This window comes from Enterobacter sp. Ap-867 (assembly GCF_011752855.1).
GTDB lineage: Bacteria > Pseudomonadota > Gammaproteobacteria > Enterobacterales > Enterobacteriaceae > Cedecea.
Genome location: NZ_VWWS01000002.1, coordinates 1 through 228,167, shown reverse-complemented (window position 1 = coordinate 228,167; position 228,167 = coordinate 1). Strand labels below are relative to the sequence as shown.

The 228,167-nt window shown below is 55.9% G+C and carries 214 protein-coding genes, 4 tRNA genes, 1 other RNA gene and 1 riboswitch (1 of these 220 running past the window's edge); of the genes, 102 read left to right on the top strand and 117 right to left on the bottom strand.

Annotated elements, in window-relative coordinates; all coding sequences use genetic code 11:
• From hflK to nnr, 8 genes are all read right to left on the bottom strand, one after another.
• Positions 1-795 carry the 5' portion of an FtsH protease activity modulator HflK gene (gene hflK, locus F3J26_RS08640; RefSeq protein WP_166877258.1) on the bottom strand. The gene continues 465 nt to the left of window position 1, outside the view, so only the first 795 of its 1,260 coding nucleotides appear in the window; it begins with the start codon at positions 793-795; the stop codon falls past the left edge of the window.
• 210 nt (positions 796-1,005) lie between these two features.
• Complete coding sequence (hflX, locus tag F3J26_RS08635; RefSeq protein WP_008453606.1) at positions 1,006-2,286, bottom strand: ribosome rescue GTPase HflX; 1,281 nt, start codon at positions 2,284-2,286, stop codon at positions 1,006-1,008.
• Positions 2,287-2,361: 75 nt separating this feature from the next.
• Positions 2,362-2,673, bottom strand: coding sequence for an RNA chaperone Hfq (hfq, locus tag F3J26_RS08630; protein WP_008453608.1), 312 nt, complete (start codon positions 2,671-2,673; stop codon positions 2,362-2,364).
• A gap of 101 nt (positions 2,674-2,774) precedes the next feature.
• Positions 2,775-3,719 carry a tRNA (adenosine(37)-N6)-dimethylallyltransferase MiaA gene (gene miaA / locus F3J26_RS08625; protein ID WP_166993308.1) on the bottom strand — a complete coding sequence of 315 codons (945 nt, stop codon included), beginning with the start codon at positions 3,717-3,719 and terminating at the stop codon, positions 2,775-2,777.
• Entirely contained in the window at positions 3,712-5,589 is a 1,878-nt protein-coding gene (mutL, locus tag F3J26_RS08620) for a DNA mismatch repair endonuclease MutL (protein WP_166993305.1), read from the bottom strand. The genes miaA and mutL overlap by 8 nt, the downstream gene beginning before the upstream one ends.
• 9 nt (positions 5,590-5,598) lie before the next feature.
• Positions 5,599-6,936 carry an N-acetylmuramoyl-L-alanine amidase AmiB gene (amiB, locus tag F3J26_RS08615; RefSeq protein ID WP_166993302.1) on the bottom strand — a complete coding sequence of 446 codons (1,338 nt, stop codon included), beginning with the start codon at positions 6,934-6,936 and terminating at the stop codon, positions 5,599-5,601.
• A gap of 13 nt (positions 6,937-6,949) precedes the next feature.
• On the bottom strand, positions 6,950-7,411 hold the full coding sequence (gene tsaE / locus F3J26_RS08610; protein WP_008453617.1) for a tRNA (adenosine(37)-N6)-threonylcarbamoyltransferase complex ATPase subunit type 1 TsaE: 462 nt from the start codon (positions 7,409-7,411) through the stop codon (positions 6,950-6,952).
• Between the two features lie 4 nt (positions 7,412-7,415).
• The gene (gene nnr / locus F3J26_RS08605; RefSeq protein WP_166993299.1) at positions 7,416-8,927 is read right to left on the bottom strand and encodes a bifunctional ADP-dependent NAD(P)H-hydrate dehydratase/NAD(P)H-hydrate epimerase; all 1,512 of its coding nucleotides are present in this window, start codon (positions 8,925-8,927) and stop codon (positions 7,416-7,418) included.
• Between nnr and queG the strand changes: the two genes are divergently transcribed.
• Positions 8,926-10,065, top strand: coding sequence for a tRNA epoxyqueuosine(34) reductase QueG (gene queG, locus F3J26_RS08600; protein WP_166993296.1), 1,140 nt, complete (start codon positions 8,926-8,928; stop codon positions 10,063-10,065). The genes nnr and queG overlap by 2 nt on opposite strands.
• A 272-nt stretch (positions 10,066-10,337) precedes the next feature.
• Here the strand turns inward: queG and F3J26_RS08595 are convergent.
• From F3J26_RS08595 to orn, 4 genes are all read right to left on the bottom strand, one after another.
• A tRNA-Gly gene (locus F3J26_RS08595) sits at positions 10,338-10,413 on the bottom strand.
• A gap of 36 nt (positions 10,414-10,449) precedes the next feature.
• Positions 10,450-10,525 (bottom strand) — tRNA-Gly (locus F3J26_RS08590).
• 37 nt (positions 10,526-10,562) lie between these two features.
• Positions 10,563-10,638: transfer RNA gene (locus F3J26_RS08585), tRNA-Gly, on the bottom strand.
• A 185-nt stretch (positions 10,639-10,823) separates the two neighbouring features.
• Positions 10,824-11,369, bottom strand: a complete 546-nt coding sequence (gene orn / locus F3J26_RS08580) for an oligoribonuclease (protein WP_008453623.1) — start codon at positions 11,367-11,369, stop codon at positions 10,824-10,826.
• Between the two features lie 113 nt (positions 11,370-11,482).
• Here orn and rsgA point away from each other — a divergent pair, with 113 nt between their 5' ends.
• From rsgA to mscM, 3 genes are all read left to right on the top strand, one after another.
• On the top strand, positions 11,483-12,538 hold the full coding sequence (rsgA, locus tag F3J26_RS08575) for a small ribosomal subunit biogenesis GTPase RsgA (protein ID WP_205246434.1): 1,056 nt from the start codon (positions 11,483-11,485) through the stop codon (positions 12,536-12,538).
• A 77-nt stretch (positions 12,539-12,615) separates the two neighbouring features.
• Positions 12,616-13,575, top strand: coding sequence for an archaetidylserine decarboxylase (gene asd / locus F3J26_RS08570; protein WP_166993290.1), 960 nt, complete (start codon positions 12,616-12,618; stop codon positions 13,573-13,575).
• A 145-nt stretch (positions 13,576-13,720) separates the two neighbouring features.
• On the top strand, positions 13,721-17,059 hold the full coding sequence (mscM, locus tag F3J26_RS08565) for a miniconductance mechanosensitive channel MscM (protein WP_166993287.1): 3,339 nt from the start codon (positions 13,721-13,723) through the stop codon (positions 17,057-17,059).
• Between the two features lie 46 nt (positions 17,060-17,105).
• Here the strand turns inward: mscM and F3J26_RS08560 are convergent, their stop codons facing one another.
• Positions 17,106-17,996, bottom strand: coding sequence for a LysR family transcriptional regulator (locus F3J26_RS08560; protein ID WP_008453630.1), 891 nt, complete (start codon positions 17,994-17,996; stop codon positions 17,106-17,108).
• A 105-nt stretch (positions 17,997-18,101) separates the two neighbouring features.
• On the opposite strand from F3J26_RS08560, the gene F3J26_RS08555 reads away from it, so the two are divergent.
• From F3J26_RS08555 to F3J26_RS08530, 6 genes are all read left to right on the top strand, one after another.
• Positions 18,102-18,803: a pirin family protein gene (locus F3J26_RS08555; protein ID WP_166993284.1), complete on the top strand. Its 702-nt coding sequence runs from the start codon at positions 18,102-18,104 to the stop codon at positions 18,801-18,803.
• 1,173 nt (positions 18,804-19,976) lie between these two features.
• Complete coding sequence (locus F3J26_RS22680; protein WP_286180218.1) at positions 19,977-22,616, top strand: glycosyltransferase; 2,640 nt, start codon at positions 19,977-19,979, stop codon at positions 22,614-22,616.
• Entirely contained in the window at positions 22,616-24,064 is a 1,449-nt protein-coding gene (locus F3J26_RS08545) for a radical SAM protein (protein ID WP_008453637.1), read from the top strand. Before F3J26_RS22680 ends, F3J26_RS08545 begins: the two co-directional genes overlap by 1 nt.
• 3 nt (positions 24,065-24,067) lie before the next feature.
• Positions 24,068-24,859 (top strand): hypothetical protein, encoded by a 792-nt coding sequence (locus F3J26_RS08540; RefSeq protein WP_166993277.1) that lies wholly within the window; start codon positions 24,068-24,070, stop codon positions 24,857-24,859.
• Between the two features lie 81 nt (positions 24,860-24,940).
• Complete coding sequence (locus tag F3J26_RS08535) at positions 24,941-26,104, top strand: MFS transporter (protein WP_166993274.1); 1,164 nt, start codon at positions 24,941-24,943, stop codon at positions 26,102-26,104.
• A gap of 16 nt (positions 26,105-26,120) precedes the next feature.
• The gene (locus F3J26_RS08530) at positions 26,121-26,915 is read left to right on the top strand and encodes a hypothetical protein (RefSeq protein WP_166993271.1); all 795 of its coding nucleotides are present in this window, start codon (positions 26,121-26,123) and stop codon (positions 26,913-26,915) included.
• A gap of 41 nt (positions 26,916-26,956) precedes the next feature.
• On the opposite strand, the gene F3J26_RS08525 is transcribed toward F3J26_RS08530, so the two are convergent.
• Complete coding sequence (locus tag F3J26_RS08525; protein WP_166993267.1) at positions 26,957-28,054, bottom strand: AAA family ATPase; 1,098 nt, start codon at positions 28,052-28,054, stop codon at positions 26,957-26,959.
• Between the two features lie 280 nt (positions 28,055-28,334).
• Here F3J26_RS08525 and F3J26_RS08520 point away from each other — a divergent pair, with 280 nt between their 5' ends.
• Positions 28,335-29,261, top strand: coding sequence for a bifunctional helix-turn-helix transcriptional regulator/GNAT family N-acetyltransferase (locus F3J26_RS08520; RefSeq protein WP_166993264.1), 927 nt, complete (start codon positions 28,335-28,337; stop codon positions 29,259-29,261).
• A gap of 548 nt (positions 29,262-29,809) precedes the next feature.
• Here F3J26_RS08520 and rnpB read toward each other — a convergent pair.
• Together rnpB and F3J26_RS08510 are read right to left on the bottom strand one after the other, a co-directional pair.
• An RNA gene (gene rnpB, locus F3J26_RS08515) (RNase P RNA component class A) lies at positions 29,810-30,186 on the bottom strand.
• A gap of 59 nt (positions 30,187-30,245) precedes the next feature.
• On the bottom strand, positions 30,246-31,055 hold the full coding sequence (locus tag F3J26_RS08510; RefSeq protein WP_008453648.1) for a DeoR family transcriptional regulator: 810 nt from the start codon (positions 31,053-31,055) through the stop codon (positions 30,246-30,248).
• Positions 31,056-31,306: 251 nt separating this feature from the next.
• On the opposite strand from F3J26_RS08510, the gene kbaZ reads away from it, so the two are divergent.
• From kbaZ to F3J26_RS08470, 8 genes are all read left to right on the top strand, one after another.
• Positions 31,307-32,599, top strand: a complete 1,293-nt coding sequence (gene kbaZ, locus F3J26_RS08505; RefSeq protein ID WP_166993261.1) for a tagatose-bisphosphate aldolase subunit KbaZ — start codon at positions 31,307-31,309, stop codon at positions 32,597-32,599.
• A 24-nt stretch (positions 32,600-32,623) separates the two neighbouring features.
• Entirely contained in the window at positions 32,624-33,097 is a 474-nt protein-coding gene (agaV, locus tag F3J26_RS08500) for a PTS N-acetylgalactosamine transporter subunit IIB (protein WP_039289641.1), read from the top strand.
• Positions 33,098-33,107: 10 nt separating this feature from the next.
• Positions 33,108-33,890, top strand: coding sequence for a PTS N-acetylgalactosamine transporter subunit IIC (gene agaW, locus F3J26_RS08495; protein WP_166993258.1), 783 nt, complete (start codon positions 33,108-33,110; stop codon positions 33,888-33,890).
• Complete coding sequence (gene agaE, locus F3J26_RS08490) at positions 33,880-34,749, top strand: PTS N-acetylgalactosamine transporter subunit IID (protein ID WP_166877316.1); 870 nt, start codon at positions 33,880-33,882, stop codon at positions 34,747-34,749. Before agaW ends, agaE begins: the two co-directional genes overlap by 11 nt.
• Before the next feature lie 12 nt (positions 34,750-34,761).
• Positions 34,762-35,196: a PTS galactosamine/N-acetylgalactosamine transporter subunit IIA gene (gene agaF / locus F3J26_RS08485; protein ID WP_166993255.1), complete on the top strand. Its 435-nt coding sequence runs from the start codon at positions 34,762-34,764 to the stop codon at positions 35,194-35,196.
• A gap of 348 nt (positions 35,197-35,544) precedes the next feature.
• A complete protein-coding gene (locus F3J26_RS08480) occupies positions 35,545-36,702 on the top strand; it encodes an SIS domain-containing protein (protein ID WP_166993252.1) in 1,158 nt (385 codons plus the stop codon).
• Positions 36,703-36,712: 10 nt separating this feature from the next.
• On the top strand, positions 36,713-37,591 hold the full coding sequence (gene kbaY / locus F3J26_RS08475; protein ID WP_008453662.1) for a tagatose-bisphosphate aldolase subunit KbaY: 879 nt from the start codon (positions 36,713-36,715) through the stop codon (positions 37,589-37,591).
• Positions 37,592-37,613: 22 nt separating this feature from the next.
• A complete protein-coding gene (locus tag F3J26_RS08470; RefSeq protein WP_166993249.1) occupies positions 37,614-39,503 on the top strand; it encodes an alpha-galactosidase in 1,890 nt (629 codons plus the stop codon).
• A 51-nt stretch (positions 39,504-39,554) separates the two neighbouring features.
• Here the strand turns inward: F3J26_RS08470 and F3J26_RS08465 are convergent, their stop codons facing one another.
• Together F3J26_RS08465 and rsmI are read right to left on the bottom strand one after the other, a co-directional pair.
• Positions 39,555-40,172 (bottom strand): hypothetical protein, encoded by a 618-nt coding sequence (locus F3J26_RS08465; protein ID WP_008453667.1) that lies wholly within the window; start codon positions 40,170-40,172, stop codon positions 39,555-39,557.
• A gap of 142 nt (positions 40,173-40,314) precedes the next feature.
• Positions 40,315-41,181: a 16S rRNA (cytidine(1402)-2'-O)-methyltransferase gene (gene rsmI / locus F3J26_RS08460; protein ID WP_008453669.1), complete on the bottom strand. Its 867-nt coding sequence runs from the start codon at positions 41,179-41,181 to the stop codon at positions 40,315-40,317.
• A gap of 61 nt (positions 41,182-41,242) precedes the next feature.
• Here rsmI and F3J26_RS08455 point away from each other — a divergent pair, with 61 nt between their 5' ends.
• The 4 genes from F3J26_RS08455 to dolP are packed head-to-tail and all read left to right on the top strand — an operon-like array spanning position 41,243 to position 44,918.
• Positions 41,243-43,345 (top strand): penicillin-binding protein activator, encoded by a 2,103-nt coding sequence (locus F3J26_RS08455; RefSeq protein WP_166993247.1) that lies wholly within the window; start codon positions 41,243-41,245, stop codon positions 43,343-43,345.
• Positions 43,303-43,698 (top strand): YraN family protein, encoded by a 396-nt coding sequence (locus F3J26_RS08450; RefSeq protein ID WP_166993244.1) that lies wholly within the window; start codon positions 43,303-43,305, stop codon positions 43,696-43,698. Before F3J26_RS08455 ends, F3J26_RS08450 begins: the two co-directional genes overlap by 43 nt.
• 21 nt (positions 43,699-43,719) lie before the next feature.
• Positions 43,720-44,310, top strand: a complete 591-nt coding sequence (gene diaA / locus F3J26_RS08445) for a DnaA initiator-associating protein DiaA (RefSeq protein WP_008453676.1) — start codon at positions 43,720-43,722, stop codon at positions 44,308-44,310.
• Positions 44,311-44,342: 32 nt separating this feature from the next.
• Complete coding sequence (gene dolP / locus F3J26_RS08440) at positions 44,343-44,918, top strand: division/outer membrane stress-associated lipid-binding lipoprotein (RefSeq protein WP_008453679.1); 576 nt, start codon at positions 44,343-44,345, stop codon at positions 44,916-44,918.
• Between the two features lie 145 nt (positions 44,919-45,063).
• Here dolP and F3J26_RS08435 read toward each other — a convergent pair whose 3' ends face one another.
• From F3J26_RS08435 to F3J26_RS08390, 10 genes are all read right to left on the bottom strand, one after another.
• A complete protein-coding gene (locus tag F3J26_RS08435) occupies positions 45,064-46,974 on the bottom strand; it encodes a PRD domain-containing protein (RefSeq protein ID WP_166993241.1) in 1,911 nt (636 codons plus the stop codon).
• 46 nt (positions 46,975-47,020) lie between these two features.
• Complete coding sequence (locus tag F3J26_RS08430) at positions 47,021-48,172, bottom strand: beta-propeller fold lactonase family protein (protein ID WP_166993238.1); 1,152 nt, start codon at positions 48,170-48,172, stop codon at positions 47,021-47,023.
• A gap of 87 nt (positions 48,173-48,259) precedes the next feature.
• Positions 48,260-49,000: a 2-dehydro-3-deoxy-phosphogluconate aldolase gene (gene dagF, locus F3J26_RS08425; RefSeq protein ID WP_166993236.1), complete on the bottom strand. Its 741-nt coding sequence runs from the start codon at positions 48,998-49,000 to the stop codon at positions 48,260-48,262.
• A 2-nt stretch (positions 49,001-49,002) separates the two neighbouring features.
• Positions 49,003-50,115, bottom strand: a complete 1,113-nt coding sequence (locus tag F3J26_RS08420) for a DgaE family pyridoxal phosphate-dependent ammonia lyase (protein WP_166877349.1) — start codon at positions 50,113-50,115, stop codon at positions 49,003-49,005.
• Positions 50,099-51,232, bottom strand: coding sequence for an amidohydrolase/deacetylase family metallohydrolase (locus F3J26_RS08415; protein ID WP_166993234.1), 1,134 nt, complete (start codon positions 51,230-51,232; stop codon positions 50,099-50,101). Before F3J26_RS08415 ends, F3J26_RS08420 begins: the two co-directional genes overlap by 17 nt.
• Positions 51,233-51,287: 55 nt before the next feature.
• Positions 51,288-51,929: a DUF4310 family protein gene (locus tag F3J26_RS08410; protein ID WP_166993232.1), complete on the bottom strand. Its 642-nt coding sequence runs from the start codon at positions 51,927-51,929 to the stop codon at positions 51,288-51,290.
• Positions 51,930-51,940: 11 nt separating this feature from the next.
• Positions 51,941-52,717 carry a DUF4311 domain-containing protein gene (locus tag F3J26_RS08405; RefSeq protein WP_008453692.1) on the bottom strand — a complete coding sequence of 259 codons (777 nt, stop codon included), beginning with the start codon at positions 52,715-52,717 and terminating at the stop codon, positions 51,941-51,943.
• Between the two features lie 24 nt (positions 52,718-52,741).
• Positions 52,742-53,038 carry a DUF4312 family protein gene (locus F3J26_RS08400; protein WP_008453694.1) on the bottom strand — a complete coding sequence of 99 codons (297 nt, stop codon included), beginning with the start codon at positions 53,036-53,038 and terminating at the stop codon, positions 52,742-52,744.
• 2 nt (positions 53,039-53,040) lie between these two features.
• Positions 53,041-53,403, bottom strand: a complete 363-nt coding sequence (locus tag F3J26_RS08395) for an SFCGS family glycine-rich protein (RefSeq protein WP_008453696.1) — start codon at positions 53,401-53,403, stop codon at positions 53,041-53,043.
• 17 nt (positions 53,404-53,420) lie between these two features.
• Positions 53,421-53,723 (bottom strand): glycine dehydrogenase, encoded by a 303-nt coding sequence (locus F3J26_RS08390; RefSeq protein ID WP_166877355.1) that lies wholly within the window; start codon positions 53,721-53,723, stop codon positions 53,421-53,423.
• A 402-nt stretch (positions 53,724-54,125) separates the two neighbouring features.
• On the opposite strand from F3J26_RS08390, the gene F3J26_RS08385 reads away from it, so the two are divergent.
• Positions 54,126-55,064 carry a LysR family transcriptional regulator gene (locus F3J26_RS08385; protein ID WP_166993230.1) on the top strand — a complete coding sequence of 313 codons (939 nt, stop codon included), beginning with the start codon at positions 54,126-54,128 and terminating at the stop codon, positions 55,062-55,064.
• On the opposite strand, the gene mdcH is transcribed toward F3J26_RS08385, so the two are convergent.
• The 8 genes from mdcH to mdcA all read right to left on the bottom strand — a co-directional run bounded on the left by mdcH (position 55,048) and on the right by mdcA (position 62,121).
• A complete protein-coding gene (gene mdcH / locus F3J26_RS08380; RefSeq protein ID WP_166993228.1) occupies positions 55,048-55,956 on the bottom strand; it encodes a malonate decarboxylase subunit epsilon in 909 nt (302 codons plus the stop codon). The two genes, F3J26_RS08385 and mdcH, sit on opposite strands and share 17 nt — an antisense overlap.
• Complete coding sequence (locus F3J26_RS08375; protein ID WP_166993226.1) at positions 55,953-56,573, bottom strand: malonate decarboxylase holo-ACP synthase; 621 nt, start codon at positions 56,571-56,573, stop codon at positions 55,953-55,955. Before F3J26_RS08375 ends, mdcH begins: the two co-directional genes overlap by 4 nt.
• A 3-nt stretch (positions 56,574-56,576) precedes the next feature.
• Positions 56,577-57,536 (bottom strand): AEC family transporter, encoded by a 960-nt coding sequence (locus tag F3J26_RS08370; RefSeq protein ID WP_166993224.1) that lies wholly within the window; start codon positions 57,534-57,536, stop codon positions 56,577-56,579.
• A gap of 127 nt (positions 57,537-57,663) precedes the next feature.
• Positions 57,664-58,464, bottom strand: coding sequence for a biotin-independent malonate decarboxylase subunit gamma (gene mdcE, locus F3J26_RS08365; protein WP_008453709.1), 801 nt, complete (start codon positions 58,462-58,464; stop codon positions 57,664-57,666).
• Positions 58,461-59,294, bottom strand: coding sequence for a biotin-independent malonate decarboxylase subunit beta (locus F3J26_RS08360; protein WP_166993221.1), 834 nt, complete (start codon positions 59,292-59,294; stop codon positions 58,461-58,463). The genes mdcE and F3J26_RS08360 overlap by 4 nt, the downstream gene beginning before the upstream one ends.
• Positions 59,287-59,586: a malonate decarboxylase acyl carrier protein gene (gene mdcC / locus F3J26_RS08355; protein WP_166867272.1), complete on the bottom strand. Its 300-nt coding sequence runs from the start codon at positions 59,584-59,586 to the stop codon at positions 59,287-59,289. The genes F3J26_RS08360 and mdcC overlap by 8 nt, the downstream gene beginning before the upstream one ends.
• Before the next feature lie 10 nt (positions 59,587-59,596).
• Positions 59,597-60,466, bottom strand: coding sequence for a triphosphoribosyl-dephospho-CoA synthase (locus F3J26_RS08350; protein WP_166993218.1), 870 nt, complete (start codon positions 60,464-60,466; stop codon positions 59,597-59,599).
• The gene (gene mdcA, locus F3J26_RS08345; protein WP_166877383.1) at positions 60,466-62,121 is read right to left on the bottom strand and encodes a malonate decarboxylase subunit alpha; all 1,656 of its coding nucleotides are present in this window, start codon (positions 62,119-62,121) and stop codon (positions 60,466-60,468) included. The genes F3J26_RS08350 and mdcA overlap by 1 nt, the downstream gene beginning before the upstream one ends.
• Positions 62,122-62,506: 385 nt before the next feature.
• Between mdcA and F3J26_RS08340 the strand changes: the two genes are divergently transcribed.
• A complete protein-coding gene (locus F3J26_RS08340; protein ID WP_166993216.1) occupies positions 62,507-63,139 on the top strand; it encodes a CatB-related O-acetyltransferase in 633 nt (210 codons plus the stop codon).
• Positions 63,140-63,176: 37 nt separating this feature from the next.
• Here F3J26_RS08340 and cybC read toward each other — a convergent pair whose 3' ends face one another.
• Both cybC and pmbA read right to left on the bottom strand, forming a co-directional pair.
• Positions 63,177-63,563 (bottom strand): cytochrome b562, encoded by a 387-nt coding sequence (gene cybC, locus F3J26_RS08335; RefSeq protein ID WP_008453720.1) that lies wholly within the window; start codon positions 63,561-63,563, stop codon positions 63,177-63,179.
• 58 nt (positions 63,564-63,621) lie between these two features.
• On the bottom strand, positions 63,622-64,974 hold the full coding sequence (pmbA, locus tag F3J26_RS08330) for a metalloprotease PmbA (RefSeq protein ID WP_166993629.1): 1,353 nt from the start codon (positions 64,972-64,974) through the stop codon (positions 63,622-63,624).
• A 99-nt stretch (positions 64,975-65,073) separates the two neighbouring features.
• On the opposite strand from pmbA, the gene yjgA reads away from it, so the two are divergent.
• Positions 65,074-65,628 carry a ribosome biogenesis factor YjgA gene (gene yjgA / locus F3J26_RS08325; RefSeq protein ID WP_008453724.1) on the top strand — a complete coding sequence of 185 codons (555 nt, stop codon included), beginning with the start codon at positions 65,074-65,076 and terminating at the stop codon, positions 65,626-65,628.
• 57 nt (positions 65,629-65,685) lie between these two features.
• Here the strand turns inward: yjgA and F3J26_RS08320 are convergent, their stop codons facing one another.
• Complete coding sequence (locus F3J26_RS08320) at positions 65,686-66,315, bottom strand: LysE family translocator (protein WP_008453726.1); 630 nt, start codon at positions 66,313-66,315, stop codon at positions 65,686-65,688.
• 73 nt (positions 66,316-66,388) lie between these two features.
• The gene (locus tag F3J26_RS08315; protein WP_166993213.1) at positions 66,389-66,919 is read right to left on the bottom strand and encodes a GNAT family N-acetyltransferase; all 531 of its coding nucleotides are present in this window, start codon (positions 66,917-66,919) and stop codon (positions 66,389-66,391) included.
• Positions 66,920-67,040: 121 nt separating this feature from the next.
• Here F3J26_RS08315 and F3J26_RS08310 point away from each other — a divergent pair, with 121 nt between their 5' ends.
• Entirely contained in the window at positions 67,041-68,141 is a 1,101-nt protein-coding gene (locus F3J26_RS08310) for a threonine aldolase family protein (RefSeq protein ID WP_286180216.1), read from the top strand.
• Between the two features lie 56 nt (positions 68,142-68,197).
• Here F3J26_RS08310 and epmA read toward each other — a convergent pair whose 3' ends face one another.
• The 3 genes from epmA to F3J26_RS08295 form a co-directional block, all read right to left on the bottom strand.
• On the bottom strand, positions 68,198-69,175 hold the full coding sequence (gene epmA, locus F3J26_RS08305) for an elongation factor P--(R)-beta-lysine ligase (RefSeq protein WP_166993211.1): 978 nt from the start codon (positions 69,173-69,175) through the stop codon (positions 68,198-68,200).
• Between the two features lie 104 nt (positions 69,176-69,279).
• Complete coding sequence (locus tag F3J26_RS08300) at positions 69,280-70,326, bottom strand: bifunctional transcriptional activator/DNA repair enzyme AdaA (RefSeq protein ID WP_166993208.1); 1,047 nt, start codon at positions 70,324-70,326, stop codon at positions 69,280-69,282.
• Positions 70,313-71,086: an isocitrate lyase/PEP mutase family protein gene (locus F3J26_RS08295; protein WP_166993206.1), complete on the bottom strand. Its 774-nt coding sequence runs from the start codon at positions 71,084-71,086 to the stop codon at positions 70,313-70,315. Before F3J26_RS08295 ends, F3J26_RS08300 begins: the two co-directional genes overlap by 14 nt.
• A gap of 332 nt (positions 71,087-71,418) precedes the next feature.
• Between F3J26_RS08295 and frdA the strand changes: the two genes are divergently transcribed.
• The 4 genes from frdA to frdD are packed head-to-tail and all read left to right on the top strand — an operon-like array spanning position 71,419 to position 74,715.
• Entirely contained in the window at positions 71,419-73,212 is a 1,794-nt protein-coding gene (frdA, locus tag F3J26_RS08290) for a fumarate reductase (quinol) flavoprotein subunit (protein WP_166993203.1), read from the top strand.
• Positions 73,205-73,939 (top strand): succinate dehydrogenase/fumarate reductase iron-sulfur subunit, encoded by a 735-nt coding sequence (locus F3J26_RS08285; protein WP_008453741.1) that lies wholly within the window; start codon positions 73,205-73,207, stop codon positions 73,937-73,939. Before frdA ends, F3J26_RS08285 begins: the two co-directional genes overlap by 8 nt.
• Positions 73,940-73,949: 10 nt before the next feature.
• The gene (frdC, locus tag F3J26_RS08280; protein ID WP_008453742.1) at positions 73,950-74,345 is read left to right on the top strand and encodes a fumarate reductase subunit FrdC; all 396 of its coding nucleotides are present in this window, start codon (positions 73,950-73,952) and stop codon (positions 74,343-74,345) included.
• A gap of 10 nt (positions 74,346-74,355) precedes the next feature.
• Complete coding sequence (gene frdD / locus F3J26_RS08275; RefSeq protein ID WP_166993201.1) at positions 74,356-74,715, top strand: fumarate reductase subunit FrdD; 360 nt, start codon at positions 74,356-74,358, stop codon at positions 74,713-74,715.
• A gap of 42 nt (positions 74,716-74,757) precedes the next feature.
• Here the strand turns inward: frdD and rclR are convergent, their stop codons facing one another.
• On the bottom strand, positions 74,758-75,615 hold the full coding sequence (gene rclR / locus F3J26_RS08270; RefSeq protein WP_008453745.1) for a reactive chlorine-specific transcriptional regulator RclR: 858 nt from the start codon (positions 75,613-75,615) through the stop codon (positions 74,758-74,760).
• 125 nt (positions 75,616-75,740) lie between these two features.
• On the opposite strand from rclR, the gene rclA reads away from it, so the two are divergent.
• Positions 75,741-77,066, top strand: coding sequence for a reactive chlorine resistance oxidoreductase RclA (gene rclA / locus F3J26_RS08265; protein ID WP_166993198.1), 1,326 nt, complete (start codon positions 75,741-75,743; stop codon positions 77,064-77,066).
• Between the two features lie 26 nt (positions 77,067-77,092).
• Here rclA and ampR read toward each other — a convergent pair whose 3' ends face one another.
• A complete protein-coding gene (gene ampR / locus F3J26_RS08260) occupies positions 77,093-77,971 on the bottom strand; it encodes a LysR family transcriptional regulator AmpR (RefSeq protein WP_166993196.1) in 879 nt (292 codons plus the stop codon).
• Between the two features lie 128 nt (positions 77,972-78,099).
• Here ampR and ampC point away from each other — a divergent pair, with 128 nt between their 5' ends.
• Together ampC and blc are read left to right on the top strand one after the other, a co-directional pair.
• Positions 78,100-79,251, top strand: a complete 1,152-nt coding sequence (gene ampC, locus F3J26_RS08255) for a CMY2/MIR/ACT/EC family class C beta-lactamase (RefSeq protein ID WP_083845834.1) — start codon at positions 78,100-78,102, stop codon at positions 79,249-79,251.
• Positions 79,252-79,359: 108 nt separating this feature from the next.
• Positions 79,360-79,893, top strand: coding sequence for an outer membrane lipoprotein Blc (blc, locus tag F3J26_RS08250; RefSeq protein WP_166993193.1), 534 nt, complete (start codon positions 79,360-79,362; stop codon positions 79,891-79,893).
• On the opposite strand, the gene sugE is transcribed toward blc, so the two are convergent.
• Positions 79,890-80,207, bottom strand: a complete 318-nt coding sequence (sugE, locus tag F3J26_RS08245; RefSeq protein WP_008453755.1) for a quaternary ammonium compound efflux SMR transporter SugE — start codon at positions 80,205-80,207, stop codon at positions 79,890-79,892. The genes blc and sugE overlap by 4 nt on opposite strands.
• Positions 80,208-80,495: 288 nt before the next feature.
• Between sugE and F3J26_RS08240 the strand changes: the two genes are divergently transcribed.
• Entirely contained in the window at positions 80,496-81,104 is a 609-nt protein-coding gene (locus tag F3J26_RS08240) for a LuxR C-terminal-related transcriptional regulator (RefSeq protein WP_166993191.1), read from the top strand.
• A gap of 31 nt (positions 81,105-81,135) precedes the next feature.
• On the opposite strand, the gene ecnB is transcribed toward F3J26_RS08240, so the two are convergent.
• The 3 genes from ecnB to efp form a co-directional block, all read right to left on the bottom strand.
• A complete protein-coding gene (gene ecnB / locus F3J26_RS08235; protein ID WP_008453759.1) occupies positions 81,136-81,282 on the bottom strand; it encodes a lipoprotein toxin entericidin B in 147 nt (48 codons plus the stop codon).
• Positions 81,283-81,386: 104 nt separating this feature from the next.
• The gene (locus F3J26_RS08230; RefSeq protein ID WP_039289517.1) at positions 81,387-81,521 is read right to left on the bottom strand and encodes an entericidin A/B family lipoprotein; all 135 of its coding nucleotides are present in this window, start codon (positions 81,519-81,521) and stop codon (positions 81,387-81,389) included.
• Positions 81,522-81,585: 64 nt separating this feature from the next.
• Positions 81,586-82,152: an elongation factor P gene (gene efp, locus F3J26_RS08225; protein WP_008453764.1), complete on the bottom strand. Its 567-nt coding sequence runs from the start codon at positions 82,150-82,152 to the stop codon at positions 81,586-81,588.
• 41 nt (positions 82,153-82,193) lie between these two features.
• On the opposite strand from efp, the gene epmB reads away from it, so the two are divergent.
• Complete coding sequence (epmB, locus tag F3J26_RS08220; RefSeq protein ID WP_166877414.1) at positions 82,194-83,222, top strand: EF-P beta-lysylation protein EpmB; 1,029 nt, start codon at positions 82,194-82,196, stop codon at positions 83,220-83,222.
• A gap of 206 nt (positions 83,223-83,428) precedes the next feature.
• Here epmB and F3J26_RS08215 read toward each other — a convergent pair whose 3' ends face one another.
• From F3J26_RS08215 to F3J26_RS08200, 4 genes are all read right to left on the bottom strand, one after another.
• Positions 83,429-83,782: a DUF4156 domain-containing protein gene (locus F3J26_RS08215; protein ID WP_008453768.1), complete on the bottom strand. Its 354-nt coding sequence runs from the start codon at positions 83,780-83,782 to the stop codon at positions 83,429-83,431.
• Positions 83,783-83,911: 129 nt separating this feature from the next.
• Positions 83,912-85,558, bottom strand: a complete 1,647-nt coding sequence (groL, locus tag F3J26_RS08210) for a chaperonin GroEL (protein WP_008453770.1) — start codon at positions 85,556-85,558, stop codon at positions 83,912-83,914.
• 40 nt (positions 85,559-85,598) lie between these two features.
• Positions 85,599-85,892: a co-chaperone GroES gene (locus tag F3J26_RS08205; protein WP_008453772.1), complete on the bottom strand. Its 294-nt coding sequence runs from the start codon at positions 85,890-85,892 to the stop codon at positions 85,599-85,601.
• A 134-nt stretch (positions 85,893-86,026) separates the two neighbouring features.
• A complete protein-coding gene (locus F3J26_RS08200) occupies positions 86,027-86,503 on the bottom strand; it encodes an FxsA family protein (protein WP_166993188.1) in 477 nt (158 codons plus the stop codon).
• A 344-nt stretch (positions 86,504-86,847) separates the two neighbouring features.
• On the opposite strand from F3J26_RS08200, the gene aspA reads away from it, so the two are divergent.
• The 6 genes from aspA to F3J26_RS08170 all read left to right on the top strand — a co-directional run bounded on the left by aspA (position 86,848) and on the right by F3J26_RS08170 (position 92,661).
• On the top strand, positions 86,848-88,284 hold the full coding sequence (gene aspA, locus F3J26_RS08195) for an aspartate ammonia-lyase (protein WP_008453774.1): 1,437 nt from the start codon (positions 86,848-86,850) through the stop codon (positions 88,282-88,284).
• 115 nt (positions 88,285-88,399) lie between these two features.
• On the top strand, positions 88,400-89,701 hold the full coding sequence (locus F3J26_RS08190) for an anaerobic C4-dicarboxylate transporter (RefSeq protein ID WP_008453775.1): 1,302 nt from the start codon (positions 88,400-88,402) through the stop codon (positions 89,699-89,701).
• A gap of 87 nt (positions 89,702-89,788) precedes the next feature.
• Positions 89,789-90,112, top strand: a complete 324-nt coding sequence (cutA, locus tag F3J26_RS08185) for a divalent cation tolerance protein CutA (RefSeq protein WP_166993185.1) — start codon at positions 89,789-89,791, stop codon at positions 90,110-90,112.
• Positions 90,088-91,857 carry a protein-disulfide reductase DsbD gene (locus F3J26_RS08180; RefSeq protein ID WP_166993182.1) on the top strand — a complete coding sequence of 590 codons (1,770 nt, stop codon included), beginning with the start codon at positions 90,088-90,090 and terminating at the stop codon, positions 91,855-91,857. Before cutA ends, F3J26_RS08180 begins: the two co-directional genes overlap by 25 nt.
• 38 nt (positions 91,858-91,895) lie before the next feature.
• On the top strand, positions 91,896-92,471 hold the full coding sequence (locus tag F3J26_RS08175) for a transcriptional regulator (protein WP_008453778.1): 576 nt from the start codon (positions 91,896-91,898) through the stop codon (positions 92,469-92,471).
• Between the two features lie 114 nt (positions 92,472-92,585).
• A tRNA-Phe gene (locus F3J26_RS08170) sits at positions 92,586-92,661 on the top strand.
• Positions 92,662-93,134: 473 nt separating this feature from the next.
• Here F3J26_RS08170 and ydgU read toward each other — a convergent pair.
• The gene (ydgU, locus tag F3J26_RS22855; RefSeq protein WP_456297838.1) at positions 93,135-93,218 is read right to left on the bottom strand and encodes a small membrane protein YdgU; all 84 of its coding nucleotides are present in this window, start codon (positions 93,216-93,218) and stop codon (positions 93,135-93,137) included.
• An 81-nt stretch (positions 93,219-93,299) separates the two neighbouring features.
• Positions 93,300-93,779: an acid resistance repetitive basic protein Asr gene (asr, locus tag F3J26_RS08165; RefSeq protein ID WP_166867317.1), complete on the bottom strand. Its 480-nt coding sequence runs from the start codon at positions 93,777-93,779 to the stop codon at positions 93,300-93,302.
• A 234-nt stretch (positions 93,780-94,013) separates the two neighbouring features.
• On the opposite strand from asr, the gene F3J26_RS08160 reads away from it, so the two are divergent.
• Positions 94,014-94,307, top strand: a complete 294-nt coding sequence (locus tag F3J26_RS08160) for a DUF1330 domain-containing protein (RefSeq protein WP_008453781.1) — start codon at positions 94,014-94,016, stop codon at positions 94,305-94,307.
• 24 nt (positions 94,308-94,331) lie between these two features.
• On the opposite strand, the gene F3J26_RS08155 is transcribed toward F3J26_RS08160, so the two are convergent.
• Positions 94,332-96,011 carry an ArnT family glycosyltransferase gene (locus tag F3J26_RS08155; RefSeq protein WP_166993179.1) on the bottom strand — a complete coding sequence of 560 codons (1,680 nt, stop codon included), beginning with the start codon at positions 96,009-96,011 and terminating at the stop codon, positions 94,332-94,334.
• Positions 96,012-96,400: 389 nt separating this feature from the next.
• On the opposite strand from F3J26_RS08155, the gene F3J26_RS08150 reads away from it, so the two are divergent.
• The 11 genes from F3J26_RS08150 to F3J26_RS08100 all read left to right on the top strand — a co-directional run bounded on the left by F3J26_RS08150 (position 96,401) and on the right by F3J26_RS08100 (position 108,019).
• Complete coding sequence (locus F3J26_RS08150; protein ID WP_166993176.1) at positions 96,401-98,545, top strand: TonB-dependent receptor plug domain-containing protein; 2,145 nt, start codon at positions 96,401-96,403, stop codon at positions 98,543-98,545.
• Positions 98,545-99,387, top strand: a complete 843-nt coding sequence (locus tag F3J26_RS08145; protein ID WP_166993173.1) for a heme/hemin ABC transporter substrate-binding protein — start codon at positions 98,545-98,547, stop codon at positions 99,385-99,387. The genes F3J26_RS08150 and F3J26_RS08145 overlap by 1 nt, the downstream gene beginning before the upstream one ends.
• A gap of 29 nt (positions 99,388-99,416) precedes the next feature.
• Positions 99,417-100,763, top strand: a complete 1,347-nt coding sequence (gene hutW / locus F3J26_RS08140) for a heme anaerobic degradation radical SAM methyltransferase ChuW/HutW (RefSeq protein WP_166993170.1) — start codon at positions 99,417-99,419, stop codon at positions 100,761-100,763.
• Positions 100,760-101,257, top strand: a complete 498-nt coding sequence (hutX, locus tag F3J26_RS08135; RefSeq protein ID WP_166993167.1) for a heme utilization cystosolic carrier protein HutX — start codon at positions 100,760-100,762, stop codon at positions 101,255-101,257. The genes hutW and hutX overlap by 4 nt, the downstream gene beginning before the upstream one ends.
• Complete coding sequence (locus F3J26_RS08130; protein WP_166993164.1) at positions 101,254-101,877, top strand: NAD(P)H-binding protein; 624 nt, start codon at positions 101,254-101,256, stop codon at positions 101,875-101,877. Before hutX ends, F3J26_RS08130 begins: the two co-directional genes overlap by 4 nt.
• 114 nt (positions 101,878-101,991) lie before the next feature.
• On the top strand, positions 101,992-102,837 hold the full coding sequence (gene yghU / locus F3J26_RS08125; protein ID WP_166877451.1) for a glutathione-dependent disulfide-bond oxidoreductase: 846 nt from the start codon (positions 101,992-101,994) through the stop codon (positions 102,835-102,837).
• An 807-nt stretch (positions 102,838-103,644) separates the two neighbouring features.
• On the top strand, positions 103,645-104,559 hold the full coding sequence (locus F3J26_RS08120) for a metal ABC transporter solute-binding protein, Zn/Mn family (protein WP_166993161.1): 915 nt from the start codon (positions 103,645-103,647) through the stop codon (positions 104,557-104,559).
• The gene (locus tag F3J26_RS08115; protein WP_166993158.1) at positions 104,556-105,374 is read left to right on the top strand and encodes a manganese/iron ABC transporter ATP-binding protein; all 819 of its coding nucleotides are present in this window, start codon (positions 104,556-104,558) and stop codon (positions 105,372-105,374) included. Before F3J26_RS08120 ends, F3J26_RS08115 begins: the two co-directional genes overlap by 4 nt.
• Positions 105,374-106,231: an iron/manganese ABC transporter permease subunit SitC gene (gene sitC, locus F3J26_RS08110; protein ID WP_008453328.1), complete on the top strand. Its 858-nt coding sequence runs from the start codon at positions 105,374-105,376 to the stop codon at positions 106,229-106,231. The genes F3J26_RS08115 and sitC overlap by 1 nt, the downstream gene beginning before the upstream one ends.
• A complete protein-coding gene (locus F3J26_RS08105) occupies positions 106,228-107,076 on the top strand; it encodes a metal ABC transporter permease (protein WP_008453332.1) in 849 nt (282 codons plus the stop codon). Before sitC ends, F3J26_RS08105 begins: the two co-directional genes overlap by 4 nt.
• A 79-nt stretch (positions 107,077-107,155) precedes the next feature.
• A complete protein-coding gene (locus tag F3J26_RS08100) occupies positions 107,156-108,019 on the top strand; it encodes a MurR/RpiR family transcriptional regulator (RefSeq protein WP_008453334.1) in 864 nt (287 codons plus the stop codon).
• On the opposite strand, the gene F3J26_RS08095 is transcribed toward F3J26_RS08100, so the two are convergent.
• Together F3J26_RS08095 and F3J26_RS08090 are read right to left on the bottom strand one after the other, a co-directional pair.
• Complete coding sequence (locus F3J26_RS08095) at positions 108,016-108,408, bottom strand: RidA family protein (RefSeq protein WP_166867347.1); 393 nt, start codon at positions 108,406-108,408, stop codon at positions 108,016-108,018. The two genes, F3J26_RS08100 and F3J26_RS08095, sit on opposite strands and share 4 nt — an antisense overlap.
• Positions 108,409-108,605: 197 nt before the next feature.
• Entirely contained in the window at positions 108,606-110,042 is a 1,437-nt protein-coding gene (locus F3J26_RS08090) for an N-acyl-D-amino-acid deacylase family protein (protein ID WP_166993625.1), read from the bottom strand.
• A 202-nt stretch (positions 110,043-110,244) separates the two neighbouring features.
• On the opposite strand from F3J26_RS08090, the gene F3J26_RS08085 reads away from it, so the two are divergent.
• Complete coding sequence (locus F3J26_RS08085) at positions 110,245-111,465, top strand: amino acid deaminase (RefSeq protein ID WP_166993155.1); 1,221 nt, start codon at positions 110,245-110,247, stop codon at positions 111,463-111,465.
• A 125-nt stretch (positions 111,466-111,590) separates the two neighbouring features.
• Here F3J26_RS08085 and F3J26_RS08080 read toward each other — a convergent pair whose 3' ends face one another.
• The 4 genes from F3J26_RS08080 to F3J26_RS08065 form a co-directional block, all read right to left on the bottom strand.
• The gene (locus F3J26_RS08080; protein WP_039289450.1) at positions 111,591-112,919 is read right to left on the bottom strand and encodes a PTS sugar transporter subunit IIC; all 1,329 of its coding nucleotides are present in this window, start codon (positions 112,917-112,919) and stop codon (positions 111,591-111,593) included.
• Positions 112,903-114,309: a glycoside hydrolase family 1 protein gene (locus tag F3J26_RS08075; protein ID WP_166993153.1), complete on the bottom strand. Its 1,407-nt coding sequence runs from the start codon at positions 114,307-114,309 to the stop codon at positions 112,903-112,905. The genes F3J26_RS08080 and F3J26_RS08075 overlap by 17 nt, the downstream gene beginning before the upstream one ends.
• Before the next feature lie 8 nt (positions 114,310-114,317).
• Positions 114,318-114,632, bottom strand: a complete 315-nt coding sequence (locus F3J26_RS08070) for a PTS sugar transporter subunit IIB (protein ID WP_008455701.1) — start codon at positions 114,630-114,632, stop codon at positions 114,318-114,320.
• A 420-nt stretch (positions 114,633-115,052) separates the two neighbouring features.
• Positions 115,053-115,796 carry an SDR family oxidoreductase gene (locus tag F3J26_RS08065; protein WP_166993150.1) on the bottom strand — a complete coding sequence of 248 codons (744 nt, stop codon included), beginning with the start codon at positions 115,794-115,796 and terminating at the stop codon, positions 115,053-115,055.
• 122 nt (positions 115,797-115,918) lie between these two features.
• Between F3J26_RS08065 and F3J26_RS08060 the strand changes: the two genes are divergently transcribed.
• Positions 115,919-116,278 carry a winged helix-turn-helix transcriptional regulator gene (locus tag F3J26_RS08060; RefSeq protein WP_008455703.1) on the top strand — a complete coding sequence of 120 codons (360 nt, stop codon included), beginning with the start codon at positions 115,919-115,921 and terminating at the stop codon, positions 116,276-116,278.
• Between the two features lie 14 nt (positions 116,279-116,292).
• Here F3J26_RS08060 and F3J26_RS08055 read toward each other — a convergent pair whose 3' ends face one another.
• The 3 genes from F3J26_RS08055 to F3J26_RS08045 form a co-directional block, all read right to left on the bottom strand.
• Positions 116,293-117,168: a diguanylate cyclase regulator RdcB family protein gene (locus tag F3J26_RS08055; protein WP_286180214.1), complete on the bottom strand. Its 876-nt coding sequence runs from the start codon at positions 117,166-117,168 to the stop codon at positions 116,293-116,295.
• Positions 117,168-119,531 (bottom strand): clamp-binding protein CrfC, encoded by a 2,364-nt coding sequence (gene crfC, locus F3J26_RS08050; RefSeq protein ID WP_166993147.1) that lies wholly within the window; start codon positions 119,529-119,531, stop codon positions 117,168-117,170. Before crfC ends, F3J26_RS08055 begins: the two co-directional genes overlap by 1 nt.
• Before the next feature lie 104 nt (positions 119,532-119,635).
• Positions 119,636-120,304 carry a WYL domain-containing protein gene (locus F3J26_RS08045; RefSeq protein WP_008455708.1) on the bottom strand — a complete coding sequence of 223 codons (669 nt, stop codon included), beginning with the start codon at positions 120,302-120,304 and terminating at the stop codon, positions 119,636-119,638.
• 409 nt (positions 120,305-120,713) lie between these two features.
• Between F3J26_RS08045 and F3J26_RS08040 the strand changes: the two genes are divergently transcribed.
• From F3J26_RS08040 to phnP, 13 genes are all read left to right on the top strand, one after another.
• Complete coding sequence (locus tag F3J26_RS08040; protein WP_008455710.1) at positions 120,714-121,049, top strand: zinc ribbon domain-containing protein YjdM; 336 nt, start codon at positions 120,714-120,716, stop codon at positions 121,047-121,049.
• 97 nt (positions 121,050-121,146) lie between these two features.
• Positions 121,147-121,575 carry a VOC family metalloprotein YjdN gene (gene yjdN, locus F3J26_RS08035; RefSeq protein WP_008455712.1) on the top strand — a complete coding sequence of 143 codons (429 nt, stop codon included), beginning with the start codon at positions 121,147-121,149 and terminating at the stop codon, positions 121,573-121,575.
• 608 nt (positions 121,576-122,183) lie between these two features.
• A complete protein-coding gene (gene phnF / locus F3J26_RS08030; RefSeq protein WP_008455715.1) occupies positions 122,184-122,909 on the top strand; it encodes a phosphonate metabolism transcriptional regulator PhnF in 726 nt (241 codons plus the stop codon).
• The gene (phnG, locus tag F3J26_RS08025; protein ID WP_166993144.1) at positions 122,910-123,371 is read left to right on the top strand and encodes a phosphonate C-P lyase system protein PhnG; all 462 of its coding nucleotides are present in this window, start codon (positions 122,910-122,912) and stop codon (positions 123,369-123,371) included.
• Positions 123,368-123,952 carry a phosphonate C-P lyase system protein PhnH gene (gene phnH, locus F3J26_RS08020; protein ID WP_008455719.1) on the top strand — a complete coding sequence of 195 codons (585 nt, stop codon included), beginning with the start codon at positions 123,368-123,370 and terminating at the stop codon, positions 123,950-123,952. The genes phnG and phnH overlap by 4 nt, the downstream gene beginning before the upstream one ends.
• Positions 123,952-125,016, top strand: coding sequence for a carbon-phosphorus lyase complex subunit (locus tag F3J26_RS08015; RefSeq protein WP_008455720.1), 1,065 nt, complete (start codon positions 123,952-123,954; stop codon positions 125,014-125,016). Before phnH ends, F3J26_RS08015 begins: the two co-directional genes overlap by 1 nt.
• The gene (locus F3J26_RS08010) at positions 125,009-125,854 is read left to right on the top strand and encodes an alpha-D-ribose 1-methylphosphonate 5-phosphate C-P-lyase PhnJ (protein WP_008455722.1); all 846 of its coding nucleotides are present in this window, start codon (positions 125,009-125,011) and stop codon (positions 125,852-125,854) included. Before F3J26_RS08015 ends, F3J26_RS08010 begins: the two co-directional genes overlap by 8 nt.
• A complete protein-coding gene (gene phnK, locus F3J26_RS08005) occupies positions 125,851-126,609 on the top strand; it encodes a phosphonate C-P lyase system protein PhnK (protein WP_008455724.1) in 759 nt (252 codons plus the stop codon). The genes F3J26_RS08010 and phnK overlap by 4 nt, the downstream gene beginning before the upstream one ends.
• A gap of 9 nt (positions 126,610-126,618) precedes the next feature.
• A complete protein-coding gene (gene phnL, locus F3J26_RS08000) occupies positions 126,619-127,323 on the top strand; it encodes a phosphonate C-P lyase system protein PhnL (protein ID WP_008455726.1) in 705 nt (234 codons plus the stop codon).
• Complete coding sequence (phnM, locus tag F3J26_RS07995) at positions 127,310-128,446, top strand: alpha-D-ribose 1-methylphosphonate 5-triphosphate diphosphatase (RefSeq protein ID WP_008455728.1); 1,137 nt, start codon at positions 127,310-127,312, stop codon at positions 128,444-128,446. Before phnL ends, phnM begins: the two co-directional genes overlap by 14 nt.
• Positions 128,443-129,030, top strand: coding sequence for a ribose 1,5-bisphosphokinase (gene phnN, locus F3J26_RS07990; protein ID WP_237717570.1), 588 nt, complete (start codon positions 128,443-128,445; stop codon positions 129,028-129,030). Before phnM ends, phnN begins: the two co-directional genes overlap by 4 nt.
• Positions 129,023-129,490 (top strand): aminoalkylphosphonate N-acetyltransferase, encoded by a 468-nt coding sequence (phnO, locus tag F3J26_RS07985; protein WP_166993141.1) that lies wholly within the window; start codon positions 129,023-129,025, stop codon positions 129,488-129,490. The genes phnN and phnO overlap by 8 nt, the downstream gene beginning before the upstream one ends.
• Complete coding sequence (phnP, locus tag F3J26_RS07980) at positions 129,468-130,226, top strand: phosphonate metabolism protein PhnP (RefSeq protein WP_166993138.1); 759 nt, start codon at positions 129,468-129,470, stop codon at positions 130,224-130,226. Before phnO ends, phnP begins: the two co-directional genes overlap by 23 nt.
• On the opposite strand, the gene yjdP is transcribed toward phnP, so the two are convergent.
• Positions 130,223-130,543 (bottom strand): DDRRRQL repeat protein YjdP, encoded by a 321-nt coding sequence (gene yjdP, locus F3J26_RS07975; RefSeq protein ID WP_008455735.1) that lies wholly within the window; start codon positions 130,541-130,543, stop codon positions 130,223-130,225. The genes phnP and yjdP overlap by 4 nt on opposite strands.
• A 68-nt stretch (positions 130,544-130,611) precedes the next feature.
• Positions 130,612-131,061, bottom strand: a complete 450-nt coding sequence (gene rpiB / locus F3J26_RS07970; RefSeq protein ID WP_166877505.1) for a bifunctional allose-6-phosphate isomerase/ribose-5-phosphate isomerase RpiB — start codon at positions 131,059-131,061, stop codon at positions 130,612-130,614.
• Positions 131,062-131,415: 354 nt separating this feature from the next.
• Here rpiB and F3J26_RS07965 point away from each other — a divergent pair, with 354 nt between their 5' ends.
• From F3J26_RS07965 to alsK, 6 genes are all read left to right on the top strand, one after another.
• Positions 131,416-132,306 (top strand): MurR/RpiR family transcriptional regulator, encoded by an 891-nt coding sequence (locus tag F3J26_RS07965; RefSeq protein WP_008455739.1) that lies wholly within the window; start codon positions 131,416-131,418, stop codon positions 132,304-132,306.
• A gap of 55 nt (positions 132,307-132,361) precedes the next feature.
• Positions 132,362-133,297: a D-allose transporter substrate-binding protein gene (alsB, locus tag F3J26_RS07960; protein WP_008455741.1), complete on the top strand. Its 936-nt coding sequence runs from the start codon at positions 132,362-132,364 to the stop codon at positions 133,295-133,297.
• A 288-nt stretch (positions 133,298-133,585) separates the two neighbouring features.
• On the top strand, positions 133,586-135,118 hold the full coding sequence (gene alsA, locus F3J26_RS07955) for a D-allose ABC transporter ATP-binding protein AlsA (protein WP_166993135.1): 1,533 nt from the start codon (positions 133,586-133,588) through the stop codon (positions 135,116-135,118).
• Complete coding sequence (gene alsC / locus F3J26_RS07950) at positions 135,097-136,077, top strand: D-allose ABC transporter permease (RefSeq protein WP_038476559.1); 981 nt, start codon at positions 135,097-135,099, stop codon at positions 136,075-136,077. The genes alsA and alsC overlap by 22 nt, the downstream gene beginning before the upstream one ends.
• 61 nt (positions 136,078-136,138) lie before the next feature.
• Entirely contained in the window at positions 136,139-136,834 is a 696-nt protein-coding gene (alsE, locus tag F3J26_RS07945) for a D-allulose 6-phosphate 3-epimerase (protein ID WP_008455746.1), read from the top strand.
• A complete protein-coding gene (gene alsK, locus F3J26_RS07940; RefSeq protein ID WP_166993132.1) occupies positions 136,818-137,762 on the top strand; it encodes an allose kinase in 945 nt (314 codons plus the stop codon). Before alsE ends, alsK begins: the two co-directional genes overlap by 17 nt.
• Here alsK and F3J26_RS07935 read toward each other — a convergent pair.
• The gene (locus tag F3J26_RS07935; protein WP_166993129.1) at positions 137,695-140,277 is read right to left on the bottom strand and encodes an ATP-binding protein; all 2,583 of its coding nucleotides are present in this window, start codon (positions 140,275-140,277) and stop codon (positions 137,695-137,697) included. The genes alsK and F3J26_RS07935 overlap by 68 nt on opposite strands.
• 366 nt (positions 140,278-140,643) lie before the next feature.
• Between F3J26_RS07935 and F3J26_RS07930 the strand changes: the two genes are divergently transcribed.
• The 4 genes from F3J26_RS07930 (at position 140,644) to F3J26_RS07915 (ending at position 144,921) form a co-directional block, all read left to right on the top strand.
• Positions 140,644-142,167, top strand: a complete 1,524-nt coding sequence (locus F3J26_RS07930; RefSeq protein ID WP_166993126.1) for an ATP-binding cassette domain-containing protein — start codon at positions 140,644-140,646, stop codon at positions 142,165-142,167.
• Positions 142,160-143,152 carry an ABC transporter permease subunit gene (locus F3J26_RS07925; RefSeq protein ID WP_166993123.1) on the top strand — a complete coding sequence of 331 codons (993 nt, stop codon included), beginning with the start codon at positions 142,160-142,162 and terminating at the stop codon, positions 143,150-143,152. The genes F3J26_RS07930 and F3J26_RS07925 overlap by 8 nt, the downstream gene beginning before the upstream one ends.
• 35 nt (positions 143,153-143,187) lie before the next feature.
• On the top strand, positions 143,188-144,132 hold the full coding sequence (locus F3J26_RS07920; RefSeq protein WP_008455755.1) for an ABC transporter substrate-binding protein: 945 nt from the start codon (positions 143,188-143,190) through the stop codon (positions 144,130-144,132).
• Between the two features lie 105 nt (positions 144,133-144,237).
• Complete coding sequence (locus F3J26_RS07915) at positions 144,238-144,921, top strand: D-lyxose/D-mannose isomerase (RefSeq protein WP_166993120.1); 684 nt, start codon at positions 144,238-144,240, stop codon at positions 144,919-144,921.
• Here the strand turns inward: F3J26_RS07915 and F3J26_RS07910 are convergent.
• Positions 144,918-146,027, bottom strand: coding sequence for an FAD-dependent monooxygenase (locus tag F3J26_RS07910; protein WP_166993116.1), 1,110 nt, complete (start codon positions 146,025-146,027; stop codon positions 144,918-144,920). The genes F3J26_RS07915 and F3J26_RS07910 overlap by 4 nt on opposite strands.
• Positions 146,028-146,126: 99 nt before the next feature.
• On the opposite strand from F3J26_RS07910, the gene F3J26_RS07905 reads away from it, so the two are divergent.
• Entirely contained in the window at positions 146,127-146,939 is an 813-nt protein-coding gene (locus F3J26_RS07905) for an AraC family transcriptional regulator (protein ID WP_008455760.1), read from the top strand.
• 3 nt (positions 146,940-146,942) lie between these two features.
• On the opposite strand, the gene F3J26_RS07900 is transcribed toward F3J26_RS07905, so the two are convergent.
• Positions 146,943-147,677 carry a response regulator gene (locus tag F3J26_RS07900; protein ID WP_008455763.1) on the bottom strand — a complete coding sequence of 245 codons (735 nt, stop codon included), beginning with the start codon at positions 147,675-147,677 and terminating at the stop codon, positions 146,943-146,945.
• A 294-nt stretch (positions 147,678-147,971) separates the two neighbouring features.
• On the opposite strand from F3J26_RS07900, the gene fdhF reads away from it, so the two are divergent.
• The gene (fdhF, locus tag F3J26_RS07895; protein WP_166993621.1) at positions 147,972-150,119 is read left to right on the top strand and encodes a formate dehydrogenase subunit alpha; all 2,148 of its coding nucleotides are present in this window, start codon (positions 147,972-147,974) and stop codon (positions 150,117-150,119) included.
• Positions 150,120-150,179: 60 nt separating this feature from the next.
• Here fdhF and gltP read toward each other — a convergent pair whose 3' ends face one another.
• Positions 150,180-151,493: a glutamate/aspartate:proton symporter GltP gene (gene gltP, locus F3J26_RS07890; RefSeq protein ID WP_166993113.1), complete on the bottom strand. Its 1,314-nt coding sequence runs from the start codon at positions 151,491-151,493 to the stop codon at positions 150,180-150,182.
• Between the two features lie 426 nt (positions 151,494-151,919).
• Between gltP and acs the strand changes: the two genes are divergently transcribed.
• The 3 genes from acs to actP all read left to right on the top strand — a co-directional run bounded on the left by acs (position 151,920) and on the right by actP (position 155,910).
• On the top strand, positions 151,920-153,878 hold the full coding sequence (gene acs, locus F3J26_RS07885; RefSeq protein WP_008455771.1) for an acetate--CoA ligase: 1,959 nt from the start codon (positions 151,920-151,922) through the stop codon (positions 153,876-153,878).
• 71 nt (positions 153,879-153,949) lie between these two features.
• Complete coding sequence (locus F3J26_RS07880; protein WP_008455772.1) at positions 153,950-154,264, top strand: DUF485 domain-containing protein; 315 nt, start codon at positions 153,950-153,952, stop codon at positions 154,262-154,264.
• The gene (actP, locus tag F3J26_RS07875; protein ID WP_166993110.1) at positions 154,261-155,910 is read left to right on the top strand and encodes a cation/acetate symporter ActP; all 1,650 of its coding nucleotides are present in this window, start codon (positions 154,261-154,263) and stop codon (positions 155,908-155,910) included. The genes F3J26_RS07880 and actP overlap by 4 nt, the downstream gene beginning before the upstream one ends.
• Positions 155,911-155,949: 39 nt before the next feature.
• Here the strand turns inward: actP and F3J26_RS07870 are convergent, their stop codons facing one another.
• Both F3J26_RS07870 and F3J26_RS07865 read right to left on the bottom strand, forming a co-directional pair.
• A complete protein-coding gene (locus F3J26_RS07870) occupies positions 155,950-156,639 on the bottom strand; it encodes an LrgB family protein (RefSeq protein ID WP_008455777.1) in 690 nt (229 codons plus the stop codon).
• The gene (locus tag F3J26_RS07865; protein WP_166877540.1) at positions 156,632-157,057 is read right to left on the bottom strand and encodes a CidA/LrgA family protein; all 426 of its coding nucleotides are present in this window, start codon (positions 157,055-157,057) and stop codon (positions 156,632-156,634) included. Before F3J26_RS07865 ends, F3J26_RS07870 begins: the two co-directional genes overlap by 8 nt.
• 101 nt (positions 157,058-157,158) lie before the next feature.
• On the opposite strand from F3J26_RS07865, the gene F3J26_RS07860 reads away from it, so the two are divergent.
• Complete coding sequence (locus F3J26_RS07860) at positions 157,159-158,058, top strand: LysR family transcriptional regulator (protein ID WP_008455780.1); 900 nt, start codon at positions 157,159-157,161, stop codon at positions 158,056-158,058.
• A 5-nt stretch (positions 158,059-158,063) separates the two neighbouring features.
• Here the strand turns inward: F3J26_RS07860 and F3J26_RS07855 are convergent, their stop codons facing one another.
• The 4 genes from F3J26_RS07855 to soxR form a co-directional block, all read right to left on the bottom strand.
• On the bottom strand, positions 158,064-159,710 hold the full coding sequence (locus F3J26_RS07855) for a Na+/H+ antiporter (RefSeq protein WP_008455781.1): 1,647 nt from the start codon (positions 159,708-159,710) through the stop codon (positions 158,064-158,066).
• 149 nt (positions 159,711-159,859) lie between these two features.
• A complete protein-coding gene (ghxP, locus tag F3J26_RS07850; protein WP_166993107.1) occupies positions 159,860-161,209 on the bottom strand; it encodes a guanine/hypoxanthine transporter GhxP in 1,350 nt (449 codons plus the stop codon).
• A gap of 345 nt (positions 161,210-161,554) precedes the next feature.
• Positions 161,555-162,223 carry a glutathione S-transferase family protein gene (locus F3J26_RS07845; RefSeq protein WP_166993104.1) on the bottom strand — a complete coding sequence of 223 codons (669 nt, stop codon included), beginning with the start codon at positions 162,221-162,223 and terminating at the stop codon, positions 161,555-161,557.
• Positions 162,224-162,701: 478 nt separating this feature from the next.
• Complete coding sequence (gene soxR / locus F3J26_RS07840; RefSeq protein WP_008455786.1) at positions 162,702-163,157, bottom strand: redox-sensitive transcriptional activator SoxR; 456 nt, start codon at positions 163,155-163,157, stop codon at positions 162,702-162,704.
• Positions 163,158-163,237: 80 nt separating this feature from the next.
• Between soxR and soxS the strand changes: the two genes are divergently transcribed.
• Both soxS and F3J26_RS07830 read left to right on the top strand, forming a co-directional pair.
• A complete protein-coding gene (soxS, locus tag F3J26_RS07835) occupies positions 163,238-163,561 on the top strand; it encodes a superoxide response transcriptional regulator SoxS (protein WP_008455787.1) in 324 nt (107 codons plus the stop codon).
• A gap of 20 nt (positions 163,562-163,581) precedes the next feature.
• Positions 163,582-164,247 (top strand): alpha/beta hydrolase family protein, encoded by a 666-nt coding sequence (locus F3J26_RS07830; RefSeq protein WP_008455789.1) that lies wholly within the window; start codon positions 163,582-163,584, stop codon positions 164,245-164,247.
• On the opposite strand, the gene pdeC is transcribed toward F3J26_RS07830, so the two are convergent.
• The gene (gene pdeC / locus F3J26_RS07825) at positions 164,221-165,828 is read right to left on the bottom strand and encodes a cyclic di-3',5'-guanosine monophosphate phosphodiesterase PdeC (RefSeq protein WP_166993619.1); all 1,608 of its coding nucleotides are present in this window, start codon (positions 165,826-165,828) and stop codon (positions 164,221-164,223) included. The genes F3J26_RS07830 and pdeC overlap by 27 nt on opposite strands.
• A gap of 442 nt (positions 165,829-166,270) precedes the next feature.
• On the opposite strand from pdeC, the gene F3J26_RS07820 reads away from it, so the two are divergent.
• The gene (locus F3J26_RS07820; protein WP_008455794.1) at positions 166,271-166,552 is read left to right on the top strand and encodes a YjcB family protein; all 282 of its coding nucleotides are present in this window, start codon (positions 166,271-166,273) and stop codon (positions 166,550-166,552) included.
• Between the two features lie 49 nt (positions 166,553-166,601).
• On the opposite strand, the gene modA is transcribed toward F3J26_RS07820, so the two are convergent.
• The 4 genes from modA to F3J26_RS07800 form a co-directional block, all read right to left on the bottom strand.
• On the bottom strand, positions 166,602-167,306 hold the full coding sequence (gene modA, locus F3J26_RS07815) for a molybdate ABC transporter substrate-binding protein (RefSeq protein ID WP_166993101.1): 705 nt from the start codon (positions 167,304-167,306) through the stop codon (positions 166,602-166,604).
• Entirely contained in the window at positions 167,306-168,358 is a 1,053-nt protein-coding gene (locus F3J26_RS07810) for an ABC transporter substrate-binding protein (RefSeq protein ID WP_166993098.1), read from the bottom strand. Before F3J26_RS07810 ends, modA begins: the two co-directional genes overlap by 1 nt.
• 80 nt (positions 168,359-168,438) lie before the next feature.
• Positions 168,439-168,825 carry a tautomerase family protein gene (locus F3J26_RS07805; RefSeq protein WP_166993095.1) on the bottom strand — a complete coding sequence of 129 codons (387 nt, stop codon included), beginning with the start codon at positions 168,823-168,825 and terminating at the stop codon, positions 168,439-168,441.
• On the bottom strand, positions 168,826-169,158 hold the full coding sequence (locus tag F3J26_RS07800; protein WP_166993092.1) for a carboxymuconolactone decarboxylase family protein: 333 nt from the start codon (positions 169,156-169,158) through the stop codon (positions 168,826-168,828). It lies immediately after the preceding gene.
• Positions 169,159-169,261: 103 nt separating this feature from the next.
• On the opposite strand from F3J26_RS07800, the gene F3J26_RS07795 reads away from it, so the two are divergent.
• The 3 genes from F3J26_RS07795 (at position 169,262) to F3J26_RS07785 (ending at position 173,409) form a co-directional block, all read left to right on the top strand.
• Entirely contained in the window at positions 169,262-170,122 is an 861-nt protein-coding gene (locus F3J26_RS07795) for a LysR substrate-binding domain-containing protein (RefSeq protein ID WP_166993089.1), read from the top strand.
• A 414-nt stretch (positions 170,123-170,536) separates the two neighbouring features.
• Entirely contained in the window at positions 170,537-171,922 is a 1,386-nt protein-coding gene (locus tag F3J26_RS07790) for a diaminobutyrate--2-oxoglutarate transaminase (protein WP_008455804.1), read from the top strand.
• Between the two features lie 14 nt (positions 171,923-171,936).
• Positions 171,937-173,409: a pyridoxal-dependent decarboxylase gene (locus F3J26_RS07785; RefSeq protein ID WP_166993086.1), complete on the top strand. Its 1,473-nt coding sequence runs from the start codon at positions 171,937-171,939 to the stop codon at positions 173,407-173,409.
• Positions 173,410-173,459: 50 nt separating this feature from the next.
• Here the strand turns inward: F3J26_RS07785 and F3J26_RS07780 are convergent, their stop codons facing one another.
• The 3 genes from F3J26_RS07780 to ssb1 form a co-directional block, all read right to left on the bottom strand.
• A complete protein-coding gene (locus F3J26_RS07780) occupies positions 173,460-174,464 on the bottom strand; it encodes an alpha/beta hydrolase fold domain-containing protein (RefSeq protein WP_166993083.1) in 1,005 nt (334 codons plus the stop codon).
• Positions 174,448-175,080: a hypothetical protein gene (locus F3J26_RS07775; RefSeq protein ID WP_166993080.1), complete on the bottom strand. Its 633-nt coding sequence runs from the start codon at positions 175,078-175,080 to the stop codon at positions 174,448-174,450. Before F3J26_RS07775 ends, F3J26_RS07780 begins: the two co-directional genes overlap by 17 nt.
• Before the next feature lie 119 nt (positions 175,081-175,199).
• Positions 175,200-175,730, bottom strand: a complete 531-nt coding sequence (ssb1, locus tag F3J26_RS07770; protein ID WP_008455813.1) for a single-stranded DNA-binding protein SSB1 — start codon at positions 175,728-175,730, stop codon at positions 175,200-175,202.
• A gap of 233 nt (positions 175,731-175,963) precedes the next feature.
• Here ssb1 and uvrA point away from each other — a divergent pair, with 233 nt between their 5' ends.
• Positions 175,964-178,789 (top strand): excinuclease ABC subunit UvrA, encoded by a 2,826-nt coding sequence (gene uvrA / locus F3J26_RS07765; protein WP_008455814.1) that lies wholly within the window; start codon positions 175,964-175,966, stop codon positions 178,787-178,789.
• Here the strand turns inward: uvrA and F3J26_RS07760 are convergent, their stop codons facing one another.
• The 5 genes from F3J26_RS07760 to dnaB form a co-directional block, all read right to left on the bottom strand.
• Entirely contained in the window at positions 178,790-179,143 is a 354-nt protein-coding gene (locus F3J26_RS07760) for an MmcQ/YjbR family DNA-binding protein (protein ID WP_166993077.1), read from the bottom strand.
• 138 nt (positions 179,144-179,281) lie between these two features.
• Complete coding sequence (gene aphA / locus F3J26_RS07755) at positions 179,282-179,995, bottom strand: acid phosphatase AphA (protein ID WP_008455816.1); 714 nt, start codon at positions 179,993-179,995, stop codon at positions 179,282-179,284.
• A gap of 216 nt (positions 179,996-180,211) precedes the next feature.
• On the bottom strand, positions 180,212-181,405 hold the full coding sequence (locus F3J26_RS07750) for an aromatic amino acid transaminase (RefSeq protein WP_166993074.1): 1,194 nt from the start codon (positions 181,403-181,405) through the stop codon (positions 180,212-180,214).
• Positions 181,406-181,463: 58 nt separating this feature from the next.
• Positions 181,464-182,543: an alanine racemase gene (gene alr / locus F3J26_RS07745; RefSeq protein WP_166993070.1), complete on the bottom strand. Its 1,080-nt coding sequence runs from the start codon at positions 182,541-182,543 to the stop codon at positions 181,464-181,466.
• A 163-nt stretch (positions 182,544-182,706) separates the two neighbouring features.
• The gene (gene dnaB, locus F3J26_RS07740) at positions 182,707-184,113 is read right to left on the bottom strand and encodes a replicative DNA helicase (RefSeq protein ID WP_008455821.1); all 1,407 of its coding nucleotides are present in this window, start codon (positions 184,111-184,113) and stop codon (positions 182,707-182,709) included.
• 79 nt (positions 184,114-184,192) lie between these two features.
• Here dnaB and F3J26_RS07735 point away from each other — a divergent pair, with 79 nt between their 5' ends.
• The gene (locus F3J26_RS07735) at positions 184,193-185,176 is read left to right on the top strand and encodes an NADPH:quinone reductase (RefSeq protein WP_166993068.1); all 984 of its coding nucleotides are present in this window, start codon (positions 184,193-184,195) and stop codon (positions 185,174-185,176) included.
• Between the two features lie 208 nt (positions 185,177-185,384).
• On the opposite strand, the gene dusA is transcribed toward F3J26_RS07735, so the two are convergent.
• The 3 genes from dusA to F3J26_RS07720 all read right to left on the bottom strand — a co-directional run bounded on the left by dusA (position 185,385) and on the right by F3J26_RS07720 (position 188,457).
• The gene (gene dusA / locus F3J26_RS07730; protein ID WP_166993065.1) at positions 185,385-186,389 is read right to left on the bottom strand and encodes a tRNA dihydrouridine(20/20a) synthase DusA; all 1,005 of its coding nucleotides are present in this window, start codon (positions 186,387-186,389) and stop codon (positions 185,385-185,387) included.
• Positions 186,390-186,474: 85 nt separating this feature from the next.
• Positions 186,475-187,782, bottom strand: a complete 1,308-nt coding sequence (locus F3J26_RS07725) for a conjugal transfer protein TraF (protein ID WP_166993062.1) — start codon at positions 187,780-187,782, stop codon at positions 186,475-186,477.
• A 171-nt stretch (positions 187,783-187,953) separates the two neighbouring features.
• On the bottom strand, positions 187,954-188,457 hold the full coding sequence (locus F3J26_RS07720; protein ID WP_008455830.1) for a cupin domain-containing protein: 504 nt from the start codon (positions 188,455-188,457) through the stop codon (positions 187,954-187,956).
• A gap of 95 nt (positions 188,458-188,552) precedes the next feature.
• Here F3J26_RS07720 and zur point away from each other — a divergent pair, with 95 nt between their 5' ends.
• The gene (zur, locus tag F3J26_RS07715) at positions 188,553-189,065 is read left to right on the top strand and encodes a zinc uptake transcriptional repressor Zur (RefSeq protein ID WP_008455832.1); all 513 of its coding nucleotides are present in this window, start codon (positions 188,553-188,555) and stop codon (positions 189,063-189,065) included.
• A gap of 75 nt (positions 189,066-189,140) precedes the next feature.
• On the opposite strand, the gene F3J26_RS07710 is transcribed toward zur, so the two are convergent.
• The 4 genes from F3J26_RS07710 to F3J26_RS07695 all read right to left on the bottom strand — a co-directional run bounded on the left by F3J26_RS07710 (position 189,141) and on the right by F3J26_RS07695 (position 192,084).
• Entirely contained in the window at positions 189,141-189,350 is a 210-nt protein-coding gene (locus tag F3J26_RS07710; RefSeq protein WP_008455833.1) for a CsbD family protein, read from the bottom strand.
• A 235-nt stretch (positions 189,351-189,585) separates the two neighbouring features.
• Positions 189,586-190,920, bottom strand: coding sequence for an MATE family efflux transporter DinF (gene dinF / locus F3J26_RS07705; protein ID WP_166993059.1), 1,335 nt, complete (start codon positions 190,918-190,920; stop codon positions 189,586-189,588).
• 77 nt (positions 190,921-190,997) lie between these two features.
• Positions 190,998-191,606, bottom strand: a complete 609-nt coding sequence (lexA, locus tag F3J26_RS07700; protein ID WP_008455837.1) for a transcriptional repressor LexA — start codon at positions 191,604-191,606, stop codon at positions 190,998-191,000.
• Between the two features lie 109 nt (positions 191,607-191,715).
• The gene (locus tag F3J26_RS07695) at positions 191,716-192,084 is read right to left on the bottom strand and encodes a diacylglycerol kinase (RefSeq protein WP_008455840.1); all 369 of its coding nucleotides are present in this window, start codon (positions 192,082-192,084) and stop codon (positions 191,716-191,718) included.
• Between the two features lie 131 nt (positions 192,085-192,215).
• Between F3J26_RS07695 and plsB the strand changes: the two genes are divergently transcribed.
• A complete protein-coding gene (gene plsB / locus F3J26_RS07690; RefSeq protein WP_008455842.1) occupies positions 192,216-194,645 on the top strand; it encodes a glycerol-3-phosphate 1-O-acyltransferase PlsB in 2,430 nt (809 codons plus the stop codon).
• Positions 194,646-194,706: 61 nt separating this feature from the next.
• Here the strand turns inward: plsB and ubiA are convergent, their stop codons facing one another.
• The 5 genes from ubiA to malK form a co-directional block, all read right to left on the bottom strand.
• Entirely contained in the window at positions 194,707-195,579 is an 873-nt protein-coding gene (ubiA, locus tag F3J26_RS07685) for a 4-hydroxybenzoate octaprenyltransferase (RefSeq protein ID WP_008455843.1), read from the bottom strand.
• On the bottom strand, positions 195,579-196,088 hold the full coding sequence (ubiC, locus tag F3J26_RS07680; RefSeq protein ID WP_008455844.1) for a chorismate lyase: 510 nt from the start codon (positions 196,086-196,088) through the stop codon (positions 195,579-195,581). Before ubiC ends, ubiA begins: the two co-directional genes overlap by 1 nt.
• 189 nt (positions 196,089-196,277) lie before the next feature.
• On the bottom strand, positions 196,278-197,234 hold the full coding sequence (gene malM, locus F3J26_RS07675; protein ID WP_166993056.1) for a maltose operon protein MalM: 957 nt from the start codon (positions 197,232-197,234) through the stop codon (positions 196,278-196,280).
• Between the two features lie 99 nt (positions 197,235-197,333).
• Positions 197,334-198,656, bottom strand: a complete 1,323-nt coding sequence (locus F3J26_RS07670; RefSeq protein WP_166993053.1) for a maltoporin — start codon at positions 198,654-198,656, stop codon at positions 197,334-197,336.
• Between the two features lie 42 nt (positions 198,657-198,698).
• Positions 198,699-199,808: a maltose/maltodextrin ABC transporter ATP-binding protein MalK gene (malK, locus tag F3J26_RS07665; protein WP_008455848.1), complete on the bottom strand. Its 1,110-nt coding sequence runs from the start codon at positions 199,806-199,808 to the stop codon at positions 198,699-198,701.
• 374 nt (positions 199,809-200,182) lie between these two features.
• Here malK and malE point away from each other — a divergent pair, with 374 nt between their 5' ends.
• From malE to malG, 3 genes are all read left to right on the top strand, one after another.
• Complete coding sequence (gene malE / locus F3J26_RS07660; RefSeq protein ID WP_008455851.1) at positions 200,183-201,373, top strand: maltose/maltodextrin ABC transporter substrate-binding protein MalE; 1,191 nt, start codon at positions 200,183-200,185, stop codon at positions 201,371-201,373.
• 200 nt (positions 201,374-201,573) lie between these two features.
• Positions 201,574-203,118, top strand: coding sequence for a maltose ABC transporter permease MalF (gene malF / locus F3J26_RS07655; protein ID WP_166993050.1), 1,545 nt, complete (start codon positions 201,574-201,576; stop codon positions 203,116-203,118).
• An 11-nt stretch (positions 203,119-203,129) separates the two neighbouring features.
• On the top strand, positions 203,130-204,020 hold the full coding sequence (malG, locus tag F3J26_RS07650) for a maltose ABC transporter permease MalG (protein ID WP_008455854.1): 891 nt from the start codon (positions 203,130-203,132) through the stop codon (positions 204,018-204,020).
• Between the two features lie 102 nt (positions 204,021-204,122).
• Here the strand turns inward: malG and psiE are convergent, their stop codons facing one another.
• From psiE to pgi, 6 genes are all read right to left on the bottom strand, one after another.
• The gene (psiE, locus tag F3J26_RS07645; RefSeq protein ID WP_008455857.1) at positions 204,123-204,530 is read right to left on the bottom strand and encodes a phosphate-starvation-inducible protein PsiE; all 408 of its coding nucleotides are present in this window, start codon (positions 204,528-204,530) and stop codon (positions 204,123-204,125) included.
• Between the two features lie 85 nt (positions 204,531-204,615).
• Positions 204,616-206,712, bottom strand: a complete 2,097-nt coding sequence (locus tag F3J26_RS07640; protein ID WP_166993047.1) for a YjbH domain-containing protein — start codon at positions 206,710-206,712, stop codon at positions 204,616-204,618.
• Complete coding sequence (locus tag F3J26_RS07635) at positions 206,712-207,449, bottom strand: capsule biosynthesis GfcC D2 domain-containing protein (protein WP_166993044.1); 738 nt, start codon at positions 207,447-207,449, stop codon at positions 206,712-206,714. Before F3J26_RS07635 ends, F3J26_RS07640 begins: the two co-directional genes overlap by 1 nt.
• Positions 207,446-208,084: a YjbF family lipoprotein gene (locus F3J26_RS07630; protein ID WP_166993041.1), complete on the bottom strand. Its 639-nt coding sequence runs from the start codon at positions 208,082-208,084 to the stop codon at positions 207,446-207,448. The genes F3J26_RS07635 and F3J26_RS07630 overlap by 4 nt, the downstream gene beginning before the upstream one ends.
• Before the next feature lie 62 nt (positions 208,085-208,146).
• Positions 208,147-208,398, bottom strand: coding sequence for an exopolysaccharide production protein YjbE (yjbE, locus tag F3J26_RS07625; RefSeq protein WP_008455862.1), 252 nt, complete (start codon positions 208,396-208,398; stop codon positions 208,147-208,149).
• A gap of 367 nt (positions 208,399-208,765) precedes the next feature.
• Positions 208,766-210,415 (bottom strand): glucose-6-phosphate isomerase, encoded by a 1,650-nt coding sequence (pgi, locus tag F3J26_RS07620; RefSeq protein WP_008455864.1) that lies wholly within the window; start codon positions 210,413-210,415, stop codon positions 208,766-208,768.
• A 239-nt stretch (positions 210,416-210,654) separates the two neighbouring features.
• Positions 210,655-210,874: riboswitch (Lysine riboswitch) on the top strand.
• Positions 210,875-210,976: 102 nt separating this feature from the next.
• Between pgi and lysC the strand changes: the two genes are divergently transcribed.
• The 3 genes from lysC to F3J26_RS07605 all read left to right on the top strand — a co-directional run bounded on the left by lysC (position 210,977) and on the right by F3J26_RS07605 (position 213,716).
• Positions 210,977-212,326, top strand: coding sequence for a lysine-sensitive aspartokinase 3 (lysC, locus tag F3J26_RS07615; protein ID WP_166993037.1), 1,350 nt, complete (start codon positions 210,977-210,979; stop codon positions 212,324-212,326).
• A 93-nt stretch (positions 212,327-212,419) separates the two neighbouring features.
• The gene (gene panS, locus F3J26_RS07610) at positions 212,420-213,352 is read left to right on the top strand and encodes a ketopantoate/pantoate/pantothenate transporter PanS (RefSeq protein ID WP_166993034.1); all 933 of its coding nucleotides are present in this window, start codon (positions 212,420-212,422) and stop codon (positions 213,350-213,352) included.
• A 91-nt stretch (positions 213,353-213,443) separates the two neighbouring features.
• Positions 213,444-213,716, top strand: coding sequence for a YjbD family protein (locus tag F3J26_RS07605; protein WP_008455871.1), 273 nt, complete (start codon positions 213,444-213,446; stop codon positions 213,714-213,716).
• Position 213,717: 1 nt separating this feature from the next.
• On the opposite strand, the gene rluF is transcribed toward F3J26_RS07605, so the two are convergent.
• The 5 genes from rluF to metH all read right to left on the bottom strand — a co-directional run bounded on the left by rluF (position 213,718) and on the right by metH (position 220,735).
• Positions 213,718-214,596 (bottom strand): 23S rRNA pseudouridine(2604) synthase RluF, encoded by an 879-nt coding sequence (gene rluF, locus F3J26_RS07600; RefSeq protein ID WP_008455873.1) that lies wholly within the window; start codon positions 214,594-214,596, stop codon positions 213,718-213,720.
• A 65-nt stretch (positions 214,597-214,661) separates the two neighbouring features.
• The gene (locus F3J26_RS07595) at positions 214,662-214,976 is read right to left on the bottom strand and encodes a CcdB family protein (RefSeq protein ID WP_166993031.1); all 315 of its coding nucleotides are present in this window, start codon (positions 214,974-214,976) and stop codon (positions 214,662-214,664) included.
• Entirely contained in the window at positions 214,976-215,239 is a 264-nt protein-coding gene (locus F3J26_RS07590) for a type II toxin-antitoxin system CcdA family antitoxin (protein WP_166993028.1), read from the bottom strand. Before F3J26_RS07590 ends, F3J26_RS07595 begins: the two co-directional genes overlap by 1 nt.
• Before the next feature lie 36 nt (positions 215,240-215,275).
• A complete protein-coding gene (locus F3J26_RS07585) occupies positions 215,276-216,907 on the bottom strand; it encodes a Na/Pi cotransporter family protein (protein ID WP_008455880.1) in 1,632 nt (543 codons plus the stop codon).
• A gap of 144 nt (positions 216,908-217,051) precedes the next feature.
• Entirely contained in the window at positions 217,052-220,735 is a 3,684-nt protein-coding gene (metH, locus tag F3J26_RS07580) for a methionine synthase (RefSeq protein WP_166993025.1), read from the bottom strand.
• Between the two features lie 193 nt (positions 220,736-220,928).
• Here metH and iclR point away from each other — a divergent pair, with 193 nt between their 5' ends.
• Positions 220,929-221,762, top strand: a complete 834-nt coding sequence (iclR, locus tag F3J26_RS07575) for a glyoxylate bypass operon transcriptional repressor IclR (protein WP_166993022.1) — start codon at positions 220,929-220,931, stop codon at positions 221,760-221,762.
• Here the strand turns inward: iclR and aceK are convergent.
• The 4 genes from aceK to metA all read right to left on the bottom strand — a co-directional run bounded on the left by aceK (position 221,759) and on the right by metA (position 227,670).
• Positions 221,759-223,501, bottom strand: coding sequence for a bifunctional isocitrate dehydrogenase kinase/phosphatase (aceK, locus tag F3J26_RS07570; RefSeq protein ID WP_166993019.1), 1,743 nt, complete (start codon positions 223,499-223,501; stop codon positions 221,759-221,761). The two genes, iclR and aceK, sit on opposite strands and share 4 nt — an antisense overlap.
• A 57-nt stretch (positions 223,502-223,558) precedes the next feature.
• Positions 223,559-224,866 (bottom strand): isocitrate lyase, encoded by a 1,308-nt coding sequence (gene aceA, locus F3J26_RS07565; protein WP_008455888.1) that lies wholly within the window; start codon positions 224,864-224,866, stop codon positions 223,559-223,561.
• A 30-nt stretch (positions 224,867-224,896) separates the two neighbouring features.
• Positions 224,897-226,495, bottom strand: coding sequence for a malate synthase A (gene aceB, locus F3J26_RS07560; protein ID WP_166993015.1), 1,599 nt, complete (start codon positions 226,493-226,495; stop codon positions 224,897-224,899).
• A gap of 245 nt (positions 226,496-226,740) precedes the next feature.
• Positions 226,741-227,670 carry a homoserine O-acetyltransferase MetA gene (metA, locus tag F3J26_RS07555; RefSeq protein ID WP_008455894.1) on the bottom strand — a complete coding sequence of 310 codons (930 nt, stop codon included), beginning with the start codon at positions 227,668-227,670 and terminating at the stop codon, positions 226,741-226,743.
• Positions 227,671-228,167: the final 497 nt, after the last annotated feature.

Sequence of the window (228,167 nt, the reverse complement as noted above, 5' to 3'; positions counted from 1 at the left end):
CTCACGGATGTACTGCTGTTCGTTCTCACGAGCGGCAATCGCATCATCAAAGGCGGCCTTAACTTCTTCTGGCGGACGTGCCGTCTGGAAGTTTACGTCCAGCAGCGTGATACCCATGTTGTAAGGCTTGATGGTTTCTTCAAGCTCACGCTGGGTATCGCTACGAATTACGGTACGCCCCTCGGTGAGGATCTTATCCATGGTGTATTTACCGATAACGCCCCGCAGTGCGCTGTCGGTGGCTTGACGCAGGCTGTCATCAGCACTGGTCACGCTGAACAGATAGCGCTGTGGATCGGTCACGCGGTACTGCACGTTCATCTCAACGCGCACGACGTTTTCGTCAGAAGTCAGCATCACACCGGACGCCGCAAGTTCACGTACCGACTCAACGTTCACTGCCTGAACGCTGTCGATAAACGTCGGTTTCCAGTTCAGACCCGGCTCAACGAGATGGCTGAATTTACCAAAGCGGGTCACAACACCGCGTTCGGCTTCTTTAATGGTATAGAACCCGGTTGCGGCCCAGATAATGACCGCGGCTGCAGCCACAATACCGATCACTCGACCGCCAATAGGATTGCCCGGCCCCTGCGATGCATTACCACCGCCGCTGCCACCGCTTTTCCCGCCGCCAAGGCCGCCGAGTTTTTTACTCAGCTTGCGGAAGATATCATCCAGATCAGGTGGCCCCTGATCGCGCCCTCCTTTGTTACCCCCAGAGTCGCCGCCAGGCTTGCTGCTTCCCCACGGGTCGCGGTCCTGTCCGTTATTACCGGGCTGATTCCACGCCATGTTTATGCTCCATATTTGTTGTGCGGTGATATCCCCCGAGGGGGAAATAGTCTTCAGGACATTTATACCCGTCATACTTCAAGCCGCAGGTGCGTTGGCTGCGCCCGCTCACCCCAGTCACATAGTTAGGCTATGCTCCTGGGAACTCTCGGCCTTGTCGCCTGCCTGCAACTCGAATTATTTAGGGTATATGAACCAGTCTGATGACATCTAAACGATGTAATCCGCGAGTGCCGGTTCTTGTTTACAGAGGCGACGCCAGTCCACGATAGGCATACGAACTTCTAACCCCACGCACCCGTCTTCCTCTGTCCACTCTTTTTCTATTGCCTGAAGCTGATAAAAACGGCTCCGCAAACGCCCTGCCTGAGGGGGTAAACGCAGCGTATGCTGCGCAATTTCACCAGACAAACGCTCCGTCAGAGCCTGGAAAAGCAGTGGGACACCGGCACCGGTCTGTGCGGAAAGCCAGACGCGGATCGGCACATTCTCGTCGTTCCTGTCGATACGCGGCTCAAACTCATCCAGCGCATCGATTTTATTCATGACCAACAGCGTAGGGATTTCATTCGCCTCAATCTCTTCCAGTACGGTATCGACTGCTGCAATGTTTTCCTGCATCCGGAAGTCGGCCGCGTCAATCACGTGTAACAACAGCGTGGCCTGACGTGTCTCCTGCAAAGTGGCCTTAAACGCCGCTACCAGATCGTGAGGCAGGTGGCGAATAAAACCGACAGTATCTGCCAGCACGGTTTCGCCCACATCGGCGACGTCAATACGGCGCAGTGTAGGATCGAGTGTGGCAAATAGCTGATCCGCGGCATAAACATCGGCCGCGGTAATTCTATTAAATAGCGTGGATTTACCGGCGTTGGTGTAACCCACCAATGAAATCGTCGGCACATCGGCTTTATTACGTGAACGCCGTCCCTGCTCGCGCTGTTTTTCTACGCGCTCTAACCGCGAAAGGATCAGCATAATACGATTGCGCAGCAGACGACGGTCCGTCTCGAGCTGGGTTTCCCCTGGACCACGTAAACCGATCCCGCCTTTCTGGCGCTCAAGGTGAGTCCAGCCGCGTACCAGGCGCGTAGCCAAATGGCGAAGCTGGGCCAGCTCAACCTGCAATTTACCCTCATGGGTACGTGCACGTTGGGCAAAAATATCTAAAATTAACCCGGTGCGATCGATAACACGACACTGGCACAGGGCTTCCAGATTACGTTCCTGGGCGGGCGATAACGCATGATCAAACAGCACAACCGACGCCCCAGTGGCCTTAACGGCCTCGGCAATCTCAACGGCTTTGCCTTCACCAACAAAATACTTTGGGTGCGGGGACTTGCGGCTACCGGTTACCACCTGCAGCGCTTCGACACCGGCTGAAGAGACCAGGGATTCAAACTCCGCCAGGTCTTCCATGTCTTTGTCTTGCGAAAAATAGATGTGAACCAGTACCGCCTGCTCACCGGCATCATAACGGTCAAACAAGCGTATAACCTCTCAAAAAGACCAGCGGGGAACGCAGTTGAACTGGTCCCCCGACCGGGAAAACAGCAAGCAACCTTATTCGGTTTCTTCGCTGTCTTGTTGCGGCGCAGAACCAGCCTGCGCGCTGCCGCCGTGATGGTAGCCGCCAGAACCGCCGGTGCCGGTGTTATTGCTATGATGAGAAACCGGACGAGACGGAACAACGGTAGAAATCGCGTGCTTATAGACCATCTGGCTGACCGTGTTTTTCAACAGGATCACGAACTGATCGAAAGACTCAATTTGACCTTGCAGCTTAATACCATTCACCAAATAAATAGAAACTGGAACACGTTCACGACGCAGTGCGTTCAAGAACGGATCTTGTAAAGATTGCCCCTTAGCCATTCTATCTTTTCCTTATATGTTTGTTGTTTGTCACTCAAGAGCGATTAGCTCTGAAAAACTGCGTAAAAATTTGCGCACGCTGACGATTCAATTGTACACATTCACCCATGCTTCGCACTAACAACCTGTAGCACTTCGCTGTATGCCTGCTCAGGTTTTTCACTGTCTAACCAGTGAACACCTTCCCAACCACGCAGCCAGGTCATCTGGCGCTTAGCCAATTGACGCGTCGCGCAAATACCTCGATAAACCATTTCATCGTATGACGTTTCACCGGCCAAATAAGCCCACATCTGGCGGTAGCCCACACAACGGATGGAAGGCATCTCCGTATGCAAATCTCCGCGAGCAAAAAGCGCCCGCACTTCTGCTTCAAAACCTGAAGCTAACATCTGATGAAAACGCTGCTCAATTCGCTGATGGAGCAGTTCACGGCTCGCCGGGGCGATGGCGAACTGATGCACCTGATACGGCAGAGCTTCTCCTGACGTTTGCGTCAGTTCCGTTAAAGTTTTACCCGAAATGAAAAAAACTTCCAGTGCCCGGGAAAGCCTTTGCGGATCATTTGGATGAATCCGGGCAGCGGCAACCGGATCGATTTCCTCCAGTTGACGATGCAGCGCATTCCATCCTTGCTCTGCCGCCTGTTGCTCTATTCTTGCCCTGACTTCCGGGTCCGCCGACGGCAGTGGCGAAAGCCCTTCCAGCAGCGCTTTAAAATAGAGCATAGTCCCACCGACCAGCAGCGGAATACACCCGGCGGCGGTAATTTCAGCCATCTCGGCCAGCGCATCACGGCGAAAATCTGCCGCAGAGTACGCCTGAGCCGGGTCAAGCAGGTCCAGTAACCGGTGAGGCGCCTGGGCTTGCTCTTGTTCCGTTGGCTTAGCGGTACCGACATCCATTCCACGATAGATGAGGGCCGAATCTACGCTTATCAACTCTACCGGCAAAGTTTTACGCAAATTAATAGCAAGTGCCGTCTTACCTGAGGCCGTTGGCCCCATTAAAAAAATCGCCTGTGGCCTTTTTTTATCTTCAGTCATCTTTCAGGGCGTTCATCGCCGATTGTAAATCAACAGGTTGCAGTAAACCGCTGGGGGGTGATTTCACCAACTGCGGGCAAAGACGTTCAACGTCTGCCAGCAGGGTAATCGCCTGAGCCTGACTCCACTGTTCATGATCGCTTGCCAAATGACGAGCAATCCACAAAGCCAGCTGGCCCGCCGAAACGTCCGCCTGTTGCGCCAGGTATCCTGGCAGTTCGTGAATCAAGATTTGTAAATTTTGTTTCCGTAAAGGTAAAGGTACCGTGCGAATTGTTATCTGCCGGGCATCGGTATCAAACTCAATGCCCATTTCTTTTAAAAGCGCCTGATATTTAACCAATACGTCATGTTCTTCGCGACTGACTTTCAGCCGGAGCGGAATCAGCAGCGGCTGAGCACGCAGGCCTTCACTCCCCGGCGCCAGTTGCGCCTGTTTTAGCCACCGTTCGGCCACCACCAGCGAAAGCAGCGAAAGTTTGCCCTGTCGCTCCAGCAAAGCTTTATCCGGCGGTAAAACCGTTAACACCCGGCCAAAACTTTGCGAGTGGCCCTCTAACGCAGCTGGTTCTTCAGCACGAACGGCAGGTTTTGGCTCGACCTCAGGCGTCTCAAGCAACTGATGGTAAAGGGCACCCTGCTGCTTTTGATAGCCAGGCGCTGCGTGTGGCCAAAGGGGCGTACCTCCGACCCCGGCTGGACGGCCACCGCTGCCAGATGTAGACGAAATCTGCCTTGGCGCAGTCTCACGGGGCTCACGCGCGACGGCTGGCGTGGCAAACTGATTGCGCCCGGCGGCAACACGGTTCTCCGGTTGCCAGCGCTCAACGGGCGTTTCCGCCGTTTCTTCCAGCGCCAGAGCGTTCTCACCCTGCTGCTGAAGTACGCTTATCACGCCCTGATAAATAAAGTCATGCACCAGCCGTGACTGATGGAAACGCACCTCATGCTTCGCAGGGTGAACGTTAACGTCCACCTGATGCGGATCGATCTCCAGATACAGCACAAAGGCTGGCTGCTGATCCACGCCCAGTTTGTCTTCACAGGCCTGGCGAATCGCATGGTTAATTAAGCGGTCGCGCATCATGCGCCCGTTAACATAACAATATTGGATCTCCGCCAGGGCCGAAGTGGTTGCAGAAGGCTCAGCAACCCAGCCACGTAGCATCAAATCCCCGTGCTGCCACTCAATGGCCAGCGCCTGTTCAAGAAACGGCGTACCGCAAATGGCCCCCAGGCGACGCTCGCGTGGCGCATCTTCCTGTACGGCACGGTACTGGCGGATCATTTTGCCGTTGTGATTAAGCGTGATAGAAACGTCGAACCGCGCCAGCGCAATGCGGCGGACCACTTCATCAATATGATTAAATTCGGTTTTTTCGGTGCGCATGAACTTTCGGCGCGCAGGCGTGTTGTAAAACAGATCGAGCACTTCGAGCGTTGTTCCAACGGGGTGCGCGGCTGGTTTGACCGTCACAGCCTGGTCACGCCCTTCGGCGTAGGCCTGCCAGGCTTCATTTTGTTCTGCGGTACGCGATGTCAGGGTCAGGCGGGAAACGGAGCTGATACTTGCCAGCGCTTCGCCACGAAACCCGAGGCTGATAATGGCCTCCAGATCGTCAAGCGAAGCAATTTTACTGGTGGCGTGGCGAGCCAGCGCCAGCGCCAGCTCTTCCTGCTTGATACCGCAGCCGTTGTCCCGAATACGAATGAGCTTCGCGCCACCACGTTCAATGTCGATATCTATGCGCGTGGCCCCGGCATCAAGGCTGTTCTCAACCAGCTCCTTCACTACCGACGCAGGGCGCTCTACAACCTCGCCAGCGGCGATCTGGTTCGCAAGCTGCGGCGGCAGAACCTGAATCGGCATGTTATCTCCTTAGTTGGTCACCGCGACCTGCTGCGGCGAACCCAGTTGGCTACGGGCAGTTTGCTCATTCGATGGAGCAGACTGCAGCGGGTGCTCGCGGAAATAGTTACGCAGCCCCTCATAAATGGCCTGAGCTATTTGCTGCTGGTAAGAGTCGCTGCCAAGCAAGCGCTCTTCGGAACTGTTGCTGATGAAGCCCGTTTCAACCAACAGAGAAGGAATATCCGGTGAACGCAGCACGCCCAGGCTCGCGTGTTCCGGGCGGCGCTTATGCAAAGAGCCTACGCGCTGCAGCTGAGCCAGCACTTTGGTCGCGACATCATACCCGACGCGCTGAGAATGACCGAACTGCAAATCCAGCACAGCCTGGCTCAGGTAGGGGTCGGCCTGGCTATTTGCCAGCACATCTCCCGCGCCGCCCAGCAACTCAGATTGTTTCTCGTGCTGCTCCAGCCAGCCCGCCATTTCACTGTTTGCACGGCGGTTAGAAAGCACCCAGACGGATGCGCCAGTGGCATCGCGATTCGGCGCTGCATCCGCATGAATGGACACAAGCAGGTTTGCATTCTGCTTACGTGCTACATCTGAACGCCCCATGACCGAGATAAAATAATCCCCATCACGGGTCAGTACGCCACGGAACATCGGGTCATCATTCAGCAGGGCTTTCAGCTTCCGCGCGATAGAAATAGTGACGTTCTTTTCCTGCGTGCCGCCGGGGCCAATCGCACCGGGATCCTGACCGCCGTGACCGGCATCAATGGCGACCACAACGGTATCCGACGGGCCACTGTTTTTTGCACGAGCCGCCGGGCGAGTCACGGTATTAGAACCTATAACGCCGGTGACCTGCTGAGGCTTAAAGGGATTACGGGCAGGATCTGGAGCCTGAACGGGGGCAACGGGTTCAACGCGCTTAGCCACAACCGGCGGCGGTGGTGGAGGTGGAGGTGGAGGTGCATCAGCGTTGATTGTAAAGATAACGGTATAGTTGGCACCGTTTTGCTGTTTCACCGCGCGGGTTTTACCAGGCTGGGTTAAATCGACGACCAGGCGCAAAGATTGATCGTCTTTTGGCTGTCCGGCGCTAATGCTTTTCACCAGATTACTGCCGCTAAACTGCAAAGGCAGTCCGCGAATCACGCCGGTTTGTTTGATATCCAGCGCAACGCTTCGCTTATTATCCTGTGAAAAAGTGTATTCCGGGTCGCCCATAAAACTAAAAGTGATACGTGCCTGATTTTCACCGTTGGAAACCTGAATATCAGACAGCGCCGCCGCCCCCGCTTGTGCACAGCACAGCAGCAGGAATCCAGCCATCAACCAACCTTTCACGCGATAGATCATCCCGTCATCCTTGCTATTTGGCTAACCGCGCCAGTAACGCTTCACCAGATGAGGAAACGGCGGCAATGCGCGCTTCGCGACCTTGCGCCTCGTAGCTCAGGTGAATTTCGACATCCGGGTCCGGGAGCACACCTGTCCCCTGCTGCGGCCATTCCACCAGGCAAATTGCGTCGTTGGTGAAATAGTCACGGATCCCCATAAATTCAAGCTCTTCGGGGTCTGCCAGACGATACAAGTCAAAGTGATAAACCATCAGGTTATCAAGCTGATATGGCTCAACTAATGTATAGGTTGGGCTTTTAACGTTGCCCTTGTGCCCCAGGGCCTGTAAAAAACCACGGCTAAAGGTGGTTTTGCCCGCGCCGAGGTCACCATAAAGGTAAATCACCGTCGCGCCCTCACAGGCCTGTGCCAGGCGTTCACCCAACGCTAACGTTGCCGCTTCTTCAGGTAATGCAATAACTCGATTCATAATGGCTTCAGGTATTCAAATCCGGGTTAACAAACAGGTAAAGCGTTGAAAGCAGGTCGCTTGCCAGCATGCCGCGCATGCCTCGCTGGCGAGCTAAAACATCAGCCGCCGCGCCGTGGGCCACGCAGCCTGCACAGGCAGCATCATAAGGGGTAAGCTTCTGTGCCAGCAATGCGGCAATGATCCCCGACAGCACATCCCCCATTCCACCGCTTCCCATCCCGGCATTGCCAACGTCGATAACGCCCAGCCGATCGTGGCTGGCAACCAGCGTGCCGGCACCTTTTAAGACCACGGTTCCGCCATAACGTTTGACCAAACGCCTTACTGCAAGTAAGCGGTCACTCTCAATTTGTGACACAGCGCAATTTAGCAGCCGTGCCGCTTCGCCGGGATGAGGCGTAATCACGCGATTCTGACGTTTATCCGGGTTGATTGCCAGAAGGTTAAGCGCGTCCGCATCCCAAAGCATCGGTTTACGGCTGTTTTCGACTTTCTGCAGCGCTTTCTTGCCCCATTCCTGCTGCCCAAGCCCTGGCCCAATGGCCACCACATCCGCCCATTCCAGAGCCTCATCAAGCGATTGTGGCGTCAGCTCATGAACCATTAACTCAGGGCAAGCGGTAAGCAGTGGCGCAACGTTTTCAGCACGAGTAAGTACCCGAACAAGACCCGCGCCTGCACGAAGCGAAGCTTCGCCGGCCATACGAATGGCTCCGGCAGTGCCGCTGTCGCCACCAATCAGTACCAGCCGCCCGTTATCCCCTTTATGCGAAGTCGGCCGCCTCGGTTTAATCCACCCGGCAAGCTGCTGAACATCAAACCGGGAAATGGGCGCGATCTGCCTTTCGAGCCAGGGTTCAAGCCCCAGAGCGGCATAGTGCAATCTACCAACCACATCTCGCGCCTTCCCTGTGAGTAAACCTGGTTTGAGTGCGATAAACGTCACCGTATCCGCCGCCTTAACCACCGTGCCGGGCACAGCGCCCGTTTCTGCCAGCAGACCAGAAGGAATATCCAACGCAACAACCGGTGCAGGGTGATCGTTTATATGCTCAATCAGTTGAGCAATACCTTCACGCGGCGCGCTACTTAAGCCAATGCCCAGCAAGGCATCAACAATCAAATCAACGTCTGCGGGCCAGATTTTATCGGGATCGTGCGGAACGCCGCCCGCATTAAGCCACGCTTCACGCGCCTGAGCGGCTTCTTCGGGCAAGGGCTTATCGCTTTCTACCGCCAGCAACGTTGTCTGAAAACCAGCCGCCTGCGCCAGCCGGGCAACGACATACCCGTCTCCGCCGTTATTTCCGTGCCCACAGACAATCAGCCAGTGGCGAGCGTCAGGATAACGCGTGCGGGCAATCTGAAATGCCGCTTCACCGGCACGCTGCATCAGTTCATAAAGCGTAATGCCCAGGCTATCGGCGGCGTCTTTTTCAGCATTACGCAGCCAGTCTGCCGGCCAGACCGAATGTGGTATACTTTTGACGTACTTTTTCAGGTTATGGTCCGTCATGTCACAGCCCCTCGATTACAATCAGTTAGCGCAAAGCATTAAACAATGGGGCAAAGATCTTGGCTTCCAGCAGGTCGGTATTACCGATACCGATCTCACCGCCAGCGAGCCGCAGCTGCAGGAATGGCTCGACAAGCAATATCACGGTGAAATGGACTGGATGGCCCGGCACGGCATGATGCGCGCGCGCCCACACGAACTGGTGCCCGGTACGCTTAGGGTCATTAGCGTTCGCATGAATTACCTTCCAACCAACGCCGCCTTCGCCTCAACGCTGAAAAACCCGCAGCTAGGTTACGTCAGCCGCTACGCGCTGGGCCGTGATTACCATAAAGTCTTGCGTAACCGCTTAAAAAAGCTGGGGGAAATGATTCAGTCCCACTGCTCCACGCTGAATTTTAGACCTTTTGTTGACTCCGCGCCGCTTCTTGAGCGCCCCCTGGCCGAAAAAGCCGGGCTGGGCTGGACAGGTAAGCACTCACTAATCCTTAATCGCGAGTCGGGTTCGTTCTTCTTCCTCGGCGAATTGCTGGTCGACATTCCGCTGCCGATTGATTCCCCCGTTGAGGAGGGCTGCGGCCGCTGTGTAGCCTGCATGACCCTTTGCCCGACCAACGCCATCGTCGAGCCCTACACGGTGGACGCAAGACGGTGTATTTCCTATCTGACCATAGAACTTGAAGGCGCAATCCCGGAAGAATTCCGGCCGCTTATCGGCAACCGCATCTACGGCTGCGATGACTGCCAGCTAATCTGCCCGTGGAACCGCTACTCGCAGCTTAGCGAAGAAGATGACTTCAGCCCTCGTAAGGCACTCCATTCTCCGCCGTTGATCGAGCTGTTTGCCTGGAGTGAGCAGCACTTCCTGCGCGTGACCGAAGGTTCAGCGATCCGTCGCATTGGCCACCTTCGCTGGCTGCGTAATATCGCCGTTGCGCTGGGCAACGCGCCCTGGGATGAGGCGAATCTGGCCGCGCTTGAACAGAGACAAGGTGAGCACCCACTTCTGGATGAGCACATTGAATGGGCGATTGCGCAACAATTAGCCAGACGAAGCGAGCAGGCCGTTGAGGTTCAGTTACCGAAGAAACAGCGTCTGGTGAGGGTGATTGAGAAAGGGCTTCCGCGCGACGCGTGATATGTCCACAGCGTGTGCATAACATTCAAAAACACGTTGTCATTCAAGTGTCAAAATTTCTGCAAGCATTACATTAATATTTCGACACTAAATTAATACCTTAATTATCAATGCATTAAAATATTGGTGTAATAAATATTACATTTGTAGAAGATGCGAGGAACGACAGAAGGCTGTGGATAAGTCTGTTCATAGTTGTATTGCAAGACAGCAAAATACCATCCGCGACGCTTGCTGGACGCTGTGGATAATTTATGCTTGAAAGGAAAATTTGGAGCGGGAAACGAGACTCGAACTCGCGACCCCGACCTTGGCAAGGTCGTGCTCTACCAACTGAGCTATTCCCGCTTGGGTGGTGCGTGGCTGTAAAAGCCAATCAAATTTTGGAGCGGGAAACGAGACTCGAACTCGCGACCCCGACCTTGGCAAGGTCGTGCTCTACCAACTGAGCTATTCCCGCTTGGGTGGTGCATGGCTGTAAAAGCCAAATCAAATTTTGGAGCGGGAAACGAGACTCGAACTCGCGACCCCGACCTTGGCAAGGTCGTGCTCTACCAACTGAGCTATTCCCGCTCTGTGTAACGCTGCAAATTCTGCATCGGTACGGGAGGCGCATTATACGAGAATTCGTTTTTGTCGCAAGCCCTCAAGCGTTTTTTTTCGCGATTTTCGTCTGACTGCTGGTTAAATCGCCATGATGATTATTTTATCGTCGTCTTTGGCTATTTTCCCCTCACCTTTCGGCAAGGGGACTGTTTTTAAAGCTTAATAAAATTCTCGCGATAGTAAGCCAGTTCCGCTACGGACTCGCGAATATCGTCCATCGCCTGGTGGGTCCCCTGTTTTTTAAAGCCGGGCAGAATTTCTGGCTTCCAGCGGCGCGCCAGCTCTTTCAACGTGCTCACGTCGAGGTATCGATAATGGAAGTAGGCTTCCAGCTCAGGCATATACTTAAACAAGAAGCGACGATCCTGCCCGATGCTGTTCCCGCAAATTGGAGATGTATTCGCCGGCACCCACTGCTTCAGAAACTCCAGCGTCGCCAACTCCGCAGCACGGTCGTCAAGCGAGCTTGCTTTCACGCGCTCAACCAGCCCGCTTGCGGTATGGGTGCGAACGTTCCAGTCATCCATTAACGCCAGCTGTGCATCAGACTGATGTACCGCGATGGTTGGCCCTTCTGCCAGAATGTTCAGGTTGGCATCAGTCACCAGGGTAGCAATCTCAATAATGCGATCCCGCTCGGGATCCAGACCGGTCATTTCTAAATCAATCCAAATCAGATTGTTTTCGTTTCCACTCATGTTATTTTCCACCCTTCTTGTGCGTCCCCCACCCTTGACGATGGGTTAATTCGTATAAAATAGTGTGTATCATAGAGGTTTTGCCCCCCAGGGGCGACCAGGAGCCAGTACGCTTGAGCAAAAATAAACTCTCCAAAGGACAGCAGCGCCGCGTCAACGCGAACCACCAGCGTCGTCTGACAAAAACCGTGGAGAAAGCCGACTATGACGATGCCCAGTTTGGTGAACCGCGCGAAGGCACGGTCATCAGCCGCTTTGGCCAGCATGCGGACGTCGAGTCGCACGAAGGCACGGTACATCGCTGCAACATTCGTCGCACCATTCGTTCGCTGGTTACCGGCGACAAGGTAGTCTGGCGCCTGGCGAAAGAGGCCGCCGAAGGCGTCTCGAAAAAAGGGATTGTGGAGGCCGTGCATGAGCGTACCTCCGTTCTGACCCGCCCAGACTTTTACGACGGCGTAAAACCGATTGCGGCCAACATAGACCAAATCATCATCGTTTCGGCCATTCTGCCGGAGCTGTCGTTGAATATCATCGACCGCTATCTCGTTGCCTGCGAAACCCTCGACGTTGAGCCACTGCTGGTGCTGAACAAAACCGATCTGCTGGACGATGAAGGCCGGGCCTTCGTTAACGAGCAGATGGATATCTACCGCAAAATTGGCTATCGCGTGCTGATGGTTTCCAGCTATAAAGCAGAAGGGCTTAAAGAGCTTGAAGCCGAGCTCGTGGGCCGCATCAGCATCTTTGCGGGCCAGTCCGGTGTGGGTAAATCAAGCCTGCTGAATCACCTGTTAGGCTTCACCGATAAACAAATTCTGGTGAATGACGTTTCCGACGTCTCTGGTCTTGGCCAGCACACCACCACGGCTTCCCGCCTTTATCACTTCCCGGGCGGCGGTGATGTCATTGATTCCCCCGGCGTACGTGAGTTTGGCCTCTGGCACCTCGAGCATGAACAAATCACCCACGGGTTTGTCGAATTCCATGATTATTTAGGCCGTTGTAAATACCGCGACTGCCGCCACGACAATGACCCAGGCTGTGCCCTGCGAGAAGCCGTGGAACAAGGCCAGATCGCTGAAACACGTTTCGAAAACTACCACCGTATTCTGGAAAGCATGGCGCAGGTAAAAACGCGTAAAAGCTTTTCTGATACGGACAACTGACAATTAAGCTGGGCGTCGCTAGAATCGCCCCTTTTCTGTATCGGCCCACATAGAGGGCATTTAGCCAGGAGGCTATTTTGTTAGACAACATTAAACTTTCGCTGCAGTACATTCTGCCAAAACTGTGGCTGACTCGCCTGGCGGGCTGGGGCGCAAGCAAACGTGCTGGCTGGCTGACCAAACTGGTCATCGATCTGTTCGTCAAATACTACAAAGTCGACATGAATGAGGCGCAGAAGCCGGACACCGCCGCTTACCGCACCTTCAATGACTTTTTTGTGCGCCCGCTGCGCGACGACGTGCGCCCGGTAAATACCGATCCTAACGTGCTAGTGATGCCGGCCGACGGTGTGATCAGCCAGTTGGGCAACATCGAAGAAGATAAAATCCTGCAGGCAAAAGGCCATAACTACAGCCTGGAAGCGCTGCTGGCAGGTAACTACCTGATGGCCGACCTGTTCCGCAACGGCAGCTTCGTCACAACTTATCTTTCACCTCGCGACTACCACCGCGTGCACATGCCGTGTAACGGCATTCTGCGTGAAATGATCTATGTTCCGGGTGACCTTTTCTCTGTCAATCACCTGACGGCGCAAAACGTCCCTAACCTATTTGCCCGTAATGAACGCGTGATCTGCCTGTTCGACACCGAGTTTGGCCCAATGGCGCAAATTCTGGTTGGTGCTACCATTGTTGGCAGCATTGAAACCGTTTGGGCTGGCACCATTACGCCACCACGTGAAGGCGTGATTAAACGCTGGACATGGCCTGCAGGCGAAAGTGAAGGCGCCGTTGCACTGCTTAAGGGCCAGGAAATGGGTCGCTTCAAGCTGGGCTCGACGGTGATTAACCTCTTTGCACCGGGTAAAGTAAACCTGGCAGAGCAGCTGAAAAACCTGTCCGTCACCAAAATCGGCGAAGTGCTGGCTGTCTCAAGCGAACCCGTCATTGAGCCTGAAGTTCCGGTGAGCGAAATCCCTGCCGAGGTGCTGGACACCAAAGCAGACGAACCCGAAGCGCCAAAAACCGCAGAATAACGTCTAAAATCAGGCGACCGGTCACCCCGGAGCCTGCAAGCTCACAGCACTTAACCACGAAAATCAACCCATTGATTTTCTGCTAAAACATCCAAGAGGGAGACATGGTTTTCCCTCTTTCCCAGCAACGTTATAGGTAACTGACGTGCGCCTGATTATCACGTTCCTGATGGCCTGGTGCCTCAGCCTGGGGGCATACGCAGCGACAGCCCCCGATGCAAAACAAATCTCGCAAGAACTGGAGCAGGCTAAGGCCGCCAAAAACACGCCTAACCAGGCAGAAATTGTTGAAGCACTCCAGTCGGCACTGAATGCGCTGGACGAGCGTAAAGCCTCGCTCGAACGCGCCGAACAATACCAACAAGTCATTGATAATTTCCCTAAACTGTCGCAAACCCTGCGTAAGCAACTGACCAACCTGCGCGATGAACCCGAGGAAGTTTCCCCGGGCATGAGCAGCGACGCGCTGAACCAGGAGATCCTGCAGGTCAGCAGCCAGCTTCTGGACAAAAGCCGCCTTGCTCAGCAGGAACAGGAAAGAACCCGGGACATCAGCGATTCGTTAAGCCAGCTGCCTCAGCAGCAAACGGATGCGCGCCGCCAGCTGAACGATATCGAGCGCCGCGCCGGTTCCCAGCAAATCGGCAGTACCCCGCTCGCCCAGGCCCAGCACTTCCTGCTGCAGGCCGAATCCGCACGCCTGAAAGCGCAGGTTGATGAACTCGAACTGGCGCAGCTTTCCGCTAACAACCGCCAGGAGCTTTCGCGCATGCGCGCCGAACTGGCGCAGAAGCAAAGCACCCAGCTGGATGCCTATCTCCAGGCGTTGAGAAATCAGCTCAATAGCCAGCGCCAACGTGAGGCGGAACAGGCGCTGGAAAGCACCGAACTGCTGGCGGAAACCAGCGCTAACCTGCCGCCGGAAATCGTCGAGCAGTTCAAAAATAACCGCGAGCTTTCCCAGGCACTCAATCAGCAAGCTCAGCGTATGGACCTGGTCGCCTCTCAGCAGCGGCAGGCTAATAACCAGACGCTGGAGGTCCGCCAGGCGTTGAATACGCTCCGCGAGCAGTCCCAGTGGCTCGGCGTTTCCAACGTGCTGGGTGAAGCGCTTCGTGCCCAGGTCGCCCGGCTGCCGGACATGCCCAAACCGCAGCAACTGGATACCGAGCTGGCTCAGCTGCGCGTAGAGCGCCTGCACTATGAAGATTTGCTCAATAAGCATGCTCAACTGCGACAGGTTCGCCAGGCAGACGGCAGCCCGTTAACGCCGGAACAAAATAAGATCCTGCAGGCCCAGCTTCGCACCCAGCGAGAGCTGCTGAATTCGCTGTTGCAGGGCGGCGATACCCTGATCCTTGAACTCACCAAGCTGAAAGTGGCCAACAGCCAGCTGGAAGATGCCCTGAAAGAGGTGAACGAGGCGACCCACCGCTACCTGTTCTGGACATCGGACGTCAGCCCAATCGGCATCAGTTGGCCGCTGGAAATCGTTCAGGATCTGCGGCGTCTGGTCTCGCTGGATACCTTCAGTCAGTTGGGGAAGGCCGCGATCATGATGGTGACCAGCAAAGAGACGCTGCTGCCGCTCTTTGGTGCGCTGATTCTGGTCGGGTTTAGCATTAGCTCGCGCCGACACTTCACCGCCTTCCTGGAGCGCTCCAGCGCCAAAGTCGGCAAAGTGACCCAGGATCACTTCCGCCTGACGCTGCGCACCGTGTTCTGGTCGATTCTGGTCGCCTCTCCGCTTCCCGTACTGTGGGCGACGCTCGGCTATGGTTTGCAGGAGGCATGGCCTTACCCTATCGCCGTGGCGATTGGCGACGGTGTAACCGCCACGGTTCCCCTGCTTTGGGGGGTGATGATCTGTGCAACCTTCGCCCGCCCTACCGGGCTGTTTGTGGTGCATTTCGGCTGGCCGCGCGAGCGCGTAGGCCGGGCCATGCGCTACTACATCATGAGCATTGGCCTGATTGTGCCGCTGATCATGGCGCTGATTATGTTCGATAACCTCAACGACAGAGAGTTTTCTGCCTCTCTGGGCAGGCTTTGCTTCATCATGATTTGCGGCGCGCTGGCTATCGTCACGCTTAGCCTTAAGCGCGCCGGGCTGCCGCTCTACCTCGACAAACAGGGCGATGGCGACAACATCGTCAATACCATTCTTTGGAACCTGCTGCTTTGCGCACCGCTGATGGCCATTCTGGCGGCTGTCGTCGGCTATCTGGCGACGGCTCAGGCGCTACTGGCGCGGCTGGAAACCTCGGTGGCTATCTGGTTCCTGCTGCTGGTGATTTATCACATTATTCGCCGTTGGATGCTGATTCAGCGCCGCCGTCTGGCCTTTGATCGTGCCAAACACCGCCGGGCTGAAATCCTGGCCCAGCGAGCGCGTGGCGAAGAAGAGACGGCGCATGCCAACAGCACTGAAGGATCGGCCGAAACCGTGGACGAACCGGAAGTCGATCTGGATACCATCAGCGCCCAGTCCCTGCGCCTGGTTCGCTCGATTCTGACGCTGATCGCCCTGCTGTCGGTGATCGTTCTGTGGTCGGAAATCCACTCGGCGTTTGGCTTCCTCGGCAACATTACTCTGTGGGATGTCACCTCCACGGTTCAGGGTGTGGAAAGCATCGAGCCGATTACGCTTGGTGCGGTACTGATTGCCATTCTAGTGCTGATTATTACCACCCAACTGGTGCGTAACCTGCCCGCGCTGCTGGAGCTGGCGATTCTCCAGCACCTGAACTTAACCCCCGGCACCGGCTATGCGATCACAACCATCACGAAGTACCTGCTGCTGCTGATTGGCGGCCTGGTTGGCTTCTCGATGGTGGGGATTGAATGGTCCAAACTGCAGTGGCTGGTGGCGGCGCTCAGCGTGGGCTTAGGCTTCGGTTTACAGCAAATCTTTGCCAACTTCGTCTCCGGCCTGATTATTCTGTTCGAGAAGCCGATACGCATCGGCGACACGGTCACCATCCGCGATCTGACGGGCACCATCACGCGAATTAACACCCGCGCGACAACCATCAGCGACTGGGACCGCAAAGAAATCATCGTGCCGAATCAGGCCTTTATTACCGAACAGTTCATCAACTGGTCGCTTTCGGACTCGGTCACGCGCGTGGTACTCACTATTCCTGCTCCGTCAGAAGCAAATACGGAAGAGGTCACCCAGATCCTGCTGGAAGCCGCACACCGCTGCACGCTGGTGCTCGATACGCCAGCGCCGGAAGCCTTCCTGGTTGATCTCCAGCAAGGTATCCAGATGTTCGAACTGCGTATTCACGCGGCGGAAATGGGCCACCGAATGCCGCTGCGCCACGAAATCCACCAGCTGATTCTGCAGGGCTTCCGCGAGCACAACATCGAGATGCCGTTCCCACCGTTCCAGATGCGTCTGGAGAGCCTCGGCGGGCAACGTAGCAGTAAGACGATTAAATCCGCGGGCAGAGCCGCCAGAACGCCTGGCAGCCTGTAATTTCAAGGAAGGGCAAAACGCGTTGGCAAAAAACCAACGCGTTTTTTTATTTCAGCAGTTTAGGCAGTTCACGCAGGCACCAGGCTTTGGCCTCGCCCATGCTGTCGCGCCGCCACGCCATGATGATATCAATCTCGTTGGTATATTCCGGGCTAACCACCCGCAGGCGACCTTCGGCAATATCCTGCTCAACCAGCGGATACGGCATCGTCGCCACGCCAAGCCCGGCCAGCAGCGCCAGCCGCTTCTCTTCGATAGAGCTCACCGTCAGGCGCGGCTGTTTATCCAACAGACGTACCGTTAACACCGGCCTTTCACGGGCGGTATCGGCCACCGCCACGCCACGATACTTCACGCGGGTCACCTCAGAAAGAGGCTCCGGCTCCTGATGAATCGGGTGATCCGGCGCGGCAACATAAACGCTCATCACTTTGTAAAGCTTGCGGGAGTTAATCTCCGAGGAACTGCGGAAGTGCATATCCGGCGCGATAACAATATCCGCCCTGCCCTGCTCCAGGCGCTCCCAGGCCCCGGCCAGTACTTCGGTGAAAATAGATAATTGGGTGTCAGCTTTATCGGCCAGCTTATCCACCAGCGGGAACAGTTTTTCCGTCGGCACCAGCGCTTCGGTGACGATGGTCAGGTTTGCCTCCCAGCCCCGCGCCAACGCTTCCGCGTCAGTGGTCAACTTATCCGCCGCTTCGAGCAGCACGCGCCCTCGTTCCAGCAGCATACGCCCCACGTTGGTAAATTTGGTGCGGTGGCCGGATCGGTCAAACAGCACCACATCTAACTCTTCTTCCAGTTTTTGCATGGTGTAGCTGAGCGCGGACGGTACACGTCCCAGCTCGTCGGCCGCAGCGGCAAAGCTCCCGCGCCTGTCAATCGCATCCATGACCCTTAACGCTTCCAGCGTCAACGCCCTTTCTTTCGCCATTTCGTTCTCATTCAGGAAATTTGAACATACCGAGCAGATTAACTGGCTAACAATGCAGCGTCCAGACCCTTAACATGGGTTTAGTGTAAAGAGAGGTCAAGAATTATGATTACGACAAGAACAGCCAAACAGTGTGGTAAAGCTGACTACGGATGGCTGCAGGCTCGCTACACCTTTTCTTTTGGACACTACTTCGACCCGAAACTGCTGGGCTACGCCTCTCTGCGCGTGCTCAACCAGGAAGTTCTGGCCCCTGGAGCCTCGTTTCAACCGCGCGGCTACCCGAAAGTAGACATCCTCAACCTGATTCTGGAAGGGGAAGCGGAATACCGCGACAGCGACGGCAACCATATCCAGGCCAGCGCCGGTGAGGTCCTGCTGCTTTCCACCCAGCCGGGGATCAGCTATAGCGAGCACAACCTCAGCAAAGACAAATCGCTGACGCGTATGCAGCTGTGGCTGGATGCCTGCCCGGATCGTGAAAATCCGCTGGTACAAAAGATCCCGTTAGCGGGAACATCTCATCAGCTGATTGCCTCGCCGGATGGCAGCAATCATAGCCTGCAGCTCCGCCAGCAGGTGTGGATCCACCATATTGAGATGCAAAAGGGCGAGCAGCTAAGCTTCCAGCTTCATGGCCCACGGGCCTATCTGCAGTCAATTCACGGCACGGTGCATGCGGTGACGCCATCAGAAGAGAAAGAAGCGCTCACATGCGGCGATGGCGCGTTTATTCGTGATGAGGCGAATATCACCCTGGTCGCCGATACGCCGCTGCGCGGCCTGCTGATCGACTTACCGATCTAACCTACCGCCTGCCTCTTTCGTCCTGAAAGGGGCAGCATCCTTCTATCCCTGGGCATTTCTCCGCAAAATTCATTCTGTAGAAAACCGCCTCGTCCAGGACACAGGCCGCATACGGCCAAATATTGCCATGCCTACGAATAACATCCCCGATATATTCTCGTTGGTTTTGGTGCTTTATTACTTTGGTTAATGCTCACTTGCATGGTCGGCGCAACCGCTAACTCGTTCAAATATTTCGATAAATCATCATTCAATCTTGCAATCAGCGCGCGCGTAGACTACCAGTTCAGCTTCTGTAAAAGCCCCATATAGTAAGTAAATATTTAAGGGCTGCGTTTCCTCTAGCCCTTACTATTTATCATGACTTAAATAATAACCTAATATTTATAATGAGTTACGAATACCTGGTGTGAGTTTTACTCTTCCCATACCAAAGTTAAGGGTTCGGTATACCTGAGAGCGCTCTTTTATTAGGGTAAAGAGGAAAATCGCGTTACATATTTCTTAATATGTAAACTCTGTGACGCTCAAAATAAAAGACTCGGAATGAGTAAATTCGCGGCGCCTTGGGAACATTCCCAATCATGACTAAAGTTTCAAAACAAACATCTCAACGCTAACACAACTCCTTATTTAAAAGGTCTAAAATGAATATTAACTTTAGACTGGTTATTAAAAATTCCGGTTTAAAAACAAAATAAGAATGTGTGATAACGCTCACCAACTGGAACGTTCCCGCTTTACGGCAAAAAAAGGAGACGTTTAAGATTGACCTCTCTTTTGAACCACTCTGGAAAGCCAACAAACATCAATAAAAAAATCAAATACTGATAATTAAAAATCAGAAAATCGCCAGAGTATAAATCCGGGAAACGAATAAAACCGGCGAACGCGCTCGGCCTAAAAATAAATATAAATATTACATTGATAAACGCCACTGCGTTTAGCTATCCCGCAAGCTAATTCTTGCAGGCACTTTGATACATACAGCACTTGAAAGTCAGCACCGGCACTGCTGCTGACGATGTTTTCTGATTTTGCCGGTTCCGAATGACTTCGGGCGTTATCGAAAGCGCAGTCATTCAGGATGTATCAATTGCTTACAACAAATAAGCGTAGCAGTTTCGCTTCAAAGGGGTAGTTGCCATGGACGTTTATGGTCAAAGATATGCCATGTTTATCTCTTTTGATGCTGTTGCCGTCTCAGGTATTACGGTGGAAGCATTAAAAGTCTCTCAAAGCCTTAAGCAAAAAGGTATCAACTCTTATCTCGATCTTGGGTATGACATTAAAGTTGACAAAGGCAATTTTAATAAACCTTACGATCATGAGCCAGAAATTTATCGCGATGCTTTTACCTTAACGCGCATCAGTGGGATTACATCTGTACCTCATTACTCCCCAGAGTTTATTGAAAAAGCACACGCCGTACTTATCAGTGAAAGGCTTTCTGTTTCATTTGAAGAAAAAGAAGAAATAATCCGCGCCGTTGAATATTCCGCCCAAAGTCTGGCCGAAAGAATTTTACTTCAATGGGAACAGCTTCGAATTTGCAACGTGATTGTCGAAAACGGCACGCTGCCAGAGAATATAATTTATACCCGCGCACTTTATCTCGCTATAGAACAATACGGCCACCGTCACCAGTTAGGAAATTTTGTTATCTGGCGCGATCACGACCTCATGTGGAACAGCGAGAAAAATATCATGAAGTATGGTTTACCGCCGTACAACCATGCCATTAAACCGATCAAATCCCCTTTTATTAGCTACGTAACGCTGAATAACGATCTCAAAGAAAAGCTGGAACACTGGTGCCAACGGGAAGTCGATATTCACGTAGTAAAAAATACCTACAGCTTTACCGGCCAACAGGCGCTGAAAAACATCCGGTCATCCCTGGATATTTCCGCCGATGACATAGTCATTGCCCGAACGACGCGCATCATTCCGCAGAAGCGCCTGGACCGTGACGTGCTGCTGGTACAACGCCTTAACCACCTGTTCAGAAAGCACAATATTGATAAAACCGTCTGGCTTTTGATCGCCGGCGATACCCGTGAGCACGCCACGCATGCAGGCGAGCTGGAGCAACTGGCACAGGAGCTGGACATTAAGCCCTATGTGAAGTTTCTTGGCCCGCTGCACCATAACTTCATGCCCAAAAGCCAGGGAAAAATCACCATCGAGGATCTCTACCATTCATGTGACCTGGTGTCGTTCCTGACCTCATGGGACTACGACAGCTACGGTAATCCCATTGGGGAGGCGATCAGCAGCCAGCGCTGCTACATCACCACCCGCTACGAATATTACCCGGAAGTCTACGGCCAGCACGGCTTTGAAGCCCCAGTGATGCCTATTTCAGACGGACAAGACGGCCTGCCTGACGAAGCCTTCATCAACGAAGTCTTTTTACTGCTTACCAATAAACCTGAAATGGATCGTATAGCCGCGAAGAACTTCGCCATCGGCAAAAACATCCTTTCTAACAACGTGATGGACATTCTGAATATCACCGCCCCAGGAGTAGATATGCGCGATAACATTTTCGTCTCGGTAGTGCTGCCTGTTTACAATGAAAGCGACCGAATTGATGAAGTTTTAGCCTCATTATTTGGCCAACAAACGCAAGGCCGATTGGTAACCCATGACGCTTATGAAGTGATCATCGTGGATAACAATTCCCGCGACGATTCCGTGGCAAAGATAAACCTCTTCAAAGAAAAACATCCGGCGATGGATGTGCACATTATTCAAGAGAAGATTCAGGGTGTCTCATCGGCCCGTAAATGCGGTATGGATTACGCCGCCCTGCGCTCAAGGGCGCGTGATGCCCGGCTGGGCAAAAGCAATAAACACTATATTGTCTCCGCCGATGCCGACTGCACCGTGGATCCTTACTGGCTGCATACCCTGATAGAAAAAATGATTGCCGACGACGGCGATCTCGGGACCTGCAATTACTATTACGACCGCGAAGCATTCCAGCAGCGCCCCAACCTTTTCCGTGAAATCCAAAAAACCCTGCGCTGCCGCGACGTTTCGTTCTCGCTGTTTGGCGGCTTTCCGGATGGCAAAGGCTTCGCTGTTGAGCGAGGCCTGTACGAAAAAATTGGTGGCATCGAGATCTTCTACCAGTTGGAAAAAGGACGCTTCGTAGAACACCTTTCCGACGACTGGGATTTCGGCATCAAGATCATCGCCTGCGGCGGCAAGCCTGTTTACGCCAAAGAATCCTTTGTGGAAATCAACAGCCGCCGCGTGGACACCATTATTGACGATGTGATCAGCGGCATCGCCTACGGCAGCGACGGCATCATCATCATGAAAGATGTGCGCCCGGACGTCTCAATCCAAAAAAACACGCTGATTGACCTCACCGAAGAGCAGGCCCGGCAGGGTTGGGAATACTCCATCAAAGACTACATCCCGAAAAACATCGTTCTTCCAGCCTTGCTGAATCCGCACATCTTGCTGGAGAACGAGCGGGTACGTGCCTTTTTCTCACCGCAGGTTGCAGAGCGGCTTTACCAGCGCATTCACGCCATTAAGCATGAAATGAGCATCATCGACTTTAAGCCGATCCATAGCTACAAAACGCCAGCCTACCGGCTCTATTTCGAGTTCCGCCACGAGATATTCACCGCGCTGCGCAACGCCGTCGGGGAGGACATTGGCTTTGCACCACCGCTTCCGGCCTGCTTTGACAACGTCGCGGAAAAAGATTTCGAACGCTTTGTCTGGTACTTCTGTGAAGATCGCGAGTCCGGTGAAGCCCACAACTACTTTGCCAACGGAGGTGTTTTCTGATGAATACCGAAGCTCTCGCGTCATTAAAAGATCTCGACCCGGCCTATCCGGTTCCGGCAGTTTACGGTTTCCTCTCCCAGCCGGAGAACGAGGCTTTTCTGGACTACGTCCATAAAGATCCTTTTGGCTGCCATGTTTTTCCCGGTGACATTGAGCACTACCCGCTGGCGTCGTTCTTTGCCGATATGGAGCACGACATTCGGGCTGCGAAACAGATCCATCTGTGGGCCTATATCCCCACCTGCCGCTACCGCTGCCACTTCTGCCAGTATCCAACGGTGATTCTCAACCCGAAATCGCCTTCAGCGGAAGGCGTCTTCCGGGATCTGGTGGACTACAACATCAAAGAAGCGAAGATGTGGCTGGAAAAAGTACCGAGCCTGTCAAAAGCGGAAATTGGAGAATTCAATATCTTTGGCGGCACGCCTTCCCTGCTCCCGGAGCCGGAACTGCGTCGGTTGATGGACTTCTATTACACCCACTTTAATTTCTCGGCGGCAACGCTTCGCTTTGAAGGCGAACCTGGGACATTAAACCGCGAATACATCGGCATTCTGAAAGAGCTGGGCTTCAGCAAAATCAGCTTCGGCACCCAATCTTTTAACGACGCCATTATTGCCGCCTGTGGCCGCCAGCACACCGCCGACGAGTGTGAAGAAACCATACGCAGCGCGCGGGAACAGGGCATTGACTGGGTCAGCGTCGATCTTATCTACGGCATGCTGGGTCAAACCGTGGATGACGTGAAGTACGACATGGAGCGCACCCTGGCGCTGGATCTCTCCCACGTCGTCTGCACCAAGCTGCACATGGAAGAGTTCATGAAAACGCGCACCGGCGTATCCGGCGAACGTGAAAGCCTGTGGCAGAAAAAAGGGCTGATCAACATGAACAACATGACGTTCCCTGGGCTGGGCAAGCAATATCAAATGCGCGAGCTGGTCGAGAAATACCTCACCGAGGGCTATCGCGAACACCCCACGATGTATTTCCACCAGAACCACCTGGAAGCGGAAAAGTGGAAAGGGCTGATCACCGATCTGGACAAGCAGTATCCCGAGGTCGCCATCGGCCTGGGCGGCAGTTCGAAATGCACCCGCGCCGAAGCCATCAACATCACCGGCTATAAGCAATACAAGCAGTTCCTCGATGAAGGCCGCCTGCCTATCGAAGAAAGCCACGGTATTTCACCGGAACAGCGCGAAGTTAACGCCTTCAAAATGGCCCTCTCCACGCTCATTCCGGTTGACGATACCGTGTTCGCGACACGCTTCAACGGCAACAGCTTTTTTGAAAACCGCATCATCAAACCAACGCTGGAAAAGCTGCAGGCAAAAGAACTCGTGGTGATTGATCAAGGCGTGGTCACGCTGACGCCCATCGGCGTCACGCTGGTTGAAGCCATCATTAACACCCAATTCATCTCAGCCGACGCAGAACAGGAGTAACTGATGAGCCACTCTTCAACCACGCCGGTTTTCAGCCTGTTTTACATCGCCATCGACACCGAAGCGGGCATCACCCAGCAGGCGTTTGAAACCTTTGTGCAAAATAAAGGCGTACATATTCCCTGCTATCCGGGCTGGCGCTGGACGCTGCTTCGCGGGCTACGCGGCGAACGTGCCGGGCAATATTTGATGCTGTTTGAAATCGAAAATGCGGCAATGCGGGATCGCTATATGGCCGCAGACGGCAACCAGACCGAAGAGGCCCGCGAGTTCTGGGGGCAGCATCCTGAAGCGGAAGCGCTGCTGGCCGAATGGCGCAGCTACGGCACTTTCAGCGAACTGCCAACGCTGTTCACCGATTATCGCCTGCTGGCCGAAAATCAGAAAAGCACCGTCCAGCCGGGTCCCCGCTACCAGCAGCAGCCCCCTGTTGCTCGGGTGATTGGTATTCACAACCTCGCACTGCGCCCCAACGCCAGCGCCGAACAGTTTGAACGTTTTATCGAGGGCAACCATCACCGGATTGAAGATTACCCGGACTGGAAATTCCGGCTGTTGAAAGGGGAGCGAGGTAACCGGCTCGATCAGTATGTGGTGCTGATGGAAATCGCCAGCCTGGAGGCGCTGGATGTCTTTTACCCCGAACCGGATATCGCTACCGACGAAGCGGCCAAATTCGCCCAGGCGCACCGCGATACCAAACAAATGTACGAGGAATGGAAAAAACTCGCCTCGTTTTCCGGGTCGCCACAAATCTATACCGATTACCTCTCGGTAGCAGAAAGCCTCAATTAACGCTTACCGCCGCGCGTGCCCGAAAGACCGGGCACGACGCATTCACGCGAGTGAATTCACACATTGAGTCACAAAATTACTATGACGATTAACTCAACACCAACCCTGGCGGACGTACAGTCGCGGGAACAGCATGCCACACGCGCCATATTTTTTATGGCCGGTTTAGCCATGTCGTCCTGGGCCCCGCTAATTCCTTTCGCTAAAGCGCGGCTGGCTATTAACGACGGCGCTTTAGGGCTGCTGCTCTTTTGCATCGCCGCAGGCTCGATGCTCGTCATGCCGTTTACCGGCCGGCTGATCGCTCGCTTTGGTTGCCGTCGCCTGATGATCCTCAGCGTGCTGGGGCTTGCCGCGGATTTACCGCTGCTAATGCTGTTTGACCAGCGTGAAGCCATGGCGCTGGCTTTGCTGCTGTTCGGCACCTTCAACGGCATGCTCGACGTCGCCATGAATGCTCACGCCGTGGTCGTCGAACAGGAGAGCGAGCAGGCAAAAATGTCCGGCTTTCACGGCTTTTACAGTATCGGCAGCATTGCCGGCGCAGGCTTCGTCAGCTTCTTTCTGTGGCTGGGGGCTACACCGTTGCTTGCCGTGTGCACCATCACTGTTTTTCTGACTTTACTGCTCGCCGCCTCTGCCCGGAACATTTTGCCCAAACAAAATAAAGCCACGAGCAGCAAAGGCGAGACGTTACGCGTGCTGAGCCATCCGCCCGTGCTGGCCATCGCGATACTTTGCTTTTTCGTCTTCATGCTTGAAGGCGCCATGCTGGACTGGTCGGCGGTATTTATGACCTCGGAACGCGGCATGAGCGCTTCGCTCGCGGGCTTCGGCTACACCTTATATTCCATCACCGTCACCCTTGGGCGGCTCAGCGGCGATCGTCTGGTCAGCGCCCTGGGCGGCAAACTCGTGCTGCTCCTCGGCTGCGCTATTGCTGGCATCGGGATTATCCTGCTCGTCTTCACCCATTGGGGCACCTTGCCGGGGTTTATCCTGGTCGGAGCCGGGCTTGCCAACATTATTCCCATTCTATTCACCTCCGCCGGTAACCAGCCGGGGGTTTCAGCGGATTTCGCGATCCCTGCCGTCACGATTTTTGGCTACAGCGGCCTGCTCGCGGGACCTGCGCTGATTGGCTTTATCGCCCATCACATTGGGCTCAGTTTGACCTTCAGCGGTGCCCTGTTGCTGCTTTTGTGTGTGGCTTCAGGTTCGCCGTTTATTTCTCGCCAGCGTTAATGAAACAGGAGTTTGTATGAGTCACTCATCACCGGCAGTATTCAGCCTTCACTATGTAGGTCTTAACCTGAAAAAGGGCGTCACCGAAGAGACGTTCGAAGCCTTTGTGCAGGCCAAAGGCGTGCACATCCCGGCTTATCCGGGCTGGCGCTGGACCTTGCTGAAAGGCCTGCGCGGCGAGCGTCAGAACCAATATCTGATGCTGTACGAAGCAGAAAATGCCGACAGCTACGCGCGCTATATTGATAGTCAGGGGGAACAAACGGAACAGGCACGTGCTTTTTGGCGCGATCATCCTGCAGGCATTGAGCTTATCAACACCTGGAAAACCTTCGCGACGTTTGGCGAACTGCCAACGATTTTCTCCACCTACCAGCAGCTCGCTGAAAACGAACATAGCTCTTTGGCAGAAGGGCCAAACTACCAGCTACGCGACGGACAAGAACCGATTAAACGCGTGGTCGGGCTGCATAATCTGGCATTGCGTTCAGGTGTTTCCCCGCAGACTTTCGATACGTTTATCCGCGACAACGTTCACCGTATCGACGACTACCCGGGCTGGAAATTCCATATGTTGAAAGGCACCGGCGGCAATCGAGTTGAGCAATATCTGGTGATGCTCGAGATAGAAAGCCTGGCCTCGCTAAACTCTTTCCACCCGGAGCTGGATGTCTCCACGGAGAAATCGCTGCAGTTCGTGAAGGATCATCAGGAAAGCGAAAGGATGTACGACGAATGGCGCGAACTGGCTTCGTTCTCCGGCGCCCCACAGCTTTATACCGACTACATCACCATTGCCGGTAGCCTGTAACCTTACGTTTCCCTTCTCCTTGCGGGGAAGGGAAAACGGCGTCAGGCCAGCTGGGTCATCGTGGTTTCCCCTTTCTCAATACCTAACTCGTACAGCGTAAACGCCGTATATTTTTCGATAAGGGTAGCCAGTTCAGGCGAGTGACTGGTAAGCCAAATCTGCGTGTAGCGGCTTGCCTCAGCAATCAGGCGGGCAAGCGCAGGGAGCATTTGCGGATGCAGGCTATTTTCAGGCTCATTGAGGGCGATAAACTGCGGCGGTCTCGGGCTGAGCAGCGCCACCGTCAGGCAGAGAAAACGCAGCGTGCCATCTGAAAACTCCGCGGACTCCAGCGGGCGATTAATCCCCAGTCGGTTCATCATCATCTGGAAGCGCCCGCCGCTGTTATCGCAGAAAAACGTGCATTCCGGGAAAGCCTGCTCCAGCACGGTAAACATCAGCTCGCTGTCGCCAATTTCGACGATGGTCTGAAACGCGGCGGCCAGGTTCAGGCCATCGCCGGACAGCACCGGGGAGCGGTAGCCCACCTGCGGCAGCCTCAGGCCAGCGCCTTTAGAAATATCGAACTCGTGGTAGAAACGCCAGTTACGAAGCGTCTCCCTGGCGCTGGAGACTTCCGGGTACAAATGCGGCTCGCCAAGCTGGCCAAAGAGGGATTCATTTTCGTACAGCGTGGCGGCGTGAGTCACCTTTTCGCCGTTGACGTTATTAAGGAAAACCGTCTGATTACGCCGCTGCATGACCGACGACGAAGGGCGCCGCCGGTAGCCGCTGAGCCAGATTTGCTCCTCTTTAACAATGGGATCGAGGCCAAACATCGTCGGGTACGGCAGCGGCTCGGGAAAGCCCACCTGCAGCTCATATTCAAACGTATCCGTTTCTACCGCCAGCGTCAGCCTGCGCGGCGCGCCGGCGTAGCCGCGGGCGCGATCGCCCGCCCACATCGCTTTCTGGATCCCGCCTTCATCAGAAAGCCAATGTGACAGTTGCCCACTCCCCGCACCGTGGATCAGATGGATCGCCTTATAAATATTAGACTTACCGCACCCGTTGGGCCCAAACACCACGTTCAGCCTGCCCAAATCAATGGAAAGCTTGCGCACGGAACGGTAGTTGTCGATGTAGAGGGATTTGATCATGATTTTTCGCCACAGTGAAACTTGTGGGCCATTATGGCAAATACTCGCCAAAGCGCACTTATTTGCCGCCAGAGGCTCAAAGCGATCCCACTGCAACCACAATGTAAAAGCACAGCACGGCAACGATCGTGCCGATCACAATCCTTCTGTCCGTTGTATCCGGTTCTCTGTTTTGCATCCTGCCCTCCTGGTCACTTGCCTGCCTGTTTAATTTCGGTATGATACACAAACTAGTTAACAGTGTTAACTAAATACATTTCCCTCATTGATGTGAGTTGCTATGCAGACCAACGAAATTGAAGCATTCCGCGCCGCGCTGCGCGAGATGGTGCGCGAGCTGGGCATGCTGAACAGGAAAAGCAGCGGGACCGATCTGTCGCCGTTACAAAGCCATATTTTGATCGAACTCGATCGCGAGCCCGCCGGGGTAACGGAGCTTGCCCGCCGCCTGTGCGTGGAAAAATCCAGCATCAGCAGAACGCTTCGCGGCCTTGAAAGTGCCAATCTGCTGGCAAGAACGCAGAATGAAAGCGACGGGAGAGCCACTGTGTTCAACCTGAGCCACGAGGGCGTTGTCGCGCTTAAAGATCTCACCGAACACGCCAACGACTTCACGGCCCAGGCCCTTTCTCTGGCATCAGACAGCGAAAAGCAGCAGATCTATCAGTCGGTCAAATCGCTGACCCGGGCGCTGGTAAATGCCCGCAGCCAGCGGGATCTTCAGGTTCAGATCCGGCCTATTCGCCCAGAGGACAATCTCGCTATTGCCGACGTGATCCGCCAAAGCTTCCGCGATAATAAAATCGATCATCTCGAAGGCGTGAGCCTGCACGATCCGGCGCTGAATGACCTGACCAGCGCCTACCAAAAACCCGGGTCTGGCTACTGGGTAGTTGAACACGAAGGCAAGATTTTAGGCGGCGTTGGCATCGCCCCGCTGCAGGGCGCAGGTGAAGAATATTGTGAATTACAGAAACTCTATCTGGACAGCAGCGTGACGGGCATAGGCCTGGGAAGACGCCTGATGGCGCTGGCGATACAACAGGCCGAAGCATTCGGCTATCGTTACTGCTACCTGGAAACGCTCGACGAACTTAGCTCGGCGGTCTCACTCTACGAAGCATTCGGTTTCAAACACCTGGACGGCAGCCTGGGCAATACCGGCCACAACAGCTGCGAGATCTGCATGCTTAAAACGCTGAAATAGTATGTGTTGAATACAAAACGCCCCACGGGCTTGCACCTGCGGGGCGTTTCGATATGAATGAGTTGAAGCTGGCCGATAGGCCGCTTTCTTTTCATGAAGAGTGTCGTGGACAGTCATTCATCTTGCTGTCTCTGAATGCAAAACGCCCCACAAGCTTGCACCTGCGGGGCGTTTCGATATGAATGAGTTGAAGCTGACCGATAAGCCGCTTTCTTTTCATGAAAAGTGTCGTGGACAGTCATTCATCTTGCTGTCTCTGAATGCAAAACGCCCCACAAGCTTGCACCTGCGGGGCGTTTATTAAGAAGTTGAAGCTGAGCGATAAGCCGCTTTCTTTTCATGAAGAGTGTCGTGGACAGTCATTCATCTTGCTGTCTCTGAATGCAAAACGCCCCACAAGCTTGCACCTGCGGGGCGTTTATTAAGAAGTTGAAGCTGACCGATAAGCCGCTTTCTTTTCATGAAGAGTGTCGTGGACAGTCATTCATCTTGCTGTCTCTGAATGCAAAACGCCCCACAAGCTTGCACCTGCGGGGCGTTTATTAAGAAGTTGAAGCTGACCGATAAGCCGGGTTCTGTCGTGGACAGTCATTCATCTAGGCCAGCAATCGCTCACTGGCTCAAGCAGCCTACCCGGGTTCAGTACGGGCCGTACCATGTGAACCCCTATTTGGCCTTGCTCCGGGTGGAGTTTACCGTGCCACGGACTGTTACCAGCCGCGCGGTGCGCTCTTACCGCACCCTTTCACCCTTACCTGATCCCGCTTGCGCGGGCCATCGGCGGTTTGCTCTCTGTTGCACTGGTCGTGGGTTTCCCCCCCAGGCGTTACCTGGCACCCTGCCCTATGGAGCCCGGACTTTCCTCCCCCTCGCCCGTCTCCCCCGAAGAGGACGACGACGAAGCGGCGACTGTCTGGTCAGCTTCGGCGCGCAGTATAGAGGGTTTCATCTCCCCTGTCACGCGGGCCCGCCAGAAACGAAAAGCTAGTCGCCCACCAGCACAACCTCAATCCCGCTCTTACGCAGCGCGCTCAGGCTATCTGCCGGAATACCTTTATCGGTGATTACCCGGTGAATGCGCTGGATATCGATGATTTTATGCAGGCTGGAGCGGTTAAATTTACTGGAATCTGTCACCACGATAATGCGCTCGGCGACTTCGCACATTTTGCGGTTGAGACGCGCTTCATCCTCGTTATGGGTGCTCACACCTCGTTCCGGATCGATAGCATCTACCCCGAGGAACAGCATGTCGAAATGATAATTTTGCAGCGACTGTTCCGCGCTGTCGCCGTAAAACGATAGCGACTGACGGCGCAAATGCCCGCCGGTCATCAGCACCTCGACCCCTTCTGCTTCTAACAACGCATTAGCCACGTTGATGCCGTTGGTCATGGCGATCACTTCTTTATGCTGGCGCATTAGCCGGGCGATTTCATACGTTGTGGTGCCGGAGTCCAGAATCACCTTGTCCCCGGGCTGGATCAAGTCCGCAGCCACACGCGCGATGCTGCGCTTCAGTGAAGTATTCAGCGAGCTTTTATCCTCCACCGAAGGCTCTGCTACCACGCTGCCGGGCTCACAAATCAGCGCTCCGCCGTAGGCACGAACCGCAATGCCCTGCTTTTCAAGAAACGCGAGATCGTTGCGGATGGTGACGGTAGAAACACCGAAAAAAGAAGATAAATCATTAACCTGTACGCTTCCCTGCTGGCGAAGACGCTGAATAATCTGCTCGCGCCTTTCGCTGGTACCCGGAATACGTTTGTCCGTTGCGGTATCGCTGTTGCTCATAGGGTAACCTTTCAATATATCTTTCGTTTCATTTCTATTTGCCTATTAACACCTTTCTTTTAGCAGAAAGCAAGCCCCAGGCATCTTCGTTCAAAAGGCGCGGTAAGCGCACCAATGCCTTTCACTATGTTTCTTTTGCGAAACAGATCTCAATTCCAGTATCTTTCTTTTTATTCTCAAACGTCATTCAGGCACGATTAAATGAAATGAATCGAAAGAAAATGTTTTAACCCATCGCCGTGGAGAGGAAAGTGAAACAGTTGATCGAATTTGTCGCTAACCACAAACGGAACAACCAGCACGGGATCTTTGCCGTGTGCTCCGCGCATCCGCTGGTGCTTGAGGCCGCCATGCGCCACGCTCGCGAAGCTGGCACCAGCTTGCTTATTGAAGCGACCTCTAACCAGGTGGACCAGTACGGCGGCTATACCGGAATGACGCCTGCGGATTTCTGCGGTTTCGTTTATCAACTCGCGGAACAACACCGCTTTCCTTATGCCAATCTGATACTCGGCGGCGATCATCTTGGGCCAAACCGCTGGCAAACCCGACCAGCCGAAGAGGCGATGTCCCATGCCGAAGAGCTGATCCGCAGCTATGTCGCCGCAGGCTTCAAGAAAATACACCTCGACTGCAGTATGTCTTGTGTGGACGATCCCGTGCCGCTCACGGATCACGTCGTTGCCGGGCGAGCAGCCAGGCTGGCGCTGATTGCTGAGCAAACCTGTATCGACCACTTTGGCCATGCCGATCTGGTGTACATCATCGGCACCGAAGTACCGGTCCCTGGTGGTGCCCATGAAACTCTCGCCGAACTCGCCGTCACTACGCCGCAGGCCGCAAACACTACGCTGGAAGCTCACCGCCGGGCCTTTGCAGAACAGGCGCTAAGTGAAATCTGGCCGCGCATTATTGGCCTTGTTGTTCAACCCGGCGTCGAGTTCGACCACACCCAGGTGATTGACTACCAGCCAGAAAAAGCCCGGGCGCTAAGCAAACTCATTGCAGATTCGCCCACGATGGTTTTTGAAGCACATTCAACGGATTACCAGACCACGCAGGCGCTGCATCAGTTAGTGGAAGATCACTTTGCGATACTAAAAGTCGGCCCGGCCCTGACTTTTGCCCTGCGTGAGGCCCTTTTTTCCCTCTCAGCCATTGAGCGAGAACTGCTCCCGGCACACAAATGCTCCGGCCTGAGGGACGTCCTGGAAAGCGTGATGCTTGACCACCCGGAGCACTGGCAGCAGCACTATCACGGCAACGGCGATGCGCTACGTCTGGCACGCGGCTATAGCTACTCTGACCGGGTGCGCTACTACTGGCCGGATCGCGATATCGATGAGGCTTACGATGTGCTGGTCAGGAACCTTGCCCACGAACCTATTCCGCTGCCGTTAATCAGCCAGTACCTGCCGCTTCAGTACGCCAAAGTGCGGGAAGCACAGCTAGCAGCCAAACCTCATGAGCTGATTATCGACCATATTCAGGATGTGCTGCGCCAGTATCACGCGGCCTGTCACGGTGAGTCATCTCCTCATTAACACAATGATAATAAGGGAAATACCATGCCAAATATTGTCTTAAGCCGCATTGATGAGCGCCTGATCCACGGTCAGGTTGGCGTGCAGTGGGTCGGGTTTTCCGGCGCAAACCTGGTTCTGGTCGCCAATGATGAGGTGGCGGAAGATCCCATCCAACAGAACCTGATGGAGATGGTCCTGGCAGAAGGAATTGCGGTGCGCTTCTGGCCCCTGCAAAAAGTCATCGACAACATTCACCGCGCGGCGGATCGCCAGAAGATCCTGCTGGTCTGTAAAAACCCGCGGGATTTCCTCACCCTGGTGAACGGCAACGTGCCGGTAACGCGCATCAACGTGGGCAACATGCACTACGTCGAAGGCAAAAAGCAGGTGGCTAAAACCGTGTCGGTTGATGAACAAGACATTGCCGCCTTCTCCGGCCTGAAACAGGCCGGCGTCGAATGTTTTGTGCAAGGCGTACCGACGGAATCAGCTCAGGATCTCTATAAACTTCTCTGAGGTATTTGCTATGGAAATCAGCTTACTGCAAGCGATAGCCCTGGGCCTGCTGGCCTTTATCGCCGGTCTGGATATGTTCAACGGCCTGACCCATATGCACCGTCCCGTCGTCCTTGGCCCGCTGGTTGGCCTTATTCTTGGCGATTTACACACCGGTATTCTCACCGGCGGCACGCTGGAACTGGTTTGGATGGGCCTGGCTCCGCTCGCCGGCGCGCAGCCGCCTAACGTCATTATCGGCACCATCGTCGGCACGACTTTTGCCATTACCACCGGCGTGAAGCCCGAAGTCGCCGTCGGCGTCGCAGTGCCTTTTGCGGTTGCGGTACAGATGGGCATCACCTTCTTGTTCTCCGTGATGTCCGGCGTCATGGCACGTGCCGACCGCATGGCGGCGAACGCCGACACCAATGGCATTGAGCGCATTAACTATCTGGCGATGCTCGCACTCGGCACCTTCTATTTTCTCTGCGCCTTCTTACCCATTTATTTTGGGGCCGAACATGCCAAAACAGCCATCGATATGTTACCCGCGCGGCTGATTGACGGGCTGGGCGTCGCCGGGGGCATCATGCCAGCTATCGGTTTCGCCGTACTGCTGAAAATCATGATGAAAAACGTTTATATCCCCTACTTCATCATCGGCTTTGTTGGCGCAGCCTGGTTGAAATTACCGGTACTGGCAATTGCTGCCGCCGCGCTAGCGCTGGCCCTGATGGATTTGATGCGTAAAGACCCTACTCCACCGCAGCCCGCTCGCGTCCAGAAAGAGGAATTCGAAGATGGCATCTGATACCCAAACGCTTTCACAGGCCATTGAGTCTGAGAACATCATTGCCAATGATACGATTTATGAAGATCAGACCATTGGCGCAGAGCTAACCCGAAAAGATATCAACCGCGTAGCATGGCGTTCGATGTTGCTGCAGGCCTCATTTAACTACGAGCGTATGCAGGCCTGCGGCTGGCTGTACGGCCTGCTACCCGCCCTGAAAAAGATCCACACCAACAAACGCGATTTGGCGCGGGCAATGCAGGGGCACATGGGGTTCTTCAATACCCATCCTTTCCTGGTCACCTTTGTGATCGGCATTATTCTGGCGATGGAACGTTCGAAGCAGGATGTAAACAGTATCCAGAGCACAAAAATTGCCGTTGGTGCCCCACTCGGTGGCATCGGGGATGCGATGTTCTGGCTGACGCTGCTGCCAATCTGCGGCGGTATCGGCGCCAGCCTGGCGCTTCAGGGGTCGATACTCGGTGCCATCGTGTTTATCGTGCTATTTAACGTGGTGCATCTGGGCCTGCGTTTCGGCCTGGCGCACTACGCTTACCGCATGGGCGTGGCCGCTATTCCGTTAATTAAGGCTAATACACGTAAAGTAGGGCATGCCGCTTCCATCGTCGGGATGACCGTTATCGGCGCTCTCGTTGCCACCTATGTTCGCCTGTCCACTACGCTTGAAATTACGGCCGGGGATGCGGTGGTTAAGCTTCAGGCTGACGTCATCGACAAATTGATGCCTGCGTTTTTGCCGCTGGTCTATACCCTGGCAATGTTCGCCCTGGTCCGCCGTGGCTGGAGCCCCTTGCGCCTGATTTGCATCACCGTCGTTTTAGCCGTTGTTGGGAAGTTCCTTCACTTCCTCTAAGGAGAAAAGCAGATGTTGGGCATCATTTTGAGCGGCCACGGAGGTTTTGCCAGCGGGATGGAGCAGGCAATGAAACAGATCCTCGGCGAGCAGCCGCAGATTATTGCCATCGACTTTCCGGAAACCTGCTCCACGGCACGGCTGACGGAACAATTTCAAGCCGCTATCGGCCAGTTGGATGAATGCGAAGGTTTAGTGTTTCTGACGGATTTGCTGGGCGGTACGCCTTTCCGTGTCGCCTCCACGCTGGCGCTTGAGAAGCCGGGACGCGAAGTCGTTACTGGCGTCAATCTGCAGCTACTGCTGGAGATGGTACTCGAGCGCGAAGGGCTAAACGGCAGCGAGTTTCGCCAGATGGCGCTGGAATGCGGGCATCGCGGCCTGACCAGCCTGGTCGACGAAATGGCGCGCCACCGGGCAACGGAAGCCAGCGAAGAAGGCATCTGAAGTAAAAGACCGGATTGCTTATCTCCAGTTTCGAACCCCGTTTAATGCAGGCGGCGGCTCCTGCTGCTTTCATTATGCATCACTTTGGCCTGTGGCGAGATCCGCCATGGGCCTTTCTTTTTCTTTTCTTAATTGTTTTATTTTCAATGAAAACCAAATAAAACAAAGTGTTATGCATAAACAAAGATCCACATCATGATTTTCGTTTTATTTCACTTTTCATATTGATCTTGTCGATTCCTTTCTATAAATTTTCATAAAGCACTAAAAACCATTAAATGAAACAAAACGAAAGATTATGGGCGATAAAAAGCCGACATCTGACGCTGTAATGCTAAGGACTGAGTCATGAGTGAAACTTCCACGGCCACAGATCGCAGCCACACGACCTGGACTGAAAAAGAGATCCGTCAGCAGCCCGTGAGCTGGATCCGTACCCTGCAACAGATAGACCGCGCGCGCGATGAGATCTCCGCCTTCCTGAATCCACTACTTGCGAACGACAAGTTAAAAATTATCCTTACTGGCGCTGGAACCTCGGCGTTTATCGGCGACATCATTGCACCGTGGCTGTCTCGCCACACCGGCAAACAGTTTGTTGCCGTGCCCACCACGGATCTGGTGACCAATCCGCTGGACTATCTCTCCCCTGAACAGCCCACGCTGCTGGTTTCCTTCGCTCGCTCCGGTAACAGCCCCGAGAGCGTCGCTGCGGTGGAACTTGCCAACCAGCTCGTGAAATCCTGCTATCACATCACCATCACCTGTAACGAGGGCGGTAGCCTCTACCGTAGTGCGCTGGAGGACAACCGCTCACTGCCGCTGCTGATGCCTGCGGAAACGCACGATCGCGGTTTTGCCATGACGAGCAGTATCACGACCATGATGGCAAGCTGCCTTGCGGTTTTCGCCCCGGACGTCATCAATACGCAGTCATTTCAGGATGTCGCTCACCGCTGTGCCCAAATTATTCATTCGCTGGGCGATTTCAGCGAAATTCCGTTTGGCGATCTTCCCTACGAACGCGTGGTCTACCTGGGTAGCGGTGGCTTGCAGGGCGTGGCACGAGAAGCCTCTCTGAAGGTGCTTGAACTCACGGCTGGCAAGCTGGCGGCGTTTTATGACACACCAACCGGCTTCAGGCATGGTCCAAAATCCCTGGTCAATAGTAAGACGCTGGCGATCGTGCTGGTCTCCAGCGATCCGTACACTCGCCAGTACGATCTGGATCTGCTGGCGGAGCTGCGCCGGGACAGTCTGGCTATGCAAACGATCGCCATTTCAGCCTCCTCCAGCCCCGAGATCGTATCAGGCCCGCATATCCTCCTGCCTGCGGCAGATCGGACGTTCCTCGACGTTGAGCAGGCGTTTTGCTTCCTGATGTATGCCCAGGTTTTCGCCCTCACCTCCTCCGTTAAAGCAGGCATTACGCCGGACACGCCCTCCGCCAGCGGCACGGTTAATCGCGTAGTTAAAGGCGTCGTTATTCATCCCTGGAAAGGCTGAGAGGTTCATCATGAGCATTATCTCCACGAAGTATCTGCTTCAGGACGCGCAGGCCAGAGGCTATGCGGTACCGGCTTTTAATATCCACAATGCCGAAACCATCCAGGCGATTCTTGAAGTGTGCAAAGAGATGCATTCCCCGGTGATCCTTGCCGGCACGCCGGGCACCTTTAAACATATCGCTTTCGAAGAGATTTACGCACTGTGTCACGCCTATTCCGAAAGCTACGGCATACCGCTAGCGCTGCACCTCGATCATCACGAAAGCCTGGCGGACATCAGCCGCAAAGTTAACGCAGGCGTGCGCAGCGCCATGATTGACGGCAGCCATTTCCCCTTTGCTGACAACGTGAAGCTGGTGAGATCCGTGGTCGAGTTTTGCCACCGCAACGACTGCAGCGTCGAGGCCGAACTAGGCAGGCTCGGCGGCGTGGAAGACGACATGGATGTGGATGAAGAAAGCGCTTTTCTGACCGATCCGCAGGAAGCCCGCCGCTTTGTTGAGCTCACCGGCGTCGATAGCCTGGCGGTTGCCATTGGCACCGCACACGGCCTGTATACCAAACGCCCGAAAATAGACTTCAAACGGCTGGGTGAGATCCGCGACGTCGTCAGCGTCCCGCTGGTGCTGCACGGCGCGAGTGACGTGCCTGACGAGTTTGTACGCCGCGCCATCGAGCTTGGGGTCTGCAAAGTGAATGTCGCGACGGAATTAAAAATCGCCTTCGCCGCCGCGGTGAAAGAATGGTTTGGCGCTAACCCGGAAGGCAACGACCCACGCTTTTACATGCGCGTCGGCATGGACGCGATGAAAGAAGTGGTGCGTAGCAAAGTCGCTGTATGCGGCTCGGCGAATAAGTTGCTGCCGGAATCAGAAGCGGCGCTTTAACTCTCTGGTGTAAGGAGATCTGATGAAGACAATAATAAAAAGCTCCCTGCTTATTATGTTCATGAGCAACGCAGCGCTGGCGGCTCAGTACCAGTTGGAAAACACCAACCTTGCCGTCTCTTTCGACGATTCCGGCTCGGCGGTGGTAGTGCAAGACCGGCTATCCGACCACAAACTGGCGCCCATCGAGCTGTTTTTCCTGACGCTGCCGGACGAAAAAGTTATCCATACCGCCGACTTTAAACTCAAAAACGTCAGCAAAACCGCAGACGCCATTCAGATTGATTACGAGCGAGACGACTTCTCGGTCAATGTTACCCTGAAGCTGCTGAAGGGCAAGTATGCGGCGGTGGACTATACGCTGCAGGCAAAAGGCCAGCCTCGTGATGTCACAAAGATCACCTTCTTCCCGACCAAAGGCCAGGCTCAGGCACCTTATGTTAACGGCGCCATCAACAGTTCCCCCATCGTGGCGGACAGTTTCTATATGCTGCCGCAAAAACCGATCGTGAATACCTACGCCTACGAAACCACCACCAACCTGAACGTTGAGCTCAAAACACCGATTAAAACCGACGCCCCGGTGACCTATACGGTCTACTTCGGCACGTTTGAAGCAACAGACCAGCTTCGCCGTAGCTTTAATGAATTTATCAACGCCATGCGCCCGCGCCCTTACCAGCCTTACCTGCACTACAACAGCTGGATGGACATCGGTTTCTTTACGCCCTACACCGAGAAGGACGTGCTGACCCGCATGGATGAATACGCTAGCGAACTGATAATCAAGCGGGGCGTGAAGCTCGACGGCTTCCTGCTGGATGACGGCTGGGACGATTTGACCGGGAAATGGCTGTTTAGCCCGGCGTTTAAGCATGGCTTTGGTGTTATCAAAGAAAAAGCGGACAGTTTGCATACTTCCGTGGGGCTGTGGCTCTCACCGTGGGGTGGCTACAACAAACCACGCGACGTGCGCGTTTCACACGCCAAAGAGAACGGCTTTGAAACCGTGGATGGCAAATTTGCCCTCTCAGGCCCCAACTACTTCCACAATTTTAATCACCAAATTATCGGGCTTATCAAAAACGAACATATCACCTCGTTTAAGCTCGACGGTATGGGCAACGCCAACTCGTACATCAAAGGCAGCCCCTACGCCTCTGACTTTGATGCCTCCATTGAGTTAATCAAAAACATGCGGGCCGCCAACAAAGATCTGTTTATCAACCTGACGACCGGTACCAACGCCAGCCCGTCCTGGCTGTTCTATGCCGACTCCATCTGGCGCCAGGGCGATGACATCAACGTTTATGGCAAAGGTTCGCCGGTGCAACAGTGGATAACCTATCGCGACGCGGAAACCTATCGCTCCATCGTGCGTAAAGGCCCACTTTTCCCGATTAACTCACTGATGTACCACGGCATTGTCAGCGCGGAACATGCCTACTTTGGGCTGGAGAAAGTCCAAACGGACCAGGATTTTGCCGATCAGGCCTGGAGCTACTTCGCCACCGGCACGCAATTGCAGGAGCTGTACATCACGCCGTCAATGCTGAACAACGCCAAATGGGACACGCTTGCCGACGCGGCGAAATGGTCACGGGCGAACAGCAACGTGCTGGTCGATAGCCACTGGGTTGGCGGCGACCCGACGCTGCTTGAGGTTTACGGCTGGGCATCGTGGAGTAAAGAGAAAGCAATATTGGGCCTGCGTAACCCGTCGGATAAATCACAAAGCTACTATCTCGACCTGAGCAAAAGCTTTGAAGTGCCGAACGGCGAGGCCACGCGCTTTACGCTGAAGCAAATTTACGGCAAGAACGAGACCGTAACCAACGACTACAGTAAGCCGCTGGTTGTGACGCTGAAACCGCTGGAAACGCTGGTGATTGAGGCCACGCCGGTCAACTAAACGAGGATGGAGCGTAGAAGGCTCGTTCTTTCTACGCTTCTTAACAGCGTTTCACCTACCTGATGTTAGCGCAGCAACCCGCCTTTTATCTTCGGCAATCAGGATAATGCCAAAATGCTCTTTATCAGGGTGCGTGCTCCAGATTTTTTCTTCCGGAATGCTGACACCATCGTATGCGGCCTTCGTACCGTCAAAGGGATAGAATCGTCCATCATCTGAATCCAGAATAAAAACCGCAAGTTGAGTGGAGTTTCTGGCTATTTTCTGCCAAAGCGCCTTGCCCCCGGCATAGTGAATATTATCGCTCATTAAAATCACGCCACACTTGAGCACCAGCGCCTCATATAGCTGTGTGGCTAAGCCAGCTTCCTGGAGCGGCTTCTCGACGCAAACGCCTTCAACCTGCAGAACGCTTTGATCCTCCCAAAAACGATCTACTGAAATAACGTTGTCACCAATCGTTTTTTGATTTTTGAGCTCAAGCATGGCGACGACAGCGTGCCGGCGATCTTTTTCATTTCCTTCAGGCTCGGCCTTAATGATTGCAGCCCTCGGGGTCGACCTGTCAAAAATGATAAGGAAATGCTGACCTGCAAACGTCAGTTCTTCAATCACCTCGAACGAGCGTTTTATCGACGCCGTGCTATAGGAAAAAGGCATCACAACCATATTCGAATCTCCTGGTATCAATACCGGCATAAACTTTAACTCCCTTAAAGTCATTCAGTCATGCATAAATTAACACCAGGGAGTTCGTTTTTTAAACGCTAACCGCGTTGCGATATGAAAACCAGGAGCCGGCTCGAGAAAACTATTTCTCGCTGTTTTCTAACGCATATTTGTACAAGGCATTCTTTTTCACCCCGTGAATTTCAGCGGCAAGCGCTGCAGCCTTTTTCAGCGGTAACTCCGTCTGCAGCAACGCCAGCGTACGCAGCGCTTCGGCGGGGAGTTCATCATCGCTTTGGACTTTAAAGCCCTCAACAATCAGCACCATTTCGCCTTTGCGGCGGTTTTCATCTTCCTTCACCCATGCCAGCAGCTCGCCTACGGGCGCGCCGTGAATCGACTCCCAGGTTTTGGTCAACTCGCGCGCCAGCACTACGTAGCGGGATTCGCCCAGCACCGTGCAGATATCATCGAGACTGTCGAGCAGGCGGTGGGTGGATTCATAGAAAATCAGCGTTCTCGGTTCCTGTTCAATCGCCTTCAGCGCGTCGCGACGGCCTTTGGATTTTGCAGGCAGAAAACCTTCATAGCAAAAGCGGTCAGACGGCAAGCCAGCTGCGCTGAGTGCAGCAATAGCGGCGCAAGGGCCAGGCAACGGCACGACGCGAATCCCCGCTTCGCGGCAGGTGCGCACGAGGTGGTAGCCAGGGTCGTTAATCAGCGGCGTACCGGCATCGGACACCAGCGCAATGCTTTGGCCTTCCTGCAGCTTCGCCAGTAGCGTTTCAGATTTTTGTTGCTCATTGTGATCGTGAAGTGCGAAGAGTCGCGCATTAATCGCAAAATGCTGCAGCAACAGTCCGGTATGACGGGTATCTTCTGCGGCAATCAGATCAACGCTTTGCAACACTGAGAGGGCCCGCTGGGTGATATCCCCGAGGTTGCCGATAGGCGTCGGGACGATGTAAAGCGTACTGGCTGAAATCGCCGCCGTTTCGTGTTGTTTCATTGTTTCATCCGTATTGCCGATTTAATATTGTACATTGGGAAATAAAACCACTGGATACAGAATGCTACCCTCAACCTTGAATCGTTCAAAAGCCGGGCGCTGCCTGCCTGTGTTGCTCGCGGCGCTGATTTTTGCCGGCTGTTCAACCCAGGCGCCAGATCAGTCCGCCACGCTGCTGCAGGGCGACACCACCGCCGGGTCCGCTTATTATCTGCAGCAAATGCAGCAAAGTGAAGATGATAGCAAGACCAACTGGCAATTACTCGCCATTCGTTCCCTGCTAAAGGAAGGCAAACCTCAGCAGGCGGTGGCGTTGTATAACCAACTGCCGCAGCAGCTCAACGATGCTCAAGTGCGTGAACAACAGCTGCTGGTGCCGGAAGTGAAGATTGCGCAGAAAGATTTCAGCGCCGCCTCTGCCCTGCTGGAAAAGATTGACCCGAGCGCACTCGACAAGGGCCAACAGAGCCGTTATTACCAGGCTGTGATTGACGCTTCTCAGGGACGCCCGTCTTTAGCGCTGCTGCGCGCGTACATTGCTCAGGAACCGCTGCTGAAAGGCGATGCACATCAAAAGAACATTGATGGCACCTGGCAGGTTCTGTCGCAGTTCTCCCCAGAGCAAATGAACAGCCTGGTGATTAACGCCGACGAAAATACCCTGCAGGGTTGGCTGGACCTGCAGCACGTCTGGAGCGATAACCGTAACGATCCTAACATGCTGAAAGCCGGGATTCAGGACTGGCAAACGCGCTACCCGAATAATCCGGGTTCAAAAACGCTGCCGACTCAGTTGGCGAATGTTCAAAACTTCAAACCGGCCTCAACCGGTAAAATCGCTCTCCTGCTGCCGCTCAACGGCCAGGCTGCGGTGTTTGGCCGCGCGATTGAGCAAGGGTTTGAAGCGGCGAAAAACAACGGCGTCGCGCCGGTTGCAGCCGTTCAGCCTGCCGCCCAGCCCGGAGATCCTAATGCGCAACCACAGGCTGCGCCGCCTCAAGAAGTGCCTCAACCGCAAGCGTCCCAGGCCCCCGCAGATCCTAATGCTGCAGTGAGCCCGGCAAGTGCGTCCGTCAGCGATTTAACAGACCAGAAGGCACAGGCCGCAACGCCGCAAACCGCAGCCCCAGCAACGCCGTCTGCCCAGCCAGACGCACAAACCGCGCCATCTGTTGCCGCGAACCCTTCGGCAGACATTAAGATTTACGACACCAGCAGCCAGCCGCTCTCTCAGGTTCTGGCTCAGGCGCAGCAGGACGGCGCCACGCTTGTCGTTGGTCCGCTGCTAAAAAACAATGTTGACCAGTTGGCCAGCACCAACAGCCCGTTAAATATTCTGGCGCTTAACCAGCCTGAAAACGTGCAGAATCGCCCTAACATCTGCTATTTCGCACTTTCTCCAGAAGACGAAGCCCGTGACGCCGCGGATCACATCTGGCAGCAAAGCCACCGCAATCCGCTGATGCTGATCCCTTCTAACGCTCTGGGCGACCGTGTGGCGAAAGCCTTTGCCACCGAATGGCAGAAACTCGGCGGCGGTCTGGTTCTGCAGCAGAAATTTGGTTCAGTGAGCGACCTGAAACGCGGGATTAACAGCGGCTCCGGCATCGCCCTGACCGGCACCCCGGTAAGTACGCCGTCCAATACGCCGCCAGGCGTCACCATTGGCGGACTGACTATTCCGGCAGCACCTACGGATGCGCAAATTACCGCAGGCAGCAGCGGCAACGTAGACGCGGTCTATATCATTGCGACCTCCGAAGAAGTGGCGCTGATCAAACCGATGATTGCGATGCGCACCGGCAGCCGCGGCAGCGCTCAGCTGTATGCCAGCTCGCGCAGCTCGCAGGGCGTGAACGGCCCGGACTACCGACTGGAAATGGAAGGCCTGCAGTTTAGCGAAATCCCGATGCTTTCCGGCGGTAATCCACAGCTGATGCAGCAGGCCTTAAGCAGCGTCAATAATGACTACTCGCTGGCGCGTCTGTATGCCATGGGCGTTGATGCCTGGACGCTGGCAAGCCACTTCTCACAGATACGCCAGGTGCCGGGTTATCAGGTAAACGGCAACACCGGGCAACTGACCGCCAGCCAGGACTGCGTTATTAACAGGAAGTTAAATTGGCTGCAATTCAGTCAGGGCCAGATCGTTCCGGTATCCTGAACCGCAAGCAACGCGGCGCGCGCTATGAACAGCGGGCGCGTCGCTATCTTGAGCGCGAGGGAATGCACTTTGTGGCCGCGAACGTGCATGTTCGCGGCGGCGAAATCGACCTTATTATGCAACAGCAGCAGGTTATCGTTTTTGTGGAAGTGCGTTTTAGGCGTAACGATAAGTTCGGCGGAGCCGCTGCCAGCGTGACTCGCAGCAAGCAGCTGCGCCTGCTGCATGCCGCTCAGGTTTGGCTTAGCGGCAAAGGTCAAAGTTTTGATACTGTAGATTGCCGTTTCGATGTGTTAGCTTTCACCGGCAATGAAATAGCGTGGCTGACCAACGCGTTTGCCGCCGATATCTAAAAAACTCCAGGTAGAATCAACGTGCTCGAAAGAATCAAAGTCTGCTTCACGGAAAGTATTCAAACTCAGATTGCCGCAGCGGAAGCCCTGCCGGACGCCATCTCCCGTGCAGCGATGACGCTGGTTCAGTCTTTACTGAACGGCAACAAAATCCTCTGTTGTGGCAATGGCACCTCCGCCGCCAACGCACAGCATTTTGCTGCCAGCATGATCAACCGTTTTGAAACAGAGCGCCCTAGTTTACCGGCCATTGCACTTAATGCAGATAATGTGGTCTTAACCGCGATCGCTAACGACCGTCTGCATGAAGAAGTTTATGCCAAACAGGTTCGTGCGCTGGGCCACGCCGGGGACGTTTTGCTGGCGATTTCCACCCGAGGCAATAGCCGTGATATTGTCAAAGCGGTTGAGGCCGCTGTCACCCGCGACATGACCATCGTCGCGCTGACGGGCTATGACGGCGGCGAACTGGCAGGACTGTTGGGGCCACAGGATGTTGAAATCCGAATCCCTTCTCATCGCAGCGCCCGCATCCAGGAGATGCATATGCTGACGGTGAACTGTTTATGCGATCTGATCGACAATACGCTATTTCCCCACCAGGATGGCTAATAGCTAATTTTGAGAAAGGAGAAGGAATGAACATGAAGGCCATTACGCCAGTCGCAGTTCTTATTTCCGCGCTGTTGCTGCAGGGCTGCGTCGGTGCCGTTGTTGTGGGAAGCGCCGCCGTAGCGACAAAAACTGCGACAGACCCACGCACAGTCGGGACGCAGGTTGATGACGGCACGCTTGAATTACGCGTGAACAGCGCGCTCAACAAGGATGAGCAGATCAAGAAAGAAGCGCGTATTAACGTGACGGCTTACCAGGGCAAAGTGCTGCTGGCTGGTCAGTCTCCTAACCCAGACCTCGCCTCTCGTGCGAAGCAAATTGCGTTGGGCGTAGACGGCGCAACCGAAGTCTATAACGAGATTCGAATTATGGCTCCGGTCGGCCTGGGTGTCGCATCGAGCGATACGTGGATAACCACAAAAGTTCGATCTCAGTTGCTCACCAGCGACCAGGTAAAATCGTCTAACGTGAAAGTCACCACCGAGAATGGCGAGGTATTTCTGCTCGGCCTGGTAACCGAACGTGAAGGTAAAGCCGCGGCGGATATTGCCAGCCGGGTTAGCGGCGTGAAGCACGTCACCACCGCGTTCACGATCCTGAAATAACGGCCCCTCACCCTAACCCTCTCCCCACAAGGGAGAGGGGATAACACCAGCCAGTCGATTGAATTTCCGCCAGTTTTCATTCTGGCGAAGTAAACGTTGCCCACAGAATTCTCCCTCTCCCTTCCTGGATGAGGGTCAACTGTGATTACAGCTTACTCAGGCACTCCATCGCCACGGCTTTAAAACTGTCAAAATCCTTACTCTCGCGCAGCCGAACCATCGCTCGCTCACGCAGGAAGGTCACAAACAGGTCGTAAATCGCCATCGCCTCTTCGTATTCGCTTTTGCTAATCGCCAGCAGGAAGATCACGTACGCCGTCTCATCCCCCCAGCTAATACCGTGCGGCGCCAGCACGGTGTAAACCACCGTTTTTTTCGCCAGCAGGCCCAGCGAGTGCGGCAGCGCAATGCCTTCGCCCAGCATGGTGCTGACAATGGCCTCGCGCTCCACCACCGACGGGTGAAAGTCTGCATCAACCACGCCTTCCCGCTCCAGCTGCTCGCAGAGCGTCAGGAACAACTGCTGCTGAGTCATAGGTTGATCGATAATGCGGAAATGGCTGGCATCGAAGAATTTCTCCAGCATGTAAGGCCTTGTTCTGTCCACCAGCACCAGCTTACCAAGCTGCTCGAGCTGATAATCCGTCGGGAACGGCGCCATCACCACCACCGGCTTTTCTTTCTCATTTATGCGCGCCGTGCTGATTACAAAGTCCTCATCCACGGTTTCAAGCTGCTCATAATCGCGCAGAGAGATAATGTTGGTCACTTCCACCTGCGGATATTTACGCAGCAGCATGGCCTGCAGCATACGCACCGTCGAATTCCCTGTATCGCAAACCAGCAGCACGCGAGGATGGCGCTGGTAGCCAATGTTGTAATGACGCTCCAGACCCACACCGATGTGCAACACCAGAAAACCAATTTCGTTTTCGCTGATAGCGTAAGGGGTATATTTTCCCCAGCTTGAGACCGCCGCCAGCGTCATGTCGTAAGCCAACGGGTAATGCTGTTTGATGTTAGCCAGCAGAGGATTCGGGATGTTTATCTGGTAGCGTACCCGGGTGATCATTGTCTTGATATGGGTCAGCAGGTCGGCGTGCAGCTGCTCGTCGCTGAGAAGATTGTAGTTATAGTGGGTATTGATGTAGCGCAGAATGTAGTTAACCAGCGCCTCATCATCGTCGGCGCTGATCGCGCTCGGCGCTACTTCCTGCACCTGCCGCGAGGCGATGTGCACCTGCAGCCACTGCTCTTCAGCTTCGGAAAGCGGCTTCCCCGCCAGTTGCTGAAGAAGAGCGGCAATCTGTCTGGCTGCCTCTTTCACCTGGACATCAACGCTATCCGCCGTAAATTCCGGTAGCGGATAGCCTTCGCTGATGCGACGAACCGCCACCGAACAATAGAGGCGAATAAACTGCTCGCCTTCATCGGTCAGGCGGATGTGGCAGCGGGTAAAACAATCGTGCAGCGAACCGGCGAGCAACTCCGGGACACCCGCGTTCAGCGCTTCTTCCGTCAATAACGGATTTTCGCTGTCCTCTAAGGTTAACTGCCACAGCAGGTCAGTCAGGCAGGCGCGTATAGCCGTTTCGCTGCCGAACAGCTTCATGCCGTGGCGCGGGCGTGTCTCAATGGTCAGATGATAGCGGTTAAACCACTCCCGTACTTCGGCCATATCGCTTTGCAGCGTGGCCCGGCTGACAAACCACTCTTCGGCCAGATCTTCCAGCTTCAGTGAAAACGCCGCCGTCAAAAAACGCACCACAAGGTAATGCACGCGTTCTGGCGAAGTACGAGGAATACGAAGCTGACGCGGACGATGCTGCACCAGCTCGCCGTAACGCTCAGTATCCTCGATATTCAGTTGATATCCCGCACCGCGGGTAAGCGTAAACTGAGCCCCGAAGCCTGACATCAGCGCATTAAGCGCCGTGATATCGGCCCGAACCGTACGAGTAGAAACGGACAAACGCCGCGCCAGTTCATCCTGGGGCAGCGTTTCGTTTTGCAGCATCTCAAAAAGCTGAGCCAGCCGTTGATTGGGGAATCTCACTACCGCTTCCTTTGGTTATCGGGGCGTTTAAGCGCCCCGTCCTGCTTTACTTAAACGGGGTGAAGACCATCTGTGACGGGCTTCCCACCGCCGTATAATCCTCGATAAAAGTTAATTTACCGCTGCCCGGGGCCACGCTAAAACGAGTAATGTTGTCGCTGCGCTGGTTCAGGGCATAAAGATGTTTGCCGGTATTATCCAGCGTCAGGCCTCGTGGATAGTCGCCTCTGGTCCAGATGTCGTCCTGATGCGTAAGTTCGCCGTTAGCGCCCACGCTAAAATGCGCGATGCTGTTATGCAGGCGGTTGGCCACATACAGTTGCTTGCCGTCGTGGCTGAGTACCAGGCCCGCGGCAAAGCTTGTGCCCTTATAGCCTTTTGGCAGGGAAGAAATCGTCTTTCCTTCGGTCAGCGTGCCTTTCTCACGGTCGAGCTTGTAATGGGTAAGCGTAGAAGCTTCTTCGTTAATCAACCACAGGCTCGCGCCGTCTGCGGCAAAGACAAAATGGCGTGGCCCCGCGCCTTTTGAAGAGGCGGCGATAAACGGCGGATCGTTTGGCTCCAGCACGCCTTTGCTTTGATCGAAGCGATACTGGTAGATCCGATCCAGGCCAAGATCGGTGGAGAAGACAAACTTGCCGCTCGGATCGGCGGCAATCATATGGGCATGCGGGCCGTTATGGTCGCTGGCGGCAAAGCTACCTTCTACCGCAGCTTCTGGTTTTGCCGCGCCCGGCTCACCGCTGTCCTGATGCTTGTCGCTGGCTTCCTGCAGGCTACCGTCTGCATTAATCGGCAATACGGCGATTGAACCGCTCACATAGTTAGCCACCAGCAGGTGCTTACCCTGTGGCGTCAGGGACAGATAGACCGGGCCAGCGCCCCCGGAAGAGACCTGATTCAGTTCGGTCACACTTCCGTTATCACCCACACGCAATGCCGATACCACGCCTTTCTCGGCTTCGCTGGCTACGTATAGCGTTTTTCCATCCGGCGACGCGGTGAGCTGTGCGACATTCGGCAGCGAGCTGACCAGCGTTTTCTCGCTAAGCGCGCCGGTTTTGGCGTCAACCTGGAAGCGGTAAAGCCCTTCGCCGTTGGGGTTGTAGGTGCCAACCCAGGCATAGTGGCTTTGCGCCGCGCTGTTGCCGGCGGCGAGTAAGGCAAATGAAGCAACAAGCAGAGTGCGTGCAGACATGCGTTTGTCCTCGAAGTGTGGTTGATGAGGATTATACCCTCACCCTAACCCTCTCCCTAAAAGGGAGAGGGGGAAACAGCGAGCACTTTACCCCACCAGCTTCTTCGTCATCGCCAACAGAGTGGCAACATCCGCCGGGCGCGTATTGCCGCTGGCCTTGTCGATAATTGAGCTGTAAATATGCGGGATCACTTTGCTTACGCCGGCATCCAGCGCAATCTTCAGGATCTCCTCGTAGTTATCAAGATCGATACCGCCGGTCGGCTCCAGCCAGAAGTCATGCTTCGCACAGGCTTCCGCTACCGCCTGGTACTCTTCGCGGCAGTCCAGCCCGCCCATCGGGAAATATTTGATTGAGCTGCCGCCCATATCCTTCAGCAGCGCAATCGCTGTTTCGACGGGTACGATGCCGTCCGGCGCGCCAGAGCTTAACGGGCCGGTGGAGATTTTTACCCTCCCGACGGTGCCGGTCGGCGAAACCAGGCCGTTAACTACGCTGTCAGTTTGGCCCAGCAGCGCGCGGCTGGTGCCCACGCCGGTAAACACCTGATTGACGTGCTGGGGCTGAATCTGGCCGGAGATTTCGCTCACCATGGCAGATTGATTGGGATCGCCTGCACCAAGGCCAACGGACAGCGCGTTGTCGATCAGCGCCGCGTAATCACGCATGTCGGCGACCGCGCTTGCTACATCCGGGTAGTTTTTGGATAACACACCGACCAGCACGTGACCTTCCGCCGCCTGGTAAATCTCTTTGGCGTTTTCTTTGGAGCCAGCCAGGACGTTCAGGCACACGCGATCGCGGTAAAAATTCGGGGTCAGTTTCATGCTTATTTCTCCTTGCTTACCAGCGCTTTGATGCAGCGGTAAATAATCTCCAGCTGTGCCGCGCTTACGCTGCGCACATCCGCTTCAATAATGCCTTCGTTGGCCTTGTAGCCACGGAAGTAGATGGCGTATTCGCCCTGCTTCAGCTTACCGACCAGCTCTCCGGTGCTGATGCCAACGGTCGCTTCATCGAACTTGATTTCGCTGCGGGCGATATCGCGGCCAGCGGCGTCCCACACCACGCGCGCGGTCACGCCATTCAGCGTGTTCAGGCTGTCGATAAACGGCGTCATTTTGGCGACCATTTCGGCCCCACTCTCTTTGGCTGCGCTCAGGTAATGTTCAATCGCGCAGGTCAGACCGAGAATGCCTTCTTTGCCGACTTTCATCGCACGTCCGATACCGCCAGTTTGCAGCTTAACCCACTCGACGTACTGCTCTTTGCCGATCACCAGCCCGCTGGTTGGGCCTTCAATAGCTTTCGCCCCGCTGTAAATCACCAGGTCTGCCCCGGCGCGGTAGTAGCACTGCAAATCTTCTTCCGCCGCAGCGTCAACAATCAGCGGCAGATTGTGCTTACGCGCCACGACAACGGCCTGCTCAACGCTGAGCATGCTTTTTTGCACCGAATGGTGGGATTTGATGTACAGAATGGCCGCCGTGCGCGGAGAAATAGCTGCGGCCAGCTGGTCCGCCGAACATTCGTTGGCGTAGCCCGCTTCAACGATTTTGCCGCCGCCCAGGTTCACCATCGTGCCGACCGGCGCGCCGAAGTTAACGTTGTGGCCCTTCGGCAGCACGATCTCGTTGTTCTCCAATGGGGCCGCATGTAGGTTCTCGATCAGCCATTGATTGTCTTTAACCAGCACCGCAGCTACGGACTGGGCAATACCGGCAGAAGCGCAGGACACCACGGTCGCCGCTTCAACATCGAGCAGTCCGGCAATGTAGGCGCCGGTCTTGTTGACCAGATCCTTCATTTCGAAGTAGTGATTCATGCCGGTGGTGACCGCATCCACCACTTCCGGGCGAGGCGTAGACACACCAAGAGCGGTCATGCGGCCAGATGCGTTAATCACCTGTTTTAAATTGTATTTTTCATAGATCGAAGACATGTTCATCTTTCCCTTGTTCGGTAGTAAACCATTTCCCGGCGCGCACTGCGGCCAGCGCCACCAGCGCCTGGTCACCCGTCAGCGTTTGCTGCTCTGCGTCGGTAAATACCGTTGGCTGGCGGCGCAGTTCAAAGACGGTCAGATCGCCATCCAGACCCACGGCCAGGCGGCCTTTATTTTTCAGACGTAATCCATCCGCAGCGTGCGCGGTCACACAGTCGATCACCTGAGGCAATGACAGGCCAATGGAGAGGAATTTCGACATCACTGCGCCGAGTGAATGCACCGGGCCGCTGATGCGGTTGCGGCAGTAAATGTCCGAGCTGATGCTGTGCGGCAGAATGCCCTGCTGGATAGCGACACGCGCCACGTCAAAACTAAAGCTGGCGGTGCCGTGCCCGACATCCAGGCGCACCCCACGTTGGATAGCCTGCGCCACGGAGGCTCGCAGTTGCCCGGCCGGATTGAGAATGCGGTTCGGCTTGCCGTTGTAGCAGTGGGTGATGATATCGCCGCTGGTCAGCAGCTCAGCCACTTCATCGAGATCCGGCGGGTTATTGCCGATATGCACCATCAGCGGCAAATCACCGTTTTCTTTCTGGATAGCCTTGGCGCGCACCAGCGGCGTAATGCCGTTGTCACCTACCACGCTGCTGCTCATGCGCGCTTTTAAGCCCACGATAAAGTCCGGGTGGCGCTTCACCGCGCCGCGCACGGCGTCAGCGTCAATATTCGCCATATTGGACAGTTCGTTTTGGGCAATCAGGCCCACGCGGGAGATGTTCAGCAGCGCATAAACTTCGGTCGCTGCGCTGCGGGTGATTTGATAGAAATCGTCGACGTCATCGGCCCCGGTGCTGCCGGCATCAACGACGGTTGTCACGCCGGTATGAATCCCTACGCTGTCAGGTTCGTCATGGTAAATAGGGGACTTGGGGTAACAGTGAACGTGGGAGTCAATCCAGCCGGCGCTAACGTAGTATTCGCCGTTCAGCTGGCGCTCTTCAGTTGCCTCGCCGGTTATTTTGCCTAAGGCGGCAATTTTGCCGTCCTTCAGGGCGATATCGATTACGGTATCGTCCACCAGCCGCGCCTGGCGCAGGATCAGGTCAAACATATCTTTCTCCTTAACTGGCGGGCGAGCCACAGCCCGTCCGCCCTGGAAATACTGCTTACAACGCTACCGGGAAAATGGAACCTAAAATCATTGCGCCCAGGATCGCGCCGCCGGTAATCGGTTTGCCCCAGAGGTAAAACAGCAGAGAGCCGATCAACGAGCCGATGCCGATGGGAATCGAAGCCGTCATGGCGCTGAGGATAATCAACGGCCCAAGGAAGCGGCCGGAGGCGTTACCCGCGCCCATCATGACGTCCGCCCCGTAGGTCGAGTCGCTCTGATTGATGGTGAACTTACGTGCCAGGATGATGATGTAGCCAATGGCAAGACCAATCACCAGGCCAGTCACCAGCGATGCGGCAAAGTTTGCCACCGGGAAGACAAAGCCCGCGCCCAGCAGCAGCGCCGGAACGCCGAGGCCTACGCCGGTTTGAATCGCCCCACCGATATCCAGGATCCCGACCAGAGAGCCTTCGATGATGCGGGCAAACAGGAAGCTGGCGCCAAACGCCGCCACCGCGCCGTAAACGCCGGTATCAATCCCGGACTTCAGCATCGCCACGAAGGCGACTTCGTTAAACGCGCCGATGCCGTACAGGTAGTACATGTGTGTCCCGGCAAACACGCCGGAGGAGAGCAGGCCGACAAAGATCGGGAATGACCAGTCCGCGTACCAAAAGCATTTATTCTGTTCCATGCGTTATCCCCTTATTTGCCGCTCAGCGAGTTATGCAGCAGATCCAGCCAGTTCGGCACGGTCATGTGGAAAGACTCAATCATCTTCATGTCGAACCCGCGGAAGAAGGCGCTCAGCACAAACAGGGCCACGATAGCCGTCATCATCACTTTGGTGACGCGGTGCCAGCCGCTTTCTTCAACGCCTTTACCGATCAGGATACCCAGCACCAGTCCCGGCACGGCGTTGCCCATGATCAGCTGCGCTGCGCCGCCGAAAATGGTTGCCCAGAAGCCGGATTTTTTGCCCGCGTCGATAGCCGCCAGCCAGAAAATGACCGGCATCACGGTGTTCACCAGCAGGTTAGCCGCAGGGACCAGCACTTTGACTGCCGTGACCTGAAGTGCCGCCGGCACCGCAGAGGCCGTAGAGTTCAGGAACGCCACCACGATCATGCCGATGATGCCGCAGGCGATAGCCATTTTTTTCGGGTCGTGGAGGGTTTCCGCCACGTTACGGTTCTTCACCATCAGAGCAGCCGCGCCCCAGTTAGGGATGATGCGGTGGTCAACGTCCTGGGTGAATGCCCCCGCCGCGACGGAAGATGCCCAGGCGTTAAAGAAGAAGCCAAGCCCAAAGGAGAAGTGAGAAGCCGGGTCCCCTTCACAGGAGTTCAGCTCGCCGAGTGTACGAAATGCGCCCATGCCCTGGGAGGTCGGCGCATGGAACATACGCGCGGCCCCGGCACCAACGCCCACACCGACGAGGCCGCCGATAATGAGTGATTTGAATAATATGATTAAGAACATGAGTCTGCCCTTGTTAGTGTTATTTTATTGTGCGACGAAATCCACCTCATCGAGGTTAAGAGCCGTCACGTTGACGGAAACATCCAGCTCCACGCTGTAGCTCCGCCTTTCCCGGCGCAGGAAGAAGAACAGAAAAGCTTCTTTGCGCACCCTGACCTGCGCCTGAACAACCTGCACGTCCTGTGGCTCAATGCGCAGAAGAATGTGGTTGGTGGATTTAAGCACCGTGCCCTGAACGTGATTCAGGGCGTCGGAAAAGGCTTTGGCTTTGGTATCGCCGCGCCCGCTAACTCGCACCGTGGTAGCGAATTTTTCTTTCATACTTAACTGCCGTACTTCTTGTTCCACGCCTGTACCAGGCGCTCACCCAGCTCTTCTTTGTCCATAAAGCCAAAGCCAAGCACGTTGTTGCCTTCGTTAATCGCCGTCACGCCTTCATCAACGGAGCGCATGCCGTACTTAGCTTTGTAGCCGTGTTTGGTTTGTGCGGTGATAGCACCTGCGCCGCCGCTGCCGCAGAAGGAGATACCAAAGGTGGCATTCTCCGCTTTCATCACGTCGCCCAGCTTCATGTCGGCGGCGACGCCTGGAATAACCACGGCGCGACCGCCCGCTTTTTCGATCCCTGCTGCAACTTTCTGGCCTTTGCCCAGACGGTCACCAATGACTACGGTAATTTGTTCCATTGTTTTCTCCTGATTATTCAAAGATTGTCTTTCGCCACTTCGAAATGCACTGACAGCAACCACGCTTCTTCTACTGGCAGATTTCCGAACTGATCGACCACCGCCTGCGCCATTTCCATCGACTCCGCGGAGATCTCCTCGAACAAGCTCTCTTCCACTTCTGGTAACGGCTCTCCGGTCAGAGAGCGATGAATCATCGCCTTCACGTGAGAGGCCAGCATTTGTTCCTGTACCCCGTTAGGCGTGATGTGCTTACTTTTGAACAGCGCGTCAATAAAACCCTGAATACGCGCCGTTAACTCCTCGGCTTCATTAACCATTACCGCTCCGTTATTCACCTTGGGTACCTCGTTAACTAATCTGTTTTTTAAGCTACCTGGCGGGGGGAAAGGTTTGTAGCGAGTTGTTTTCCACTTCGAAGTGGAAATCGCGGCGGCAATAGTGATCTGTTCCACATAAAGAGCCGGAATAGCGCTTTTCCGCTGGCTTACCGTGAATTGGCTCACATAACCGAGTGATAAAAGGCCGTTTTTCCAGCGGCGCTTTTTGTTTGAAAGTGTGATGAAAGGACCGTTTTAGCGCCATCATTGGCGTTGCTTATGATGGATACGTTCGTGGCGCAACGGTAAATCCTGCTGCTTATTGCGGCTCATCAGTGCCGTCTGGTCTCGTTTGCTATACCTTAATGGCATAATTTTTCCGACTGGGGTTATCGCCGGGTAATGAAAATCGACGCTGAAATCACTTTCCGCAAGCTTGAGATATTCATGGAGTTTATGGAGAAAGGGAACATTGCGCGCACCGCCGAAGCGCTGGGTATTAGCGGGGTTAGCGTGCACCGCGCGTTGCATACCCTGGAGGACGGTGTGCGCTGCCCGCTGTTTATTCATAAAGGGCGCAACCTGGTACCGCTCGAATCGGCATTTACCCTGCTGGAGCACAGCAAAGAAGTGGTTGCGCTGATGGCGCGCGGCATCGATGAAACCCGCCAGGCGGCAGGCGTAGGCCAGGGGCGACTGCGTATCGGCACCCTCTATTCCCTGACGCTCGAAACCGTTCCGAAACTTATCATGGGCATGAAGCTCAGGCGGCCGGAGCTGGAAATGGATCTCACCATGGGCTCAAACCAGGTGCTGCTAAATATGCTGGAAGACGGCGTACTGGACGCTATTTTGATTTCCATTTCTGAAGGTGAAGTGGATCGCTCGAGGCTGGAAGTCCTGCCCATGTTTAGAGACGATATTTTCCTGGCAGCACCGGCAAGCTTCCCGCTGGACACCTCACACCCGGCAGATCTGCGTGAGTTCCACGCGGAGAAATTCGTTTCTCTGGCGGAAGGCTTTGCCACCTATGCGGGATTTCAGGAAGCTTTTAACGTCGCCGGTTTCGAGCCGGAAATCGTTACTCGGGTAAACGACATTTTCTCAATGGTCAGCCTGGTACAGGCGGGTGTAGGGCTAACCTTGATGCCCGGAAGAATGAAGAAGGTGTATGAAAATTCAGTGCAGCTGCTGAGGCTGGCCGAGCAATATCAGATGAAACAAACCATCGCTATCGTCTTTGCCCGCAACCGTGAACATGACCCGAACCTACTGGCGCTGGCCGCCGAGGGGCGAATGTACGCCCGCACGTTCATCGATACGCCTAACGCGCCGCCCTAGTTTTTTCCACAAGGTGGACAATGGCCGCCACGCTGTTTTGTTCGCGACAAACGGTGATCCCCTCACGAAACGCCTGCCGCGTCAGGCCTGAAAGCACGCTACCCGGCGGCATTTCAATCGCCAGCCGCACGTCGCGCTCGTTGGCGGCAATCATCGCCTCTCGCCACCGCACCGTGCGGGCCATATTCAGCGCCAGATCTTCCGCAATTAGCTCTGGTTGCCAAAGTACCCGGCCCGTACTGCCGCTGAGATAAGCGCAGTTGGGACGACTTAGCTCCACATCAGCAAATGCTTGTTTTAACTTCTGCGCAGGCGCATTCAGCAAGGCACAGTGAGAGGGCACGCTAACCGCCAGCTGCCGGGCTTTTTGAGCCCCCTGCTCAAGCGCCCGACCCGCAACCCTCGCCATAGCCTCCTCGCTACCGGCGATGACGATTTGCTGTTCAGCATTAATATTCGCGATGTAGGTGCCGCTGCCCGCCACCAGGAGTTCCACCTGTTCCAGACGCAGCCCGACGATAGCCGTTAAGCCGTAGCCTTTAGGATAAGCCTGCTCCATCAGATCGCCGCGAAGCGCCACCAGCCGCAGCGCATCTGAAAAGGAAATAACGCCGGCGACTACGGCTGCCGGAAACGCGCCAATAGACAGTCCGCTGACCATGTCTGGTTTTACGCCGCTACGCTCAAGCTCCTGCGCCCAGGCGACACCTGCGATTAGCAGGCAAAGCTGTACGGCACGAGTATGCCTCAGCGCAGCAGCACTATCTAACTGGCCTGCTTCGTCCCCTAAGACTGCCCTGACCTGCGTCAGGATGGCGTCGCGCTCGGGTAGATCCTGTAGCATGCCCACACGCTGGGTTCCCTGCCCGGGAAAAGTAAAAAGTATTTTCATCCGTTTTTCTCCGGCAACCAGGGGTCGATCACAAGCAGCGGCCCCTGATTCGTTTTCAGCAACACGCGTTTTTCTCTTAGCCATTCCGCCAGCGCAAAAGCGCCGTAAGGCGTTTCGATTTGCGTATCAACCCTGCACAGCAGTCGCCCGGTCAGGCTCTGCCACTCTGTCAGCGCCTCTTTTGATATCGGCTGTGGGCTGCGAATAAGCACATCCAGATCGCTCGCGGCATGCATCACCGGCATTTCTGTTGCCAGCGCGTAACCTACGCTCCCGGTAATACCCCAGCACCATGCCCACGGGCGGCTCGCCAGCTGAATAGCGCCCTGCACCGGCGGCATGGAAACAAACGGGGAATTGAGCAGCAGTTCACGGCTGGATAACGCTTCAGGGCTAACAACGCGTTTAACGCTCGCCGTACTTACCCAGCCCGCTGCTCGCTGATCGCGTCGCATCCCCCGCACGCCTACCGGCACACGTCCGTCACGTTCGACATCACGCCGTACCACTACCGGCAGCGCAGGACGCCACTGGCTGGCTATCCACTCCTCGCGAACCCCCTCCAGTGCTTCGCGGTCGGTGAGCCAAAGGAGATCGTGGGGGCGCAATGTCGGCATAGGTTAAATTCCTGAAGTCAGCGTAATAAACAGCGGTAGCGACAGGATAGAGAGTACCGAGCTCAGCAACAACACGGCTTCCGCATCCGGCGATTGCACACCAAACCGGTTGCCAAAAACTACGCCAAAGAAGCCGGCGGCCAGGGCAATCATCAGAATGGAGGTAATGGCCACCGGGCCAGTCAGGCCGAGCGCCAGCACGATGCCCCAGGCGATAAACGGCTGGATAAGCAGTTTGGTAATGGTCGCGGTGATAACCATAGTGTTGATCTGCAGCTTACGCGCAGACAGGATCACGCCGGTCAGGAACAATGCGGCTGCGGTAGCGGCCAGGCCCAGCGGTTTAATAGAAGCCAGCAGCAAGTCAGGCATCCGGACACCGACAGCCGACAGTACAACCCCCAGCAACGGTCCCCACACGATAGGTTTTTTCACCGAACGCCACATCAGTACAGGCAACATTGTCAGCGTTGAGCCAGTGTTTTCCCCTGCCGCACGTGCTTTTTCACGTTCAAGAATCAGCAGGCAGAACGGCGTCATCAGGACGGAGCCGCAGGCAATCGACACCGCGACGGAAAGCGAAGTCGAGGAGCCTTCCCCGAGCACGCTGCCTAAAATCGGCAGGCCAAGCGCGGCATAGTTAGGCAGCGCCACGGTAAGCGTCAACACGGCGGCATCCTGCGGCGACTTTTTAAATACGCTGGTCGCCAGGAAGTAAATCGCCGCATAGGTAATCCACATCGAAAGCACCAGTACCACGATTAGCGGTGACTGCTGAACAATGCCAAGCCACGGCGTTTGTACTGTCGCGCTAAACAGCGCGGCGGGTAGAGCAAAGTCCATGACAAAAATATTAAGCAGCGAGACATTTTTGTTATCGACCATTTTCGCTTTGCCGGCGAAAAATCCCAGCAGCATGATGACAAAAATAGGGGCCAGAGCATGAACGATCACGTAAGTCATAACTTCACCTTGAGTCAATAAAGAGAGTTAGCACGGTCGCGATATTTATTATTTTTTTCGGACGTCTTTTTATTCAGACACGGCGCGCCGTGTCTGGTTATAGCATCCGGCAGGTCTGTCTTTTTTCTTACCAGCTGGCGCGCATGCGTTCACGAACCAGCGCCGAACTGTGGCGATTTTTCGCCAACAGACGACATTTCAGCGAAGTATCGCTCCGAGCCTCTTTCACTGCCGTACTCAGGGCAGCCTGTACTTTTGTCACATCGTCACTCTTCGGCTCATCCGGATTATGGATATCCAGCAGCATCGAGAGCAGACCCAGGGTTTCGTAATTGCTGATGTCATAGGCCATTGGAGGAATGGTCGCGGCCAGTTTTTCCAGCGCCTCGACGGTGCGTAAGGTGATCCGCGCGGCGGACTCTTTCCCCATCGCGTGAATCATTACGCCCTGGTCGTTAAAAGCGATCAGTCGGTTAGCCTGGTAGCCGTGAGCGAGAAAGGCCCCGGACATCGCCTTGCCGACAATCAGGCCCACAACAGGGTGCCCGGCCAGACGAGCGTTGGCGTAAGCGCCTGCGGCACCTGCCAGCGCCTGGTGAATACCGAATGCCTCTTCGCGGCGACCATAGGCCTGACTAGGGACATCAATAACGGCGATGATGGCTCGCTTTTCAGCCTTGTCGGCATCTTCAGCGATGGTTTCGCTGACCACTTTTGCCAGCGTCCAGCCTTCTAACAGCCCGACTTCGCCGCCAGCAGCCCGGGGGTAATGGTTATTGGCATCGGGCACCACAGCGATAAAGCGTGCAGGTTTTCCGTCAACGTTACCGTCGGCGACCTGCACGGAGGCGCACAGCCCCGCCATACGTGGTGCATCCGGGACCAGAGTGTCCAGCCAAACAGCGGCACGATTCAGTTTCTGGCTCATGAGCGTTTCTCCCCAAAAAGCTGTTTGATTTGTTCGGCATCAGCCTGTTGACTGGTGTCGAAATGGGTCAGGCGATCCAGATACCACGCGTAGTTATCGGTGCGATGCAGTGCCGGAACGCCTTTGGCGATGGCTTTGTTGACCGCCTGCTTGACTGCGTGAACGCCGTCCCCAACCAGCGCGTCCACCAGCCCGCTCTGGTAGCGAACTTCGCCACCGGTCATGCTCCAGATAAACGGCCGATCCCGGGAATCGTATTCCTCAATGCCCGCTTCTTGCTCGATAACCTGAGGACCATTGAGGCCCAGGCGCGCTTCGCGAGTTACAATCAGATAGCTGCAAAGTGCAGCGGCAATCGACATCCCCCCAAAGCAACCCACGGTTCCAGCGACAACGCCAATCACCGGGGTATAGCGACGCAGATCGACAATCGCCGCGTGAATATCGGCAATCGCCGCCAGGCCTAGGTTAGCCTCCTGCAGGCGCACGCCGCCGGTTTCCAGGCAAAGCACCGCCTGTGTCGGAATACCGTTGCGGTTGTCTTCCGCCGCCAGCTCAAGCGCGGCGGCCATTTTCGCCCCGGAGACTTCACCCATACTGCCGCCCTGGAATGCGCCTTCGATGGCAATCACCACCGCCGGACCACCGTTGATCGTACCTTTGGCCACGACCATGCCGTCGTCGGACTGAGGCACAATGCCCTGAGGCCCCAGCCATGGCGAAATAATGCCCTCAAAAGGATCGAGCAGTTCGCGGTAGCTGCCTTCATCAAGCAGCAGACGGGCACGCTCGCGTGCTCTTAATTCAATAAAACTGCTGTCGTCACGCATGAGCCACCTCCTCAAAAACCTGTTCAATGCGGATACGCGCCACGCCCGGCGTCGCGCCAAAATCATGAATGTGCATTTGCCCGGCAGGCAGGTGACTCAGCGCGGCCAGGCGCTCAAAAAGCGCTTTCCAGCGTTTTTCGCTGTTATCGACGGAGGTGGTAATGTCGATGGTCAGAATCTGCCCCTGTGCGGCAGTAAACAGGACTTCCATATCGCCGGAGCCCACCACGCCAGCCAGAGCTTTGCCTGTGGCCGTGCGGGTTGCCGGAAATGACAACGTAATGTGTTCCATAACGCCCTCGTTAATTAAGTGAGTGAAGCGGAGTGGCATCGTTATCGATGCGGTCCAGCAGGAGCGTGGCGGCGAGCAAATCAGCCGCGCCGCCCGGAGAGGCATTCAGCGCCAGCATATTGCGGTCGAGCAAATCCAGCGCATCACGGCCTTCTTTGCGCGAAATCCCCCCGTTCATCAGCACGCTGCGGGCACCGTTCTGCATTGTTTCCAGGCCAGGTAAACCGGCACGAGAAAGCACACAGGTATCTGAAAGTGAAGTCATAATCGCCATCAAAGCGTCAATCCTGGCCTCGCCTTCCGTTGCCCCGGACTGGCGGCTACGGCGAAGCTGGGGCAGCGCAAGGCGCATCACGTGAGGGAAACCCTGCTGGGCCTCTTCCCGTGCACCCGGCACGCGATAGCGTCTTGTGGCTCTTAACCCTTTGCTGAAGCTTTTTGGCGCGGCTTCATCAGGAAGTGCGGCAAGTCGCGCTGCCGTAGCGGCGATCTCCACGCTGCTGCCATTCATACCGTGCATAGCGGCGGCGGAAATCAGCAGGCCGAGCGCCCAGATGGCTCCCCGGTGGGTATTCACTCCCCCGGTTGCCGCCATCATCTGTTGCTCACCTTCGCGACCCAGGCGCCCTATCAGCTGGCGCAACGCGATGTCTGCCGGACGTTCCCAGCTTTGTAATGCCAGAGCATGAAATGTCGGGGTCAGGCTGAGGGCCGATCGCTCCATCAGCGCCAGGCTGAGGTCGTGATGGGCGCCATTCCCCCGGCTGTCCACCAGACCGGGTTTCGGGCTCAGGCGGGCTTCTTCGATCAGGCTTTGGGTCGCAGCCCTTGCCAGCCAGCCCGCTTCGGCCTCGACGCCTTTCTGTGGATGTAATTTCATTACCAGCTCCGGAATTTCGCTGGCGGGTTGTAAAGACCGCCGGACCATTCGACGAGATCGGCCACGCTGCTTGCCGCCAGGAGAGAACGGGTCGCCTCGCTGCGGCGGATCCCCATATCTTCCGGGTAAGCCACTTTGCCGCTCTGGCGAAGTGCGGCGACACGTTTAGCGTCCACGCCCAGGCCGATGTCGGTGATACCGGCGACCGCCGCTACCATCGCACGGCGTTCTTCCAGACTCTCCGCACGGTAGAGATACGCAATGCCTTCCTCGGTGAGCACGTGGGTGACGTCGTCGCCGTAAATCATTACCGGGGCCAGCGGCATCCCGGAGGTTTTGGCCACCTCTACAGCATCCAGGGTTTCCACAAAGGTGGGCTTCACGCCCGCCTGGAAGGTTTCGACCATCTGCACCACCAGCTTTTTACCGCGCTGCATCGGATCGGGCTCGGTGATCATATTCAGCCAAGCCGGCGTGGCGTGGCGACGACCGTGCGGATCGTGCCCCATATTTGGCGCGCCGCCGAAGCCCGATAAGCGGCCACGCGTCACGGTTGAAGAGTTAGCCAGGCCATCAACCTGCAGGGTGGAACCAATAAACATATCCACAGCGTATTGCCCGGCCAGTTGACACATGGCTCGGTTGGAGCGCATAGAGCCGTCGGCACCGGTAAAGAAGATATCCGGGCGGGCGCGAATGTACTCTTCCATGCCCAGCTCGCCGCCGAAGCAGTGCACGCTCTCGACCCAGCCGCTTTCAATCGCCGGGATCAGCGTCGGGTGCGGGTTCAGGGTCCAGTGTTTGCAGATTTTACCTTTCAGACCAAGCTGTTCGCCGTAAGTCGGCAGCAGCAGCTCAATGGCGGCGGTGTTAAAGCCGATCCCATGGTTCAGCGACTGAACCTGGTGTTCGGCGTAAATGCCTTTGATGGCCATCATCGCCATCAGGATGTGTTCCTGCTTGATCAGGCGCGGGTCACGGGTAAACAGCGGTTCGATAAAGAAGGGTTTGTCGGCAACCACCACGTAGTCAATCCAGGATCCGGGAATGTCCACGCGCGGCAAATCGCAGTCATCGTCCACCAGTTCATTAACCTGGGCGATAACAATCCCGTCATGGAAGGCGGCAGCTTCAACCAATGCAGGCGTATCTTCAGTGCTCGGCCCGGTGTACAGGTTTCCTTTGCGGTCGGCTTTATAACCGGCGATGAGCGCGACGTTAGGCGCAAGATCGACGTACAAGCGTGCATAAAGCTCGATGTAGGTGTGAATCGAGCCAATTTCTAACAGCCCGTCTTCAAGCAGTTGAGAAATACGCAGGCTTTGGGTGCCGGAGAAAGAGAAGTCAAGCTTGCGGGCGATACCTTTTTCAAAAATATCAAGGTGTTCACTCCGGCCGACGCTCGGCATGATCATATGCAGATCGTGTACTTTTTGCGGGCTGACTTCTGCCAGCATGCGGGAGAGAAAATCAGCCTGTTTTTGGTTATTTCCTTCCAGCACTACCCGGTCGCCCGGTGCAATCAGCTTTTCCATCACTTCGACGAGGTCCCCGGTCGGGATCACCTTGCCCTGTACGTTACTGGACGCCATACGTCGCTGCTTCTCGGTGCGACGCGTGTTCCAGACGCGGGCAGGCGTTTGGCTAGCACTCATTATTAACCTCCTGATTCAGCGCATCATTTTGATTGGCTTTAGTCTGGTTAAAAGTGTGCGCCACGCGGGGTTGGCTATCAATTAAGCTCAGGCGTTAATCATTAGCCTTAGAGTAATAATGGGTTTATCGTTTTGTGATCGAGGTAGAAGGCGAAGATGGCCAGGGTGCGCTACGCGGATGAAGGAGGAAAAAGGTGTACTCCGCTGCCCCCGATGTTAAGGTTGTCGAGTCTTAAATACAGGTTTAAACGTCATGCTGCTCGTCGCCATACTCAACAATCCTCTGCTAAAACAGCCGCGCATCGCTTAGCGCGCTCACACATTCCCGTCTGCAATTTGAAACGGAACCTTGTTCCGTGGGCACACTTTTGTTGTGAGAAAAAACATGTCAAAGACTGAAAAGCACTGGTCTCAGGTCGAGCACCTGCACGAAACGTTGACCAACCCCAATATTCATATCAAAGGCCAGCACAGTTATTACAGCGACTGCTGGGATAGCGGTTTTGAGCGAAGCGTGGTGCGCTACCTGCAGGGTGACGCGGTGAGCCGGGAGTGGGAACCCATTGGCGAGCTTGACCAGCTGTGGATAGGGGATTACGTCTGTATCGCCGCCGAGGCGGTGATCCTGATGGGCGGCAACCACACGCACCGAGGCGACTGGTTCTCTCTTTACCCCTTTATCGAAACCATCAAAGACGCCTACCGCGCCAAAGGCGACACGACGCTCGGAGACGGCTGCTGGATAGGCATGAGGGCAATCATCATGCCCGGCGTAACCATCGGTGAAGGCGCAATTATTGCCGCTGGCAGCGTGGTGACGAAAGACGTCGCGCCTTACAGCGTCGTCGGCGGTAACCCGGCCAAACCAATCGCCCTGCGTTTCGAACCCGAGGTGATTGAGCGGCTGCTGAAGCTGCACATTTACCAGCTAAGCGACGAGCACTTTCAGGCTATTCGGCCCCTGTTGAGCAATAACGATATTGCTGCGCTGGAGCAGGCGGTGGGAGCACTGCGGTAAAGAAAGCGGGCGGGAATATCCCGCCCGTTGTTAAATCTTAGCGAAACTTCTTGTGGTAGGTATCGCGAGTGGTTTTGAAGTCTGCGGCAGCAGCCTGAGCTTCTGTCACTTTGCCTTCGTTGGCCAGCTTCAGCGCACCGTCAATCTGGCCCACGAGAATATCAAACCCGTGACGGTACTCTTTCATGTTGGCGCTGTCGGCAGCCTCATTTTCCAGCTTGGGCGGGGTGCCTTTCTGCGCATCCAGAGCCGCTTCACGCATGTTGCCCAGTGAGGTTTTCAGCTCGGCGGCATCTTTGGTGCTCAGCACGGTCTTGTAGTTTTTCGCGATAATGTCCATGTCGTCACCGACATCTTTGGCAAACGCAGCGCCGGACAGTAACACGGATGATACGGCTAACATTGCAATCAGTTGCTTACGCATTTACTCACCTTATCTTTTTTATATGAGAAACGGGCGCGGCAGGACGCGCCACATTGCTTTACTGACCGGCTATCTTCATCTCCGGAAGTAAGACTGAACCACACTGAATGTTGCTACGTGTTTCTATATCGTTGCCAATAGTAACTATCTCGCGCCACATGTCTTTCAGGTTGCCGGCGATGGTGATTTCGCTCACCGGATACTGGATCTCGCCATTTTCAACCCAGAAGCCCGCCGCACCGCGAGAATAGTCGCCGGTAATGCCGCTCACGCCCTGCCCCATCAGCTCGGTCACCACCAGCCCTGTGCCCATCTGTTTCAGCATTTCCTCAAAGCCCAGGCCCCGGCCAGCAATGCGCCAGTTGTGGATCCCGCCCGCGTGGCCGGTGCTTTTCAGCCCCAGCTTACGTGCGGAATAGTTGGTCAGCAGCCACTGCTGCAGCACACCGTCCTTGATGATATCGCGGCGTTCGGTACGCACGCCTTCGCTGTCAAACGGCGTGGAAGCCAGGCCTTTCAGCAGGTGCGGATGCTCTTCAATGGTCAGCCAGTCCGGCAGAATTTGCTTGCCGAGGGAATCCAGCAGGAAAGTTGATTTGCGGTACACCGCACCGCCCGCAATCGCGCCGACCAGGTGACCAAACAGCCCGGTCGCCACTTCATTAGCGAAAATCACCGGGGCTTTCATGGTGGACAGTTTACGCGGAGACAGGCGAGACAGCGTGCGGCGCGCGCAGTCAGCCCCGACCCATTCAGGTGATTTCAGGTCTTCCATCGCGCGACCGATGGTGTATGCGTAATCCCGCTCCATATCACCGTTTTCTTCAGCAATGACGCAGCTCGAAAGAGAATGGCGGGTGGAGCAGTAGCTCTGCAGCATACCGTGGCTGTTGCCGAAAACTTTGATGCCGTAATGGCTGTTAAAGCTGCCGCCTTCGGTATTGGTAATGCGTTTGTCCACGTTCAGGGACGCGTTTTCCGCTCGCGCGGCAAGCTCAATGGCGCGCTCCGGGTCAATTTCCGTTGGGTGGAAGAGATCCAGATCGGGGGCATCAAAGGCCAGCAATTCTTTATCCGCCACGCCAGCATAAGGGTCCGGCGAGGTATAGCGAGCGATGTCCAGCGCGGCCTGTACGGTACGGGCAATGGCGTCCGGGCTCAGATCCGTGGACGAAGCGCTGCCTTTGCGGTTTTGGTGATAAACGGTGATGCCCAGCGCACCATCGCTGTTGAATTCGACGTTCTCCACCTCACCGTAGCGGGTGCTGACGCTGATACCGGTGGTTTTACTGACCGCCACTTCCGCGCCGTCTGACTTGCCCTTTGCCAGCTCCAGCGCCTGTGAAACCGCCTGCTCCAGAACCTGACGTTGTTGTGCTACTTGCGTGTTTACTTTCATCGCTACTGCCATAATGTAAGGTGAGTCGTTCAAGTCTAACAGGATCAGAACAATTTCGCAGTGCAGGCCCATTGCTGGTAATATCCGCGTCAACTTTTTAAGGAGCCTAATATGACCAAGCAGCCCGAAGACTGGCTCGACGACGTGCCCGATGATGAAAATGAAGACGAAGATGATGAAATTATCTGGGTCAGTAAAAGTGAGATTAAGCGCGACGCCGAAGAGCTAAAACGCCTGGGCGTTGAGCTGATGGAACTGGGCAAAAATGCCCTGGAAAAAATCCCGCTCGACGATGATTTACGTGCCGCCATTGAGCTGGCGCAGCGCATCAAGAAAGAAGGCCGCCGCCGCCAGGTGCAGCTGATCGGCAAGATGATGCGTTCCCGCGACATGGATCCAATCCGTCAGGCGCTCGACAAGCTGAAGAACCGCCACAACCAGCAGGTTTCGCTGTTCCACAAGCTGGAAGCCCTGCGCGACCGCCTGGTTGAAGAAGGCGATGACGCGATGAGCGAAGTCCTGAGACTTTATCCGCAGGCGGATCGCCAGCAGCTGCGCGTGTTGATCCGTAACGCGCAAAAAGAAAAAGCGGCCAATAAGCCGCCTAAGTCATACCGTCAGATCTTCTCTTACCTTCGCGAACTCGCCGAAGAGCAGGAAAGCTAAGACGTTAGCGCTGGCCTGTTTTCTCCCCGGCCAGCGCTCAATTTCCTCTGACCTTTCTCAGGTCAAATTACTGCGTCGATACAGCGCCACGCCCACCGCCAGCACGGCGAGCATACCCGCACAGCTGCGGTTCACCCAGCGCATCACGTTGGCGGAGAATTTACGCATCGCGTGGCGGCCACCCCAGGCGTAAATCGTCATCATGATGCAGTCAATAATCGCGCTGACCAGCGCCAGAATCATGTACTGCATCGCCACCGGCTCCTGCGGGCGGATGAACTGCGGTAAAAATGCCGAGAAGAACAGCAGCCCTTTGGGGTTGGATAAGCCGACCATCAGCGATCGCAGAAACGCCGTTTTGCCCGTGGCCACTGCCGCCGAAGCGCTCACGCTTAGCGCCTTAGCAGGTGCGCGCCACAGCACGTAAGCCAGATAGACCAGGTAAAGCGCGCCGCCCCATTTCACCACTGCAAACAGCTGTTCAGAAGCCTGCAACAACGCGCCCAGGCCGCAGCCCACCGCGCCAATCAGCAGCAGGTCCGCCAGCACCGCACCGAGGAAGCCGTAGCCCGCAATGCGCATTCCGTAGGTGGCTCCGTTATTGAGTGCTAAAAGCATCGACGGGCCTGGCGTCACCATAACCGCGCTAACGGCGATGACGTAAAGAAACAGCGTGGTGATATCCATCTATTATGTCCTGGTAAAAAATAGATTAGCGCCCGGCGGCGACTGCCTGCCGGGTACTTTAAAAACGTTTAGATTAAAGCGGGCGTTCCATCACGATGTGGCAGAGATCGTCAAAAAAGCGGCCATACTGAGCGTCACCGATGGGCTGCGGATAACTCAGCACAATCAGCTGATGATCGGGGATATCCGCATGGTAAGTCGGATGGTGATGCACATAGTCGTTTTCGCAGAAGCCGAGGCTTTGGTAAAAACGCAGCCGCTTATGAGCGATCTCAGTGGTGAGCGGATCGATTTCGAGGATAGTTTGCGGGTAAAGCCGCAAAAACTGGCTCAGCATTCGCTTGCCGTAGCCCTGCGCACGCAGCTGGCCGTTCACGGCGAGGTGCTCAATATAGGCATAGTCGCCAAAATCCCACGCGCCGATCATGCCGACAAACAGCTCGCCGTCGAACCAGGCCTGCAGGCTGTAATTCGGGTGAGAAAGCGCGCTAATTTTTGCGGCGGGCTGGCGTTTCTCATGGCGCGGAAAGGCGCTTTCATACAGCTCGTCCACGCATTCAAAATACGGGGAGCTGCGGTCGGTAATTCGTTTTATCGTTAGCATGAGCGCAGTTTACCAAATGTATACACTTTACGATCGCCATTTCGGGTAGCTTATTCACATTGCGCTAATGCCCTACGTTCCCCTTTGACTTAACCCGTCCAGATAGAGGTTCTCTGCTTTGATGCCAGATATCGATGCCCAACGACGCGCTCTTAAGCTTGCCTGTAAAACCGAGCTGAGAGAATTTAAAGAAATGACACCTGCGGAGCAATTCCGGGAGATGGCCGACTGGGTCAGGGAAAATGAAGTCGCCCATGACAGCTACGGCGTGGGGGATTTTATCGCGGGTTTTGAGACCAAAATCGCTCAGCTACTGGGTAAACCAGCGGCAATATTTATTCCTACCGGAGTGATGGCGCAGCTGATAGCGGTCATTATCTGGAGCGAACGTAACCGCCTGCCTCGCTTTGGCGCGCACGCGACATCGCACCTGCTGATTCATGAACAGCAAACTTTTCAGGCCCTGGTGAAGATGCATGGCGTCGTCGTAGGTCATAAACTACGGCCTATCCTTGCCAGTGATTTTACCGCCATAGCGGAGCCTTTAAGCTGCCTTGTGGTTGAACTTCCCGCGCGTGAGATTGGCGGACAACTCCCGGAGTGGGGCGAGCTGGAAGCCCTGAAAGCCGCAGCCGCAGAAGCTGGCACGCCGCTGCATATGGACGGGGCTCGCCTCTGGGAGAGCCGGGCGTATTACCAGCGCACCTGGGCTGAAATTGCTGAGGGTTTTTCTTCAGTCTATGTTTCCGTCTACAAGGGCCTCGGGGGTATTTCAGGTTCGTTACTCGCTGGCGATGAAGACTTTATCCGCCAGGCTCGCGTCTGGCTCAGACGATTAGGCGGTAACGTGGTGACGCAAAGTCCCGCGGTGGTTTCCACGGCAATTCGCTTAGAAAAACGGCTGGCCATCCTTGAGAGCTGCTATCAGCGCACCCTCAGTCTCGCCGCCAGCCTGGAGGCCGTGCCGGGCATTCGTATCCTGCCCCGCAGACCTCAGGTCAACATGCTGCATGTTTATTTCGATGCGGATAAAGAAACATTACTCAGCGCCAGGGATGAAATAGCCAGGCAGGAGGGATACTGGCTGTTCAATGCGCTGGAAGAGGCCGAAGTACCGGGCTGGTGTAAAACGGAATGGTATGTAGGCGACAACATGCTGCCGATAGGCGACGAGACCGTTTTAAACTTGTTCCACCAACTGATGGCTAAAGCGAGCCGCTAACCGTTCGCCAGCAGATAAAAAAATGGCCCCGCATAGGGGCCAGTTTTCTTCGGGCGTTAAGCGCGGTCCACCGTAAAGGCTAAGACCTCGGCAAGGCTTTCCGCCCCCAGCGCCAGCATAATCAGGCGGTCAACGCCCAGCGCTACGCCGGAGCTGTCCGGCATGCCCGCTTCCAGCGCCGCCAGCAGGTTCATGTCCACCGGCTGCTGCGGCAGGCCAAGCGCCGCGCGTTTGCGGTTATCCTGCTCGAAACGCTGCTGCTGTTCGCGGGCATCGGTCAGCTCATGGAAGCCATTCGCCAGCTCGATACCTTTGAAGTAAACCTCAAAGCGCTCCGCCACGCGGTGATCTTCGGTGCTGATCTGCGCCAGAGAGGCCTGGCTTGCCGGGAAGTGATACACGAAGGTTGGCTTGTCTTTACCAATCTGTGGCTCGACGCCTATCGCAAACAACAGCTGCAACAGCGTGTCCCGGTCTTCTTCTTTGTCGGCGATGTTGCTCAGATCGAGCTTCGCCGCCGCTTCACGCAGCTGCGCTTTGTCTGCAGACAGTGGGTCGATATCCAGATGGCGCTGGAAGGCCTGCTGGTAAGACAAACTTTCTGCGGCGCCGCATTCCAACACCTGCTGCAGGAGATCGTCCACCTCATTCATCAGGCGGTACATGTCGTAATGCGGGCGATACCACTCCAGCATGGTGAATTCCGGGTTGTGGTGGCGCCCCATCTCTTCATTACGGAAACTGCGACACAGCTGGAACACCGGGCCACAGCCCGCCGCCAGCAGGCGTTTCATGTGGTATTCCGGGCTGGTCATCAGGTACAAATTCATGCCCTGAGAGTGACCTGGGCCGACGAAACGGGTTTCAAACGGCACCAGATGAATATCGGTTACCGTCGCCTGGCTCATGCAGGGTGTTTCCACCTCCAGAACGCCTCGGTCGGCAAAGAAGCGCCGAATCTCCGCCATAATGGCGGCGCGTTTTAACAAATTGGGGATGGATGCGCTCGGCTGCCAGGTGGCCGTTTCGCTCATGAGAAAGTCTCCGTATTTATGCAAGGCCGAGAAGTCTACCCGCATCACAGAAAGGAGACAAATTTTGTGCAGAGAATTTTGTTCTGAGCGTTTTATGGCCCGCGTTACGCAAACTTTTTCTCATGCTCAAGCAGCCATTTTTTTCGTGCAATGCCGCCACCGTATCCCGTCATAGTCCCGTTTTTACCGATGATTCTGTGGCACGGAATGACGATGGCAACCCGGTTCGCGCCGTTGGCTCCGGCCACCGCACGCACGGCATCTGGATTCTCCATTTTTATCGCCAGCGCCTGATAGTGGGACGTTTCGCCATAAGGCACGGTCCCAAGCTGCTGCCAGACTTTTTGCTGAAACGCGCTGCCCGGCGTCTGCAGTGCAAGGGTGAACTGCTGCCTTTTTCCAGCAAAGTATTCCCCGATCTCTTTTTCCGCCTGCCGCGTATGATCATTTTCCCCGGCGATGATACGGGCATTGAGCCGCGACTGCAGATCGTCAAATTCCCGCTCCAGCGCGCGTCGGTCAACAAATTCCAGCAGGCAGACGCCCATCTCGGTGGCGCACACAAACATCGGCCCGATGGGCGTGGTAAAACGGTGAATAACGATGATATCTGCCGCCCGACTGGGGGCATCGCCAGTGAGCTTTTTGCAGGTATAGCCAAACCCACTCAGCGAGTCGTAACCGCTGCTAAACGCCGCATCCGTCGCACTTTTCCCACGCCTGAGCTCCTGCAACGCCACATTCACACGCAGCATTCTCTGCCAGGCCTGAAAAGTCATCCCGTGGTGTTGCACAAACCAGCGCCGGAGACGTTCAGGGCTGATGTTGTGCTCACGCAGCTCACCATCGCTGACCCGGTTCTCACTGCTCGCCCTGAAAAGGGCAATGGCCTGCTCGACTATGGGCGGCGCAGAGAAGGCGTTTTCAGTGGGGCGGCAGATCTTGCAGGGACGAAAGCCCGCGTGAAGCGCGGATTTGAAGTCGTCATAAAACTCAACGTTACCCCGCTTAGGCTTACGGGCGCGGCAGTTGGAAATGCAGAACACGCCGGTGGTTTTCACGCCCACGAAAAAAACGCCGACATGCTCGGAAGAGCGCGCCACCAGCGCCTCGTACCAGGTATTGCACTGCTCGATATCAAGGATTTTCATCGGCAAAGATCTCGTCAAATGCGCCCCGTTGGCGGAGGCTAAACAACAGATGCTGTAACTTACGGTTCAGCGCGGCGTGCACGAAATTCCCCATTGAAATACGTTTCACCCCCAGCGTCGCCAGTTGTTCAAAATCGGGCAGACCCGGCATGCACATCACATTCAGCGGCAGATCAACTGCGCCGGCAATCGCCTGAATATCTTCAGGTGAGGTCACGCAGGGCACAAAGAAGCCGTCAGCCCCCGCCTGTTGATATAGCCTGCCGCGGGCGATCGTTTGATTCAGCGCATCCAACTCACCAAGCAAGAAGCCATCGGTTCTGGCATTGATAAAGAGCGGCGTTTTCGCGGCATCCAGCCCTGCTTTGATCGCGTTCAGGCGGACAGCAAAGTGTGTTGCATCCAGTAAACGACGCGTTCCCTGTTCAACTTTGCTGTCTTCAAGGTTAATGCCGACAACGCCCAGCTGTGCCAGCTGAATGGCCTGGCTCACAACCGTTTCGGTGTCTGCCCCATATCCGGCTTCCATATCGACGGAAAGCGGCAAGCTGACGCGCTCACGTATGCGGGCCACCAGGGCAAGAAGTACAGAAAATGGCAGCGCTTCGCCATCCTTGTAGCCCAACATATCGGCGATTGCCGCGCTTGAGGTGCCCAGCGCCTGATAACCCGCGTCCTGTGCCGCCTGAGCGCTGCTGACATCCCAAACGTTAGCCAGCAGCAATGGCGTGCTCTGATAATGCATCTGACTGAAGCTCATTTTTATCCCCTGCTTTTATAGAATGGAAAAGATTCTGAGCTCCAGCCGGGGCGGCAACAACCGAAAAACAGACGACTATTTTTCGCCGCTTTTTGTTCGCATTACACCATTTAAACATTCATTTTTGTGACGCAATTCATTAAGAGCGGTAATTAATCGCCCTGTAGAACAGCAAAAAAATCGAACAAATCAAATTTCCCTAAAATCCCTCCGGTTATACTTTCCCTACCTAAAAAGGAGCAGGGATACACCTTTCGCAGCCACCGCCTTTCAGGCAGTGAATACCCTTTGGTCGTATAGCTTTGCGAATTACTAAAATCTGGAGGAATGTCGTGCAAACCTTTCAAGCCGATCTCGCCATTATAGGCGCCGGCGGAGCAGGCCTACGAGCAGCCATTGCGGCGGCCCAGGCTAATCCACAGGCAAAAATCGCTCTGATTTCCAAAGTCTACCCGATGCGCAGCCACACGGTTGCTGCCGAAGGGGGTTCCGCAGCCGTCGCGCAGGATCACGACAGCTTCGACTACCATTTTCACGACACCGTTGCCGGAGGCGACTGGCTGTGTGAGCAGGATGTGGTTGACTACTTCGTTCACCATTGCCCTACCGAAATGACCCAGCTTGAGCAGTGGGGCTGCCCGTGGAGCCGCCGCCCGGACGGCAGCGTCAACGTCAGGCGCTTCGGCGGGATGAAGATCGAACGGACCTGGTTCGCCGCCGACAAAACCGGCTTCCATATGCTCCACACACTCTTCCAGACCTCCCTTCAGTTCCCGCAAATTCAACGCTTCGACGAGCATTTCGTGCTCGATATTCTGGTCGATGACGGCCAGGCGCGCGGCGTGGTCGCTATGAATATGATGGAAGGCGAGCTGGTGCAGATCCGCGCCAATGCGGTGGTGATGGCCACCGGCGGTGCAGGGCGAGTCTATCGCTACAATACCAACGGCGGCATCGTCACCGGGGACGGCATGGGCATGGCGCTGAGCCACGGCGTGCCGCTGCGCGACATGGAGTTTGTGCAATACCATCCAACCGGGCTGCCGGGTTCCGGCATCCTGATGACCGAAGGCTGCCGCGGTGAAGGCGGCATTCTGGTGAACAAAAACGGCTATCGCTACCTGCAGGATTACGGCATGGGGCCGGAAACCCCGCTCGGCGAGCCGAAGAACAAATACATGGAACTCGGCCCGCGCGACAAAGTCTCTCAGGCCTTCTGGCACGAATGGCGCAAAGGCAACACGATCTCCACCCCACGCGGCGACGTGGTGTACCTCGACCTGCGCCACCTCGGCGAGAAAAAACTGCTCGAGCGCCTGCCGTTCATCTGCGAACTGGCCAAAGCCTACGTGGGCGTTGACCCGGTCAAAGAGCCTATCCCGGTTCGCCCAACGGCGCACTACACCATGGGCGGCATCGAGACCGATACCCAATGCGAAACCCGCATCAAAGGGCTGTTCGCAGTGGGCGAATGTTCCTCCGTTGGCCTGCACGGTGCCAACCGTCTGGGCTCTAACTCGCTGGCAGAACTGGTGGTCTTTGGCCGCCTGGCGGGCGAGCAGGCAATGGAGCGCGCCGTACAAGCGCAACCGGCTAACGATGCCGCGCTGAACGCCCAGGCCGCCGATGTTGAAGGCCGCCTGAAGCAGCTAGTCAACCAGGAAGGCAACGAAAACTGGTCAAAAATCCGCGACGAAATGGGGCTTTCTATGGAGGAAGGCTGCGGGATTTACCGTACCCCGGAATTGATGCAGAAAACCGTCGACAAGCTGGCAGAGCTGCAGGAGCGCTTCAAGCGCGTGCGCATCACCGATACCTCCAGCGTCTTCAATACCGACCTGCTGTACACCATTGAACTGGGCCACGGCCTGAACGTTGCCGAATGTATGGCGCACTCCGCCCTTGCACGTAAAGAATCCCGCGGCGCCCACCAGCGTCTGGATGAAGGCTGCACCGAACGCGATGACGTCAACTTCCTGAAGCACACTCTGGCCTTCCGCGACGCCGACGGCACAACTCGCCTCGACTACAGCGATGTGAAGATCACCACGCTGCCGCCAGCAAAACGCGTATACGGCGCTGAAGCGGAAGATGCTGAGAAGAAAAAGGAGAAGGCAAATGGCTGAGATGCAAACCCTGAAGATTGAGATTGTGCGCTACAACCCGGAAACGGACAGCCAGCCGCATAGCGCAATCTACGAGGTGCCGTTTGACGAGCAAACCTCGCTGCTGGACGGGCTGGGTTATATCAAAGATAACCTCGCACCGGACCTCAGCTACCGCTGGTCATGCCGCATGGCGATTTGTGGCTCCTGCGGCATGATGGTCAACAAAGTGCCGAAGCTGGCCTGTAAAACGTTCCTGCGCGAATACACCAACGGCATCAAGGTCGAAGCGCTGGCAAACTTCCCGATTGAGCGCGATTTGGTGGTCGACATGACCCACTTTATCGAAAGCCTGGAGTCGATTAAGCCTTATATCATCGGCAACCCGCGCACGCCGGATCAGGGGCCAAACACGCAGACGCCCGCGCAGATGGCGAAATACCATCAGTTCTCCGGCTGCATCAACTGTGGGCTGTGCTATGCCGCCTGCCCGCAGTTTGGCCTGAACCCTGAGTTTATCGGCCCGGCGGCGATTACCCTCGCCCATCGTTACAACCTGGACAGCCGTGACCACGGCAAGAAACAGCGTATGCCGCAGCTCAACGGGCAAAACGGCGTGTGGAGCTGCACCTTTGTTGGCTACTGCTCCGAAGTTTGTCCAAAACACGTCGATCCGGCCGCGGCCATCCAGCAGGGCAAAGTCGAAAGTTCGAAAGACTTTTTGATTGCCACCCTGAAACCACGCTAAGGAGTGCACCATGACCACGAAACGTAAGCCTTATGTCCGTCCCATGGCGCCAACCTGGTGGCGGCAGCTGGGCTTCTACCGTTTTTATATGCTGCGTGAAGGCACCTCGGTTCCGACAGTCTGGTTCAGCATCGTGCTGATTTATGGTCTTTTCTCGCTGAAACACGGCGTAGAAGGCTGGGCGGGCTTTGTCGGTTTTCTGCAAAACCCGGTGGTTGTCATCCTCAATCTCATTACGCTTGCCGCCGCCGTGCTGCACACCAAAACCTGGTTTGAGCTGGCACCAAAGGCCGCTAACGTCATCGTTAAGGGCGAGAAAATGGGGCCGGAGCCGGTCATCAAGGGATTGTGGGTTGTCACTGCACTGGTGACTGTCGTTGTGCTGCTTGTAGCACTGTTCTGGTAAGGAGGCTGAGGTGATTAACCAAAATCCAAAACGTTCCGACGAGCCGGTATTCTGGGGCCTGTTTGGCGCAGGTGGCATGTGGGGGGCGATTTTCGCGCCGGTTATCGTGCTGCTGGTTGGTATTATGATGCCGCTCGGCCTGTTCCCCGGCGATGCGCTGAGCTTTGACCGCGTTTATGCCTTCGCCCACAGCTGGATTGGCCGCCTGTTCCTGCTGCTGATGATTGTGCTGCCGCTGTGGTGTGGCCTGCACCGTATCCACCATGCGATGCATGACCTGAAGATCCACGTGCCGGCCGGAAAATGGGTGTTCTACGGCCTGGCCGCTATTCTGACGGTGGTGACCATTATTGGCCTGCTGACGCTCTAAATACTCAGCACACACCAAGGCTCGCCATCGCGCGGGCCTTTTTTATTCCATGGCCAACGCCTTCACCCGCTTTCTGTATTCCCCAGGCGAACAGCCAAACTCCCGCATAAAAGCCTTATGGAATGACGATTCGCTGGCGTAGCCCACGGCATCAGCGATAGTGATAATCGAACTTGCTTCACGCGAGAGTTGCTGTGCGGCAATTTGCAGCCTGATTCGGGTCAGCACTGCCAGCGGGGTGGTGCCGCTCACCTCGCGGAACAGCAACGCAAAACTGGCGCGAGACATATGCACTTGTTCAGCCAGCGAGGCGACGGTCCACGGCGTATGCGGTGCATTCAGCATGCTTTGGATTGCCACACCCAGTCGTGGATGCAGCAGCAGGTTCAACTGACTTTTATCCTGAATATTCACCCGTAGCCACTGCCGCAAGCCCAGGGCAATCATCGTGGCACATTGCTGGCTACATACCGCCGCCATACCAGGCTGTGGCACTTCCGCTTCCTGTTGCAGCAGCGCAACGGCCGCCAACAGCCATGTATGTTCGGGGCTGTCTTGTTCGGGCGCCATCAGCAGGGCCTCCGGCAGCGCCGTCAAAAAATGACGGGAAGCCGAAGATAAATGCAGGCTCCCACAAACGATCCAGGTCTCTTCCTGCCCCTTCTGCCGCAGTCGGTGCGCAGAGTTTTGCGTCAGCACAACCACCTGCCCAGGCAGTAGCGTCAGCTTTTCGCCGGCAGGCAGCTCCAGCCATGCGGCACCTTGCGTAACGGTGTGCCAGCGAATGGTCGCCAGCGATCCCGCCGCATGGGGCAGGCTCCAGCCCGAGCTGAGCAGGCAATTTTTATCAATCGAACCCTGCGGGGCGCTGAACGCCATCAACTGGCTGAGGGGATCCATCGCTCACTCCAAAAAAATCAGACGATAAGACAGGATTTAAAGATACCTGAAGAAATCACATTGACGCCATGCATACACAATGATTGCCATTAACTTAACGGCTGGCTCACTGACGGAGAACCTCCATGCAGACCTATCAGGCAATCATTATTGGCTTTGGTAAAGCAGGTAAAACCCTGGCAGCAACCCTGGCAAAACAAAACTGGAAAGTCGCCATTATCGAGCAATCCGCCGAAATGTACGGCGGTACCTGCATTAACATTGGCTGCATTCCCACCAAAGCGCTGGTCCACGATGCAGAACAGCATCAGGACTTTACGACAGCCATCGCACGTAAGTCTTCAATTGTCAGTTTCCTGCGGGACAAGAGTTACCACTTGCTGGCCGACCTGAATAATGTGGACGTCATCAACGGCCACGCAGAGTTTATCGACCGGCATACTGTTCGCGTGATGCAGAACGGTGAAACTATTGAACTGCAGGGGGAGAAAATCTTTATCAACACCGGTGCGCAGTCCGTTCTGCCGCCGATTGACGGGCTGACGGCTACGCCTGGGGTATATGACAGCACCGGGCTGCTTACTCTGACCACGCTCCCAACGCACCTCGGTATTTTGGGCGGCGGCTACATCGGGGTTGAGTTTGCCTCAATGTTTGTCGGTTTCGGCAGCAAGGTCACCATTTTCGAAGCCGCCGAAGATTTTTTGCCGCGTGAGGACCGTGACGTAGCCGCAGCGGTCGCCAACATACTTCAGCAGCAGGGCGTGGAGCTGATCCTAAACGCTAAAGTTCAGCACGTTGAATCGCATGACAACAGGGTGCATTTGCAGACGAACGATAGTGTCTACACGGTTGACGCGCTGCTTGTTGCCTCAGGGCGAAAACCCGCTACGGATACCCTGAACCTGAAAAACGCCGGGATTGATGTCGATGCTCGTGGGGCCATCATGGTGAATAAATACCTGCGTACCTCCGCAGACAACATCTGGGCAATGGGGGATGTAACCGGCGGGCTACAGTTTACCTATATCTCGCTCGATGACTTCCGTATCGTGCGTGACAGCCTGTTGGGCGAAGGTAAACGCCATACCGGGGACAGAAAAAATGTGCCTTATTCAGTGTTTATGACCCCTCCGCTGTCTCGCATTGGCATGACTGAAGAACAGGCCCAGGACAGCGGTAAACCCATTCAGATCGTTACGCTTCCCGTGGCGGCAATTCCAAGGGCCAGAGTCATGGGCGACACGCGCGGCTTGCTCAAAGCTATCGTGGATACCTCAACGCAGGAGATCCTCGGCGCATCGCTACTCTGCCCTGACTCCCATGAGATCATTAACCTGGTTAAAACCGTCATGGATGCCGGGCTGCCCTACACCACGCTGCGCGACCAAATTTTCACGCACCCTACCATGAGCGAAGCGCTTAATGACCTGTTTGGGCTGGTAAAATAACCCGCCCTGGTTCTGGCAATCAGGCCCTACGCTTTCTCACACTCTCCGGCTAACCAGCCGGAGAAGTCTCGCATGGCGGGCGTTTCCGCCCTGGACTGGAGCTTTGTCAGCCAGTAACTGCCCAGACTGATTTCAGCCTCAAACGGGCGAACAATCCGCTCGCTGTTCAGCAAGTGGGTAAACATATTCACCGGGGCAAGGGCAACACCCGCGCCAGCCTGTGCGGCTTCAAGCATAGTTACCGAAGAATCAAAAACCATCACCAGATGCGTTGGCGACGGTGGCGCCTCGCCCGCCGCCTGCAGCCATGCCGCCCATTCGTCACGCCGGTAGGAACGCAGGAGCGTATGATTCAGCACGTCCTGCGGGCGCTGGAGTTCAGAAGCCAGCGCAGGAGAACAAAGCGGTGACAGCGGGGCATCACACAGATAAATCGCGTCTGTTCCGTGCCAGGCTCCGCTACCAAATCGCACCGTATAGTCCAACCCCTCCGCCGCCGGATCCACCCGGTTGTTGTGCGTCGAAAGCTGAAGATCGATATGCGGATAGCGACGCCGAAACGCCTCAAGGCGCGGCAGCAGAAAGCCTGTTGCAAAAGTGCCCACCACACCTAGCTTAAGTTTTTCTCTCGCTTGCGCGCCCGAAAACCGATCCAGTACCCCGGCAATGCGGTCAAAGGAATCGTTTAGCACAGGTAACAGGTTTTCACCTTCCGTGGTCAACATCAACCCACGAGAAACGCGCACAAACAGCTGGCAACGCAGATGTTCTTCCAGGGCTTTCACCTGCTGGCTGATGGCAGAATGAGTGACATTCAGCTCGATGGCAGCATGGGTAAAGCTAAGATGCCTGGCTGCGGCTTCAAAAGCGCGCAGAGAGTTGAGCGGGATATAGCTGCGGGTCATGACATTATCTGTTAGAAAATCTTAAGCCTAATGCCAAATTTAATCGTTTGTCATCGGGTGTCAAATCCAACAAACTTGCCTCGTCTGACGGGCCCGGACTGCTATCATCTCTCTAAGGAAGGTTATCCATCATGAAAAAAACCCTTTGCCTGACGCTGCTGCTTGCCGCCTCATGCTCCAGCTTTGCTGCACAAAAAGAACTGACTGCACCGCAGATTGAAAAGCTGGTGAACCGCACCGTTGCCCCGCTAATGAAAGAGCAGGCGATCCCCGGCATGGCGGTGGCCGTTATCTACAAAGGCTACCCGCTGTATTTCACCTGGGGAAAAGCCGATGTGCAGCGCAACGTACCGGTAACGCAGCAAACGTTATTTGAACTGGGCTCGGTCAGTAAAACCTTTACCGGCGTACTGGGCGGTGATGCTTTGGCTCGCGGCGAAGTTAGCCTTAGCGACCCGGCGCAGAAATACTGGCCTGAGCTGAACGGCAAGCAGTGGAAAGGGATCACCCTGCTGCAGCTTGCCACCTATACCGCCGGTGGCCTGCCGCTGCAGGTGCCGGACGAGGTAACCAACAGCGATGCCCTGCTGAAGTTTTACCAGAACTGGCAGCCGAAGTGGGCACCTGGCACGCAGCGCCTCTACGCCAACGCAAGTATTGGACTATTCGGAGCCTTGATGGTGAAACCGTCAGGCATGAGCTTTGAACAGGCGATGTTAAAACGCGTCTTTGAGCCACTGAATCTTCAACACACCTGGATTAACGTGCCGGCGACGGAAGACAGCCACTACGCCTGGGGCTACCGGGACGGCAAAGCCGTGCGCGTCTCGCCGGGCATGCTGGATGCAGAAGCCTACGGCGTGAAATCCAGCATCGAAGATATGGCCCATTGGGTGCAGGCGAATATGGCCCCCGATCGTCTGGGAGACAAAACGTTAGCTCAGGGTATCCAGCTCGCGCAGTCACGTTACTGGCGCGTGGGTAGCATGTATCAGGGGCTTGGCTGGGAAATGCTGAACTGGCCGGTGAAGGGGAAAACGATTATTGATGGCAGTGACAACAAGATCGCCCTTGCGCCGCACCCGGCAACGCTGATTGAGCCTCCAGCACCTGCGGTGAAAGCCTCATGGGTACATAAAACCGGGTCGACAGGCGGCTTTGGCAGCTACGTGGCCTTTATCCCAGAAAAACAGCTGGGTATCGTGATGCTGGCCAACAAAAGCTACCCAAACACCGAGCGAGTAAAAGCCGCTTACGCCATTCTTGAAGCACTGCAATAAAAATGACCACGGCCTGTTGAACGCAGGCCGTATTATTTCCGGCTTCGCTCACACTTTATTTCCTGTCGCCATCTACACTTAGCTAAAAAACCTCGGAAGGAATCTGCTATGCGCATTTGGCCCGCTTTCACCGCGCTTGCGGTCGCATTATTCGTTGTCTCCTGTAGCTCACCAACTCCTCCCCCCAGCGTCACGGTCGTGCAAAACTTCGAGGCAAAACGCTTTATCGGCACCTGGTATGAAATTGCGCGAATGGACCACAGCTTTGAAAGCGGCCTGAATCAGGTCACGGCCACCTACAGTTTTATGGATGACGGCGGCCTGCGCGTGATAAACCGGGGATTCAACCCGGACAGGCAGATGTGGCAGCAGGCAGAAGGGAAGGCTTATTTCACCGGAGACCCGAGCGTCGCTGCGCTGAAAGTCTCCTTTTTTGGCCCGTTTTACGGCGGCTATAACGTGATTGCGCTGGATAAAGACTATCGCCATGCGCTGGTATGCGGGCCGGATCTCAGCTATCTATGGATCCTGTCCCGCACACCAACCATAAGCCACGATCTCAAGCAACAGCTATTGGCTATCGCCGCTCGCCAGGGCTTTGCGGTGGATAAATTGATTTGGGTGAAACAACCAGGCAGTTAATGCGTGGAAAGTTTCAAGCCAATGATCCCGACCACAATCAGAGCCAGGCTAGCCAGACGCATCGGGTTAGCCGACTCTCCCAGCAGCAGAATGCCGGTAATCGCCGCGCCGACGGCACCGATCCCGGTCCACACCGCGTAGGCCGTGCCGGTGGGCAGGGTTTTCATCGCCCAGGCGAGCAAAGCCATGCTGACAACCATCGCGACGATGGTGATAACGCTAGGCCACAGGCGGCTAAAGCCGTGGGTATATTTCAGTCCTACCGCCCAAACAACTTCCAGTAATCCGGCAATTAACAGTACGATCCAGGCCATAACAGCTCCAGTAGAAATGGGGCCGTCCCCGGTGTGAGATGCGCTTGCGGGTCGTCCCGTAAGGCTTAGGTGAGAAGCTGATTTTAGCACCCAAACGGCTGCCTGAAAATCCGTATCCAAATGCTACGCAATGAAATAATCGTTTCACTCGCTGGGCCTTGCTAAGCCTGGAATTGACAGCGAATTCGCGCGTATTTCCGTGATTCATTTTGGCAAATTTATTCATATGATAAAACGTGGTTTGCCAGCCTGCAAACGCCGCAGTAATGATTAACGTGAAGCGTGAAAATGTATAAAATATTATTGGTTGATAGGTGTTACTTCAGCCGTCAGGGACTGACGCACTTGCTCAATCAGAAAAATAATCTGGCTACGGCAGTGAGTATTTCAGAGACAGACAGTTTACTTCTCGCCCGGGAAAAAATTATTAAATGGCAGCCGAATATGGTGATCGCCGACTTCAACAGTTTCTCAACCGCATTGCATAATATCCAACAGCTTTCGACTATTTATTCTGCCTGTGGCGATACGACGCGCCTGCTGCTGCTGCAAAGCGGGCAACACCCCACCATTGCCGAGTACTGCGCGTCACAAGGCACTAACGATATTTGGGATAAGTCAGTATCATTGTCGGCATTAACGGCATTGATTCAGCAGACTATTGCGACCCGCCCGCCATTCCGTGAAGTGAAACGACATATTACGCCATTACTGACCTTACGCGAAGAGAGAATATTAAAACTCTGGAAGGAAGAGGCGAATAATGAATATATTGCCAGAGTGATGGAAATAAGCGTAAAAACGGTTTACACCTATAAGCGAAACATTCGATTAAAGCTGGGAGCCGACAATAGATTATCGCTTTTTTTAAATATTCCGGAGGCTGTTTTAGAATAACGGTACGGCACTAGCACCGTACCGAACAGTATTATTCCTGCGCTTTTGTTGCCGCACCAGAAATAGCCTTACCGCCGCTTTGTATATCCTCGCCCACGCCGCGGGTGGTGTTACAGGCGGTCAACAAGGATGAAAGAACGACGAGAGAGAAAAACGCAGCAATGGTTTTCTTAATCATGAGCTTTTCCTTATAACTATGTTGTTTGTGTATAGCTTGTTAAGCATAGCTAAAAAAATGAACAACGAAGGAAAAGCGAGGCGATTTCGGATAACTGGCAGGGACTATTTATTGGCTACGCGCTCAATGGCGCCGCCGAGATGTTGCAAGTCTTCGCCAAACCCACGCGTGGTATTACAACCCGACAGCGCAGCGGCCAGCAGCGAGATAAAAAGAATCTGTTTCAACAAACGGTTCATCTTCCCTGCCCTGACAAAGCGGCGGCGCGAGCCTCAGGCACCGCGCCGCGAACCTTCACGAGAATTACTTCACGCGAGAAACGTATTCACCAGAACGGGTGTCAACTTTGATGACTTCGCCGATCTGGACGAACAGCGGAACTTTAACCACAGCGCCGGTGCTCAGGGTTGCTGGCTTGCCGCCGGTCCCTGCAGTGTCACCTTTCAGACCTGGATCGGTTTCAACGATTTCCAGCTCAACAAAGTTCGGTGGGGTAACGGAGATTGGCTGACCGTTCCACAGGGTCACGATGCACTCAGCCTGGTCCAGCAGCCATTTAGCGTTTTCGCCAACGGCTTTTTCGTCTGCAGCCAGCTGCTCGAAGGTTTGGTTGTTCATGAAGTGATAGAACTCACCGTCGTTGTACAGGTAAGTCAGGTTCATATCGACAACGTCAGCGCCTTCTGCAGAGTCAGTAGACTTGAAGGTTTTCTCAACGCGGGTACCGGTCAGCAGACGACGCAGCTTAACGCGCGCGAATGCCTGGCCCTTGCCCGGTTTTACGAATTCGCTGGCTTCAACCGCGTACGGTTCGCCATCCATCATGATTTTAAGACCGGCACGGAAATCGTTGCTAGAATAAGTCGCCATAAGGCCCTCTAAATTTGTTAACTGGTAGCTTAGCCAAAAAAATGGCACACATTGTAACCCTAAATCCCCCTCACAGAGAAGATTGGTTAACGCAACTTGCCGATGTTATAACCGATCCTGATGAACTGCTGCACATTTTAAATGTAGCTGACGATGAAGAACTGCTTGCCGGGCGTGAAGCAAGGCGTCTTTTTGCCCTGCGCGTCCCTCGCGCTTTCGTCGCGCGCATGGAAAAAGGTAACCCCAACGACCCGTTACTGCGTCAGGTTTTGACGGCAAAACAGGAGTTCGTTGCCGCGCCCGGCTTCACCACCGATCCGCTGGAAGAGCAACACAGCGTTGTCCCAGGGCTGCTGCATAAGTACCGCAACCGCGCCTTGCTGCTGGTGAAAGGTGGCTGCGCCGTAAACTGCCGCTACTGTTTCCGCCGCCACTTCCCGTATGCCGACAACCAGGGCAACAAACGCAACTGGCAAACGGCGCTGGCGTATATCAGCGAACATCCTGAGCTGGACGAAATTATTTTCTCCGGCGGCGACCCGCTGATGGCCAAAGATCACGAACTGGACTGGCTGATGAGCGAGCTGGAGGCCATTCCTCATATCAAACGCCTGCGTATTCACAGCCGCCTGCCGATTGTCATCCCGGCGCGTATTACCGATGGGCTGGCAGCAAGAATCGCCCGCTCATCGCTTCAGGTGCTGCTGGTTAATCATATTAACCACGCCCAGGAAATTGGCGACGATTTCCGCTCGGCGATGGCAAAGCTACGCCTGGCGGGCGTCACGCTGCTGAATCAAAGCGTGTTGCTGCGCGGCGTGAACGACAACGCACAAACTCTGGCCGACCTTAGTAATGCGTTGTTTAATGCGGGCGTGATGCCGTATTACCTGCACGTACTCGACAGAGTGCAAGGTGCGGCGCACTTTATGGTGGAAGACGAAGAGGCCCGGGCGATTATGCGTGAGCTGCTGACGCTGGTTTCTGGCTATATGGTGCCGAAGCTGGCGAGAGAAATAGGCGGAGAGCCAAGTAAGACGCCGCTGGATTTGCAGCTACGGCAAAAGTGAGAGCTTAACGCCCTCACCCTAACCCTCTCCCCCAGGAGAGGGAACCGCTTAGTGCTGCCTTCAACTGTAGAAAAAGCCCCACGACTTTATCCCTTACCAGTGACAGGGAACCGCAAGTCCTTCCTCGATCTCTATCAGTAAAAGCACGTCCGTTTTTCTCCCTCTCCCTGAAGGAGAGGGCCGGGGTGAGGGTAATACTTACCGAATCAGTTCGGGCACTTATAAACCTGACCCGTCATTTGGCTGGCCGTTGGCGCAAAGCTCGAGAGCAGCGTCTGGGTTGGGCTGCTCACGCCGTACAGCACGTTGCCGCCCATTTCGGCCGCATTGTTACGCAGTGCGTTTGCCGCGCCGCGCATAGACCCGCCTTCATCGCCGTGCTGGCCAGACAGCCAGTTGCTCTGTTCCCCGGTCGCGGTGCCTAATAGACGGCATTCGCTTCCTGGTTTGTCTTCAACAAAACGAACGCTCTGGCCGCTGGAGCTAAGCTGATTGCCCGTGCTACATCCTGCCAGCAGCAGCGCTGCCAGAACCACTCCTGATGAGACTTTCATGCGCATGTTATTCCCCGTAATCAAGGTATTGAGCCGTTATTGCCCGGTAAGCACTTATACCAGAGTGTGAACAAAAGAAAAAACCCCCAGACATTTCTGACTGAGGGTTTCTTTAACACAAGGTGCTAAGGCGAATTACATCATGCCGCCCATGCCACCCATGCCGCCCATACCACCAGCAGCGCCTAAGTCAGGAGCATCGCCTTTAGGCAGGTCGGTGACCATGCACTCGGTAGTGATCATCAGGCCCGCCACGGAAGCCGCGTACTGCAGAGCAGAACGAGTAACTTTGGTTGGGTCCAGGATACCGAAATCGATCATGTTGCCGTATTCTTCGGTCGCGGCGTTGTAACCGTAGTTACCTTCGCCCGCTTTCACCGCGTTGGTGACAACGGATGGCTCTTCACCGGCGTTAGAAACGATCTGACGCAGAGGAGCTTCCATCGCGCGCAGCGCAACTTTGATACCCACGTTCTGGTCTTCGTTCTGAGCGGTCAGGCCAGCCAGTTTAGCGGCAACGCGAACCAGCGCTACACCACCACCAGCAACCACGCCTTCTTCAACCGCAGCACGGGTAGCGTGCAGGGCATCGTCGACGCGAGCTTTTTTCTCTTTCATTTCAACTTCGGTAGCAGCACCAACTTTGATTACCGCTACGCCGCCTGCCAGTTTCGCTACGCGCTCCTGCAGTTTTTCGCGGTCATAGTCAGAAGTTGCTTCTTCGATCTGCTTACGGATCTGACCAACGCGGCCCTGAATAGCGGCTTCTTCACCCACGCCATCGATGATGGTGGTGGTGTCTTTGTTGATCACAACGCGTTTAGCCTGGCCGAGGTCTTCCAGGGTCGCTTTTTCCAGCTCCATACCGATCTCTTCAGAGATAACGGTACCGCCGGTCAGGGTAGCGATGTCCTGCAGCATAGCTTTACGGCGGTCACCGAAGCCTGGTGCTTTAACCGCAGCCACTTTCACGATGCCACGCATGGTGTTAACCACCAGGGTAGCCAGCGCTTCGCCTTCAACATCTTCAGCGATGATAACCAGCGGTTTGCCTGCTTTCGCAACGGCTTCCAGCACTGGCAGCATTTCACGGATGTTGGAGATTTTTTTGTCAGCCAGCAGGATGAACGGGCTTTCCAGCTCAACAGCGCCAGTTTCTGGCTTGTTGATGAAGTATGGGGACAGGTAGCCGCGGTCGAACTGCATACCTTCAACCACGTCCAGTTCGTCTTCCAGACCGGTACCGTCTTCAACGGTGATCACGCCTTCTTTACCGACTTTATCCATCGCTTCAGCGATCAGTTTACCTACGGTTTCGTCGGAGTTAGCGGAGATAGTACCAACCTGAGCAATCGCTTTAGAGTCAGAGCACGGCACGGACAGCGCTTTCAGCTCTTCAACAGCGGCAACAACGGCTTTATCGATACCGCGTTTCAGGTCCATTGGGTTCATGCCCGCAGCAACGGCTTTCAGACCTTCGGTGATGATAGCCTGAGCCAGTACGGTTGCGGTGGTGGTACCGTCGCCTGCAGCGTCGTTCGCTTTAGAGGCAACTTCTTTTACCATCTGTGCGCCCATGTTTTCGAACTTGTCTTCCAGCTCGATTTCACGCGCTACGGAAACGCCATCTTTGGTGATGGTCGGTGCACCGAAAGATTTATCCAGAACCACGTTACGGCCTTTAGGACCGAGGGTAACTTTCACTGCATCTGCCAGTACGTTAACGCCGCGCAGCATTTTTACACGAGCGTCGTTACCGAATTTTACGTCTTTAGCTGCCATTTCTTCTATTCCTCAAATTCGTTCAGGTTCGTGCGTCAAATTACGCTTCAACAATTGCCAGGATGTCGCTTTCGGACATGATCAGCACTTCTTCGTTGTCGATTTTCTCGGACTTCACGCCGTAGCCATCGTTGAAGATAACGATGTCACCCACTTTCACGTCCAGCGGCTGCACGCTACCGTTTTCCAGGATGCGGCCTTTACCGACAGCGATGATCTCGCCACGAGTTGATTTGCCCGCTGCGGAGCCAGTCAGAACGATGCCGCCCGCAGATTTGGACTCAACTTCTTTACGCTTGACGATGACACGATCATGTAATGGACGAATGCTCATTGATAGCTCTCCTTTGAGAAAGTCAGTATCAGATAGTTAGGTAACGCCGTCCCACAGGGGTAATCGGCTGGTGACCTGATTAATGGGGATGCGCTTTCCCCCCTTCAAGGGGGGAAAACAAAAAAAACTAAAATTTAACGATCATCCCGGTGCTGGTCGTCGAGGCGCTTTGGCGCGTCGTCTTTACGCTGGAACTCACCGTCGAATGTATTGCCCCCTTCACTACCGGCGCTAAAACCGCCGCCAGGCATGCGGGAGAAGCGCAAATGCGGCATCAGCTTGAGCGTGAGGTGCTTTTGCACCGGCGGCAACAGCAGCAGCAGACCGAGGAAGTCGGTAAAAAAGCCCGGCAACAGCAGCAAAATACCGGCCATGATCAGCGAGACGCTTTTGATCATCTCCGCCGCAGGGCTTTCGCCTGCCGCCATCTTCTGCTGCATCAGCATCAGGTTTTTAAAGCCCTGGTTACGCACCAGAGAAAGGCCAATCACCGAAGTGAAAATGACCAGAATCAGGGTCATAAAGACCCCCAAAACGTGTGCCACCTGTATGAACAGCGAAATTTCGATGTAAACATAAAGGAAAACGGCAATAAACGGGATCCAGCGCACTATACGCTCCTGTCATCGGGCGAGCCCGTTAATGGTCTCGCGAAAAATAGATTAGCAATTACGCGTAGGAGGGAGATGGCGACGCTGTAGACAAAGATCAATGTTTATTGCGTGAATTTTTTCTGGAAATTTTCAACTGTTGACCTATATCACATATTAATAATTGTTATGCGTGGCGGCTTTTAATAAGTGATCCAGGTTACTGCTTTTCGCTATCATCAGCATATCATCACGTCAACGCGGTCGAATATGGACATAATCGTCGGCCTATTAAGCTCACAACCACATTTCGTGTGTGTGAATAAAACAGTGCATTTATCTGCAGCTTTACTAAGAAGGTTCACATGTTAAATAACATTCGTATCGAAGAAGATTTGTTGGGTACCAGGGAAGTGCCAGCGGATGCCTACTACGGCGTTCATACTCTGAGAGCGATTGAAAACTTCTACATTAGCAACAGTAAAATCAGTGACATACCGGAATTTGTACGCGGTATGGTGATGGTAAAAAAAGCGGCGGCAATGGCGAACAAGGAACTGCAAACCATTCCTAAGAGCATCGCGAACACCATCATTCAGGCCTGTGATGAAGTCCTGAACAACGGCAAATGCATGGATCAATTCCCGGTAGACGTCTACCAGGGCGGCGCCGGTACTTCCGTCAACATGAACACCAACGAAGTCCTCGCTAACATCGGTCTGGAACTGATGGGCCACCAGAAAGGTGAATACCAGTTCCTGAACCCGAACGACCACGTCAACAAATGCCAGTCCACTAACGACGCCTACCCAACCGGCTTCCGCATCGCAGTTTACGCTTCCATCGTGAAACTGATCGATGCCATTAATCAGCTGGGCGAAGGCTTCCAGCGTAAAGCGGTTGAGTTTTCTGAGATCCTGAAAATGGGCCGCACCCAGCTTCAGGACGCTGTTCCGATGACCCTCGGTCAGGAGTTCCACGCGTTCAACGTGCTGCTGACTGAAGAGACTAAAAACCTGCTGCGCACCGCTGAACTGCTGCTGGAAGTGAACCTTGGCGCAACCGCCATCGGTACTCGCCTCAACACGCCAGATGGCTACCAGCAGCTGGCCGTACAGAAACTGGCAGAAGTCAGCGGCCTGGCCTGCGTACCAGCAGAAGACCTGATTGAAGCCACTTCCGACTGCGGCGCATACGTGATGGTGCACAGCTCCCTGAAGCGCCTGGCAGTGAAAATGTCCAAAATCTGTAACGACCTGCGCCTGCTCTCTTCCGGCCCGCGCGCTGGCCTGAACGAAATCAACCTGCCAGAACTGCAGGCGGGTTCTTCTATCATGCCGGCCAAAGTGAACCCGGTTGTCCCGGAAGTGGTGAATCAAGTTTGCTTCAAAGTCATCGGCAACGACACCACGGTGACCATGGCATCCGAAGCAGGTCAGCTGCAGCTGAACGTGATGGAGCCGGTGATTGGCCAGGCAATGTTCGAATCCATTCATATCCTGACCAACGCCTGCTACAACCTGCTGGAAAAATGCATTAACGGCATCACCGCGAATAAAGAAGTGTGTGAGAGCTACGTGTACAACTCCATCGGTATCGTGACCTACCTGAACCCGTTCATTGGCCACCACAACGGCGACATCGTCGGCAAGATCTGCGCAGAAACCGGCAAGAGCGTGCGCGAGGTCGTGCTAGAGCGCGGCCTGCTGACAGAAGCCGAGCTGGACGATATCTTCTCCGTCCACAACCTGATGCACCCGGTCTACAAAGCTAAGCGCTATACCGATGAAAGCGAACAATAACTCATCCATATAAACGCCAAAAGGCACGTCCAGTCGGACGTGCCTTTTTCATTTTAACGGTATACGAAAACATAACATTTCATTTTCATCTCATTTAAATCTCAAGGATGCAATTATGTTTGGTGCTGAACTCGTGGTCGTCCTGCTGGCGATCTATCTCGGGGCAAGGCTGGGAGGGATCGGTATTGGTTTTGCCGGTGGTCTCGGCGTGCTGGTGCTTACCCTTATCTTCCAGATCAAACCGGGGGCAATCCCCTTCGACGTGATCGAAATTATCATGGCGGTGATCGCCGCGATTGCGGCCATGCAGGTCGCGGGCGGCATGGACTACCTGGTCAGCCTTGCGGAACGCATGCTGCGCCGCCATCCGAAATACATCACCTTCCTTGCGCCGCTGGTCACCTGGTTTATGACCATTCTGGCCGGGACCGGCCACACGGCCTTTTCCACGCTGCCGGTGATTACCGAAGTGGCAAAAGAGCAGGGCATTCGCCCTTCTCGCCCGCTTTCTATCGCCGTTGTCGCCTCACAAATTGCCATTACGGCATCGCCGATTTCCGCTGCAGTGGTGTTTTTTGCCGGCATTCTGGAGCCGATGGGCGTGAGCTACCTGACGCTGCTAGGTATCTGTATCCCGGTCACGCTGATTGCCGTGATGCTAACCGCGGTGGTGTGTAACTTCCTCGGCTGCGAGCTGAAAGACGATCCGGTTTACCAGGAACGCCTTGCCAAAGGCGAAGTGAAGCTGCGCGGTAGCCAGGTCTTCGAGCTGAAGCCGCACGCCAAGCGTTCGGTGCTGCTATTCCTGATCGGTATTGTCGCCGTGATGTTCTATGCCACCGCGATCAGCGATACCGTCGGCCTGATTCAGAACCCGGTTCTGCCGCGTAACGAAGCGATTGTTGTGTTTATGCTCACCATCGCCACGCTGATTAGCATCACCTGTAAAATCGACACTGGCGAAGTGCTGAACGCCAGCACCTTTAAGTCCGGCATGAGCGCCTGTATTTGCGTACTCGGCGTTGCATGGCTGGGCGATACCTTCGTTAAGTCCCATATCAGCGACATTCAGGCGGTTGCCGGTGACCTGCTGAACGGTTACCCGTGGCTGCTGGCTGTGGTGCTGTTCTTCGCGGCCACCTTGCTCTATTCCCAGGCAGCCACAACGAAAGCGCTGATGCCTGCGGCCCTGCTGCTCGGCGTCACGCCATTAACCGCCGTCGCCTCTTTTGCAGCGGTATCTGCGCTGTTCGTCCTGCCAACCTACCCGACGCTGCTGGCAGCGGTCGAAATGGACGACACCGGCTCAACCCGTATCGGCAAATATGTGTTCAACCACGCCTTCCTGATCCCCGGCGTCATTGCCATTACTTTGTGCGTTATCCTCGGCTTTATCATCGGCGGGATCGTACTGTAAATCTCCGCCAGACGCGGGCTGCAATGCAGCCCGTTTTCTTCTGCTCATGTTATAGTCATCGCACTTTCTTCTCAGATGAGGTTTGCGATGTCGATGACCCAGGCTGTCGTTGTACTCTGTACCGCCCCGGATGAAGCCACCGCGCAGGATCTGGCCGCGAAAGTGCTGGCGGAGAAACTTGCCGCCTGCGTGACGCTGCTGCCGGGCGCAACTTCGCTCTATTACTGGGAAGGAAAGCTGGAGCAGGAGTACGAAGTCCAAATGCTGCTCAAGAGCGACGTGGAACGCCAGGAGGCACTGCTTGCCTGCCTGAAAACCCATCACCCTTATCAAACGCCAGAACTACTGGTTCTGCCAGTTGCACACGGAAACAGTGAATATCTCTCATGGCTCTACGCATCATTACGCTAGTCCTGCTGTTATGCAGTTCGCAGGCCTTTGCCGGGCTGTTTGACGCCCAAAATAAAACGCAGTTTGTCCCGGTCGACCAGGCTTTTTCCTTTGACTTTCAGCAGGCCGAGCACAAGCTGACGCTCAGCTGGCAGATAAAACCCGGCTATTATCTCTATCGCCAGCAGATCAAAGTGGTGCCCACCAGCGCGGACATTACGCCCCTGGTTATGCCTAAAGGCACCTGGCACGAAGATGAGTTCTACGGCAAAACGGAGATCTTCACCCAGCAGCTAACTCTGCCCATTACGGTAAATGCCGCCAATAAAGGTTCGTCCGTCAGCGTCACTTACCAGGGCTGCGCCGAAGCCGGATTCTGCTATCCGCCGGAAACGCGCGTTGTGCCGTTGAGTGCTATTGCTGCGTCGGCTAATGATGCCAATGTGTCTTCCTCCTTCTCCCCATCAAGAGACGAGGCCAATATTTCTTCCTCCCTCTCCCCTTCTGGGGAGAGGGCCGGGGTGAGGGGAACAGACAGCCCCGCCCCCGCATCGCTCCCCTTCTCCGCGCTGTGGGCCTTCCTGATCGGCATCGGCATCGCCTTCACGCCCTGCGTGCTGCCGATGTACCCGCTCATTTCCGGCATCGTACTAGGTGGTAAACAACGCCTGTCCACTGCCCGGGCGCTGCTGCTGGCCTTTGTATACGTCCAGGGCATGGCGCTGACCTACACCGCACTCGGTCTTGTCGTTGCCGCCGCAGGACTCCAGTTCCAGGCGGCACTCCAGCACCCATACGTGCTGATTGGCCTGTCGGTGCTCTTTATCCTGCTCGCCGCCTCGATGTTCGGTCTGTTCACGCTGCAGCTGCCCTCGTCGCTGCAAACGCGCCTGGCGCTGATGAGCAACCGCCAGCAGGGCGGCTCGGCGGGCGGCGTCTTTGCTATGGGCGCGCTGGCCGGGCTTATCTGCTCGCCGTGCACCACCGCGCCGCTTAGCGCTATCCTGCTGTACATCGCGCAAAGCGGAAATATGTGGCTCGGCGGCGGCATGCTTTACCTTTACGCGCTGGGCATGGGCCTGCCGCTAATCCTGATTACCGTCTTCGGTAATCGCCTGCTGCCGAAAAGCGGGCCGTGGATGGAAAGCGTCAAAACCGCCTTTGGTTTTGTGATTCTGGCGCTGCCGGTCTTCCTGCTGGAGCGTGTGCTGGGCGACATCTGGGGGCTGAGGCTGTGGGGCCTGCTGGGCGTCGCCTTCTTCAGTTGGGCATTTATCACCAGCCTTGGAGCGAAGAAGTCCTGGCTACGCATGCTACAAATTATTCTTCTGGGTGCCGCGCTGGTGTCCGCTCGTCCGCTGCAGGACTGGGCTTTTGGCTCTCCGGCATCCGTTCAGTCCGTCCCTCACCTCAGCTTTAACAAAATAGCCAACGTTGAGCAGCTCGACGCCGCGCTAGCCGGGGCGAAAGGCAAACCGGTGATGTTAGATTTGTACGCCGACTGGTGCGTGGCGTGTAAAGAGTTTGAGAAATACACCTTTAGCGATCCGCAGGTGCAAAAAGCGCTGTCTGGCACCGTTTTACTGCAGGCCGATGTCACGGCAAATAACGCCGACGACAAAGCCCTGCTGAAGCATTTACAGGTGCTTGGCCTGCCAACCATTTTATTCTTTGATGCTAACGGCGTTGAACAACCGGCAGACCGCGTCACAGGCTTTATGGACGCCTCCGCGTTCAGCGAGCATTTGCGCAATCGCAGCCAGTAAACAACACTTGATCCGTTGGGAAACGTAAGGAGAAAACCGTGCAACGCGAAGAAGTTTTAGAGCACGCCCTGCATGTCCTTGAACGTGAAGGCATTGCCAGCACGACGCTGGAGATGGTGGCGAAAGAAGCCGATTATCCGCTCGCTGAGATTCGCCAGTTCTGGCCCGACAGCGAAGCCCTGCTGTACGACGCCCTGCGCTACTTAAGTTCGCAGGTGGATGTCTGGCGGCGTCAGCTGATGCTGGACGAAGAGTTAACGCCGGAGCAAAAGCTGCTTAAGCGCTACCACGCCCTGACCGAATGCGTGAGCAACCAGCGTTATCCCGGCTGCCTGTTTATTGCCGCCTGCACCTTCTACCCTGATGCCGCGCACCCGATTCATCAACTGGCTGACCAGCAGAAAAAAGCGGCCTGGGAATACACGCACGAGCTGCTCACACAAATGGAAGTGGACGACCCAACCATGGTCGCGCACCAAATGGAATTGGTGCTGGAAGGCTGCCTGAGCAAGCTATTGGTGAAGCGTAGCCAGGCTGATATCGACACGGCCAGAACCCTTGCGGAAGATATTCTGCGCTTTGCGCTGTGCCGCACCGGCGGGGCATTAACCTGAAGCACGTCTTTTTGCTGTCTTTGACTGAAAAGCAGGCAATCAGCATAGTTTTAGGTAATTTTTATGACAAAGCCGTTGACGCCTGGCGGCCTTTACGGTTTAATGCGGCCCGTTGCCCGGATAGCTCAGTCGGTAGAGCAGGGGATTGAAAATCCCCGTGTCCTTGGTTCGATTCCGAGTCCGGGCACCACTATTTAGAAGAACCCGCCTATGGCGGGTTTTTTGCTTTTGGCGAAACGGACTCTGCATCGAGCTGAAAGTCGATTATTCGTCTCATCCCTGAGACTCACCCCATAAGGGGCCAGCGCAAGCGCTGTTCAAAAACGTTCCTGACGTTTTAGTATTCGTCTCATCCCTGAGACTCACCCCATAAGGGGCCAGCGCAAGCGCTGTTCAAAAACGTTCCTGACGTTTTTGTCCGAGTCCGGGCACCACTATTTAGAAGAACCCGCCTATGGCGGGTTTTTTGCTTTTGGCGATACGGACTCTACATCGAACTGAACGATTACACGACTGCATCGACATCGCCCTCTTCCAACCACTTTTCCAGAGCCAAATAAAAACTACAGCGCTAATCTGCACTAGTATCTCAACCAGGCGCTGGCCTGTATTTCTGAGTAAAGCAGGGGCTGGTGGTTTTTTAGAACTCAGGAAGAACAGAATCTACTGAAGCCAAAAATTCAGCGTGATTAGGCCGCAGGTCAGCAGCGCGGTGAGGATTAATTCGAAACTGTAGCGTCGCAACATTATCTGAACTCCAGAAAGAAACACCCGGCAAGCCGGGTGTTTGTGTTAACGCTTCAAGCTAACGGGGTTGCCCCGTCAAACTTATGCAGCTGGCTTAACAGCCGGTTTTGCAGCAACTTTGTGATGTTTTTTCACGTGTTTCTTAGCAGCCTGCGCTTTCTGAGCAACAGGTTTTACTGCTTTTTTGTGATGCTTTTTAGCAGCCTGAGCCTTCTGCGCAGCTGGTTTTACTGCTTTTTTGTGGTGCTTTTTAGCAGCCTGAGCTTTCTGCGCAGCTGGTTTTACTGCTTTTTTGTGGTGCTTTTTAGCAGCCTGAGCTTTCTGCTCGGTGGCTGGCTTAGCGGCTTTTTTGTGTTTCTTTTTAGCGGCCTGTGCTTTCTGAACGGCAGCTTTTTTGTGTTTCTTGTGGTGCGTTACTTTTGCCGCTGGCGCTTTAGCAGCAGGCGCAGCGGCGGTGGTTGCCGGCGCAGCAGCTGGAGCGGTAGCGGTAGTGTCAGCAGCGAAAGCGGCGGAAGACAGACCCATAGCAGCGGCAACAACCAGAGCTAATACTTTTTTCATTTCGACATCCTCGAATTTGTTTTCGTGTTTACCCCACTGCGGGGCCGTTGAAATGAACTATAGGCGCGTGGAACAAACTCTTCAGTGAGTGATTGGTATCGGCGTGTAATGAAATGTACAACGTCAAATTGAGCGATGAGCCACCACAACATGCCGCCTCTTTCCGGCAACACGGCCGTTCACCGCTGTGCTAGATTGGCTGACAAACAGCCTTCCCCCCTACAGGAGCAAAGCATGGCCGCATACTGGATTGCCCACGTCACCGTTCACAACCCTAAGCAGTATCAAAACTATATCGATTTATCCCCGGCAGCCTTTACGCGCTACAACGCCCGCTTTTTGGCGAGAGGCGGCAAAGCGGAAGTTGTAGAGGGTGATGCGGCTTTCGCCCGGCATGTCGTCATTGAGTTCGCCGATATGGAGACGGCGCTGGCCTGCTACCACTCACCGGAATACCAGCGCGCTCGCCAGGAAAGGGCCAGCGTCGCAGAAGCGATGATCACTATTGTAGAAGGCCTGCCTGGCTGAGCCTTGTAAACCCGGCCCAGGTTTTTAGTCGTTATTTTTTGAAACGTCCCGGTACACCATCAGGTTGTTACGCTTCTCACCGGGGCGATTATCTTCCCAGAAAAAAACCATTCCCTTCGGCGCGGGCTGCAGCTTGTCGCCCAGCACAATCAGCCAGCGACAGCGCTCAGGCTGGCGGAAGGTTGTTTGTGGCTGATGCAGGATCCCGGCAAAGTAATAAAGCATCGGCGCCTCTGACTCCCCCAGCCGGTAAGAAGCCATGCAGTCATCCGCCAGGTACTGCCCCGCCAGATGGCTTTTGAGATCCTTAAATACCCCAGCATAACCTTTGCTGTAGTCGAACCAGCCCACCATTAACGTGAACGCCACGCTCCAGACAACGGTCACGCCTAACCCCCAACTGAATGCCGCGCGCAACACCGGGTTGAGTGCCGCAGATAAACGCCCCCGACAGATCCACAGCGCGGTAACGACCAGGGCAAACACAAATGGCGGCCAGGATAAATGCAGCTCGTAGCTCGCCGGCAGCCAGCGCTCAAGCGGAGCCAGCCAGCCTTTTTGATCGCCACCCACCTTAAGCAGATAAATGCCCCAAACCCCTGCAAGCGAAGCTGACCATAGCGCGACGGCAAAACAGGAGAAATAACGCAGTGCTTTCTCTTTTATTGCAGGTAAAAGCTGGGATCCCAATATAGCCATCGGGGCCACAAAGGGCATTAAATATAAAGCGCGACTGGTGGCCGACATCTGCAGAATAATAATGCCGAGCAACGGAAAAAGCGTAATCACAAACTCATCCGGGTTTCTCAACCGCTGAAGTGGATGACGAAGAAAATAAACTGTCGCCAACATCCCGGCTGGCAGAGCAAAAAGCGCAACGGCCTCAGGCACACGCATCAGGTTTGCTTTGGCGCCCAGCTTAGCAACGGAAAAGCCAAGAAAACGGCCAATGTTATTTTCCCAAAACCACGCCATAAAAAGATCGGGATGTTTACTGTAAAGCAACACTGGCCAGGGAAGAATAAAAATAAGCGCTAGCAGTCCTGAGAGAATAACCGGATACCAAAATGCTTTAGTCCGGCATTGTGTGAAAAAGAAAGCGCTTAAAAATAAAGTTATCCATAATACGCCGGGAATAAATACGCCTTTGGATAACATCGTTGCTATTGTGCCCAGGCCAAGCCATACCGCCGAGGCGGCCACTTTCTCCTCGCGAATCAACCCGACAATGCCATACAGCGCCACGGTTGCGCCTGCGGTGAGCGCGGTATCGCTGAACATATCATGGCTGTGGCGCAGGATGCCCGGGGCGCTGATATAAACGGCGAAGGCCAGCCAGATACGGTAATCTACCAGGCTTTCACTGCGGAATACTCTTCTCGCCAGCAGAATAAAGAAGGAAAAATTAATAATTGAAAACAAAAGCGTCGCACTTCGGGCAGCATCGTGGAGCGGCATCATACCGGAAAATAAATGCGCCATTAGCGTTGCCGTCCAGTAATAAAGCGGCGGCTTTTCCATAAACGGCTCACCGGCGTTCACAGGCACTAACCAATTGCCCGTTTCATACATGGTTTGAATGACGCCGAAGGTATAGTTTTCATCCTGCTTCCACGGCGTATGGCCGTATATTCCCGGTAGCAGATAAATAATAAGGAAACTAATAAATAAAAGGAGTATTTTCCCGTCCCTGTGCTGCAACATATAAACATCACTCCTTTACATAAATTGGCTAATTGTTTCTGGCTGTATCTCATCGGAAACACGTTCGGGATAATAATATTTTCCCACCACAGGACATTACAAAGCGCCAATGCAATGGAAAATAAACGGCATTCCTCTTTCCAGACTCACTGCTTTTTTTTGTAGGTTCGTTGAGGAAATAAACAGGTTAGCAACATAAAAGTGATACGTTCTGCGCCCGGGCGCAGAAAGTTACCCCTCTTTGGCAGGCTCACCGCGCACGGGCCCATCTCCTTTGACCAAAATCAAAGTTGCATCTGGTTAGCAGGTTAAACGGTGGATATGTACGCTACTCCTGGCTATAAAGGCGAACGATAATAAATATCATTAACGTTCACAAGGATGGGTTTATGCCAGGGAAATGTGAAACCTACGCAACCTTTTCAGTCGTACCTCTGTTGATTGCCGGCGCACTTACCGCACCGGATAGCGCTTTCGCCCAGACAAACACCGCGCCTGATGACACGATTATCGTCAGTGCCAGCCGCACGGAAACCAACCTCTGGAACAGCCCGGTTACCGTCCAGGTGGTTGACAGCAAAACGCTGGAAAACTCCACCAGCGTCTCCATTGCAGACGACCTCAAAGATATTCCCGGGGTAGAAGTCACCGATAACGCGCTCGCGGGCCGCAAGCAAATCCGCATCCGGGGCGAAGCCTCATCGCGCGTGTTGATTCTGATTGATGGTCAGCAAGTCACCTACCAACGCGCCGGGCAGGACTACGGCGCGGGGCTGCTGGTGGATGAATCGGCTCTGGAGCGTATTGAAGTCATTAAAGGCCCCTATTCCGTGCTCTACGGCTCACAGGCCATCGGCGGCGTGGTGAATTTCATCACCAAAAAAGGCGGTGATAAGCCGTTGGCCGGGCTGGTCAAAGCAACCTGGAACTCCGCCACCGCAGGCTGGGAGGAATCCGCCGCCGCCTGGGGCAGCATCGGCCAGTTAGACTACCGCATCAACGGCAGCTACTCGGACCAGGGCAACAGAAAAACCCCGGATGGGCGGCTGGATAACACGCACTTCCGCAATAACGGCCAGGGACTGTGGCTGGGTTACCGTTTCGATCGTCAGAAAATTGGCCTGTCTCTCGACCGCTACAGCCTCGCCACGCAAACCTGGTACAACGATCCAGACCAACAGTTCGACGCCTTTAGCGTCAGGATCCCGAAAATGACGCGGGAAAAAATCGGGCTGTTTTACGACCTTGATGTCGACGGAAATTACCTGAAAAAAATCCATCTGGATGCCTACAGCCAAACCGTCGAACGCCGGTTTAACAATGAAGTCGCGACTACACAGGTGATTCCTTCGCCGGCCATTCAGGCGCTAAGCGTAAAAAATCAGACCCAGACCAATGACAAGCAGTACACCCAGGGCGTCACGCTGCAAACAAACTTCTCCCTGCCCGCCGGAAACGATCTGGTGCTTGGGGCGCAGTATCAGCACGACAAGGTAGACCAGAGCGGCAGCGGCTACACGCGGCAGACGGCCAAAACCGGGATCTTTGATACTGAAACCCACAGCCAGTCGCAGGACAAATCGGAACAAAGCAATACCTCACTGTTTGCGCAGAACGCCTGGCACCTGGCCGATGACTGGACATGGACGGCGGGTGCACGCCAGTACTGGCTCTCCTCCAAACTCATTGATAGCATCACACAAAAAACCGAAGGCGGCGTTACAACCCACACCGCAACCGGCAACAAATCCGCCAGCGATAACCAGTTCGTGGCGGCGACCAGCCTGAATTACTCCGGGTTTAAAGATATCGAGCTGCGTGCAGCCTTTGCCCAGGGCTACGTCTTCCCCACGCTGGTGCAGCAGTTTATGCAGACTTCCGCCGGCGGCGGCGTGACTTACGGCAACCCTGATCTGCGCCCGGAACACTCCAACAACTACGAAATTGGCGCCCGCTACAAAGGCAACCTGTGGCTGATTGACAGCACGGTCTACTATTCAGAAGCCAAAGATTACGTCGCATCACGAGCCTGCGAAGGGCAAGCCCTCTGTCTGGGGAACAGCAGCAGTTCCCGGGCCAACTACCGATTTTATGACAACATCAACCGGGCCAAAACCTACGGCATTGAGCTGAGCGCGGAGTACAACGGCTGGGCCGTCTCCCCTTACCTGAGCGGCAATCTCCTGCGTCGTCAGTATGAAAGCGACTCGCTAAAAACCTGGGATACCGGCGAGCCTGTCGTCAATGGCCGCTTCGGGGTCAGACATACGCTGATGCTTAACGCCATGAATATCACCTCCGACGCCTTTATTCGCGCGGCCTCCCGTGCCAAAGAAAACACCGGTGACAGTGAAAGGCGCTACTCCGGCTGGGCCACGTTAAACCTGGCCGTCAACGCCGAGTTTGGTGACAACGACCAGTACCTGGTCAACCTGGCGCTGAACAACCTGACCAACAAACGCTACCAGACCGCCCACGAATCTATCCCGGAAGCGGGCTTCAACACGGCCATCGGCTTTGGGTGGAAATTCTGATGAAGAGACATTTTTTTGCCGCACTGCTGGCGCTGACGACTTCTTTTTCCAGCCAGGCTAGCGAGCGGCTGGTCGTCGCTGGCGGCTCCCTGAGCGAGCTTGTTTATGCCCTCGACGCGGGTAGCCAGATGGTTGGCGTGGATGAAACCACCACCTGGCCGCCGGAAACGGCAAAGCTGCCGCACATCGGTTCCTGGATGCAGCTCAGCAGCGAATCGATCTTGTCGCTGCGCCCCGGGCGCTTCATTACCTGGCAGGACGCCGGGCCGCACATCGTCATCGGGCAGTTAGAAAAGGCAAAGGTGAATGTCCTGCAGCTCCCGCGAGTGCCCGCCACCGTCGAGCAGATGTACACCAACATTCAAACTCTGGCGATGACCTTACAGCGCCAGCCGCAGGGAGAGGCGCTGATTGCCAACCTTAAACAGCGGCTGGAGGTGATTAGCAAACGTAACGTGCTGAAGCCACACCCCGTCAAAGCGATGTTTATTCTCTCCGCGGGCGGCAGCTTGCTGCAGGTTGCCGGCGCGGGCAGCGTGGCCGACTCCATCCTTAGCATGGCCGGAGCAAAAAATATCGCCCGGCATCGTCAGTACCAGAGCTACAGCACCGAGGCGATGATCGCCGCCAACCCTGAGGTCATCGTCGCGACGACTCAAATGACCCAGGGCAACCCCGAAGCGCTGAAGGCCATTCCCGGGATCACCCATACCTCCGCCTGGAAAAACAAGCGGATAGTCATTATCGATCAGGCTTTGATTCTGGGCATGGGCCCGCGCGTCGCAGAGGCCGTGGAACTGCTGCATCACCAGTTTTGGCCCGAGTCCGGCCAGAAAGATTAAGGATTACTTTGAAATGAGCGATGTTGAACATGAAACCTGAACTGGATCTCCAGGCGCACTTTGCGCTCCCCGGCGGGCAACCCTTTAAGGATCGTCACGCCACCATGCCGTGGCGCGGCGCAATGCCCATCGCCAAAGAACAGCTGGAGCACACCTGGCAACAGGTGATTACCAGCCCAACGCCTCCCGGCAAAAGGCTGGTTTACCTCCATATTCCCTTCTGCGCAACGCACTGTACCTTCTGCGGTTTTTACCAGAATCGTTATGAAGCAGACCACTGCGAACGCTACACCGACGCGCTGCTCAGGGAAATCGAGCTGGAGGCCAGCAGCCCGCTGCACCAGTCGGCCCCCATTCACGCCATCTACTTTGGCGGTGGCACGCCTTCGGCGCTGTCAGCTAAAGATTTAGCGCGGATCATTACCGCCTTGCGCCGCAGCCTGCCGCTGGCCCCGGACTGCGAAATCACCATTGAAGGCCGGGTGCTGAATTTTAATGATGAGCGCATCGACGCCTGCCTCGACGCCGGAGCCAACCGCTTCTCCATCGGCATCCAGTCGTTTAACAGCAAAATCCGCAAAAAAATGGCGCGCACCTCCGACGGCCCCACCGCCCGACGCTTTATGGAAAACCTCTGCAAACGCGATCGTGCCGCCGTGGTCTGCGATCTGCTGTTTGGCCTTCCGGGGCAGGATCAAAAGCTGTGGGCCGAAGACCTGGCTATCGCGCGGGACATCGGCCTCGACGGGGTCGATCTTTATGCCCTGAATTTGCTACCGCAAACGCCGCTGGGTAAAGCTGTAGAAAATGGACGCGTCACGCTGCCTTCCCCAGCCGAACGCAGGGATTTGTACCTGCAGGGCTGCGACTTCATGGACAGCGCAGGCTGGCGCTGCATCAGCAACAGCCACTGGGCGCGCACCACGCGGGAACGCAACCTTTACAACCTGCTGATTAAACAGGGGGCAGACTGCCTGGCCTTTGGCTCCGGCGCGGGCGGCTCGGTTAACGGCCACTCCTGGATGGTTGAACGCAACCTGGAGACATGGCACGCCGCCGTCGCCGCCGGAAAAAAACCGCTGATGATGATGGCCCGCACCACTGACCCAGGCTACCGCTGGCGGCATCGCCTCCAGGCAGGCATTGAAACCGCCCGCGTGCCTCTCGATGAGTTAACCGCCGATGCGCATCTGCTCCAGCCGCTGCTGACTCAATGGCACAACTCTGGCCTGACCCGGGATGACTCAACCTGCCTGCGCCTGACCGACGAAGGCCGCTTCTGGGCCAGCAATATCTTCCAGTCGCTGCAGACGCTGGTTGCCGCCCTCAATACCCCCATAACAACGGACAAAAAACCACAAGGAGCAACGCTATGACTTCCGTTTCCCTCGCCGCTTACTTAAAAACCCAGCCGGACGGCACGCTGGAATCTATTGCCACACAATATAATGTCACCCTGCTGGATGTTGTCTCCCAGCTCCCCGCTCAGGCGCTGGTTAGCGGCGAGCAGTTCGACACCGTTTGGGACACCGTTGTCGAATGGGGCAGCGTCACCACGCTGGTACACACCGCCGATGTGATTATTGAATTTTCCGGAGAACTGCCCTCCGGCTTCCACCGCCACGGCTATTTTAACCTGCGCGGCAAAAAAGGCATGACGGGGCATATCAAAGCGGCCAACTGCACCCACATCGCGTTGGTGGAGCGCAAGTTTATGGGGATGGACACCGCCTCGATTCTGTTCTTCAATCAGGCGGGCAGCGCGATGCTGAAAATCTTCATCGGGCGCGACGATCATCGCCAGTTACTGGCAGACCAGCTGGCAGCTTTTCGTGCGCTGGCAGAGACACTTAAGGGAAATATTGCATGACGCCATGGTTAATTTTTGGGGCCGGGGGCAAGGGCGTAGGCGCGCTAACCGCGAAGCTGGCTTTGGCAGAAAATCGCCCCGTTGTTGCACTGGTGCGTAACGAAGAAGCCGCCGCAAAACTGCGTGAGGCAGGTGCCCAGGTTATTACCGGCGACGCCTGCGACGCAGACGCTGTCGCAGAAGCCTGCCGCCTGGCGGGCAAGGACGCCACCGTCATTTCGACGATGGGCGGTTCACAGGATTACCAGGCGCACCGGACAGTTATCGACTGCGCCGAAAAAGCCGGGATCTCACGCATGGTGCTGGTCACCTCTTTAGGCTGCGGAGAAAGCTGGGCTTATTTATCCGACCGGGCAAAAGCGGCCTTTGGTCAGGCGGTACGGGAAAAATCCCTCGCCGAAAGCTGGCTGCAAACCAGCACGCTGAACTTTGCTATTGTTCGCCCCGGTGGCCTGCTTCACGGTGAACCCACCGGCAAAGCTGTGCTGAGCCAGACCCCCGAAATTCACGGTATGGTCATGCGGGCCGATGTCGCCGCGCACGTCGCAGAACTGGCAAAATCCTCCCACCTGAATCACCAGGTTTACGGCCTCGTTGAACCGGGGCTGAAACCAGCCTGATGCCACGCCGGGCTTTCGCTTTTCTGGCGGTATAGCCCGGCAGGCTCTTCCCTCTTGCTACACTTCAAGATAGTTTCATCAGATAACTAACCTGATAAGAAGGCAGATCACGCGATGTCCGAACACAACTACCAGCCCCCAAAAGTCTGGACCTGGAACAAGACCGAAGCCGGTCAGTTCTCCAGCATCAACCGCCCGATTTCCGGCCCGACTCACGAAAAAACGCTGCCTGTCGGCAAGCATCCGCTACAGCTTTACTCCCTCGGTACGCCGAACGGGCAGAAAGTCACGATTCTGCTGGAAGAGCTGCTGGCGCTGGGCATCAGCGGGGCAGAATACGATGCGCACCTGATTCGCATCGGCGAAGGCGACCAGTTCTCCAGCGGATTTGTGGAAGTGAACCCAAACTCTAAAATTCCGGCGCTGTTTGACCACTCCGTCACGCCGCCGCTGCGCGTGTTTGAGTCCGGCAACATCCTGCTTTATCTCGCGGAAAAATTCGGCCACTTCCTGCCGAAGGACATCGCCGGGCGCACCGAAGCGCTGAACTGGCTGTTCTGGCTGCAGGGTTCCGCCCCTTATCTGGGCGGCGGCTTCGGCCACTTCTACCACTATGCCCCGGTCAAAATCGAGTACGCCATCAACCGCTTCGCGATGGAAACCAAGCGTCAGCTGGACGTGCTCGATAAACAGCTGGAGAAAAACCGCTTTATCGCCGGAGATGAATACACAATCGCCGATATTGCTATCTTTACCTGGTACGGCGCGCTGGCGAAAGGTGGCCTATACGAATCCGCCGAGTTCCTCGACATTGCCTCCTACAAACATTTTGGCCGCTGGGCCGATGAAGTCGCTAACCGCCCGGCGGTGAAGCGTGGCCGCATCGTGAACCGCACCTGGGGCGATGTGCAGTTGGCCGAGCGCCACAATGCTTCAGATTTTGATGCATTAGGGTTGTAGGCCTTTCAAGTTGAAAGCTGTTCCTTAGCCACAAATACCCACGATTATGGAGGGTCGGCTAAGGTTCCGTTCACTTCCAGCCCTGTTTTATATGTAACCCGGCATAGGTGAACGTCTTAGGGGAGTCACCGTCACTCCCCTAAGAACCCGGACTCCCGGCCAAATAAATCGACCGCTGAAGCGGCAAACCTCCGTTTTATCTCCCAGTCCTGGGTCGGCTGAGATGCGTTCCCGACGCTCTCAGCCTCCGGCCGTTCCCGACGGCCGGACCCTGGCCAGTCGGAGAGAAAACGGAGGCGATTTAAGCCGGAACCGTGCCTCGCTTTTAACCTACAGCAACGTTTAAACGTTATATTCGCTTCAGATCTCAAAGCCACGCCCTTGTCCCCGGCTCTCATCGCCCCCGGCTATGACCCAACTCAGGCGGGGTTGAGCTGTCGGGAACAGCGAAAGAGAGCGATCGTCGGGAACGAATCGCGAACGACCCCGAATGTTTGGGTGATAGCCGGTGGGTTTACCGCTTCAGCGGCGATGAGCTCGCCGGGCGCCGGGGGTTGTCAGGGGGCATGGCGTAGTGCCCCCTGACACGTTCACCGTGATCTGAACGTGCAGGGGAAATCGGCCAAGAGGTGAACGGAACCTTAGCCAATCCAACATAGACAGAAGAGTTTTGTCATTAATATCCCCAGAGTTACCCCTCTTTTAAATCACACAAATGATAATAGTTTGCATTTAGTTATAGCAGCAGCTATGTTTTATAGCACTTGCTATAAACGCCGAATCTATAATCACTCGTGAGGGAAGACGATGCCCGGGAAACTGAAGTTAACGCAAAGTATTGTCGCTGCCGCCGCCGCGCTGGCGATGTTGCTGGGTGCCGCTCAGGCGCAGGCAAAATTTAAGGCGATCACCACCTTTACTATCATCGCCGATATGGCGCAGAACGTAGCCGGTGACGCGGCAGACGTGGAGTCTATCACCAAGCCCGGAGCGGAAATTCACGAATACCAGCCTACGCCGGGAGACATTCGCCGGGCGCAGGGCGCGCAGCTGATCCTGACCAACGGGCTGAATCTGGAACTCTGGTTCGCGAAGTTTTATCAACATCTGAAAGGCGTGCCCGAAGTCGTCGTCACCACCGGCATTCAGCCTACGGGCATCACCGAAGGCCCTTATAACGGTAAACCTAACCCTCACGCATGGATGTCCCCGCAAAATGCGCTGATCTATGTCGATAACATCCGGGATGCGTTCGTCAAATACGATCCAGACAACGCGGCGACCTATACCCGCAACGCCGAAGCCTACAAACAGAAAATTCAGCAGACCATCGAGCCGCTGCGCAACGAACTGGCAAAAATTCCGGCGGATAAGCGCTGGCTGGTCACCAGCGAAGGCGCTTTTTCCTACCTCGCCAACGACTTTGGCCTGAAAGAACTCTATCTGTGGCCGATCAATGCCGATCAGCAGGGCACCCCGCAGCAGGTGCGCAAAGTGATCGACAGCATTCGCCAATACCAGATCCCAACGATCTTCAGCGAAAGCACCATCTCCGACAAACCTGCTCGCCAGGCGGCGCGGGAGTCTGGCGCACACTATGGCGGCGTGCTTTATGTCGATTCTTTAAGTGCCGCAGACGGCCCGGTACCCACCTATCTTGATCTGCTGCGCGTCACCACCAGCACCATCGTGAACGGCATCAATGCAGGGCTGAAAAAATGAGTCGTCGTCCCGGCATAGTCGTTCAGGACGCCAGCGTCACCTATCGCAATGGCCACACCGCGCTGCGGGCTGCCAGCTTTGAAATCCCGACCGGCACCATTGCGGCGCTGGTCGGCGTCAACGGTTCCGGGAAATCCACGCTGTTTAAAGCGATCATGGGCTTTGTGCGCCTGGCCAGCGGTAGCATCTCGATTCTGGATATGCCCACGAAAAAAGCACTGCGCCACAACCTGGTGGCCTATGTGCCGCAGTCCGAGGACGTGGACTGGACGTTCCCGGTGCTGGTGGAAGACGTAGTGATGATGGGCCGATTTGGCCACATGGGAATGCTGCGCATTCCCGGCAAGGCCGACAAACAGGCGGTAGACAACGCCCTCGCCCGCGTCGGCATGAGTGAGTTCCGCAAGCGACAAATTGGCGAACTGTCCGGCGGCCAGAAAAAGCGCGTGTTCCTCGCCCGGGCAATTGCCCAGGACGGCCAGGTGATTCTGCTGGACGAACCGTTCACCGGCGTGGACGTGAAAACGGAAGAGCAGATCATCGCCCTGCTGCGCGAGCTGCGGGACGAAGGCCGCACGATGCTGGTTTCAACCCACAACCTTGGCGCCGTGACCGACTATTGCGACTACACCGTGCTGGTGAAAGGCACCGTGCTGGCCTGCGGCCCGACCAATGTCACTTTTACGCAAGAAAACCTGGAACTGGCGTTCAGCGGCGTACTGCGCCACGTCACCTTAACCGGGAAAGAAACCAGCGTCCTCACCGACGACGAGAGGCCGTTTATCCACGGCGCGCCGTTAAAAGGGGAGCCGTAATGTCCGTCCTGCTCGAACCGTTTAGCTATGGCTACATGTTTAACGCCATCTGGGTATCAGCGCTGGTCGGCGGCGTGTGCGCCTTTCTTTCCTGCTACCTGATGCTGAAAGGCTGGTCGCTGATCGGCGACGCCCTTTCCCACTCCATCGTGCCTGGCGTAGCCGGAGCCTATATGCTCGGCCTGCCGTTTTCCATCGGCGCGTTTTTCTCCGGTGGCCTCGCCGCAGGCACCATGCTGTTTTTAAACCAGCGCACACGCCTGCGCGAAGACACCATTATTGGCCTTATTTTTTCGTCATTCTTTGGCCTCGGGCTGTTTATGGTGTCGCTCAATCCGACGTCGGTAAACATCCAGACCATCGTGCTCGGCAATATTCTCGCCATCGCCCCGTCGGATATCGTGCAGTTGGCGATCATCGGCTTTGTCTCACTGGCGATTCTGCTGCTGAAGTGGAAAGACCTGATGGTGACCTTCTTCGACGAAAACCACGCGCGGTCCATTGGCCTTAACCCTTTGTGGCTAAAAGGATTATTCTTCACCCTGTTGTCGGCCACCACCGTGGCGGCGCTGCAAACCGTTGGCGCGTTTCTGGTGATTTGCATGGTGGTCACGCCGGGCGCAACGGCTTATCTATTGACCGACCGTTTCCCGAAACTGCTGATCATTTCCGTCACGTTAGGCACCTTTACCAGCGCCTTCGGCACCTGGATAAGCTACTTCCTCGATGGCGCCACCGGCGGCATTATCGTGGTGCTGCAAACGCTTATTTTCCTGCTGACCTTCGTGTTTGCCCCCAAACACGGCCTGCTGGCTAACCGTCGGCGCGCGCGCCTGAGCCTGGAGCAAACGCCATGAGCCTGTTAGACACGCTGCTTTCGCCCTTCCAGTTTGGCTTTATGATCAACGCTCTGACCATGACCACGCTGGTCGCCATTCCGTGTGCGCTGCTCTCCTGCTTCCTGGTGCTAAAAGGCTGGGCGCTGATGGGCGATGCCATGAGCCATGCGGTCTTCCCCGGCGTGGTGATCGCCTGGATGGTCGGCCTGCCGCTGGGCCTCGGCGCGTTCGTGGCCGGGCTGTTTTGCGCCTTCGCCACCGGCTACCTGCAGGACAACAGCCGCATCAAGCGCGACACGGTGATGGGCATCGTCTTCTCCGGCATGTTTGGCGCCGGGCTGGTGCTCTACGTCTACCTGAAGCCAGATATCCATCTAGACCATATTCTGTTCGGCGACATGCTGGGCGTCAGCGGCAGCGATATTCTGCAAACGGGCGCTATCGTGCTGCTAACGGTAATTGTTGTGGGGCTAAAATGGCGGGACTTGCTGCTGCATGCGTTCGACCCGATTCAGGCCCAGGTCTCCGGCCTGAACGTGAAGCTGTTGAACTATGGCCTGCTCTGCCTGGTTTCGCTGACCATCGTCGCGGCGCTGAAGGCGGTGGGGATTATCCTCGCGATTTCCCTGCTTATCGCGCCAGGCGCTATCGCTTCGCTGCTGACCCGTACCTTTAAAGGCATGATGCTGGTCGCGCTTGGGCAGGCTATCGTCACGTCGTTTCTTGGCGTCTACCTTTCCTTCTTTATCGACAGCGCCCCCGCGCCGACCATCGTTGTGCTTTCTGCCCTGGTCTTCATCGCCGCGTTTATTCGGGCCACGATCAAGCAACGACGTATGGAAGCGATTAGTGAGCCATTCTGAATCCGAGTGAAGCGACCCTGGCAACGGTTTTATGGTACAAAGTACCTTCTCTTTTTTGCACAAGTACCAGGGTCGCGCCATGAGCTACACCATCGATATTATCTCCTGCATCACCGACCGTTTCGTTGAGCTGACCGCCACCGAAAAGCGCATTGCGCAGTTTATTCTGGACGACGTGCAAACCGCCGCGGCGCTCCCCATTTCGGAAATGGCGCGCCAGACGCAAACCAGCCAGGCGTCGATAACCCGCTTTGCCCGCGCCATCGGCTGCAAGGACGTGCGCGAACTGAAGGTCAAACTCGCCCAGTCGCTGGCGGTGGGGCAGCGCTTTATTCTCGACGTGCCGGACCTCGAAGGCGTGCAGGGGATCTACGAAACCATCATCAACGTGCTGGATATCAACCGCCGCGCGCTAAACCCGGAGTCACTCAACAAGGCCGTGACCTGGCTGAGCAACGCGCGGCAAATCCTGGCGCTGGGCATGGGCGGCGGATCAACCATTTGCGCGCAGGAGTTACAGTTTCGTCTCTTTCGCCTGGGCCTGCCGGTGGTGAGCCAAAGCGATGGCCTGCTGGCGAGAATGATGGCGGCGTCGGTGGCCTCCAACGATGTGGTGGTGGCGCTATCACTGGGAGGCTACACGCCGGAAGTGGTGGAGAGCGCGGCGATTGCCCGCCAGTACGGCGCAAAGATCATCGCCATTACCCCGCAGGGAACACCTCTGGCTGAACAGGCCGATATCGTATTACCGCTGATTATTCGCGAGAACGACTACATTTTTAAGCCGAGCACTTCGCGTTACGCCATGCTGGCGATGATTGATGTGTTGGCCACCGAACTGGCGATGGCCAACAAAAGCCAGGCGAAGGACCGGCTGCGCCGCATCAAGCTGGCGCTGGACAGCCATCGCGGCGGGGCAGACAGGCAGCCGCTAGGCGATTAACCCCGGTCGGCGCGGTAGCAGGTCACATCCACTTCAACTTTACAGTCCACCACCAGGTCCGCCACGCAGCACACACGGGCCGGTGGGTGGTCACCGAAGAACTCCCGGAACACTTTATTGAAGGACTGGAAGTAGCGGGCGTCAGTCAGGTAGACCTTCACGTGGACCACGTCAGCGAGGGTGTAGCCCGCTTCGGTCATGATATCCACGCAGTTTTGAATCGCCAGCCGCGACTGGTCGACAATCCCGCCTTCAACCACTTCGCCGTCTTTCATCGGCGTCTGGCCGGACACATACAGCCACCCGGCCGCTTCTACGGCTTTGGCAAAAGGTAGCGGCTGCCCGCCGGTGCCGGTACTGCCGCCCACGCCATAACGTTTAATGCTCATCATTGCTCCTTGTTGATCGGTTTACCCTCACCCTAACCCTCTCCCTGGAAGGGAGAGGGGACAAACGTCCAGCTCGGGAACGGCTTCACCTTTCCCCATTGGGCAGAGGGCCGGAGTGAGGAAAAAGAAAAGATCTAATCCCAAATTCACGCTTGTTTTCCCCCTCTCCCCTCTGGGGAGAGGGGCTAAATTCATACTCACTTCTGCCGACGCAAGAACCGCCCAGCGCGACCTGTCATCTTCTGCTCGAACCCATAGCTCATCACGCCGTTCACCATCACCGCTTCTATACCCGCCGCAGGCTGCTTCGGGTTATTGAAGCTCGCGACGTCGCGCACGGTCAGCGGGTCGAACAACACCAGGTCAGCATAATAACCGCGCTTCACCAGGCCCCGTTCGGGCAACTGGAACCGCGCCGCCGACATTCCCGTCATCTTATGCACCGCCTGCGTCAGCGGGAAAAGATTCTCGTCGCGGCTGTAGTGCCCCAGCACGCGGGGGAATGCGCCCCACAGGCGGGGATGCGGCATCGGATCGTTCGGCAGCCCGTCTGACCCGACCATTGTCGCCGGGTAGCGCAGCACACGCCGCACGTCCTGCTCGTCCATGTTGTAGTAAATCGCCCCTGCGGGCATCAGTAATTTTCCCGCTTCGTGAAGTGACATCGACCAGTCATCAGCAATTTGCTTCAGCGACCGCCCGGCGACCTCCGGGTGCGGTTCAGACCAGGTAATCACGATCTCGAACTCGTCGGTGATCTGTTTCATGTCCAGCGTTGAAGAGCTGGCGGAATACGGATAGCAGTCGCAAGAGACATCCTGCTGCTCGCGTACTTTGTCGAACAACTTCAGCGTTTCAACCGTGCGGCCCCAGTTTTTCGCCCCGGCGCATTTGTGGTGCGACACCACAACCGGCACTTTCCCGTGGCGGCCAATGCGGAAAGCCTCATCCAGCGCCTCAAGAATCGGCTCAAACTCGGAGCGCAAATGGGTGGTGTAAATCCCCTTCTCCGCCGCTAATTCCTCCACCAGCGCCATCACCTCTTCGGTGGTGGACTGGAACGCGCTGGCATAGGCCAGGCCGGTGCTCAGCCCAAGCGCCCCCTGCTGCAGCGCCTGTTTTAGCTGGCCGCGCATGGCGAGAATCTCCGCTTCCGTCGCCGGGCGGAACAAATCATCCATCTGGTTGTTACGCAGCGCGGTATGGCCTATCAGCGTACCCACGTTAATCGCCGGGCGAGCCTGCTCCACGGCATGGGCGTACGCTTCGACGGTGGGATAAACAAACTGGTGCGCCTCACCCAGCAAATTCATCGGGTCGGGCACCAGCGCATTGATGGTCGCCCCCGCCGCACTGATGCCGCAGTTACCGACGATTACCGTAGTAATGCCCTGGCTAATTTTCGGCAGATACTCAGGAAAACGGATCACGTTAATGTCGTCATGGGTGTGAACATCAATAAACCCCGGCGCTAATACCCGCCCGCTGCCGTCGATCTCATGCACGGCCTCGCCGGAAATCCCCGGCGCAATATCGGCTATTCGGTCACCCTGCACCGCCACATCGGCCAGGTATTCCGCACCGCCGGAGCCGTCAATCACGGTGACATTCCTGAAGAGATAATCGAACTTCATCTGCGCCTCACGCCAGTCATAATCTGCGTGCAAGTTAACCATTTACAAGCCATAAAAACAGTGAAAAACTAAACAAAATCCTTGCAAATCAATGATACTTTTATTCATAAAATTCAATATCATTGGATAATTAATATAAATAACATCAAGTTAAAATTGATACTTAATCTGAAAGAAAGAATAACCTCGGAGGAAATACGTTATGAAATACCAGGAAATTAACCTCGTACCCCATAAGTCCGCCCTCATGCATTCCCCTGCCAATGTCCTCAACGAAGACGTCTGTTTGCCCGCCGCGCTAATCAAAAAATCTGCTTTGAAGAACAACATCCGGTGGATGCAGGCCTACGCCGATGCGCGCGGCGTTTCGCTGGCGCCACACGGGAAAACCACCATGACGCCGTGGATCTTCCAGCAGCAGCAAAAAGCGGGCGCGTGGGCCATCGGCGTAGGCAGCGCATGGCAGGCGAGCATCGCGATGTCCGCGGGCATCGAGCGAGTGCTGATGGTTAACCAACTGGTGGGCAAAGCGAACATCACGCTGGTGTCGCAGCTAAAGCATAAACATACCGCCGTCGACTATATTTGCTGCGTGGACAGCGAAGCAAACGCCCGTACCCTGTCAGACTTTTTTAGCCAACAGGGGCAAACCCTCGACGTGCTGATTGAGCTTGGTGTGCCGGGTGGACGCTGCGGCTGTCGTAGCCCGGAACAAGCGCTGGCGCTGGCAAAGCGGGTGGCAGAATTACCCGGCCTGAATTTACGCGGCCTGGAGCTGTACGAAGGCGTGCTGCACGGCGACAATCCGCAGCCAAAAATAGAAGCGCTGCTGCAAGAGGCGGCCGCGTTAGCCTGCCAGATGGAACGCTATGTTGACGGCGAGTTCCTGCTCACCGGCGCGGGTTCAGTCTGGTACGACGTAGTGTGCAATATCTGGCTCGCCGCAGCAAAACCGGCCAACTGCCGCATTGCGATCCGACCGGGCTGTTACATTACCCACGATGGCGGAATTTATCAGGAAGCCCAGGATCAGCTGATGGCGAGAGATCGGATCGCCTGCGATCTCGGTGGCGATCTGGTTTCCGCGCTGGAGCTGATGGCAATGGTGCAGTCGGTCCCGGAAAGCGATCGGGCGATTGTGAATTTTGGCAAGCGCGACAGCGCGTTTGATGCCGGCCTGCCGCAGCCGATAGCCCACTATCGCCGGGGCAAGGCGCTGGCTTCGCCGTCGGAAACCATCGAAGCCACCGGGATTATGGATCAGCATGCCATGTTAAAACTCAAGCCGGGTGCGGACGTGCAGGTTGGGGATATTCTGGTGTTCAGCACTTCTCACCCGTGCCTGACGTTTGATAAGTGGAAGGCGCTGCTGCTGGTGGATGACGAATATAACGTGCTGGATGAGTTAGAGACGGCGTTCTAGATCTTACCCTCAACCTAACCCTCTCCCTGGAAGGGAGAGGGGATAAAAACCTCTCACTCACCTAAATTTTCCCTCTCCCCTATGAGGAGAGAGCCGGGGTGAGGGGCTGAAGGGCCACAGAAAATTTACTTAGCCTCGGCCAGCGCCTTAGCCCTCTCCTCTTCTTCCTTCTGCTGAAGCTCGGTTTCCAGCATCTTCTTCTCATACACCTTAAAGAACGGGTAATAGATCGCGAGCGAAATAAAGAAACAGATAAACACCAGCCCACAGGCAATCAGGTTCCAGTTGGTGGTGATCAGCGCCCCTAGCGGCGCCGGAACGGTAAAGGGTGGCTTCACCATCATCCGTGGGATCAGCCCGCTAATGGTGAACAGATACACCACCACGGTATTCACCATCGGCGCCAGAATAAACGGGATCGCGAGGATCGGATTCATTACGATCGGCGCGCCGAAAATCATCGGCTCATTGATGTTAAACAGCCCCGGGATAAACGACAGTTTACCCAACTGCTTCAGGTAGATAACCCGCGAGCGGATAAACAGCACCACCAGCGCAAGCGTTGAGCCGGTGCCACCCATCTGCGCATACCACTGGAAGAACTGCTCGGTGAAAATGTTCGGCAGCTCATAGGCGCTCACGCCGGACTGGAACAGCTCCATATTCTGCACAATGGCCTGATCCCACAGCGGGCGGATCAGCGGCCCCATCACCGCATGGCCGTGGATCCCCAGCACCCAGAACACGTCGATAAAGAACTGGGTCACAATCCCGCCAAACAGGTTGGTGCCGGTCATGAAGCCCTTCAGCGGCATAATGATGTAGCTGATGATGGCGTTGATATCGATGTTCAGAAAATGACGAGGGATCCAGAACACCAGCACCACGGCAAGCGTCGGGAACAGCGCCGAAAACGAGCTGGCGACCACCGGCGGCACGCCCGCGGGCATTTTAATTTCAATATTGCGAACTTTGATAAAGCGGTAAATCTCAATGGCAATCAGCGAAGAGATAATCGCGCCAAACAGCCCCTGAGAACTCAGCGAAGTGATGGGGATGTAGCGCCCCGCCACCGCCTCGCCCGCCACGGTTACGCCCTGCTTAATGTTCACCGGCACAATCATCAGCAGCGTCGCCAGCATCGCCAGCAGGCCGCTGGTAATGTCATTCAGCTTGTAGCTTTTGCCAAGGAACGAACCGATGGTAAACGCGGCATACAGCGACATCAGCCCGACGGTAAAGCGGAACGGCACATCCAGCATATCGCGCCACGGCGCAATAAAATCCATGTAGCCCTTAATCGGGATGTTCAGCAAAATCACGAAGAAAGAGCCGACGATGGTCAATGGCAGAATCGAAATAAGCCCGTTGCGAATCGCCTGCATATGCCGCTGGTTGCCAATAGCGTTCGCCACCGGCATCAGCTTTTCAGCTAACTTATCGAAGCCCGACATGATCTGCCCCCTCAAACCCGTTGTGCTCAATCACGGCCCGGAACCAGCGCCCGGACTTTTTCAGCGAACGCTGTTGGGTGGCTAAATCCAGCCGGTAGAAGCCGTAGCGGTTTTTATAGGCGTTCTGCCACGACCAGCAATCGATGAAGGTCCACATCTGGTAGCCCAGGCACTGGCTGCCCTCCGCCATCGCTTTGTGCAGCCACGTCAAATGTTCCTGAAGAAACTCAATGCGGTAATCGTCCTGCACTTCGCCGTCCACCATGAACTGTTCTTCGTCCATGATGCCGATGCCGTTCTCGGAGACAAACCACGGCAGGTTGCCGTAACGCTCTTTCACCAGCATAGCGATGTCGTACAGCGCAGGCGGGTAAATCTCGATCCCGCGCGAGGTATTCATCCGCCGCCCCGGCATCACGTACTCTTCAAAAAAGCGCTCCGGCACAAAACCGTGGGGTTCTTCAAGCAGCGTCTCACGCGCTTTAACCCGGCGCGGGCGATAATAGTTGATGCCCAGCAAATCGATGCGGGTCGCGGCAATCAGCTCGCAATCCCCTGGCGCCGTCTTCGGCAGCACATCGTATTCTTTCAGCAACGCCACCAGCTCGGCAGGGTAGCGCCCAAGCAGCATCGGCTCGTTAATGCTGCGCGTATAGAACAGGTCAGCCATCTCCGCCGCCCGCAGATCTTCCGGGCTGTCGCTGCGTGGGTACACGGGAATGACATCCATGATGATGCCAATCTGCCCTTCAAGATCCAGCTCGCGCCAGGCGGCGACCGCTTTGCAGTGGGCGATAACAATGTGGTGCAGCACCTGAGCCGCACGGCGGAAATCCGTCACGTAAGGATAATGGCGAGGATGCAGATAGCCCGCTTCGGCGGGAATAAGCGGCTCGTTGAAGGTAAACCAGTAGCGCACCCGGTCTCCGAACAGGCGGTAGCAAATCCCCGCGTAGCGAGCGAAAGCGTCCACCACTTCCCGGTTCTCAAACCCGCCCTTGGCCTGCAGCGCCAGCGGTATATCAAAATGGTAGAGATTGATAAAAGGCTCAATGCCCTGGCGAATCAGCTCATCAATCACATCGTTGTAAAACTGCACGGCAAAAGGATTAACTTCCCCGTCGCCGTCGGGGATCAGGCGAGACCAGGAAATCGACGTACGGAAAGCATTCAGGCCAATGTTTTTCGCCAGCTGAATATCTTCCCGCCAGCGCTGATAAAACGTGGAAGTCTCGTCGGAGGTGACGCCGTCATAAAAACGGGCGTTAAACTCATGCGAGGCGAAATCCCAGATATTATCCCCCTTACCATCGCCCTCGACTCGCCCCTCTGACTGCGTGGCGCTGGTCGCCGTACCCCACCAAAATTTTTCAGGAAAGCGGTATTTCATACGGCCCCCTAGTCAGCAGTTTTCAGCAGCGACAGTGCGTGATCCAGCACCTTGTCACCCTGCATCGAGCCGTAATGCATCATGTCGATGGCCGCTACCGGAACGCCGTGGGGCGCCGCCGCCGCGCTCAGGTTTTGCAGTTGGAATTTCACCTGCGGCCCGAGGAGGATGACATCAGCCTCCTCGATAATTTGGTCAAAATCGGACACCGGCACGGCGGTGATTTCCACCGCCACATCACGGCTTTGCGCGGACTGCTTCATTCTTTCCACTAACATGCTGGTGGACATCCCCGCAGCACAGCATAAGAAGATTTTTTTCATCACTTTTCCCTCAGAGAATCAATGCAGTGTCCGCGGTATGCGGCCAAATATATTCTGGGTAGCGGTGAAAAAAGCCACAAGTGAGGGTGGGCACAGATTTGCTTTTAGCGGCTGGTACTTTTGGCGAATGAACGCCAGAACTTACATTAAAAGTAATAATAAACAGACGGATAAGAATGTTACTTTTCTGGTGGCGTTCGTCTTTTAGCGCGGTTTTATTCACGAGAATGGTGGGGCGGTCACAGGCAGACGTTCATCTTAGTATTGCACCATGCCCTCACCCCGGCCCTCTCCCAAAGGGAGAGGGGGAAAACAAGTGCCAGATAACAAGGTATATTCCCTCACTCCATCATCAAATGGGAACAGCAGCTTCGGCCTGTTTTATTTATCCCCTCTCCCTTCCAGGGAGAGGGTAAAGAGCTACAAACTCCCCACGCCACCGTCGACCAACAGATCGGTGCCGACCACGAAGGCTGATTCGTCAGACGCCAGGAACACAGCGGCTTTTGCCAGCTCCAGCGCGGTGCCGAGACGCCCAATCGGCACAAGATCGCGGATAGCTTCCCGCAGCGTGTCGGCGGCTACGCCATTGCCCAGTTTGCCCAGCGCCGGGGTTTCCGTCGGGCCAGGGCTCAGGCCGTTCACCCGAATGCCACGCGGATGCAGCTCACCGGAAAGCGTACGAGCCAGAGAAAGGATCCCTGCTTTGCTCGCCGCATAGGCGTTAGTCTGCGGCAGGCCGATACGAGCGCTGACCGAACCGCACAGAATCACCGAAGACGGGTTAGCCAGCAGCGGCAACAGCGCCTGGATCAGGAAGAACGGGCCTTTGAGATTGATGTTCATCAGTCGGTCATACGCCCGTTCGTCCCAGTCTTCCAGCGAATGGTGCGTCACATCCCCCGCATTAATGTAGAGCACATCCAGCCGCGGCCAGAGCTGCTTCAACTCTGCCGCCACCGTAGGCTGCCCGGCGATATCGCCCGCATCGCTTTTCATCAGGTGCACATTGCCCAAAACCTCTTTGGCTGCCTGTAGCCCCTCTTCGCTCCGCCCGGTGATCGCCACCGTTGCGCCCTCGGCAATAAACTGCCGCGCCGTTTCAAGTCCAATTCCGCTGGTACCGCCGGTAATTAAGGCGTATTTGCCATTAAGTCTGCCCATCGTCGTGTCCTTATAAAGGGTTGGTGAGGGCATTATTTCCGCTATAGTATCCTTTAGATAGTAGGCACCAAATGGATACTAAGGAACCACAAGGGGCGCATTAGCGTGTGCCGGGAGCCAGCATGACAAAAAATTTTTCAGCCCTGCCACCGGCGGGCAGCGACTGCCCGATGGTGAATTTTGTGAACCTCATTTCAGGTAAATGGGCCATTCCGATTCTGTACCGCCTGATCCTGCTCAACGATCCGGTGCGGTTTAGCGACCTGCAGCGGGCGGTCAGCCCCATTACGCAGAAAGAGCTCACCCGCCAGCTTCGTCAATTTGAAGCTCGCGGCCTGGTGGTGAGGCAAGTTTTTGCGGAAGTCCCGCCGCGAGTGGAATATCAGATCACCGCGCTCGGTAAATCTCTGCGCCCAACGCTGGATTCACTCGCCGAATGGATGAGGGAGAATGCCGGTGAGATGGAACTGTCTCTTCCCTGAGAACGCTAAATCAGTTAGCCAAAAACTTCATCGACCAGCGCGCTGCCGAGGCGCATGGCCGAACAAATACGCGGCATCCCCAGCGCCACGCCCTGCCAGCTCTGGGTCACCGAGTAACAGATCGGCTGGCGTTCAATGTCGCAGCCAGCGCCGAGCCAGGTTAAAGCATCTTTATGCTCCAGCAACCCCGGAGACGTTGGCGTCGCCAGCCAGTCATGGAAATAGTGGCGGGTGCGGGGGGAAGCGTTCACTTCTTCCGCCAGACGGCTGATGGCGAGGCTGCGCACATGCTCAATCAACGCCTCCGCCTGCTCGGGCGTCCCCAGACGAACAGCATCACCAAAGGTGCCCCAGCGCAGCTCTTCCAGCGCGACGTAGCAGCGCGCCGCCGGAGAAAATGAAAAGTAGTGCCCGCTGCGCCAGCGGGAAAAAATCTGCTCGCTGTGGACCATGCCCTGACGAACAAGATCGCTGTGCTGAAACTCTTCTTCCAGCCGGGTAAGCCGCTGAGAAAAGTGCTCGCGCAGGGCCTGAAGCCGCTCGCGAGCCGCTGCCGAATGGTGTGCCGTGCGGGCGGATACCGGCTCCAGCTGAGCAATTCTCTCGCTTATCTGGCTGTTGGCTAAGTAGCTTTTTGCCAGATCTGCCGACAGCTGGCCAAGGCTTATCAGCGACGCGTCAAGCTCGTCCTGCGGCGGTGTTCCAGCCATCCCGGCCTGTCGCCTGGCCACGACGACGAACAGCGCCAGAAGCTGCTCATAAAACGCCTGGCTTTGTGGGCTGCTCCACGGCTGGCGGGCAACATCAATCCCCATGGCAAAATCGACGACAAATTTTTCGCTAAGACAGCTGAGGGTTCTTATTGGCCCTTCCATTAATACACTGCTCATCATTGCTCCGCTGAGAAAAGCGTCTGGATATCATCGCGCAACAGGCGGGTATCCTCGTGAATGTAACGTGCCGTTCTGACACTCTGTTCCAGCTTGCTCTGGAGAGAAAACAGCACGCTGTCGTTCTGCTGCTTCGCGGAAAGGCTCTGGCGTAAATTGCTGTGAATAGCGTCCAGTGCGCCGGCAAAATCGGCGAAAAACGTCGCCATCCCGGCCGTGACCGAAATATCCACCTGCGCGGTAATGGCCTGGTTTATCTGGCCCAGGAAAGTCGACACATGGTCATGCAGCTTTTGCTGTAACTTATCCAGATCAATCACGTAGCGGCTATGGGTGGCTGCGTAATCTTCCCAGCCCCAGTCCACGCCGTTCAGCCAGCGCGCCAGCACGCCACGCATCCCGTTTTGCGGCTGCATTTCCGACATCGCCACTTCCTGGTTTTCGATAACGTTGGTGAACGCCGAGTGGGTATTAAAATTAAGCTGGCTGGCCTGGAACGCAGGCAGGCTGATTTGGGCGCGGAACCCGGCTACTTTCAGGCCGTCGCTTACCCGCTGTTCAATCGGTTTCAACGCCGACTGCAGCGTATAGCCCAGGCTCGCCTCAAGGTTGCTGAGCAGCGCCCCAAGCTCCCCGCTTAGCGTCTGCTGGGCGGCAAATAAAATGCTTTCACTGGACGCGCGAACCTTGTGCAGCAGGGTGCGGGCCGTCGCTTCATCTTCGCCCATCAGCTTGTCGCTGCCCGGCGAAAAATCAACGTTTCGCGTTAAGGTATGCGGGTATAACGGATGCAGCTTCTCAGCGCCCAGCCGCCCTTCCCGGAAATAAGTTTTCAGGTCGCTATGAATCTGCGTTTCAAAGCGCTGCACAAAATCGCCTATGCCGGCGAGGGCATCGCTGACCTGCCGCTGAATCACCGCACTCACCGACTGCTGAGTCTGCAGCAGCAGTTGAATATCCTGCTCCAGTTGCCGAATATTCTCCTGCAGGCTGTCGTTAGCCACCTGCAACCCCTGGCAGCGGAAACTCAGGTAACGTTCAGCGCCCTCGGCATAGTCCAGCAGCTTGTGGCACGCCGCGCGCAGCGTGTAGAGAGAAGCGTTGGCGTGCGCGGTATGCAGGATAGTCCCAATGGGTGACTCAAACATCGAGTCTTCCCACAGCAAGTCCGCCGCATGGCGCAGATGCTCAATATCCGCCAAATCCGCGCTGCGCCAGCGCCGGCCTAATGCCGCTTCCGCAAAGTCCTGCACCCAGCGCTGCTCTTCGGGGTCGGGCAAACGGCCATGCGTGGCCAGCTCATAGCGGGCGCGGTTGGCAAGGTAGCCCCACATGCTCGATACCGGGAACACGTTTTCCGGCGCAATGCTGTCCTTCATCAGCGTCCCGGCGATCATCGCCTTCACCTGAGCGGCATCGTCGCCGTTGCGGTCCTTCTGATCGAACTTGTTCACCAGCGCATACAGCGGCACCGATTTGCTGACGCCGAGCACCGCCTCGCGGACTTCTTCGTCGGAGATGGACTTAAGCTGCGTATAGTCCATCACCGCCAGCACGGCAGAAGCCTGCGCCAGCTGCTCTTTAAGCATTTTTTGCAGGTGCGGCTGCCCCGCTTCGTTCGGCCCAGGCGTGTCCAGCAGCGTCAGCTGGCCGTGGCCGTTTTTGAGGCCGGCCAGATGCACAAACTCCACCTCAATCACCGGCACATGCTCAATAGCGGCGTAGGCTTTGAAGGGGAAAGCCACATCCAGCACCCGGCACAGGCGCACCAGATCGTTCAGGCTCTTCAGGCAATGGAAAATAGGCTGTGCGCCGAGATAATGGCGCTCAAAACCTTTTCCGTTGGCGATCCGGGCGATAAGCGCCTCCATATCCCGGTCCACTTCCAGCTTGCGCGCCAGCGCTTCCCGGCTGGTGATCAGCAGTTTCTCCTGCAACTCCCCCATCAGGTTCTCTATCGGCTGCACATAGGGAAAATGCAGCACCGGCTCGCGCTGACCCGGCGTGTGGCGGATCAGCGTCGGCAGCGCCGTCATGGGCCGGTTGCGGTTAGGCAGAACCTCCGTGCCCACGATGGCATTAATGGTGGTCGACTTCCCCGCCTTCATGGTGCCGACAATCGCCAGAACCATTTCATGTTGGGTTATTTTACGCCTTTCGTTTTGCAGCATATCTTTCTGCAGTTCGATTCCGCGTGGGCTAAATTTCAATGGATGTACCGTCGCCACAGGGTTCGTTAAAGCGCTATTTTGTTCATTTTGCAAAGCCAGCGGAGCGACTTTTAAAGCGCTAAGGTTTTGCAACGCTAATTGCAAAAGCCGCTCGGCTTCCTGACTCAATTCAAAAATAGTTTGTGTGTGCATAAAAAATCTTTCCTTAACTCAAATTGCCCGGCTTTATCACCGCCATCGTTTAGTTGTAATCATGGCAATACCGGTTTTTATAATTACGTGAGGGAAATAATTTATTAATTAACATTACACCATGCCGCGATCCTGGCTTTTAAGTCGCTCTGCCAGACCTGCGGAGAAATAATGGTGAGATGCGGTATCCAATACTGCACCAGCGGAAACAATTGTTCTGGCGAAGCAATATGACTCGCCAGAAGTAACTCTCCGTTATCAAGCTCTCTGACGGTTTTTTGAAAAGGTAATAGCTTGCGCTGTTTAAAATGTTCAGCCGCCTGCGCCGAAACCTGTAACAGCACTTCCGTTTTTACCCTTTCCCCACCAGGATCATCCCGATCGTCAAATAATGGATAAAAAATAGCTTTACGCTGTGGGCTATTTTCATATTCATACCCTACAACCAATAAATCTGGAATAGCGCGCAGCGTAATATATTGATTATGGCTCTTTATGTCGTACCACGGATAAAACGCAGCAAGCCCTACGCGTTTAGTAATGCGTAACAGGTCGTTTACGTTAAACTGTCCTTTTAAATGCGAAGAGAGACGCTTTTTCCCCTCGCCGACGTCCTCCAGAATAGCACCAAGCCGGTTCAAATCACGATACGCAGTTCGCATATCTACATCAAAACGCTGGCGGATAATATCAGCGGAAAGGGTTTCCCCCTGATAAAGACTTAAGACGATTTCGGCCAGTCGATCTGCAACTTTTACTTTCGCGCCTTTCATTCTCATCGGTTCCTGCCTCTGTATCGGTACATCCATAGGCCCAACCATACCCCTGTCAAGTGACAGGAGGTGTCAGCGCAATACGCTTTTTTTTATTTTTTCAAACAGGTATAGCGCAGCAGCCCCTGCTGGCAGACTTGCTCGAAGCAAAGTGAAACTAAGTTAAATTAGCCTTATTTAACGGCAATTAAAGCCTGAACTTTAAGTTAAATTTGGTGCTTATTTCTTTGAATGAAAGGTTTTTTGCACTTTATGGCGGCCAGAAAGCCCGCCGGGCATAGGTTTACGGCAATAATCCCTGCAAATGTAGGGATTTGATGTATAATCTCAGCACTTTTTCGCGATTCAGCATATTTTTACGGCCAAATCGCTATTTTTCATTACTTTATCTCACCTTGAGGATCAGATAATGCAACTCCCTCATTGCCCGAAGTGCAATTCCGAATACACCTACGAAGACAACGGCATGCTGATTTGCCCGGAGTGCGCTCATGAATGGAACCCGGCCGCGGCGAGCGAAGAAGACGCCGCGCTGGTTGTAAAAGATGCCAACGGCAACCTGCTGGCCGACGGCGACAGCGTTACCGTCGTGAAAGATCTGAAGGTCAAAGGCAGCTCTTCGATGTTAAAGATCGGCACCAAAGTGAAGAATATTCGCCTGGTAGAGGGCGACCACAATATCGACTGTAAAATCGACGGTTTTGGCCCGATGAAGCTGAAGTCCGAGTTTGTGAAAAAGAACTAATCTCCCCCGGCAGGTGGTCTTGCCGCCTGCCCCGCCTGGCTTACCTGCCCCGCACAACCTACACTTCTTCTGCACTCTCCTTACAGAGGATTCGGTTATGCCTTTAGGACCCTACATCTCATTAAACGGTCGCTGCGCGGAGGCCATCGCCTTTTACCAACAGGCTTTGGGCGCCGAACTGACGTTCAAAATTACCTTCGGTGAAATGCCCAAAGAAGCAACCAATGCCGAGGGCTGTAGCGGCGCGGGCGTCTATTCTGACGACAGCGTTATGCACGCAAATTTGCGGGTAGCCGGTAACGATTTGATGATGACCGACGCCAGCATGAGCGGGGAAAAACCACAGCACAGCGGCTTTTCACTCTGCCTTGCCAGCCAGGATCCGGCAGAGGGTAAACGCTGGTTTGACGCCCTCTCTGCTGGCGGCACCGTCACCATGCCCTGGAGCGAAACTTTTTGGGCAAAAGGCTATGGCTCACTGACGGATAAGTTCGGCATTCCGTGGATGGTCAACGTCGAAAGATAAAGAGGCATATTCTTTTATTCTTTTTGGGTCCTCTAATCCGGGCCCTTTATTTTTACCAATGGTTAAAAATTCAAGAAAATCAAAGCAGCTTATATATTCATTTTTTTGATGCCATTTCATTATTCCTTTTTAAAGAATTTATTCCTGACAAAAAGAGCCAACATGCCAGCGCGCAATCGGTATAACCGGTAAATTAATCATTCCGAGTCTAAGCATATTATTTCAGGAATAAGACAATATATTTAAAGAGAACCATCACCAGGATATAGAATATATTAGAAGATCAATTGCAAGCGTGCGTAAACATTGTTTGCTGACGATCGCTTTGACTTAACCTTTCCCCGCCATCTACCGGTTTTTTTCGCTTTAACAAGGCAACTCCCTGATTCCACGAAAAACAGGGCTGTCTTCTGGCCGCAAACTTCAACTCTTCATCGTACAGAAACCAATCATTAACAAAACCGTCACTTTCCCCCGGCACCATGAGGCAACTTTTGAAGGAGGCCCGTGATGCAAACGACTCTTCACCTCATCAAGCAAAACCTATGCACAGCCCAGCCGCCGTGCGTGCGCATTCGCTTTATCTGATTTGAGAGGCTTTGACTGTTATGCACTTGTCCAGACATCCGACCAGTTACCCCACGCGCTATCAGGAGATAGCCGCCCGGCTCGAGCAGGAGCTGCGCAACAACTACCGCTGTGGCGACTATCTGCCTGCCGAAACTCAGCTGGCCGCCTACTACGAAGTCAACCGCCACACGCTGCGCCGCGCCATTGACGAGCTGGTTAATAAAGGCTGGGTTCAGCGCCGCCAGGGCGTCGGCGTCCTGGTGCTGATGCGCCCGTTTGACTACCCGCTGAACGCCCAGGCGCGCTTTAGCCAGAACCTGCTGGATCAGGGCAGCCATCCCACCAGCGAACGCCTGCTGGCGGTAATTCGCCCGGCCTCTCAGGACGTGGCGGATGCGCTGGGGCTGGCCGAAGGGGACAACGTTATTCACCTGCGCACCCTGCGCCGGGTGAACGGTATCGCGGTGTGCATCATCGACCACTACTTCGCCGAGCAGGCCTGGTGGCCCGCGCTGCAAACCTTCAGCCACGGATCGCTGCACGATTTCCTTCAGGCCGAGTTAGGTATTGCCCTGACCCGCGCCCAAACCCGCATCAGCGCCCGTCGTTCCCAGGCCAAAGAGAGCCGCCTGCTGGAAATTCCCAACATGGCGCCGCTGCTCTGTGTTCGCACCCTTAACCACCGTGAAGGCGAGGCCAAAGCGACGGAATACTCCGTCAGCCTGACCCGCGCCGACATGATTGAATTCACCATGGAGCACTAAATGGACACCAGCCATTTCAACAATGAACAGCGCCGCGAGTGGATGGCGGTGCTGTCACACAGCCAGCCGCAGGAGCTTCTTGAGCGCTGGCGCAGCCTGAATATTCAGGCGAACTACACGCTTATTCGCGCACCGGAAATCGGCCTGGTTCAGGTGCAGGCACGCATGGGCGGCACCGGCCAACGTTTTTTCACCGGCGACGCCACGCTGACCCGCTCGGTGGTCAAGCTGGCGAGCGGCACCTACGGCTACAGCTACCTGCTTGGCCGCGACAAACAGCACGCCGAATGTTGCGCGGTGATCGACGCCCTGATGCAGGAAGCCACGCATTTTCAAACGCTACAAGAGACCCTAATTGCACCGCTGGCGGCCAACCGTGAACAACGCCTTGCCGCTCGCCGTGCAGAAGTTAACAGCAGCCGCGTGGACTTCTTCACGCTGGTACGCGGAGACAACGCATGACTTTAATGACCGCTTTTACCCTTCCGGTGCAGGATGCCCAGCAGAGTTTTCGTCGCCTGCTCAAAGCGATGAGCGAGCCGGGCGTGATTGTCGCGCTGACTTCGCTGCAGCAGGGCTGGCTACCGCTCAACGTGGCAACCACCAGCGTGCTGCTGACGCTGGCTGATAACGACACACCGGTGTGGATCGACGCCACATTGGGCAACGATATTGCCGCGCAGAACATTCGTTTTCATACCAATGCGCCGCTGTGCGAACAGCCTGACCACGCGCAGTTCGCCGTGGCCAGCGACGCAATCTCTTCCGAACAGTTGAACCTGCTGGCTCAGGGCTGCGACATCGCCCCCGATACCAGCGCGACGCTGATTCTACAGGTGTCCAGCCTGAGCGGTGGGCGCATGCTTCGCCTGACCGGCGCGGGCATCAACGAAGAGCGCATGATTGCCCCACAGCTGCCGGAATGCGTTCTGCACGAACTGACCGAACGCCCGCACCCGTTCCCGCTGGGCATTGACCTGATCTTGACCTGTGGCGATCGCCTGCTGGCTATCCCACGGACCACCCACGTGGAGGTGTGCTGATGTACGTTGCCGTCAAAGGGGGCGAGAAGGCAATCTCCGCCGCCCACGCCCTACAGGAGCGCAACCGACGCGGCGATGAAACGCTAAAAGAGCTTAGCGTCGCGCAGATTGAGCAGCAGCTTGGCCTGGCCGTGGACCGCGTGATGACGGAAGGCGGCATCGCCGACCGGGAACTCGCCGCGCTGGCCATCAAGCAAGCCAGCGGCGACATGATCGAGGCGATTTTCCTGCTGCGTGCTTACCGCACCACGCTGCCTCGTCTTGCAGTCAGCGAGCCGCTGAACACCGCCGAAATGCGCCTCGAGCGCCGTATCTCCGCCGTTTATAAAGACGTCCCTGGCGGCCAGCTGCTGGGCCCAACCTACGACTACACGCACCGCCTGCTGGACTTCACGCTGCTGGCTAACGGTGAAGTCCCTGACGCCGGACAGGCCGACGAGCAAAGCGCTCCAGCCCCGCATGTGTTCAGCATGCTGGCGAAACAGGGTCTGGCCAAAGTCGAAGAAGACGATGGCGCACAGCCGGACGACATCACCCGCAACCCGCCGGTCTACCCGTGCTCACGCTCTTCGCGTCTGCAACAACTGGTGCGCGGCGACGAAGGCTACCTGCTGGCGCTCGCCTATTCCACCCAGCGCGGCTACGGGCGCAACCACCCGTTTGCCGCCGAGATCCGCAGCGGCTACGTAGACATCGAAATTGTGCCGGAAGAGCTAGGTTTTGCGGTGAACATCGGCGAACTGCTGATGACCGAATGCGAAATGGTGAACGGCTTTGTTGCCCCGGCAGACGAACCGCCGCACTTCACCCGCGGCTATGGCCTGGCGTTTGGCATGAGCGAGCGCAAAACCATGGCGATGGCGCTGGTTGACCGTGCGCTACAGGCCCCGGACTACGACGAAAACGTCGCCGGCCCCGCGCAGGACGAAGAGTTCGTGTTATCCCACGCGGATAACGTGGAAGCGGCAGGCTTTGTGTCCCACCTCAAACTGCCTCATTACGTGGATTTCCAGGCCGAACTGGAGCTGCTTAACCGCCTGATAAAGGAGCGAGCCAATGGCTAACCTGAGCGGCTATAACTTTGCCTATCTGGACGAACAAACTAAACGCATGATCCGCCGCGCAATGCTAAAAGCGGTGGCGATTCCAGGTTACCAGGTGCCGTTTGGCGGCCGCGAAATGCCAATGCCTTATGGCTGGGGCACCGGCGGCATTCAGTTGACTGCCAGCCTGATTGGCGAGTCTGACGTGCTGAAAGTGATTGACCAGGGCGCGGACGACACCACCAACGCCGTCTCAATCCGCAACTTCTTCAAGCGGGTGACCGGCGTGAACACCACCGAACGCACCGAAGACGCGACGCTGGTGCAGACCCGCCACCGCATCCCGGAAACGCCGCTGGTAGAAGATCAGATCCTGATTTATCAGGTGCCGATCCCTGAACCGCTGCGCTTTATCGAACCACGCGAAACGGAAACCCGCACCATGCACGCATTGGAAGAGTACGGCGTGATGCAGGTGAAACTGTACGAAGATATCGCCCGCTTCGGCCATATCTCTACCACCTACGCCTACCCGGTGAAGGTGAACGATCGCTACGTGATGGACCCGTCGCCGATCCCGAAATTCGATAACCCGAAAATGCACATGTCCCCTGCGCTGCAGCTGTTCGGTGCCGGACGCGAAAAACGCATTTACGCCGTGCCGCCGTTTACCCGCGTAGAGAGCCTCGACTTCGACGACCATCCCTTCCAGGTGCAGGAATGGGAAGAGCCGTGCGCGATTTGTGGGTCACGCCACAGCTACCTTGATGAAGTGGTGCTCGACGACGCGGGCAACCGCATGTTCGTCTGCTCCGATACCGACTACTGCCGCCAGAACAGTGAGGCCTCTCAGTCATGACCAGCCCGTTACTTTCGGTGAATAACCTCACCCACCTCTATGCGCCCGGTAAAGGCTTTATGGACGTGTCGTTTGACCTCTGGCCCGGAGAAGTGCTGGGCATTGTGGGCGAGTCCGGCTCCGGCAAAACGACGCTGCTGAAAGCCATTTCTGCCCGCCTTGCGCCGCAGGAAGGGGAAGTGATTTACCTCGACCGTTCGCTGTATGACATGTCGGAAGGCGAACGCCGCCGCCTGCTGCGCACTGAATGGGGCGTGGTTCACCAGCATCCGATGGACGGCCTGCGCCGCCACGTTTCCGCCGGGGGCAACATCGGCGAACGGCTGATGGCCACCGGGGCGCGCCACTACGGTGACATTCGCGCCACCGCCCAGCGTTGGCTGGAAGAAGTTGAGATTCCGTCGGCCCGTATCGACGACCTGCCGACCACGTTTTCCGGCGGGATGCAGCAGCGCCTGCAGATCGCCCGCAACCTGGTCACCCATCCGAAGCTGGTCTTTATGGATGAACCGACCGGCGGGCTGGATGTGTCCGTGCAGGCGCGCCTGCTCGACCTGCTGCGTGGTTTGGTAGTGGAGCTGAACCTGGCCGTGGTGATAGTCACCCACGATCTGGGCGTGGCTCGCCTGCTGGCCGACCGCCTGCTGGTGATGAAACAGGGCAAAGTGGTGGAAAGTGGGCTGACCGACCGCGTGCTGGACGACCCGCATCACCCGTATACCCAGCTTTTGGTGTCCTCCGTCCTTCAGAATTAGGTACTCGCTATGACCAGAATACGGGTTGAAAACCTGAGCAAAACCTTTGTCCTGCACCATCAGCACGGCATTCGCCTGCCGGTGCTGGCCAACGCCTCGCTGGAAGTCAAAGGCGGTGAATGCGTGGTGCTGCACGGCCACTCCGGCAGCGGGAAATCCACCCTGCTGCGCTCGCTCTACGCCAACTATTTGCCGGATGAAGGACACATCTGGGTTAAGCACAACGACGAATGGATCGACATCGTGCAGGCCCCGGCGCGCGAAGTGCTGGCGGTACGTCGCCAGACCATCGGCTGGGTGAGCCAGTTTCTGCGCGTTATCCCGCGTATTTCGGCGCTCGAAGTCGTCATGCAGCCGCTGCTGGATTTGGGCGTGTCGCGCGAAGAGTGCGAGGAAAAAGCCGCCAGCCTGCTGACCCGGCTCAATGTACCTGAGCGCCTGTGGCACCTTGCCCCGTCGACCTTCTCCGGCGGCGAGCAGCAGCGCGTGAACATCGCCCGCGGCTTTATTGTTGATTACCCCATTTTACTGCTTGATGAGCCTACCGCCTCGCTGGACGCCAAAAACAGCGCCGCCGTGGTGGCTTTGATTCAGGAAGCAAAAGCGCGTGGAGCGGCCATTGTCGGCATCTTCCACGATGAAGCTGTACGTGAACAGGTGGCCGACCGCCTGCATACGATGTCCGCGATGGAGCCCCAACATGATTATCAATAATGTTCGCCTGGTGCTGGAAGAAGAAGTGGTCAGTGGCTCACTGGAAGTGGCCGACGGTGTGATTCGCAACTTTGCCGAGACCCAAAGCCAGCTGCCGGGCGCGCACGACGGCGGCGGCGGCTGGCTGCTGCCGGGGCTGATTGAACTGCACACCGACAACCTGGATAAATTCTTTACCCCACGGCCAAAGGTTGACTGGCCGGCGCACTCCGCCATGAGCAGCCACGACGCGCTGATGGTGGCGAGCGGCATCACCACCGTGCTGGACGCCGTTGCCATCGGCGACGTGCGCGACGGTGGCGACCGCCTGGAAAACCTCGAAAAAATGATCAACGCCGTGGAGGATACGCAAAAGCGCGGCCTCAACCGCGCCGAACATCGCCTGCATCTGCGCTGCGAACTGCCGCACCACACCACGCTGCCGCTGTTCGACAAGCTGGTTGACCGCGAACTGGTTTCCCTCGTTTCGCTGATGGACCACTCGCCGGGCCAGCGCCAGTACGCAGAGCTGTCCAAATACCGCGACTACTATCAGGGCAAATACCATCTCACCAACGAGCAGATGGATCGCTTTGAAGAAGAACAGCTGACGCTGGCGGCCCGCTGGTCGCAGCCAAACCGCCAGGCCATCGCCGCCCGCTGCCGCGACCGCAATATCGCCCTCGCCAGCCATGACGATGCGACGACCGCCCACGTGGTGGAGTCCCACGAAATCGGCAGCGTGATCGCCGAATTCCCGACCACGGAAGAAGCCGCCGAAGCCTCTCGTCGCCACGGCATGAGCGTGCTGATGGGCGCGCCAAACATCGTGCGCGGCGGCTCTCACTCCGGCAACGTGGCAGCCAGCCATCTTGCTCAGGCCGGGCTGCTGGATATCCTTTCCTCGGATTACTATCCCGCAAGCCTGCTGGATGCGGCCTTCCGCGTGGCGCACGACGACAGCAACAGCTTCACGCTGGCGCAGGCGATTCACCTGGTGACTCGCAACCCGGCACGGGCGCTGAACCTGGCCGACCGGGGAACGCTGGCGGAAGGGAAACGAGCGGATCTGGTGCTGGCGCACATGCACGGCGACCATATCCATGTCGATCACGTCTGGCGCCAGGGAATTCGGGTGTTCTGATGAGTAAACTAATCTGGCTGATGGGCCCGTCCGGCTCCGGCAAAGACAGCCTGCTGAGCGCCCTGCGCCAGCAGGAGCACGCCAGGCTGCTGGTGGCGCACCGGTACATTACCCGCGCCGCCGACGCAGGCTGCGAGAACCACATTGCGCTAAGCGCAAACGAGTTTGAGCAGCGCCAGCAGCTGGGGCTGTTTGCTCTGAGCTGGCAGGCGCATGAGCACTCCTACGGGGTCGGCGTGGAAATGGATATATGGCTCGAAGCCGGATTTGACGTGGTGGTGAACGGCTCGCGCCAGCACCTGAAACAGGCGCGGGAACGCTATGGCGATGGGCTGGTGCCCATCTGCCTGCAGGTTTCGTCGGACGTGCTGCGCCAGCGGCTGGAACAGCGCGGGCGGGAAAACGCAGAGCAAATCGAGCAGCGGCTGCAGCGGGCCGCGCTTTATTCGCCAGAGGGAGGCGATTGCCTGATACTCAACAACGACGGGAGTCTGCTACAGTCTGCCGCATTGTTTATGCGACTGTTAGCCCAGCACCGCTCGAACGTTATCCCTCTTCACCGCAAGGAGCCCCGCCATGTCTGATGTTGTTAAATTGAAAGCCGCCGCTATCGAAGACAGCGACACCGTTTACCGCATGATTTGCGAGCTGAAACAGGCTCAGGCCGACCGCCCAGGCTTTAACGCCTGCTTCACGGAGAACCTGCGCGATCCGAATATCTTTTATCAGCTGGCGTGGCTGGGGAATAAAGCCGTGGGGATGATCAGCCTGCACCTGCAATACCATCTGCATCACGCCCGCCGCATCGGCGAGATCCAGGAGCTGGTGGTGCTGGAAGAAGCCCGCGGCCACGGCGTAGGCAAACAGCTGCTTGCCTGGGCAGAAGCAAAAGCACGCAAAGCCGATGCGGAGCTGACGGAACTTTCGACCAGCACCAGCCGCAAAGACGCCCATCGTTTTTACGAGCGTGAAGGCTACCGCGCCACCCATATCCGCTTTACCAAACCGGTGGAGACACCTGATGACGCTGACGCTAACGCTTAGCGGCACCGGCGGGGCGCAGCTTGTCCCGGCCTGGGGCTGCCGCTGCGCCGCCTGTTCACGAGCCAGAGCCAATCCGGCCCACCGCCGCCGCCCGTGCAGCGCGGTACTCAAGTATAACGATGCGATTACGCTGATAGACGCGGGGCTGCCCGACTTGATGGACAGCTGGCAGCCGGGAGATTTTCAGCAGTTTTTGCTCACCCATTACCATATGGATCATGTCCAGGGGCTGTTCCCGTTGCGCTGGGGCGTGGGCGAGAAAATCCCGGTTTACGGCCCGCCGGATGAGCAAGGCTGCGACGATCTGTTCAAGCACCCCGGCCTGCTGGACTTTAGCCATACCGTCGAGCCGTTTGTCGCCTTCACTCTGCAGGCGCTGCGCGTCACTCCGCTGCCGCTGCTGCACTCAAAGCTGACGTTTGGCTATCTGTTTGAAACTGCCTACAGCCGTCTTGCCTGGCTGAGCGATACGGCGGGGCTGCCGGATAAAACCCTGAAGTTTCTGGCCGCCAACCGCCCGGAAGTAGTGGTGATAGATTGCAGCCGCGAACCCCGGCCTGACACGCCGAAAAATCATTGCGACCTAACCACGGTGATCACCCTGAACGAGCAGATTGGCAGCCCGCGAGTCGTGCTGACCCACATCAGCCACCAGTTTGATGCATGGCTGATGCACAACGTATTGCCTGAAGGGTTTGAAGCCGGTTTTGACGGCATGGAAATCGTGCTGGACTAGCGATCGTCGTCGTCCTGCAGGCGGCCCTCTTCGTCATCCAACTGCTGGCGCTCGCGGTCGAGCTGATTCTGCCGTTCATCAAGGCTGCGGCGTCTGTCCTCCAGCTGGCGATAGCGGGCTTCGTCCTGGCGGCTGAGCCGACGCTGATCTGCCGAATCATCACTGTCATCATGATAAACGCGGTCGCTGCCCGGCTTGTAGGCATCGCTAAACGCCTGCTGGATATTGCCAATCGCGTCATCAATCACGTCGGCCTGCGCGAACGGCGAGGCCAGGTACAGCGTGCCGAGCAGCAGCGCGGCGGCATAAGATTTCATCGGTCAGTCTCCAGGATGGACTGGCCTCAGCGTAATCAGGCGGCCTCATATGCAGTAGCGGAGGAATCTCAAATTCTCGGCGATTCCAGCGCGCCAATGGCCTCGACTCGCGCCTGATGCCGCCCGCCTTCAAACTCCCCGCTTAGCCATGCATCGACGATCATTTTAGCTAAATCCAGCCCCACCACGCGGGAGCCGAAAGCCAGCACGTTGGTATTGTTGTGCTGGCGGGAAAGCAGCGCGGAATAAGGTTCGCTGCAGACCACCGCCCGGATACCGGGAAATTTATTGGCGGTGATCGAGATCCCCACGCCGGTGCCACAAATTAAAATGCCGCCCTCGACTTCGCCATTCACCACGGCTTCTGCCACCGCGCTGGCGTAGAGCGGGTAATCGGTGCGCTCACCGGACCAGGTCCCCTTATCCAGCACCTCAATACCTTTCTCCTGAAGATGCGCCACAATCTCCGCCTTCAGCAGGAAGCCTACGTGGTCACAGCCAAATGCAATTTTTTTCATTTTATCCTCACCGTTGCCGTTACTTTACGAACCCGACAGCTTTCGTGATTTAAGACCGGCTCACTGCCCAATTAATCGGCAAAACCGCCGGGTTCGTGGCCATTTCTACACCGATTCTCTTCACAACACAATGCATCAACTTGTCACTCTGGCGTCATAAAACGACTTCCACTAACGAGAAAAATTAAACTAATTCATTATTTTTCATGAAAATAAATAAATTTACGCATTCACCTAACTTCACAAAAAGTAAAACTTTATGAATTAATTATTTTTGTGAAGTATGCAGCATATTTTCTGCACATGCTGTGGTGTTATAGTGGCGTCTTCACTCTACGGACACGAGAGAACAGGATGAGTCAGTCAGATATTGATTCACAGCCGCCGTTCGGCATCGGCCTTGCCCCCTGGCTGCGCATGAAGCAGGAGGGGATGACGGACAACGAAAGCCGCATCGTCGACTGGTTGTTGAAGCCCGGTAATCTGAGCGATGCCCCGGCCATTAAAGACGTTGCCGAAGCCCTTGCGGTGTCGGAAGCGATGATCGTTAAAGTCTCGAAGCTGCTGGGGTTCAGCGGCTTCCGTAACCTGCGCAGCGCGCTGGTCACCTACTTTTCCGAGTCAGAGCAGGTATTGCCGACCGAACTTGCCTTCGACGAAGCGCCGCAGGATGTGGTCAACAAGGTGTTTAACATCACCCTGCGCACCATTATGGAAGGGCAGTCGATCGTCAACGTGGACGAAATCCACCGCGCGGCGCGCTACTTCGCGAAGGCAAAACAGCGGGATTTGTACGGCGTGGGGGGCTCAAACGCCATTTGTAACGACATTCAGCATAAGTTTTTGCGCATTGGCGTGCGCTGCCAGGCTTACCAGGATGCCCACATCATGATGATGTCGGCCTCGCTGCTAAAAGAAGGTGATGTGGTGCTGGTGGTATCCCATTCGGGGCGAACCGGTGATTTAAAAGCGGCGGTGGAGCTGGCGAAAAAGAACGGCGCAAAAATAATTTGTATTACTCATAGCTATCATTCGCCGATTGCCCGACTGGCTGACTTTATTATTTGTTCGCCCGCACCGGAGACACCTTTATTGGGCCGTAACGCCTCGGCGCGTATATTACAATTAACGTTACTCGATGCATTTTTTGTTTCAGTCGCACAGCAAAATATTGAACAGGCAACATTAAATATGCAAAAAACTGGCGCAATTGTGGATTTCTTTTCCCCAGGGGCGCTGAAGTAAAAAAGAGATCCCGCCTCAGCGGGATCTGACTGTACCCTACACTGAGAATATTATTATGAATAAATATCTGAAAATATTCAGCGGCGCTGCTATGGGCCTGATGTTATCCACCAGCGCTTTTGCGGCTGCCGATTATGCGGTGGTATTAAAAACATTATCCAACCCTTATTGGGTGGATATGAAAAAAGGTATTGAAGATGAAGCCAAAACGCTGGGCGTTAGCGTAGATATTTTTGCTTCACCTTCGGAGGGGGATTTCCAGTCGCAATTACAGCTTTTTGAAGATTTAACCAATAAGAAATACAAAGGCATCGCTTTTGCGCCGCTCTCCTCGGTCAACCTCGTGGTGCCGGTCGCGAATGCCTGGAAAAAAGGCATTTACCTGGTCAACCTCGATGAAAAAATCGATATGGATAACCTGAAAAAAGCCGGCGGCAACGTCGAAGCCTTTGTCACCACCGATAACGTGGCGGTCGGCGCGAAGGGCGCAGGCTTCATCATCGATAAGCTCGGTGCCGCAGGCGGCGACGTCGCCATCATCGAGGGCAAAGCAGGTAACGCCTCCGGCGAAGCCCGCCGCGTAGGCGCCAGCGATGCCTTTAAGAAAGCCAGCCAGATCAAACTGGTTGCCAGCCAGCCCGCCGACTGGGACCGCATCAAGGCGCTCGATGTAGCCACCAACGTGCTGCAGCGTAACCCGAACCTGAAAGCCTTCTACTGCGCGAACGACACCATGGCGATGGGTGCCGCTCAGGCGGTGGCTAACGCCGGGAAGACCGGGAAAATTCTGGTGGTCGGCACCGACGGTATCCCGGAAGCCCGCAAGATGGTGGCTGACGGGCAGATGACCGCCACCGTGGCGCAGAACCCGGCGGATATCGGCGCGACAGGCCTGAAGCTACTGGTAGATGCGGCGAAAACGGGCAAGGTGATTGCGCTGGATAAGGCCCCGCAGTTTAGCCTGGTGGATTCGGTGCTGGTGACGAAATAGTTAAGGTTTGAGTGGCTTTATCCCCTCACCCCAGCCCTCTCCCCAAAGGGGAGAGGGAGAAAGACTGAGTGGCCCTCTCCCATAGGGAGAAAGTGAAAAAAGGGGTAGCTCTCCCCCGCGGGCAAAGGGGCGAAAAGAGTACTAAAAGAAAAGCAGTGGCAGCAGTTATTCACTCTCCCTTTCGGGATGAGAGAGAAAACCAACATCAGCTCGGTACCGTCCCCTCTCCCCTGTGGGGAGAGGGTTAGGGTGAGGGGAAACCTTCGCTAAAAATGATTGAGGCTCGTCATGGTCACGCCATACATTGCAATGGCGGGGATCGGCAAATCCTTTGGTCCGGTTCACGCATTAAAATCGGTTGATTTAACAATATTTCCCGGCGAAATTCACGCGCTGCTCGGGGAAAATGGTGCAGGTAAATCAACCCTGATGAAAGTCCTGTCGGGTATTCACGAACCGACCAAAGGCACCATTACGATTAATGACGTTAATTATGAAAAACTTGATCATAAATTAGCGGCACAGCTCGGCATTGGGATTATTTATCAAGAACTCAGCGTCATTGATGAATTAACAGTTTTAGAAAATCTTTATATTGGCCGTCATACCACTAAAAAAATCTTCGGGATTAATATTGTTGACTGGAAAGAGATGCGTATTCGCGCCGCGATGATGCTTTTACGTGTCGGCTTAAAAGTGGATCTCGATGAAAAGGTGGGTAATTTATCCATCAGTCACAAGCAAATGTTAGAAATTGCCAAAACATTAATGCTGGACGCCAAAGTCATTATTATGGATGAGCCGACCTCTTCTTTAACCAATAAAGAAGTCGATTATCTGTTTCTCATCATGAACCAGCTGCGGAAAGAAGGCACGGCGATGGTGTACATCTCCCATAAGCTCGCCGAAATCCGCCGCATCTGCGACCGCTACACGGTAATGAAAGACGGCAGCAGCGTCTGCAGCGGCCAGGTCAGCGACGTCTCCAACGATGACATTGTGCGCCTGATGGTTGGCCGCGAGCTGCAAAACCGCTTTAGCGCGATGAAAGAGAGCGCCGGGAACGTGGAGCCTGACGTGGTGTTTGAAGTGAAGAACGTCAGCAGCCGCGACCGCAAAAAAGTAAAAGATATTTCGTTCAGCGTGAATCGGGGCGAGATCCTGGGCTTCTCCGGCCTCGTCGGCTCCGGGCGTACCGAGCTGATGGACTGTCTGTTTGGCGTGGACAAACGTTCGTCCGGGGAAATTCTGCTTAACGGCAAAAATATCTCGCCGAGCTCACCGATGGACGCGCTGAAAAAAGGCATGGGCTACATCACCGAAAGCCGCCGCGATAACGGCTTTTTCGCCAACTTCTCCATCGCGCAGAACATGGCCGTCAGCCAGAGCCTCAAGCGCGGCGGTTACAAAGGCGCGATGGGCCTGTTTAACGAAGCCGAGGAGCGCCAGACCGCCGAAGCCCAGCGCCAGCTGCTGGCGCTGAAGTGCCACAGCGTCGACCAGAACATTACCGAGCTTTCCGGCGGCAACCAGCAGAAGGTGCTGATTTCTAAGTGGCTGTGCTGTAACCCGGAAGTGATCATTTTCGATGAGCCTACGCGCGGCATCGACGTCGGCGCGAAGGCCGAAATCTACAAAGTGATGCGCCAGCTGGCGGATGACGGAAAAGTCATCCTGATGGTGTCGTCTGAGCTTCCCGAAATTATCGCCGTCTGCGACCGCATTGCCGTGTTCTGCGAAGGGCGACTGACGCAAATCCTGAACAATCGCGACGATATCAGCGAAGAGGAGATTATGGCATGGGCATTACCACAAGAATGAAACGCGAAGAAAGCGAGAAAAAACCGTTCAATTTCGCCCAGTTTTGGGACAAATACGGCACCTTCTTCATCCTCGCGATTATCGTCGCCATCTTCGGCACGCTCTCCGCTGAGTACTTCCTGACGGCCAGCAACATCAGCGCCATCTTTGTGCAAAGCTCGGTGACGGTGCTTATCGGGATGGGGGAGTTCTTCGCCATTCTGGTGGCGGGGATCGATCTGTCGGTGGGCGCGATTCTGGCACTTTCCGGCATGGTCACTGCCAAACTGATGCTGGCGGGCGTCGATCCGTTCCTTGCGGCGCTGATTGGCGGCGTGATTGTCGGCGGGCTGCTGGGGGCGATTAACGGTTGCCTGGTGAACTGGACGGGGCTGCATCCGTTCATCATCACCCTCGGCACCAACGCCATTTTCCGCGGCATCACGCTGGTTATCTCTGATGCCAACTCGGTGTACGGCTTCTCGTTCGATTTCGTGAATTTCTTCGCCGCCACGCCGCTCGGCATTCCGGTGCCGGTGATCTTCTCGCTGATTGTCGCCGGGATACTGTGGTTCCTGACCACCCGCACGCGCCTGGGCCGCAATATTTACGCCCTCGGCGGCAATAAGAACTCGGCGTTCTACTCCGGCATCGACGTGAAGTTCCACATGCTGGTGGTGTTCATCATCTCCGGCATCTGCGCCGGGCTGGCGGGCGTGGTCTCAACCGCGCGTCTTGGTGCGGCAGAGCCGCTGGCAGGCATGGGGTTTGAAACCTACGCCATCGCCAGCGCCATCATCGGCGGCACCAGCTTCTTCGGCGGCAAGGGCCGGATTTTCTCGGTGGTGATTGGCGGCCTGATCATCGGCACCATCAACAACGGGCTCAATATTCTCCAGGTACAAACCTATTACCAACTGGTGGTGATGGGCGGGCTTATCATCGCTGCGGTGGCCCTGGATCGGTTAATCAGTAAATAAGAACGGCAGATGCGTTGGCCGCACCCGCTGTCAGAAATCCATAGATTTACAGGAGCTTGTAATGAAAATTTCCCCCTCGTTGATGTGCATGGATCTGGCAAAATTCCAGGAACAGATTGCGTTTATCGACCTGCACGCGGACTACTTCCATATCGACATTATGGACGGTCACTTTGTGCCGAACCTGACGCTGTCCCCGTTCTTCGTCGGCCAGGTCAGGAAGCTTGCCAGTAAGCCGCTGGACTGCCACTTAATGGTCACCCGTCCGCAGGATTACATCGTCCCACTGGCGGAGGCCGGAGCGGACATTATCACCCTGCACCCGGAAACCATTAACGGCCAGGCCTTCCGCCTCATCGAAGAGATTCGCCGCCACGGCATGAAAGTTGGCCTGATTTTGAACCCGGAAACGCCGGTTGAGGCGATGAAGTACTACATTCATAAGGCAGACAAGGTGACGGTGATGACCGTTGACCCAGGGTTTGCCGGCCAGCCGTTTATCCCGGAAATGCTGGACAAAGTGGCCGAGCTGAAAGCCTGGCGCGAGCGCGAAGGGCTGAGCTACGAGATTGAAATTGACGGTTCCTGCAACGCGGCAACCTATGAACGACTCATGGCCGCCGGGGCAGATGTGTTTATCGTCGGCACTTCCGGGCTGTTTAACCACGCCCGGGATATCGACGAGGCCTGGCAGGTGATGAGCGAGCAGATCCTGGCGGCCAAAGACGAGGTTATGCCCCATGCCAAAACCGCTTAACGTGGTGGCCGGAGTGGATATGGGCGCCACCCATATCCGCCTGTGTTTGCAGGACGAGTCCGGCACGGTGCTGCATTGTGAAAAACAGCGCACGGCAGACATTATCGCAGGGGGCGTGGTCTGCGGGATAGCCCATCTGCTGAACGAGCGGCTAGGCAGCCTTCACGCCCGCTGCCGCGGCATGGTGATGGGGTTCCCGGCGCTGGTGGGCAAAGACAAGCGGACGATCATCTCCACCCCAAATTTGCCGCTTTCCGCGCTGGAACTGAACGAGCTGGCAGGTAAGCTGGAGGATGCTCTCGGCTGCCCGGTCGAGTTTTCTCGGGATGTAAACCTGCAGCTCTCTTTCGATGTCGCGCAAAACGGCCTGCAGCATCAGCAGGTACTGGGGGCTTATCTCGGCACCGGCATGGGCTTTGCCGTCTGGCTGAACGGCGCCCCCTGGACCGGCGCCCACGGCGTTGCCGGGGAACTGGGCCATATTCCGCAGGGCGATATGCACCTGACCTGCGGCTGCGGCAATGCTGGCTGTCTGGAGACGGTGTGCTCGGGGATAGCCCTGAAACGCTGGTACGACGCCAGCCCGAAAACGTATGAAATTGGCGAGCTGTTTACCTTTGCCGCCCAGGCGCCGTTTGTCGCTGCCCTGCTCGACCACGCGGCGCGCGCCATCGCCACCAGCATCAACCTGTTCGACCCGGATGCAGTGATCCTCGGCGGCGGAGTGATGGATATGGTCGATTTTCCGCGCGAGGCGCTGGTGGCACAGACGAAACGCTATCTGCGCCGTCCTTTGCCGCATGATGCCGTGCGCTTTATCGACGCGTCTTCCTCGGCCTTCAATGGCGCTCAGGGTGCGGCTACGCTTGCCCGCGCCTGTTTCCTGCCCGCGCTTTACGTAGCGCCTCAGCAAGCTGCGCTCGGGTAAACGGCTTACGCAGCAGCTCCACGTCGGGCAGGTGCTGTTCGCTGCGGCGAAGGTCCTGCCCGCTGATCAGCAGCAAATCCAGGTGAGGATGGTGGCGGCGAGCCTGCTGCAGCACATCCGCGCCGCTTAGCTCGCCGGGCAGCATCAGGTCGCTGATCACGAGGCCGATGTCCGGTACCTCAGCCATTAACTCCAGCGCCTGCTGGCTGTCGCTGGCTTCCAGCGTCAGGTAACCCAGCTCGTGCAGCTGTTCGCACAGGGTCTGGCGCACGTCCGGCTCGTCTTCAAGCACCAGCACAAGCTGGTCGGCGATATCAGCCTGTTCACCGGCCAGCGGCAAGGCTTCCGGCTGCACCTCCGCAGACGCACGAGGCAGTTGCAGTATGACCCGAGTCCCTTTGCCGGGTTCGCTTTCAATCTGCACTCGTCCGCCGGACTGGCGCACAAAGCCATAAACCATCGACAGCCCCAGCCCGCTGCCGCTCCCGGTCTGTTTGGTGGTAAAGAACGGCTCAAACACCTGCGCTTTCACTTCGTCCGTCATGCCGTGGCCAGTGTCGGCCACTTCAATCACCACCATATCCTGTTTGTGCCCTTCGCCACGCACCACGCGCTGGTTCCAGGTGCGGATCTTAATTTCCCCGCTGCGACCTTCCATCGCATCCCTGGCGTTCATCACCAGGTTGATGATCGCGTTCTCCAACTGGTTGACGTCGATCCACGCGGGCCAGGCGGGCTGCTGGGCTTCAACAGCAAGCGTGAGGTGGGCGGGCAAAGAGTGGCGCATCAGCGGGTCGAGGTTTTCCAGCAGGCTTTTCATCGCCACCGCACGCGGGTGCAGCGATTGCTTACGGGAAAAGGCAAGCAGCCGCTGGGTAAGCTGCGCGCCACGTTCGGCGGCCTTCAGCGCGCGCTGAATGCGCACGGCGTCCGGTGAGTCTGTCGCGGTCAGCTCCAGGCTGCCGATGATCACCGCCAGCAGGTTGTTGAAGTCGTGCGCCAGGCCGCCGGTGAGCTGCCCCACCGCCTTCATTTTTTGACTGTGCACCAGCGCCTCCTCCAGCGCCTTGCGCTCGCTGCGCTCCAGCACCACGTTCACCATGCCCCGCCCCGGCACCGGGCTAAAGCGCAGCTCGATGGTGCGCCCGTCCGCCAGCCTCAGTTCCTGCGGCTTTGGCAGAGGTCGGGAGAGATTGCCGAGCATGTGTTCCTGAAGCGGCGTGACCTGTTTGAGCAGCCCAAGATAGTGCTGGCCGCGCTGCAGGCGCTGCGGATCCAGCCCCAGCAGCAGCGGGTACTGCTGGTTCCACACCACCAGGAAACCGTCGCTGTCGAACAGCGCAAAGCCATCGCGCATGGCGTGGAAGGTGGTTTCCAGCAGGGTACTTTTCTCTTTCAGCAGGCGTGAAGTGTGCTCCAGCGACGCCGTATTGCGGGCAAAGACGTTAAACGCCCTGGCCAGTTCACCCAGCTCATCGCGCCGCTGCTGCGCGGGCACGCTGACCTCTTTTTCACCCTTCGCCAGCCGCGTCATCGCCTGGGAAATGGCCGTTAAGTTAGAGCCGAGGTTGCGGTAGATATACAGCCCGGCGAAGCCAGTGATCACCAGCGCCAGCAGGGCGAACAGGCCGATAAAGGCGATAATGGACTGCAAATCCCGGTGGCTTTGCTGGCTGCGCTGCCGGGATTCTTCCCCGACTTTTTGCACGTACAGGTTGATGTCCTGATTCAGAAAAGCCACCAGCGCTTTGATGTGATACATGTGCCAGGCGATGCCCAGGTCACTCTCCTCAAGCTGGGCGGAGAGCGGTGGCAGCTGCTGAAGGCCGCTTCTGAACTGCTGCAAAATACTGTCCGCCAGCGGCGACGGCGCTCGTTCGGGCAGAAGCCGCATCACTTCGCTCAGCTGGCGTACCGCCGGCCTCGGCGAGGAAGACTGAATCGCCACCAGCATCAGGCGATCCATCTCTTTCAGCAGCGCGGCATCCGGCACGTTCAGCCCTTCGCGCGCGTTAACCTCCTGCAGGTGCTCAAGATAGCTCTGGTTCTGGTACAGGGCGCTTAGCAGCAGGTTGCGCTGCAAGTGGCGGCGGTGCCCCATCACCAGCATGTTGGTGACGCTGCTTTCCAGCTCGTTGCTGCGGGAGATGATCCGGCCGACCAGCTGCGGTTCACGCCGGGCCAGCGGCGCGGTAGCCAGATGAGAAAGCGAGTTTTGCAGCGAAAGCTGGGTCTGTTTCAGGCTTTCCGCTTCGCTCTGATATTCCAGCGCGCCGACGACCTGAGAAAGCCTGACCGCCGCCGTCGCCACGTTGGAGGTGTCGCGCGCCAGCTCCATGCTGCCGGACATGTCGAGCAGCGTTTGCCCCTGCACCTGTTCCTGGAGGCGGCTGGCGTGTTGAAAGCCGAGCACCGCCACGCCGCAAACCATCAGCGTGACCGCCACTACCAGCAGGTTGAAAAACAGCAGGCGGCCACGGGCGCTGGCGAAGAAGGACGGACGAGGCTGGGTCATAGGGGCTCCGTGGTTGTTTTTTTCCCCTCACCCTGACCCTCTCCCCAGAGGGGAGAGGGAAAAAAGGGGGTAACCTCTTCCCAAGTGGCACTGGGAAAAAGGGGGTAACCTCTCCCCAAATACGGACTGAGGCCAAAGCATTGCACATCGTCTTTCCCCCTCTCCCTTTCAGGGAGAGAACCGGGGTGAGGGCCACATATTCACTCCAGTTAAGCATTGCACGAATTTTGATAAATATTTCCACACCGGGAATGTGATCCAGGTTAACTATTCAACTCTATGACAAATATGAACGGCCGCTGACATTTTGCATTTACCGGCGCGTGGTTGACTGGCCTCATAAATAACCACCACAGGCGCCGCACCATGAACAGAGTCCCCATTCTGGAAATGCGCAATATTGCCAAGTCGTTTGGCAAATTTTATGCGCTTAAAGGCGTCGATTTAACGGTCTTTCCCGGTGAAATCCATGCACTAATGGGCGAGAACGGCGCTGGCAAAAGTACCCTGATGAAGATCCTTGCCGGGGCTTACATCGCCACCAGCGGCGAAGTGCTTATTGACGGTGAGCCCTACGCCATCAAAGGCCCCAAAGATGCCCTCAACGCGGGCATCACGCTGATCTACCAGGAGATGCAGCTCGCGCCAAATCTCACCGTGGCGGAAAACATTTTCCTCGGCAGCGAACTAGCGCGCGGCGGCCTCGTGCAGCGCAAAGAGATGGTACAGCAGGCGCAGGCGGTGATTGACCGCCTCGGCGCGCAGTTCAAAGCCACCGACCTCGTGATGAAGCTCACCATTGCCGAGCAGCAGCAGGTTGAGATTGCCCGCGCGCTCCAGCGCAACAGCCGTATTCTGGTGATGGATGAACCCACCGCCGCCCTCTCCTCTCGCGAAACGCATCGCCTGTTTGAGCTGATTTTCCGCTTGCGCGATGAAGGCATGGCGATTATCTACATCAGCCACCGCATGGCAGAGATTTATGAGCTGTCTGACCGGGTCAGCGTGCTGCGCGACGGCCAGTATGTCGGCAGCCTGACGCGCGAAAACCTGAACGCCAGCGAGCTGGTGAAAATGATGGTGGGTCGGCCCCTTAGCGACCTGTTTAACAAAGAGCGTGATATCCCGCTGGGCAGCCCGCGCCTGAATGTTCATCACCTGACGGACAACGGCAAAGTGCAGCCCGTCAGCCTGCACGTTCGCTCCGGGGAAATAGTCGGCCTGGCCGGGCTGGTAGGCGCGGGACGTTCAGAGCTGGCGCAGTTGATCTTCGGCGTACGCAAACCCGCAGGCGGATCGATTGAGATCGACGGCCAGCCTGTGACGCTGCATTCCCCCCGCGAGGCGATTCAGCACGGCATTGGCTTCCTGACCGAAAACCGCAAAGAGCAGGGGCTGTTCCTTGAGCTGGCCGCGCAGGACAACATCACCATGGCCACGCTTGAGCGTGACGCCCACTTCGGCATGCTCGACCGCAAAAAAGCCCAGACCATTTCAGACGACGCCATCAGCCTGCTGAATATTCGCGTCCCTCACGCGCAGGTTCGTGCCGGGGGTCTTTCCGGAGGCAACCAGCAAAAACTGCTGATTTCCCGCTGGGTTGCCATTGGCCCACGCATCCTGATCCTCGACGAGCCAACGCGCGGCGTGGATGTGGGGGCTAAAAGCGAAATTTACCGCATCATGAACCAGCTGGCCCGCCAGGGCGTGGCCATTTTAATGATTTCCAGCGAGCTGCCCGAAGTGGTGGGCATGAGCGACCGGGTGTACGTCATGCGCGAAGGCAGCATTGCCGGCGAGCTGCTGCGCCACGACATTACACAAGAAAATATTATGACCCTGGCTACCGGCGTGACCGAGGCCCATAAGAAAGAGGTGCACCATGACTAACTCAGGCACGCAACCGGTGGCAAAATCCGCCTCGCTCAAAAAAGCCCTGTTCGGCGATTTGATGCAAACCGTCGGTATTTTGCCGATTCTGGTGCTCATCATTGCCGTCTTTGGCTTTGTCGCCCCTAACTTCTTCACCGAATCTAACCTGCTCAATATCGCTCGCCAGTCGTCCATTAACATCGTGCTGGCGGCAGGGATGACCTTCATCATTCTGACCGGCGGCATCGACCTGTCCGTCGGATCTATCCTCGGCACCACCGCCGTCACGGCGATGGTGGTGTCGCTGATGCCTGGCTGGGAAGGCCTGTCGATTCCGGCGGCGCTGTTGATGGGCACCGGGCTGGGGCTGTTTAACGGCATGTTGGTCGCCTGGGCCGAGCTACCGCCGTTTATCGTCACGCTCGGCACCTATACCGCGCTGCGCGGCGCGGCGTATCTGCTGGCCGACGGCACGACGGTGATTAACTCCAACATTAATTTCGAGTGGATTGGCAACGCCTATCTTGGCCCGGTGCCGTGGCTGGTGGTTATCGCCCTGCTGGTGATTGCGGTGTGCTGGTTCATTCTGCGCCGCACCACGCTGGGCGTTCATATTTATGCGGTGGGTGGCAACATGCAGGCGGCACGCCTGACCGGCATCAAAGTGTGGATGGTGCTGCTGTTCGTGTACGGCATGAGCGGGCTGCTTTCCGGCCTGGGCGGCATCATGAGTGCGTCACGGCTCTACAGCGCCAACGGTAACCTCGGCGTGGGCTACGAGCTGGACGCCATCGCCGCCGTTATCCTCGGCGGAACCAGCTTCGTGGGCGGGATTGGCACCATCACCGGCACGCTGGTGGGGGCGCTGATTATCGCCACGCTCAACAACGGCATGACGCTGATGGGCGTCTCCTATTTCTGGCAATTGGTGATCAAAGGGGCGGTGATCATCATAGCGGTGCTGATCGACAAATACCGTACCCGTCACAATCAAAGTGCATAACAACAAAACCCTACCCTACGAGTGAGGAAAACAGCATGCGTTTGAAACCTATAGTTACTGCGTTACTGGCTGGTGCAATGATCGCAGGCGCGCCGTTTGCCCAGGCGAAAGAGTTAAAGTCGATCGGCGTGACGGTGGGCGACCTCGCCAACCCGTTCTTCGTGCAGATCACCAAAGGTGCCGAGCTGGAAGCCCGCAAGCTCGCCGGTGATAACGTGAAAGTGACGCTGGTCTCCAGCGGCTACGATCTCGGCCAGCAGGTGGCGCAGATCGACAACTTCATTGCCGCGAAGGTGGACATGATCATTCTTAACGCCGCGGATTCCAAAGGGATCGGCCCGGCGGTAAAACGCGCGAAAGACGCCGGGATCGTCGTTGTGGCGGTGGACGTTGCGGCAGACGGCGCCGATGCCACGATCACTTCCGATAACACTCAGGCCGGGCAAATGGCCTGTAAATACATTTCGGATCGCCTGAAAGACAAAGGCAATGTGGTGATCATTAACGGGCCGCCGGTTTCCGCCGTACAGAACCGCGTTGAGGGCTGCGAAACCGAATTCAAAAAACACCCGGACATTAAGATCCTTTCGTCTAACCAGAATGCTAAGGGCAGCCGCGAAGGTGGCCTGGAAGTGATGACCTCGCTGCTGGCGGCAAATCCGAAGATCGACGGCGTGTTTGCGATCAACGATCCGACGGCGATCGGGGCCGATCTGGCGGCAAAACAGGCTCAACGTAACGAGTTCTTTATTGTCGGCGTGGACGGCAGCCCGGACGGTGAAGAAGCCCTGAAGCGCGGCGGCAGCTCGCTGTTTGTGGCGACCCCGGCCCAGGATCCGCAGGTGATGGCGGCGAAAGCGGTTGAGATTGGCTATGACATTTTGCAGGGTAAACCCGCGCCAAAAGGCCCGGTGCTGATCCCGGTGACGATGATCGATAAGAGCAATATCGGCAGCTACAAAGGGTGGACGGTGAAGTAATTTGCCCCTCACCCCGGCCCTCTCCCCAAAGGGGAGAGGGCGAAAATGGTTAGTCCTCTCTCCCTTCCAGGGTTAGGGTGAGGGTCCACATCAAAGGAAGGCCAGATGAAACGCTCCGAGGTCAATCAGTACCTGAATGAAACCCGGCAGTTTTTTGCCCGCCACGGGGTGCAACTGCCCCCGTTCGCCAGCTTCTCGCCGCAAAAATGGCTGCAGGTTAACCCCCGCAGCTGGCAGGAGGTATTCGATCTGAAACTCGGGTGGGACATCACCGACTTCGGCGGCGGCGACTTCCTGACCATGGGCCTGACGCTGTTTACCCTGCGCAATGGCTCGCCGGAAGGCGCGCCCTACGCCAAATCCTACGCAGAGAAGGTCATGCACGTGCGTGATAACCAGATGACGCCGATGCATTTTCACTGGAGCAAACAGGAGGACATTATCAACCGCGGCGGCGGGAACTTGATTGTCGAACTGTGGCAGTCAGATCCCTTCGAACAGCCTGACGAAACAGACATCACGGTGGTGATTGACGGCTGCCGCCAGACGCACGCGGCGGGCAGCCAGCTGCGCTTATCGCCCGGAGAAAGCATCAGCCTGGTGCCGGAGATGTACCACAGCTTTTGGGCTGAGCCGGGCTACGGCGACGTGCTGGTCGGCGAAGTGTCGATGGTCAACGATGACGACCACGACAATCGCTTTTTAAAACCGCTTGAGCGCTTCAGCACCCTTACCGAAGATACCTCCCCGGACCTGCTTTTGTGCCATGAGTACCGGCAGTTTATCTAGCCGGAAAGCTTTGCAGCCGCCACGGCGGAATCTGCCACGGCCGCTTTGCCTCTGGCAAGCATCAGGCGTTCATATTCAGCTAAACCGGACAGGCCCTTGCCGTGAAGCGCGGTGGCAAGATCGGCGGCATCTCTCAACGCAGTATTAGCCCCTATGCCACCGGCCGGACTCATGGCGTGGACGGCATCGCCCAGCAGGGTGACGTTTCCGGGCTGCCAGACAATATTCGAATTGCCGTAGCGGACCGGCAGCGTCGCAATATGTTCTGGCAAAGTCCGTTGTATAAGCTTTTGCAGCATCGGGGGAAGAGACAAGCTGTCTAAGGGAACAGCTAACCGTGAACCGGGGCCGATCAGCGCCCAGTAAAGATAATCTTCGGTCTGCGTGAGACTGCCGTTAAAACCCGCCTTTGCCGCGAGCGCTGTAAAATCCTGCCGAAAGCGCATTTCATCAATAATGGCGCTGAATCCGTCGCAAAACAGCACGTTAGTGCCTTCGTACAACGCCTTCTCCACCGTTAAAGCGCTTTTGCCATACAGGCAGAGATAGCCCGAATCCGCCGGCGCGGCATCAGGGGCAAGCTGTGTCCTGACCCGTGAATTGATACCGTCCGCGCCGACCAGAAGCTGGCAGCTTGCGTCAGCCGTATGAGCAAACCTTAGCCCTACCCGGCCTTCACTTTCCTGATGGTAACCCTCTAAAGCGTGGCCGTAGCGCAGAGCCCCCTCGAGGCCACACATCAGGATTTCCCGCAGGGTCTGGCGATGAATGCTTAAATCTGGGGCAAGATCGGGGTTTTGTTCAGCCCGATGCCAGCCTTCAGGCTGACGGCCATTAGCCTGTTGTCCGGTTCTATCCAAAAAACGTCCTTCCGTACTGGCTACCGAGGCCGTTTGTCGAAAGAGTTGATAAAGCGCAGGAGGCAACACCCTGGCAAGTGCCTGCTGCCCTTGGGCGTCGATTCTAATCCGGTAGCCCTGGATACGGCTGTCGGGCGCCGGATCTGCCTCGTAAACGGTGGCGCTGATTCCATGGCTTTTCAGGCCCTGAGCCAGCGCCAGCCCGCCCAGTCCCGCACCAATAATTGCAACGCCTGAAGTACTCATGAGGTTTCCTCTGTGGTTTGTTCTGGTTCCACAAAAGAGTTGCACGGCTCGACCGCGCAAGGATAACGTTATACGGACGATAAATAGTGAAAACCGGCCATGATAAAACATCCTCCTCAGCCACCAGCCCCCGATTACAGCGAATGGCTTAGCGGCCCGGCGCTGATTGCCCTTGAAGGCAGCGTCGCCCCTGAAAGTGAATATCTGCTCGGCACGCGGGAAGTGGCCTGGCACCAGCACCTGCGCGGCCAGGTTTTTTGCGTGGAGTCTGGTTTACTGCACGTTCACACCGCTGACGGAGCCTGGTTTTTGCCTCCCCATCGCGCCAGCTGGCTGCCGCCGGGCGTAATCCACAAGGTCAGCATCAGCGGAGCCGTAAAAGGCTGGACGCTGCTGATTACGCCTGAAAGCTGCTCGGGGTTGCCGGAAAAGCCCTGCGTGATTGCCGTTTCGGAGGTGCTTCACGCGCTCGCCCGTCGCGCCTGCGAATGGGATAAGCAGGCAAAACCCGAGCCGGAACATCAGCGTATGGCCGCCGTTATTTACGATGAGATTTGCCGCGCACCGCACGAGGCGCTGCATTTGCCAATGCCGACAGATCATCGGCTGAAAAAAGTGGCTTCTGCACTGCTCGCGAACCCCGGCGATGAGCGGACTTTTGAAGCCTGGGCGGCATTCGGCGCGCTTTCGCCCCGCACTCTGCGTCGCCTTTTTGTGGCAGAAACCGGCCTAAATTTTGCCCAATGGCGGAGGCAGGTCCGGCTGACCCACGGGCTGGATAAGCTGGCACAAGGCATGTCGGTATCGGAGGTTTCAGAATTACTGGGCTACGCCTCTCCGGGCAATTTTATCCATATGTTCAAAAATGCCTTTGGCACTTCACCGGCCCGCTACTTTTCGACCGGGAACTAGACGCTAAACCGCATTATTCTCGCCGTGAGTGATATCGGCGGCAAAAACGTAGCCCACGCCGCGGATGGTGCGAATCAGCGTGGGCTGGTGCGGGTTGACCTCAATTTTGCGCCGCAGCCGCATGATTAATACGTCGATAGTGCGGTCGAACACTTCCAGGCTTTCGCTGTGGGTGAGCTCGAGCAACTTTTCCCGCGACAGCACTTTCCTGGCGTTCTGCACCAGGGAAAGCAGCAGGCCATATTCGCCCTGAGTGAGATCAACCTGCTGTTGCTGAGCATTCATCAACTGGCAGCGGTCGGTGTCCAGCCGCCAGCCGTTAAACTGCAGCCCGCTGGTTTTGGTCGGGCTGCTTTCTACGGCCAGCGCCCCGCTGCGCCTCAGTACCGCTTTGACTCGGGCCACTACCACGCGCCCATTGAACGGTTTGGCGATGTAGTCATCGGCGCCCATTTCCAGGCCCACGACGACGTCGGACTCGCTGCCCATGCCGGTCAGCATCACCACCGGCAAAGCGGGACGCAGTTTCTGCACCTGCTGAAGTACCAGCAGGCCGTTGGTATCCGGCAGCATCATATCCAGCAAAATCAGCGCAACAGAAGGCTCTGCCGCCACAATCTGCAGCGCTTCATTACCGCTATGGCACACAAGCACGTCAAAGACATGTTCACTGAGCACGTCGCGCAGCACGTCGCAAATGGCCTTGTCGTCATCCACCACCAGGATTGCAGGTTTCATTATTTTCTCCGGAGGGGAGGAGGTTCTTTTTAGTGTGAGCGATTGTTGATTGCGCGCCGCAGAAAGAACACAGATCCATGTAGAATTTTCTATCACTGTCACAAATGGCCGTCAGTTCGACACGTCATTTATGACGAAATCCTGCTTCTCTCGTCAGTGCTCCCGTCGGATCCCCCAGAACCCCGCGCCATTACCCACGTATTCTATGTGGCATAGATAATGCATTGAGTGGCTCAGCAAGGCGGTTTGCTTTTATCGCCGCACTTAAATGACAGCATTGACTGGAGCAACATGATGAAAAAAGTCGTCACGGTTTGCCCCTATTGCGCCTCGGGTTGCAAGATAAACCTGGTGGTGGATAACGGCAAAATCGTCAAGGCGGAAGGCGCACAGGGTAAAACCAACCAGGGCGACCTGTGCCTGAAGGGGTATTACGGTTGGGATTTTATCACCGACACCAAAATCCTTACCCCGCGCTTGAAAACCCCGATGATTCGCCGCGAGCGCGGCGGCAAGCTGGAAGCCGTATCCTGGGACGAAGCACTGGATTACGTCAGCTCACGCCTGAGCGAGATCAAAGCCAAGTATGGCCCGAACGCCATTCAAACCACCGGCTCTTCACGCGGAACAGGCAACGAAACCAACTATGTAATGCAAAAATTTGCGCGCGCCGTTATTGGAACCAATAACGTCGATTGCTGCGCACGTGTCTGACACGGCCCATCGGTTGCAGGTCTGCACCAGTCGGTCGGGAATGGCGCGATGAGTAACTCTATCGTCGAGATTGAGGGTACTGATTTAGTCTTTGTGTTCGGGTACAACCCGGCGGATTCACACCCTATCGTGGCTAATCGCGTGATTAAGGCGAAGCAGAAAGGGGCTCAGATTATCGTTGTCGATCCGCGCAAAATTGAAACCGCTCGCATTGCCGATATGCATTTAAGGTTACGCAACGGCTCAAACATCGCGCTGCTGAATGCGATTGGCCACGTCATTATTGAAGAGAATCTTTACGACCACGCTTTCGTCGCTTCTCGTACCGAGGGCTTCGAGGAGTATCGCAAAATTGTTGAAGGCTACACGCCGGAATCCGTAGAGGAAATCACGGGCGTCAGCGCCGGGGAAATCCGTGCGGCGGCGCGCATGTACGCCAAAGCCAAAACGGCCACCATCCTGTGGGGCATGGGCGTGACCCAGTTCTATCAGGGCGTGGAAACCGTGCGCTCGCTCACCAGCCTGGCGCTGATGACCGGCAACCTCGGCAAGCCTAACGTGGGCGTGAACCCGGTTCGTGGCCAGAACAACGTGCAGGGTGCCTGCGATATGGGCGCGCTGCCGGACATGTTCCCCGGCAACCAGTATGTTCGTGACGCGGAAACCCGCAGCAAATTTGCAGCAGCCTGGGGCGTTGACGCGCTGCCGGAAGCTAACGGCTACCGCATCAGCGAACTGCCTCACCGGGTCGAGCACGGGGAAGTCCGCGCGGCCTATATTATGGGGGAAGATCCGCTCCAGACCGACGCCGAGCTTTCCGCCGTGCGCAAAGCGTTTGCCGGGCTTGAGCTGGTGATTGTGCAGGACATCTTCATGACTAAAACCGCCGCCGAGGCCGACGTTATTTTACCGTCCACCTCATGGGGCGAGCATGAAGGCGTCTTCACCGCCGCCGACCGCGGTTTCCAGCGCTTCTTTAAAGCGGTTGAGCCGAAGTGGGATCTCAAAACGGACTGGCAGATTATCAGTGAAATCGCCACCCGCATGGGCTACCCAATGCACTACAGCAACACCCAGGAAATCTGGGACGAGCTGCGCCACCTGTGTCCGGACTTCTACGGGGCAACCTACGAGAAGATGGGCGAGCTGGGCTATATCCAGTGGCCTTGCCGGGACACATCTGACGCGGATCAGGGCACCTCTTACCTTTATGAGAGCAAGTTTGAGCGCCCTAACGGCCGGGGGCAGTTCTTCACCTGCGACTGGGCACCGCCTATCGATCGCGTCACCGACGAGTACCCGATGGTGCTTTCTACGGTGCGTGAAGTGGGCCACTACTCCTGCCGTTCAATGACCGGGAACTGTGCGGCACTGGCCGCGCTGGCCGATGAACCGGGTTATGCACAAATCCACGTCGAAGATGCCGCCCGGCTGGGCATTGAAGATGAGGCGCTGATTTGGGTGAATTCGCGCAAAGGCCGGGTTATTACCCGGGCAGCGGTCAGCGAGCGTCCGAATAAAGGCGCAGTGTACATGACCTATCAGTGGTGGATTGGTGCCTGTAATGAGCTGGTGACGGAGAACCTGAGCCCGATAACCAAAACGCCGGAGTACAAGTACTGCGCCGTGCGCGTCGAGCCGATCGTCGACCAGCCGGCCGCCGAGCAGTATGTGATTGATGAGTACAATAAGCTGAAGGCCCGGCTGCGCGAAAGCGCGATGGGGTAAAACATCCCCTCACCCTAACCCTCTCCCCCTTGGGGAGAGGGCCGGGGTGAGGGGCTTTACTTAACTGTTCGCCTTACTGTCAAACTTCCCAAAAAGCTCACGCTCATAGGCCTGGGCTTTTTTATGGTCGAATTTATGTTCCCACTTGGCGATAACCAGCACCGCCAGCGCGTTGCCGACCACGTTCAGCGCGGTACGCGCCATATCCAGAATACGGTCAACCCCGGCAATAAACGCCAGCCCTTCCAGCGGAATACCGACGCTGCCAAGCGTGGCCAGCAGCACCACGAAAGAGACGCCCGGCACGCCGGCAATCCCCTTTGAGGTCACCATCAGCGTTAGCACCAGAATGATTTCCTGCCACAGCGACAGCTCAATGCCGTACAGCTGAGCGATAAAGATCGCCGCAATGCTCTGATAAAGCGTGGAACCGTCCAGGTTAAACGAGTAACCGGTCGGCACCACGAAGCTGGTGATCGACGCCGGAGCACCATAGGCTTCCATCTTCTCGATGATGCGCGGCAGCACGCTCTCGGAGCTGGCGGTAGAGAACGCCAGAATCAGTTCGTCTTTCAGGATGCGCATCAGGATGGTGATTTTCAGCCCGCACAGGCGCGCCACCGCGCCCAGCACCACCAGCGCAAAGAAGGCAATCGCCACATACACCAGCACCACCAGCTTCAGCAGCGGCCAGAGCGAGGCAAAGCCAAAGTTCGCAACGGTCACGGAAATCAGCGCGAAAACACCCACCGGCGCATAGCGCATCACCATGTGCGTCACTTTGAACATGGTTTCAGAGATGGAGCGGAAGACGGTCACCAGCGGCTCGCGGTGAGTCGCGGGCAGCGACGACAGCCCCAGGCCAAACAGCACCGAGAAGAAGATGATCGGCAGCATCTCGCCCTTCGCCATTGATGCCACAATGTTGGTAGGCACGAGCGACAGAATAGTCCCCATCAGGCCATGAGCATGGCTTTGTACGTCCTGCGCCGTGTGCTGGTATTTCGAAATATCCACGGTAGCAAGCTGTGACATATCTATGCCGTGGCCCGGCTGGAAAACATTCGCGAGCGTAATGCCCAGAATGATGGCAACCGTCGTGATCACTTCGAAATAAATGATGGTTTTAGCGCCGATGCGGCCAAGCTGCTTGGCGTCGCCGACGCCCGCAATCCCGACCACCAGGGTGGAGATCACAATCGGCACGACGATCATTTTGATCAGGTGGATAAAGATATCACCCGCCGGTGACAGCAGGTTAGCGACCAGCCATTCACGGCTATCACTTTGATAATGCAGAAAACTTCCCAGGATAATGCCCAGCACCAGCGCCAGCAAGATTTGCCAGGCCAGGCTCATTTTAAAGTTTTTCATAACGACGACAGTTCCTCAAAAAAACGCCATTCCCATGCTGTTGACTCAGGAGAAGGTCACAAACTGAAAGGGGGTATGACAAACATCAGGTGTTAAGCGGGGTTTTTTAAAGCAACGTATCAGTACCATCCCGATAGCCTGCTGCGCAACCCTTCATTTTTAGGGTTATGCACTTACATTGCATAGATAAACAGGATTTTGCGGAGGAATATGAATATAACTTATTGTTATGGAAAAAAATTCATTATTTGTTTTTGGAAATAAGTACCAAAGGTAATTATTTCTTATGATTCATCTGTTTGAACAATTTTTGTGCAATTATTTTAATGCGTGATCTGCCGCCCAAAAAGTAAACAAAGCTGCCAATACCCCTACTATTAACGTTTGTGTGACATATTATTAACATCCTAAAGGAGAAAAAAAGCCATGAGCCAAGTACACAAACACGCTATTCCCGCAAACATTGCGGACCGTTGCCTGATAAACCCGGAGCAGTACCAGGCCATGTATCAACAGTCGATACAGGACCCGGATGCGTTTTGGGGCGAACAAGGGAAAATTCTCGACTGGATCAAACCGTACCAAAAGGTGAAAAACACCTCTTTTGCGCCGGGAAACATCTCTATCAAGTGGTATGAGGACGGGACGCTTAATTTAGCCGCAAACTGCCTCGACCGGCACCTAAAAGAACGGGGCGATCAAACCGCCATTATCTGGGAAGGAGATGACGCGACCCAGAGCAAAAACATCACTTATCGCGAGCTGCATCGCGATGTCTGCCGTTTTGCCAACACTTTGGTTGAACTGGGCATTAAGAAAGGCGATGTTGTCGCGATTTATATGCCAATGGTGCCGGAAGCCGCCGTTGCCATGCTGGCCTGCGCGCGCATTGGCGCCGTGCATTCCGTGATCTTTGGCGGTTTCTCGCCGGAAGCCGTAGCCGGACGCATCATCGACTCCAGCTCTCGCCTGGTGATCACCGCCGATGAAGGCGTGCGCGCCGGGCGCTCAATTCCGCTGAAAAAGAACGTGGATGACGCGCTTAAAAACCCAAATGTGAAAACCGTTGAGCACGTTATTGTCCTGAAGCGCACCGGCGGCAAAATCGACTGGCACCAGAATCGCGACCTGTGGTGGCACGAGCTGACAGAGAAAGCCAGCGACCAGCACCAGCCGGTGGAAATGAACGCTGAAGATCCGCTGTTCATCCTCTATACCTCCGGCTCCACCGGTAAGCCAAAAGGCGTGCTGCACACCACCGGCGGCTATCTGGTGTATGCCGCGACCACCTTTAAATATGTCTTCGACTACCATCCGGGCGATGTCTACTGGTGTACCGCCGACGTGGGCTGGGTGACCGGGCACAGCTACCTGCTTTACGGCCCGCTGGCCTGCGGCGCGATCACGCTGATGTTTGAGGGCGTGCCTAACTGGCCGAAGCCAAACCGCATGGCGCAGGTGGTCGACAAACATAAGGTGAATATTCTCTACACCGCGCCAACCGCCATTCGTGCGCTGATGGCCGAAGGGGATAAAGCCACCGAAGGTACCGACCGCACTTCGCTGCGTATTCTTGGTTCCGTGGGCGAGCCCATCAACCCGGAAGCCTGGGAGTGGTACTGGAAGCACATCGGCAATGAGAAATGCCCGGTGATGGACACCTGGTGGCAGACGGAAACCGGTGGCTTTATGATCACCCCGCTGCCCGGCGCGACCGAGCTGAAAGCGGGCTCCGCGACCCAACCGTTCTTTGGCGTTCAACCCGCACTGGTCGATAACGAAGGCAATCCGCAGCTGGGTGCTACCGAAGGCAACCTGACCATTACCGATTCCTGGCCAGGCCAGGCACGCACGCTGTTCGGGGACCACGAGCGCTTCGAGCAGACTTATTTCTCCACTTTCAAAAACATGTACTTCAGCGGCGACGGCGCGCGCCGTGACGAAGATGGTTATTACTGGATCACCGGCCGCGTGGATGACGTGCTGAACGTGTCCGGCCATCGCCTGGGTACCGCCGAGATTGAATCAGCGCTGGTGTCACATCCGAAGATTGCCGAAGCCGCGGTGGTGGGGATTCCGCACAACATTAAAGGCCAGGCGATTTACGCCTACGTGACGCTGAACCACGGTGAAGAGCCGACGCCGGAGCTGTACGCCGAGGTGCGCAATTGGGTGCGGAAAGAGATTGGCCCGCTTGCCACGCCGGACGTTCTGCACTGGACCGATTCGCTGCCGAAAACCCGCTCCGGCAAGATCATGCGCCGTATTTTGCGCAAGATTGCCTCCGGCGACACCAGCAACCTGGGTGATACCTCCACCCTCGCCGACCCGGGCGTAGTAGAAAAACTGCTGGAAGAAAAACAGGCTTTATCCATACCTTCGTAACCTTGTTCTACCCCTCTCCCCACTGGGGAGAGGGAATAAAAAAACCTACAAAAACCTCTGGAGATTCTGTGATGAATGACACCATTTATCAGCGGATAGAAAGCAGTGCGCATTTCAGGGAGTTGGTTTCCAAAAGGCAACGGTTTGCCGCCCTTCTGTCACTGATTATGTTAGTGATTTACGTTGGTTTTATTTTGCTGATTGCCTTCGCACCGGCGTGGCTTGGCACCCCGCTGCATGACGGCACCAGCGTCACGCGGGGCATCCCTATCGGCATCGGCGTGATCGTTATTTCCTTCCTGCTCACCGGGATTTATGTCTGGCGTGCTAACGGCGAATTTGACCGCCTGAATAACGAAGTACTGCGTGAAGTGGGGGTTAAATGAAGCGTTTTCTTACGGTCTTTGCCGCTCTGCTGCCGGCCGGTGCCTTTGCCGCCGATGCCATAACCGGCGACGTGCAGCGCCAGCCAACCAACTGGCAGGCGATCATCATGTTCCTGATTTTCGTCGCGCTGACGCTGTATATCACTTACTGGGCGTCCAAGCGCGTTCGCTCCCGCCGCGACTATTACACCGCGGGCGGCAACATTACCGGTTTCCAGAATGGCCTTGCGATTGCCGGTGACTTCATGTCGGCGGCCTCGTTCCTCGGAATTTCCGCGCTGGTGTACACCTCCGGCTACGACGGCCTGATTTACTCCCTGGGGTTCCTGGTCGGCTGGCCGATTATCCTGTTCCTGATTGCCGAGCGCCTGCGTAACCTGGGCCGCTATACCTTTGCCGATGTGGCGTCGTATCGCCTCAAGCAGGGGCCAATCCGCACGCTGTCGGCCTGCGGGTCGCTGGTGGTGGTCGCCCTTTATCTGATTGCCCAGATGGTTGGCGCCGGGAAGCTCATCGAGCTGCTGTTCGGCCTGAACTACCACGTCGCCGTGGTGCTGGTGGGTGTGCTGATGGTGATGTACGTGCTGTTTGGCGGCATGCTGGCGACGACCTGGGTGCAAATCATCAAGGCCGTGCTGCTGCTGTTCGGCGCAAGTTTCATGGCGTTTATGGTGATGAAGCACGTCGGCTTCAGCTTCAACAACCTGTTCAATGAGGCAATGGCGGTTCACCCTAAAGGCGCGGCGATCATGAGCCCTGGCGGGCTGGTGAAAGACCCTATTTCTGCGCTGTCTCTGGGCCTCGGCCTGATGTTTGGCACCGCTGGCCTGCCGCATATTCTGATGCGCTTCTTCACCGTGAGCGACGCCCGCGAAGCGCGTAAAAGCGTGTTTTACGCCACCGGCTTCATGGGTTACTTCTACATTCTGACCTTTATCATCGGTTTTGGCGCCATTATGTTAGTAGGTGCTAACCCAGCGTTTAAAGACGCGGCGGGCGCGCTGATTGGCGGCAACAATATGGCGGCGGTTCATCTTGCCGACGCTGTGGGCGGGAACCTGTTCCTCGGCTTTATCTCTGCGGTTGCCTTCGCCACCATCCTCGCGGTTGTGGCCGGGTTAACGCTGGCGGGCGCTTCGGCGGTATCTCACGACCTTTACGCCAACGTCTTCCGCAAAGGCGCGTCCGAACGCGATGAACTGAAAGTGTCGAAAATCACCGTTCTGGTGCTGGGCGTGGTGGCTATCCTGCTGGGTATTCTGTTTGAAAAACAGAACATTGCTTTCATGGTGGGGCTGGCATTCTCCATTGCCGCGAGCTGTAACTTCCCGATTATCCTGCTGTCGATGTACTGGTCGAAGCTGACCACGCGCGGCGCAATGATTGGCGGCTGGCTCGGCCTGCTGACGGCGGTGGTGCTGATGATTCTGGGCCCGACTATCTGGGTGCAGATCCTCGGCCATGAAAAAGCGGTCTTCCCGTATGAATACCCGGCGCTGTTCTCTATTCTGATTGCGTTTGTCGGCATCTGGCTGTTCTCGATTACCGATAATACGCCGGAAGGTAAGCTGGAGCGGGAGAAGTTCCGCGCGCAGTTTATTCGCTCTCAAACCGGTATCGGCATCGATCAGGGGCGGGCTCACTAGTTAGTAAGTGCTTACCGGGGCTATCTCTGCCCCGGTAGGTTAAAACATCAGCCAACTGACCAGCGGTGCGACCAAAACCGTCACCACGCCGGACAGCATCATCACCAGGCTGGCAATCACCCCTTCCTGCGGCCCCAGCTCATAAGAGCGAGCGGTACCCGCGCCGTGAGAAGCCGCGCCGAACCCCGCGCCTTTGGCTATCCCTTCCCTGATCGACAGGCGCAGAAACAGCACGTCCCCCACCGCCATGCCGAACACGCCGGTGATCACCACAAACAGCGCCACCAGTTCAGGCTCACCGCCGATGGGCTTCGCGGCCGCCAGGGCAAAAGGCGTGGTAATTGAGCGCACGGCCAGGCTGCGCTGAATGCCGTCCGGCAGGGTAAATAAGCGGGCCAGCCAAATCGAGCTGGTTACCGCCACCACCATCGCCGTCAGCACGCCCGCAGAAAGCGACATCCAGTGGCGTTTTATCACCCGAAGGTTGTCATACACCGGCACCGCAAAAGCAATGGTGGCAGGCCCAAGCAGCCACAGCAGCCAGTGCGCCTCTCCCATGTAGTTGCTGTAGGAGATATGGCCGAAGACGAGCATCCCCACCAGCAGCACCGGCGTAAAGACCAGCGGCATCAGCGGCAGTTTGCGAAAACGGCGATACAGGCGTTTATTGGCGAAGTAGAAAACCAGCGTGACCACAAGGCACAGCACGCTGAGCTGGAAGTTAGTCATTGCGGGACTGCCGGCGGGCTTCGCGAGCCAGTTCAAAGCGGTAGACTTTTTCCACCACAAAGGCCGTGCTGCCGAGCACCAGCACGGTGCTGACCGCTATTACGGCAAAAATACGCCAACCCTCCACCATCAACAGCTGCGAGTAGTTCACCACGGCCACAACCGCCGGGACGAAAAACAGCAGCATCTCGGCCAGCAGCCATTTCGACCCTTCCCTGACCCATTTCAGCGGCACAATGCGGCACACAATCAGCGCCAGCAGGAGCAACATCCCCACCAGGTTCGCGGGCAGCGGCAGATGCCCCCACGTCACCAACTGTTCGGCAAAAACAAAAAGTCCGGCGTACAGCGCAACCTGCACGGGGACACGCAGGCTATGCATTACAGCAGGCGTAAAACGGCCTAACGCCAATGCCATGATCGGTGCTCCAGAAAAAATACCAGCCCCGATTATAGAGAGCGGTTCATCGCTACTGAAATGAATTAAAATCATTGCAGGTATAGTTAACAGGAATAGTTATGGACATCAGAACGCTGCGTTATTTCGTTGAAGTCGTCCGCCAGCAGAGCTTCACCCGGGCGGCGGAGAAGATGTTCGTCACGCAGCCCACCATCAGCAAAATGCTGCGCAACCTCGAGGATGAGCTGAACTGCACGCTGCTGATCCGCGACGGCCGCCGCCTGCTGCTGACCGACACCGGCCAGGTCGTGTTCCAGCGCGGGCTGGCCATCCTCGCCGAGTTTCGCCAGCTTGAGGCCGAGCTGAGCGACATCAAGCAGCTCACCAACGGCGTGCTGCGCCTCGGTATTCCGCCGATGGTTGGTACGCTGATGACCGGCCCGATAGGCGTGTATCAGCACCGCTACCCCGGCGTGGAGTTCAAGATTTCCGAATTCGGCGGCCTGACGGTGCAGCAGGCGGTGCTTAACGGCGATCTGGATTTGGCGGTAACGGCCATCCCCGTAGAAGATGAAGACGCGCTGACGGTAATGCCGCTGTTCCGCCATCCGCTCTGCGTGCTGGTGCCCCGCTCCGGCCCGTGGATTGGCCGCACCAGCGTTGACCCGGCGGAGCTCGCCGAGCACCCGCTGCTTATCTACAACGAAGATTTCTCCCTTAGCCGCCAGCTGATGCAGCTGTTTGCCGACCACGGTTTTACCCCGCGCATTGCGGTACGCAGCGGGCAGTGGGATTTCCTGGCGGCGATGGTACAGGGCGGCGTGGGGATTGCCGTGTTGCCGGAGCCGATTTGCCGCAAGCTCGACCACACCACGCTGATGTGGCTGCCGCTGAACAGCAACCTGAGCTGGCAGTTAGGGATGATTTGGCGTGAAGGGGTGTATATTTCGCAGAGCGCGCAGGCGTGGATTGATTGCTGCAGAGAGTTCTGGCCGGCAGTGGAAACCGGCCAGAACTAGCGGGATTACTCTTTTTCGATCAGCAGCGCTTCCAGCAGGTCGAGATCGTGCAGGAGTTTTTGCAGGGTCTCATTGCTGATTTGCTGGGTGGCGCGCAGATGGTAAAGCTCAGCGCGCTCTGAACGCAGCGCCGTCAGGCGGAAGCGGCGCTCAAGGTTCTCTTCAAGCTCGCTGCTTTCTACGTCATTACGTCCGTCTGCGCGGCGACGTAAATTCCCGATAACCCGCGAACTCACCTCTTTCAGTAGCTGGTCGTCGATGTTCTCTTCGCTGTCCGCGGCCAGGCGCTCCTCCATTTTCTGGATAGCCACAATCGCCACTTCGGCCGTGGCGGACCGGGCCAGCCGCTCCTCTTTGCGCGACAGAGATTTATCCCCAACCTCAACGTTTCGCAGCAGAATCGGCAGCATGATGACCCCGGCAAACAGCGAGAACAGGATCACGCCTGCGGAGAGGAAAATCAGCTCATAGCGCGCCGGAAAAGGCGTGCCGTCGTTCAGCAGCAGCGGAATAGAAAGCACACCGGCCAGGGTGATGGCCCCGCGCACGCCGGCAAAAGAGGCAATACCCAGCTCACGGGTGGTGAAAGAGCCAAACTCCAGCGGGCGCTTTTTCAAAAAGCGCAGGCTGAGGCGCTTCATCGACCACAGCCACAGGAAACGCACCGCAATCAGGGCGAAATAGATCATCGCCACGTCGAGGAACAGCATCCACAGCTCAACATTCGGATCGGCATTAGCCGCCGCAACGGATGTTTCGAGAATGCCCGGCAGCTGCAGGCCCAGCAGCAGGAAGACCATGCCGTTGAACACAAATTCCAGCATCGCCCAGACGCTGTTCGCGCGCAGGCGCATGGTCAACGGGGCGCTACGCAGCACGCCGGAACGGGTAATGGTCATCCCTGCGGCTACCGCCGCCAGAATACCGGAAACGCCGATGTGCTCAGCAATCAGATAAGAGGCGAACGGCAGCAGGAGCAGCAGCAGGATTTGGGTTGCGGGTTCGTCCCCGCTCCAGCGGCTCATCAGACGCAGTGATTTGCCGTACAGCCAGCTGACCGCAATCCCCGCCAGCAGGCCGCCAATGGCAACCTTGAAGAACTCCAGCGAAGCCCCGCCAACGCTAAAGGCCATCGCCCCCACGGCGACCGCCACCGCAAGCTTCAGGGAAACCAGGCCAGAGGCGTCGTTCATCAACGCTTCGCCCTGCAATATCCCCATGATCTTCTTCGGAATCCGCCCTTCGCCGACGATCCCGGACAGCGCCACGGCGTCCGTCGGCGACAGCACGGCAGCCAGCGCAAAAGCAGGCACCAGCGGAATGCCCGGCACCAGGAAGTAAATCAGGAAGCCGATGCCAACCACGGTGACCAGCACCAGCACCAGCGCCAGGCCAATAATTTCGCGGCCATGATGGAGAAATTCATGAGTGGGCGTTTTCCAGCCGTCGGCAAACAGCAGCGGCGGAATGAACAGGACCAGGAATAGCTCAGGGTCGAATTCAACGTGTAAGCCAAAGTGCGGCCAGGCAAGCAGCGCCCCGATGGCGATTTGCATTAACGGCAGTGGGATCTGAAACGGCAACATACGTGTTACCACCCCAGAGAGGGAGACCACGAGGGTCATAATCAAGATTGTGAAGAAAATTTCCATGTTTTCCCTGAACGTGATGTGTGATTTGAAGCGTCACTCTTAGCGGTTGTTTTTATAATAAAACAACTTTTTGCATCACATTGGAACCGGAAATGCCCGAAGTGGGTGAAAGCGGCGGGTTACAGAGCGCAACCCGCACGAATTGAAAATCAGATAGCCCAGCCGCCAGCGTAGAACGCCACCAGCGCAACGGCAATAACGACGGTGCCGATGTTCAGCTTGCGCCATTCACCGGATACTACGCGGCCAATCACCAGAGAAGCAAAGCCGATCATGATCCCGGTGACGATGTTGCAGGTCAGCACGATGAATACCGCGGTAATCAGCCCGGCCATCGCATCCACGAAGTCCGCAAAGTCAATTTTGGCAACGTTGCTCAGCATCAGCAGGCCAACATACATCAGCGCAGGTGCCGTGGCATATGCCGGTACCAGGTAAGAGAGCGGCGACAGGAACAGGATCAGCAGGAACAGCACGCCAACGGTGATGGCTGTCAGGCCGGTTTTGCCGCCTGCCGCGGTACCCGCTGCAGATTCGATGTAAACCGCCGCCGGGGCTGCGCCCACCAGGCCGGAGAACACGCTGCTCAGGGAGTCGGTGGTCAGCGCTTTGCCGCCGTCAATGATCTGGCCGTCTTTGTCCAGCAGGTTTGCCTGACCGGCCACCGCGCGGATAGTGCCGGTGGCGTCAAACACGGCGGTCATCACCAGCGCCAGCACGCTCGGCAGAATGATTGGGTTCAGCGCGCCCATGATATCCAGGCTGCCAATCAGCGAGTTGCCTTTGTCATCGCTCAGCGACGGCATGGCGAAAACGCCGGAGAAATGCACGTTCGGGTCGAAGATCAGGCCGACAATGGACACGCCGATAATGGTCAGCAGAATGCCGCCCGGCACCTTCAGTTTTTCCAGACCAATGATCACCGCCAGGCCAATCAGCGACATGATCACAGGGAAGCTGGCGAAATGCCCCAGCGCAACCGGCAGCCCATCCAGCGGGTTTTTAATCACCAGGCCGACGCCGTTCGCGGCAATCAACAGCAGGAACAGGCCGATACCGATCCCGGTGCCGTGCGCCACGCCCATCGGCAAATTGCGCAAAATCCAGCTACGAATGCCGGTGGCAGAGATAAGGGTGAACAGAACGCCCATCAGGAATACCGCGCCAAGGGCGACCGGCACGCTGATGTGCTGGCCGAGCACCAGGCTAAAGGCGGTGAAGGCGGTCAGCGAGATAGCGCAGCCGATGGCCAGCGGCAGGTTCGCCCACAGGCCCATCACGATGGAGCCCACGCCTGCCACCAGGCAGGTAGCCACAAAGACCGCCGCCGGTGGGAACCCGGCTTTGCCGAGCATTCCCGGCACAACGATCACCGAGTAAACCATAGCAAGGAAGGTTGTGAAACCGGCGACAACTTCCTGACGCACGGTGCTGCCGCGTGCAGAGATTTTGAACCAGGCGTCGAGCGAACCGCCGGCGCGCGGAGAAGGTGTAGACATAGTGAAAAATCCCCTGAGATTTTTAGAATGACGTTTGCCCGGGTGGTGGACAACCCGCTGCCAGTTAAACGTTGTCTCCCTGCGCTACGATTGTGACAAAGGGGTGTCACAAAAAAGCAATCGTTTAACTCCACACGGACAAATCGGTGTTACAGAATTAAGGCAAACGATTATCCTGCCTTCCTGACGGGATTTTCAACTTAACTTTTGCGATTTTCGCGGAAAATATGCTCAGCTGATGAATTATTCGCCTTAGGGTGCGCAAACGTTATCGTCAATGCGCAATTTCGCAACAAAAACGCAAAAAAGTTAGGCTGGTTTTCTCTCGCTTTACTTTTGCGGCGATCACGCCCCGGGGATTTCAAAAGGGCCGCCTTGATTTAATGCTCGCTGCCAGGCGGGGCGCGTTTGCACATTTTTCATCCACGCCTGGGTGTGCGGCATGTCGTTGACTTCACCTCTCGCCAGCAACGCGGCCACCGGGAAACTCATCTGAATATCTGCCGCGCTGAACTGTTGCCCGGCGAACCACGGGTGCTGGCTCAGGTGATCCTCAATAAAACGGGCATGGGTGGTGAGTTGCTTATTCAGCCAGGCTTTCTGCACGCCCTGCCCCAGCGCTTTGCCCACCGGGCGCAGCGGCCAGGGTACCGGGGCTTTGCCGAGGCTACCAAACACCAGCTTCATTAACAGCAGCGGCATCAGCGATCCTTCGGCGTAATGCAGCCAAAAGCGGTACTGGATTTTGTCGTTAATGTCCTGCGGCTTCAGGTGGTTTTCGCTGTCGTAGGTTTCCTGCAGGTACTCAAGAATGGCACCTGATTCCGCCAGGATATGGCCGCTATCTTCCACCACCGGGGATTTGCCCAGCGGATGGATTTTTTTTAGCGCTTCCGGGGCAAGCATGGAGGGCTCCCGCAGGTAACGTACGATCTGGTAGGGCTGCGCCAGTTCTTCCAGCATCCAGAGTACGCGCTGGGAACGGGAGTTATTGAGGTGATGGACCGTGAGCATGAGATAACCCTCTGTTTAGCCAGATGGAATAACTATAGGAAAGCCCTGCACGGATCACATGTCAAAAAAATGAACAAAAAAAGAACAATTGACCTTGCAAAGTGAAGGGACAGACCTACACTTAAATTGTCGGTGCAGACCGGAACCTCCAAAGTCAGTGAAGTGTGTACGTAGCTATGTGTAAGCGTTATCGAGGGGTGCCGACGTCGGGGGAAACCCTCCTGCCAGAACGGGATAGAGCGAAAGACAAAGACCGGAAAACAACTAAAGCGCCCTTGTGGCGCTTTAGTTTTATATGGCAACGGATGATCCCTGTTAAGCAATGCCGCTACTGAAGACGCCATTAATAAACCGGGACAATCAATTCATTGATTTTCGGCTAATAACAACAAAGAGGGAAAAACCACGCTTTTTCCCTCTTTGTTAGCCGTCTTGAGCACCCTTGTGGCGCTTTAGTTTTATGTTTGAAAGATAATTTTCAATCTTCCAACAGCCTTGCGCCGGTCCCCTGCTCGCCCAGCTTGTCTCCAGGGTTACGCAGTGGGCATTGCGCCCCGGATAAACAGCCACAGCCAATGCAACCATTCAGTTCGTCACGCAGCGCGGTCAGCGTGGCAATGCGGTGGTTCAGCTCCTCGCGCCATTGCGATGACAGCTTCTTCCAGTCGTTTTTGTTGATTGAATGGCCGTCGGGCAGCACGCCAAACGCATCCCCGACGGTGCTCAACGGAATGCCAATGCGCTGCGCAATTTTTATTATCGCCACCGTTCGCAACACATCACGCTGATAACGCCGCTGATTGCCTGCATTTCTCGTACTTTTAATCAAACCTTTGCTTTCGTAAAAGTGAAGCGCGGAGACGGCCACGCCGCTGCGCTTCGCCACTTCACCGGGCGTTAACAGCGTTTTTATTCGGGGCAATTTCTTTTCCATAATGCTCTTTACCTCAAGTTAACTTGAGGAATTATACTCCCTGGCAATGAAACTAGCTAACCCGGAAATGAGGACGACTCATGGCTCACCAGGACATCATTTATACGTTGACTGAATGGATTGATGAACATATTGACCAGCCGCTGAACATCGACGTGGTGGCGAAAAAATCAGGTTATTCAAAGTGGTACTTGCAGCGAATGTTCCGCACCGTCATGCACCAGACGCTGGGTGAGTACATCCGCCAGCGCCGCCTGTTGATGGCTGCCACCGCGCTACGCACTACCCAGCGCCCTATTTTTGATATCGCGATGGACTACGGGTATGTCTCGCAGCAAACCTTCTCCCGCGTGTTCCGCCGTGAGTTTGACCGTACCCCAACGGATTACCGCCATCAGGCCTGAGAAAACCAACAGGAGTTGGAGTGAAAAAGTTAAGTTTTGCCATTTTGGCCATCGGGCTTGCCTCAATGGCTGCTCAGGCGGCAACCATTTATACCGCGTTCCCTGACAGCGTTAATCCGAAACAGAAATACGTTTTTTATACGCACGGGAAAGTGTTAGAGGGAAATATTGACCGGCCGAGTAATCCAAATAAACCGCAGTGGGGCGTTTACGATTTCCCGGCGGTGAAAGAGAAGCTCAGCGATGATGGCTACAACCTGATTGCTTATCACAGAGCCAAAGATACTCAGCCAGATCAGTATGCCGAGAAGCTAAAGCAGGATGTGAACACGCTGATTGCAAAAGGCGTTCCGGCTAAGAATATTACGCTTGTCGGCTTCTCACGCGGCGGCGAAATTACCATTCTGGCGGCAAGTAAACTGCAGAATAAGGCGCTCAACGTTGCCATTCTGGCGGGATGTACTCATTCCATTCAGGATGACGCCCGCAATCGCCTGTACGGGAACGTGCTCTCCATTTATGAAGCCTCGGATGAAGTGGGTTCCTGCCAGACGATTGTGAACCACAGTCCGGGGATTACTCATTATAAAGAGATAAAAATCTCTACCGGCCAGCAGCACGGGGCATTTTTCCGCCCTAACCCAGAATGGGTTGTTCCTTTAAAGCAGTGGCTCGCGAGCCACTGAGGCCTTACGTACGGGGATCCCGCCTGGCGTATAGAGCCAGGCGATAAACTCTTGCGGAGGCAGTGCCTTCGCAAAATACCAGCCCTGGCAATACTCCACGCCGTGATCCACCAGCCACGCCACCTGCGCTTCGGTTTCAACCCCTTCGGCAATTGTCGTTAACTTCAGGCTGTGGGCAATTTCAATGATGTGTTCCACCAGCAAGTGGCTGGCCCGCTCGCTGGCGAGGGAATCAATAAAGCTTTTGTCGATTTTTAAAATATCGACGTTCAGGTACTGCAGATTGTGCAGATTCGAATACCCGGTGCCAAAGTCATCAATGGCGACTTTAAAGCCCGCGTTGCGAAACTCCTGGATAAACGGCCTGGTTTTTTCAACGTCAATAAACCCTCGCTCGGTCACTTCGATTTTTATCTGCTCTGGACGAATGTTGTAGGTTTTAATCCGTTCTGAAAGTACGGTGATTAAGCGTGAAGAGTGAAAATCAGATGCTGAAAGATTAATCGAAATATAGAGCCCAGGATGGTCGGCAAGAAATTCACCAAAATCTTTAAATACGGCATCAACCACATAGTCCGATATTTTGTGAATCAGACCTTCAGATTCTGCCAGCGGAATAAACGTCCCGGGGCTGATGGTTTGTCCATTAAAATTCACCCACCGCAGCAGCGCTTCCGCCCCCACGCAATAGCCATTTTGAATATCAATAATGGGCTGATAGTGAAGTTTGAGCTGTTTTCTGGCCAGCGCTCTTAAAAGCATCCGCCGCGGGGAATTTAATTGCTGACGGGTTCGGGACCACATAATTAATATCAGCAGGCTGCAAATAACGCCTAACGGAAGCGTCAGCGTCAGCTGGTGATACCACTGGCGGTTAAACAAGGTTTCTGACGTGGAAACAATCACCGCAATCGGTCTTTTAGCCGACTGGTCGACGGCGTAAAAACGGTTATCCTCGGTAAACGCTTTCTCTTTACGCAGAATAAAACTGTGCAGCAGGTCGCTGTCGGCCCCCGGACTTAAAGAGAAAAAACTGCGGGTGACGGTGTCGTAGACGCCATAAATCAGCGAGTCATCTTCGGACAAAACTTCTGACCAGGTGAGCGGGTTAATCACCGCCATATAATGCCCACGTTGCATGTAGGTCATTTTATGCCCGGCATAAAACGGCGTATCCAGATAATAAAAAATCGCGACGTCCGGTTTACGGGTATAAGAAGGGCGCGGCGCTGGCAGCGCTTTTAACGGCTTATAGCTGGTCGAGCACAGCAGCTTATCGCCGCTGACGTAAATTAAATCGGCGACAAAAAGTTTACCGCGCACAATATCCAGCATATTTGCCATATGCCGGGGACTGCATATTTCCCCGGAGAAACGTTCCGCCTCGCTGCGCGCCTCATTAACATGACTGATGACGATTTCCGTTTTTTCCATCACCAGTTTGCCAAAAGAGTGCAGGTGCTGCTGGGTGTCACTGGTGGCGCGAACATGGGCAAAATAAATTGCCAGCATTATCGGCAGGCAAACGATCAGGACAAAACCTGAGGTACGCAACGCCTTAAGATAAATCCGTTTCACCATGATGCTCACACGTCTCTGCTTTTATGCGCCTGTTTTTATACTTTATTAGAACAACCTGATGACCGCCGATTACGTTGCATCATAAAGCCTGCTTTAGCAATAGCCTTCAGCCGTTAACTCTGCGGAAATTAATTTGCGCAACAAAGAGATAAGAGGAACCGGGATGCTGTTTAGCTTAAGATTTAACCCACCGTGTTAATATGAGTTTTTCTGGGGTTAAAGCAGCAGGGAATGATTATTTAAACGAAATTGTGGTAAACGTCAGATAAACAAAATGTTCACGCCTTTCACGTCCTGGTTTTCCTAAAAACCCCCGCCGACCTGGCCTCAAAACCGCGCAAAAAACCATCACAATGCTGGTGATTAAACACACAAAAGTGATACACTTCACATTATCAGTGCAACAGAAAATTAAATTGCAGCTTTTTGAGGAACAAGGTTCATGGCAACAATCACCACCGGCGTGATGCTCATACGCTGGCCGCTGCTTAGTGCGGTTTTGATGTTTTTGGCAAGCAGCCTGAATATTCAGTTTCGCCGCTCGGATTACCGGGCTTTAGCCATAATCAGCAGCGGGCTGGGGATTGCCGCATCCTGCTGGTTTGCCATGGGTTTATTGGGCCTGACGCTCGGCGACTTCCCGATTATCTGGGCGTCGTTTAAAACGGGGCTGGTCGAGATCATCGCCAGAATGCCGCCCGAATGGCCGACGATGATGCCTTAACAGGCTGAGAAGCATTAAAAAAACCGCCTTCATCGGCGGTTTTTTACTTTCAGACGACAAAGCCGTAATCCCGCAGTATTTGCCGCGCAGCATCCGAGACCAGGAACGCCCGCAGCGGCTCCGCCCGTTCGTCGCATACCGCCAGCCCATAATCGGCCTGAATATTGTAGGACGCCGGGATCTCGAACACCCGCAGTTCACGATGGGCCTGCAGCGCTGCGGCATAGCTTCGGTAACCAATCATCAGATCGGCCTGCCCGCTGGCAATAAGCCACTGCGCCGCAAGCCTGCCGTCGGGCACGGCCTGCGTGTCCGGTCCGCCAACCAGAGCTAAGGCTCGCGGCTGCAGGGCGATGCCAAATTCAGCTTCAAATCTGCCAAAGAACTGCCAGGTATAATCCCCGGAAGGATCGCTGCCCGGCGTGGACGTGCCAATGCGTAAGGCCGGATTGCTCAATAGCGTTAGCCAGGTACTCTGCTCATCAACGCAGTGCGCCGCCGCCGTCAGGCAAAGGGCGTTCCCGGCAAACCGGTGAACCGCCCGAGCTTTGCCCCGCTCCAGCAGCGTGTGCGGGTGCGCCATGTTTGCCGACGCAAACAGCGAACAGTTTTCACCGGCTTCTATACGGGCTCTTAGCAGGCCCGCAGGCCCAAATTGCGTCTCTGTCGGCAAGCTAGTTTCCTGCTCAAACTGGGCCATAAGCGGCTGCCAGACCCGCCTCAGGCTTCCCGCCGCCAGAATTTGCAGCGTCATTACTCAACGCCTTCATAGTGGGTGCGGTAAAAACGCTGATACCAGCTGTCGGCCACTTTCTTCATGTCAATGTCTTTGAATCTGGCGGGATACAGTTTTTTCGCCATCCACAGCTCGCCGATCGCCATCGCTTCCGGCATCGGGTAGCCCCAGGCTTTGGCGTATTCCGGCATCAGCCAGACCTGATGGCTTTTCACCGCGTCGATCGGCTGCCACTCGGGCTTGCTGACGATCTCATCCACCACTTTGGGGTAACGATCCTGCACGAAGATCACCTGCGGATCCCAGGCGATCACCTGCTCCATCGACACCTGCTTGAAGCCTTTCACGGTCGACGCCGCCACGTTCAACGCGCCCGCGTGGGCCATCATCAGGTCGGTATATTTCCCGGATCCGTAGGTGGTCAGGTCAGGATTGGCCATATAAGCCCGCACCCGCTGGTCTGCCGGGATGTCTTTCAGGCGGTCGCTGACCAGCTTGCGCTCGGCAAAAGTGGCGTCGATCAGCGCTTTGGCCTGCTTCTCTTTATTAACCACTTCACCAATCAGCTCGATGCCTTCTTTCAGGCCGAGATTATAGGCTTGCTCTTCGTCCTGCATCGACGGGTTCAGTTTGCCCTGCTCGCCCGGTGTATCGTGCCGCAGAGAAATCGCAATCACCGGGATGCCGAGTTTGCTAATGCTGTCGATCATCTCCTGCGGCGCATAGTTGGTGACGAACACCACCTGAGGGTGCAGCGCCACCAGCTTTTCGGTGTCCACGCTGGTTAAATCCCCTAACTGGGCCTTATGCTCAAGCTCCGGTGCCAGGCGCGCGTAGCCGCTGCCAAGCTGTTGCTTCCAGTTCGCCAGAATGCCAACCACTTTGTCGGTGGCGTTCATTTGCACCAGCAGGTTGAGCGTTTGGTGCTGAAGCACCACGACGCGGTTAACCTCGTCGGGGATCGTGACCTGGCGGCCAAGCTGGTCGGTGAGCGTGCGGTTCGCCAGCGCAGCGAGCGGGGAAAGTACTAATAGTGCGCCCAGCGTCAGGCGGCGGGTAAATCGGTTCACGGCGGGAGTCCTTATGATCGTTGTGTATGAAAATATACAGCGATCATTTCCCCGCGCCCAGCGCTTTTAAGGGGTAGATCTTACTCCGCGAGCAAACTCGCCTTGCCCCCACCAAACGACCAGTCCTCAGCCTTGTTATGGCGAATGACGACCATAACGTCGTTGGGCTGAATGCCCGGTGAATCGGCAAGTTGATCGGTAATGACCCGGTAAAAACGCTGCTTCATCTCAATACTTCGTGGCTTACCGGCCGTTATCTCAATCAGAAGCCAGTCATTGCTGCGCGGCCCCGCCATATAGTGACGATCAAACCGCAGCGCTGATTTATCTTGCTCATGAAAAACCTGAAACAGATCTGCCTCCGGCACATCAAATGCCTCCACCAGCGCCCGCTGTATGCTGGATGAAACCGCCGCCAGCCAGGCCTCCGTTTTTCCTTTTAATAAGGTGACATGAAGTACCGGCATTTATTGCTCCTCCCGACGACATCCGACGATCAGCTTATCCAGTACCTTTAGCGCACTGTGGGCGGCAGGCCAGCCCGCATAAAAAGCCAGATGGGTGATCAGCTCGCTTAACTCCTCATCGCTGACGCCATTTTTGCGCGCTAATTCGAGATGAATAGGCAGCTGTTCAAGCCGATACAGCGCCAGCAGCGCTGCCACGGTGATCAGGCTGCGATCGCGTTTATTCAGTTCCGCTCTTTCCCAGATATCCATGAATAACAAGTCGTTGCTCATGCTGGCAAGTTTTGGCGCCCGGCTCAAAACCCGTTGAATGTCGTGTGATGTTTCGCCCATGAAGCCTCCCGGCTGTTGTTGACAACCTGAGCATACTCATTGAGTATCATTCTAAAAATCAGATATTTTTTAACCAATAATCCTGATTTTCAGGACAATAACTATGACGAATTTAGATCTCGACGTTCTCCGCACCTTTGTGACCGGCATGGCGCTCGGCAGCTTTGCCCGGGCAGCGGACCGGCTGGGGCGTTCAACCTCAGCGGTCAGCGCCCAGTTAAAGAAACTGGAAGATCAGGTCGGAACGCCGGTCGTCAAAAAATCAGGCCGGGGCCTGGCGCTGACACCAACCGGCGAAATTGTGTTGAGTTATGCGAAACGCCTGCTGGAGCTGAATGATGCCGCAATGGCTGCTGTGGGCGACACACAGCTGAGTGGGCTCTTACGGGTAGGGTTTCAGGAGGATTTTGGTGAGGGCTTGTTAACCGATGTTCTTGGGTCATTTAGTCGCGCCCACCCTGCCGTCATTCTTGAGGCACGTATCGCACGAAACGCAGAGCTGGAGTCCGCCCTCAACCATTCGCAGCTGGATTTGGCCTTACTCTGGCAAACGCCATCGGCCTCCGCAGAGAATGAGATCGGTAAAATTCCGCTGCACTGGATGGGCATCCCCGAGCAGGTAGAGGCATGCCTCGCCAATGGGCAGCCGCTACCTTTAGTGGTTTTTGACGCTCCCTGTATTTTACGCCGTCACGCCATTGAGGCGCTGGATTGCGCAGGGATCCCCTGGCGGATAGCCTTTACCAGCAGCAGTCTGAACGGCCTGTGGGCAGCGGCGCGAGCCGGATTAGGCGTGACGCCAAGAACGCAGGTAGGCAAACCAGCCGATCTCCCGATGATCCCGACGCTTCCCGCTCTCCCCTCATTAGGCATTTGTCTACCAAGAGCCTCATCTGAACCTAATCCGATTCGGGATTGCCTGGCAGACATTATTGAAAAACAGGTGGGCGTTTTTTGCCGTTAAAGCTGAACCATCGCCAGATTTACGGGTAAAAAGTGCAACCCCAGTTGCCAATCAATGTCCCAGGGTAATTTTTTGTTGTTAATTATTTCTATCCAGCAAAACCTGGTCTGTCCAGACCGTTTTAATACGCAAAATTAGGCCTTTCAGGGGGCTTTTTTTCCTGCCATTGCCAATAGTTGAGAGATCGGATGTCTGGATACCCGTCAAAAGAGTCTTCAATCCATTGATTTTAAATTAAAAAAATCGGAAAAAATTAATGATTGAGCGGGGGGGTAAAAAGCCATATATTGGCGGCGTTTTATGCACCCTAACCGATACCTATACTCTGGATAATTCGAGTTTCAACTTGAAGCATGACGAGTATTGTTTACTTAATTCAGCCGCTGCGCTCATGCCGACGGTTGTAGGAGAGATATGATGACGGATAAAGTCCGTATTGATACTTTAGATGCAAAATCTGCAAACGCTACCAACGAAACCTATTTGGCACGACAGGCTGAATTCGAATCGAATGTCAGAAGTTACCCGCGCAAATTACCGTTCGCTATAGCCAAAGCCCAGGGCGCCTGGATCATCGACGTGGAAGGTAACCGCTACCTTGACTGTCTGGCCGGTGCGGGCACATTGGCGCTTGGCCACAACCATCCTGACATCCTGCAAAGCATCCAAAACGTCATTACCAGCGGCTTGCCGTTACATACTTTGGATCTGACTACGCCGTTAAAAGACGAGTTCTCAGAATACCTGCTCTCTTTACTGCCGAGCCAGGGTAAAGAGTACTGCCTGCAGTTCTGCGGCCCATCCGGCGCGGACGCTGTAGAAGCCGCTATCAAGCTGGCGAAGAAACACACCGGCCGCAGCGGCGTAATCAGCTTCTCCGGCGGCTACCACGGGATGACCCACGGCGCGCTGTCCGTGACCGGCAACCTGTCTCCGAAAGCGGCCATCAACGGCCTGATGCCGGAAGTACAGTTCCTGCCATACCCGCACGAATACCGCTGCCCGCTGGGCATTGGCGGCGACGCGGGCGTGAAAGCGCTGACCTATTACTTCGACAACCTGATCAACGACGTTGAAAGCGGCGTGCGCAAACCTGCGGCCGTGATCCTCGAAGCGGTTCAGGGCGAAGGCGGCGTGAACCCGGCTCCTGCAGAGTGGCTGCAGCGCATCCGCAAAGTGACCAAAGAGCACGGCATCGTGCTGATCATCGATGAAGTTCAGGCTGGCTTTGCCCGTACCGGCAAGCTGTTCGCCTACGAACACGCTGGCATTGAGCCAGACATCATCGTGATGTCCAAAGCCGTTGGTGGCGGTCTGCCGCTGGCCGTATTGGGCCTGAGAAAAGAGATCGATGCCTGGGAACCTGGTCACCACACCGGCACCTTCCGCGGCAACCAGCTGGCAATGGCCACCGGCCTGACCACCCTGAAGTACCTGAAAGACAACAAAGTCGCAGACAAAGTTGCCGCTCAGGGCGAATGGCTGAAAGGCAAACTGTACGATCTGCAGAAACGCTACCCGGCTATCGGCCACGTTCGCGGCCTGGGCCTGATGCTCGGCATTGAGATCGTGAAGCCAGAAGAAGCACAGGATCACATGGGTTGCTACCCGGCTGACGGCGCGCTGTCTGCTCTGATTCAGAAAAAATGCTTCGAAGCGGGCCTGATTCTGGAGCGCGGTGGCCGTAACGGCTGCGTGCTGCGCCTGCTGCCGTCCCTGCTGATCAGCGACGACGAGCTGGAAATCTTCCTGAGTAAATTTGAAAAAGCCTTGTTAGCCGCTGGCGCAAAAGCTGTCTGACTGGAGTAATAAATATGTCCCGATCTAACCCGATTCTGGCCTCCTCTGCCCAGAGCATTGAGGAGTACCAGCAGGCGATCGCCCAGACCAGCCAGGCCGTAGTGGAATGGCTGCAGCAGCCCCAGATGTACAAGGGCAAAACCGTCGCCGAGCTGAAAGAACGCATTCAGCTCGACTTCAATCCTCAGGGCCTGGGCAACCAGGTCGCGATTGAACGCGCGATTGAGTATTTCTTAAAAGACAGCCTGCTGGTGCATCACCCGCAGTGCGTGGCGCACCTGCACTGCCCAAGCCTGGTGGTTAGCCAGGCCGCAGAAGTGCTGATCAACGCCACCAACCAGAGCATGGACTCCTGGGACCAAAGCCCGTCGGCGACCATCATTGAGATGAAGCTGATCGAATGGCTGCGCGCGCAGGTCGGTTATCAGCCTGGCGACGCGGGCGTGTTCACCAGCGGCGGGACCCAGAGCAACCTGATGGGCCTGATGCTGGCGCGTGACGCTTACTTTGCGCGCCAGGGCCACTCTGTCCAGCAGGATGGTCTGACCGGTGATATCCGCAAAATCAGAGTACTGTGCTCTGAAAATGCCCACTTCTCCGTGCAGAAAAACATGGCGCTGATGGGCATGGGCTACCAGTCAGTCACGCTGGTGAAAACCGATGAGTTTGCCCGCATGGACGTTACCGACCTGGCGGCTAAAATCGCCCAGGCGCAAGCGAACGGCGAGCAGATCATGGCTATCGTCGCCACTGCCGGTACGACCGATGCAGGCGCTATCGACCCGCTGAGCGACATCGTGAAGCTGGCCGCAGAGCACCAGATTTGGGTACACGTTGATGCAGCCTGGGGCGGCGCACTGCTGCTGTCCGAGAAGTATCGTGATTACCTGAACGGCCTGGAGCTGGTGGATTCCGTTACCCTGGACTTCCACAAGCAGTTCTTCCAGACCATCAGCTGCGGCGCGTTCCTGCTGAAAGATGCTCGCCACTACGAGCTGATGCGCTACCAGGCGGCATACCTGAACTCCGAGTTCGACGAAGAGCAAGGCGTACCGAACCTGGTGTCCAAGTCGCTGCAGACCACCCGCCGCTTTGACGCTCTGAAGCTGTGGATGGGCCTCGAAGCGCTGGGCCAGAAACAGTACGCTGAAATCATCGATCATGGTGTGACCATGGCGAAGAATGTGGCGGCCTATGTGGCTGACCACGCTTCTCTGGAGCTGGTGATGCAGCCTCAGCTGGCGAGCGTGCTGTTCCGCTTCCGTCCGGCAAGCCTGGCTGGCCGCAGCGATGCGGAAATCGCGCTGCTGAACCAGAAAATCGGTGATGCGCTGCTGGAGTCTGGCCGCGCGAACGTTGGCGTGACCGAGCATAACGGCGTGACCTGCCTGAAGCTGACCCTGCTGAACCCAACCGTCACCCTGGAGGATGTCAAAGTCCTGCTGGCGCTGGTGGAGAAAACCGCAGAGCCGCTGCTTAACGCGTAATTTTTTGCGAATGAATAAAAGCCGGTCGCGATCCCTCGCCGCCGGCTTTTTTATTGCTTTGAGTTCTCCAGCCTGAGCTGGCGACGAATAAATTTCGTCACTTCTTCCACCAGATCTCTGTCTTCAGGCGTTCCCATAAATCCACCGTGCGGCATCGCCTCAAAGACGTGCAGCTCAGCTTCAACGTTCGCTTTTCTCAACACCCGGTGCAACCTCACCGCATTCGACAGGAATAAATCCCGCGTGCCGCTTTGAATCAATGTTGCCGGGAAACCACGGGTAAAATCGCCAAACAGCGGCGAAAGATAAGGATGCGTTAACTCAGCCCCCGCGGCATAAAGCAGGTTGTTTTCCCTCAACGATCCCGGCAGTACCACATCCACAAGCTGGTTCACCTGGAAGCTGTCGCCGGACTCGGTCAGATCTGCCTCCGGGGACAGCAGCACTAAGGCACCTGGCAACGGCAAGCCTTCATCACGCGCCCGCAGCACCATCGCAGCGGCGAGATTCCCACCAGCCGAACGCCCGGTAATCACGATATTTTCCGGGGCATATTGCTCGAGCAGGTAACGGTATATGGCCAGGCAATCATCCAGCGCAGCCGGATAAGGATGCTCGGGCGGCATTCGGTAATCGACGCTATAGCAACGAAGCCCATACTGCACAGCCTGGGTGCTGGCACTGGCCTTGCAGGCTTCCCCCCCGCCAAAGGTAAACGCCCCGCCGTGCAGATCCACCAGAACGTGATGTTCCGAAGCCAGCGCGCCTGGCGTGGCAATATGCACCGTAGCCTGCTCAATCTGCAGTGTTTGTAGTTCTGGCTCATCGCTCGCTGGCCTGGATTTCATGGCTTCGGCATACCAGGCCGCCGAAGTGGCCTGAATCTGTTTCCAGGCTTCACCGTCGGTGTGGGATGGCATCGCAAAGCGCGCGTTGTGGGGCATGCCATGCTCATCAACCTGGCGGCGCAGAGCGGCCTGCGCTTCATCGCTGATGGAATCAGGGAACGGGATAATGTGCTCGGGGCGCAGAACGCCATCAATTTTGTCTGTCATTGCCTGACCTGTGATGAGTGTCTGCCGCCAGCTTTCGCTGGATAGAGAGTAGCGTGCGCCGCCTGATCCAGCCGCTGGCCGGACGAATGAGCATCCAATAGAGAGCGAACAGGGCTTTCACGCGCGGCGTTGGGCAATAGACAAAGGTTTCGGTACGTAATACCGCCGTGCCGTTGTTCTCAGGCGTGACATCAAAGCGCAAGACCAGCTTAGCCGCGCGTGAGTCGGCAAAATGCTTGAAGGCTTCGGCATCTTTCAGAGACTCGACGTCAAGCAACGGTCGCCAGAAACGCCCGGCCAAACCAAAAGAGACTTCCTGGCTGCTTTGATGCAGCAGAGTGAAAGAGCCAAACCCGAAGGTATCGGCTGGTTCCGTGCTCTCTGACTTAAACAACGCCCGGCGCAGGCGGCGAGGGAGCTGGCGCAAACGGAGTAGCCGACGAATAACCGGATCGTCTTCCATATTCAGCGCCAGAACCGCCTGAATAATGGCTTCAGGCGAACCTTCAATAGGCGGGGAGAGATGCTTTTCATAAAAGCTAAATGAAGGCAGCCATGGCGTGGCGTCCGCCTGACGCCGACACGCTCTCTCACTGACAAAACCTAAAAATGCCACGGTATCTTCCTTATCCGAGGGCCGCCTGTCCGGCAGATTTCATGCCGCCATAATAGAAAAAAACCCTGCGAGGCAGGGTTTTATTTGTTCGTCACGTACAGGGTTACATCCTGAGGGGATCAGAACGGGATATCGTCGTCGAAATCCATTGGCGGTTCGTTAGATGGCGCTGGCGCGCTCTGCTGCTGCGGACGAGACTGCGCGCCGCCGCTGAACTGGTTGCCGCCCTGTGGTTGCTGAGGCTGACCCCAACCGCCCTGCTGCTGGCCGCCGTTGCCGCCTGCCGGAGCGCCGCCGCCCTGACGGCCGCCGAGCATCTGCATGGTGCCGCCCACGTTAACCACAACTTCGGTAGTGTATTTTTCTACACCAGCCTGGTCGGTCCATTTACGGGTTTGCAGTGCGCCTTCGATATAAACCTGAGAGCCTTTACGCAGGTATTCACCGGCCACTTCGGCCAGTTTGCCGAACAGCACCACGCGGTGCCACTCGGTTTTTTCTTTGGTTTCGCCGGTTTGCTTATCACGCCAGGACTCTGACGTGGCCAGTGTAATGTTGGCGACAGCGCCCCCATTTGGCATGTAGCGTACTTCCGGGTCCTGACCCAGATTCCCAACGAGAATCACCTTGTTTACGCCTCTGCTGGCCATGTTCGTGTCTCCTGAAACGTTTTTAAATAGTCTAAACCGGGGATTCTACACTATGCCACCCACAATGTTTATAGCTGCGAGGGACATTCCAGAATGTCGGCTAAGTATAGCTCGTTTCATTAAAACACTGGATATTCATTCAGGTTTTATTGTGTCATAATTAGCCGTTTCTGGCCGTCGGTTGTACCTCTATACATACCAGGCGCATGCAGTCATTATTCCGGGAAAGGTGAATGGATAAGATCGAAGTTCGGGGCGCCCGCACCCACAATCTCAAAAATATCAACCTCGTCATCCCGCGCGACAAACTGATTGTTGTCACCGGGCTTTCGGGTTCAGGCAAATCCTCGCTGGCATTCGACACCCTGTACGCGGAAGGGCAGCGTCGCTACGTTGAGTCCCTTTCGGCTTACGCGCGTCAGTTCCTGTCGCTGATGGAGAAGCCGGACGTCGACCATATCGAAGGGTTGTCTCCTGCGATTTCTATTGAACAGAAATCCACGTCCCATAACCCGCGTTCCACCGTCGGCACCATCACGGAAATCCATGACTACCTGCGTCTGCTTTACGCCCGCGTAGGCGAACCGCGCTGCCCGGATCACGACATCCCGCTCGCGGCCCAAACCGTCAGCCAGATGGTGGATAACGTGCTTGCGCAGCCGGAAGGCAAGCGCCTGATGCTGCTCGCGCCGATCATTAAAGATCGCAAAGGCGAACACGCCAAAACGCTGGAAAACCTGGCCAGCCAGGGCTATATCCGGGCGCGCATCGACGGCGAAGTCTGCGACCTGTCCGATCCGCCAAAATTAGAGCTACAGAAAAAGCACACCATTGAAGTGGTCGTCGACCGCTTTAAGGTACGTGAAGACATCGCCCAACGCCTGGCCGAGTCGTTTGAAACCGCGCTGGAGCTGTCCGGCGGGTCTGCCGTTGTCGCCGACATGGACGATGAAAAAGCGGAAGAGCTGCTGTTCTCCGCCAACTTTGCCTGCCCGGTCTGCGGCTACAGCATGCGCGAGCTGGAACCGCGCCTGTTCTCCTTTAACAACCCGGCCGGTGCCTGCCCGACCTGCGACGGCCTGGGCGTACAGCAATATTTCGATCCCGATCGCGTGGTGCAAAACGGCGAGCTGTCGCTGGCCGGTGGCGCTATCCGCGGCTGGGATCGCCGTAACTTCTATTACTTCACCATGCTGCGCTCGCTGGCCGATCACTATAAGTTCGACGTGGAAGCCCCGTGGAACGAGCTGAGCGACGCGGTGAAGAAAGTTGTGCTGCACGGCTCGGGCAAAGAAACAATCGAATTCAAGTACATGAACGACCGCGGGGACACCTCCGTGCGCCGCCATCCGTTCGAAGGCGTGCTGCACAACATGGAGCGTCGCTACAAAGAAACCGAATCTTCCGCCGTGCGCGAAGAGCTGGCGAAATTCATCAGCAACCGCCCCTGCACCAGCTGCGAAGGGACGCGCCTGCGCCGTGAAGCGCGCCATGTATTTGTAGAAAATACCGCGCTGCCAACGATTTCTGATATGAGCATCGGCCATGCGATGGAATTCTTCCAGAACATGAAGCTCAGCGGCCAGCGGGCGCAAATCGCGGAAAAAGTACTGAAAGAGATCGGCGATCGCCTGAAGTTCCTGGTGAACGTCGGCCTGAACTACCTTTCTCTCTCCCGTTCGGCAGAAACGCTGTCCGGTGGTGAAGCCCAACGTATTCGTCTGGCAAGCCAGATTGGCGCCGGGCTGGTTGGCGTGATGTACGTACTGGATGAGCCGTCCATCGGCCTGCACCAGCGCGATAACGAGCGCCTGCTGGAAACGCTGATTCACCTGCGTAACCTCGGCAACACGGTGATTGTGGTTGAGCACGACGAAGACGCCATTCGCGCCGCCGACCATATTATCGATATTGGTCCAGGCGCGGGCGTGCACGGCGGCCAGGTGGTCGCGGAAGGCACCATGAAGGATATTATTGCGGTGCCGGAATCCCTGACCGGGCAGTTCCTCAGCGGCAAACGCGAGATTGCGGTGCCGAAACAGCGCGTTGCTGCCGATCCGTCAAAAGTGCTCAAGCTCTCCGGCGCGAAGGGGAACAACCTGAAGGACGTCACGCTGACGCTGCCGGTGGGGTTGTTTACCTGTATTACCGGGGTATCCGGCTCCGGCAAGTCGACGCTGATTAACGACACGCTGTTCCCGATTGCCCAACGTCAGCTAAACGGGGCGACAATCGCCGAACCGGCACCGTACCGTGAAGTTCAGGGCCTGGAACACTTCGATAAGGTCATCGACATTGACCAAAGCCCGATTGGCCGCACACCTCGTTCCAACCCGGCGACCTACACCGGCGTGTTCACCCCCGTGCGCGAGCTGTTTGCTGGCGTACCGGAAGCGCGCTCGCGCGGCTATACGCCGGGGCGCTTTAGCTTCAACGTTCGCGGCGGGCGCTGCGAAGCCTGCCAGGGCGACGGCGTAATCAAAGTCGAAATGCACTTCCTGCCGGATATCTACGTGCCGTGCGACCAGTGCAAAGGCAAACGCTATAACCGTGAAACGCTGGAGATTAAGTACAAAGGCAAAAGCATTCACGAAGTGCTGGATATGACCATTGAAGATGCCCGCGAATTCTTCGACGCCGTTCCGGCGCTGGCACGTAAGCTGCAAACGCTGATCGACGTGGGCCTGTCCTACATTCGGCTTGGCCAGTCGGCGACCACGCTGTCAGGCGGTGAAGCACAGCGCGTTAAGCTGGCGCGTGAGCTGTCTAAGCGCGGCACCGGCCAGACGCTGTATATCCTCGATGAGCCGACCACCGGCCTGCACTTTGCGGATATCCAGCAACTGCTGGAAGTGCTGCATCAGCTCAGGGATCAGGGCAATACCATTGTGGTGATTGAACACAACCTCGACGTGATTAAAACCGCAGACTGGATTGTGGACTTAGGGCCGGAAGGCGGCAGCGGCGGCGGCGAGATCCTGGTCTCCGGCACGCCGGAAACCGTCGCCACCTGCGAAGCTTCTCATACCGCGCGTTTCCTCAAGCCACTGCTGAAGTAGTCAAACCGACAATTGCTGCCTGACCTGCTCAGGCAGCAATGCCACCGCCTGCTGATACGAAGCATCCACCAGATAATAAATTTGCGAGCCGGGCAGCGAGCCGTCCAGGTAAAGCGTGCTCCAGTGCGCCTTATTCAAATGGGCGCTGGGGAAGACGTCCTGATGCTGCTGACGAAGAAGGTCTGCCAGATCGGGCGTGGCTTTGAGGGAGACTGCCGGGCGCTGGTTCTCCGCATGCACCATGGCAAACAGCACATCGCCGACTTTGATTTGCGTGGCCTTCCAGTCGCTGTGCACGCTCTGCTCTGCGCCGGGTTTTTTCATGCAGTACTCTAAAAGATCCGAATGGGTCATCTTCATTTCCTCGTCCTGAACGTTTACCGGAAGCATTCGCGGCAGCATTAAGTGTGCGCCAAAAGCGGATAACAGACGAGGGAATTGATTAAAAAAACGGCAGACAACTTATGTTAGCTGCCGCTTTTCTGGCCGGGATCAGTATTCGGAGTTGACGATAACCTCTTCGCCAAACGAGCCTGCTTTCGGCAGCGGCTGGTAGCTGGAGTTGGAGGCTCGCAGGATACGAATGCCGCGCGCGCCGACGTCCTGGGCCGCGGTGATGTCGTTGTCTGAATCGCCGTAGAAGATTTTGATTTTCTTCTCTTTCAGCCACTGCGTTTTGGTGTTCTGGCCTTCTTTATCGCCGGCAAAGATCACCGGATTGACGCTCGGCTCCGGGATCAGGAAGTCGTTTTGCAGGGTTTTGGTGACGGTTTCGGTTTTGGTCTGGCTGCGTCCGGTCACAAAGTACACGCTGTCGCCGCGCTTGAGGTGCATGGTGATCAGGCTTTTTGCCACCTCTTTAGGCATGCTGAAGTCATCCCAGCCGTTGTTCATCTTTTCCCAAAAAGCCGGGTTTTTCAGGTAGTCCTGCTTACCCGGCGAGAACTCTTTTTGCCCGCGATAAAAGCCCGGGCTGGAAAACAGCACGGTATCGTCGATATCAAACCCGACGGCGATAGGCGCGCGGCCAAGCAGGCTATTTTCAATTTGTGCCACGGAAACCCAGTGGATTGGCACCTGTTGCGCCAGCTGCGCCACGGTGACGCCAGGATTCAGCGGAGCGGGGGCGGATTCGGTTGCCAAAGCGGCATGATTGAAGCCTGCCAGCAGGCAGACGGCACTGAGTGCCAGGGCGATCTTACGCATTGTTTTCCCTTTATTTTCTGTTTTTAATCGTTGTTAAAATGAGCAGCCTTGCCATAAAGCCTTCCGACCATACCTGCCGGGGACCGATCGACAAAGATTTTTTTCAGTTTTATGTCAGAGAAAATAGGCAGGGTCACAGAATAGAGCAGGAATTTCCTCTCCCAAACGGGAGAGGAAAAAGAGAACATGCGGTAACTAAATAAAGTTAGCGAGCACTTACATCACTGCAGCGAACGCCTGCGCCACGCGCTGAACGTTGCTGTGATTAAGCCCGGCAACGCAGATACGACCGCTGGTGAGCAGGTAAATGCCAAACTCATCACGCAGGCGGTCGGCCTGAGCCGCGCTTAGCCCGGTGTAGCTAAACATGCCGCGCTGTTTCACCAGGTAGTCAAAGTTGCGCCCCGGCACAGCTTTAGTCAGCACTTCCACCAGCACCTGGCGCATTTCCAGAATACGCACGCGCATGGTTTCCACTTCCGCAATCCAGCTTGCTTTCAGCTTCTCGTCATTCAGAACGGTCGCCACAACCTGCGCCCCAAAGTTCGGCGGGCTGGAGTAGTTGCGGCGCACGGTAGCTTTGAGCTGACCTAGCACTCGCCCTGCGGCATCGCTGTTTTCGCAAACTACGGAAAGCCCGCCCACGCGTTCGCCATAGAGAGAGAAGATTTTAGAGAAGGAATTGCTGACCAGCATCGGCTGCCCGGAGGAGGCGATGGCGCGGATGGCATAGGCATCCTGCTCCATGCCCGCGCCAAAGCCCTGATAGGCGATGTCGAGGAACGGGATCAGGTTGCGTGCTTTAAGAATTTCCGTGACGGCATCCCACTGGCTGTCGGTGAGATCCGAGCCGGTTGGGTTGTGGCAGCAAGGGTGCAGCAGCACGATGCTAAGTTCAGGCAGCGTATTCAGTTTTTCCAGCAGCGCCTCAAAGCGCACGCCGTTGGTTGCGCTGTCGAACCACGGGTAAGTATTCACGGTGAAACCCGCGCCTTCAAAGATGGCGACGTGGTTTTCCCAGGTTGGATCGCTGACCCACACCTGTGAATCAGGGAAATAGGTTTTCAGGAAGTCAGCGCCAATTTTTAAGGCACCGGACCCCCCGAGCGTTTGCACGGTGGCAATGCGACCTTCCACCAGCGCCGGGTGGTTAGCACCAAACAGCAGCGGCGCGATGGCGCTGCGATAGCTGTTCAGGCCCTCCATCGGTAAATAGAGAGAGGCGCCGTGAGCCTGCGCGTTCAGGCGAGCTTCTGCTTCTGCCACGGCCTGTAACTGCGGGATCACCCCGTCTTCATTGTAATAGAGGCCGATGCTGAGGTTGACCTTGTCGCTGCGCGGATCGACTTTAAAGCGTTCCATGAGGGAAAGGATCGGGTCGCCAGCATAGGCGTCAACTTTTTGAAACACGGTGAGGTTCTCCTAGTTTACAGTTCGCGGATTTCCACTGTAAACCAGGCGAGGACACTCAGTCCAGATACTTCATTGTTACCCTTGAAGTCAGGCGAGTGATAAGTTCGTAAGCACTTACATTCGAATATTCGGCGATGCGTTCGACCGGCAAACCTTCCCCCCACAGCACTGCGCTATCACCCGGTTTATCGGCGGCATCCGGGCCTAAATCGACGCAAATCATGTCCATGGCAACGCGCCCCACAATGGGCACTTCGCGACCATTGATCAGCACCGGCGTGCCGGACGGCGCGCTGCGCGGGTAACCATCGCCGTAGCCCATAGCCACCACGCCAAGGCAGGTGTCACGCTCGGCAGTCCAGGTCCCACCGTAGCCGACCGGCTCCCCGGCTTTATGGCCGCGAACCGCGATCAGGCTTGAGGTTAAAGACATCACCGGCTGGAAACCAAAGTCTTCACCCCACGGCTTTTGTTCCAGCGGCGAAACGCCGTACAGGATGATGCCGGGGCGAACCCAGTCCATATGCGAGTCGGGCCACAGCAGAATGCCGCCCGAGGCGGCGATAGAGCGCTGCCCCGGCTTGCCTGCAGTGAAAGAATTAAAGATATCGAGCTGGCGCGGGGTGGCGTCGGACTCCGGCTCATCGGCACGGGCAAAGTGGCTCACCACGTTTACCGGCTGGCTGACGTTTTTGCAGGCGGCCAGGCGCTGATAGAAAGCTTCGGCCTCTTCCGGGCGCACGCCGAGGCGGTGCATCCCGGTGTCCAGCTTCATCCAGATGGTGATGGGCTGGCTGAGATCGGCCTGCTCTAACGCTTCCAGCTGTTGAATGCTGTGGATCGCCGTCTGGAAGTTCTGGGCGGCAATCGTCGGCAAGTCTTCAGGATTGAAGAACCCTTCCAGCAGCAGAACGGGTTTAGTGATGCCACCTTCCCGCAGGCGCAGGGCTTCTTCGAGGCGGGCCACGCCGAAGGCATCGGCGTTTTCTAAGGTGCGGGCGGTCTCCAGCAGACCATGCCCATAGGCGTTTGCTTTCACGACTGCCACCAGGCGACTGTTCGGAGCCAGTTCGCGGAGGCGTTGCAGGTTGTGTCGCAGAGCGCGGCGGTTAATGACGACGGTTGCCGCTTGCATGTTCGTTCCTTGCTCAGTGTTTGGATTAAATGCTACCCATCCTCTAAATCATTCAGGTCACAGCAAGGCGGCAAAATAACTCAGCCCAATGAGCTTACTAAAGTAAGTGGTTCGGGTAAGAGTGCAGCCCACGCCGCTGTGGCTTGAAGGATGACGAGGATTTTTATTCTTCGTCGTACTGCGGCCCGGCATAGTTATCGAAGCGTGACCACTGGCCGTTAAAGGTCAGGCGTACGGTACCGATCGGGCCGTTACGCTGCTTACCGATGATGATTTCCGCGATACCTTTCAGGTCGCTGTTTTCGTGGTAAACCTCGTCGCGATAGATAAACATGATCAAGTCGGCATCCTGCTCGATGGACCCAGATTCACGCAGGTCAGAGTTGACCGGGCGTTTGTCGGCGCGCTGTTCCAGGGAGCGGTTAAGCTGCGACAGCGCCACCACCGGAACCTGAAGTTCTTTTGCCAGCGCCTTGAGCGAGCGGGAAATCTCGGCGATCTCCAGCGTACGGTTGTCGGACAGCGACGGCACGCGCATCAGCTGCAGGTAGTCAATCATGATCATGCTTAAACCTTCATGCTCACGGTAGATACGGCGGGCACGGGAGCGCACTTCGGTTGGCGTCAGGCCAGAAGAGTCATCGATGTACATGTTGCGCTTCTCGAGCAAAATGCCCATGGTGCTGGAGATACGCGCCCAGTCCTCATCGTCCAGCTGGCCGGTACGGATTCGGGTCTGGTCCACGCGCGACAGCGACGCCAGCATACGCATCATGATCTGCTCGCCGGGCATTTCGAGGCTGAAAATCAGTACCGGTTTGTCCTGCAGCATGGCGGCGTTTTCGCACAGGTTCATCGCAAAAGTGGTTTTACCCATCGACGGACGAGCGGCCACGATAATCAGGTCAGAGCGCTGGAGGCCCGCTGTTTTCTTGTTCAGATCCTGGTAGCCGGTATCCACCCCCGTGACGCCGTCGTGCGGCGTCTGGTAGAGGGACTCAATTCGGGAAACCGTGGCTTCCAGGATCTGGTCGATGCTTTTCGGGCCTTCATCTTTGTTAGCGCGGTTTTCGGCAATCTGGAAAACGCGGGATTCTGCCAGATCCAGCAAATCTTCACTGGTGCGCCCCTGCGGGTCGTAGCCGGCATCGGCAATTTCATTGGCGACCGCAATCATTTCACGCACAACCGCACGTTCGCGCACGATATCCGCGTAAGCGCTGATGTTCGCCGCACTTGGCGTGTTTTTAGAGAGTTCCGCGAGATAAGCAAAACCACCGACGCTCTCGAGCTGCCCCTGGAGCTCCAGGGATTCAGAAAGCGTAATCAGGTCGATGGGTTTGCTCATTTCGAGCAGGCGCTGCATTTCGGTAAAGATCATGCGGTGCGGACGGCTGAAGAAGTCGTTAGCGACCACGCGCTCGGCGACGTTGTCCCAGCGTTCGTTATCCAGCATTAAACCGCCCAACACCGACTGCTCCGCCTCAAGCGAGTGCGGCGGCATCTTCAGCCCTTCTACCTGACGGTCGCGGGGTTCTTTCGGTTTGTTGAAGGGTTTATTTCCTGCCATAGTGAGGGAGCTACCAAATTCATAGTGAGAGACCGGGAAGTATAACCATTCTTGTCACTCTTCGACACAAGGAGTTTCCATGGCAACGCGCATCGAATTTAGCCAACACGGCGGGCCAGAAGTATTGAAAGCCGTTGAGTTTACGCCGAAAGATCCGGCGGAGAACGAAGTTCAGGTTGAGAATAAAGCGATAGGTATTAACTACATTGATACCTATATCCGCAGCGGGCTCTATCCGCCACCGGCGCTCCCGAGCGGGCTGGGTACCGAAGCGGCTGGCGTTGTCAACAAGGTCGGCAGCAAAGTCACTCACCTGAAGGTTGGCGATCGCGTTGTTTACGCGCAGTCTGGCCTGGGCGCATACAGCAGCGTTCACAATGCGCCAGCCGATAAAGTCGCTAAAATCCCGGATGCTATCTCTTTCGAACAGGCAGCAGCTTCTTTCCTGAAAGGCCTGACCGTGTTTTACCTGCTGCGTAAAACCTACGAAATTAAAGCCAATGAAACCTTCCTGTTCCACGCGGCGGCGGGCGGCGTGGGCTTAATTGCCTGCCAGTGGGCGAAAGCGCTGGGCGCCAAACTGATTGGTACCGTCGGTTCAGCACAAAAGGCCGATCGCGCTTTGCAGGCCGGGGCGTGGCAAACCATCAACTATCAGCACGAAAATATCTCTGAGCGCGTCAAAGAGCTGACCGGCGGCAAGAAAGTGGCAGTCGTGTATGACTCCGTCGGGAAAGAGACCTGGGAAGCGTCGCTGGATTGCCTGCAGCGCCGTGGGCTAATGGTGAGCTTTGGTAACTCTTCCGGGCCGGTGACCGGCGTGAACCTGGGCATTCTGAACCAGAAGGGATCGCTGTACGTGACTCGCCCTTCTCTGAACGGCTATCTCACCACCCGCGCCGAGTTCGATGAAGCCTGCCATGAGTTGTTTTCGCTGATCGCCAGCGGCGCGATTAAGGTGGATGTCGCGGAAAACCAGAAATTTGCGCTGAAGGATGCGGTGCTTGCACACCAGACGCTGGAGAGCCGTGCCACGCAGGGTTCAAGCCTGTTAATTCCGTAACCCACTCAAAATTCAGAAAGAATTAGGGCTTCCCGGAGGAAGCCCTTTCTTTTTTGTTCGTGCTGTATGTAGGGTACAGCGCGATGAATTCTTGTTACTGCGAAAGGATAGTCGCAGATTTAATAAGTAAAAGAAATGACGCCACCGGGATTAAGTTCAGGCTTGTGATCGGCTCCGCAATACCTGAATTCTCCCGGTGGCCTTAAGGCTAAAGCTGACGCTTATCGGCAACCAAAGACAGCGCGTGTTCAACCACTTCAATGCCTGCCCCGGCTTTATGAGCGTTTTCGCTTAAGTAACGGCGCCACTGACGCGCGCCCGGTATTCCCTGGAATAAACCAAGCATATGCCGAGTTACATGGCCCAGGTAGGTGCCGTTTGCCAGTTCGCGTTCAATGTATGGATACATCGCTCGCACCACGGCAACGGGATCGCTGTCCGCAACATCTGCCCCGAAAATTTCGCGGTCAACCGTCTTCAGCAAGCCCGGGTTTTGGTAAGCCTCGCGCCCGACCATCACGCCATCGAGATGCTCGAGGTGGGTTTTCGCTTCTTCCAGCGTCTTAATCCCGCCGTTAATCGCCATGGTGAGCTGCGGGAAATCACGCTTGAGCTGGTACACGCGCGGGTAATCCAGCGGTGGAATTTCACGGTTTTCTTTTGGGCTCAGGCCAGAGAGCCAGGCTTTACGCGCGTGGATGATAAACATCTCGCATTCGCCCTTGCCTGCCACAGTGCCAATGAAATCGCAGAGAAATTCGTAGCTGTCCTGATCATCAATGCCGATGCGGGTTTTTACCGTCACCGGAATAGAAACCACATCGCGCATCGCTTTAATACAATCGGCAACCAGCTGCGCTTCACCCATCAGGCAAGCACCAAAGCGCCCGTTCTGCACCCGGTCAGACGGGCAGCCCACGTTCAGGTTAATTTCATCGTAGCCGCGCGCTTCGGCGAGTTTCGCACAGTGTGCCAGCGCCTGAGGATCACTGCCGCCAAGCTGCAGCGCAATCGGATGTTCTTCTTCGCTATAGGCCAGATAGTCCCCTTTACCGTGGATGATCGCCCCGGTGGTCACCATTTCGGTGTACAGCAGCGTGTGGCGGGACAGCTGACGCAGGAAATAGCGGCAGTGGCGATCTGTCCAGTCGAGCATCGGCGCAATGGAGAAACGGTGCGGCTGGAAAGGAGTCTGGTTGCTTTGTGAGGACATACGTTTACGCAGGCTACGATTAAAAAAGGGTCGCTACTATAGCATAAAGCAGCGCCGGGGCATCAGGCTGCCCCGGCATTCAGCATCAGAAGGCCACGCTCAACTGCGCCCCCGCGCCCCAGGTTTGGTCTTCGCCGTACAGGCCCATCAAATCGATATTGACGTGTTTGCCTGCCGCGAACCCCACCCCGCCGGTAAAGACGTTGCTGTCATTGCTTTTCACATCCGCACGATAGCCGGCACGCAACGCCAGCCAGGAAAGCGGCCTCACCTCAGCGCCAACACCCACATACTGAGAGTTGGCTTCGCTTTTAAAGCCTTTGGTTTCGGTCAGATCGCCGTCCGCGCTCAGGGTCACCAGCTCGTTATGCCAGGCTACCCCGGCGGTCACCAGCGGGCTGATTTGCCAGGTATCTTTGTAGTTCCGTACTTCGCCGGTACGCCCGTTAATGATGCGAATATCTTTCGTGTCGATATCGCGGGACACCAGGTTCTGGCCGCTCAGGCCGACTGTCCAGTTCTCGCCAAAATCGGCCGCCACGCCTGCGTCAAGGTTGAATCCAGTGTCATCGTTGCGGTACTGACTGTTCTTCCAGTCGCCGCTGCGATAGTCGTAAATGGACGTGGTGTAGTTATACAGCCAGGTCTTCTGCAGCTTAGGCGTGACGCCAACTGACACCGGCACGCCGCCAACGTCAAACTTGTGGGCAAGAGCAATCCCATAATCAGAAACAATGGCCGCGCGACCGGAAGCGGTTGAGTTCAGGTTACGGGTAATCTGACCGGAACCATTTTGCAGCGCATCAAACGCCACCTCTCCCGCTACCGCGCTGGAGTTTTGGATACTTCGCAGGTAATTGATGTCGTTCTGATCGATATCAGAGCTGACTTTCGCTCGGGCGTAAGCTTTAGTGACGAAAGCCACGGAGAGAGTGTCATTTGGGATGCTAACCGCAATCCCCGCGGCGGCTTTGGCCCTTGCCGTATCGCCCCGCAAATCTTCGAGTTCCCCTGCTAAATCTCCTGCTGCGCTGCGAAACTGATTTAACGTTCCGTTCGGATTAAAAAGAATATCCCGCAGCGTCAACGACCCAATAGATTGTTTATAGTTATCAACTTTGTCGCTGATGCCGTCGATGCGATCCTGAAGGTTGTCTTTATCCGTTATTTGCGCCCCGACAGACGGTAAAATAACGGTAATATTGTCGTCTGGTTTGGACCGGGCTAATAGCGCCGGGTTGATTAATACGCCGCTGCCATAATTAGCCGAAGCCACGCCGGTGCCCCCCATCGCATCGTTTCGCGCTTCGGACCAGGTCCCTGCTGCCCCGGCCTGATGGGCAATAAAGAAGGTTGCGGCGAGTGTCGCCACCGAAGATTTTATTTTATTCATTCACAGCACGCCTGTCTGATTGTCAGATGAAGTAATTCGCCCCTGACAGTTATGACTGAACAGAGGCAGACTATTGCTGTGAATAGCGCGATAAAAAGATGGATATTTGAACCATCAGGATCCCAGATATATCCTTAGGGTTAACGTCTTATTGTTTCCATGCTAATTAATTTATAGTTTACCCTTCGGCTTTCGTGAAGGAAGACCGTTGTGCGGGCCAAAGAATTGAGGCGGATGATCTATCCAACGATCCTGCCGCTGCACGGCATAAGACTGATTTAGCGGGTAATAAATTTTATTTTCGGCTTTATTGGCTTCACCTACGACTAATAGCCGCACATCCTGTTCGGTATTATTAATAAAGGTATGGCAAATGCCGGTTCCGGCAGGAAATCCCACGCTATCGCCCGGCTCGAGCGCCCAAAGATGACCGTTGATCCACACTTCGGGGTGCCCTTCGAGCACATACGCAAACTCTTCTTCGCTGCTTTCCGCGTGGGGATAAGAGGTTCTGCGGCCCGGAGGAATACGCTCATGGTGAATCCCAAGGCGGGTTAAACCGAAATTACGGGCCAGAGGAGCGCCAATAGAAAACAGCTCCGCGCTGTCCGGGTAAGTTGCGTCATCCTCGCCTTCCAGCTCGCGCCAGTGACGAATACAATCAGGTTTTTGCATCACTTCCTCCTGGGTAGATAGGGTCAGTATGTACCAGGATTCGGCGTTTTATCCGCATTATGGTAAAGTATTGCGTCAATGACCGGGAGAGGCTGATGGATACCACAACTTCGCAAAACGTGTTAGCTCAGGCTGAAAAGCTCTGCCTGCAACGCAATGTACGCCTGACGCCACAGCGTCTCGAGGTTTTGCGCCTGATGGCCGAGCAAACCGGGGCCATCAGCGCTTATGATCTGCTGGATCTCCTGCGCGTTAGCGAGCCACAGGCTAAGCCTCCAACGGTTTATCGCGCGCTGGATTTTCTGCTGGAGCAGGGTTTTGTGCACCGCGTGGAATCCAACAACAGTTACGTGTTGTGTAATTTTATCGATCATCCAACCCACTCTTCCGCCATGTTTATCTGCGACAGATGTGGGGCCGTGAAAGAGCAGGCCGCTCAGGGTGTGGAAGATATTATGCAGAAACTGGCGTCCAAAATGGGGTTTGCCCTGCGCCATAACGTGATTGAAGCCCACGGATTGTGCGCTGATTGCTCGGAAGTTGAAGCCTGTAGCCACCACGGCGCCTGCGATCACGATCATTCAGTGCAGCCGAAGAAAAAGCGTTAAGAGGGAGTGGTACATCCCTGTACCCGGGCAGGATTGGTCTTACTTACTGATTAGCACATTTGAGGGTCCGCCAGATTACCAGCGGTAATTGCTCCCGGACTCCCAGTCCTTCACTTCTTTCTCTGCCTGGTCTTTGGCGTAGCCATAGCGTTCCTGGATTTTACCCACTAGCTGGTCACGCTTCCCTTCGATGACGGTCATATCGTCATCGGTCAGCTTACCCCATTTCTCTTTGATCGTGCCTTTGAACTGCTTCCAGTTACCGCCGATTTCGTCCTTATTCATCATCATCTCCTCATCGTTCGGTTTAGATTTTCGCATCCGGGCTGCAGGATGCTGACTTTCTGGAACACACCCACTGTCTGCTGGATGTAAAGGTAATTGTAGACAAGGATTCCGAGTTACATTTAAAACTCAGAATCTTTAACCATTCTTAAAAGCGATGGAACGCTGATTCCTCGTCTTAGAAACGAGAAATCAGCACGACAGGAGCAGGGTTAACGAAGGCCAGGAGGTTCGATCAATGGCCGCCCGATGTAGCGAACCAGGTGTTATTACGCCAGTGGCGCCGCCAGATGACGCCCAGCGACAGGCCACGCAAGGCCAGAAACACCGCCAGAGACAGCCACAGGGCGTGGTTACCCCACAAAGGCAGCGTAAACATCGTCACGCCAAAGCCCAGCGCCGCAACCGCCATGCTGTTACGCATTTCGGCACCCCGCGTCGCGCCGATAAACATACCGTCCAGCAGGTAACACCAAACGCCCACGACCGGCAAAACAACCTGCCAGGCAAGGTAATGATTTGCCAGAACACGAAGCTCCGGCAGGGAGGTAAGCAGCGCGACAATTTGCTCCCCAGCAAAAGCATAAATAGCGGCAAATGCTATCGCAACCAGCCCCGCCTGCCTGCACGCAGCCCCCCAAACTTCGAGCAACTGCCCACGGTTACGCGCCCCGTAAGCCTGCCCTGAATGGGCTTCTACGGCGTAAGCAAAACCGTCCAGCGCATAGGCGGTAAAGGTCAACAGCGTCATCAGCACGGCGTTAACGGCAACAATTTCGCTGCCGAGACGCGCACCAAAAATGGTGATTGAAGCAAAGCAAATTTGCAGCAGCAGCGAACGCAGCATGATATCGCGGTTAAGGGCCAGCAGCTTGCGTAAGTCCCCTTGCCAGGCCGTTTTGAGACGAGCCCAACTGATGCCCCGCAGCTTCAGTACCTTCCGCACCATCACCAGGCCGATGATAAACGTCGCATATTCGGACACCGCCGTGGCCAGCGCCGCCCCCTGCACGTTCATGTGCAGCCCCATCACCAGCCAGAGGTCGAGCACGATATTAATCAAATTGCCGACGACCAACAGGATGACCGGCGCCCGCGCATACTGAACGCCCAACAACCAGCCTAACAGCACGAGGTTAGCCAGTGAGGCCGGGGCGCTAAGCCAGCGGATCTCCAGGAACCGCCTTGCCTGATACAACACCTCGTCATTGCCGCCAACAACGTGCAGCGCAAGGTTGATCAGTGGATAACGCAGGACCACGATAGCCAGCCCGGCTATCATCGCCAACATCAGGGGTTGAACCAGTGCGCGCGCCAGCCGCTGTGGATCGTTCGCACCAAACGCCTGTGCCGTTAACCCGGTGGTGCTCATGCGCAGAAAAAGCAGCAGCATAAAGAGGAAACTGGTCGCCGTGGCGCCGATAGCTACCCCGCCAAGATAGGTCGGGCTATCAAGATGGCCAATGACCGCCGTATCGACCAGGCCCAGTAACGGAACGGTGATATTGGAAAAAATCATCGGCAGCGCAAGCCGCCACAGCGCACCATCCGTTGACGAAAAGAATCGCATGGGAATGATCCAGAGGAAAAAAGAGAGGTGTTTAAGGCAGGTGGCACGGCAGAGTTACCGCACCACCGGAAGAGGTGTTACAGCCATTCACCGTTGCGGATCACCCCGACGGCCAGGCCTTCAATGCTAAAATTCTGCTCGCGAAGATCGACCACAATAGGCTGGAATTCGCTGTTTTCCGGCAGCAGGTGCACGGTATTGCCCTGCTTTTTCAGGCGTTTTACGGTCACTTCATCGTCGATACGCGCGACAACGACCTGGCCATTACGCACGTCCTGGGTTTTGTGAACGGCTAATAAATCACCGTCCATGATGCCGATATCTTTCATCGACATGCCGCTGACGCGCAGCAGGAAATCGGCATTCGGCTTGAACAGAGAAGGGTCAACCTGGTAGTGGCCTTCGATGTGCTGTTGCGCCAGCAGCGGCTCACCGGCGGCAACACGGCCCACCAGCGGCAGGCCATTTTCTTCTTCAACCAGCAGACGAATGCCGCGTGATGCACCAGAAACAATCTCGATGGCACCTTTACGTGCCAGCGCTTTAAGATGCTCTTCCGCGGCGTTTGGAGAACGGAACCCCAGACGTTGTGCAATTTCGGCGCGCGTAGGTGGCATGCCGGTCTGGTTGATATGATCCCGAATGAGATCAAACACCTCTTGCTGCCTGGTAGTTAGTGCTTTCATTCCGCCCCCTGGGTGTTTATACAGTTATGCTGTGAGTATATACAGCCCCGGGCGATTTTGAAACCACAAATTAAGCAAAAAACCAGCGACTTAAACTGTTCTGGAAGGGCTATCGCAAATGTGACCAAAGCAAGGTGGCCCAGGTTGCAACCGCAAGGATAATCGCTATCAATACGGCGGCGGAACCCATATCTTTGGCTCGCCCTGAAAGCTCGTGGTACTCGGTGCCGACACGGTCAACCAGCGCTTCAATGGCGCTGTTGAGGATTTCGACAATCATCACCAAAACAACCGAGCCAATCAGTAAAATACGCGTGATGGGGTCCACGTCCAGCCAGCAGGCGATGATGATAGCGATGACCGCCGCTACACCCTCCTGACGAAAGGCGGCTTCGTTGATCCAGGCCGCACGCAACCCCTTCCACGAGTAGCCTGCAGCCTTAATAATGCGGGTGATGCCGGTGGTATTATTCGCCATTCAAGGAAACCTTTTTAAATATTGAGCGTCAATGCTCACTGAGTCTAAATCGCAGCGCCACAGAAATTCCCCAGAGTTTCTGATATCCTTGCGGCGCATTTGCATTATTAACCTGAGGCTTTACATCATTTATGTCAGGCTGGCCAAGAATTTACTACAAATTACTGAATTTACCATTAAGCGTTCTGGTAAAGAGCAAGTCTATCCCGGCGGATCCCCAAACCGAACTCGGTCTGGACCCTTCACGCCCCATCATGTACGTCCTGCCCTACAATTCTAAGGCAGACTTACTGACGCTGCGTGCCCAATGTCTGGATCACGATCTGCCCGACCCGCTGGAACCTCTGGAAATTGACGGCGTACTGCTGCCGCGCTACGTGTTTATCCACGGCGGGCCGCGCGTCTTCACCTATTACACGCCAAAAGAAGAGTCGGTAAAACTGTTCCACGATTATCTGGATCTGCACCGCAGCAATCCCGATCTCGATGTACAGATGGTGCCGGTTTCCGTGATGTTCGGCCGCTCGCCAGGGCGCGAAAAAGGGGAAATCAACCCGCCTTTACGCACGCTGAACGGCGTCCAGAAATTCTTTGCGGTTTCCTGGCTGGGTCGCGATAGCTTCGTGCGTTTCTCGCCGCCGGTTTCGCTTCGCCGCATGGCAACCGAACACGGCACGGACAAGATTATTGCCCAAAAATTGGCTCGCGTGGCGCGCACTCACTTTGCCCGCCAGCGCCTGGCCGCCGTTGGCCCGCGCCTGCCGGTCCGCCAGGATCTCTTCAACAAGCTGCTGGCGTCAAAAGCGATTGCCCGCGCGGTAGAAGATGAAGCCCGCAGCAAGAAAATCTCCCACGAAAAAGCGCAGCAAAATGCCGTCGCGCTGATGGAAGAGATTGCCGCGAACTTCTCCTACGAAGCCGTACGTCTGACGGACCGCGTTTTAGGTTTAACCTGGAACCGCCTCTATCAGGGCATTAACGTGCATAACGCCGAACGCGTGCGTCAGCTTGCCCATGATGGCCACGAAATCGTCTATGTGCCCTGCCACCGCAGCCACATGGACTATTTGCTGCTTTCCTACGTGCTTTATCACCAGGGGCTGGTTCCGCCGCACATTGCCGCCGGGATCAACCTGAACTTCTGGCCAGCCGGCCCGATTTTCCGCCGCCTGGGCGCGTTCTTTATTCGCCGTACCTTCAAGGGCAACAAGCTTTACTCCACGGTATTCCGCGAATATCTGGGCGAGCTGTTCAGCCGCGGCTATTCCGTTGAATACTTTGTCGAGGGTGGCCGCTCCCGTACCGGCCGTTTGCTGGATCCTAAGACTGGCACGCTGTCGATGACCATTCAGGCCATGCTACGTGGCGGCACCCGCCCGATCACTCTGGTGCCGATTTACATCGGGTACGAGCACGTCATGGAAGTGGGCACTTACGCGAAAGAGCTACGCGGTGCGACCAAAGAAAAAGAGAGCTTCATGCAGATGGTGCGCGGCCTGAGTAAGCTGCGCAACCTCGGCCAGGGTTACGTTAACTTCGGCGAACCGCTGCCGCTGATGACCTACCTGAACCAGCATGTTCCGGAATGGAAAGACTCTATCGATCCGATAGAAGCAATTCGCCCGGCCTGGCTGACGCCAACGGTGAATGATATCGCTGCCGATATCATGGTGCGTATCAACAACGCAGGGGCCGCTAACGCCATGAACCTGTGCTGTACCGCGCTGCTTGCTTCACGCCAGCGTTCGCTGACCCGTGAACAGCTTACCGAACAGCTCGACTGCTACCTGAACCTGCTGCGTAACGTGCCGTATTCTCCGGATGCCACCGCACCAACGGTTTCCGCTGACGCGCTGATCGACCACGCGCTGCAGATGAACAAGTTCGAGGTGGAGAAAGACACCATCGGTGACATCATCATTCTGCCGCGCGAGCAGGCCGTGCTGATGACCTATTACCGCAACAACATCATGCACATGCTGGTGCTGCCGTCGCTGATGGCGTCCATCATCACTCAGCATCGCCACATCTCGCGCGCAGAGCTGCTGCGTCAGATAGAAGTTGTTTACCCGATGCTGAAAGCCGAGCTGTTCCTGCGTTGGGAAAAAAGCGAGCTGGGCAGAGAAATTGATGCGCTGATCGCGGAGATGGAGCGTCAGGATCTGGTCATGGTTGTCGGTGACGAAGTGCAGATCAACCCTCACCGTTCACGCACTCTGCAGCTTCTGGCGGCGGGCGTGCGCGAGACAATCCAGCGGTATGCCATCACCTTCTGGCAGTTGAGCGCCAACCCGTCGATCAACCGCGGAACGCTGGAACGCGAAAGCCGCACGGTGGCGCAGCGACTGTCCGTTCTGCACGGCATTAACGCCCCGGAATTCTTTGATAAAGCGGTCTTTACCTCGCTGGTGCTTACCCTGCGCGATGAAGGCTATATCAGCGATACCGGTGATGCAGACGCGACCGAAACCATCAAGGTTTACCAGATGCTGGCCGATCTTGTGACCTCGGACGTACGTCTGACGATTGAGAGCTCCGCTTCCCAGGACGCGGTTTCTTAATTCAGCAGAAACGAAAAAGGCGGGTGATTAACCCGCCTTTTTTTATTGCCTGAAGACTGACTCAGAAATGCAGGTAGCTCAACGCCAGGCCCAGGAACAGCACCAGCCCGACATAGTTATTGTTCATAAACGCTTTAAAGCAGCCTTCGCGCTCGCGTTTGGCGATCAGCTTCTGCTGGTGCACAAACAGCCCGCCCGCCAGCAAAATTGACCAGTAGAACGTGCCACCCAGCCCATTGAGCCAGCCCACAACGCCCATCAACAGCATGGTGGCGATTTGCAGCAGGCCGATGATCAGCTTATCGTTGCGGCCAAACAGGATCGCCGTCGACTTAATGCCAATCTTCAGGTCGTCGTCGCGGTCGACCATCGCATACTGCGTGTCGTACGCCACAGTCCAGCAAATGTTAGCGAGGAACATCAGCCAGCAGCTTAACGGCACCGATTCGCTGGCGGCGGCAAATGCCATAGGAATGGACCAGCCAAAAGCCGCACCCAGCACCACCTGAGGCAAATGGGTATAGCGCTTCATAAACGGATACACCCATGCCAGCGCCAGGCCGGCCACGGACAGCAAGATCGTCATGGTGTTGAGCGTCAGCACCAGCAGGAAAGCCAGGCCCACCAGCACCGCGAATAGCGCCTTCGCTTCTTTCTCAGAAACTGCGCCACTGGGCAGCGGGCGCTGCGCGGTACGCTTTACGTGACCATCAAATTTACGGTCGGCATAATCGTTCACCACGCAGCCCGCGGCGCGCATCAGCCAGACGCCAGCGATAAAAACAACCAGATTCAGCAGCGAGGGTAAGCCCGGGGTGGCCACCCACAGCGCCCACAGCGTGGGCCATAGCAGCAACAAAGCGCCAATGGGCTTATCGGTACGCATTAACCGGTGATAAGCCAGCAGTTTTCCCTGCTTAAGACTCCACTCCATTATTTTTCCTCTTCGTACAGCGGAGATGCCGGCAGGAACAGTTCGGTCAGCAACAAAGGCTTACCGGAAAGTCTCAGTCGGGAACGACGTCCCCACAGTTCGGCGCTGCGGCCAATCTCAATATAGTCACGCGTCAGGGTTGATGAACTAAAAAGGTAGCGCCCGAGCGGCGTATCGCCAAGCTTTTGCAAAGCCAGCTCAGGGCCATCAAGCGTGCTTTCAGGCACCACGGTGCGCCCCAGCAGCCAGGGTTCATCATCCCCGCAGAGGATAATTTCCCGCAGCCAGTAACGCGCAGAGGCAGGTAATAAATCGGCTTCGGGCAAATCATTGCCAGCAGGGACAAAACCTTCGCGCACGATGCGGACGGTGACTTTTTGGCAGTGCTGTTCGAAGCGTTTAGTCATCGAATCTTCCAGCAATAACCAGTCGAGATAAGCGGAGCTAAGCCCTTGCGGGACCTCCGTGTAGAAATTCAGGGCGCGCAACGGCGACAGCGCGTCGGACATGGGAATACTCTCCGATACATAACCTGATGGCATTGTAACGCAGAACATCTCTGTGCGGGCAGACAATGGCAACACACGCGGCAAATACCGCAACAATTGAGCAACAGCAACTTAAAGTTTTTAGGCTACAGAAAAAAAGGTGCGCCTGAGCGCACCAATACTTCAAGCATCAGCAACGTGGGGAAATGGTTACCCCTTGCCTTTTACACTGCTGATAAAAGTTTTACGGGCGGAGGTGGAACCCAGACGCTCGGCTTCATTCAGCAGTTTCAGGGCTTTATCAATGTCGCCTTTATCCACCGCCTGTTTAATGGCGCGGTTAAAATAGCTTTCCGTATCATTGAGCATTGGCTCGCTTTTCGCGGCAGGCGCCGGAGCTGGCGCTGCCACTGGTGCTGGTGCTGGTGCAGCGGCCGGTGCAGAGTAGGCCGTCGGTGGCGCTACGTTACCGACCACAACAGGTTTGGTATCGGATCCACCAAAGATCTTACCGATCATGATGTTGCCGCTGTTTTGTTCGGTTTTCAGCTTCACCGTCAGGGTACCTTGCCCACTGTGGCTAGCAATCGGATCGGCCACATCAGGAATGGCGTTGCTTGCCCCTTCAGCATAAAGCTTCGCCGGGTTGATCATGCGGGTCGTTTCCGTCAGATCGTGTTTCGTGGTGTACACCAGCATGTAGATCTGTTTCTGCCCCATCATAGGGGTCAGTTTCATGACGTTTTCCAGACGGTTGCCGGAGGTCATGCCCGGTTTCTGGTACTGGAAGTAACTGCTCGGGAAGAAAGCAGAAGGCTGCATCTGCCCGTCGAGAATCAGAACGTTTGGCGCATAAACGCTCAGGTCTTTAACCACGCTGGACAACGTGATTTCCAGTGAGCCCTGATCCGCTGGCAGCACGAAGGCGGCCACACTCCCGGTGAGCTCTCCGACATTAATGCTGGCCGAAGAGGCGCTCAGCACCACGTCCTGGCTGACGGGAGGTATCAACGGAACCCATGGCAGGCTTTGTAATTTGTCCGCAGGAATAGACGGTGCGGTAGAGACATTCTGTGGGTTAATCGCCGTGTTGGCGGCAAAAGAAGCCGGCACGGACGATAGGCCCAGAACGGGAAGCAGGCAAAGCGCAAGAAGATGTTTTTTCATTGTTTTATCCTCGAAGCGAACCCGCCTCCTTCAGGCAAAAAAGAGACGGGTCAGGCATGTGAAACTGGCGGGCGCTAAGCACCCGCGCAGTGGGTTAACTTACCACCAGGCTTCCATCTGAATACCGAAGGTCACTTCGCTATCGTTGCCACGGCTAAAGGTACGGGCGCTGGTATCGCTGAAAGCAATGCCGGATGGCGTGCCAGCTACGTAGTTAGCATCGCTGGCGTCACTGGAAGAGTAACCCCACTTCTCATCCCACTTGGCGTAGGTCGCGAAGACGCGAATAGCCGGACGAGACCAGATGCTGTTGCCCGCCTGCCACTGTTGCGCCAGGGTGATTTTGTACTGATTGTTGCTCTTGTCGGTCAGCTGAGACTTCACGTTGTCGTAACCCACTTCCAGCAAGGTGCTCATGATTGGCGTCCATTTGTACATAGGACGAACGCCCACGGTCCACCATTTGGTGCCGTTGTTATCATCGCGGTTGATATCCTGGTACATACCCACATACATCAGGCCCCAGGTATCGTTGAAGTCGATAGCCCCGTGGTCAATGACGCGCAGCATTTTGCCATCGTTGTTTCTGGAAGTATCCGGACGACCGGTACCGTTGGTCTGCGCCATGGCGTTGGTGCCGTACTGCACCACAAATTTGTTCAGGCTGGTGCCGAGGAAGGTCTGGGTATGCTCTACGGTTCCCAACCAACCATTTTTAGTCGCATCCTGCTCAACAAAATCGTAGTGCTTGGTGGTGTTTGCACGGCCGTAGTCAAAACCAACTTCCAGAGAACCGCCCGGGTTAACTTGCATCTGGCCTAAACGAATATCAAAGATATCGTTCGCCAGGTCTTTATTTTTGGTAGAACCGTTGATAAAGGCCTCTGAACCACCGGCTTCACCGTTACGGGTTGCGGCCAGGGAGAGTTTACCGAAGCCCAGATCGATATCTTCGATACCGCCGCCAGGGCCTGAGATATCCCAGTAGTAGAAGTCGATCATGTGCACGTCATGGCGTTTGTAATAACGCTTACCTGCCCAAATGTTCGCGCCCGGCAGCGCGTCGATCAGGTTTTTACCCACGACGTTCATCTGGCGTACACGCGGGCCGCCGTCGGTGTCTTCAACGTCGTTCAGCTGGCTGGTGGCATAGCCAATCATGGTGTCAACGTAGAAGCTTTTTTCGCCTTCTTGCCAAACTTGCTGACCTAACTCAACTTCAGCATAAGTTTCACATTCGTTACCCAGACGGTATTTAGAACCGGCACCTGTCGCTTTAAAACACTGCTGCTCGCCGCCGCTGCCTGTCCAGCCAATACCAGAACGTGCATAGCCCTTGAAGTCAACGGCGCCGGCCTGTGCAGACACGATGCCTGCAATCACGGCGACCGCCAGTGGGAGTTTGCGCAGAGTAATCATCATTCTATCTCCTGAGATCATTGCTTTTCTTTTTTATGGGAATGCTTAAACGCCGGGCTCTTGATGCAACCGACGACATGCGGTGCCATCTTCTCGGAACAGATGACAGCGCTCTGGCGGCAGGCCAATAGCGAATGTGGCACCCTCTTTTACCAACACCACGTCGTTCTGGCGGTAAACCAGGTTTTGACGAATGGCGGGGATTTGGATGTGAATCTGAGTCTCATGTCCCAACTGCTCAACGACCTGCACTTCCCCTTCAAGGGTGACATCAGCAATGTCGCTCGGCAGCAGGTGTTCCGGGCGAATGCCAAGTGACATATTGGCCCCCACCTGAACGTTGCGGCTTTCCACCGGCAGCCAGACATGCTGACGGTTAGGCAATTCCACCTGCACCTGATCAATGGCCGTCGCGGTCACTTTTACCGGCAGGAAGTTCATTTTTGGCGACCCGATAAAGCCCGCCACAAAGCGGTCTGCCGGGTAGTGATACAGTTCTAGCGGTTTCCCGACCTGCGCAATCCGGCCGGCATCCAGCACGACGATTTTGTCGGCCAGGGTCATCGCCTCAATCTGGTCGTGGGTCACGTAAATCATCGTGCGGCCCAGGCGCTTGTGCAGGCGGGAGATCTCAATGCGCATCTGCACGCGCAGCGCGGCATCCAGGTTGGAAAGCGGCTCATCCAGCAGGAACACTCGCGGCTCCGCCACCAGGGTTCGGCCAATCGCGACGCGCTGACGTTGCCCACCGGACAGCGCCTTAGGGCGGCGCTCCAACAAATGCGCGAGCTGTAAGGTTTCGGAAACCTGATTCACGCGCTGGTTGATCTCGTCTTTTTTTGCCCCGGCAAGCTTCAGGCCAAAGGACATGTTTTCGGCGACGGAGAGGTGGGGATAGAGGGCGTATGACTGAAAGACCATGCCCACGCCACGCTCGGCGGGTGGGGTGTCATTCATCCGTTTTTCACCAATCAGCAGCTCGCCGCTGGTGATGGTTTCAAGGCCTGCGATCATTCGCAGCAGCGTTGATTTACCGCAGCCAGATGGCCCGACAAAAACCACAAACTCTCCCTCATTGATGTCGAGATTGATGTCTTTCGACACCACCACGTCACCCCAGGCTTTTGTTACGTTCCGTAGCTGCACGCTCGCCATTACCACTCCCTCATTACTGCCGCCTGCCGTCGGACAGGTGATTCAAGATGTGTCCGACTATGAGGGATAGCTACATTTGGTAAATCCTCCGCCCTATGGCTTTTTTATGGGGGAGGAGGCGGGAGGATGAGAGCGTGGTATCTGCAACCGGTTGCAGGCGGCACAAGGGATTTTCGTGATCGCGGCTTCAGTTTTCGCTGCGTTTTTATGTGCGCCAGGACACATAACGCTGAGTTATGCAAAGTAGATCACAGATAACTGCCCAGGGGCGTAGAGCAAAGGAGGATGAGAAGCGCTTGCCATCTCCGCAGACTTAGCACCGTGAATCTGCACTCCCCTATGAAGCACACACCACCACTCAAAAGGATGGGAACATGAAAATGAAAACCGGCGCCCGCGTTCTCGCTTTGTCAGCCCTGGCAACGATGATGCTTTCCGCCTCTGCACTGGCAAAAATCGAAGAAGGCAAACTGGTCATCTGGATTAACGGCGATAAGGGCTACAACGGCCTGGCCGAAGTCGGTAAGAAGTTTGAGAAAGATACCGGTATTAAAGTCACCATTGAACATCCTGATAAGCTTGAAGAGAAATTTCCACAGGTGGCGGCAACCGGCGATGGCCCGGACATTATCTTCTGGGCTCACGACCGCTTCGGTGGCTATGCGCAGTCCGGCCTTTTGGCCGAAATCACCCCAGACAAAGCCTTCCAGGACAAACTCTATCCGTTTACCTGGGACGCCGTACGTTACAACGGCAAATTCATCGCTTACCCGATTGCGGTAGAGGCGCTGTCGCTGATTTATAACAAAGACCTGGTTCCAAACCCGCCGAAAACCTGGGAGGAGATCCCCGCCCTGGATAAAGAGCTGAAGGCCAAAGGTAAGAGCGCGCTGATGTTCAACCTGCAGGAACCGTACTTCACCTGGCCGCTAATTGCGGCAGACGGCGGGTATGCCTTCAAGTTCGAAAACGGCAAATATGATGTGAAAGATGTGGGCGTAGACAGCGCGGGGGCAAAAGCCGGCCTGAGCTTCCTGGTCGATATGATCAAGAACAAGCAGATGAACGCCGACACCGACTACTCCATTGCCGAAGCCGCGTTTAACAAAGGCGACACGGCGATGACGATCAACGGCCCGTGGGCCTGGTCCAATATCGATAAGAGCAAAATCAACTACGGCGTGACGCTGCTGCCTACCTTTAAAGGCAAGCCGTCTAAACCGTTTGTCGGCGTCCTGAGCGCCGGTATCAACGCCGCCAGCCCGAATAAAGAACTGGCGAAAGAGTTCCTTGAGAACTACCTGTTGACCGACCAGGGTCTGGCGGATGTGAACAAGGACAAACCGCTCGGTGCCGTGGCGCTGAAATCGTTCCAGGAGCAGTTGGCGAAAGATCCCCGCATTGCTGCCACCATGAATAACGCCCAGAAGGGCGAGATTATGCCTAATATTCCTCAGATGTCTGCCTTCTGGTATGCCGTACGCACCGCGGTTATCAACGCCGTTAGCGGCCGCCAGACCGTTGATGCGGCGCTGAAGGATGCTCAGGGACGTATCACTAAGTAAATCTTGCCCCTCACCCCGGCCCTCTCCCCATAGGGGAGAGGGGGAATTGGACTGAACCCGGTTCTCTCCCACTGGGGAGACGGAATTCGGATTGAGCCCGCTCCCCCGCTGGAGTGAGAAAACAGGCCCTTTCTGTCCCCTCTCCCCCTTGGGGAGAGGGTTAGGGTGAGGGGAAATAACACGCTGTAGAGGAACACCCCATGGATGCAGTTAAAAAGAGCCGCTGGTGGCAAAGCGAGGGACTGAAATGGTCACTCATCGGGGCATTAGGCCTGCTGGTTGGCTATCTTGTGGTTTTAATGTACGCCCAGGGGGAGTACCTGTTCGCCATAATGACGCTGATTTTAAGCTCACTTGGCCTCTATATTTTTGCTAACCGTAAGGCATACGCCTGGCGCTACGTTTATCCCGGCATGGCCGGCATGGGGCTGTTCGTCCTCTTCCCGCTGATCTGCACTATCGCTATCGCTTTTACCAACTACAGCAGCACCAACCAGCTGACGTTTGAACGCGCGCAGCAGGTGCTGATGGACCGCCAGTACCAGGCAGGCAAAACGTTCAACTTTGGCCTTTACCCAGACGGCAATGAATGGACGTTAGCGCTCACCGACGGGGAAAGCGGGAAAAACTATGTCTCGGACAAGTTTACCTTTGGTGGTGAACAAAAAATCCGGCTGAAAGAAGCCGATGCGTTGCCAACCGGCGAGCGCGGCAACCTGCGCGTGATCACCCAAAACCGCCAGGCGCTGAGCCAGATAACCGCTGTGTTGCCGGATGAAAGTAAGGTGGTGATGAGCTCGCTTCGCCAGTTTTCCGGCACACGCCCGCTCTACACTTTGGCGGAAAACGGCGAGCTGACCAATAACCAGACCAGCGTAAAATACGCCCCGAACGACCATATTGGTTTTTACGAGTCGGTAAACGCCGACGGCAGCTGGGCCGGAGAACAGCTAAGCCCGGGCTATACGGTCACTATCGGCTGGAAAAACTTCCTGCGCGTTTTCCACGATGACGGGATCCAAAAACCGTTCCTGGCTATCTTCATCTGGACGGTGATTTTCTCGGTGCTGACGGTGATTCTTACCGTCGCGGTGGGGATGGTGCTGGCCTGCGTAGTGCAGTGGGAAGCGCTCAAAGGCAAGGCGGCTTATCGCCTGTTGTTAATTCTGCCCTACGCCGTGCCTTCGTTTATTTCCATTTTGATTTTCAAAGGCTTATTCAACCAAAGCTTTGGCGAAATCAATATGATGCTGAGCGCACTGTTCGGCATTAAGCCCGCCTGGTTCAGCGACCCAACCACCGCTCGCTCAATGATCATCATCGTCAATACCTGGCTGGGTTATCCCTACATGATGATTCTGTGCATGGGGCTGCTGAAAGCGATTCCTGACGATCTTTATGAGGCGTCGGCAATGGACGGCGCGGGCCCGTTCCAGAACTTCTTTAAAATAACGCTCCCGCTGCTGATTAAGCCGCTCACGCCGCTGATGATTGCCAGCTTCGCCTTTAACTTTAACAACTTTGTTCTGATTCAGCTGCTGACCAACGGCGGCCCGGACAGACTCGGGACGACCACGCCAGCGGGATATACCGACCTGCTGGTGAGCTACACCTACCGCATCGCCTTTGAAGGCGGCGGCGGTCAGGACTTTGGCCTGGCTGCAGCTATCGCAACGCTTATCTTCCTGCTGGTGGGCGGCCTTGCGATTGTGAACCTGAAAGCCACCCGCATGAAGTTTGATTAAGGAGACCGACGATGGCCATGGTGCAACCCAAATCTCAAAAGCTGCGTCTGTTTCTCACGCACTTTCTGCTGCTGCTGTTTATCGCGGCAATCATGTTCCCGCTGCTGATGGTCATCGCCATCTCGCTGCGTCCGGGTAACTTTGCCACCGGGAGCCTGATCCCGGACCAGGTTTCATGGGAACACTGGAAGCTGGCGCTTGGCTTTAGCGTTGAGCACGCGGACGGTCGCGTCACGCCGCCACCGTTCCCGGTGCTGCTCTGGCTGTGGAACTCGATAAAAATTGCCGGGATCACGGCGATAGGTATCGTTACCCTTTCTACAACCTGCGCCTACGCTTTTGCCCGTATGCGTTTCCCCGGCAAAGCCACGCTGCTGAAAGGGATGCTGATTTTCCAGATGTTCCCGGCGGTGCTGTCTCTGGTGGCGCTGTATGCCCTGTTTGATCGTCTGGGCCAGTACATTCCGTTTATTGGTCTGAACACGCACGGTGGGGTGATCTTTGCGTATTTAGGCGGGATAGCGCTACACGTCTGGACGATTAAGGGCTATTTCGAAACGATTGATGGCTCGCTGGAAGAGGCTGCCGCGCTGGATGGCGCGACGCCGTGGCAGGCATTCCGTCTGGTGCTGCTGCCGCTGTCGGTACCGATTCTGGCCGTGGTCTTTATTCTGTCGTTTATTGCCGCGATTACCGAGGTGCCGGTGGCTTCGCTGCTGCTGCGCGACGTGGACAGCTACACGCTGGCCGTGGGGATGCAGCAATACCTTAACCCGCAGAACTACCTGTGGGGCGATTTTGCCGCCGCGGCGGTGCTCTCCGCGATACCGATTACCGTTGTGTTCCTGCTGGCCCAGCGCTGGCTGGTGAGCGGCCTGACCGCTGGCGGGGTGAAAGGTTAACGTTTATCCCTGAAGTCATTTGCTTCATCTTTATGCCATACCACTGCAACCCTCACTTTGACCTTAGCACTTTATTCAGGCGGCCCAAGGGCCGCCCTTTTTTTATTCCCGCTTCAGGCGCTGGCTGTTACACAACCAAAGCGTAATCACCAACACCAGAATCGCGGCCGAGTAGATCAGCACGTCCAGCGGCGAACTGTGGTCAATGATAATCAGGCGCACAACTGCGGTAATGCCGATGTAGATAAAGTAGCGCAGCGGGAAGTGATAGCCCGACTGAAAATACTTCACAATCAGCGCGATAAACTCGAAATAGAGGAAGTAAACCACCAGCCCCTCGATAAACAGATACGAGCTGGCGTCATCTCCCGGCGCAAACAATACGGTGGCCAGGTGAATGGTCTCTTTGCCGAGGAAGATAATTAAAATCAGCCCAAGGGCTAACAGCCCCAGATTAAGCACCGTCTGCATGACGGTAGAAATCCAGGAAAAACGCGGTGTCGCAGGCATAACGGCCTCTCATTTTTATTGTGGTCTTGAGAGGCTGTTATACGTCTAAAATGTGATCTTGATCTAGTTTATTTACTTACCTTCGTTAGCGGAAATTTTCGCTGCGGTCGCTGGTCACCCCATACAGATCAAACTTACGGCCCAGCATCTGCCCGCCGTCACGCGTTAGCGGTGTCCAGGTCACCTGCGCCCGGCTGCGGGTTGGGTAAGCCGAGAAGATATCCAGCGGCACATTGATGTAGAAACCTTTGGTGAAGTCCCCCTCGCCGTACTCTTTCTTCGACACGTTGGTGATGGTGGCGTAGGTGCCCACCACGATCCCGCTGTCAAAGTGTTTGGAAATCTCCAGCGTGCCGCCTTTATCCTGCGCCAGATACTGGCCGATACTGAGCTTAACCAGCACATCCTGAGCAAACGGTGGCGTCCAGTAGCCGGTGATATGCCCGGTCTTCGCGCTGTAGTCGGTAAATTTCATCATGTCCTGCGAACTGCGCCAGTCACGCTGTTTGACGTAGTTGCCGTTGACGCCGATCGCCCAGTTGCTGTCCACCGGACGGTAAAGCAGCTCGGCCCCCGCCCCGCCGTACATGGTTTCCAGATAGCCCGCATAAACCTGGCCGTAAATCCCATGCCCAAAGTACTGGAAGTAGTTGGCCTGCAGGTTGTTGATGTAAATATCGTTTTCTACATATTCGCGAACGTGGGTACGCACGCGCGGCAGCGTAGAATCCATTGGCGGATTGGTGTAGTTAAATTTGTCGTAGTTATTGGCGACGTTGGCAAACAGGCTGCCGCTGGTTAACAGGTGATCCGTCAGCCAGTAATCGACGTTCCCCATCACCCCGACCTGGTACATATAGAAGCTTTCCGGGCCACCGATAGACTGGTTGAGAATCGGATCAATTGAATAATTAAAGCGCGACTTCTCGATGTAGTATCCCTGTTCGGTGCTTTCTGGCACTACCGGCTCAACGCGTTTTTGTACCAGCGTCGTTTCCTGCCCCAGCGGTTCCCCCTCAAGGTGCCGACGCAGGCTGGCCACGTCCGTTTCAGTGGTAACCTGCGGCATATTAATCCGGCTTTCGGTAATGCGGATGGTGCGAATATTATCCGGCAGGTCATTCATCACGATGCGGTTGGCGCGTTCGATGCCTTCGCGGGAATTGCGGTATTTCACCTGCTCGCCCGTGACGTAGAGCGTATCCCCTTTGACCTGAATGTTCGGGTTGATCAGCCCGGCGTTGTATTTCAGGTCGGTCAGTTGATTGGCCACCACGTTGTGCTGCAGAATTTCGTCCTGCGGGTGCGGCTGATACTCAGGACGACGGGAATCGTTGTACCCCGGCTTGAGGTCATTGAAATTGGTGCGGAGCGTCACGCCAAACATAAAGGTGTTGCCGCGCTCGTAGCTCATGTTCACGTCGGCCCAGTCGGTCACCCGGTAGATAGCGCCGACGTTAACGCTGCTGCGCTGGTCTATTTTCCCCGCAAACTCATGGCTGTAGTTGTTGCCCTCATATTCAACCTTCAGCCTGAGTGGCTGCCACGGCGTCTGGTACTCTACGCCGCCAAACAGCGACGTCGGGCCGTGGAACATGCCGCTAAAGTTGAAGGAGCCCGCCATTTGGTAGCTGTTATCCCGGTGGCAGTATTTGTCGCTGTATTCACAGAGCGGGTTTTTGATGTTGCCGCTGGTGCCTAAATACCCCCAGCCCATGCCAAGGCTGAAGTCGAACGGCCCCCAGGCTTTGCTCGCCACCACATATTCACCGTCAAACAGCCCGGTGCCGCCCAGGTCACGAATACCGGCAGAGACCTGAGGCAGCCAGTAGCCCTCTTCCCACAGGCGGAATTTCACGTCAAACGCTTTGTCTTTATAGGTCTGGTCACCCGAGAAAGCCTTCACGCTACTGTAGTGACGTGTGCGCACGTCGGTGTAGCGCAGCGTGGCCTCCATCCAGGGGAAAAGCTGCATGGAGGCGGAGTAGAAGCGGTACTGATCGTTGTCGCGGTAGTTGAGATTAAATTCGCCCTCAGGCGCCATGCGCGCCGTCGGCGTTTGCAGCAGACCCGCGCCGCCAAAGTCTGCCTGCGAAGGGCCAACGGGAGCCGGATACGTTTCGGCGCGGCAGGCGGAAGTCACCGCCAGCGCAATCAGGCTATACAGGTAACGTTTTTTCATTAATCCGGTATCCGATGGGTCAGGGTATTAAGAATCTGCTGGTTCAGCTCATCAAAGGTGGCGCTGAAAAGGCGGTCAGAGAATCCCACAAAGATAAGGCTACCTGGCGACGGTTCTCTATGGCGTTTATTCCAGTAAGCAACTGGCGCTTTTTCGATTTTGCCGTCCGGGTAAATCACCCAGGCATAACTTCTTTCGGCCCCGCTCAACAGGCTGACGTCGTCCAGATAGTCATCCACGCTGCGTCCGGGGGTAAAAGGTTTCACGCCGGGCGAACTGACTAATCCCACCAGGGTGATGGTTGTGGGCTGCGGGCCGGCCCAAAGGCTGTATTCCCCCTGAAGCGGCACGTTTGATTGTGGGCGAAGGCGAACCCAGTCGGGGTCCAGATTGACAAACTGCCGCCCGGTCACATGCATAGCGCTGAGCTGCTGGCGCAGTCCGTTGATTGCCGCCCCGTCGTCTCCGCCTTCGTCCGCCGCCACTTCAGCCAGGCGCGCCAGAAGCTGCTGGTGTTTTTGCTCTTCTGCGGCGCTTGCCTGCCGGGTGCTAATCACCGCCGCAGGCCACCAGGTGCGGCTTAACGCAGGGTTAGTCACCAAATCCGCCAGCCGTGCAGCATCTTTAATCACCCGCGGCTGCGTTTGCGGTTGGGTATAGACCGTCACGGTACTTTCTGCGTGGGTAAAGGCGCTGGCAAAAAGCAGAGCCATAAACGTAAAGGGGAGTTTTTTCATTGTTTTGCCGCCTTCACAAGAAGCGTGGTAATGGGCCAGTAGCCGGGGCCAAGGTACTGTTTTGATTTGCGGATTTGGCCTTCATCGTCCACCCAATAGCGGTTCGTCCAGCTTTTCCCGAGCGCGGTTACCTCTTCTTCCAGGACGCGTACTTTGGTCACGCTACTGCCAAGCTTCACCGTGTCGGTGCCGTCAAATTCAAAGGTGGACGTTGCGGTGGCGTAGCGAACCTGCTGGCGTTCAGTCCAGGCCATCTGCCGGGTCCAGCTCGCGCCATCCTTAATCTGTTTCACGTTCGCCAGCGGGTCACGGGCCAGGTTGGTCACTTCCGTCAGGTTGTCGCCCAGCCCGGAGGTTTTCACAATGCGGCCGTTCTGCGTGACGATGACCGATCTGTCCTGCGTCACCCACTTCTGCTGGCCGTCTTCGTTAAAGGCCAGCACCACAAACAGCTGCGGGCCGTTGTTGATGCTCATGTACTGGCTCGCGTAGCGCATCTCGGCAATTTCATCGTCGGTAAGCTGCACGCCCCCACCTCCGGCAATACTGTTCCAAAGCGAGGTGCCAAGCCCTCTGGTGGTCGCTGAGCACGCCTGGAGTAACAGACAGACAAAGAGTATTGCGAGTCGCTGCACGGTGATTCCCCGATTTAAAATAACCACACCGAAGTGTGGTTATGGTTAAAAACACCCAAACGTTAACGGGTGGTGGTGCTGGTCGTCGTGGTTGTGGTGGTTCCGGTGTTTGAACCGTCGCCGCCACCGGTTGCGGCTAATGCCACACCAACCGCAGACCCAACAGTGCTGGCGCTGGTTGCAGCAGAACTGCCTGCAGACACAGACGTCGCCTGCGCGCCGGCCGCATCACCCACAGCTACAGGGTCAGCATTCGCCGCGCCGGCGGCAGCCAGCGTAAATATGGCTAAAGCGCCATAAAGGGTTTTTCTCATTACAATTTCCCTTCATTGAATGAATGGAGATTTACCTGAAAAGGTTTCAGGCGCGATCGAGTATACACAACACAATGTGATGAATTAGCCTGCAGAAAATAAGGGATGAACTTTAAGAAAAAGAGTAAAAATCAAGAGTTGAGTTATATTTAAATGAAAGCTATTCAAATAAAAACAATTATTTACCAAGAGGCATTGGAAATATCAATTCAATATAATCTTAAATTAAAGCCCTGACAAAGCGGCGGGAAAATCATTTTTAGGATTAACCTCAGGGTGGCAATATCGAAAATTATGACGACAAGGGGATAACTCTTATAAAAAATATGCCAGCACGAGGCTGGCATATTTTCATCACGCGGTTTAATTAATCACGCCATGCTTTATAGCGGTTAATCAGGCCGTTGGTTGAGCTGTCGTGGCTGGCGATTTGTTTGTCGTCACCCAGCTCTGGCAGGATGCGGTTAGCCAGCTGTTTGCCCAGCTCCACGCCCCACTGGTCGAAGGTGAAGATGTTCAGGATCGCGCCCTGGGTGAAGATTTTGTGTTCGTAAAGTGCAATCAGCGCGCCCAGGCTGAACGGGGTAATTTCGCGCAGCAGGATGGAGTTGGTTGGGCGGTTGCCTTCGAACACTTTGAACGGCACAACGTGGTCCAGCGTGGCCGGATCTTTACCCTGGTCACGGTATTCCTGCTCAACCACTTCACGGGATTTCCCGAACGCCAGCGCTTCGGTCTGTGCGAAGAAGTTAGACAGCAGTTTTGGATGGTGATCCGACAGCGCGTTATGGCTGATAGCCGGTGCGATGAAGTCGCAAGGCACCATTTTGGTCCCCTGGTGGATCAGCTGGTAGAACGCGTGCTGCCCGTTGGTACCCGGCTCACCCCAGATAATTGGGCCAGTCTGGTAGTCCACGGCGTTGCCGTTGCGGTCAACGTACTTACCGTTGGACTCCATGTTGCCCTGCTGGAAGTAGGCGGCAAAGCGATGCATGTACTGGTCGTATGGCAGAATCGCTTCAGTTTCAGCACCGAAGAAATTGTTGTACCAGATGCCGATCAGCGCCAGCAGAACCGGCAGGTTTTGCTCGGCAGGCGTGGTGGAGAAGTGTTTGTCCATCGCGTGCGCGCCGGACAGCAGCTCAACAAAGTTGTCGAAGCCCACGGACAGAATGATAGACAGGCCAATCGCGGACCACAGAGAGTAGCGGCCGCCAACCCAGTCCCAGAATTCGAACATGTTTGCGGTGTCGATACCAAACTCACCGACGGCTTTCCCGTTGGTGGACAGCGCAGCGAAGTGTTTTGCCACGTGCTTTTCATCGCCAGCGGCACGCAGGAACCAGTCACGCGCGCTGTGGGCGTTAGTCATCGTTTCCTGAGTGGTGAAGGTTTTAGAGGCCACCAGGAACAGCGTGGTTTCCGGGTTAACTTTCTTCAGCACTTCGGCAATGTGGGTACCGTCAACGTTGGACACAAAGTGCATGTTGAGGTGATTTTTGTATGGACGCAGCGCTTCGGTAACCATGAATGGGCCGAGGTCAGAGCCGCCGATACCGATGTTAACCACGTCGGTGATGGCTTTACCGGTGTAGCCTTTCCAGTTCCCGCTGATGATACTTTCAGAGAAGGCTTTCATCTTCTCAAGCACCGCGTTCACTTCCGGCATTACGTCTTTGCCATCGACCACGATAGGCGTGTTGCTGCGGTTACGCAGCGCAACGTGCAGCACGGCGCGGTCTTCGGTGCGGTTGATTTTCTCGCCGGCGAACATGGATTTGATCGCGCTCTGCAGATCGGTTTCTTTCGCCAGCGCCTGCAGTTTTTCGAGGGTTTCGGTGGTGATGCGGTTTTTGGAGAAGTCCACCAGCATCAGGTCATCGAAAGTTGCGGAGAACTTGCTGAAGCGGTCGTTATCTTTCGCGAACAGGTCGGAAAGCGTAACGTCTTTCATCTCATCGTAATGTTTCTGGAGTGCCTGCCAGGCAGAGGTCTGCTTCGGGTTGATGTTTTTCATAGCAATACTCTTCTGATTTGAGAATTGTGACTTCGGTCGATTGTAGCGCCTGCAGGCAAAAATTGTGATTGATTTTATGCCATTAACCGAGGGTTTCCCGTAACCCCCTAAAAAGCGGCAAAAATACCCTCTTATAAGTTAAATTCCTGATTACCGATTTAACATGAAAAATCCGCATAACCCCGCAGTTGACATGCCTTCGCCGAAGCTTTATTTATTAGGCGCTACCTGCGCGTGCGCAGGCCAGAAGAGGCGCGTTGCCCAGAAAATCGTATCCGAGAAACCAGTAACAAGGACGATACGTGAGGGGGAGCAACGCCGAGATGATGAAGCGGCTGGTCACGCTTATTGTCGGCTGCAGGGGCTGAATCCTCTGGGTTGTCACCAGAAACGTTCGCAGTCGAGCGTTTCATATCCGGCTCCAAAGCTGGATAGACAAGGTGGAGCACTTCTGGGTGATATCGTAGTTCTCCTGCTCTGCGCCCACCCGTTTACCGCTCTTCCCTTGTGCCAAGGCTGAATACTTTTTTGCCAGTTAATGGCCCCTGACACGAGGTAGTTATGTCTCAAACCGTAGTCGCCAAATTTGGTGGGACCAGCGTCGCCGATTTCGACGCGATGAACCGCAGCGCCGATGTGGTGCTGGCCGATAGCCACGTCCGCGTGGTGGTGCTTTCCGCCTCCGCTGGCGTGACTAACCTGCTGGTTGCTCTGGCTGAAGGCCTCGAAGCGACCGAGCGCTTCGTCAAGCTCGATGCCATCCGCAAAATCCAGTACAACATCGTTGAGCGTCTGGCGAATCCGGACGTTATTCGCGAAGAAATCGACCGCCTGCTTGAAAACATCACGACCCTTGCGGAAGCCGCCTCTCTGGCGACCTCCACCGCGCTGACCGATGAACTGGTCAGCCACGGCGAACTAATGTCCACCCTGCTATTTGTGGAAATCCTGCGAGAACGTCAGGTGGAAGCGCAGTGGTTCGACATTCGTAAAGTCATGCGCACCAACGACCGCTTCGGCCGTGCCGAACCGGATATCGCCGCGCTGGCGGAACTGGCAAACCAGCAGATGCTGCCGCGCCTCGCGGAATCCCTGGTGATCACTCAGGGCTTTATTGGGAGCGAAGAAAAAGGCCGAACGACCACGCTTGGCCGCGGCGGCAGCGACTATACCGCCGCGCTGCTTGGTGAAGCGTTAAATGCCGCGCGCGTAGATATCTGGACCGACGTGCCGGGCATCTACACCACCGATCCGCGTATGGTACCTGCGGCAAAACGCATTGACCGCATCGCCTTTGAAGAAGCCGCTGAAATGGCGACCTTTGGCGCGAAAGTCCTGCACCCGGCCACGCTGCTGCCCGCCGTGCGCTGCGACATTCCGGTGTTCGTTGGCTCCAGCAAAGATCCTGCTGCTGGCGGAACTTTGGTATGCAAAAAAACGGAAAATCCACCGCTCTTCCGCGCCCTTGCGGTACGTCGCAAGCAAACGCTGCTGACGCTGCACAGCCTGCATATGCTCCATTCCCGTGGTTTCCTGGCGGAAGTGTTCAGCATTCTGGCTCGCCATAATATTTCCGTGGATCTGATCACCACCTCCGAAGTGAGCGTGGCGTTGACCATGGACACCACCGGCTCTACCTCCACTGGCGACAGCCTGCTGACCACCGCGCTGCTCACCGAGCTTTCATCGCTGTGCCGCGTGGAAGTCGAAGAGAACCTGGCGCTGGTGGCCATCATAGGCAATAAACTGTCCCAGGCCTGTGGCGTAGGCAAAGAAGTGTTCGGCGTGCTCGACCCGTTCAACATCCGCATGATTTGCTACGGCGCTTCCAGCTACAACCTGTGCTTCCTGGTGCCTGGCGACGATGCAGAGCAGGTCGTGCAGAAACTGCACCGCAACCTGTTTGAATAACCGTTCAATCCATGCCATGAATACAGAAAGCCGGGCTCGCACCCGGCTTTTTTTATAACCATAAAACAACACAAACTCTGCAAGGACATCGCTATGATCGCCACCCTAACCCGGCTGTTCCCGCTTTGGGCGCTGCTGCTCTCCGTCGCTGCGTATTATACCCCCTCAACCTTTATCCCGATTGGCCCGTGGGTCAGCACGCTGCTGATGCTCATTATGTTTGGCATGGGCGTCCACCTGCGGCTTGAAGACTTTAAACGCGTGATGTCGCGCCCGGCCCCGGTAGCTGCAGGCATTTTTCTGCATTACCTGGTGATGCCGCTGGCGGCGTGGCTGCTGGCAATGTTGTTCCATATGCCGCCCGACCTATCAGCCGGGATGGTGCTGGTCGGCAGCGTAGCCAGCGGCACGGCGTCCAACGTCATGATTTACTTGGCCAAAGGTGATGTTGCGCTCTCCGTAACAATATCTTCTGTTTCTACACTGGTCGGCGTATTTGCCACGCCGCTGCTCACCCGTCTCTATGTCGACGCCGACATTAAAGTCGATGTGATGGGCATGCTGGTCAGTATTCTGCAAATCGTCATCATCCCGATTGGCCTTGGCCTGATTGTGCATCATCTGTTCCCACGCCTGGTGAAGCGCGTGGAGCCCTGGCTGCCTGCGTTTTCTATGCTTTGTATTCTCGCCATCATTAGCGCAGTTGTGGCAGGTTCTGCATCACACATCGCTTCCGTTGGCCTGGTGGTGATTGTCGCGGTGATTCTGCATAACACCATTGGCCTGCTCGGCGGTTACTGGGGCGGACGCCTGTTTGGCTTTGATGAATCCACCTGTCGGACGCTGGCCATCGAAGTGGGAATGCAGAACTCCGGTCTTGCGGCCACGTTGGGTAAAATTTACTTCTCGCCGCTCGCAGCGCTGCCTGGCGCGCTGTTCTCCGTCTGGCACAATCTGTCCGGCTCTCTGCTGGCCGGGTATTGGTCCGGCAAAGCGATAACGCCGAAGCCAGACGGCAAAAAATAATCGCTAAAAGCCTGCTGATGCAGGCTTTTTTGTCTCGTCGGCGCGGTGGGTTTGTTTTACACTGAGAGTCCTTTCCTGGGAGATTGCAACGATGGCTACAGCCAGACTGACACAGCAAGACATGACGGAAAGCGAACAGCGTGAGCTAAAAACGCTGCTGGATCGCGCCCGCATTGCCCACGGTCGTACGTTGACCAACTCAGAGACTAATCAGGTAAAAAAAGAGTACATCGACAAGCTGATGGCGGAACGAGCGCTGGCGGCTAAGAAAGCTCGCCAGCTGAAGAAACAAAATGCCTTAAAGCCGGATACGACGACGACTTATTCATGGTCAGCCAACAACCATACGCGAGGCAAACGCTAGTTTAACGGCCCTTTTTCTTCCGGCCTGGAGAAGCAAAGCGTTTACGCGAGGCAAGCTCAGCGGGCGTTTTGGCTGAGCTTTTCGGGCCACTTACCAACGGTTTTTTCGCCGCCGGGCTGGCCGCTTTTGGCTTCGCTTTTTTAGCCGGCTTCGCCTCAGAGGACGAATCCTCAATCAGCTTAAACAGCTCAATCAGTTCATCATCCGTCAGGTCGCGCCATTCCCCAAGCGGGATCCCAGTGAGATTAACGTTCATGATGCGCGTACGTTCCAGCTTCGTCACTTCATAGCCAAAGTGTTCACACATGCGGCGAATCTGGCGGTTCAGCCCCTGAACCAGGGTGATGCGAAACGCAAACGGCGCTTCTTTTTTAACTTTGCATTTCTTGGTGACGGTGCCCAGAATCGGCACGCCTGCCCCCATACCACGAATAAACTCGTCGGTAACCGGCTTGTTCACCGTGACCACGTACTCTTTCTCATGGTCGTTCCCGGCACGCAGAATTTTGTTCACCAGGTCGCCGTGGTTGGTGAGGAAAATCAGCCCCTGAGAATCTTTGTCCAGGCGGCCAATGGGGAACACGCGCTTGCTGTGGTTCACATAGTCCACGATGTTGTCTTTCTCGCCGTCTTCCGTGGTGCTTACAATTCCCACCGGCTTATTCAGCGCAATGAGCACCAGGTCTTCTTCGTTGCGGGGTTCGATGAGCTGACCATTCACCTTCACGCTGTCGCCGGCAAAAACCTGATCGCCAATTTTGGCGCGTTTGCCGTTAATAAAAACGTTGCCCTGTTCGATGTAGCGATCGGCGTCACGGCGTGAGCAGATCCCGCTCTCGCTGATGTATTTGTTAAGACGAATAGATGAATTAGTCAGCATGGCTCCTCCGAAAACCCAGGACTATACCTTACCCGCAGGGCGTTGCGAACCGCAAAATGGGCTTGTTAGTAAACCTGAATCATAAAATCAACGGCGCCACACAGCTCATCTCTGTAATGCGTCAAATCCGCGACTGAAGCACCGAGTTCTTTAAGCGGAATACCTGCCATCATGTGAGTCATCGCCACGCAAGGCTGCCCCTCAATCGTCACGATGGGGCAGATTTTTTCTGGGGGCATGGCACCCAGTAATTCGCGTTCAATAACGGGAATGACCAGGACATGCTTTAAGGCATCAGCAATGGGGTGCTGCATATTGATGAGATAAGGATACGTTTTCTTCCCTGCGCCAGTATTTTCGTAGGCGTGAAACTGTTCCATCAGAAGCTCCTCTGAAAATCACTGAACGAGCCGTGCTCCTCAACAAACTCATTAAGCGCGGCAATCTTTTCCTGATTATCCTTGAGCCACTCAGCCCGAGCGTTTTCGCGAAATTTCTCGATTAATGCCTCGGTCAGTACCGCCGAGATATTTAGTTTCAGCTTACGGGCCTCATCCAGAATCTCCGGCGCTAGCGTGACATTCACCGATTTTTTAGCGGCTGTACTTTCAACGCGCATATTAACCCCCATTGTAATGCGCATACATTATTCAATTATAGAGCGATGCCGGGTTGACGATCAATATTCATCCCGCTCGTCGTCATCGTCCGGTTGGTCCAGCACGCTGTAGGCAACGGAACAGAACAACGAGTTCAGGCGCTTCATGTCCCCCAGCAGCCCGAGGTGCAGCGAGCTGGTCTCGATGCTCTGCACGTTCTGCTGGTGCAGGCGATCAACGTGGGCATGGGAGTAGCGGCGGTTCATGATGCGGAAGCGGTGTTTGTTCCGGCGCAGCCGGCGGGCACTGCCCAGGTCGCTCGAGAAGAACACCGACAGGCTCAGTTGCAGGTTGCTGATCAACTGCTGGAGCAGGTTATCCAGCTCGGTCAGGCCGTCCGGCGAGAAGGCCCGGCGCGCGGCGAGAGATTTATCCGCCACCTCGCTGCCCATACGTTCGATGATGTCCGCCGCCTGCTCCAGGTTCAGCGACATTTCGATGATTTCCGCCCAGCGGCGCGACTCCATCTCCGCCAGATCTTCCTTCGGCATCTGCGCAAGGTAAAGTTTGATGGCGGTATACAGCACGTCCACGTCGTCAGCTAGCTTGCGCAGCTCTTTTTCCTGGCGCGGCTCGCCGTGCATCACCTTGCTCCAGGTTTCCAGCATCTGCTCCAGCACGTCGCCCATTCTCAGGGTTTCCCGCGCGGCGTTAGATAATCCCAGCGCGGGAGTATCCAGCGCCGTAGGATCGAGGTGCTTCGGCTTCATTCGGGCGTCGACTTCCGGCGCTTCGCTGATCACCCGGCGGCAAAAGCGTGCCATTGGCTCGGCAAACGGCACCATCACCAGGCAACGAATCAGGTTGTAGAACACGTGGAAGTAGATAACCAGTTCAGACTCCGGCAACGGCAGGTGATGCATCAGCCGGGCCAGGACATGCACAAACGGCAGCACCAGCAGGCTGCCCACCAGCTTGAACAGCAGGCTGCCCAACGCCACACGACGGGCGGCAGCATTCGCGGCGCTGTTATTGATCATTGCCAGCAGGCCGGAGCCGAGGTTAGCCCCGATAACCAGACACAGCGCCACATCAAACGAGATCACGCCGGTTGAGGTCAGCGTGGCCGTCAACAGGACGGCAGCCAGGCTCGAATAGCTGATAATGGCAAACATCGCGCCAATCAGCGCGTCGAGCATGATGTCGCCGGTCAGGGAAGCGAAGATCACCTGGACGCCGTTCGCCTGGGTAATCGGCGTAACGGCTCCCACAATCAGCTCGAGCGCCAGCAGAATAAGACCCAGGCCAATCCCCACGCGGCCAAGCTGCCCGGCGCGAGTCTGCTTGCGGCTGAGGAAGAAGATTACGCCGATGAAAATCAGCAGCGGCGAAAGCCACGAAAGATCGAAGGTCAGGATACGCGCCATTAGCGCTGTACCGACATCAGCTCCCAGCACAATCACCAGCGCAGGGGCGAGCGCCACCAAATCCTGGGCAACGAACGAGGTCACCAGCATGGTGGTGGCATTACTGCTCTGCACCAGCGCGGTCACGCCTATCCCGGCGCAGAAGGCGAGCGGTTTCTTTTCTACGCTGTGGCTAAGCACACTGCGCAGGTTGGCACCGTAAACGCGCATGATACCGGTGCGCACAATGTGCGTACCCCAGACCAGCAGCGAAACGGCGGACAGCAGGTGTAACAACGTCAGCACGGATTCTTGTTCTCCTTATCGTTTTTAGGGTTCCCGAAGCAAAAATAGCCACCATCCTTCAGTATAAGGGTTTAACTTCAATAAAGAGACAAGGCGCCCCCAGAGCGCCTTGTAAGTTGTAAGGAAAGATAACAGGTTTGTGAGTCAGTCGGCGTCGTACCCGAGGTTCGGCGCAAGCCAGCGTTCGACCTCGCTGACCGGCATGCCTTTGCGTCGGGCGTAATCTTCGACCTGGTCGCGCTGAATTTGCGCGACGGCGAAGTACTTGCTGTCCGGGTGGCTGAAGTACCAGCCGGAAACTGACGCACCGGGCCACATGGCGTAAGACTCGGTGAGCTTCATGCCAATCACGTTTTCGACGTCCAGCAGCGCCCAGATGGCCGCTTTTTCCGTGTGCTCCGGGCAGGCCGGGTAGCCCGGTGCCGGGCGAATGCCTTGGTAATTCTCGCGAATCAGTTCCTCGTTGCTGAGGTTTTCCGTGGCCGCGTAGCCCCAGTAAACTTTACGCACGCGCTCGTGCAGATATTCAGCAAAAGCTTCGGCCAGGCGGTCGGCAACCGCTTTCACCATGATTTTGTTGTAATCATCGTGCTGCGCATCGTAGGCACCCGCCAGCGCGTCTTCTTCAATACCGCCGGTGACCGCAAAAGCACCGATGTAGTCGGCTTTACCGCTGTGTTTAGGCGCCACAAAATCGGCAATGCAGTAGTTCGGGAAGCCGTTCTTTTCCGTTTGCTGGCGCAGATGGCGGCTGAAGCCTTTCACCTGAGAGCGTGTTTCATCGGCATAAATCTCCACGTCGTCCCCCACGCGATTCGCCGGGAACAGGCCGACCACGCCGCGCGGCGTCATTGTTTTCGTCCGGTGGAGCATATCCAGCATGTCGTTAGCGTCTTTAAACAGCCGTTTTGCCTCCTCGCCAACAACCTCATCTTCCAGAATGCGCGGATATTTTCCGGCCAGCGACCAGGTCATGAAGAACGGCGTCCAGTCGATGTAGTTCCTCAGCGTTTCAATGCTGGCGGTCACTTCCTGCACGCCCAGCCGGTGCGGAACCGGAGGCGTGTAGTTTTCCCAGTCGAAAGGCAGATCGTTATCCCGCGCGACTTCCAGCGTAACCGGCGGCGTGCGCGGTTTTTTACGCGCGTGCTGCGTACGAACAACTTCGTATTCTTTGCGGGTGCGGGCGACAAATTCATCGCGCTGGGTTTCTGAAAGCAGAGCAGAAACCACGCCGACGGTGCGCGAGGCGTTCTGCACGTAGACGGTTGGCCCGCTGTAGTTCTGCTCTATTTTCACCGCCGTGTGGGCTTTTGACGTAGTTGCCCCGCCGATCAGCAGCGGCAGCGTAAAGCCCTGCCGCTCCATCTCTTTGGCCACGTTGACCATTTCGTCCAGCGACGGGGTGATAAGCCCGGACAGGCCAATGATATCGGCCCCCACTTCACGGGCGGTTTTCAAAATTTTCTCGCCGGGCACCATCACGCCAAGATCGATAATCTCGTAGTTGTTACATTGCAGCACTACGCCGACGATGTTCTTGCCGATGTCATGGACGTCGCCTTTGACGGTCGCCAGCACGATTTTACCGTTGCTGCTGCCCTGCTCTTTGCTGGCTTCGATGTACGGCTCAAGGTAAGCCACCGCCTGCTTCATCACGCGAGCCGATTTCACCACCTGCGGCAGGAACATTTTCCCTTCGCCGAACAAATCCCCCACCACGTTCATTCCCGCCATCAGCGGGCCTTCAATCACTTCTATTGGGCGAGTCGACTGCTGGCGGGCCTCTTCGGTATCCGCTTCGATAAACTCGGTGATGCCTTTCACCAGCGAATACTCGAGACGTTTCACTACGTCCCAGCTACGCCACTCCGCCAGTTGAGCATTGGCGCCGTCATCGCTTTTGCTGCCGCGATATTTTTCGGCCAGCTCCAGCAGACGTTCGGTGCTGTCATCGCGGCGGTTGAGAATGACGTCTTCGACGGCATCCCGCAGTTCAGCCGGAAGATCGTCGTATATCGCCAGTTGCCCGGCGTTGACGATCCCCATGTCCATGCCGTTGCGAATTGCGTAGTAAAGGAATACCGCGTGGATGGCCTCGCGCACCGGCTCGTTGCCGCGGAAAGAGAAGGAGACGTTAGACACGCCGCCGGAGATCATCGCATGGGGCAGCTCGCGCTTAATATCTTCGCAGGCGCCGATAAAATCCTGGGCGTAGTTGTCGTGTTCTTCGATGCCGGTCGCCACCGCGAAGATGTTCGGGTCAAAGATGATGTCTTCAGGCGGGAAGCCCACCTCTTCGGTAAGAATTTTATAGGCCCGGCGGCAAATCTCGATTTTACGCTCTCGCGTATCGGCCTGGCCCATTTCATCGAACGCCATCACCACCATCGCCGCGCCGTAGCGGCGTACCAGCTTCGCATGATGGATAAACGGCTCAGTGCCTTCTTTCATGGAAATAGAGTTAACGATGCCTTTGCCCTGAATGCACTTCAGCCCTTTCTCGATCACCTCCCATTTCGAGGAGTCGATCATGATGGGCACCCGGGCGATGTCCGGCTCACCGGCAATCAGGTTCAGGAAACGCACCATCGCCGCTTCGGCGTCGAGCATTCCCTCGTCCATGTTGATGTCGATAATCTGCGCGCCGCTGGCCACCTGCTGCAGCGCCACGTCCAGCGCTTCGCTGTATTTCTCTTCTTTGATCAGACGCTTAAACTTTGCCGAGCCGGTAACGTTGGTGCGTTCCCCGACGTTAACGAACAGGCTATCCGCGCCAATATTCAGCGGCTCAAGCCCGGCGAGGCGACAGGCAACCGGCAGATCGGGGAGTTTACGCGGCGCAACGCCTGCTACCGCCGCGCTCATTGCGGCGATATGCGCAGGCGTTGTCCCGCAACAGCCGCCGACAATGTTCAGGAATCCGGCCTGCGCCCATTCCCCAATCTGCTGCGCCATCACGTCCGCATCAAGGTCGTATTCACCAAAAGCGTTTGGCAGACCAGCATTAGGGTGAGCCGTCACGTAGCACTCGGCAATGCGTGACAGTTCAGCCACGTACTGTCGCAGTTCGTCCGGCCCCAGCGCGCAGTTAAGTCCGAAAGAGAGCGCGTCGGCGTGGCGCAGGGAGTTATAGAAAGCTTCCGTCGTCTGACCGGAAAGCGTACGACCTGACGCATCGGTAATGGTGCCGGAAATCATGATCGGCAGATCAACGCCAAGCGCTTCAAACTCGGCCTTTACGGCGAAGATGGCGGCTTTGGCATTCAGGGTGTCGAAGACCGTCTCGATCATGATCAGATCGGCCCCGCCCTCCACCAGCGCTTTGGTCGATTCACGGTAAGCGGCGACCAGCTGATCAAAGGTGATGTTGCGGAAGGCCGGGTCGTTCACGTCTGGAGAAATTGATGCCGTGCGGTTGGTCGGGCCAAGCACACCGGCGACGTAACGCGGTTTTTCCGGCGTACGGGCCGTCCATTCGTCGGCACAGGAACGCGCCAGCTTAGCGGCTTCGTAGTTAATTTCCGCCGACAGCGACTCCATTTGGTAATCCGCCATTGCAATGGTGGTGGAGTTAAAGGTGTTGGTTTCGACGATGTCGGCGCCAGCTTCAAAGTAGGCATAGTGAATCGCGGCGATAATTTCCGGTTTGCTGAGCACCAGCAGGTCATTGTTGCCTTTAAGGTCACACGGCCAGTCGGCAAAACGCTCGCCGCGGAAATCACTCTCATCAAGGCGGTAGCTTTGGATCATGGTCCCCATACCGCCATCCAGCACCAGAATGCGCTCACTCAGTTGTTGCTTCAGCTTCTCTACGTTGTTGCTCACACCTCACTCCCACCTGTTTTCCCTGCCTGACGGATATGCCATCCCATACTTGCACAATCTATAGGGTCGTAAAAGCCGCATATCGGGAACATGAGAGATGTTCAGCATCACTCCTCCGATCAGTCTGAGTAGCGGTTGCAAATTCGCCAAATAAAACGAAAATGATTTCCACGATACGAAAAAGGAGTCCGGTATGGTTGCTACAGTCCCCGCTAAACGAGGTAAGAAACCCCGCACCGCCGCCGCTGCGGCTCCGGCTGCCACCGGGCAAGTGCAGTCCCTGACCCGCGGCCTTAAGCTGCTGGAGTGGATTGCCGAATCTGACGGTAGCGTGGCGCTCACCGAGCTTGCCCAGCAGGCTGGTTTGCCCAATTCCACCACCCATCGCCTGCTCACCACAATGCAGCAGTTAGGCTTTGTGCATCAGGTGGGCGATCTTGGCCACTGGACGATTGGCGCGCACGCATTTGTCGTCGGCAGCAGCTTCCTGCAAAGCCGCAATCTGCTGGCCATTGTGCACCCTATTCTGCGCAAACTGATGGAAGCCTCCGGTGAAACCGTCAACCTCGCGGTACTCGACAAGAGCGATCACCAGGCAATTATTATCGACCAGGTTCAGTGCACGCAGCTGATGCGTATGTCAGCACCTATTGGCGGCAAGCTGCCGATGCACGCATCCGGCGCGGGCAAGGCGTTTCTGGCTCAGCTAAATGACGACGAACTGACGGGCCTGCTGCACCGCAAAGGTCTGCACAGCTACACGCCAGCCACGCTGACTTCGCCGCTGCATTTAAAAGAAGATTTATCGCAAACCCGCAAGCGCGGTTATTCATTTGACGATGAAGAGCATGCCCTTGGGCTGCGCTGCGTGGCTTCGTGCATCTACGATGAACACCATGAGGCATTCGCGGCGATCTCTATTTCTGGCCCGATTTCACGCATCACAGATGACCGCGTGACGGAACTGGGTGCGCTGGTGATCAAAGCCGCGAAGGACATTACTCTGGCTTACGGCGGCGGGCGCTAGCCCGCACGTTTCACTTCCCCAAACCGCTGGCTGAAGCGCTGGCGGCGGCGATAAGCATAAACATCTTCGACATAGCCACCGCGGATGCGAGTTTGCAAAGCGCGCCAAAATTCAGCGCGGAACAGATCGGCGTGCATTTCATCGAATAACGGGCGAATGCGTTTGTCTGCACAAAGATAGTGCCGGAACTCTTCCGGGAAAACATCTCCGGGCGAGATGCTGTACCACGGCTCCGAAGAGAGTTCATCTTCCGGGTAACGCGGCGGCGGAATATCCCGGAAATTCACCTCGGTCATGTAGCAAATTTCATCGTAATCGTAGAACACCACCCGCCCGTGACGCGTCACGCCAAAGTTTTTAAATAGCATGTCGCCAGGGAAGATATTGGCTGCCGCCAGTTGACGAATGGCATTGCCGTACTCTTCCACCGCATCCCTTAACTGCTGGCCTTCTACCTGCTCCAGCCACAGGTTAAGCGGCACCATTCGCCGCTCAATGTAGAGATGGCTGATGGCAATGCGGTCGCCAAGATCGGTCAGTTTTTCAGGCACTTCTTCAAGCAGCAGCGACATGAGGTCGGCACTTATCTGCCGCTTATCCAGCACGAAGTTTTCGAACTCCTGCGTATCCGCCATGCGCCCCACGCGGTCGTGCTCTTTTACCAGTTGGTAGCAGGCACGGACCCTTTCGGCGGTGACTTCTTTTTGCGGCGCGAATTTGTCTTTTATCACTTTAAACACACGATCGAAGCCCGGCAGCGTGAACACCAGCATCACCATGCCGCGTATGCCGGGTGCCTCAATAAACTGCTCGGCCGTGCTGTGAATGTAGGTCAGATATTCGCGATAGCTTTCGGTTTTGCCGTGCTTCTGGCAGCCAATCGCCATGTACAGTTCGGCGGTAGTTTTTCCCGGTAGAATCTCGCGTAGCCACTCCACGAGCGCGGCGGGGAAAGGGGCATAAACCATGAAATAGGAACGCGCAAAGCCGAAAACGATACTGGCTTCGGGGGAGCTGGTCAGGCAGGTGTCTACCATTAACCGGGCATCATCGGTGCGATGGATCGGCAATAAAAAGGGAATTTTTCCTCCCGGCAGAACCAGTTTGCCAACCAGCCAGGCGGCTTTATTGCGGTAAAACAGTTCATTAGCCACTTCCAGCGTGGCCGTCCGCAATGTTTCTGCGCCGAAGGTTTCATGCAGATGGGCGAGGATAAACCCCACATCCCGCGCAATATCCTGCCAGGGCAGGCGCAGCGGGAGATCGGAGAGCAAGGTCGTGAGCAACGTCGTCCAGCCTTGCTCCGGGGAAAAAGTTTTTGCCAGTGGGCGAGGCAGCGGCCGAAGCTGTTTGCCTGCCTGGGAGCTGAAGATAAAAAGCCGCTCGGGAGTAAGCGAGCGGTGGTCGAAGAGCCGACAATAGACAGAATTAAAAAAGCTTTCGGCAATTTCAAAACGCGGGTAATCCGGCAGTAGCCGGGTGTATTGCTCTTTCACGCGCAGTAAAAAGGCCGCGTCGGTGTTCTGCCCGCCGGTAATGCAGCGAAGCTGTTCTACGACGAGACCTACGTGATGATCGTACAGGTTGATGCGGCTTTTCATCGCCTGTTGAACGGCGTGCCAGTCGGCCTGTTCAAAGCGCTGCTGGGCACCCGCGGTGACCTCCAGAAATCGACCGTATTGCGCGTCAAACCCCTGCAGGATGGTGTGGGCAATTAGCAGCTCCAGCCTGTGTGACATTTATTTCTCCCCTCACCCCGGCCCTCTCCCAAAGGAGAGGGGGAAAATAAAGTTTGTTCAGAACTGCTCTTCTTCCGTCGAACCTGTCAGCGCCGTGACGGAAGAAGCGCCGCCCTGGATGACGGTGGTTACGCGGTCAAAATAGCCGGTGCCCACTTCCTGCTGGTGAGAAACGAAGGTGTAGCCTTCAGAAGCGGCGGCAAATTCAGGCTGCTGTACCTTCTCAACATAGTGGCGCATGCCCTCCCCCTGCGCATAAGAGTGCGCCAGATCGAACATGTTGAACCACATGCTGTGGATCCCCGCCAGGGTGATGAACTGGTATTTGTAACCCATGTCCGACAGTTCTTGCTGGAAGGACGCGATGGTTTTGTCATCGAGGTTTTTCTTCCAGTTAAACGACGGCGAACAGTTATAGGCCAGCAGTTTGCCTGGGAAGCGCGCATGGATGGCTTCCGCGAAACGGCGGGCCTGGTCCAGGTCGGGTTTAGAGGTTTCACACCAGACCAGGTCGGCATAAGGCGCGTAGGCCAGGCCGCGGCTGATAGCCTGCTCAATGCCAGCGCGTGTACGGTAGAAACCTTCCTGCGTGCGCTCACCGGTGATGAATTCGCGGTCGTATTCGTCGCAGTCGGAGGTGATCAGATCTGCCGCATCAGCATCGGTACGGGCGATCAGCAGCGTTGGAACCCCCATCACATCAGCCGCCAGACGAGCAGCCGTCAGCTTCTGGATAGCTTCCTGAGTTGGGACCAGGACTTTGCCGCCCATGTGGCCGCATTTCTTCACGGAAGCCAGCTGGTCTTCAAAGTGCACCGCAGCGGCACCCGCCTGAATCATCGACTTCATCAGTTCGAAGGCGTTCAGCACGCCGCCAAAACCGGCTTCTGCATCGGCAACGATAGGCAGGAAGTAGTCAATGTGGCGTGGATCGCCCGGTTCAATATTGGATGCCCACTGGATCTGATCCGCACGCTGGAAGCTGTTGTTGATCCGATCGACAACCGCAGGGACAGAGTTCGCCGGGTAGAGCGACTGATCCGGGTACATGCTGGACGCCAGGTTAGCGTCCGCCGCAACCTGCCAGCCGGAGAGGTAGATGGCTTCGATACCCGCTTTCGCCTGCTGTAAAGCCTGGCCGCCGGTTAACGCCCCCAGACTGTTTACGTAGCCTTTTTTCGACTCGCCGTGCAGCAGGCGCCAGAGTTTAGCCGCTCCGTGCTGCGCCAGAGTACACTCCGGGGTCAGCGAACCGCGCAGTTTCACGACGTCTTCTGCGCTATAGGTACGCTTAATGCCTTCCCAACGCGGCTGTGTCCAGTCTTGTTGTACTTGTTGAATCTGTTGGCTACGAGAGGTTTTCATTTCAGATGCTCCATTTTTATAGGGTTAGGTTCAGGCAAGCAGGCGGTAGCCCGGCAGCGTCAGGAAGTCGATTAACTCTTCTGAGGTGGTAATTTGTTCCATCAGCCGCGCAGCTTCATCGAAGCGTCCCTGGCTAAAACGCTGGTCGCCCAGCTCGTCCTGAATCACCAACATCTCTTCGGCAAGCATCTGGCGGAACAGCGCTTTCGTCACGGTCTGGCCGTTGCTTAGCGTCTTTTGGTGATGGATCCATTGCCAGATGGAAGTACGGGAAATTTCAGCGGTCGCAGCATCCTCCATCAGCCCGTAAATCGGTACGCAGCCGTTGCCGGAGATCCACGCCTCGATGTACTGCACCGCAACGCGGATGTTGGCGCGCATACCTTCTTCGGTGCGCTCGCCAGGGCAAGGCTCAAGCAACTGCGCCGCGGTGATGGGGGCATCTTCGCTGCGGCTGATGTCCAGCTGGTTCTGGCGTTCACCCAGCGCTTTGCCAAACACCTCAACAACCGTGTCCGCCAGGCCCGGATGCGCAATCCAGGTACCATCATGGCCGTTATTGGCCTCCATCTCTTTGTCCGCTTTGACTTTGTTCAGTACCCATTCATTGCGAGCGCTGTCTTTGCTCGGGATAAAGGCCGCCATGCCGCCCATTGCAAATGCACCGCGACGATGACAGGTCTTGATCAGCAGCCGCGAGTAAGCGTTCAGGAAAGGTTTATCCATCGTCACGGACTGCCTGTCCGGCAGGACGCGATCCGGGTGGTTTTTCAGGGTTTTGATGTAGCTGAAGATGTAGTCCCAGCGACCACAGTTCAGGCCCACGATGTGATCTTTCAGGGCGTGCAGGATCTCATCCATCTGGAATACCGCTGGCAGCGTTTCTATCAATAAAGTCGCTTTAATGGTGCCGCGTGGCAGATCGAAGCGATCTTCCGTGAAGCTGAATACTTCGCTCCACCAGGCCGCTTCCTGCCATGACTGGGTTTTGGGCAGATAGAAATAAGGGCCGCTGCCTTTAGCCAGAAGGGCATCCACGTTGTGGAGGAAATAGAGCCCGAAGTCGAACAGGCTGCCAGGGATCGCTTCCCCGCGCCAGGTCACGTGTTTTTCAGGCAGATGCAGGCCGCGCACGCGGCAAACCAGTACCGCCGGGTCTGGCTTCAGCTGATAGATTTTTCCCGCTTCGTTTGTCCAACTGATGGTGCCGTTTATCGCGTCGCGCAGGTTGATCTGCCCGTCAATGACTTTGCTCCAGCTCGGCGCCAGGGAATCTTCGAAGTCGGCCATAAAGACTTTTACGTTAGCATTCAGCGCGTTGATCACCATTTTTCGCTCAACCGGCCCGGTAATTTCTACCCTGCGGTCGAGCAGATCCTGCGGAATACCACGAATCTGCCAATCACTTTTACGAATGGAATCTGTTTCCGAATTGAAATCAGGAAGCTTTCCACCGTCGATGGCCTGCTGTTCAGCAATGCGAGATGCCAGCAGCTTATTGCGCTGTGGAGTAAAGCGGCTCACCAGCTCGCCGAGGAATTCTACGGCTTCCGGGGTGAGGATCTGCTTCTCTTGCTCGCCAAACGGCTGGCTAAAGGCCAGCTCTTCGCTAACTGTCTGTTGTGTCATTCGGTTACTCCTTCGTCTTATCCCGTCGAGACGGCCAAAAGTGAATCGCGCACGGCTGTGCAGTTTTCATGCAACAGAATTAAGACTACTTGATGATTTTTTAAAATCAAAAACAATTTCCATTTTTGATTTTAAATTGATTTATCATATTGATATTTATGAGATTAAAGTTTAATCAAGGCGGGAAGTGATTTTCAGAATAGAAAAAAGGCGCCGAAGGCGCCTGGAATGGGAAGCTGAAACGCTTAATCGAGCGTCGGGTTCATGTGGCGAAGGTCGAATGGCGTAATCTGGTAGACGTAGTAGTTCAGCCAGTTAGTGAACAGCAGATTGCCATGGCTGCGCCAGGTCGCGTGAGGTTTCTTCGCCGGATCGTCTCCTGGGAAGTAGTTATACGGCACCTCTGGCTGAAGCCCCGCATCGACATCGCGGAAGTACTCGCCGGACAGCGTCAGCGCATCATATTCCGGGTGACCGGTTACGAACGCGATGCGCTTATCCCTGCTGCCAAACAGGTAGGCATCGCCCTGTTCTGTTTCGGCAAAGATCTCCAGATCGGTGTAATCCCGGATCAGCTGCGCAGGGAAGTCGGCATAACGAGAATGAGGCGCCAGGAATGAATCATCAAAGCCGCGCGTCAGTAAAGCATGAGGCTGAGTAACATTGTGCTCGTAGACGCCAGAAAGTTTTTCATCTCGAGTTTGCTTTGGAATGCCGTATAAAATATTCAGCGCGGCCTGGACGGCCCAGCAGACAAACAGCGTCGAGGTAACATGATCTTTGGCCCATTCCAGCACCTGCTGGATCTGCGGCCAGTAAGCCACATCATTAAATTCAACCAGTCCAAGCGGAGCGCCGGTGACGATCAATCCGTCATAGTTGTCGTGTTTAATGTCATCAAAATTACAGTAAAAGTTATTGAGGTGCTCGCCAGGCGTATGGCGAGATTCACGGCTGTCGATACGCAGCAGCTGGATATCCACCTGCAGTGGAGAGTTGGAGAGCAGCCGCAGAAACTGGTTTTCCGTCTCAATTTTCTTCGGCATCAGATTCAGGATCAGTACCTTTAACGGACGTATTTCCTGATTGCTGGCGCGCGATGTCGTCATCACAAAGACGTTTTCTTCACGCAGGAAATTGACGGCTGGTAGCTCGTCCTGCACCCGAATCGGCATAACCTTATATCCTCAAAGCATACGTTTAAACGTTTAGACATCCAGACACCTGACGATACCGAGTTTATGATTCAATGTCGAGTCAGAAGCGAAAAGGTGAAAATGTTTCATTTAAGAGTGATAGCCAAGAGCAGATGCTTACGCTGGATTGAAGACAGGAACTCAGTGAATAACTCTGTCGTAGAAAGATAAAAATATGAAGGGTACAAAAAGCAAAAAACCCCGGCCTTTCGGTCGGGGTTAATGCTGATTTGATGCCTGGCCGTTCCCTACAATACGCGCATCATCCTGATACTCGCCCCTCCGGGGCCGCCGCACGCGGCGTTCAAACGTGTTCCCGACACGTTTGTCGCATGCCCATGCTCTTGCAGGGTATGGCCTGATACCACATAAACAAAAAACCCCAGCCATCAGGCTGAGGTTTTCTGTTTTATTTGATGCCTGGCAGTTCCCTACTCTCGCATGGGGAGACCCCACACTACCATCGGCGCTACGGC

Bases quoted from the DNA above. Each gene is read 5' to 3' on its own strand.
- hfq (WP_008453608.1), bottom strand. From the start codon at position 2,673: ATGGCTAAGGGGCAATCTTTACAAGATCCGTTCTTGAACGCACTGCGT.
- miaA (WP_166993308.1), bottom strand. From the start codon at position 3,719: ATGACTGAAGATAAAAAAAGGCCACAGGCGATTTTTTTAATGGGGCCA.
- mutL (WP_166993305.1), bottom strand. From the start codon at position 5,589: ATGCCGATTCAGGTTCTGCCGCCGCAGCTTGCGAACCAGATCGCCGCT.
- amiB (WP_166993302.1), bottom strand. From the start codon at position 6,936: ATGATCTATCGCGTGAAAGGTTGGTTGATGGCTGGATTCCTGCTGCTG.
- queG (WP_166993296.1), top strand. From the start codon at position 8,926: ATGTCACAGCCCCTCGATTACAATCAGTTAGCGCAAAGCATTAAACAA.
- nnr (WP_166993299.1), bottom strand. From the start codon at position 8,927: ATGACGGACCATAACCTGAAAAAGTACGTCAAAAGTATACCACATTCG.
- orn (WP_008453623.1), bottom strand. From the start codon at position 11,369: ATGAGTGGAAACGAAAACAATCTGATTTGGATTGATTTAGAAATGACC.
- F3J26_RS08560 (WP_008453630.1), bottom strand. From the start codon at position 17,996: ATGGCGAAAGAAAGGGCGTTGACGCTGGAAGCGTTAAGGGTCATGGAT.
- F3J26_RS08555 (WP_166993284.1), top strand. From the start codon at position 18,102: ATGATTACGACAAGAACAGCCAAACAGTGTGGTAAAGCTGACTACGGA.
- F3J26_RS22680 (WP_286180218.1), top strand. From the start codon at position 19,977: ATGTTTATCTCTTTTGATGCTGTTGCCGTCTCAGGTATTACGGTGGAA.
- F3J26_RS08545 (WP_008453637.1), top strand. From the start codon at position 22,616: ATGAATACCGAAGCTCTCGCGTCATTAAAAGATCTCGACCCGGCCTAT.
- F3J26_RS08540 (WP_166993277.1), top strand. From the start codon at position 24,068: ATGAGCCACTCTTCAACCACGCCGGTTTTCAGCCTGTTTTACATCGCC.
- F3J26_RS08535 (WP_166993274.1), top strand. From the start codon at position 24,941: ATGACGATTAACTCAACACCAACCCTGGCGGACGTACAGTCGCGGGAA.
- F3J26_RS08530 (WP_166993271.1), top strand. From the start codon at position 26,121: ATGAGTCACTCATCACCGGCAGTATTCAGCCTTCACTATGTAGGTCTT.
- F3J26_RS08525 (WP_166993267.1), bottom strand. From the start codon at position 28,054: ATGATCAAATCCCTCTACATCGACAACTACCGTTCCGTGCGCAAGCTT.
- F3J26_RS08520 (WP_166993264.1), top strand. From the start codon at position 28,335: ATGCAGACCAACGAAATTGAAGCATTCCGCGCCGCGCTGCGCGAGATG.
- F3J26_RS08510 (WP_008453648.1), bottom strand. From the start codon at position 31,055: ATGAGCAACAGCGATACCGCAACGGACAAACGTATTCCGGGTACCAGC.
- agaV (WP_039289641.1), top strand. From the start codon at position 32,624: ATGCCAAATATTGTCTTAAGCCGCATTGATGAGCGCCTGATCCACGGT.
- agaW (WP_166993258.1), top strand. From the start codon at position 33,108: ATGGAAATCAGCTTACTGCAAGCGATAGCCCTGGGCCTGCTGGCCTTT.
- agaE (WP_166877316.1), top strand. From the start codon at position 33,880: ATGGCATCTGATACCCAAACGCTTTCACAGGCCATTGAGTCTGAGAAC.
- agaF (WP_166993255.1), top strand. From the start codon at position 34,762: ATGTTGGGCATCATTTTGAGCGGCCACGGAGGTTTTGCCAGCGGGATG.
- F3J26_RS08480 (WP_166993252.1), top strand. From the start codon at position 35,545: ATGAGTGAAACTTCCACGGCCACAGATCGCAGCCACACGACCTGGACT.
- kbaY (WP_008453662.1), top strand. From the start codon at position 36,713: ATGAGCATTATCTCCACGAAGTATCTGCTTCAGGACGCGCAGGCCAGA.
- F3J26_RS08470 (WP_166993249.1), top strand. From the start codon at position 37,614: ATGAAGACAATAATAAAAAGCTCCCTGCTTATTATGTTCATGAGCAAC.
- F3J26_RS08465 (WP_008453667.1), bottom strand. From the start codon at position 40,172: ATGGTTGTGATGCCTTTTTCCTATAGCACGGCGTCGATAAAACGCTCG.
- rsmI (WP_008453669.1), bottom strand. From the start codon at position 41,181: ATGAAACAACACGAAACGGCGGCGATTTCAGCCAGTACGCTTTACATC.
- F3J26_RS08455 (WP_166993247.1), top strand. From the start codon at position 41,243: ATGCTACCCTCAACCTTGAATCGTTCAAAAGCCGGGCGCTGCCTGCCT.
- dolP (WP_008453679.1), top strand. From the start codon at position 44,343: ATGAAGGCCATTACGCCAGTCGCAGTTCTTATTTCCGCGCTGTTGCTG.
- F3J26_RS08430 (WP_166993238.1), bottom strand. From the start codon at position 48,172: ATGTCTGCACGCACTCTGCTTGTTGCTTCATTTGCCTTACTCGCCGCC.
- dagF (WP_166993236.1), bottom strand. From the start codon at position 49,000: ATGAAACTGACCCCGAATTTTTACCGCGATCGCGTGTGCCTGAACGTC.
- F3J26_RS08420 (WP_166877349.1), bottom strand. From the start codon at position 50,115: ATGTCTTCGATCTATGAAAAATACAATTTAAAACAGGTGATTAACGCA.
- F3J26_RS08415 (WP_166993234.1), bottom strand. From the start codon at position 51,232: ATGTTTGACCTGATCCTGCGCCAGGCGCGGCTGGTGGACGATACCGTA.
- F3J26_RS08410 (WP_166993232.1), bottom strand. From the start codon at position 51,929: ATGGAACAGAATAAATGCTTTTGGTACGCGGACTGGTCATTCCCGATC.
- F3J26_RS08405 (WP_008453692.1), bottom strand. From the start codon at position 52,717: ATGTTCTTAATCATATTATTCAAATCACTCATTATCGGCGGCCTCGTC.
- F3J26_RS08400 (WP_008453694.1), bottom strand. From the start codon at position 53,038: ATGAAAGAAAAATTCGCTACCACGGTGCGAGTTAGCGGGCGCGGCGAT.
- F3J26_RS08395 (WP_008453696.1), bottom strand. From the start codon at position 53,403: ATGGAACAAATTACCGTAGTCATTGGTGACCGTCTGGGCAAAGGCCAG.
- F3J26_RS08390 (WP_166877355.1), bottom strand. From the start codon at position 53,723: ATGGTTAATGAAGCCGAGGAGTTAACGGCGCGTATTCAGGGTTTTATT.
- F3J26_RS08385 (WP_166993230.1), top strand. From the start codon at position 54,126: ATGAAAATCGACGCTGAAATCACTTTCCGCAAGCTTGAGATATTCATG.
- mdcH (WP_166993228.1), bottom strand. From the start codon at position 55,956: ATGAAAATACTTTTTACTTTTCCCGGGCAGGGAACCCAGCGTGTGGGC.
- F3J26_RS08375 (WP_166993226.1), bottom strand. From the start codon at position 56,573: ATGCCGACATTGCGCCCCCACGATCTCCTTTGGCTCACCGACCGCGAA.
- F3J26_RS08370 (WP_166993224.1), bottom strand. From the start codon at position 57,536: ATGACTTACGTGATCGTTCATGCTCTGGCCCCTATTTTTGTCATCATG.
- mdcE (WP_008453709.1), bottom strand. From the start codon at position 58,464: ATGAGCCAGAAACTGAATCGTGCCGCTGTTTGGCTGGACACTCTGGTC.
- F3J26_RS08360 (WP_166993221.1), bottom strand. From the start codon at position 59,294: ATGCGTGACGACAGCAGTTTTATTGAATTAAGAGCACGCGAGCGTGCC.
- mdcC (WP_166867272.1), bottom strand. From the start codon at position 59,586: ATGGAACACATTACGTTGTCATTTCCGGCAACCCGCACGGCCACAGGC.
- F3J26_RS08350 (WP_166993218.1), bottom strand. From the start codon at position 60,466: ATGAAATTACATCCACAGAAAGGCGTCGAGGCCGAAGCGGGCTGGCTG.
- mdcA (WP_166877383.1), bottom strand. From the start codon at position 62,121: ATGAGTGCTAGCCAAACGCCTGCCCGCGTCTGGAACACGCGTCGCACC.
- F3J26_RS08340 (WP_166993216.1), top strand. From the start codon at position 62,507: ATGTCAAAGACTGAAAAGCACTGGTCTCAGGTCGAGCACCTGCACGAA.
- cybC (WP_008453720.1), bottom strand. From the start codon at position 63,563: ATGCGTAAGCAACTGATTGCAATGTTAGCCGTATCATCCGTGTTACTG.
- pmbA (WP_166993629.1), bottom strand. From the start codon at position 64,974: ATGGCAGTAGCGATGAAAGTAAACACGCAAGTAGCACAACAACGTCAG.
- yjgA (WP_008453724.1), top strand. From the start codon at position 65,074: ATGACCAAGCAGCCCGAAGACTGGCTCGACGACGTGCCCGATGATGAA.
- F3J26_RS08320 (WP_008453726.1), bottom strand. From the start codon at position 66,315: ATGGATATCACCACGCTGTTTCTTTACGTCATCGCCGTTAGCGCGGTT.
- F3J26_RS08315 (WP_166993213.1), bottom strand. From the start codon at position 66,919: ATGCTAACGATAAAACGAATTACCGACCGCAGCTCCCCGTATTTTGAA.
- F3J26_RS08310 (WP_286180216.1), top strand. From the start codon at position 67,041: ATGCCAGATATCGATGCCCAACGACGCGCTCTTAAGCTTGCCTGTAAA.
- epmA (WP_166993211.1), bottom strand. From the start codon at position 69,175: ATGAGCGAAACGGCCACCTGGCAGCCGAGCGCATCCATCCCCAATTTG.
- F3J26_RS08300 (WP_166993208.1), bottom strand. From the start codon at position 70,326: ATGAAAATCCTTGATATCGAGCAGTGCAATACCTGGTACGAGGCGCTG.
- F3J26_RS08295 (WP_166993206.1), bottom strand. From the start codon at position 71,086: ATGAGCTTCAGTCAGATGCATTATCAGAGCACGCCATTGCTGCTGGCT.
- F3J26_RS08285 (WP_008453741.1), top strand. From the start codon at position 73,205: ATGGCTGAGATGCAAACCCTGAAGATTGAGATTGTGCGCTACAACCCG.
- frdC (WP_008453742.1), top strand. From the start codon at position 73,950: ATGACCACGAAACGTAAGCCTTATGTCCGTCCCATGGCGCCAACCTGG.
- rclR (WP_008453745.1), bottom strand. From the start codon at position 75,615: ATGGATCCCCTCAGCCAGTTGATGGCGTTCAGCGCCCCGCAGGGTTCG.
- rclA (WP_166993198.1), top strand. From the start codon at position 75,741: ATGCAGACCTATCAGGCAATCATTATTGGCTTTGGTAAAGCAGGTAAA.
- ampR (WP_166993196.1), bottom strand. From the start codon at position 77,971: ATGACCCGCAGCTATATCCCGCTCAACTCTCTGCGCGCTTTTGAAGCC.
- blc (WP_166993193.1), top strand. From the start codon at position 79,360: ATGCGCATTTGGCCCGCTTTCACCGCGCTTGCGGTCGCATTATTCGTT.
- sugE (WP_008453755.1), bottom strand. From the start codon at position 80,207: ATGGCCTGGATCGTACTGTTAATTGCCGGATTACTGGAAGTTGTTTGG.
- F3J26_RS08240 (WP_166993191.1), top strand. From the start codon at position 80,496: ATGTATAAAATATTATTGGTTGATAGGTGTTACTTCAGCCGTCAGGGA.
- ecnB (WP_008453759.1), bottom strand. From the start codon at position 81,282: ATGATTAAGAAAACCATTGCTGCGTTTTTCTCTCTCGTCGTTCTTTCA.
- F3J26_RS08230 (WP_039289517.1), bottom strand. From the start codon at position 81,521: ATGAACCGTTTGTTGAAACAGATTCTTTTTATCTCGCTGCTGGCCGCT.
- efp (WP_008453764.1), bottom strand. From the start codon at position 82,152: ATGGCGACTTATTCTAGCAACGATTTCCGTGCCGGTCTTAAAATCATG.
- epmB (WP_166877414.1), top strand. From the start codon at position 82,194: ATGGCACACATTGTAACCCTAAATCCCCCTCACAGAGAAGATTGGTTA.
- F3J26_RS08215 (WP_008453768.1), bottom strand. From the start codon at position 83,782: ATGCGCATGAAAGTCTCATCAGGAGTGGTTCTGGCAGCGCTGCTGCTG.
- groL (WP_008453770.1), bottom strand. From the start codon at position 85,558: ATGGCAGCTAAAGACGTAAAATTCGGTAACGACGCTCGTGTAAAAATG.
- F3J26_RS08205 (WP_008453772.1), bottom strand. From the start codon at position 85,892: ATGAGCATTCGTCCATTACATGATCGTGTCATCGTCAAGCGTAAAGAA.
- aspA (WP_008453774.1), top strand. From the start codon at position 86,848: ATGTTAAATAACATTCGTATCGAAGAAGATTTGTTGGGTACCAGGGAA.
- F3J26_RS08190 (WP_008453775.1), top strand. From the start codon at position 88,400: ATGTTTGGTGCTGAACTCGTGGTCGTCCTGCTGGCGATCTATCTCGGG.
- cutA (WP_166993185.1), top strand. From the start codon at position 89,789: ATGTCGATGACCCAGGCTGTCGTTGTACTCTGTACCGCCCCGGATGAA.
- F3J26_RS08180 (WP_166993182.1), top strand. From the start codon at position 90,088: ATGGCTCTACGCATCATTACGCTAGTCCTGCTGTTATGCAGTTCGCAG.
- ydgU (WP_456297838.1), bottom strand. From the start codon at position 93,218: ATGTTGCGACGCTACAGTTTCGAATTAATCCTCACCGCGCTGCTGACC.
- asr (WP_166867317.1), bottom strand. From the start codon at position 93,779: ATGAAAAAAGTATTAGCTCTGGTTGTTGCCGCTGCTATGGGTCTGTCT.
- F3J26_RS08160 (WP_008453781.1), top strand. From the start codon at position 94,014: ATGGCCGCATACTGGATTGCCCACGTCACCGTTCACAACCCTAAGCAG.
- F3J26_RS08155 (WP_166993179.1), bottom strand. From the start codon at position 96,011: ATGTTGCAGCACAGGGACGGGAAAATACTCCTTTTATTTATTAGTTTC.
- F3J26_RS08150 (WP_166993176.1), top strand. From the start codon at position 96,401: ATGCCAGGGAAATGTGAAACCTACGCAACCTTTTCAGTCGTACCTCTG.
- F3J26_RS08145 (WP_166993173.1), top strand. From the start codon at position 98,545: ATGAAGAGACATTTTTTTGCCGCACTGCTGGCGCTGACGACTTCTTTT.
- hutW (WP_166993170.1), top strand. From the start codon at position 99,417: ATGAAACCTGAACTGGATCTCCAGGCGCACTTTGCGCTCCCCGGCGGG.
- hutX (WP_166993167.1), top strand. From the start codon at position 100,760: ATGACTTCCGTTTCCCTCGCCGCTTACTTAAAAACCCAGCCGGACGGC.
- F3J26_RS08130 (WP_166993164.1), top strand. From the start codon at position 101,254: ATGACGCCATGGTTAATTTTTGGGGCCGGGGGCAAGGGCGTAGGCGCG.
- yghU (WP_166877451.1), top strand. From the start codon at position 101,992: ATGTCCGAACACAACTACCAGCCCCCAAAAGTCTGGACCTGGAACAAG.
- F3J26_RS08120 (WP_166993161.1), top strand. From the start codon at position 103,645: ATGCCCGGGAAACTGAAGTTAACGCAAAGTATTGTCGCTGCCGCCGCC.
- F3J26_RS08115 (WP_166993158.1), top strand. From the start codon at position 104,556: ATGAGTCGTCGTCCCGGCATAGTCGTTCAGGACGCCAGCGTCACCTAT.
- sitC (WP_008453328.1), top strand. From the start codon at position 105,374: ATGTCCGTCCTGCTCGAACCGTTTAGCTATGGCTACATGTTTAACGCC.
- F3J26_RS08105 (WP_008453332.1), top strand. From the start codon at position 106,228: ATGAGCCTGTTAGACACGCTGCTTTCGCCCTTCCAGTTTGGCTTTATG.
- F3J26_RS08100 (WP_008453334.1), top strand. From the start codon at position 107,156: ATGAGCTACACCATCGATATTATCTCCTGCATCACCGACCGTTTCGTT.
- F3J26_RS08095 (WP_166867347.1), bottom strand. From the start codon at position 108,408: ATGAGCATTAAACGTTATGGCGTGGGCGGCAGTACCGGCACCGGCGGG.
- F3J26_RS08090 (WP_166993625.1), bottom strand. From the start codon at position 110,042: ATGAAGTTCGATTATCTCTTCAGGAATGTCACCGTGATTGACGGCTCC.
- F3J26_RS08085 (WP_166993155.1), top strand. From the start codon at position 110,245: ATGAAATACCAGGAAATTAACCTCGTACCCCATAAGTCCGCCCTCATG.
- F3J26_RS08080 (WP_039289450.1), bottom strand. From the start codon at position 112,919: ATGTCGGGCTTCGATAAGTTAGCTGAAAAGCTGATGCCGGTGGCGAAC.
- F3J26_RS08075 (WP_166993153.1), bottom strand. From the start codon at position 114,309: ATGAAATACCGCTTTCCTGAAAAATTTTGGTGGGGTACGGCGACCAGC.
- F3J26_RS08070 (WP_008455701.1), bottom strand. From the start codon at position 114,632: ATGAAAAAAATCTTCTTATGCTGTGCTGCGGGGATGTCCACCAGCATG.
- F3J26_RS08065 (WP_166993150.1), bottom strand. From the start codon at position 115,796: ATGGGCAGACTTAATGGCAAATACGCCTTAATTACCGGCGGTACCAGC.
- F3J26_RS08060 (WP_008455703.1), top strand. From the start codon at position 115,919: ATGACAAAAAATTTTTCAGCCCTGCCACCGGCGGGCAGCGACTGCCCG.
- F3J26_RS08055 (WP_286180214.1), bottom strand. From the start codon at position 117,168: ATGAGCAGTGTATTAATGGAAGGGCCAATAAGAACCCTCAGCTGTCTT.
- crfC (WP_166993147.1), bottom strand. From the start codon at position 119,531: ATGCACACACAAACTATTTTTGAATTGAGTCAGGAAGCCGAGCGGCTT.
- F3J26_RS08045 (WP_008455708.1), bottom strand. From the start codon at position 120,304: ATGAAAGGCGCGAAAGTAAAAGTTGCAGATCGACTGGCCGAAATCGTC.
- F3J26_RS08040 (WP_008455710.1), top strand. From the start codon at position 120,714: ATGCAACTCCCTCATTGCCCGAAGTGCAATTCCGAATACACCTACGAA.
- yjdN (WP_008455712.1), top strand. From the start codon at position 121,147: ATGCCTTTAGGACCCTACATCTCATTAAACGGTCGCTGCGCGGAGGCC.
- phnF (WP_008455715.1), top strand. From the start codon at position 122,184: ATGCACTTGTCCAGACATCCGACCAGTTACCCCACGCGCTATCAGGAG.
- phnG (WP_166993144.1), top strand. From the start codon at position 122,910: ATGGACACCAGCCATTTCAACAATGAACAGCGCCGCGAGTGGATGGCG.
- phnH (WP_008455719.1), top strand. From the start codon at position 123,368: ATGACTTTAATGACCGCTTTTACCCTTCCGGTGCAGGATGCCCAGCAG.
- F3J26_RS08015 (WP_008455720.1), top strand. From the start codon at position 123,952: ATGTACGTTGCCGTCAAAGGGGGCGAGAAGGCAATCTCCGCCGCCCAC.
- F3J26_RS08010 (WP_008455722.1), top strand. From the start codon at position 125,009: ATGGCTAACCTGAGCGGCTATAACTTTGCCTATCTGGACGAACAAACT.
- phnK (WP_008455724.1), top strand. From the start codon at position 125,851: ATGACCAGCCCGTTACTTTCGGTGAATAACCTCACCCACCTCTATGCG.
- phnL (WP_008455726.1), top strand. From the start codon at position 126,619: ATGACCAGAATACGGGTTGAAAACCTGAGCAAAACCTTTGTCCTGCAC.
- phnM (WP_008455728.1), top strand. From the start codon at position 127,310: ATGATTATCAATAATGTTCGCCTGGTGCTGGAAGAAGAAGTGGTCAGT.
- phnO (WP_166993141.1), top strand. From the start codon at position 129,023: ATGTCTGATGTTGTTAAATTGAAAGCCGCCGCTATCGAAGACAGCGAC.
- phnP (WP_166993138.1), top strand. From the start codon at position 129,468: ATGACGCTGACGCTAACGCTTAGCGGCACCGGCGGGGCGCAGCTTGTC.
- yjdP (WP_008455735.1), bottom strand. From the start codon at position 130,543: ATGAAATCTTATGCCGCCGCGCTGCTGCTCGGCACGCTGTACCTGGCC.
- rpiB (WP_166877505.1), bottom strand. From the start codon at position 131,061: ATGAAAAAAATTGCATTTGGCTGTGACCACGTAGGCTTCCTGCTGAAG.
- F3J26_RS07965 (WP_008455739.1), top strand. From the start codon at position 131,416: ATGAGTCAGTCAGATATTGATTCACAGCCGCCGTTCGGCATCGGCCTT.
- alsB (WP_008455741.1), top strand. From the start codon at position 132,362: ATGAATAAATATCTGAAAATATTCAGCGGCGCTGCTATGGGCCTGATG.
- alsA (WP_166993135.1), top strand. From the start codon at position 133,586: ATGGTCACGCCATACATTGCAATGGCGGGGATCGGCAAATCCTTTGGT.
- alsC (WP_038476559.1), top strand. From the start codon at position 135,097: ATGGGCATTACCACAAGAATGAAACGCGAAGAAAGCGAGAAAAAACCG.
- alsE (WP_008455746.1), top strand. From the start codon at position 136,139: ATGAAAATTTCCCCCTCGTTGATGTGCATGGATCTGGCAAAATTCCAG.
- alsK (WP_166993132.1), top strand. From the start codon at position 136,818: ATGCCAAAACCGCTTAACGTGGTGGCCGGAGTGGATATGGGCGCCACC.
- F3J26_RS07935 (WP_166993129.1), bottom strand. From the start codon at position 140,277: ATGACCCAGCCTCGTCCGTCCTTCTTCGCCAGCGCCCGTGGCCGCCTG.
- F3J26_RS07930 (WP_166993126.1), top strand. From the start codon at position 140,644: ATGAACAGAGTCCCCATTCTGGAAATGCGCAATATTGCCAAGTCGTTT.
- F3J26_RS07925 (WP_166993123.1), top strand. From the start codon at position 142,160: ATGACTAACTCAGGCACGCAACCGGTGGCAAAATCCGCCTCGCTCAAA.
- F3J26_RS07920 (WP_008455755.1), top strand. From the start codon at position 143,188: ATGCGTTTGAAACCTATAGTTACTGCGTTACTGGCTGGTGCAATGATC.
- F3J26_RS07915 (WP_166993120.1), top strand. From the start codon at position 144,238: ATGAAACGCTCCGAGGTCAATCAGTACCTGAATGAAACCCGGCAGTTT.
- F3J26_RS07910 (WP_166993116.1), bottom strand. From the start codon at position 146,027: ATGAGTACTTCAGGCGTTGCAATTATTGGTGCGGGACTGGGCGGGCTG.
- F3J26_RS07905 (WP_008455760.1), top strand. From the start codon at position 146,127: ATGATAAAACATCCTCCTCAGCCACCAGCCCCCGATTACAGCGAATGG.
- F3J26_RS07900 (WP_008455763.1), bottom strand. From the start codon at position 147,677: ATGAAACCTGCAATCCTGGTGGTGGATGACGACAAGGCCATTTGCGAC.
- gltP (WP_166993113.1), bottom strand. From the start codon at position 151,493: ATGAAAAACTTTAAAATGAGCCTGGCCTGGCAAATCTTGCTGGCGCTG.
- acs (WP_008455771.1), top strand. From the start codon at position 151,920: ATGAGCCAAGTACACAAACACGCTATTCCCGCAAACATTGCGGACCGT.
- F3J26_RS07880 (WP_008455772.1), top strand. From the start codon at position 153,950: ATGAATGACACCATTTATCAGCGGATAGAAAGCAGTGCGCATTTCAGG.
- actP (WP_166993110.1), top strand. From the start codon at position 154,261: ATGAAGCGTTTTCTTACGGTCTTTGCCGCTCTGCTGCCGGCCGGTGCC.
- F3J26_RS07870 (WP_008455777.1), bottom strand. From the start codon at position 156,639: ATGACTAACTTCCAGCTCAGCGTGCTGTGCCTTGTGGTCACGCTGGTT.
- F3J26_RS07865 (WP_166877540.1), bottom strand. From the start codon at position 157,057: ATGGCATTGGCGTTAGGCCGTTTTACGCCTGCTGTAATGCATAGCCTG.
- F3J26_RS07860 (WP_008455780.1), top strand. From the start codon at position 157,159: ATGGACATCAGAACGCTGCGTTATTTCGTTGAAGTCGTCCGCCAGCAG.
- F3J26_RS07855 (WP_008455781.1), bottom strand. From the start codon at position 159,710: ATGGAAATTTTCTTCACAATCTTGATTATGACCCTCGTGGTCTCCCTC.
- ghxP (WP_166993107.1), bottom strand. From the start codon at position 161,209: ATGTCTACACCTTCTCCGCGCGCCGGCGGTTCGCTCGACGCCTGGTTC.
- F3J26_RS07845 (WP_166993104.1), bottom strand. From the start codon at position 162,223: ATGCTCACGGTCCATCACCTCAATAACTCCCGTTCCCAGCGCGTACTC.
- soxR (WP_008455786.1), bottom strand. From the start codon at position 163,157: ATGGAAAAGAAATTGCCCCGAATAAAAACGCTGTTAACGCCCGGTGAA.
- soxS (WP_008455787.1), top strand. From the start codon at position 163,238: ATGGCTCACCAGGACATCATTTATACGTTGACTGAATGGATTGATGAA.
- pdeC (WP_166993619.1), bottom strand. From the start codon at position 165,828: ATGGTGAAACGGATTTATCTTAAGGCGTTGCGTACCTCAGGTTTTGTC.
- F3J26_RS07820 (WP_008455794.1), top strand. From the start codon at position 166,271: ATGGCAACAATCACCACCGGCGTGATGCTCATACGCTGGCCGCTGCTT.
- modA (WP_166993101.1), bottom strand. From the start codon at position 167,306: ATGACGCTGCAAATTCTGGCGGCGGGAAGCCTGAGGCGGGTCTGGCAG.
- F3J26_RS07805 (WP_166993095.1), bottom strand. From the start codon at position 168,825: ATGCCGGTACTTCATGTCACCTTATTAAAAGGAAAAACGGAGGCCTGG.
- F3J26_RS07800 (WP_166993092.1), bottom strand. From the start codon at position 169,158: ATGGGCGAAACATCACACGACATTCAACGGGTTTTGAGCCGGGCGCCA.
- F3J26_RS07795 (WP_166993089.1), top strand. From the start codon at position 169,262: ATGACGAATTTAGATCTCGACGTTCTCCGCACCTTTGTGACCGGCATG.
- F3J26_RS07790 (WP_008455804.1), top strand. From the start codon at position 170,537: ATGATGACGGATAAAGTCCGTATTGATACTTTAGATGCAAAATCTGCA.
- F3J26_RS07785 (WP_166993086.1), top strand. From the start codon at position 171,937: ATGTCCCGATCTAACCCGATTCTGGCCTCCTCTGCCCAGAGCATTGAG.
- F3J26_RS07780 (WP_166993083.1), bottom strand. From the start codon at position 174,464: ATGACAGACAAAATTGATGGCGTTCTGCGCCCCGAGCACATTATCCCG.
- ssb1 (WP_008455813.1), bottom strand. From the start codon at position 175,730: ATGGCCAGCAGAGGCGTAAACAAGGTGATTCTCGTTGGGAATCTGGGT.
- uvrA (WP_008455814.1), top strand. From the start codon at position 175,964: ATGGATAAGATCGAAGTTCGGGGCGCCCGCACCCACAATCTCAAAAAT.
- F3J26_RS07760 (WP_166993077.1), bottom strand. From the start codon at position 179,143: ATGACCCATTCGGATCTTTTAGAGTACTGCATGAAAAAACCCGGCGCA.
- aphA (WP_008455816.1), bottom strand. From the start codon at position 179,995: ATGCGTAAGATCGCCCTGGCACTCAGTGCCGTCTGCCTGCTGGCAGGC.
- alr (WP_166993070.1), bottom strand. From the start codon at position 182,543: ATGCAAGCGGCAACCGTCGTCATTAACCGCCGCGCTCTGCGACACAAC.
- dnaB (WP_008455821.1), bottom strand. From the start codon at position 184,113: ATGGCAGGAAATAAACCCTTCAACAAACCGAAAGAACCCCGCGACCGT.
- F3J26_RS07735 (WP_166993068.1), top strand. From the start codon at position 184,193: ATGGCAACGCGCATCGAATTTAGCCAACACGGCGGGCCAGAAGTATTG.
- dusA (WP_166993065.1), bottom strand. From the start codon at position 186,389: ATGTCCTCACAAAGCAACCAGACTCCTTTCCAGCCGCACCGTTTCTCC.
- F3J26_RS07725 (WP_166993062.1), bottom strand. From the start codon at position 187,782: ATGAATAAAATAAAATCTTCGGTGGCGACACTCGCCGCAACCTTCTTT.
- F3J26_RS07720 (WP_008455830.1), bottom strand. From the start codon at position 188,457: ATGCAAAAACCTGATTGTATTCGTCACTGGCGCGAGCTGGAAGGCGAG.
- zur (WP_008455832.1), top strand. From the start codon at position 188,553: ATGGATACCACAACTTCGCAAAACGTGTTAGCTCAGGCTGAAAAGCTC.
- F3J26_RS07710 (WP_008455833.1), bottom strand. From the start codon at position 189,350: ATGAATAAGGACGAAATCGGCGGTAACTGGAAGCAGTTCAAAGGCACG.
- dinF (WP_166993059.1), bottom strand. From the start codon at position 190,920: ATGCGATTCTTTTCGTCAACGGATGGTGCGCTGTGGCGGCTTGCGCTG.
- lexA (WP_008455837.1), bottom strand. From the start codon at position 191,606: ATGAAAGCACTAACTACCAGGCAGCAAGAGGTGTTTGATCTCATTCGG.
- F3J26_RS07695 (WP_008455840.1), bottom strand. From the start codon at position 192,084: ATGGCGAATAATACCACCGGCATCACCCGCATTATTAAGGCTGCAGGC.
- plsB (WP_008455842.1), top strand. From the start codon at position 192,216: ATGTCAGGCTGGCCAAGAATTTACTACAAATTACTGAATTTACCATTA.
- ubiA (WP_008455843.1), bottom strand. From the start codon at position 195,579: ATGGAGTGGAGTCTTAAGCAGGGAAAACTGCTGGCTTATCACCGGTTA.
- ubiC (WP_008455844.1), bottom strand. From the start codon at position 196,088: ATGTCCGACGCGCTGTCGCCGTTGCGCGCCCTGAATTTCTACACGGAG.
- malM (WP_166993056.1), bottom strand. From the start codon at position 197,234: ATGAAAAAACATCTTCTTGCGCTTTGCCTGCTTCCCGTTCTGGGCCTA.
- F3J26_RS07670 (WP_166993053.1), bottom strand. From the start codon at position 198,656: ATGATGATTACTCTGCGCAAACTCCCACTGGCGGTCGCCGTGATTGCA.
- malK (WP_008455848.1), bottom strand. From the start codon at position 199,808: ATGGCGAGCGTGCAGCTACGGAACGTAACAAAAGCCTGGGGTGACGTG.
- malE (WP_008455851.1), top strand. From the start codon at position 200,183: ATGAAAATGAAAACCGGCGCCCGCGTTCTCGCTTTGTCAGCCCTGGCA.
- malF (WP_166993050.1), top strand. From the start codon at position 201,574: ATGGATGCAGTTAAAAAGAGCCGCTGGTGGCAAAGCGAGGGACTGAAA.
- malG (WP_008455854.1), top strand. From the start codon at position 203,130: ATGGCCATGGTGCAACCCAAATCTCAAAAGCTGCGTCTGTTTCTCACG.
- psiE (WP_008455857.1), bottom strand. From the start codon at position 204,530: ATGCCTGCGACACCGCGTTTTTCCTGGATTTCTACCGTCATGCAGACG.
- F3J26_RS07640 (WP_166993047.1), bottom strand. From the start codon at position 206,712: ATGAAAAAACGTTACCTGTATAGCCTGATTGCGCTGGCGGTGACTTCC.
- F3J26_RS07635 (WP_166993044.1), bottom strand. From the start codon at position 207,449: ATGAAAAAACTCCCCTTTACGTTTATGGCTCTGCTTTTTGCCAGCGCC.
- yjbE (WP_008455862.1), bottom strand. From the start codon at position 208,398: ATGAGAAAAACCCTTTATGGCGCTTTAGCCATATTTACGCTGGCTGCC.
- pgi (WP_008455864.1), bottom strand. From the start codon at position 210,415: ATGAAAAACATCAACCCGAAGCAGACCTCTGCCTGGCAGGCACTCCAG.
- lysC (WP_166993037.1), top strand. From the start codon at position 210,977: ATGTCTCAAACCGTAGTCGCCAAATTTGGTGGGACCAGCGTCGCCGAT.
- panS (WP_166993034.1), top strand. From the start codon at position 212,420: ATGATCGCCACCCTAACCCGGCTGTTCCCGCTTTGGGCGCTGCTGCTC.
- F3J26_RS07605 (WP_008455871.1), top strand. From the start codon at position 213,444: ATGGCTACAGCCAGACTGACACAGCAAGACATGACGGAAAGCGAACAG.
- rluF (WP_008455873.1), bottom strand. From the start codon at position 214,596: ATGCTGACTAATTCATCTATTCGTCTTAACAAATACATCAGCGAGAGC.
- F3J26_RS07595 (WP_166993031.1), bottom strand. From the start codon at position 214,976: ATGGAACAGTTTCACGCCTACGAAAATACTGGCGCAGGGAAGAAAACG.
- F3J26_RS07590 (WP_166993028.1), bottom strand. From the start codon at position 215,239: ATGCGCATTACAATGGGGGTTAATATGCGCGTTGAAAGTACAGCCGCT.
- iclR (WP_166993022.1), top strand. From the start codon at position 220,929: ATGGTTGCTACAGTCCCCGCTAAACGAGGTAAGAAACCCCGCACCGCC.
- aceK (WP_166993019.1), bottom strand. From the start codon at position 223,501: ATGTCACACAGGCTGGAGCTGCTAATTGCCCACACCATCCTGCAGGGG.
- aceA (WP_008455888.1), bottom strand. From the start codon at position 224,866: ATGAAAACCTCTCGTAGCCAACAGATTCAACAAGTACAACAAGACTGG.
- aceB (WP_166993015.1), bottom strand. From the start codon at position 226,495: ATGACACAACAGACAGTTAGCGAAGAGCTGGCCTTTAGCCAGCCGTTT.
- metA (WP_008455894.1), bottom strand. From the start codon at position 227,670: ATGCCGATTCGGGTGCAGGACGAGCTACCAGCCGTCAATTTCCTGCGT.